Here is a 230,686-nt window from a genome sequence, read left to right as displayed (position 1 = left end):
AAATGATGCGATTAAAGCCGTGTGCCTTAGGGTGCACGGCTTTTTTGTAGTGGTCTTCATAGTAGATAATTTATCAAAAACAAATAAGTGGAGGTAATTAACATGAAAGAACAAGATTTATCAGGTCTTACTTTATTAGGGAATCAAGGAACGGCCTATGTATATGAATATAACCCAGAAGTGCTTGAGGCATTTGAAAATAATCATCAAGATCGGGATTATTTTGTAAAAATGAATTTTCCAGAGTTTACAACGTTATGCCCGATGACGGGACAACCCGATTTTGCAACGCTTTATATCAGCTACATACCTGATGTGAAAATGGTAGAGAGTAAATCTCTCAAACTATATTTATTCAGCTATCGCAACCATGGCGGCTTTCATGAGGATAGTGTAAATGTTATTATGAACGATTTAATTAAGCTGATGGATCCAAAATATATTGAAGTATGGGGGAAGTTCACGCCGCGTGGTGGTATTTCCATTGATCCATATTGCAACTACGGAAAGCCTGGTACGAAATATGAACAAATGGCAGAACACCGTATGCTGAATCATGATATGTATCCAGAAAAGGTTGATAATCGCTAAAATAAATTTGGCTGAATTGTGACGCAAAAAATATTTAAACATACCAATTGAATAGTTACTTGTAGAAATGTTAAAGCCTATTTTGAGTTAGTAATTAAAATAAAGGAATCGTCAAATGTAAAAAATGACGATTCCTTTATTCTTTTTAATTATGATTGTCGCATACTTGGCTTCATCTCAATCTTCAAGAGGTTCTCATTAAAGGTTTCTATTTTCTTGACGTTCTACCTTTTGCAGCTGCTGTCTTAAATTATGCAGCAATTCCTGAGTCTGCTGAAATTGTGGATTCTGCAGTACTTGCTCTCCATATTGGTTCTGCGCTTGCTGCAATACATCCTCAGCCTGCTGCAGCTGTTCAGTAGCTTGTAAGTATTGCTGGTGATCCACGCTCGCATGATCTTTTGCTGATTGGATTGATTCCATGGACTGCTGAACAAGCTGCGTAGCTTGTTGAATCTGATTGTGCGGGTTTTGTTGAACCATATAAAAGCCTCCATTCATTCGTGTAAAAGTACATAAATTTTGGTTAAACCACTATTGTTATAATCCCAAAGAAAGGTTGCATTATGTATAAAAAGTTAATAAAAAAAGGTATCCATATAAATGAACTCTTTAAGGGAAAGATTATCTAATTAATATTTCCATCTTCCCTAGACTTTTAAGCTTAAATAGTATATAGTTACTTAGGTAACTTTTTAATGGGGGTGTTTAAATTGTCGCAGCAATTTTTTCAATTAAACATGCAATTTACAAGGGCTTTCAGGAAGAAATTAAATGAGCAGTTAGTTGAAGTTGGCTTATATTATTCCCAATGGAGTATTGTCTATTATTTAAAACAGTCTGGTTCGGCTACGCTTGTAGAGATAACAAATTATCTTGATGTAGAGAAGCCAACAATATCTCGAACCGTGAAGCGATTGGAGGAACAACTATTAATTGAACGGTTGCCGAGTGAGGATAAACGAGAGCGGAAGATGCAATTGACCAAAAAAGGCTTGGAAATGTACGAAAAGGCTTATGATGTTGTCAATAAATTTGAACACTCCTTATTAGAAGAAATACCCGAAACAGAAATGGAATCTGCATTTCGAACAATTCAGCAACTTAGAGATAAACTTAAATAAGGAGAGTATGTATAAGAATGAGTAACAAACCTAAATTATGGACGAAGGACTTTATTATGGTGGCGACGTCCAATTTTTTGCTTTTTATATCGTTTTACATGTTAATCGTCACATTAGCCATCTATGCTGTAGATGAATTCGATGCTTCTCAAAGTCAGGCAGGGCTTGCATCGAGTATTTTTGTGCTTGGCGCGGTGCTTGTCCGGCCGGTAGCGGGAAGAATTATTGATAAGGTAGGCAAAAAAAATCTATTGCTCGTTGGCCTTGCATTATTTTTAGTATTTATGCTGTTTTATTTCCCGGTAAATAATTTAGCTGCTTTATTAGTTATTCGGTTTATTCATGGATTTGCTTTTGGAATTAGCACGACAGCTACGAGTACAATTGCAGCGGACATTATCCCAATTGTAAGACGTGGCGAAGGAATGGGATACTTTGCAACAAGTACAAATTTGGCTATGGCAATTGGCCCATTCCTGGGACTATATATTAGTCAGCATTTTAATAATCCTATGATATTTATTGCTACTACCGTTTTCGCAGCTGTTGCATTGATTGCAACGGTTTTCTTGCGTGTTCCAAAAGTAGATGCAGTAAAAGATTCTTTTATCGGAAAAGGGAAAGGATTTCATTTTAGTGACTACTTTGAGAAAACCACAATTCCAATCGCTATCCTTGTAGCTGTTGTTGGATTTGTTTACTCTAGTATTTTATCCTTTTTCTCTGCATATGCAGCGGAAATCAACTTGGTAGATGCAGCGAGCTTCTTCTTTATTATGTATGCTATCTTTCTGGTAGCCTCTAGACCCTTCACAGGCCGATTTTTTGATGCAAAGGGAGAGAATAGCGTAGTTTATCCATCTCTTTTACTATTTGCGGTGGGATTAGTTATTCTCAGTCAGGCTAGTGTTGGAATTAGTCTGCTTATAGCTGGTGCCGTAATTGGTGTTGGCTTTGGGACTTTCCAATCCAGCGCTCAGACGATTGCTGTTAATAAGGCATCAAGACATCGTATTGGTCTTGCAACATCTACTTTCTTTGTATTTTTCGATTTTGGTATCGGAGTTGGACCATTCCTGTTAGGATTTGTCTTACCTTTTATTGGATTTAGAGGATTATATATAGCAATGGCTGCCATTGTGATTTTAAGCATTTGGATTTACTATATTGTTCATGGAAAAAAAGCAGCAGAACAAAGACGGATTACAATGGACAGTACGGAAACTAAAATATCTTAATGGGGGGAGAGGGAACTTTCCGCCTTTTTCTTTATTTTTACAGTGGATTTGTAATATTCTATCAACCTATTTTAAAACGTGGAGCTGATAACATTTTTATCTAGAATACAGGGTCTTTTCTATAGACCCCTTAAACACAAAACATTATCTGAATTGTCTTGCTTTAGTACCATTTAAAATAAGCGAAAGGTTTTTTATTGATTAATTATTTAGAAATTTTACTTTAGTATGTTATTCTTCCATTAAGTCGCGACTTACTATAAAATTTGGAGGTTGTTAATATCTTAAAAAAAATACTTATTATGGGAGTAGTAGCATCGTTTTTAGTCTCTGCGTTCGCTTTTAATGTCTCAGCAGCAGTTAGTCGGGTAATTGGAGTGACACCTTACGAAGCTCAAGAAATTGGTCTAAGCTTTGAAACTAGTGAAAGCGTAACGAGAAGTGAGCTAGTTAATTTCCTTCATGAAGTAGAATATGCAGAATCCTCTGAAGATGCATTAGACAATGTACGCTTTGGCGTTGCTGCTGGAATAGTGACATATCCACTTTCCAATTTTGGAATTAGCATTGGAGCAAGTGGGGCTTCAGGGTTGCTATCTAGTTTTATAATTAGCAATGACCTTGGATCAAGAGGTATTCAAACTGTATTAAATAGTTCTACGGCAGATAACTTTTAAATAAGTATTGAATATGAAAGAGGTAATAGGGGACAAGATTATTGGTATGAGGCATCAGATATAAGTGTAGTTCCCAACTGAGGATAACCCTAGAACAAGTTAATTTAATAGAAAATATACTCAAAAGACCGTTGAGAAAATCTCAACGGTCTTCATTATTCATATAAAAGTTTACTAGCTCTTTTTATTATTAAATATAAATAACTCATATACAAAAATGTTAAAGACAACAAGTACACCTAGCGTTATAAAGCTACTAGTTTTGGGTAAATCAAAAATAAATACTACAAGGATCAAGAGAATTAGAACTGGAATTGCTTGCAAATAATTTTTTTTTCGTTTACTCATTTAGGTCGACCCCTTTGTCATTCATAGATACTATCGTAAATAGCAATCTATTTGATATTGATAAAGTCAAAGTTCCTATGAATAAATACTATATTACAGCAAGTCGATATAATCAAAAAATTGAACATCAATCGAAGGTGGAGTCTCCTTCTAAATCTTTAATTTAGTGGGGGTTAATCTTCAGGTAATACGGAAGTAATTTAATGACTAAACATTAAATGAACAGAATGGAAAAGACCTATGACTCTGAGTCGCAGATAAGATGTAATGATAACAACCAATTTACTGTGGTAAAACTATTTGAAGGTCCATCAAGGAATGGCGAGGAATATTATACTTTCCTCACTGATTCCAAAAGATGCAAAATGCCTGGAAGGTATTTTATTGATAATCATTATAACATAATGGTAAGCCAGATGCTTTAATAGGGAACGTGCAGTTTGATAAGGAGGAAGCCAAGAGAGCGGTTTTCTCTGCCCTATTCTTTGTTTACAAAGTAGAGTTGTAGTATTCTTTCTAAGAAGATATTTTACAAATAATTCATTTTTTCTGTAGGAGGCTAGGACTTAGATATGTTTCATACAATATCCTATTTAAAACAGGGGAATAGCAGGCAACATCAAGCGTATAAGGCAATAAAACAATTAAATATTATGAAAGATTTAATGGATTATACACCAATACTTTGTGGAACGATTCCAATTGGAATTGATGTGGAAGATTCGGACTTGGATATTATTTTGAAAGTGAATGATTTTAACCATTTTAAAACAAGTGTCATAAGATTGTATGGGGAACATGAAGCATTTACGATAAAGCAAATTCGGATACGAGATACTCCTGTAATCAAGACTAATTTTCATTATGGCGGATTTGAATTTGAATTATTTGGTCAGGCAAAGCCAGTTCATGAACAGTATGCTTACCTACATATGACTATCGAATATCATCTCTTGAAAGAAGTGCCAAAGCTCCGGGAAAAAGTGATTCATCTTAAACGTCAAGGAATGAAAACAGAACCAGCCTTTTGTGAGATTCTAGGTATTAAAGGAGACCCTTATGAACGTCTGATTGAAATAGGGATAGAAAAGGGGATAATCGAATGGAAAACGTTGTGATAAAAGAACTGCAAACAAAGGAAGAGATAGTAGAAGCATATCCAGTTATGCGGGAGCTTCGCACACATCTCAGTGAACAATCTTATCTTGATTTGGTCAAGGAAGCACGAGAAAAGGATAGCTATAGAATATTCGCATTGTATGATCAAGGCGAGATTGCAGCGGTTGTTGGATTCAAGCCAATGATAACACTCTATTATGGCAGATTTGTTTGGGTTTGTGATTTAGTTACAAGTCAGAGGAAGCGTTCTAAAGGGTATGGTGAAAAGCTGCTTTCTTATGTGCATGAATGGGCTAAATCAAATAAATATGAATGTGTTGCACTGTCTTCAGGACTCCAAAGAAGTGATGCACATCGTTTCTATGAGAGTACGATGAATTATAATAAGGTGAGTTATGTGTTTAAAATGGATTTAGAGTAAGCGTATTACTGTATGTACATTAAATAATCGGAACAGTTTGATAGTGTTACGTTACTTTTCCTGGCCTGATGTAAGAGGACGAGGGTGCTTTTTTACGCTCTCCAGGTTAATCGATTCCTCCTGCTTTAATCACATTGTAAAGAGTCATATAAAAAGCAAGTTAGGATTAAGCCTAACTTGCTTCTTTATTAAGATATGATTAATTCCTTCACCTGATTCTCTGTTACCATTTGGACAAATAGTTCTAGAAAGCGTGTATCTCCAGTCAGTTCCGGGTGGAAGGAGCTGACAAGTAAATGCTCTTGTCTTGCAGCAACAATATGCTCGTTATATGTAGCTAAAACTTCTACATGAGCCTCTGCGTTCTCCACATACGGTGCTCGAATAAAAACTGCTGTAAATGGATCAGCTATACCTTTGACATCGAGCTTCGCTTCAAAGCTGTCACGCTGCCTGCCGAAAGCATTTCGTTTCACGCAAATGTCCATTAATCCAAGATGTGATTCCTCTGAAGCTGAAAGCTCCTTTGCAAGCAATACCATCCCTGCACAAGTACCAAAGATTGGCTTTTTGCTCTTTGCAAATTCTTTTATCGGATCAGCGAATCCATAATGGTTAATAAGTTTGCTTATTGTTGTGCTTTCTCCTCCCGGTAAAATTAATCCATCAATTTCCTGGAGTTGTTCAGGCTGCTTAACTGTTATTCCTTCTAAACCTAATGTATTAATTTGCTTGATATGTTCATCAACCGCACCTTGTAATCCTAATACACCAATTTTCATATTTTACATCCTTTCCAAACAACCTTATCTTTCTTGCATTCTCTCTTCAGCTGCAAGTGTTGCAATATCGATCCCTTTCATTGCACTTCCCAGCTCTTGAGAAAGCTTGCCGATTAAGTCATAATCATTGTAATAGGTCGTTGCTTGTACAATGGCATTGGCGAATTTTTCTGGGTTTTCTGATTTGAAGACCCCAGATCCGACGAATACGCCATCTGCTCCAAGTTCCATCATAAGAGCAGCATCAGCTGGTGTAGCAACCCCGCCGGCAGCAAAGTTAACAACTGGCAATTTTCCTGCTTCCTTAATTTGTTTTAAAATTTCATATGGTGCACCAAGAATTTTTGCTTCCGTCATGATTTCATCATCATTCATTAAAGTTACTTTGCGGACCTGTGCATTTACTTGACGCATATGACGAACCGCTTCAACAATATTTCCGGTTCCTGGTTCTCCTTTTGTACGAAGCATTGCAGCACCTTCCCCAATTCTGCGTGCAGCTTCTCCTAAATCACGGCAGCCGCAAACAAATGGTACGGTATATGCGCTTTTCAGCAGGTGAAATTCCTCATCAGCAGGCGTTAATACTTCACTTTCATCAATATAATCTACTCCCATTGCTTCTAATACACGAGCTTCTACAATATGCCCGATACGCGCTTTAGCCATAACAGGAATCGATACAGCATTCATTACTTCTTCGACAATTCGTGGATCAGCCATTCGTGCAACCCCACCAGCAGCACGGATATCGGATGGTACTCGTTCTAATGCCATAACAGCAACAGCACCTGAAGCTTCTGCGATTTTCGCTTGCTCTGCGTTAACAACATCCATAATGACGCCGCCTTTTTGCATATGCGCCATCCCTCTTTTTACCGTTTCAGTGCCTAATAATTTTTCCATTTCTCCCACTCCATCTTTTAATTGTTTTTTTAAGAATTTAGTTTATTATAAAAAGTATGTGGCTGTATTAAAAGTGTCAGTTTTTATAAAATTGATAGGGTCAGAAAAAGGAGCGTAGAAATATGGACATGTTATCTTGTCATTTAAATCGATCAAGCGATATTCCTTTATATGAACAGTTATATATATTTATCAAAACTGAAATTGTTGATGGACGCTTAGAATATGGGAGTAAACTGCCTTCGAAACGGAAGCTTTCCGAATTTCTGAAGGTTAGCCAAAATACAGTTGAAACCGCCTATGACCAATTAGTGGCGGAAGGATATGTGGATGGAATACCCAGGAAAGGATATTTTGTATTAGCGTACGCTGATTTAGAATATGTTCAGCAGGCAGAATCCTCAACAGAGCAAGGTGAAAGAGCTGAAGAAACCGTACTTTACAATTTTCATCCAAGCTGGGTGGACACGGAAAATTTTCCGTTTGCGAAGTGGAGAAAATATGCAAAAAACTCGATGGATAAACAGTATCATTCCTTGTTATTACTAGGCGATTCGCAAGGGGAATATGAATTGCGCAGAGAAATTGCTCACTATTTATATCATGCACGAGGTGTAAAGTGCTCCCCAGAGGAAATCTTTATTGGTGCAGGAAGCGAATTTTTATTGCAACAGCTCATTCTATTATTTGATCAAAAAACAGTGTATGGAGTTGAAGACCCTGGGTATCATGTAATCTCACGAATATTAAGCAACTATCCAAATGAAGTGAATCCACTTGAGGTTGATGAAGATGGAGTGGATGTAGATGCAGTAGAAAATAAGCAAATGAATGTTGTGTATGTAACGCCTTCACATCATTTTCCTTATGGATCTGTATTGTCCGTAAATCGTAGGGTTAAGCTGTTAAATTGGGCGTCAGCAGAGGAAAATCGCTATATTATTGAAGATGATTATGACAGTGAGTTTCGTTACAGTGGGAAATCAATCCCTGCGTTACAGGGAATGGACCAGGCGGGAAAGGTAATCTATTTAGGAAGCTTTTCCAAATCATTGATTCCTTCGCTTCGGATTAGCTATATGGTACTCCCTAAGCCATTATTAAGAAAATATAAAAATAAGTTGTCGTTTTATCATTGTTCGGTTTCCAGAATTGATCAGCATATATTAACCCAATTTATGAAAAATGGGGATTTCGAAAAGCATTTAAATCGCATGCGAAAAATATACCGGCGAAAATTGGAAAAAACATTGGAGATGTTAAAGCCTTACCAAGAGGAATTACAAGTTATTGGGGAACATTCCGGGCTTCATATCGTACTCGCAGTGAAAAATGGCATGGATGAAGAAGAGCTTGTCCATCGAGCAAGGAAAGCAAATCTGAAAGTATATGGATTATCCTCTTATTCGATGGAGAAGCGATATAGTGGTGACCCGAAAATAATTCTCGGTTTTGCAGGAATACCTGAAGAAAAGTTATCAAAAGCGATCGAATTGCTTTTAGGCAGCTGGGGATTTTTATAACGTTCTAGCGATGAGGAATAACCTGGTGATTCACTAATCATATAATATAGGTATAAAAGGATAGTTAATTAGAACTTCATAAATATGTTGAAAGGTGACAATATACCCTCTTTTTGCTATACTATTTCTTGTCGTCTTTTGCAGATAGTAAAATTTTCCTCATCTGTCAAATGGCCGATTAAGTTAATAAAGGTAGGAGTTTTGGAATTGGAAGAGAAATATTATGTAAGATTAAATCCGGCAAAAAAAATAATAGATTGTATGGTTAGTGGTACATTTGTACCGGAAGATGCGCAAAGCTTTGTACAGGATTATCATAAAGCTGTAAATTCGATCAACCCAGCAGAATACACGCTAGAATTTGATTGTACATCCATGCAGGTTGTTTCGACAGACATGGTTCCTCATTTAGAAGCATGCTTTGGTTTATACAAAGAATCTGGATTTCATAAGGTAATTTTCAAAGTACAGGATAATGCTGTTCTAAAAATGCAATTCAGCCGACTTGCAAGAAACACAGGATTAACAAACGTAGAAGTTACATCATTATAAATTGAATGGAATGACGAGAAGAACAAGATTTAATTAGAATCTTGTTCTTTTAAGTTGAACAGTCAAGAATCGTATTTGGAATAGAAGGGGTTTATTACATCTTATGAATATCAAAATTAAAGAAGTAGGGATTTACCACCCGAAAACATCCGTGAACAATGACTTTTACATCGATCATTTTCAAAAGCAAGGAAAAGATATCAGCCGATTTGTCCAACATATGGGAAGAAAAGATCGCTATATCAATAAAAATAAGGATGAAAATGCACTTACAATGGCAGTTGAAGCAGCTAAAACGGTACTGGGAAAAGCGGAAATGATGGGGAAAGATATTGATATGCTTGTCTTTTCTACACAAACACCAGAGTACACATTTCCGACAAATGCAATGTTTCTGCACAATGCGATTGAAGGAGATAAGCACACAATTGTGATGGACTCGAATGCAAACTGTGCAGGGATGACCGTAGCAGTTGAACAGGCGTCACGCTATATGAAAGCAAATCCAAATGTAAAAACAGCCCTCATTGTTGGATCTGATTATAACTCGCTTCTCTGCGATCCAGAAGATGAAATTACATATTCGAACTATGGCGATGCTGCAGCAGCGGTCATTTTAGAGACGACACAAGAAGATGCAGGCTTTATTGATTCGGTTTATGCAGTAGATTCGAAAAGCAGAAATAATATCGTCTATCCAGAACAGGGATTGGCGAATACGCTGCGAGGAGAGGCATCAGGAAAATATATAAAATGGATTCCTTTTGATGGAAGTGAGAGTATGAACCATGTTATGGAATCGTTTGAAACAATCTTTGAAAGAAATAATCTAACGAAAGCGGATATCGACACCTATTGCTTCTCTCAATTTTCGCTTGCAACAATAAAAGAAATCCAGGAAAGATTCAATATTGATAATAAGCAAATTGTTTATGTAGGCGATCGATTTGGTTATACAGGCACAAGCAGTCCGTTTATCGTTTTGCATGAAGGAATTAAATCTGGAAAAATTAAACGTGGAGATTATTTATTATTCTGGACTATTGGTGCAGGATACCAGATTATAACGATGCTATTTAAATATTAACTCGCAAAAAAACCGCATCCTTAAAAAAGTGGATGCGGTTTTTTATTGTAATTTATTTTTTTTGATCAAAAACTGGCTTTTTCCATAAACCAAGCACAACTGCTGACACGACCATACCAATAGCTAGAGAGAGCAGGAAGAATACAGCATTCTCTGCTAAAGGAATAACGAAAATTCCACCATGTGGTGCTGGGATAGCACTATTCCAGAATTGTGTTAAACCACCAGCGATTGCTGCACCAAGCACGGAAGAGCCTATCACCCGTAATGGATCTGCAGCAGCGAATGGGATTGCACCTTCTGTAATAAAGGAAATTCCCATCACATAATTCGTTATACCCGACTTGCGTTCATTTTCATTGAACTTGTTTTTAAAGAATGTGGAAGCAAGTGCAATGGCAAGTGGTGGAACCATTCCTCCGGCCATAACTGCTGCCATCAGGCTACCATCACCAGTATCTGTGAAAATTCCAATTGAAAAGGCGTATGCAGCTTTATTAAATGGTCCACCCATATCAATGGCCATCATTCCACCTAGTAAAGCTCCAAGAATAACCGCATTTCCTGTTCCAAGGTTTTGGAGGAAATCGACCATTACATGGTTAACACCGGCAAAAATTGGACCGAACACAAAATACATAAGAAGACCAGTGAAAAATAGACCTAAAACGGGATAGAGCAGGATTGGCTTCAGGCCGTCCAGTGCTTGTGGCAAGCCACGTAAACCTCTTTTTAATAGTATGACGATATATCCAGCTAAGAAACCAGCAACTAAACCGCCGATAAATCCAGCTTCACTTTGAAAAGCAATTAGTCCACCAACCATACCGGGCATTAATCCAGGGCGATCTGCGATACTCATTGCAATAAATCCAGCAAAGATAGGGATCAAGAAGTTGAATGCATTGTCGCCAACTTCATACAGGAAAAGGAAAATTTCACTGTCACTGCCTGAAATACTTTCAATTAGGAAGGAAATCGCTAATAGGATACCTCCACCAATAACAAATGGCAGCATATGCGATATTCCATTCATTAAGTCTTTATATACAGTGTTTAGTATGGATGATTTTTGCTTTTCTTCGTTATCGGAACTAACATCAGAATCTTTTGCTTGATAAACGGCTGCATCATGATTTACTGCTTTGGTAATGAGCTCTTCCGTTTTTTTAATACCGTCTGCTACAGGCCTTTCCAATACACGCTTGCCGTTGAAACGAGCCATTTCGACTTTCTTGCTTGCTGCTACAATAACAGCTTCTGCTCGTTCGATCTCTTCATCTGTTAATCGATTCTTCGCTCCATCCGAGCCATTTGTTTCTACGCGAATGTCGACATTCATTTCAGCTGCTTTTTTCTTTAAAGCATCTTCTGCCATATACGTATGAGCGATTCCGGTCGGGCAGGCGGTAACAGCCACAATGAATGGTTTACCCGAATCTTTATCAACAGCTGAATCAGATGTTGATTCAGCATCATGATCATCTTCCTCTGATTGATTAAAAAGTTGATGAACCTCATCTGGTGAGTTTGCTTGCTTTAGTTGCTGCACAAAGTCCGGATCGATTAATAATTTCGAAAGTGATGCAAGTGTTTGCAGGTGTGTATCATTGGCACCTTCTGGAACAGCAATCATAAAAAATAAATATGCAGGCTGACCATCTAGCGACTCATATTCAACACCTTTTGTACTCTTAGCGAAAAGCACTGCAGGTTCATTTACTGCTTTTGTTTTGGCGTGTGGCATTGCAATGCCATCACCAAGTCCTGTCGAAGATTGTGCTTCTCGATTTAATATAGCTTCTTTAAATTGCTCTGCATCCTGGACTACGCCATTTTTATGGAGGCTACGAATCATTTCGTCAATTGCTGCCTCTTTGGTTGTTTCCCGCAAGTCCATAATCATTATATCTTTTCTTAATAATTCGGTTGTTTTCAAGGTTATCATCCTTTATTAAAATTTTTACACAAGGGAAACTTCTGCTTGATCAACTAAAGCGAGGATGTCATTACGTGTCGCTAGATCATCAGAAAAGGCTGTTGCGCTGCCAGAGGCTATTCCCATTTTAAATGCTCGTCTTGCATCCTTTGTCTTGATATACTCGCCAACAAATCCGGCAATCATGGAGTCCCCTGCACCTACAGAATTTTTAAGCACACCTTTGGGGCTTATTCCTCTGTATGTTCCTTCTTTTGTAAACATAAATGCACCTTCACCAGCCATGGAAACAATTGCGTGCTGTGCTCCAAGCTCAAGCAAATTCTCGCCATATTGCAGGATTTTTTCCTTCGTGTTCATTTTAGTTCCGAATAGCTCCTCTAATTCCTCGAGATTTGGTTTTACGAGTAAAGGATTATAAGGCAATGCAGCTTTTAAGTCTCCACCGGTCGTGTCGATAATAAACGATGCATTTGATTTTGTAATGACATCAATTAATATATGGTAGTAATTATCTGGGAGAGAAGGTGGTTTACTTCCCGATAGAATAACACTGTCTTCACTGGATATATTGGCAATTTGCTTTAGGAGAGCATCCGCCTCTACAGATGAAATGACAGGTCCTTGTCCATTAATTTCAGTTTCAAGCTCTGACTTTAGCTTAATATTAATTCTTGTATCATCATGAATTCGGATAAAATCTGAGAAAATATTGTCTTTTTGTAACCAATTGGAGATAAAATCTCCGGTAAAGCCCCCCAGGAAGCCAAGGGCAGTTGAATTCACATTAAGTTCCTGTAAAATCCGGGATACATTTATCCCTTTGCCCCCTGGAAGTTTTAGGTCGCTGCTCATTTTATTCAGTTTTCCCAATTCCATCTGCTTTACATGTACAACATAGTCAATAGATGGATTTAAGGTAATTGTGTAAATCATTGCTTTGCCTCCCAAATCGTTGTTTTCCTTTTATAGGGTGAAATATCCTCATGGCAGGAATCCGTAATCAACGTCACCTCTTCGATTCCGCAAACGTTTACGAAGTGGACTTTGTCCCACTTTGAATAATCTGCAAGAACATAAGCTGCCGCTGAATGCTGGTGTGCAATTGTTTTTAATACGGCTTCTTCGGGGTCAGGTGTTGTGCAGCCAAATGTTGCATCGATTCCATTCATTCCAAGAAAGGATTTATTGAATTGGTATTTTTGGAGTTCATTTTGGCTAGTCATCCCAACAATTGCCTTTGTAGATGGTTTTACTTTGCCACCAAGTAAAATGGTATGGATTTCTTTATCTGTAAGCAGGGATGCATGTACAATTCCGTTTGTTACTACAGTAATATTCCACTGATTGATGAATTCAATCATAGCTAATGTTGTGGTGCCAGCATCTAAATAAATGACATCATTATCTTTAATAAATGAAGCAGCCAATTTAGCAATTGCAGTCTTTTCTTGATTGTTTTTGACGGATTTTTCCTGAATGGATTGTTCACTATCCAATTGATAGATGCGTTTGGCACCTCCATGGATCCGGGTTAATTCGCCAGCTTGTTCTAAATGCTGGAGATCTCTTCTTATTGTAGATTCTGAACTGTGAAGTGCGTTCATTAAATCTTGCGTTTTAACGATATTTGTCTGTTTTAATTTATTTAATATGAATGCATGACGTTCTTCGGTTAACATATCGCCCCTCCTAATCAGTATAATAACATCAAAAACGTTCAAAAACAATCACGATGATAGCGTTGTCACAAAAATAACGAATTTAAATGTAGATTATATAACGTTGCGTATTTAATGATTTTCTATTCAGAATAAAATTACTTTTGACTCTAAGTAGAAAAAATAATATGATAGTAACAATTTATTATGAGAGAAAAGAGGTTATTAAGACAACAAAAGAGAGCAAATCATTTCTATTAATTTATAGGATTTAGCTTTCGTTAAATGAAGGTTTGGACAGCTGGATTAGACAATTCACAAAGACACTAAATAAATAATAAAGCACTCTTTAAAATGTCGGAATTGTCCACCGATTCATCAACTTTATAAATACAGGGGGATATACATCATGAAACAATCAACTAAGAAATATATTATCGATCGCATGTACAAGGCTTCTGTTGGTCTAGCAAATGCCGTATTGGTAACACTAGGAATTGGCCTATTAGTTGAAGCTTTTGGAACCATTACTGGTTGGGGAGGCTTTACAACAATTGGTACAGCTGCCCAGTTAATGCTTGCACCGGCTATCGGAGCTGGAATTGCATATCAGTTAGGCGGAAATACGTTAGTGATCTTTAGTGCAATGGCAAGCAGTACAGTTGGCGCAAACGCCCTGCAGCTTACCGCTGATGGTAGTTGGATACTGACAACTGGGCAGCCGGTAAGTGCTGTTTTGGCAGCAGTTATTGCAACTTGGGTTGGTAGAAGAGTAACTGGAAAGACGAAGCTTGATATGCTAGCTATTCCGTTTAGTGCAATTATGATTGGAGGCGTGTCAGGTGTATTCCTTGCATGGATTACGACACCTGTTCTTGTATGGCTAAGTGAAAAGATTGCTGCATCGGTAGGAGGCTCCCCGTTGATGGGTTCGATGGTCATTGCATTAATATGGAGTATTTTTCTTATGTCGCCGGCTTCTTCTGCTGCTATCGCAATTGCACTTCAACTTGACCCCGTTTCTAGTGCGGCTGCTTTAATTGGCTGTACTGCGCAATTTGCAGGTTTTACGGCAATGTCCTTTAAACAAAATGAACTTGGAGCAAACATTGCACAGTCATTCCTAACACCAAAGGTACAAGTTCCGAATATCGTGAAAAACCCGCGTTTAGTAATTGGACCATTTCTATCATCAATCATATGTGCACCAATCGCTATTATTTTATTTGATTTCCAGGTTCCATATCAGCTTGCTGGGCTTGGGCTAAATTCGTTTATCGCTCCATTAAATATTATAGCGAATCAAGGACTGGGCACTTTGATGATGTATCTTGTAGTTGGTGTATTGCTGCCAATCGTTATCTCTCTTTCCGCCTATCACGGTTTAAAAATGATTGGTTGGGCAAAAACTGGCGACTTACGAATGGAAGTACAATAATATAGGAGAAAGTCTGTTTTAGTTCTAAATAGCTATTAAGTATGATGAAAGAGTGATAGGTTTCGCAATGGGCGAAGCTATCACTCTTTTCATTACAGATAGGAGTATAAACTTTCGGATAACAAGGTATTTTTATCTCGCCAGGGTATTTCACTGATAAAAAGAAACTCCCGCGGGCATACTAAATTAAATGAAAGCGGGAGGGTTACTATGCCAACAAAGGATAATATCGTATCAATCTTTGCCCTTGGTGGCTTAAATGAGATTGGGAAAAATATGTATGCTATCGAATGTGGGAACGATATCGTGATTATCGACTGTGGAAACAAGTTTCCTGATGAGAGTTTATTAGGAATTGATTTAATAATCCCTGATATTTCTTATCTCGTTGAAAACATAGAAAGAGTGCGTGCTATAATTGTCACCCATGGCCATGAGGATCATATTGGGGGGATCCCTTTCTTCTTAAAAAAATTGAATGTACCGGTGTATGCGACACGGTTTACACTAGGTCTCATCGAACTCAAGTTAAAAGAAAATCGATCTTTGCGAGAAAGCGAACTTATTGAGATCAACTCAGAGTCAAACATCGAAATTGGTGAAATGAGTATTAGCTTTTTTAAAGTAAACCATAGTATTCCGGATTGTTTAGGAATTGTATTCAGCACTCCAGAAGGGACGATTGTACATACGGGTGATTTTAAGTTTGACTTGACCCCAGCTAATAATGAGCGACCAGATATTCACAAAATGGCTGAAATTGGCAACAAAGGGGTAATGCTGCTATTATCCGAAAGTACCAATGCAGAACGTCCAGGTTATACTCCATCAGAACAAATGGTAGGCGAAAATTTGGAAGCAATTTTTAGAAAAGCAGAACGAAAAATTATTGTATCTACTTTCGCTTCCAATGTTAGCCGTATCCAGCAGGTAGTAAATGCTGCCGAGAAATGTGAGCGAAAACTAGTCTTACTTGGTCGTTCTATGGTGAATGTGGTAAAGATAGCAATGGAACGAGGCTACTTATTCATCTCTAAAGACATGTTAATCGAAGCACGTGATATCAATGAATTACCTCCTGAAAGGCTGACAATTTTATGCACTGGCAGCCAAGGAGAGCCAATGGCTGCCCTTAGCCGGCTATCTACTGGAAATTTTAGAGATGCCGAGATATTATCGGAGGATACGGTTATCCTTGCAGCTGGTCCAATACCTGGGAATGAAAGAAATGTAACGCGTATTGTAGACAACTTATACAAACTTGGAGCTCATGTCATTTATGGGTCAGGAAGCAGTTCAGGCATGCATGTTTCAGGGCATGGTTATCAAGAAGACTTAAGGCTTATGCTTACCCTCATGAAGCCAAAATATTTTATACCGATCCATGGTGAATATCGAATGCTGCATCATCACCGAATGCTCGCAGAATCTGTAGGTGTAGATAAAGAAAATACATTTATCTTAAAAAATGGTGATGTTGTAGATATTGAAAATACTATTGCCCGTTGTACTAGAAGCTTAGCGAGTGGGAATACTTATGTTGACGGAGTCGATGTAGGGGATATGGAATTTGTATTACGTGACCGCAAGAAAATTTCAGAGGATGGAATGCTCATGATTGTTATTCCGATGAATAAACAAGAAGAAAAGGTCATAGCAGAACCCGAAATTATTTCTCGTGGTTTTGTCGATCATAATTTCCCTGAACTTCGAAAGAACATGAATCAAATAACGCTAGAAACAATCCATGATCTGCATGAAGCAAATAGATATTCATGGAATATCATGAAAAAACAGTTAAAAAGGGCCATAGCAAAATATATTAAAGAACATACGAGAAAGGAGCCGATGATTGTCCCGATATTGTTGGAGATTTGAATAGGAGCAGGTGGCAAATCAATGGGTGAAGAAGTAAAATCCACCCAGCATTAAATTTGTAAAAAAGTATAAGCACACCATTCTCTATGATTTTTAAAGTTAATTTTGCAAAAAACAGCCAAGAACCCATGTGAAAACTGGGTTCTTGGCATAGATGGATTGACTTAGAGTGTAGTGTAATAATGAACCTTCTCCATTTTTTGTTCATTAAGTAGGTTGGTCTATTTCAAATTGAGTTGTAACATGTGCTAGCGATTTAGACAATCCGGAAATTGTTAGTCCCACTTCGTGTGTGCGCTGCATTTGTTCGTATTGCTGTTCACTTTTAACGCGCATTTCTTCAGCACTTGCTAAGGTCTCTTGAGAAACAGAAGCAAATTCATCCGCCGCGTATTCTAAAGCAGGAATTTCATTTTTCAAGCTTTTTAGCTCTGCGTTCATATCCTGGAGTTTATTTCCAACTTCTGCTATTTCCTTCATAAGATTATCCAATGAAAACTTTGCATCGCTTGCTGCCGTAATATTTAAACCTATTTTCTTTAACATTTGCTCAAATTCATCTGTAGCATTGGACGTGATATTCTCCATATTGCTAATGGATTGAGTAATTTTTGCAGCTGTGGAGGAAGATTGTTCTGCAAGCTTCCCAACTTCATTGGCGACAACGGAAAAGCCTCTGCCAGATTCACCAGCACGAGCGGCTTCAATAGCAGCATTAAGTGCTAATAGCTTTGTTTGTTCTGCAATCCCTTGAATAAGTCCTACTAAATTTGAAATAGACATGGAGTAGTCATTTACTTGCTTAATTGTTTTTGTTAAATGCTCAAAGTCATTTTCAAAGGCTTGTGTACTATTAATCAATCGTGATATATGCTTTTCCCCAGTAATTGCTGTATTTCCCATACGTTCGGAATTACTGAATACCATATCCATATTTGCAATGATATCTTCTGTTTTATTTTTCATCGTAATAAAGCTTGCAACACTGCTCTCTGAACTATTTGCAGTTTGCTCTGCACCCAATTTAACAACATTAATCGACTCTGTTAAATCATGGCTGAATTGCAGTGCATCATCAGAAGAATGCTCCAAGGTCTTTCCTGTATGGGATAATTCAACGGCTGTTTTCTTTAACTCGTTAAACATGGTCGTCATTTGGTGAATCATGGAATCATAGCTTCTATGTAAAGATACAAATTCTGGTATTGTTGTTTTCAACGTTACCGAATGCTGAAGGTTTCCGTTACGGACTTCTTTCATTGTGTCCCGAAGTACAGAAAGTGGTTTGGTTAATGTACGAACGAACAGGATAATTAAAATGGTAGAAAGAATAATACTTGTAGCGGTAATGATAATGGATACAACCCCCATACTGTTAACAGGTCCCATAAATGATTTTGTTGGGACAAGCAATACATAGGTACCGTTAATTTCATCCATTTGCTGGTATGTTACCGTGTACTCCTCGCCATCAATGACACGCTTAAGCTGCCCTTCCTGTGATTCCGTAATAGTTTGAATTAAAGAATCGGGTATGTCAGGTAATGAATCTGTACTGACTGGAAAAGGGGTTACACTATTATCAGCAATATAAAAGAAATCCGATTTCATTCCATCAGCTTCTAATTGGCTCTGTTGTGTACGAATATTTGAGTTCAATTGCTGCATAAAATAATTCTCATCACTCACATAGAGAAAGTGGAGGTTTGCTGCTATGTAACCAATTAATTGAGCTTCGCGGACTAATCGATCCTCAATCGTATTTATTGTCATCTGCTTCGCTTGCATGTATGAGGTCACATTTACTGCAGTGACGGATATAAAGATTAGGGACAGAAACAATATACTTAGTCTAGCATGTAAATTTGTTTTAGTGAGTAATAGATCGTAAAGCCGTTTCACAAAATTGATGCCTCCTTAATTTTAACAAATATGAATAGGTCTTTTGTACTGCAGCTATTTTAGTATAGCAATACATTGTTAATTTATTGTAAAGTGAATGTAAAGGATTTTTTTCTTTTCTCCATCAAGGGATTTAATAGGATAATATTATTTCCATCACAATCGTTTGACAAATAAGGTATAATAGAAGTTGGTAGACGTAAATTTGAGGAGGATAAAAATGACTACTATTAATAAAGGCGAAAATAAATTTTATGTAGGGGATAATATAAAAGAACCACTTGCAGAAATTACGTTTATACAAATCGGAGACACAAAAATTGTAATTGATCATACATATGTATCAGATGAATTACGTGGTCAAGGTATTGCTGGAGAATTAGTAGAGCAGGTCGTTTTATTTGCCCGTGAAAAAAATAGAAAGATAACACCATTATGTCCCTATGCAAAAAATAAGATCGAAAAAACTCCAGAATTTCGTGATGTGCTAGGCGTGTGAATTTATGTACATCACAATTGAAGAAACTGCGGAGTATATATCGATGAATGCCGCGAGCGTCACAGCGCTGGTCATGCAAGGACGTATACGTGCAATTCATGATGGAGAGCAGTATTTGATTAATAAAGAACAGTTTACAACATATTTTGAGCAAGTAGAAAAATACAAAAAAATGATTCAAGATTATTTAAATGAACCAATACCAGAGGATATTGATGTGAAAGATGAAGATTAAAATTAAAAAAAGACAATTTTTAACTAGTGTTAAGTATATGCTAGACTTATTAAAATAAGGGTAGCATATACTTAACACTTTTTTATATAGAGGAGTTTTATCATATGGCTAATAAGTATCATTCAAAAAACAAACAGCAATCTAAGTCAATTCAATTTAACGTGGAAGAAGAAAGTGAGTTATTGATCTTTTTAATACAAGCTATGGCAAATCGCAGTCGCAATTCTGTTAAATCGATACTTGCTCGTGGTCAAGTAACAGTTGATGATCATATTGAAACAAAGTACAATTATAAGCTTCACCCTGGACAAAAGGTTACAGTACTGAAAAATAAGGCAGCTATTAAACAGAATGTATTAATAGGTATGTCTATTCTGTATGAAGATGAGGACGTTATTGTTATCAATAAGGAAGCAGGACTGCTTGCGATTGCAACAGAAAAAGAAAAAAAACAGACAGCTTATTATCAGTTGATGGAATATGTAAGACAGGAAGATCCAGATAATCGAATATTTGTTGTGCACCGTTTAGATAAAGATACATCCGGTGTGATGCTGTTTGCTAAGCATAAAGAAGTGAAGCAAACCTTACAAAATAATTGGAAAGAAGTGGTCAAGGAACGTACGTATGTTGCGTTAGTTGAAGGGAAAGTAACGAAGCAGGACGGGTATATTTCATCATGGCTTAAGGAAAGCAAGGCACATAGAGTCTATTCCAGTTCGATTAAAAATGATGGGCAGCTTGCGATAACACGTTATAAAGTAATGCAATCCAATGAGGATTTTTCTCTGCTTGAGATCAAATTAGAGACAGGGCGCAAAAATCAAATACGTGTCCATATGGAGGACCTAGGACACCCAATTGTTGGCGATAAAAAATATGGATCTAAACAGAATGTGATTGGAAGGTTAGGACTTCATGCGAAGGTATTATCTTTTCAGCATCCAGTAACTGGAAAATTACTCCTGTTCCAAGCAGATGTGCCAAAATCATTTTTGAAGAAGTCGAAGTAAAAGCACAAAAGTGGAAGCGACATATGGATAAGGAAAATCTCGCTACGGTTTTAGTGCTTTGTGGATATGACTGTTAAGGTAGCTAAGTTACTGATGTGTTCAAATTTTATAGTGTGTTAAGCAATGTAAAAGGAGGAGAGCAAACTGCACTCCTCCAATTCTACAATGGTGCTTTTTTGAGTTTCCTGCCTCTTCTCCCCACAGTGGTTTCCGCGTGTTTTAGAGATCTTATAATTGCTTCTTCTGTTGCCTCGATAACTCCTTGGAAAAGCTGTCCCATTACTGGATGGTCATCGCGAATAAAGGACATTGATTCAGTAGTATGATTTGAGTTGTGTTCATATGTTGCTGCCGTGGAAAAAGCAATGGCGATATCGCCGCTTCCATGGTCAATGGTGCTGCCAGTTCGGCCAAGTCCAATTGCTGAACGGCTGGCTAGACGCTTTAATTGTCGATCATAAAGTGGTGCATCTGTGGCAATTATAATCATAATGGAGCCGTCAGGAGTATCCAGATTGGCTTTATTCCAATTTGCAAACAGTGCTTGCTCCCGCTTGCCGAAATTACTTAATACTAGACAACCGATGGTGTAATGGACATCATCTGCTGAAATGATACGAGAAGCGGTACCGATTCCGCCTTTATATTCAAAGCATGCCATGCCTTTACCAGCGCCAACAGCACCTTCTTGTACAGGTTCTGTGCTCGCCTTTTTAATGGCTTCGATGGCATGTTCGGCTTTTACTGCTTGCAGCCGAATGGAATTCAAGTAACCATCATTACATTCGCCGACAACAAGGTTAATTGTCCCGGTGCTTACACCAATATCTTCGTTTTGCTCAAGCATATATTGCAAGGTTCCTTGCATGACGGCACCAACACTGAGGGTATTGGTTAGCATGATGGGTGATTCCAGTAAACCAAGCTCATCAAGTTGCGTGAGGCCAGTTGTTTTTCCGAAACCATTAATCACTGCATTTGCAGCATGTGTTTTTTTCTGAAATAAATTGCCTGAATGCGGGAGAATAGCTGTCACTCCAGTGCATATCGTATCCTGATCATTAATTTTTTCGTAAAGTGTTACATGTCCGACTTTAACACCTTCTACGTCTGTAATACAATTTGATTTTCCTTTTTGCAGCTCCATGTGTTCTCCCCTTCCCTAAAATAACACGTTTCGTATTCATTACTATAAATGTATTATATATCAAATCAATGAAAATTATCGATAAGTATGCATGTAAAATAGCTAACAGAGGAAAGCTAAGTTGACTATTTATAGGTGGTGGTAAAAAGATGAAAAGAATCATTTCGGCACTGCTGTCTATTGGGGTTTTTTTTTCAATTGCAGGGTTGGCTGCAGCCGATAATGTTGGGACAGAATCTGGTCAGAAGGCACCTGACTTTAAATTGATGACAAATGATGGTGAGATGGTTCAACTATCTGACTTTAAAGGAAAACGTGTACTGCTTAATTTCTGGGCGACCTGGTGTCCTCCATGCCGTGAGGAAATGCCTGATATCGACCGGTTTTATAAGGACAAAGATGTCATAGTACTTGCTGTTAATATAACAAATATGGAAATGAATCAAAAGACAGTCGATGAATTCATTGCGACATATGGACTAACATTTCCGATTCTAATGGATGAGGAAGGACAGGTATCGCAGTTATACAGAATAAGCCCAATCCCTACAACCTATCTGATTGATTCGGGCGGAATTATCAGGCAACGTATATATGGAGCTATGGATTATGAACAGATGGTTACTGAATATGAAAAAATGGAATGAGGAAATTGGTGTAAAACCCAATTTCCTTTCCTATTTTATTTAGATTAAATGGAAAATTAAGCGCCAGTACGCTAAACTATTATATAGGCTAGTAAAGAAATTCGGGGGAGATTATTATTAAACTATTACTTGGACAGCTCGTGATGATTGGCGCCATCTGGATAGGGATGGCCACCTTCTTTTCGGAAATGAATGAAGGGGCAAAGCTTATTTTTTATTTAGTCACATCATGGCTTTTATTTTTAATCGTTATTATTGTGAAAGCATGGATAAAGCAGTTGATACGGAAAAGAAAATAACATGTAACATAACGCGAGTTATAATTGAAAAAAGCGTGAGGAAGGTTAAATAATGCTTATTATAGAAAATTTACATAAATCTTATGGTGATAAAGTTCTTTTTGATGACATCAGCTGTACAATTGCTGATAATGAGCGAATTGGATTGATTGGTGTCAATGGAACAGGAAAATCAAGCTTTTTGAAAGTGATTGCTGGGATAGAATCTCCGGAAAAAGGGAATTTGAAACATGCAAAAGATTACAGGATTGAGTACTTAGCGCAGGATCCAATCCTTGATCCAAATTTGACCGTGATAGAGCAGATATATTATGGTGGGTCTTCTATTATGAAGCTGATGCGTGCATATGAAGCAGCATTAATGAAGCTGCAGAAAGATGCGGATAATAACAGCTATCAACAGGAATTGCTAAGGATGCAGCAGAAAATGGATGAAGCAGAAGCATGGGAAGCGAACACGGCAGCTAAAACAATATTAACGAAGCTTGGAATAACGGATTTTGGCAAAAAAGTAACCGAGCTTTCGGGTGGACAACAAAAGCGTGTTGCTATTGCAAAGGCACTTATTCAGCCGGCTGACTTATTAATACTTGATGAGCCAACTAACCATTTGGATAATGAAACGGTAGAATGGCTTGAAAAGTATTTGCAATCCTATAAAGGCTCCTTGCTCCTTGTAACGCATGATCGATATTTCCTAAATCGGGTAACAAATCGGATTTATGAGCTGGATAAAGGGAATTTGTATATATACGAAGGAAACTATGAAATGTTTCTGGGGAAAAAAGCGGAGCGAGAAGCACTTGAAATAAGCAATGAGCAGAAGCATCAGAATACATTGCGACGCGAATTAGAATGGCTAAAACGGGGAGCGAAGGCAAGGTCAACGAAACAAAAGGCACGAACCGAAAGGGTCGAAGAAATGAAAAAGGAAACGTTTGATACGAAAAAGGATCATTTAGCGTTTCAAGTAGGTTCTTCGAGATTAGGTAAAAAGGTAATCGAGCTGAAATCTATTGGGAAGGCCTATGATGGTAAAACACTTTTGCGTGATTTCAGCTATCTCGTAGTGCCAGGGGAGCGTCTCGGTATTATCGGTGCAAATGGTTCTGGAAAGTCTACATTGCTCAATATAATGGCAAATCGAGTCGAGCCGGATGAAGGTGAAATTGAAATAGGCGAGACCGTTAAAATTGGCTACTATACGCAGGGGGATGAGGAACTGGATGGAAACCAAAGAATGATTGATTACATTAAAGAGATTGCAGAAGTCATTCATACAAAGGACGGCCAAATAATAACAGCTGAGCAAATGCTGGAACGCTTCTTATTTTCCCGGGCAGAGCAGTACAATTACATTCGGAAATTATCTGGTGGGGAAAAACGCAGACTTTATTTATTGAAAGTGCTTATGACAGAGCCGAATGTACTCTTTTTAGACGAGCCGACAAATGATTTAGATACACAGACACTTAGTGTTTTGGAAGAATACTTAGATCATTTTCCTGGTGTCGTCATTACCGTATCCCATGATCGCTATTTTTTGGATCGTGTTACCGAACGACTGCTTGTCTTTACAGGGCAGGGAAGGACAGAACTTTTTCAAGGGAATTACAGTGCCTATTTAGAACAACGTCAATTGGAGACAAGCACACCGCATAAGGCTGAAAAAACAATTGAAAAACCGAAAAAGCAAAAGAAAAAGCTTTCCTATAATGATCAACGGGAATGGGAGCAAATTGAAGATCAGATCATGGAGCTGGAAGAAAAGGCAGAAGCATTGCAGCAAGCTATTATTGATGCCGGAAGTGATTCGGAACAGGTACAGAAGCTGTATGGAGAGCAGCAAGAAACAGAAGCAGCACTGGAAAAGAAACTGGAACGCTGGGAAGAGCTTTCCATGTTAATTGAAGAAATGGAGAATCAATAAGTTCAAGAAATATATGAAAAAAACAGGGTGTACCCGGAAAAAGCCGGGTCACCCTGTTTGTCTATTGCAGGCCATCGATTTCAATAGCTTCGACGATGGCAGTACCGTTATCCAATTTATTTGCTTTTAACTCTACAAGATCACCTTGCTGTAAAAAGACTGCCAAAGGAGCCTTGGTCGAGCTCATTGTGTAAATAGTTTTGTCATCCGTTAATAAAAATTGAATCAATTGTCCAGTTGATTGGGTAGTAATCACAACACGTTCAATTTCCCCGCTGACGCTTTCAAGCCCGGCAGATTCACCGGTGGATTCTACATTACTAGGGTCTTGTGCAAGCGCAATCCGATAAGCATCCAGAGTCTGTTTTGCAGTATCCCCAAAAACAACAAAATCGGAATCTGCAGCTTTAATATAGGCATATTGTTTAAACAAACCATTCGGGTCCAGTACATTGACTACCCAAGTTGGGTTTCCGTCGATATTATATAAAATCGGCATGGAACCTTTCCAGTTTTTCTCTGGGAATTCTTTATCAACAATTTCTCTAGCACCTTTACTATCCATAATTCCGTTATTTTTCGCGCCATTATAATACACTAATTCACCTGTGCGAGCATTGATCAATGTGTAGCCTAAAGCAGAATCAATATTCTCCTTAGGAGAGGACATATCTGTAAAATAATGCATGTTTCCTTGTTCATCAAAAATTGGTGTTACATTACTTTCCGTACCAGATTCATTTGGTATTTTTACATCTCGTTTTCCAAAAATAGAGTTCAGCCAGCCGTGAACATATTTCCCGAAGTAATCATTTTGGTCGGAAGCCATTTCGGAACTGATGGAACCATCAATAAAATCAGGTGCATCTGTTGTCGTGTATAGCGATACATCACTCGTTACCGGGTCAACCACTGCGACATGCAGCTCGGACATGTTTGGTTTATTTGTGAATTTGATTGGTTTATATAATGTTTGAACATACCATGGCTTTCCTGCTTCATCTACCTCGATTTGGGCATTGCCGCTTTGAATGTAATTTGGGTATGCTCCATAAATGGTTCGCTGGATATTATGCTGGAAGTAACTCGAATTCGTATATTTCATTTTACTTTCGATAAATTTCGGCTGGGCATTGATATCTGTCGCAGATATGGTAAAATAACCTTCTGTTTCTTTACCGCGGAAATAACGCCAGAAACCGCTAAATTCAACTGGGGCAATGAACACGATATCGTCGTTTACCATCTGTACTTGTAATTTGCCTAAATCATAAAACTGTGTGTTTGGAACAACGCTCATTGCTTTTTGTACCTTGTTGCGTGCAGATTCTGGTGATACAACAATTGGTGTTGCATCTTTATCGAGTGGTTTTGCTTCTTCCATTTCTTCTTTCTTAATGGACTCATAGCTATTATCCAAAACAGAAATGCCAAGGATAAAAAATGCCGGAACTGCAATAACTGCTAATACAATAATTCCAGATGATACCACATCAATTGGGCGACTTGCTTTTGAAAATGGTTTGCTCATTGTCAATCCATATAAACCGAGTGTTCCAATGAAAGCGACAATCAGGTTTGCAATTGTCATATTTGGAATGGTAATGGCAGGCATGAAAATATAGACAATGATTGCTGTAATAATGAAAAGGCTGATAAAAGTAATCCCAGCAGCTTTTGCTGTCCTTTTCTGCTGCTTTTGATTTTTAATCATAAAGTAAACAGCAATTATGATATAAAGAATGAAAGTAAGAACCGTAGTTGTTAATATTCCTGTCATAAATACATCTCCTATGTTAGTTTCTAATTGGTTATACGAATTAGGGAGAAGATTTGTTTCATAAAAAATAAGAATAAAATCAAACAGTCAAAATAGATGTTTAAAAATGGACTGCATAAGGGAAAATAATCACAAGCTATGTTATCTATGTTAGTGAAAATAAGCTGGGTAAAAATCATCATGTGAAATACATAGAATGAAGATTCACTTTATGATAGAAACTAGTTATAATGAAAATAATGTTTTAATTAGGAGGGAACGGAATGAAGCTTTATCAAGTAAGAAAAGGCCAGTTTGTGTTTTATCAAAACGAGCTCCATAAAGTGTATTCAGTAAAGCCGATGTTTAAACAATCTGTACACTTGTATCGATTAAAGGATATGAAACAGATTTTAACAAAGGCAAGTGAGATTGATTACTATAGACCGAAGCATAATGATACATTTATCTTTTATGGCAAACGTTACACAATCGATCAATATGCGAAGCCAGAGCCAGGCGATTATATTTTAATCGTTAAACCTGCACCAGACTTTTTAGATCATTATTCATTGAATGAAATAGAAAAAGTGGAAAGTGTTGAGAACGGAAATGTGAATACAACACGTGATAATGGTGTGAAGCATCATGAATATGTTGTCATGGTTCCTGGCCGCCAGGATGCAAGTCAAGAAATCGCATATTATGATAAAAACCTTGTGCCTGAAGAACAGCAGCTGAAAGATGAGTCGATAAGCTATCTTGCTGAAAATGATGAAACATTAAAGCCTGCTGTTGGAGATATTTATATTGATACCCGCAATAATACGAAAGCAATGATTGTTGCGATGACAGAGGATGAGGTCATCTTCGGTCACGGTTTGCGTGTCCATGTTGCAGAGTTATTGGATGAAGCGAGCTTCGAACTTATATACCAATTTGAAGACAATATTTAAAAGAGTAAATCCCGGCTGTCAGCCGGGATTTACTCTTTAAGCATATCGATTGCTTTATAGCCAATAATATTGATTGGATCCTTTGAGCTGGAATAAGGTGGTGCATATCCGAGCTCAAGCTCTGGAAGATCACGTACAGTTAAATTTCCTTTGATGGCAGTAGCCAAAACAGCCATCCGTTTATCAACACCATCATACCCTACAACATTGGCCCCATAGATAAGACCTGTTTCTGGATGGAAGAAAAGTTTTAACCAAATTTCCTTTGAACCTGGATAGTAGCTGGCATGAGAAATGGATGCAAGGACTGCACTCTCAAATTGTTTTCCTTCCTGGTGCAAGCTCTGTCGGTTATGCCCAGTTGCAGCGACTGTTAAATCAAATACCTTCATAATGGAAGAACCTGTATTGCCGCGATTTGGAATATGCTTTCCATCCAAATGCGCAGCAATAATAGCCGCCTGACGATGCGCGAGCCAAGCGAGTGCGATATGCCTTGGAGACCCGGTTAATAAGTCTTTTGTTTCAACGACATCTCCTAATGCATAAATATCAGGATCTGTTGTCTGCATATATTCATTTACAGAAATGGCACCAGTACTTCCTAATTCAAGTGCCGCGTTGATGGCTAAATCGGTATTCGGTTTTATCCCGATAGCGAGAATCGTCATATCAGCTTCCAGTTGTTTCCCACTATTTAAAAATAATGCCTTACCATCATTTTTAAAGCTCTTTAAGCCGTCATTTAAAATGAGCTCAATTCCTTTATCCTGTAAATGTTCTTCAACTATTGCTGCCATATCATCATCAACGATTTTGCTTACTTGTGAGGAACGATCGATGATGGTGCAATTTAATCCTAGAGCATGCAGGTTTTCAACCATTTCTAAGCCAATAAATCCTCCGCCAACTACAGCAGCTGTTTTTGGTGTGTGTTGTTGGATGAATGTATGGATAGCATCCATATCCTCAATCGTTTTCACAGTAAAGGTTCGATTATTCCGAATTCCCTCTAAGTCCGGAACAACTGCAGAGGCACCAGGAGAAAGAATTAGTTTATCATAGGTCTCCTCCTGCACTTTGCCATCTCTCCGATATTTTATATTTTTACCAGAGCGCGATATCGAAATGACTTCCGTATTCGTATGAACTGAAACATCGTATTTTTTCATAAATTTTACAGGAGGATACAGAAGATCCTCTCTGTGTTGAACCACATCGCCAAGATAATAAGGGATACCGCAGTTTGCGAAAGAAATGTATCCACCTTTATCAAAGATGATGATTTCGGAATCTTTATCGTTTCTGCGGATTTGGGCGGCGACGGTAGCTCCGCCGCCAACACCGCCGACAATCACAATTTTAGGTGGCATGTATGTCACTCCTCAGGGCGAAATTTTTCAGTTTCTCCTTGCGTGAAAAAAACCTACGTATTATAAAATTCCTAAAGAGCTTAGAAAAACAATAATAATTGTAGCAGGTACTAACCAGCGCATAATCTGAAACCATATATGGAACAACCCATTTGGCAATTGGTTTCCATAGGAAAATTCCTGCCTTAATAATGATTTATCCAATTTAAAGCCGATAAACAATGAAATAAATAGACAGCCACCAGGCAGCATAATATTACTTACAAGGAAATCACTTGCGTCAAATACGGTTAAACCGAATAAAGTGAAATCCGTAAGCAGATTGGTGGATAGTGCAGATGGAATGCCTGCTAGAAATACGAGTAAACCGGCAATGAATGCAACTTTCTTTCTTGAGCGCTGTTTATTTTCTGTAAAGGCTGCAGTAATAATTTCCAGCATACTGAAGGACGATGTCAGTACCGCGAATAAAAACAACAGTAAAAATAAGCTTAAAAACAATTCACCGAACGGCATTTGTGCAAATACTTCAGGAAGTACAATAAACAGTAGTCCAGGACCTTCTGCAGGCTCTAAACCAAAGGCAAATACAACCGGAAAGATTGCTAATCCCGCGAGTAGGGAAACAAAAATATTCATAATACTTACCGAACCAGCTGATGCCGGTAAACTGACATCTTTTTTCAAGTAAGAGCTATATGTCACCATTACCGAGATTCCAACTGCTAAGGAAAAGAATGCTTGCCCAAGTGCATATAGGACATTTTCTGCATTCAGCTTGGAAAAGTCGGGCTGGAGGAAGAAGCGAATCCCTTCCATTGCTCCTTCAAACGTAACGGAACGAATCACGAGAATTACAAAGAAAATAAAAAGTAAAGGCATTAGAACCTTATTTGATTTCTCGATTCCATTTGTAATTCCGAGAGATACAACAATAATATTAATGAGCACAAATAATCCAAGACCTAAAATCGTCACGAGCGGGCTGCCAGTAATAATTTCAAATAGCTCGGGATAAATCGCATTTTCTTTAATGATTTGGCCAGGTATAGACATGAGACTGTAAAGAAGGACCCAGCCTCCTACGACACTGTAAAATGCCATCAAAATGAATGCTCCCGCCACGCCCCACTGCCCAATAAATGACCAAGGAGTTTTTGGTGCCAGTGTCTTGTAAGCTGAGACCGCTTCTTTTTGCGACCCTCTTCCGATGATAAATTCTCCAATTAAAAGGGGAAGGCCAAGAATGATGGTAAAGCCAATAAACAGGAGAAAAAAGGCGCCCCCGCCATTCATTCCCGTCATATAAGGAAATTTCCAGATTGCTCCAAGACCGACTGCCGCTCCAGCAGAAGATAGGATAAAGCCGAGCTTTGTCGACCATTGTTCTTTGTTTTTGTTCATGCTGTAATTCCTTTCATGTTAGAAAAAGTTATCTTATTAGTATAGCATACTCATTTTTATTTTGAAGAACTTCTATATATAGTTAAAGCTTTGTTCGAATTTCCCAAAGCTCAGGAAAAAAATAATGCTCCAGAACTTTTTTTAAATAGCTGACACCAGTTGAGCCACCAGTACCTGCTTTATGACCGATAATACGTTCAACAGTTTTCATATGTCTGAAACGCCATTGCTGGAACCAATCCTCAATATCTACGAGTTTTTCAGCTAATTGGTAAAGGTCCCAATACTGGCTCACATTTTGATAAACGGTCAGCCATGCCTCTTCGACACTTTTATGTTTTTGATATGTTTTAGATACATCTCTTTTTAAAACTGCTTCATCAATTGCTAAGCCTTCCTTTGCCAATGCCTGAACAGCAACGTCATAAAGCCCAGGTGCATGATAGGCATCCTTTAAAATTTTATGGAGCTTCTTATCCTTTTGATATATTTTCAAAATAAATGGAGTTTTATAGCCTAGGACAAATTCGACTAGGCGGTATTGGTAAGACTGAAATCCAGAAGCATTTCCCAGTTTGTCTCTGAATTCCATATATTCTGCAGGTGTTAACGTTGAAAGAACATCCCAAGCTTGAATAATCTGTGATTGTATTTTGCTGACACGGGCAAGCATTTTATAGGACGCTTGCAGTTCGTTTGCTTGAATTTTTTCGATTGCAGACTGTATTTCATGTATGATAAGTTTTAGCCATAGCTCGCTAACTTGATGGATAATTATAAATAGCATTTCATCATGGTGGCTGGATAATCGTTTTTGACTCGATAATAAAGGCTCAAGCTGAAGATAATCTCCATATGTCATTTTCTCCATAAAATCTGTATGAATTCCTTTTTCCGATTGAAAAGTTTTGTTGGAGGAATCCTTCATTATTTATTCTCCTCCAGTGGACGTAATACTGCACGAACTGGACTGCCGTCTGCACCGTGAATTGCCAGCGGCAAAGCTATTAATTCATATATTCCCGGATGAATATGGTCGAGCATAATATTTTCCAAAATGTGAATTCCATGTTGGTGGAGGGCATGATGTGTGTTAAGTTCTTTGCTGTCCGGTGCATCGACAGAGGGGATATCAACGCCAAGTAATTGAATGCCTTTTTCGCCTAAAAACTGGGCAATTTCTGAATCAAGATAAGGGAATTTGCTTGGGAACCGCTTTGGGCTATTCCGTGATGTTCGCAATAGCAGTCTTGGAGCATGATCAAGGTGGTAATTTTTAAGTACTGCTGCTGTAATCTTATCTGTATGACTGACATCGATGACGACAGCTTTTCCGGTATAAAGATCGAGGTCGAGCTGATCAACGGTTTTACCATTGGAGTCAAAATGAAAGGGGGCATCAATATGTGTTCCGGTGTGCAGACTTGTTGTGATTTCTCCAATATTGGCAGAGCCGGTCTGCTCCTTTGTGGCAGAAAGCTTATAATGGAATGGTGTATCTCCAGGCCAATGTGCCATATCATTCGTTAGGGGTTGTGAAATATCAATCCATTTACTCATGCAATTACACCTCGTTTATTTTCATAGTTTTTATAGCTTTCCTTCTCCATAATGTTTTTTAAGAGTTGCACCATTTGCCATATTTCTTCAAACGTATTGTATAAGGCAACAGGGGCAATCCGTATTCCATTTGGATTGCGAAAGTCAGGAATAATGCCATTTGCTTTTAATGCTTTGCAAATTCGTGCTGCTTCTGGATGCAGCAATAAAACGTGTCCACCTCGCTCATGATCTTGCCTAGGATTTGCGATGGAAAAGGAATATGAGGCCAATTCGCTTTCAATCAAGTCCATTAAGTACGCAGTTAGCCGTAACGATTTTTTGCGGACATTTTCAATGCCGGCTTCCTCAAACATTTCTAGGGAGCCGAGTAATGGTGCCATACTCAATACATGTGGCGTTCCGATTTGATAGGCGCCCGCATGGTTTGCAGGGGTTAATTCATGCTCCATATCAAATTGCTTTTCCTTGGAAGAACTAAACCATCCCGCAAGTCCTGGTGTTTTGCCGAAATGATTTTGATTAACATACAATCCTCCAACACTTCCAGGGCCTCCATTTAAATGCTTATACGTACACCAAAAAGCAAAGTCAGCACCCCATTGCGATAGACTATGAGGAATTGCACCAATCGAATGGCATAGATCAAAGCCAATAAGAATTCCTCGTTTGCGAGCTTCTTTTGTTATCCTTTGCATATCTAAAATTTGGCCACTGCGATAGAGGACACTGGGCAGTACAATTAATGCGATTTCGTTTGTCATGCAATCGATAATATCTTCTGTTTTCAATGTATTGCCATCAGTACTCGGAACTTGGACGAGATGAGTTTGAGGATTAAATCCATTTCGTACTAATTGACTTTTTAATGCATAAATATCAGAAGGGAAATTCAATGCGTCCGCAAGAATTTTGGTTCTTGTACCTTTTGGGTGATAGAAGCTTGCTGTCAGCTGATGAAGATTAGTTGTCGTTGAACCAGTAATGATCACTTCCTTTTGCTTTGCGCCAACAAGGTTCGCTGACATTTTACCGAGCTTTTCGGCTAAATAAAACCAGGGATAATTACCATCTGTCCAACCATCAATAGCATGAATTTTCCAATCACTCATGACTTCAATTACAAAATGCTCAGCCCGTTTTGATAATAGTCCGAGGGAATTGCCATCAACATAAATTGCATCGTTCGGTATGTAGAATTCAGTTCGAAAATGTTTCAGGCAATCCTCTTGATCCAATTGCTGTGCATATTGACGTGAATACATCATAAAATTGGCCCCCTTTTGCATTTGTATGTTCAATCTAACATAAGAAGTAAGGAAATATCCAATAAATTTAGTATTTTAATAACAATTGTACAATTAAATTATACTCATTTATACTAGAGGTAGAAAATAAAATATATAGAGATAGGGTAAAAAACACGGTGTACTGCTTTAAATTATTTAGGAGGGATAATTATGACAGCGCTATTATTAGAGGTTGAAAAGCTTCGTAACTTTATTAATGGAAAATGGTCCGAAGTAAATAATGTCCAGGCAGTGATTAATCCGGCAACAGGGGAAGAAATTGTGCAAGTGCCTTTATCAACGAAAGAAATGGTGAACGAAGCGGCGGCTGCTGCCAAAGCTGCGCAGAAAGAATGGGCGCTTGTCCCTGCACCACAGCGTGCAGAAGTGCTATACCGTGTTGGCTACATTATGAAAGAGCGTAAAGAAAGACTGTCACAGCTTTTGACAATGGAAAACGGGAAAGTAATTGAAGAAGCACGAGGAGAGGTTCAAGAGGGAATTGATATGGCATTTTACATGGCCGGAGAGGGACGGCGCTTATTCGGTCAGACAACACCTGCTGAATTAAAAGATAAATTTGCGATGAGTCAGCGTGCCCCAGTAGGAGTTGTCGGGATTATTACACCGTGGAATTTTCCGATTGCAATTGCCACATGGAAGTCATTTCCTGCAATTGTGGCAGGAAATGCGGTCATTTGGAAACCAGCTACGGAAACACCAATCATGGCATATGAGCTCGCTAAAATTTTTGAGGAAGCTGGTCTGCCTGAAGGGATTATTAATGTTGTGTTTGGTTCGGGATCAATCGTTGGTGACGCAATGGTCCATCATGAGGATATTCGTGTAATTTCTTTTACAGGATCCAATGATACTGGGAGAAATATTGCAAGTGAATGCGGAAAGCTATTAAAGAAGGTTTCCTTAGAAATGGGCGGAAAGAATGCTGTAATCGTCATGGAAGATGCCGATTTGGATCTTGCAGTCGAAGGAATACTTTGGAGTGCTTTTGGCACGAGCGGCCAGCGCTGTACAGCATGCAGCCGGGTTATTATACATGAAAAGGTAAAGCGTGCTTTAGAAGAAAGGCTGCTTGCTGCAATGAATAAGCTGACCATCGGCAATGGACTTGATGAATCGATCAAAGTGGGACCGATTATTAATCAATCCGGCATTGATAAAATAAAGCAATATATCGGAATTGGCAGGGAAGAAGGGGCCAGGCTGCTTGCAGGTGGTTATGAGCTGACAGAGGATTCGCATAAAAATGGCTATTACTTTGCTCCGACACTGTTTACGAATGCTACGGCAGATATGCGGATTGCACAGGAAGAAATTTTCGGTCCAGTTGTTTCGATTATCCCCGTTGCGAGCTTTGAAGAAGCAATTGAAGTAAATAATGGTGTGACATATGGACTGTCCAGCTCGATTTTTACAAATGATGTGAACCGTGTTTTTAAAGCGCAGCGAGATTTGGATACTGGGATCGTCTATGTGAATGCAGGGACGACTGGAGCAGAAATTCACTTGCCGTTTGGAGGAACAAAAGGGACCGGGAACGGTCACCGGGATTCCGGAATCCAAGCATTGGATGTTTTTACAGAATGGAAGGCAATTTACGTGGATTACAGTGGAAAATTACAACGCGCACAAATCGATGTAGAATCATAAGCTATCCATGATAGAGGATTTTTGATTTGCCAAATAGATAAATGATGCTTTTACCAGTCTAAGCAGGGAGTGAATCGAATGAAAATAGGTGTATTAGGTTCAGGCTTGATGGGAAAAGAAGCAGTACGTGATTTGGTGTCAAGTCCTGGCGTGGCAAACGTCGGACTTGCAGATATTGATATCGAGCGGGCGCGACTCGTATGCAAGCAGCTGGATTCAAAGAAATTAAAGGCCTATCAAGTAAATGCGGGCAATAGAGAGGAGCTTGCAGCATTTATTCGTAAGTTTGATGTGGTTATAAATGCATTGTTCTATTCGTTTAATGAAATCGTTGCTAAAACTGCAATTGAGGTAGGGGTCAGTTCAGTAGATTTAGGCGGGCATATTGGGCATATGACAGATAAAGTGCTGGGGCTTGCAGATGACGCGAAAACTGCTCAGGTTACCCTCATTCCAGATCTTGGAGTAGCTCCTGGGATGATCAATATTTTATCAGGCTATGGTGCAAGCAAGCTTGATCAAGTAAAGTCGATTAAATTATATGTTGGTGGAATTCCTGTAAAGCCAGATCCTCCAATTGAATATAATCATGTATTCTCAATGGAAGGGGTTTTCGATCATTATACAGATCCTTCCCTCATTATTCGTAATGGTATCAAGCAGGAAATTCCTTCACTAACAGAGGTAGAGCCAATTTATTTTGAACGGTTTGGTCCGTTGGAAGCTTTTCATACATCGGGAGGTACATCAACGCTCTCTTTATCCTTTCCAGATATTGAAACACTTGAGTACAAGACAATTCGTTATCCAGGTCATGCGGAAAAATTTAAGCTGCTTGTTGATTTAAATTTAACCAAGTTAGATTATGAGGTAGAGGTTAATAGTCAGATGATTCGACCTCGTGATGTTTTTCTGAAGGTGCTTGACCCGATTGTTGAGTTAGGTGAAAAGGATGATGCTGTCCTATTAAGGGTAATGGTATCCGGTGAAAAAGATGGAACAGAAGCCGCCTACACATATGAGATGACAACATATAAGGACCGGAAAACGAATGTAACAGCGATGGCCCAAGCGACTGCCAATACCATTTCAGTTGTTGCCCAGATGATTGGTGATGGAACAATTGCAAAAAAAGGAGTATACCCGCCAGAACAGATTGTCCCTGGTCAAACGTATATCGAAGCGATGAAGAAACGCGGTGTAAACATCTTGGAAACGGCAACCATCAAAGAAAAGGGATCAGTAAAAATAAAATAAAGGTTTAGAGATGACAAAGGGGTTTGACAAAAGTGAATACCATATTTATTGCAGGACACGCAAGACTACCAGCAGGTATGGCGGCCAAAAGCATTTATGACACATTAACCATTACAGCAGAAATTGATAAAAAATATGGTGTTATCGTAGCTGCAAACTGTACATTAGCCACGGAGCATGGGAGAGAATTTGTTCAGCAATTACTAAGGGGCTACAGCTTGCAGGATGGGATTGATAAACCAATTGAAACGGTAAGACAGCATTACTTAGGGAAAGCAGGCAATGCTCTCGCCTCTGCCTTAAATGATTTGTATAAACAATATGTGAATTATATAGAGGTATAATAAGAATGAATAAGTGGAGATGGTGCTGATTGTGCCATCTTCTTTATTTTACGCAAATATTTCACTTCTGATGAGGCATATGTTTTTTCTGAACTATAATTGGGTGTCTAATTTTGAACGATTTTTTTGCTTGAATCATAAAATGAAGAAGATATAAATCCAGTTCATTAACAAAGGCAGGTGGCGGAAATAGAACATTATAAAAAGCATATCGTCAACACTCGTCGTGTATGTGACATGGTGAATACAAGTTCTGAGTTTCGTATTAAAATCCCTATCAAAGCTGCTAAGAAAATCAATAAAGTGGATACTTATCAATATAATGCATTGGCTGATGGGGAAAGTCTTCAATATACAAATAAGGACGAATTAAAACAATATGGTGAACGCGGTATATTAGATCCAAAGACGGTATCCTATGTAAATCTATTTATTAATGGCGTATTGCAGCCGCCAGTTACCTATGAGATTCAGGAAGGAATATTACGATTAAAAACAAGTGATGTACCTCCAAAAGGGACTCCTATCATACTGCAATTTATTACGATTTATCAATAAGGGTGGCATAAGACCACCCTGTTTCATGTGAAGTTATGTTGTAATATCAGTAGTAGAAGTCGTATCGAAGTTGACTATTTCCAGTACGATTGGTGTTCCTGTTAATATGGAATCAGGACCGGCAGGCACATCAATACTAAGTGATCCAACCCCCGTTGCTCCAGGAGTATAAGTTGAAATGTCCTGCATTTGCAGTACACCATTAATATATACGTGATAGTAACTGTTATTATCTACTAACACTGGGAGTTCAACGACTTCAGCACCAAGATCATCAAAGAAATCAGCAGCATCTATTGTTAATGTGCTTTCAGGTTCAGTGTCAGCTGCTGTTACATAAAAAAACTTTTCAACCGCTGGCGTGACCTCTGTGTCTGTTGATGCAGAAACAAATAATTTCATAAGCTGCAATGCCATTAATGTCTCTCCTTTCTATCTGTAAATTGTTTCATTTTAGTATATGAATCAGAAATCGCTATGCATAGATATGTTCATCATTTCTATGTTGAATGATGTTTTTGTACATATATTAGAGGCAAATAAAAACCCTAGCATATAAATGCTAGGGGAATATAAGTTATTATGTTCTTTAAACGAACTCTGTTTCGCCTTCCCAAGCGGGGAGCATTTTATTCAGCTGCTTATCTTCCCGATAGCCTAATACATACTCTGCCTGCATAATAGTATGAATCTCGCGGGTTCCTTCATAAATGACAGGAGCTTTCGAATTTCGTAAATAGCGTTCTACTGGATATTCATCGGAATAGCCATAAGCACCGTGAATTTGTACGGCATCATCTGCTGCTTGATTAGCGAAGTCACAAGCTTGCCATTTTGCGAGGGAAGTTTCTCTTGTGTTACGTTTTCCATGGTTTTTAAGCTCACCTGCACGATAAACAAGCAAACGACTCATTTGATAGCCAGCTTCCATCTTCGCAATCATTTGCTGAACGAGCTGATGTTTGCCAATCTCTTTGCCAAACGTTTCCCGTTCATGACAATATTTTACGGAAGCCTCCAGACAAGCCATTATTTGTCCGACAGCACCGGCTGCAACTGTAAAGCGCCCATTATCTAATGCTGCCATGGCAATTTTAAAGCCTTCTCCTTCTTCTCCAAGCAGGTTTTCTTTTGGTACTTTGATGTTTTCGAAGAATATTTCGCCTGTATTACCGGAGCGGATACCGTGTTTGCCTTTAATTGCCTTCGATGAAAAGCCTTCCCATGAACGTTCAACAATAAAAGCGGAAATAGCTTTATGCTTTTTAGAACGATCACCTGTATAAGCAAATACAATGAAATGATCAGCAATATCACATAGGGAGATCCATGTTTTCTGACCGTTTAGAATATAATAATCACCATCCCGTACAGCTGTCGATTGTAATGCTGCGACATCAGATCCTGCTCCGGGCTCTGTTAGGCCAAATGCGCCAATTTTTTTTCCTTTTGCCTGTGGAGTAAGATACTTTTGCTTTTGCTGCTCAGTTCCCCATTGCAGTAATGTCATACTATTTAAGCCAGTATGCACAGAAACAGCTGTACGAAAGGCGGTATCGCCCCGTTCCAGTTCCTCACAAACAATGGCTAATGCGTTATAATCCATTCCGCTGCCGCCATATGCTTCAGGAATGCAGACACCCATTAGTCCAAGTTCTGCGAGTCTCGTCAATATTGTTGGATCAAATTTTCCTTCTCGATCCCACCCGTCAATGTATGGCATAATTTCTTTATCTGTAAAGCTTCTTACCGTCTCACGCAGCATTTTTTGTTCTTCATTAAATTCGAAATTCATAAAGCTCATCTCCTTGTTTTATTTATTTTTTATTTCCTTATCGTCAATATGAAATTCCTGATTATGTTCTCCGGCATCAGGAGGATGCAGGTTATAAGCGACGGGTGTGCGAGAAAGTTTTAATGGACTGCCAATCATTTTGATAGAACCTGCTGTTGGGTGCTCGTAATCTACAAACATTTCACGATCATGCAGCTGCGGGTCATTGCTTACAGCTTGTAAATCTTGAATTGGACCACATGGAATATTATTGGCATGACACTGTTCTAACCAATATGTGGTTGGCTTTGCTGCAAAGGTTTTCTGTAGTTGTGTTACAAGTAAATCTCTATGTTTTACCCGGTCTGCATTCTTCTCAAATCGCTGATCGCTGCTAAGATGAGGAACATTTAATAGACTGCAGAGCTTTTTAAACTGATTATCATTACCAACAGCAATTACCATTTCTCCATCAGCTGTGCTAAAGGTTTGATATGGAACGATATTGGCATGATGGTTGCCGAGAGGAGAAGGTATTTTACCAGACATTAAATAATTACTTCCGATATTAACCAAAGCGCTTACTGCTGAATCATATAGTGAAAGATCCAGCTTTTGGCCTTTACCTGAATGGCTGCGTTCAAGCAATGAAGCTTGAATTCCGATACAGGCGTATAGTCCAGTTAAAATATCTGTAATGGCAATCCCCATTTTCTGTGGGCCGGATGCTTCTGTGCCCGTAATGCTCATTAATCCACTCATCGCTTGAATGATAAAGTCATAGCCTGGCAAATCCTTATATGGTCCTGTCTCGCCAAAGCCAGTAATGGAGCAGTAGACGATGGAAGGATTCAATTGTGTGACGGATTCATAATCAAGTCCGAAACGTTCCATCGTTCCGGTTTTAAAATTGTTCATAATAACATCTGATTCTGTTATTAATTTTTTTATCTGTTCAATTCCTTCCTTTGTTTTCAGATCAATGGTAATGCTTTTTTTATTTCGATTAGCACATAGGTAGTAAGCGCTGACATCATTTTGAAAAGGGGGTCCCCATCCGCGTGTTTCATCACTTCCTCCCGGTGCCTCGACTTTGATTACTTCTGCCCCAAGATCGCCAAGAATCATCGAGCAATAGGGTCCTGCCAGCACCCTGGACAAATCAAGGATTTTAATGTTGCTTAATGCACCAGTCATGTAATTCCTCCTTTCCCATGTTATAAAAAAAGCCAGCCCAAACAAATGCAGGATTGCTGCAATTTTGTTCGAACTGGCTTTTATTTGCTGAAACATACCTGATAAAAGGAATGTGAACAAATTAGGCAGTTATGAAAATATACTTTGATATACCGTGTTAATTGACGTGGCATACGTCTTTCACCGTATTATTAATAAGTATACTTTATTCCGAATACTTTGTAAATAACTTTTAGCAATTGACCAGGAATTAACTTAGTAAAAAAATTTGTCCAAAAATGTTTTAACGCACCGAACGCGCCCACTCTGGAAATACCTTCTCGCAACCAACCAAGCTGGAGTCCCCTTATATAATATCGAGCATCGGTATCTCATAAAAGAAGTCTTGTTACTTATGCTGAGTTTTCGCATTGTTAGTTTCTAACCTATGTGCCAGTTATCTGTTTCACGAATCCGCCATGTCCGTAATAAGTTTCTCTTACTTTATGACAATCTAAAGAAGACTTGCCAAATCGCTAATTAATGAGGCTAACGTATTTGGGAATAAAGACTCTAAAATTGACAATAGCTAATTAAGCCTTAACTAAAAACAGCTGAAGCCTGATACTGGAGACCTAGTAAAAACGGGACTTTCTTTGTCTCGTCTCCATAATAGATTGTATGACAAATCAAACCACCTAAAATATGGAGCACATTCTGTACTTTTTATAACGTACAGAACGTGCTAGTACAGGTGATTAAGATAAAAGCAATCTCTGACCGATTTATATGGGTACTTTTACCCTATGTTTTTATTTCGCTGCTTTTTGAAGCTTTGTAATCATTTTTAGAGCGCGTCCGGTACCGATTGCTACTGATTCCAATGGATTTGGTGCCATATGAACTGGTACACTGATTTCATTAGCAAGCCATTCCTGCATTCCGTTTAAAAGCGAACCTCCGCCAGTTAAGACAATTCCATGATCGACAATATCCCCACTTAATTCAGGAGGACAGTCCTCTAAAGTAGCGCGAATTGCTTCCAGTATTTGCTCTAGTGATTCTTTAATCGCATTATAAATTTCTGTCGATGTAATTTCAATCGTTTTAGGCAAACCAGTTACCATGTCACGACCACGAATGTCCATTGTAGCTTCCTTGTGATCAGGATGAGCATAACCGATTTCCATTTTGATATTTTCTGCAGTGCGTTCACCAATTAAAATATTATACGTTTTGCGGATATGCTGAATAATTTCATCATCCATCTTGTCTCCAGCAGTTCGGACTGAATTACAAGACACAACTCCGCCGAAAGAGATAATACCAACTTCAGATGTTCCCCCACCAATATCAACGACCACATTAGCAATTGGTTCATCGACCGGTAGATCTGCACCAATTGCAGCGGCAACAGGTTCTTCAATTAAATGCACATGTTTCGCACCATAGCTTGTTACAGCGTTATGGATTGCACGTCTTTCCACTGTCGTACTGCCTGAAGGGGTACAAACAACAACCGTTGGCTTGCGCATGGACATGCCAAGCTTTTTACTTACTTTTTTAAGCAGTTCTTTCAGCATTTGAGCAGTAACATCATAGTCAGCGATAACCCCATCCCTTAAAGGACGAATAGGTATGATGTTTTTTGGTGTTTTACCGACCATTTCTTTTGCTTCCGCACCTACTGCTACAACTCTCTTTGTTTCCATATCGATTGCCACAACAGATGGCTCATTTAAAACGATTCCTTTTGTTTTTGAATAGACAAGTATATTCGCTGTACCAAGATCAATTCCGATTTCCGCATTTGAAAACATAATAGGTTCCTCCAATGATGGCAATTTATTTTATCGTAGATTAAGGGGCAGTATTCCCGTTATTGTATAAGATCAAAATATATATGATAGGGGTCCTGCCCCTAAAAGCTGTTTGTTTCGTTCTCTCATAAGCATTCGCTTTTTAATAGAGAAGTTTAAACTTCCAATGCTAGTATGAAGTGCTTTTGAAGTATATATAAATAGGAAATAACATTTCGATATATATACCCGGATTCCATTTAAACATAGTTTCCCAATTTATATTCGTAAAATGCCTTTGTTGCATACATTTAATAGAGTTAAAAGGTTTTACTTTCCTATCTATTATAATAAAGAACGTTACTCTTAAAATTAAAACATTTAGTGGGGGAAATGCAAGTGACATTTTGTTTACAATTCATTGCAACTTGTAATATAAAACGCTGATTTAAAAGGTGTCAACCGTAATTTAGTACTAATTTTTTCCTTAATATTGAACTTTTACCTGTACAGCCGAATTTAGGATTTAGGACTTTTCTACGAAATACAAGGTTTTAAGTTTAATAGGTAAAATGATCGATAACTATTTTTCTAGATTGGAAAAGCCTTCCTCAAATATTACAAAAATCTCGTGCTATGATGATTTTGCAAGAAACAACAAAACCAAAAGGAGAGTGTAACAAAGATGTTTAAAAAAGTAGGAATAACTGCTGCTTTATCAACTGCGCTATTATTCGGCGGAGCATTTACATCTACTGCTGATGCGTCAGCAAACCAAGATCAACCAACAAATCCTTCATATAAAGTCTATTATTCAGTAAATGGACAAAAGCTTTCAGAAGGAGATGTCGATGGCCTTGTCAATAAGGTATTAAGTGGATTTGAGATTGATTGGAATAAGGTAGATTGGAAATCTATCCCTGCGAAAGAACAAAACCAAAAACAAGAGCAAGCTTCAGAAAAAGAACAAGCTAAGACACCAGCAAAACAAGAAAAAGAACAAGCTGAAGCACCGGTAAAAGAAAAAGCTCCAGCTAAAGAGGAAAAGCAAGAGAAAGAACAAGAAGCAGCAACACCTGCACAGCAACCAGCTCAAAAAGAAGAGCAATCAAACCAAAATCAGCAAGCTTCACAGGAATTAAGCCAGTTTGAACAAGAAGTTGTAGATTTAACAAACCAAGAAAGAGAAAAACATGGTTTAAGTGCATTGAAAGTGGACACAGAATTAAGCAAAGTAGCACGTGAAAAATCTCGTGATATGGCAACAAGCAACTACTTTGATCACAATAGCCCGAAATATGGTTCTCCATTTGATATGATGAAGAACTTCGGTATCTCTTACCGTACAGCTGGAGAGAACATTGCTAAAGGGCAACAAACTCCAGAAGAAGTTGTGAACGCGTGGATGAATAGTGAAGGTCACCGTGCAAACATCTTAAATGGTGAGTATACTCATATTGGAGTAGGTTATGTAGAGCAAGGCAACCACTGGACACAACAATTCATTGGCAAATAATATATTGATAGAGACTAGCTTTTAGCTGGTCTCTTTTTTTATGCTAAAAAGCTGATGGTCGTATAAGCTATAGAGTAGGATATTTTAGGGTATACATAGATACAAACTAATTTTGATGTACATACTGTTAAGGAGGTGGATAATAATGGTTCAAGGATCTGTTAACTTAAATACAGTATTGACAAAAGAATGGCTTCAGGATTATGTTGACGGCTGGATTAACTTTTATAAAAAACAAACGGTTGATGGTGAGGTGGCAACCTACATACCGATTTTGGCAAATGCTGACCAGCATGCACTAGGCATATCAATTATTGGGAAGAATGGTGTAACGATAAAATCAGGTGATACAGAAGAGAAGTTTACGATACAAAGTATCTCCAAAGTATTGACATTTATTGCTGCCTGTATGGACAGGGGACTGTCCTATGTACTTAATAGAGTGGATGTGGAGCCGACAGGAGAAGCATTTAATTCGATTATGCATTTAGAAATGAGGCAGCCGAAAAAACCGTTTAATCCATTAGTTAATTCAGGTGCAATCACTGTTTCTTCACTATTAAGTGGAAAAACATCCGATCAGAAGCTGGAAACACTTTTTATGTTACTGGAAAAAATGATTGGCTATCGACCAGTAGTAAATGTGGAGGCATATGAATCAGAACGTGATACCTCGATGCGGAATCGATCAATCGGTTATTATTTATTGGAAGGTGGCTATCTGGAATCTGATCTTGGAATTACGTTAGAGACATACTTTAAGCAATGCTCGATTGAGATAACAATAGATGATCTGGCGAAAATTGGATTAGTGCTTTCCAATGATGGACTTGACCCAAACAATGAAGAAGAAATTATACCGCGATCTGTTGCGCGCCTTGTAAAAGCCTTGATGCTCACTTGTGGAATGTATGATGCTTCGGGGAAATTCGCTGCCTATGTTGGTATACCTGCGAAAAGTGGTGTATCTGGAGGCATTGTCGCAGTCGTTCCGCCAAGAGTGAGGGATGAGGAGCTTCCGTTTTTAGATGGCTGCGGAATCGGGGTTTTTGGCCCTGCTTTAGACGGACAGGGAAATTCTATTGCTGGAATCAAGCTGTTGAGGCATATTGCAAATCAGTGGGATTTGAGCTTGTTTTAATAATATGACGGGGACATCTTCAGATGAAGAATGTCCCCGATTGTATATTAAGCGGATTTCGATTTCGCGGCTCTTTCTTGCTCTCTTTCTTCTTTAGCTACTTTCAAGAATCGCTTCGTTTCATAAGCTACGACTCCAGATAGTCCGAGGAGTCCGATTAAGTTAGGTATCGCCATTAGTGCATTAAAAATGTCGGAAAATAGCCACACGATATCAATAACTGTAGTTGCACCAAAGAAAACTGCAACAACCCACACGACGCGATAGGTTGTAATCGCTTTCGGACTCTTGAATAAATAGTTAAGACACTTTTCCCCGTAATAGGACCAAGCAATAACTGTAGAATATGCAAATAGAATTGTCGTAATACTTACAATTAAGACTCCCGGCGTTCCTAGGAATACACCAAATGACTCACCAGTTAAGGCACCACCTGCTACACCAGTTTGATGCAGATCTGCCATAACAATCGTAATTCCAGTGATACTGCAAACAATAATTGTGTCGATAAATACCTGTGTCATTGAAACGAGACCTTGTCTCCCTGGGTAGTCTGTTTTTGCTGCAGCAGCTGCAATTGGAGCAGAGCCAAGGCCTGCTTCGTTTGAGAAAATCCCACGTGCAACTCCGTATCGGATAACAGTACCTAGGATACCACCACCGACAGCACTTGCAGTAAATGCATCTGTTAGGATGAGATTAATAGCAGCTGGAACAATATCAAAGTTAAGTGTCATGATAATTAAGCCACTGATAATATAAAATACAGCCATGATTGGTACAAAGAAAGCAGTTACACGTCCAATACTTTTAATTCCACCGAGAATAACCAATGCAGTAACAATAGCAAGAATAATTCCGGTAACCCATGTCGGGATGTTAAATGAATTCTCGGCAGCAGCGGATACGGCGTTTGTTTGTACCATGTTACCAATTCCGAATGCTGCAATTGATCCAAAAATCGCAAATGCGACAGCTAGCCATTTTAATTTTAAGCCTCTTTCAAGATAGTACATCGGTCCCCCGGACATTTGTCCATCTTGACCTTTGACCCTGTACTTTACAGCGAGCACGGCTTCCGCGTATTTTGTTGCCATCCCAAAAATCGCCATTCCCCACATCCAAAATACAGCTCCTGGTCCCCCGGCAATAACAGCTGTAGCTACCCCAACAATGTTACCGGTCCCAATTGTTGCTGCCATCTGAGTGGTTAAGGCTTGGTATTGGGAAATGTCCCCATCTGACAACTTATCTTGCTTTTTGCGACTAAATGCGTTTAATAGTGCTGTTGGTAAAGCAAGAATTTGTACGAAGCCAAGTCTGAAAGTTAAGTAGATCCCTGTTCCAACAATAAGAATTAATAATGGCGGTCCCCAAACAAATGCACTTACTTGTTCTAAAAAACCTATCATTGAATCATCCCCCCTTTATTACTTACACTTACTAATATTCCGAAAATTTAATGAGTTGTCAAGAGGAAATAAAAGTTAATTTAGATTATAAAAACAAAACCTTCTGAACTGAAATGTTGAAAACTCATCAACAAAAGCCTTTGCTACTAACGATTTCTCAAAAGTTTTCGACATAATAAAACAAAAAATCATCCAATCATATTTATAATTTTTTGCTTATGGATGACTAAATTGCTTATAATAGAGTAGGGAGAAAGGGGTTATTAATATGATTCGTGTACTATTTGTTTGTTTGGGCAATATTTGCAGATCGCCAATGGCAGAAGCTGTTTTTCGGGATTTAGTGGAAAAAGAAGGACTTTCTGATAAAATTAAAGTGGATTCAGGAGGTACGGGTGATTGGCATGTTGGAAATATACCACATGAAGGAACAAGGGAGCTGCTTGACCGTGAAGCAATTTCGTATGAAGGGATAGTTGCCAGGCAGGTGAAGGAACAGGATTGGGATGACTTTAATTATATTATCGCAATGGATGACCAGAACATAGCCAATCTGAATAATATCCGAAAAGTGCTGGATGATTCGGTGACAGTCGCCAAATTAATGGACTTTGTCGAAAATCCAGAAGATGTCAATGTTCCTGACCCATATTATACGGGGAATTTTGAATACACCTACCAATTAGTTTTGAATGGGTGTGTTCATTTACTAAAATCTATAAAGAATACATATCATATTGCTTAAAGGAGAGAATGATAATGGGAAAACGTAGAATCATTTTAAGTATGTCAATTGGAGCAGTTGTAGGTGGAGCGGTTGCATTATTCGACAAAAATACAAGAAGCTATGCGAAAGAAAGATTTGATGCAGCAAGATCTTGCTCATCACATTTTATTAGTAATCCATCTGAAGCAATTCATAGTTTGCGTAATACTTTTGATGAATTAAACGAAACGATTGCAAGTGGTGCAGAGAATGCAATCAATGCTTTGGAACAAGTAGAATCAACATTAGAAAAGGTTACGAATAAAAAAGCGTTAAAGTAAATATAGTAATGTGTAATGTAGAGAATGTGCTGAAAGTTTTCGGACAATTACTATATTTAATTTATGGGAGCGAGTGAACGTGAAAAATATACTGATCCTTGGGAAGCAGTTTTATCAGCGCGTCGAAAAGGTGGATGTGTTTGGTCTAGCTGCACAATTAGCATATTTTTTTCTATTGTCACTGTTCCCATTTTTATTATTCCTATTAAATTTAATTGGATATTTACCCCTCGATGCACAAGTGATTTTAGATACGATTGCAACCTATGCGCCACCACAAGTAATGAATCTAATTAATAATAATATTGGGCAAATGTTGAATCAGCAAAATGGCGGGCTTCTTTCCATCGGAATTATTGGGACGCTTTGGGCTGCCTCGAATGGGGTCAATGCTATTACAAAAGCGTTTAATCGAGCGTATGAAATAGAAAATAACCGCTCGTTCTTTTTTGGACGACTTATTGCGATATTATTAACCATTGCCATCGTCATCGTTATTATCATCGCATTAATTTTGCCTGTATTCGGAAGAATGATTGGCTTATATTTGTTTTCCATATTTGGTTTATCGGAAGACTTTTTGCAAACCTGGGAAACATTTCGCTGGGGTATTTCTTCTGCGATCTTCTTTATTGTGCTTCTCTTTCTCTATAAATTAGCACCTCATAAACGGATATACTTTAAAACTGTTATTATAGGTACTGCATTCGCTACGATAAGCTGGCAGTTCGTATCATGGGTATTTTCCTTCTATGTCGTTACGATTGGTGATTACTCTGCTACATACGGAAGTCTAGGGGTAGTCATCATACTGATGTTCTGGTTTTATCTATTTGGCATCATTATTATTCTTGGTGGTGTATTAAACGCATTTATAGAAAAAGTATATAGACGCCCATGATCGGTGAAAGAAAATAGCTACCTCCTAAAAGGCAGCTATTTAAGTAAACGCAAACTATTTAAAATAACGAGGATAGTGCTCCCTTCATGACCAATAACACCGAGTGGCAAATCAATCATTTGAAAGTAATTTGTAAGGACCAGCAACAAAATGATGCTTAAAGAAAAAATGATATTCTGCTTAATAATGCGGTTCATTCGTTTGGATACATGAATTGCGTTTGTAATTTTTGTCAGGTCGTTTTTCATTAATACCATATCTGCTGTATCGAGGGCAATGTCTGTCCCTTCTCCCATTGCAATACTTACATTCGCATTCGCTAAAGCAGGAGCGTCATTAATGCCATCTCCGACCATTGCCATCGTTTTGTATTGCTTCCTAAACGATTTGACGTATGCTACTTTATCCTGTGGAAGGCAATTGGCCTTGTATTGGTTTATGCCAACTTCCTCGGCAACAGCTTTAGCCGTCAATTCATTGTCACCAGTAAGCATAATCGTTTCAATGCCATTTGACTTTAAGTTATGAATCGCTTCTTTTGCTGATTCTCTGATCGTGTCTTTTAGGATAAACATACCGATAATTCGCTCATTTATTTGAATGAAGGTAGATGTTTTTTCAGCAGTGGATTGTTTGTCTGCGTATTGTTGTTGGAAGGCCACTGTTAACTCTTTCCCTACAAAGTCTGCTTTACCAATTCTCCACTCATTATTTCCTACTGTAGCGATAATTCCTTTTCCACTAATATTTTTTAGATGCTTAATCTCAAAAGTAGGAGCTAGGACTCCAGCTTTATCCAAACAATAAGCAGTTATCGATTTGGCAATAGGGTGTGTCGATTCTTTTTCAATAGCCCCGATAATAGACAAGATTTCCTTTTCATTAACAGCTTCGTCCATATATACCTTTGTTACGGCTGGCTTCCCTTTGGTAAGTGTCCCTGTTTTATCCAATGCAATAGCTTGGATGTTGCTTAAATTTTCAAGGTGTACGCCACCTTTAAAAAGAATCCCTTTCCTTGCAGCATTCGATATAGCGGATAAGGTTGCAGGTGAGATGGAAGCTACGAGTGCACAAGGAGAAGCTACAACTAGTAACACCATTGCCCGGTAAATACTGTCAGAAAGTGTCCAGTTAAATAAAAGATATGGAAGAAACATCATAATAGCTACAATTGCTAGCACTCCATATACGTATGTGCTCTCGAACTTTTCAATAAACAGCTGTGAGGTTGATTTCTCCTCTTGTGCAGATTGGACAAGCTGGATAATTTTTTGGAATAATGTTTCATTTGGTTTTGTTGTAATCTTTATTGTTAATGTACCATCTAGGGCTACAGTGCCTGCGTACACATCATGCTGATTTTGTCTGTAGATAGGCAGTGATTCACCAGTAATCGTGCTTTCATCAATCGTAGAAGCACCCTTAACGATAACTCCATCAGCTGGAATGCGTTCACCAGCCCTTACGAGAATAGTATCGCCAATTTTCAGCTGGGAAACAGGTATTGTCGTTTCTCGTTTGTCTTGCAAGAGTAAAGCCTCTTCAGGTTGTAAATCCATTAATGATGAGATTGCTCGATTGCTTTTATTCATCGAATAGGTTTCAAGAGCACCAGACAATGCAAAAATAAAAATTAAAATAGCGGCTTCTGTCCAATAACCGATTGTGATTGCTCCAATTGCGGCAAGAATCATTAAGATTTCTACATTTAATTTCTTTGTTTGAATCGTTTCTGTGATGCCTTCCTTCGCTTTAGCATATCCACCAATTGCAAATGCAAATCCGTGAAGCGCAAACCAAAGAACAGAGGTTAATTGATCTTTAAAAATCCATGATAGGAGTAGTAGAAGCCCGCTAATTAGCGCAGCAATTAATTCGTGATGCTCATAAATAGCTACTGTTTTTAACTTGGAAATTGGAGTCTTCCAAGTTGTACGTTTCATTTCTAAAGTATCAGTAGACATGACAGTTACCTCCTTTTAATAATGTTTACCTTTTTATAATAATTCTAATTAGATATTTATTATTATATCAGCAAAGAGGCAAGAGTCAATATAAATTTTGCAAATAATAAACTTTCCTTTTTTGCATATGTACAACTAAGCCATTCACCAAAGTTTTAGGTGCATGGCTAGTTTTCTAAAAATAAATTTATAGAAACAGATTAATTGTTACAATTTTTTAGTAAAATCATTTAAAACAGAATTCATTACGTTGTTTTATCAACTTAATTCTGTTACAATTGCATTTGAAAATTATATATAACAAAGGGGTGCTTTTGGTGAAAAAGCTTAAGTTATCTTTAATGCTTTTAGCTTTAGTTATGATTGCTGTGCTAAGTGCATGTGGCAATTCTGGAGATACAGCAGGGGAAAATTCATCAGATGAAAGATGGGAAGCGATTCAAGATGCAGGTGAGCTTGTAGTCGGAACTTCCGGTACATTAATTGCTGCATCCTATTACGATGAGAACGATGAATTAACAGGTTATGATGTGGAAGTAATGCGTGAAATCGCAGAACGTTTAGATCTTGAAGTAAGCTTTGAGATAATGGGGATTGACAGTATGCTTCCAGCAATTCAAAGTGGAAGAATTGATGTGGCAGCGAATGATATCGAACCGACCGATTCAAGAAAAAAAGAGTTCGATTTCAGTGAGCCTTATAAGTATTCCTACTCAACAATGGCAGTTCGTGAATCCGATAATTCCGGAATCGAATCATTGGAAGATTTAAAAGGCAAAAAAGCAGGTGGTGGAGCAACGACAATTTACAGTCAAATTGCCGAGCATTTTGGTGCGGAAGTTGTGACATATGGAAACGCTCCAAATGAGGCTTATTTAAGCGATGTCAGCAATGCGCGTACTGATGTTGTTATTAATGACTATTATTTAACGAAATTTGGTGTCGCAGCATTTCCTGATTTCGATTTGCATTTGCATCCAACATTAAAATTCCATCCAACTGAACAGGCGGTTGTTATACCAAAAGGTGCGGATAAACTAACGGAAGAAATTAACCGTGTATTGAAAGAGATGCGTGAAGATGGAACGTTATCAGAGCTAGCAATCCAATTTTATGAGGAAGATGCTTCAGAGAAGCCAGAAGGCGATATTGAAGAAATAGAGGGTCTTGATCTGTAGGGCTTATAAGGGGAATTGATAAATGAACTTTAATGGGTTTGATTTTGGAGGATTATTTGATATTGAATTAGCCATTAAAAATCTGCCTTTCGTCCTGGAAGGATTACCAATGACATTGATTGTGTCAATAGCTGGTATGGGTATAGGCCTTGTGTTAGGCCTGTTCCTGGCTTTAGCCAGAGGTTCTAAACATGGACTGTTACGGCTTCCAGCACGGATTTATATTTCCTTTATGCGTGGTACACCAATGCTCGTATTTCTTTTTATACTTTATTTTGGTCTGCCGGTAGTTGGTATTCAATTCACAGCAACAGCAGCAGCTATTATTGGTTTTGGGCTGAATAGTGCGGCATATATTGCTGAAGTGGACAGGGCTTCGCTTAATAGTATTGATACTGGACAATGGGAATCAGCAAAGGCATTGAATATGCCATACTGGACAACACTGCGAAAAATCATCCTTCCTCAAGCAACAAGGATTGCAATCCCACCACTCACGAATGTGTTTATGGACATTGTAAAAGCTACATCATTAGCGGCCGTAATTACTGTTCCAGAGCTGTTTCAGAAGACACAGATTGTAGCAGGAAGAGAATTTGATGCGATGACAATGTATGTCCTTGTAGCACTCATCTATTGGCCAATATGTATATTAATTGGCGTTTTACAAGAACGGTTAGAAAAAAGATATAGTCGGTTTGTTTAGGTAGGGTTGCTCAATCTTGGGCAGCCTTTTTTAGTGCAGCTGGAACATGAATAGGATGAAAAGAAAAAAAGCAGAAAGTAATTTAGGCAATTTCGTTAAGTAATGTATAAATTCCTTCTCAACCGAAAAAAATAGGGAAAAAGAAAGGAATGGGAAACATGAAATTAAATAAAATGACCAAGTTTGTCATAATTGCTTTCTTATTAAGTATGCTTTTCCCATCGGTCGGATCGGCTGCCAAAAAGTCAGAGGACGCTGTTGAAATTCCAAACCATGTGTTGAATATAGCGAAAGAAAATACGTTTCCAAATTCAACAGAGGACCAGGAAGTCATTGAGCCAAGCGAACTAACCCAGGAATTGCTTGACGCATTATCCATACCTGTTGAAAACCCTGACCTGATTAAAATGCTAAATGAAACATCATTAAAGCCTTCACCGGTGGCTATCGGTTACCGGGGAATGGTCTATCTTGGACGCTGGCCGTTAAATTATCAATCAGATGAATCAAATATCAATTGGGAATACCAGCCAATCAACACAAATGAATTGAGTAATTATGGTGAGGAAGCGCCACAAAATATGAATTATATTCAACAGGAAGAAAAGGAAATTAAAGGTGCCTTAACCAATAAAATTACAAATCCGGAAGATGTTAAAAAAATGATGCTGCTTAAATCAAAGGAAAAAACAAAACTTCCACTTTCTTATCAGACGATAATCGGCAAAAATACGAAGAAAGATAATTCCTATGCAATACCAGCTAAGAAAAATGGAACTTTGCAAGCATTTGCTCCTGCAGTGAATGAAAAAGGGCAGGTTACTTTTGGAGAAGTTTATCTTCAGTTAAAAGGCTCGAAGAAATCCCTAGTAGTTAAAAATGTTACGAAGCAAGGGATTGGTGCTTGGATTCCCGTTCAGGATCATGTATCCTTTTCATTCCAATTAAAATAGTTACAAGCCCTGTGAATTTATTTACAGGGTATTTTATTTTCATAAAAGGGTTGAAAAATCCGTTTTAATGCTTTATCATATTAAAGTATTAAAGTTAAATTCAATGACACAACATAGATAAGAACATAGGGGGAAGCTTGAGATGGAATGGATTGTAATTGTTTCCGTGCTTGTAATGACAATTTTATGTTTACTGCGCGTGAACGTAATTATAGCCATTATTGCTGCGTCGATTGTAGCAGGATTAATGGCCGGATTAAGTCTGGTAGATTCAATTGAAATGATGGTAAGTGGAATGGGGGCAGCATCGAATACTGCATTGAGTTATATTCTTCTAGGTGCGTTTGCTGTTGCAATTAGTTATACCGGCATTACAACGATTTTAGTGAATTTTTTAATTCGCAAATTGACAGGTAAGAAAACAATGCTGGTACTTGCAATAGCCGGAGTTGCATGTTTATCACAAAACGCAGTGCCAGTGCATATTGCTTTTATTCCAATTTTAATACCGCCTTTATTAAAATTATTTGATGAAATGCGTTTAGACCGTCGTGCTGTGGCATCAGCCCTAACCTTTGGTTTAAAAGCTCCATACATTATGATACCAGCAGGATTTGGGCTTCTCTTTCAAGGAATTATAGAAGAAGGCATGATACAAAATGGCACTTTTATTACTGAGAACGAAGTATCACTAGCGATGCTTATCCCAGGAAGCGGGATGATTGTTGGCTTATTTATCGCTATTTTTATTACTTATCGAAAAGATAGAGATGCAATACCTGGAGCTGGTGGAACAGAATCTACAATGACAACCGCAACGACAGAGAGCGTCCCATTTAATAAGCAGCATTTGTTTACAATAATAGCTATTTTGGGCGCATTAGCTGTACAGCTGGTTACCCAAAACCTTATCGCAGGTGCCTTAACTGGACTTGTGCTTATGTTTTTATTCTTCGTTATCCCCTTTAAAAAAGGTGACAAGGTGATGACAGAAGGAATTGGCATGATGGGAACAATCGCATTTGTTATGCTTGTCGCATCAGGATATGGAGAGGTTCTAAATGAAACAGGAGCGGTAGAAGCGCTTGTTGAATTGAGTTCTGGCTATTTAAACAACAATAAAGTACTTATTGCCTTTATTTTATTATTAGTTGGCTTATTAATCACAATGGGGATTGGTTCTTCATTTGGAACGATTCCAATTATTGCAGCTTTGTATGTACCAATTTGTATTGCTGCTGGATTTTCGCCAATGGCAACTGCGGCATTAATTGGAACAGCGGGAGCACTTGGGGACGCAGGTTCTCCTGCATCGGACAGCACACTTGGACCTACATCTGGTCTGAATGCAGACGGAAAGCATCACCATATATGGGATACTTGTGTGCCGACCTTCCTCCATTATAATATTCCGTTATTTATATTTGGATGGATAGCAGCACTTATTTTGTAAGGTGAAACTGCATTCAATTGGAGTTTACAAATTGAATGTTAGTTGAACAGAATCAGCAATTTAAGGGGTGTTTTTTACCAAGAGTATATAACACAGAGCACCCTTGATTTTTAGTTTTGGTACCATCGTGTTTAAAGATGATTACAGTTCGTTAATGCGTGGCAAAGTGAATAATTAAATAGCACATAGGAAAAGGTAAGAAAAAACTAGGTGGGTTGTTATGCGGAAATTTACGTTAAAATCAATCATCGTTTTTCTTGCCTTTTTCATTTGCTTTATGGAGCCGGGAACTACCAGTGCATTTGGCTGGGGATATAAAAAAAATACCGATCACAAAATTCCCGAAATTGGCCGTTATAAGGAGTTGCTTGATCAATACGGCGCCTATTATGTAGATGATTCAGGTGAAAAAAATATTTACCTTACTTTTGATAATGGATATGAGCAAGGGTATACAGCGGATATTTTGGAAGTTCTGAAGAAGGAAGAGGTACCGGCAACATTTTTCATAACTGGGCATTATGTGGAAAGTGAACCAGAACTTGTGAAACGGATGGTTGATGAGGGACATATTATTGGAAATCATTCTTACCATCATCCTGACTTTACGATTATGAATAAAGAGTCAATTAAAAAGGAATTAGAAACCCTAGAGGAATCTGTAGCAGAATTAACAGATCAAAAGGAAATTAAGTTTCTTCGTCCGCCCCGAGGTGTTTTTAATGAAAATACATTGCGATGGTCAAATGAACTGGGATTAATTCATGTGTTTTGGTCGCTTGCCTTTGCTGATTGGAAAGTGGCAGATCAAAAAGGCTGGGAGTATGCTTATGAGCAAATAATGAAGCAGATGCATCCAGGTGCAATTATACTGCTTCACGCAGTGTCATCAGACAATGCCCAAGCACTCGAACAAGTCATCCAAGAATTGAAAAAACAAGGCTATACGTTCAAAAGCCTTGATGAATTACTATTAAATGATATGCTTCCAAATGGAATGTTTGGACTTTAGCGGAATTACAGTTGAAAGAAACTCCGAACCAGTGTCAATTATGGATTAAGCGTATACCGCTCCGGAAATACACTTCGCGCACCTTAGGGGGCTGGTGAGCCTCCTTGTGCTATCGCACTGCGTAGTCTCACCGATGCCCTTCCTTCCGCAGGAGTCTACGTATATTTCCTGCGCTAGTATTGGTTCACTATAAATAACATGGTTTAAAAAATAGAAACAGTACTGTATTCTAACCAGTCCTGGTGAGCGGAGGGTGGTGACTCCTCGAAAATAAAACCAATTTTCTTCGTGCGATGTAAATGCTGACGAAGCATTCCTTGTCCTGTGGGAACAGCACGTGTCTGAAGACTCACAGAAAGTGGTTTTCTTCCGGAGAAGCTGAAGCCGTGCCCACGGAAAGCATTCGCCCGAAGCGATCCCGGACGGCGGGGCTTACTCAAACCTTGGCAGTTAGTTCGAAGTTTATATATAATATCAACTTAAAGATCAAATCGTACAGTCGATTTGGTCTTTCTTTATATTTTGCAAAAAAAACATTATAAAGGATTGGGTACAAGTTTTTTCCAAAGAACAAGCATTCATTAATCTAAAGCTAAGGAAGGCAGAAATCAATGCTGCATCAAAAAAACGGAAAAGCAAAGTAATTACAGAGATAGAGCGTTATTCGCAGTTTGCAGTATTTAAAATGAGAATCTGGACAAAGTTTTTATGGGTTTCACAAAAAGAGAAAAATTTTAAACGATAAACCTCAATTTTTACTTATATAAATATTCACAATTATTTGTTACAATGAAAATAATTATTATGGGAGGGGATACATGGTGAATTGGAAAGATCTAATCGCTCCAATGGATTATAATATTGTAATGGAAATGGAAAAGTACGCAATAGATACAGAACGATCAGCATTGATATGGGAAGAGGAAGCCGGTCATACAAAAGAAGTGACCTACGAACAATTAATGAAAAACGTCAATAAAATAGGTAACACCCTTCTTGAAAAAGGATTAAGGCAAGGGGATAAGATACTTATTACGATCCCTCGGCTAATCGAAGCTTATGAAGCGTATTTGGCAGCGATTAAATTAGGGATTGTTGTAATTCCAAGCTCTGAGATGCTTAAAACAAAAGACTTGCAATACCGTGTAGATCATGGAGAAGTACGAGGAATTATTAGTTATTATCCTTTTGTAGACCAATATAAAGATATCGATGAATACGAAGATTTAATTAAATTTGTTGTTGGTGAGCCTAAAGAGGACTTCTATTTTTTAGATGAACTTCGAGAACAGCAATCTGATGTACTAGAGATTGCACCGACAACGAAGGATGATATTGCCTTTATTTCCTATACCTCTGGAACAACAGGAAGTCCAAAAGGTGTTGTCCATACACATGGTTGGGGCTATGCGCATTTAAGGACTGCTCCAGAGCACTGGCTTTCTATTAATGAGGGAGATAAAGTATGGGCAACAGCAGGACCAGGGTGGCAGAAATGGATATGGACTCCTTTTTTATCCGTGCTTGGTACAGGAGCAACCGGCTATGTTTATCACGGAAAATTTGATGCTCAGAAGTATTTAAGCATATTAGAGATGCAAGAAATTAATGTCCTATGCTGTACCCCAACAGAATATCGGATGATGGCAAAAGTAGATGCAATTGGAGAATATGATCTTTCGACTTTGAGAAGTGCTGTTTCTGCAGGTGAACCATTAAATGTAGAGGTTATTGATGTATTTCGCAAGTATTTTAATATCATGGTTCGTGACGGTTATGGACAAACGGAAAACACATTACTGCTAGGAGTAATGAAAGGAATGGAAGTGAAACCAGGATCGATGGGCAAGCCAACCCCGGGTAATGATGTAGAAATTATTGACGAAGAAGGGAAGTTGGTTTCAATAAATGAAGTTGGCGACATTGCTGTAAAATTAGATAGTCCTGCCCTGTTCAGGGAGTATTATAAAGATATAGAACGGACAAAACATTCCCGACGCGGTGACTACTATATAACTGGAGATAGAGCTCGTAAAGATGAGGATGGCTATTTCTGGTTCGAAGGAAGAAGCGATGATATTATTATTAGCTCTGGCTATACGATTGGCCCATTTGAAGTAGAGGATGCTTTGGTCAAACATCCGTATGTACAAGAATGTGCAGTTGTTGCAAGTCCGGATGAGATTCGAGGAAGTATTGTTAAAGCATTTGTCGTATTAAAAGATAATATTGAGCAAGACGAAACAGCATTGGTCAAAGAACTGCAAGAACATGTTAAAACATTGACAGCACCATATAAATATCCAAGGGAAATTGAATTTCTGGACGAGCTTCCGAAAACAACATCAGGAAAAATAAGACGTATAGAATTACGTCAAAGAGAAGCGATAAAATAAGGCATATCAACGATCTCGGCTAATTACTAGTCGGGATTTTCCCTTTATTATAAAAAAATTAATCAAAACACTTGAAAGTCAAAAAAGGTCAGAGTATAATGTAGTTAAGGTCAAAGATAGTCAAAGTCAAACCTGCGAACGATATGGAATATTTCCAAGGAGGAATGGAAAATGAAATGTCAACAATGTGGAACTAACGAAGCAAATATAAATGCGCAAATGCAGATAAATAATCAAAGAGTAGAAATGCACTTATGTGCTGCATGTTTCCAAGAGCTTCAAGGGAAGATGATGAATTCAAATGACTTTTTCTCAAACTCTCCGTTTGGGGATTTCAATGAAGCATTCTCAAATAACTTCTTCCAAGGTAATGGAGCAAGCAAAACGGGAACACAAACAAAACAAAAAGCAAAAAAAGGGAATGGCTTAATTGACCAATTAGCAAAAAACCTAAATGATGCAGCACGTGCTGGCAGCATTGATTCTGTAATCGGCCGTGATAAAGAAATTAAACGAGTTATTGAAACATTAAATAGAAGAACGAAAAATAATCCTGTCCTTATTGGTGAGCCGGGTGTTGGTAAAACAGCAATCGCAGAAGGACTAGCAGTTAAAATTGTAGAAGGTAACGTACCTGCAAAGCTGCTCAATAAGGAAATTTACTTGCTTGACGTTGCTTCACTTGTAGCGAACACAGGAATTCGCGGACAATTTGAAGAACGCATGAAAAAACTGATTGAAGAATTGCAAGCACGTGACAATGTTATCCTGTTTATCGATGAGATTCATTTAATCGTTGGTGCTGGAACTGCAGAAAGTTCCCAAATGGATGCAGGAAATATCCTGAAACCGGCACTAGCTCGCGGCGATCTTCAATTAATTGGTGCAACTACATTGAAGGAATACCGTCAGATTGAAAAGGATGCAGCTCTTGAACGTCGTCTGCAACCAATCATTGTTAATGAGCCATCACAAGAAGATGCTATTCAAATCATAAACGGAATTAAAGATCGTTATGAAGCATTCCATGAAGTTCGCTATTCAGATGAGGTTGTACGCGCCTTTGTAACCCTCTCAAGCCGTTATATTCAAGATCGCTTCTTGCCAGATAAAGCAATCGACTTGATGGATGAGGTTGGATCACGTCTAAACCTTGCAAATGCTCAAAAAGATTCTGAGTCTCTGCAGAAACGCTTAGATGAGGTAGTCAAAGAGAAACAAGAAGCGGCAGATAAAGAAGATTATGAACGTGCTGCGAATCTAAGATATCAGGAAATTCAATTACAAAAACAAGTTGAAAAAGCGGTCGACGGTGAAAAGATATTAGACGTCGATATTTCAGATATTCAATTAATTGTGGAAGAAAAAACAGGCATCCCAGTAACTAAAATGCAAGCAGACGAGCAAACAAAAATGAAAAATATTGCTGAAAACCTGCGCAAGAAAGTAATTGGTCAGGATGAAGCAGTTGATAAAGTTGCTAAAGCAATCCGCCGCAGCCGTGCAGGACTAAAATCGAAAGATCGTCCAATTGGTTCCTTCTTATTTGTCGGACCGACTGGTGTAGGGAAAACCGAACTCACAAAAGTATTAGCAGAAGAATTATTCGGTACGCGTGATTCGATGATTCGTATTGATATGAGTGAGTACATGGAAAAACACGCCGTGTCTAAAATCATTGGTTCACCTCCAGGCTATGTTGGTCACGAAGAAGCAGGACAACTAACTGAGCGTGTACGTCGCAATCCATATTCTATCCTGCTTTTGGATGAAATTGAAAAAGCACATCCAGACGTACAGAATATGTTCCTGCAAATCATGGAGGACGGTCATTTAACCGATTCACATGGCAGAAAGGTCAGCTTCAAAGAAACTGTGATTATTATGACAAGTAACGCAGGAACTGGTGTAAAAACAGTCAATGTTGGCTTTAATAGCGATCGTCATGAATCGGTATCAACATTGGAAAACCTAAGTAACTATTTTAAACCAGAATTCCTGAACCGTTTCGATGCGATTGTTAACTTTAATGAGCTAGCAGAAAAAGATCTATTACAGATTGTTGATCTAATGCTAAAAGAGCTTGAAGAAACGATTGCAGAAATTAATATTCACATTACAATTACGGACGAAGCGAAACAGGAGCTAGTTAAGCAGGGCTATGATCCAAGATTCGGTGCAAGACCACTACGCCGCGTCATCCAGGATAAAATTGAGGATCAATTAACAGATCTCATTTTAGAAGAAGAAACAATCGAACAGGTTCAAGTTAATGCTGTTAATCAAGAGATTGTTGTTCAGAAAAAATAATAACTGAAATGAAATCCGCTGCGAGTTTGCAGCGGGTTTTTTTGTGTAAATTGAGGAAATTAGTTTGTAACAGATATAAAATTCGATGGATTCTCTGTTTGCTAAGGCTGTACAGACCTCCGGCCAAGATAGCTTCGAAAGATACGTACTATGAGAAAATGTTTAAACCATCCATACATATTTCGCTTCATTTATTTCAACTGCGAATTGCTCAGTCAATAGGTCTCAACCAAAATATCCCTCCAACAAAAAGCTAATAACATATGAACAATCGTAAAAGCTAAGTAAAGCTATAGACAAATCGTGAAAAAAGGGATGTTTTTATGAAAAGATGTTTATCAGTTATTATCATTATTCATATCTGTCTAATTACTTATCCTAATTATAGTTACAGCGAAAATGATCCAGATATGCAGGTGCACTTTATTGATGTTGGTCAAGGGGATAGTATTTTAATTGAAACTCCTTTAAATAAAACAATTCTAATTGACGGTGGGCCACCAGGTTCGGGGAAGAAAATAATTTCCTATTTAAAAACGCAAGGCATTGATAAATTAGATTTATTGGTTGCAACACATCCAGATATGGATCATATTGGCGGTCTTCCAGAGGTGATGAAGGCTGTTACTGTCAATGAAATTCTGGATACTGGAAAGCTTCATCCGACAAGAACCTTTGCTAAATATATATCGGAAATAAGAAAGCAGAATATCCCGGTTCAAATTGCTGAAAAGAATGACACGATAGAAATTGATCCGTTGATTAATATTGAAATCTGGAATGCATATGAAAAATTTAAAAATAATAACAAATCATCAATTGTATTAAGGGTTTCCTACAAAGAGACGGACTTCTTATTAATGAGTGATGTCGAAAAGCAGCAGGAAAAAAAAATAATGGAGGATTATGATGTTGAATCTGAAATAATAAAAGTTGGCCATCATGGGTCAAAAACAAGTTCATCATTGGAATTTTTACAAGAGGTAAATCCGGAGGTAGCGATTCTTACATACAGTAAGGATAATAATTATGGACATCCAGTGGATCGGGTGATCAACAATTTATACAGTGTAAATTCTCTCATCTACTCAACTGCAGCTCTCGGTGATTTGGTCATCTATACAGATGGTACAGACTATTTTGTCCTGCCTAAAAAGGATCCGATTGCAAATATAATTAATCCTGCTAGTTAATTATTCTGACATTTTAATTTACAATTTAAGACAAAAGTGATATCATATTAATATAATAATAAAATCATTTGGGGAAGGTGTGTTAATATGATTCAAGAGAAAAAGGCTTGGATGATAAATGGCTTTGTCGGTATTCTTCTCGTTGCATTGCTTTTGGCTGGTACTGTATTCAGTTTTATTCAAGAGCAATTTGTGTTAGGTGGTATTTGTTTAATCATAGCTGTTACATTGGGAAGTGGAATAACGCTTGTACAGCCTAATCAATCGGTAGTAGTTATTTTTCTCGGTAAGTACATGGGAACAATCCGTCAAGAAGGAATTGTAGTTACCATTCCATTTTCAGTGAGGAGAACTATTTCACTGCGTGTGCGAAACTTTAACAGCAATCGTTTAAAAGTAAATGATGTTAATGGAAATCCGATTGAGATAGCTGCAGTTATTGTATTCAAAGTGGTCGATGCAGCAAAAGCTGTTTTTGATGTTGATAAATATGAGCAATTTGTTGAAATTCAAAGTGAAACAGCGATTAGGGCGGTTGCAACAAAGTACCCATATGATACATTTGAAAATGTCGAGCTTACACTTCGAGGAAATGCAGAAGAAGTATCGAACGAATTAACAGAAGAGCTTCAGGATCGCTTGAAAGTAGCTGGAGTGGAAGTGATTGAAGCACGATTAACACATCTTGCCTATTCAACAGAAATTGCTCAGGCAATGCTGCAGCGCCAGCAAGCAAGTGCAATTATCTCTGCACGTAAGCAAATCGTTGATGGTGCAGTTGGAATGGTGCAGGATGCGATTGAACGAATTGAAAAAGAGGGAATTGTTGACTTAGACGACGAACGCAGAGTCGCAATGATTAATAACTTACTCGTTGCGATTGTATCAGATCACGGAACACAGCCAGTGATCAATACTGGTTCATTGTATCAGTAAAAGAGGGGGTTTTTATGGCTAAAAAAAAGAACTTTCCATTGCGAATAGACCCCAAATTATATGATATCCTCCAGTCATGGGCGAAAGATGAATTTCGGAGCGTCAATAGTCATGTAGAATTCTTGCTCCGGGAATCCGTTAAAAAAGCAGGACGACTCCCAAAGAGTGAAGATAAGAAGATTGGTGAGGATTGAGATTAGTTAAATACAGAAAAACTTCATATCAATATAAAAAAATAGTTTAGCTAATTGCTAAGCTATTTTTTATTTTTTCTAAAAACTATTGACAAAATGTTTTATTAGTTATAGGGTTAGTTACATAAGTAATTAACCAAATAAGGAAGGAACCAAAAATGAAAAATTCATTAGACGATAGCAAGCCAATATTCCTTCAAATTAAAGAGCAACTAGAGGATTCCATCATAAATGAAACGATTCAAGCAGAAGAACGTGTTCCATCTACAAATGAATTTGCAGCTTATTACAAGATTAATCCAGCTACTGCAGCAAAAGGAATTAATGAGCTTGTTGCAGAAGGCATCTTGTTTAAACGGAGGGGTGTTGGAATGTTTGTTACCAAAGATGCACAGCAAATCTTAATCGAAAAGCGCAAAAAGTTATTTTACGAAAATTACATGCTGCCATTAAAAAGTGAAGCAGAGAAGCTGCGGATTAGTGCCAAGGAGCTTATTGAAATGGTGGAAAGGGAGGAAGCTTCAAATGAAGATTGAAGTGAAAAAATTAACGAAACAGTATAAAGATAAAACTGCTTTAATCAATGTTTCTTTCACATTAGATGAACCAAAGATTTACGGATTATTAGGCAGAAATGGTGCTGGTAAAACAACATTTATGGACATTCTATCTGGACAAATTTTACCAAGTGGCGGTGAGATTTTAATTGATGGAGAGAACCCGTTCGATAACCAAGAATTAACGGAATCGATTTGTTTAATTAAAGAAGGAAATAATTTTAAAAAGGATTTGAAAATCAAAAATGTCCTTAAAATATATTCCTATTTCTATCCAAATTGGGATCAAGTGCTTGCTGAAGACTTAATTAAGGAATATAACCTAGATCTAAATGCAAAAGTCAAGACGCTCTCCAAAGGAATGGAATCAGCTCTGGGGATTACGGTTGGGCTGGCAAGCAAAGCGCCAATTACAATTTTTGACGAACCATATATTGGCCTTGATGCCCCGTCAAGAAAAAGATTTTATGAAATCATGCTGGAGGAATATCAGACAGAAAAACGAACAATTATATTCTCAACCCATTTAATTGATGAAGTTAGTTTGCTGTTTGAAGAAGTCCTAATATTAAGAGAAGGAGCATTGGTTTTACAGGAAGAGGCGGAGATGCTTCGCGATAATGCCATTTCGGTTTCAGGAAGTGTCGAGAAAGTGGAAGCATTTCTGGCAGATAAAGAAGTGATCGAACGAAAACGACTTGCGGGTATAATGACAGCTTATGTATATGGAACCGCTGATGATGCAAAAGGGTATGGTTTAGAAGTAGAGGGAATACCAATTCAAGAATTAATGATTTATTTAACGGAAAGAAAGAAGGGTGCTTAAAATGACTAGGCAAATAAAAGGATTGCTTTATTTCTTTGCAACGGATATTCGCTACTCCTTAATGATTTTTTGGACAATTTTGCTTGGAATTCTCATTGTGTCATTGGTAATTTCATATTTCATGCTTGGGGTCGAGAATGGACAGCTTTATTTCATGTTTCAATTTATCTATGTATATTGCGGGATTTTAGGGTTTATTACGGTAAAAGAAAGCATTCCTTTTTCGCTTAAAATGGGTGCCACGAGAAAGAATTTATTTATTAGTCTTGGCCTGTTTTTTCTATCAATAGCTCTAATGAAAGCAGTAATTGCCAATACGTTACACACGGTTATTTTATATGCAACAGATATAACAAATTTACATTCCTTTGGGTTTATGCACTTGGCACAGCTCATGGAAGACACTTGGATAAATAGAGTAGTCATTGATACATCATTAATGTTTTTCTTCCTTACTGTAATGTTTTTAACCGGGTTGTTATTTTATAGGTATGGGCTGTTAGGCGGGGGAATTGTTGTTGGTGCTGGGGTGATACTCCTATTAGTTGGAGTTGCTCAAGGCTGGCTGATTGACCTTTTTGCCAATTTGTTTTCAGATTTAAAGCTTACCATATTCCTGCAAATCTTCGGATTAGGTATTGTATTTTATCTCCTTTCTTTCCTTTTGCTAAAAAGAATAACAACTGTAAGTACAAAATAAATAAAGAAAGGACTGGCGCGCCAGTCCTTTTTGCCTTTGAAATGTAATGCTGCACCTGATCCAATGTACCAGCCCGTTGAACATATTCTCTCAAGAATAAAGCTCCATATTCCAGGGAAACAGCACCATCCGGCCCAAAAATAGCACTATCGACCAGGGAAACAGCACCATCCCGAAAAAAACAGCACCACCCACTCCAGCAACTAACCAGCCAATCCCCTCATTTTCAAAATAAATACCGAAGCAATTACAAAAAATGAGGGATAGCGCAATTGTAACAGCAGAAATTGCCAATTAATAAATTCCATAAGTGCTTGTATTTATTTTACCACTTTAATAGTTCACTAAGCCCCAAGCAAATAAGGAATTATAAATGCCAATCCAATAATGCCTAAGAAAATAATCCAGGCAAGCGGTCGTGCAAAATTAATTGTCCATCCGACACCGAATCGTTTTTCAAGAAAAAGCGATGGATCCTCACGATTAAAATAGAATATTCCTAGCTTCCAATGCACATCATCATCTCGGTTCATTATCGTTCCATCAGCTGAAGCATTCGAATTACTTTTAATACGACTGCCGCCTTGCCCGGTTGTAATCGAAAGAATGATAGCCCCCACTATTAAAGCGATACTAAAAGCAAGTGGGATAATGACTAATAGTTGCTGATCTATTGGAAAGATGTAAGACAGCTGTATAAGTGACAGCAAAATTGTTAATCCAATTCCAGTGATAATAATATAAGCAGACCATCTTCGTCTGAAAATCAAGTTCTTCCGCATAGACTCCTCAGGTGTGTCCGCATTAATTTGCTGTTTCGATTTAGCGATCATGGTGTTGATAAATACAAAGAGCAATGTTAAATATAATTGCATGATGGGTAAGACAAGTACGGAACGATATGATTTTTCTGCCCAGTTTGTAACCTCACCTGCAAGGTTATATTGTAGTGGGATTCTTGCTGGAATTTGTTGATACGATTGCAATGTTAGAACAATTAATCCGATTGTAATAATAAAAGAGATAAGAAACCATAGATTGGAATGATTCAGCTTTTGGGAGCGGAATTGGATGCTGACAAAAACCTGCTGTGACTTTTCTGAACCCCAATTTTTCTGTTTCTTCAACGATTTCATTTCACGATGAAACTTCAAATAAATGAAAAAAGAACTAATAAGATATCCAAGAATAAGCACACTGAATAATAAGCTAAATATGTTTTCATCCAAAGTAATGAAAATGCCTGTTGATAGAAATATTGCTATGACGATTAAACCGGCAATACCGGTAATACGCATGTAACGTTTGCGCATCTGCTTTAGTTCAGTGCTTTGATAAATTTCCTCGGGAATTGTTACACCAAAACTTTCCGTTTTGCGCGTCCAGAAGGGGATAAACATAGTCGAAACAAATACTGGAATTAAAATAAGCAGAAATACAATAATTAGAAAACCATTCAATACTCTTCACCTTCCTCTTCATTGAATAATTGAAACAGCTCTTTACTGAAATGGCTAAAATCTGCTTCGTTCATTCCTCTGCAAATGGAATCAGCGACAAGTGGCCGAAGCTTAGCTTTAAGCTCTTGTTTATATACTTCATCAGCCTGTGGAACCCCATCAGGATGGACTACAACGCCTTTTTGCCGATGAATCAAAATAAATCCATCCTGTTTTAATTGCTGGTATGCCTTGTTAACTGTATGCAGGTTGATGCCAATGTCTGCTGCCAATGAGCGGACAGAAGGCAACGCATCTCCAGGGAGAAGCTGTTTTTTAGCTATTCCTTCAATAATTTGCTGCTGCAGCTGAATATAGATTGGTTCACTGGATTCTAAATCTAAGTTTATAAACACATTCATTTAGCACTCCTTTCTCTGGAAGTTATATCTGTTATATTAGTAGTATAACAGATATAACTTAAAAAGTACAATAAAAAAAGAGACTGAATTAAATTCAGGTCTCTTCTACAGTTTTTCATATTGCTCGATTATGTTACGAAATAACTGTTGTATCGATAATTGTTTTTTTACTGGTAACTTTTTCAGCTTGTAAATTTGCTCTTTAAAGTTAGGATTAACCATAATATACTCCATAAGCTCAACAATTTCATCATCAAAGGATTTATCTTTTGAGCTATAGATTCGTTTGAAATCTTTCAGTAAGTCATTGCGGAATGAATGATTTCCAGTTAGATGATCCAGTGACACATCAAACACCTTACTAAGCTTTATTAATGAAGTTATATCAGGAGTTGCGGTCAGATTTTCCCATTTTGTTACGACAGAGCGAGAAATCGTTAATTTATCTGCAAGCTCTTGTTGTGTCCAGTTATGCTGATCGCGGAGAAATTTAATATTATACGCAATTTGGTCAAGACTCATTTTTATCACACTCTGCATTGTAGGTTAAGGTTTCGAGAAAATTTCTAAAGTTATAGTTAATCCTATCACGGTTAAATACAATAAGAGACGAATCCCTTGTTCGCTTATGAAACATATAGTAAAATGTTCTAAATAGGAACTAAGGAGGATGAAGATGAAATTAGGATGCATGATTTTATATCATCCAACAATAACTAGTCAATCGAAAATAAGGCTGATTGAAAAGCTGTTTCCCCAAGAGTCTGTTGAAATACAAGTGAAGGAAAACAACACAGTCATTTTATATGTTTCGAATATCAAAAAAGAGCAAGTCTGGCAGGCTGTATCCGAATTAGTTACAGCAGAAATTGTGTGCGGGTATGGCTTCGGATGGAGGAGGAAAGATGCGAAAAGAGAAGCAGATAACCTCCTGCAAAAGTGGATTGAAATGGATGCAAATGCAATAAGATATTAACTCGTTTTCATGGGATCTGAAAAACCTAATCTGACGAGCTTTCTTAAAAAGAAAAAACCAAAGCAATCAGCTTCGGTTTCCTCTTTGTGACAACTGTTTGTAGATACGGTCTGCATGCTTGAATTCTTTTTGGTAAAGAACTTCCTGTGTTTTATTGAGAAACTTCTCACTTTGACCTGGTCTTAACCTTGGCATAAGCATCCCTCACTTTAATTTTAGGATGCCCAATATAAATCAAAATATGCTTTCTTAGGAAACTTCTTCATCCGTAGATTCAGCATCCATGGTTCTAAACTGCTGATAAGAAACATAATGGTCTTTTGTAATAACGAATAAATCATATATATCCTCTTCAGGATTAATTTGGCTGTAAACATCGGAATAAATTTCATTGGCTAAAGCAACGTATGGAAGTTTTAAAACTGCCTTCATTGATCGGATATTTGTTTTTCTTACTTTCATAAAAATACCTTCAATATTATATGTGAAAAATAGCAAATCAAAGAATTGCTCCTTTGCTTGTTTATTATATCCTTTGCCAAAGTAGGGGTGGCCGATCCAAGTTGCTAAAAAGCCGTGATTATCTTGAATATCAAATAAATTGATTGTTCCGATAGGCTGTAAATACTCATCAACAATGGTACGTGAAATCAGCTCTCCATTTTCCTCAGCTTCGATTGTCATCTTCGTAAGGAAATAAAATTCATCGGTTGTTTCAGCTCTATGTCTAACATAGGGAAATACATCTGGATGCGACATCAATTCAAATAGTACTGGCACTTCATGCAAATCACGTATTTTCAACATAAAAAATACCCTCCTCATTCCAGGTGGGTATACTCGCTGACCTTCCAAAAGGAAATCCAGTAAGTGACCCACCCTCGAATTTTTATTTTCGCGTTCAACAAAAATTCGGGGTGGGAATCGAACCCACTAGAACCAGTCAAAGCTGGTGGCGCACCATTTGCCTTCCCTATTTAATTCAGTGTTGTGTTACGATTTTATTCATCTCTTTCATATTTTAATAAAGGCTGCAGAACATAGTGGCATAAGCCAATCCAGGTCCCTTTGCCTTTTTTTAACTCAATTTGATAAGGTTATTTTACATCCTTTTTCTTAAAAAGCAAATACTTTTTTTGTTAAAAGTTTGTTCAGAAAAATTAACGATTATTCCATGAGGTTTTCCAATGCTTTTGCTAGCTCTGGATGCTTAAATTTGAACCCATGATTGAGAGCCTTTTGCGGCAAAACATACTGTCCTTTCGTGATTAATTGCCCCATTTCTCCGATTGCAGCATATATAAGTGGGGAAGGGGCTGTGATCAGATTTGGTCGCATTAAAACCTTTGCCAAAGTCTGCATGAAATCTTTGTTTCGTAATGGGGAAGGCGCTGTAGTATTGACTGCTCCTTCTATTTGCTTATTAAAAAGGCAATAATCGATTAATCGAACTACATCTTCAATATGAATCCATGATATCCATTGTTCGCCATTCCCAATTGTACCTCCAGCAAATAATTTTACTGGAAGACTCATTAATGGCAGCGATCCCTCTTCACCAAGAATCACGCCAAATCTGGTGAAGACTGTACGGATGCCAAGAGATTCCGCTTGTTTAGCAGCTTGCTCCCATTCCATAACTACTTCAGCTAAAAAATCTTTACCAGAAGCAGTAGTAGCTTCAGTGAAAATTATATCTTCAGACATGCCATAATAACCAACTGCAGAGCCGCTTATGAATACATTCGGTTTTACTTTCATCTGTTTCATAAATTGTATTAATGTATTTGTCGTTTCTAATCTGCTGCTTTTGATTTTATCCTTTTTCTTTTGGGACCAGTAACCAAACAGTGTCTCTCCTGCTAGATTGATGACACCTTCAATAAGCGGCAGTTTTTCTGCCGGATAATTATAATGTATGAAAGTAGCGGCTTGATTGTTCCTGTGCTGGAGAGGAGATCTTGTAAGTATGTACGTATGATGTCCTTTTCTTTGTAATGCTAGACAAAGATGCTTCCCGACAAAGCCTGTGCCACCAGTAATTAAAAAATTCATATGCATCCTCCTCACGACGAAATTGAATGTTATGTATAGTATATACGCTCCAGATAAAAATCTTAGTGTTTTTATTAAATAAATTAAGGTTTTTCCTTCCCCCATATTATTCTGATATGATAGAAGAAAGAGGTGGAATACGTGCGAAAAATAACGAAGATAACAACACAAAAGAAACATAAAAATCGGTTCAATATCTTTTTAGATACGAAGCAAGGTGAAGAATATGGATTTAGTGTAGAGGAAGCGATATTAATTGAATACCGGCTACGTAAGGGTATGGAACTGGATGATGATATGATCGCTGTGCTTATTGAAAACGATACGGTTCATAAATCATATACCCAAGTTATTCATTTTTTAAGCTATCGTATGCGTACAAAAAAAGAAATTAAGGATTACCTAGTGAAAAAAGAAGTGGATTCAGAGCATATCGAGCAAATTATGAAACGGTTAATGAAAGAAAAACTAATTGATGATCAGCAATTTGCCCACTATTTTGTTCAATCACGAATCAATACGACAACAAAAGGTCCTACTCTAATCAAAAAAGAATTGATTGATAAAGGAGTTTTGGCGCAACAGGCCGATCTTGCGTTGGAAAATTATTCGCTGGACATCCAGCATGAGAAAATAAAAAAGCATATCCAGAAAAAGCTAAATACCGGAAAGAAAGAAGCATTTCGCAAAAAAATACAGCAATTGCAGGCTAATCTAGTTCAAAAGGGTTTTACACAGGATGCGATTACAATGGCACTAGCAAGTATGGAAGAAGAGACAGATCATTCTAAGGAATGGGATGCACTTCTGTTTCAGGGTGAAAAGCTTATGCGCAAATATGAGGCGAAGTATGAGGGATTTGCACTGAGACAGAAAATGACAGAAGGATTGTATCGGAAAGGTTTTTCTTTCGAGTTAATTAACCAATTCCTGGAAGAATGCTTGCAGAACTATAAGTAATCTTGATAAAAAACAATCCCAGTTGTTTTGCCAGCTTTATGTGTTTCCATTTATCCGCACAATTGGTAAGATAGAATGGGTAGGGGGAGAGAGAGATGAATTATCGATACAGTGATTATTCGATCGAACAATTACATAATGAAATTGGCATTTTAAAAGAAAAAGCACAGAAAGCTGAGCAATTAGGTAATATTTCAGAGGTGCAGATTAATGAGCGGAAAATGCAAGTTGCACTCGCATATACAATGAATCCGGAAGATTTTCAAGCGAATGAAATCTATCAATTAAAAATGGAACCTGGATTTACATTTAAAATAAGTTATATAAATGGTGTATTTGCATGGGGACACCGAATCAATTTACTTGAAGAAATGTACGAGCAGATAGAAGCCCTGCCTATTTCCTTGTTAGGCAAAAAGGTAACGAAGCCCAAAAGCGGAAGCGCTCGGTAAGCGACGTACGGACTGCGCCCCGCATTGTGGGGGGAGCGACTTTTCGAACATTCTTACGTAGGAGATTAAGGAAGTCTCGCTAGTCGCTGGGCGCTTCGTAGACGTGACTGTTTAGTATACTAAGTTATCCAGTATTTTTTATAGTTTATTTAGTAAATAGAAAAACAGCAGGCATGTAACCTGCTGTTTTTACTGCGGTTCTATTTGCTTTACGTAGTCGGATCACCGACATACAGCTTACTTTGCAGTTTATGCTCTGAGAAAATCCAGCCTGTATAGGAGCTGATGATTTCCAAATTTTCATCAATTTTGACGACTGCTACAAATGGATAATACGTTTTGGAGCGGTAGCGCAAATCGATAAAGCGAACTTCTGTAAAAGAATCGAATTGGTTAATTTCCCAACGATAAACCGGGGAAAAGTTTAGAAAAGCTTCAATATTTTTATCTGTTTTTGCTACGTCAATAATTAGTGTGTCAGGCAAAGGTACCTTCCAGAACTCATCTACAATTTCGATATGTCTGTTTTCAACCGTACCTACATAAAATTTATCTTTGGTCGTAATTGCCACACGCCAATAATTTTGCTTCATCGTTGGAGATGTGGCAACTTCAACTGTATCTGGATAATATTCATAGATTTTCTTTACAATTTCTCTTTTGTCCATATAACGTTTAATGTAATATAATATAATCACTGAATAAATGGTAATCCATGTGTACCCGGGGTTAGCTCCAAGCGCCCAAGCACAAATGCCAGCAACATTTAAAAAGAAGATATATGGATCAAAGGTATTTATAAACCCTTTCGCAATCCATTTATTTGAAAAAGGTCTGAAAGCCTGTGTTCCATATGCATTAAACAAATCAACAAATACATGAATTATCACGGCCAAAAATGTCCATAACCATAGATGCAAATAGTTAACCTGTGGTACAAACATATAGATAACACTGGAAACTAATAATCCCCAGAGGATAATTGCAGGTAAAGAATGTGATGCACCGCGATGATGCCGTATATAGGTTGCATTATTCTTGAGTTTAAAAACAGTATCAAAATCAGGGGCGTGTGAACCAACTACAGTCCCGACTAATACTGCATGAAATAATGTAGGATCACTTTGCACAACAGGGTCTAACGTAGCCAAGCCGCCCAGTGCAATCCCCATCACGATATGTGTGCCAGTATCCATATAAAAAGGTCCTCCTTGGATAGCCTTGAAGACATAAATGAAATCTTACTATAAGTATTGTAACATAAAGGAAGTGTCCTGATGACTAATAACATATTACAACATTTTAACATTGAACAATTCCAAGCCGATTTGCTGCATTGGTACGGCGAAAGTAAACGTGATCTTCCATGGCGCCGAGAACGTGATCCATATAAAATTTGGGTCTCAGAGATTATGCTGCAGCAAACAAAGGTTGATACCGTTATTCCATATTTTAATCGGTTTATGGATAAATATCCAACTGTTTATGAACTTGCCAGCGCAGACCAGCAGGAAGTGTTAAAAGCATGGGAAGGCTTAGGATACTATTCCCGTGCTAGAAACCTTCAAAACGCAGTTCGTGAGGTTGTTTCCGATTATGGTGGGAAGGTTCCCTCGACCCCAATAGAACTTGGTGCATTAAAGGGTGTTGGCCCATATACGACAGGTGCCATTTTGTCCATTGCCTATAATCAGCCTGAACCGGCTGTTGATGGAAATGTCATGCGTGTATTTTCACGTCTTTTGAAAATTGAAGCAGATATCGCCATACCGCGTACCAAGAAATTATTTGAAGATTACGTTCGGCAAGTGATATCAAAAGAAGATCCTTCATCCTTTAATCAGGCAATTATGGACTTAGGTGCCACAATCTGTACGCCGAAATCACCAACTTGCTTGCTTTGTCCTGTACAGGAGCATTGTTATGCTTTTGCAGAAGGCATTCAAGAGGAATTACCAGTAAAAACGAAAGCAAAAAAACAAAAACGGATTGCTTATGTTGCGTTATTAATTAAAAATGATAATGATGATTATGTCATTGAAAAAAGAGGAGAAAATGGATTATTAGCAAATCTTTGGCAGTTCCCAATGGTACCAATTGAAGAAATCGGAATGGAGCATCTCGAAAATTGGGTTTATAGTGAATATGGTATACGCATAGAACTTGGCGAGCAAAAAGGTAAGTTAAAGCATGTATTCTCACATATTATTTGGCAGTTGGAAATTTTTGAAGCAAATACACTTCAAACAGGGCTAGACGATGAGCGAGTGATATTTGTTAATAAAGATACGATTAAAGAATATCCGTTTCCTGTTTCACATCAAAAAATGATGAAATATTTGTAAACTCAAGACTCCCTTATGTATATAGGGAGTCTTGTTTTTCTGCTCTGTTGTAAATTTCCTTGTTAATTTCATGCAGGATTGTTAAGCCCTCTGCATTAATGTAAGGCAAAATTTGAGAAAGTGCATGCTGAAAAAATTGTAATTCTTCATCCTGCCACCTTGTTTTGCTTATCATAGATAATTCAGTGAAGTCTCTAGGTGTGTGCATTGCTGTTACCTCCAATAATGAAGTGAAATAATGCATTCATAAATTGCGCTAAATCCAAATTATTATCCGCTGGTAGTTTTTTCATAAAAAATTTACAAATTTAATGGATAACAATTTGTTATGTGGATAAATTAATCAGTGTTGGAGGTGATACTGATGGCTAAAAAACCTAACAAAACTGCAGCTGGAACAAATATTCAGCATGTAAAACAGCAGAACCAACAAGCTGCTCAAGGACAAGGTCAAGGTCAATTCGGTACTGAATTTGCTTCTGAGACAGATGCTCAGCAAGTAAAGCAACAAAATCAACAGTCACAAGCAAAAAAGAAGTAAATACTTTTGCATGACAATGAAGAAGAGTTTCCTTTTATGAGGAAGCTCTTTTTCATTTAATTCATGTAGAACCAGTCATGTAACCCATAAAATTAGCCTAAGCTTTCTCTTTAGGATTCATAATACTTTATATTTGATTTGGTTAGCATTATAATGAATGATAACTGATTTGGCGGAAAAATGGGGAAAGGAAGATAGGATGGTTACTCCGAGAGCAGGTTCAAAAATGCAGATACAGAGCTATAAACATAATGGACAGCTTCATCGGATTTGGGAGAACAGTACGGTATTAAAAGCTACAGAAACAATTGTAATAGGAGCGAATGATCGGACACAAGTAACCGAGAGCGATGGTCGGATGTGGATTACGAGAGAACCAGCAATATGTTATTTTCATGCGAAGCATTGGTTTAATATCATCGGTATGCTAAGAGACGATGGTATTCATTACTATTGTAATATCAGTTCTCCATTTGTATACGATGAAGAGGCATTGAAATATATCGATTATGATTTGGATGTAAAAGTATTTCCAGATATGACGTACAATCTTTTGGATGAGGATGAATATGAGGAACACCGTAAAAAAATGAATTACCCAATAGTACTGGATCGCATACTTCATAATAATATGGAATATTTACTGCGGTGGGTACGCCAGCGAAAAGGTCCCTTTGCACCGGATTTTATTGATGGTTGGTATGAACGGTACTTAACCTATCGGTGAGTTAGGAAGAAACATACTCGAAAAGGGGCTTGTCCTTGTTACAAATAAGGTAACAAGGATTTTCTATTGGCAGATAGGAGAGTATCAACATTCTTATCTGCATAAGTGTAACTAAGTCATTCGCCTAAAGACTGCACTCCAAGTAGATGGGCTTCTAAGATAGCAAAGAACACCTTCTAAGAATCATTAACAGAGTTTTACTAAAAAGGTTAACAAAAAGATTAGGAATGATAAATATGAGCAGTGTAAAGCAGTACATGAAGTTTGTTGCCCCGTATAAGTGGAAAATCCTTTGGACAATACTCATAGGTATTATTAAATTTGGAATTCCGTTATTAATGCCATTAATTTTAAAGTATGTGATTGATGATATCATTGTTGCAGAAAACATGAGTGATGCTGATAAAATAAGTAAATTACTATGGGTAATGGGAATTTCCTTTGTCGTATTTCTATTATTGCGGCCGCCAATTGAATACATTCGTCAATACCTTGCACAATGGGTAGGGAATAAAGTTTTATATGATATTCGGGACAGACTTTTCGATCATATCCAAAAGCTGAGTTTGAAATTTTATTCACAGACAAAAACCGGGGAAATTATTTCCCGGGTAATAAATGATGTCGAACAAACAAAGAACTTTGTCATTACTGGACTAATGAATGTGTGGTTGGATTTAATAACAATACTAATTGCAATAGGTATTATGCTATCAATGGATATTGGATTAACGATTGTTTCGATTATATTGTTTCCATTCTTTGGTTTTGCGATTAAATACTTTTATGGAAGACTTCGTAAATTAACAAGGGAAAGATCTCAGGCGTTAGCCGAGGTGCAAGGGCATTTACATGAGCGTGTTCAAGGTGTGCCTGTTACGAGAAGTTTTGCTTTAGAAGAATATGAACAAACACAATTTGAAGAACGTAATGGGAATTTCCTCGAAAAGGCGCTTGTTCATACAAACTGGAATGCCAAAACATTCGCTGTAACGAATACGATTACCGACCTAGCTCCGCTTTTAGTTATTGCTTTTGCAGGTTATCAAGTCATCATAGGCAATGTTACGATGGGGACAATGGTTGCGTTTGTTGGATATCTAGAACGTGTATACAGTCCACTTCGCAGATTAATCAATTCATCAACGACATTGGTTCAAGCAGTCGCGTCTATTGATCGTGTTTTTGAATTTATGAATGAAAAGTATGATATTGTCGATAAAGAAAATGCAATCGATCCTGGCAGAGTTAATGGCGCTGTTGAATTTAAAAATGTTTCATTCCGATATGATGAAGAGGAGCAACAGGTGCTGGAAAACATCAATTTGCATGTGGAGGAAGGGGAAACCATTGCCTTTGTTGGGATGAGTGGCGGAGGAAAGTCTACCTTGATCAGTTTAATCCCTAGATTTTATGATGTTACAGCTGGCTCGATAAAAGTCGACGGAATGGATATTCGTGATATGAAAGCGAGAGCGCTTCGTGATAATATTGGTATGGTTTTACAAGACAATATTCTATTTAGCGAATCCATAGCTATGAATATTCGAATGGGAAATCCAAACGCAACGGATGAAGAAGTAATTGCCGCTGCGAAGGCTGCAAATGCGCATGATTTTATTGCCAACCTCCCAAGTGGATATGACACGTTAGTAGGAGAGCGCGGTGTGAAATTATCAGGTGGACAAAAACAGCGGGTTGCCATAGCTCGCGTATTTCTCAAAAATCCGCCTATCTTAATTTTTGATGAAGCAACATCAGCACTAGACTTGGAGAGTGAACATTTAATCCAGGAAACGATGGAAAAATTAGCCGCAGATCGTACAACCTTTATTGTTGCACATCGCCTTGCAACCATTACACATGCTGACCGAATTGTTGTAATTGAAAATGGAGAGATTACAGAAATAGGCTCGCATCAAGAATTGATGGAAAAACAAGGGGATTATTATCAGCTGTATCAAATTCAGAACTTGGATGAAGGCAGTAAGTCTGAATAAAGAGTTAAGGTTAAGGAAATTAAAACAGACAGGAAATTTTAATCTTTCCTGTCTGTTTTGTTATTTCTTTTCTTATTTCTTTTCTTATTTCCTTGCCATGACACTAAAGGCATGCCCAACAGCGTCAATTGTTTGAGCAATATCAGATTCTTTATGCTCTGTTGTTAGGAACCATGCTTCGTATTTCGATGGTGCCAGGTTAATTCCCTGGTTCAGCATTAGTTTAAAGAAGGTTGCAAATGCATCTCCATCTGTAGCTTCAGCTTGTTTATAATTCGTAATCTTTTCTTCACCAAAATATACTGTAAGTGCTCCACGCAAACGATTGACTGTAATTGGCACACCATATTTTTCAGCCTGTTCTAAAATACCATTTTCCAGCATTTCTCCAAGCCGATCTAATTTTTCGTAAACGCCATCTTGTTTCAAAACTTCTAAGCACGCAATACCAGATGCCATTGATGCAGGATTACCAGCCATCGTTCCAGCTTGATATGCAGGCCCAAGTGGTGCAACTTGTTCCATAATATCTTTACGACCGCCGTAGGCCCCAATAGGAAGTCCTCCGCCGATAATTTTACCCATTGCTGTCATGTCAGGCTCTACTCCATACAGCTGCTGTGCACTTCCATAAGTGAAACGGAAGGCAGTAATTACTTCATCGTAAATAACAAGTGCCCCTGCTTCATGTGTTAAATCATTAACTGCCTGCAAAAAGCCTTCGTGGGGTTCAACAATTCCAAAGTTTCCTACGATTGGCTCAACTAATACAGCGGCAATCTGATCTCCCCATTTATTCAGAGCTTCCTTATAAGCATCTAAATCATTAAATGGTACGGTAATGACGTCTGCTGCAGTGGATTCAGGGACACCTGCTGAATCCGGGGTGCCAAGTGTAGATGGTCCTGAGCCCGCTTGTACAAGCACCGCATCAAAATGCCCATGATAACAGCCAGCAAATTTAATAATTTTTGTTCTACCTGTATATGCACGAGCTACACGGATAGTTGTCATAACTGCTTCCGTCCCTGAATTGTTGAAACGAACTTTTTCCAAAGAAGGAATTGCTTCCTTTAGCATTTTAGCAAATTGATTTTCTAATTTTGTTGGTGTACCGTACAAAACACCAGTAGTTGCAGCATGTGCAATAGCTTTAGCAATATGCGGATGTGCATGTCCAGTTATAATTGGTCCATAGGCTGCTAGATAATCTATGTATTTATTTCCATCAACGTCCCAAAAATATGGACCTTGTCCACGTTCCATATAAACAGGGGAGCCGCCGCCTACCGCTTTAAATGCACGAGAAGGTGAATTAACTCCTCCAACAATATAATCCAAAGCTTCTTTATGAAGCTCTTCTGATTTTGTGAAATTCATCTCTGAAATCCTCCCTTGATTTCTCCATACTGACATTAACTAATATAACATAAAATGGAATACATATTGATTACGAAGTGGTTAACTTCAATTTTCACATTTTCATTTTTTCTAAGACAAGCTTTTTCAGTATGAAGCATACATATATCATATAACTATTATAAAAGAGGGGGCCTAAAATGGTAATACCTTGGCTGATTATGATTGTTATATCCCTTATCGTGATAAAAAGCTTCTTTGACTTTTTCCATGGGAAAAGCTTTGCTGCAGTTTTAGAAATGAAGGAAAGCCGATTTTCGATAGAGATTTTTATGGCCTTACTCATTATTTATATCATTCTTATGTTTGGATATGGCATGATTTATTTTATATTATCTATTGAAGGAATTGTTCTTGTAGAAAACGGAGAGCTGCGGCAGGTAAGTATTTTAGGCTCTATTATTCATTCTATTTATTTCAGTGGCGTTACCTTACTTTCAGTTGGATATGGAGATATTACGCCTGTTGGAATTGGAAGGTTCATTGCCTTAACACAAGCTTTGATTGGATATATTTTGCCTGCTGCATTTGTTGTAAGAATTCTCCAATCTCGGGATAGAAGCAGGGATACATGAATCTATCATCTTGATATGATATAGTTTTAGTAGAATGTTTTAAGTGGGAGGGAATTTTAAATGACAGTAGAGATTGGAAAACAAGTAGAAGATTTTACACTGCCAAGTCAATCTGGCGAACAGGTAAGTTTATCTGATTTAAAAGGCAAGCATGTTGTTTTATATTTTTATCCTAAGGATATGACACCGGGATGTACAACCGAAGCTTGTGATTTTCGTGATCAGCATGAGAGTTTTGCTGAATTAGACGCTGTTATTATTGGCATTAGTCCAGACCCGGCTGAAAGTCATCAGAAGTTCATTAATAAACACGAGCTGCCATTTTTATTGTTAGCTGATGAAGATCATAAAATTGCAGAGATGTTTGATGTGTGGAAATTGAAAAAGAATTTCGGCAAGGAATATTACGGAATCGAACGCTCTACGTTTATCATTGATAAAGAAGGAAAGCTTCAAAAGGAATTTCGAAAAGTAAGAGTCAAAGGGCATGTAGAAGAGGCGTTGGAATTTATAAAAGAAAATCTTTCATAAATCGATCCGAATGAAACAGTCCTAATTGGGACTGTTTTGCTTTTATGTTTTCCGTTTTTTTTAAAATCATTTACTATAGAAGAAAGTGTTAGGGGGAGGGCTATAGTAATGATCTTATTTTCAGCAAAAATTTCAGATAAACATCAAGAGAAGTTAAAGCAGAAGTATTCCAATCAGCGATTTTTATTCTCAGAAAGTGATGAGATGACAAAGGAATATTTAGCTGAGGCTGAGGTTCTTGTCACGTATGGAAGTGATGTCAATGAACAAACTATTCAATATGCACCCAATCTTAAATGGATAATGGTTCTGTCCGCTGGTGTGGATGAATTGCCTGCTAAGCTAATTAGAGAAAAAGAAATACTCGTAACAAATGCAAGAGGTATTCATAAAACACAAATGGCTGAATATGCTATATCAATGCTGCTGCAAGTTTACCGTCAGGAAAAAATATTGATTGAAAATGAACAAGCCCATCTTTGGGACAAATCTGTAAAAGTAAAAGAAATAACTGGAAGAACAATCGTTATTGCAGGAACTGGTGCAATCGGTCAAGAAGTTGCTCGCCTTGCGAAGGCTTTTCAAATGAAAACGATTGGTGTATCCAGAAGAGGGAAAAATACAGCGTATTTTGATGAAAATGTTACAAATGATAAACTTAAAGATGTATTAGCCGAAGCAGATTTTCTTGTATCAGTATTACCGAGAACGAAAGAGACAAGCGGATTTTTTACGGATGATCATTTTAATGCGATGCCAAATCATGGCGTGTTTTTAAATATGGGACGCGGCGATGCGGTAAGCAGTAAAGTAATCCTTAGAGCTGTGCATGAAAATGAAATTGCTCATGCAGTATTGGATGTATCGGAACAGGAACCATTACCGAAGGACCATCCATTTTGGTCAGAGGATAAAGTTACAATCACCCCTCATATATCAGGTCTTTCACCACATTATGTTACGCGTGCATTAGAGATTTTTACAAAAAACCTTGAACAATATCTAAATGGTGGGGACGATTACACGAATAAGATCGATTTGTCTAGGGGGTATTAACAATGCGAATTTATACACGTTCCGGAGATAAAGGACAAACATCATTAGTTTATGGCAAACGTGTGCCGAAAAATCATTTACGTGTCGAGGCTTACGGAACATGTGATGAAGCAAATTCTGTCATTGGTCTGGCTCTAAGTTTTCTCAATCAGGAAGGCTGGGATGAGAAAGAGCAGTTTTTGGAGCAGATGCATCGTGTACAAACGATTCTATTTCATGTGGGTGCTGAGCTTTCCACTCCAGCTGATAAGGAAGTAAACTGGAAATTAAAGCAGGAGCATATACAAGAAATGGAAGACCAAATTGACAGGTGGGACGATCAGTTAGATCCACTGAAAAACTTTATTCTTCCGTCTGGCCATAGTGCTTCAAGCGCCTTGCATACTGCGAGAACAGTTATTAGAAGAGCAGAACGTATCGTGGTTGGTCTGGGTGACGAATTGAAAAATGATCTTGTATTATCCTATTTAAATCGATTATCCGATTTTCTATTTGTCGCTGCTAGATACGTTAATAAAAAGCTAGGTGGTGATGAAATACCGTTAAAGGTGGATATTTAATTCGATTTGTATAATGTACTTAAGCTTTGTGTCATTTTTCCGGACTTTTTTGAACAACCTCTAATATTGACAGAACACTAGGTAAGCAGTTACACTAATTATAAAGATTACAATCTAATAATGTTGTTAATTGAATATATTATTAATTTGAAAGTGAGGTGTTTGGCGGTGTCTGAAAAAAGGCTACGGAAAGCGATTGATACATTAAAAGAATCAGGCGTCCGTATCACACCACAGCGGCACGCAGTTCTAGAGTACTTGCTTAACACGATGGTTCATCCAACAGCAGATGATATATATAAAGCGTTGGAAGGGAAATTCCCTAACATGAGTGTGGCAACTGTATATAATAACCTCCGTGTGCTTAGAGAAGTAGGATTAGTTCGTGAATTAACCTACGGAGATTCATCAAGTAGGTTTGACTGCAATACTTCTGATCATTATCATATTATTTGCGAAGCGTGTGGAAAGATTGTTGATTTTCATTATCCTTCATTAGATGAAGTAGAATCCCTAGCTGAACAGGTAACTGGATTTGAAGTTAGTCATCATCGACTTGAAGTATACGGGAAGTGCCCTGGTTGTCAAGGAATGTTAACACAAAAGCACTAATTGATAAAGCCAACTGTAATTATCAACTTACAGTTGGCTTTTTATTATGGCATATTATATTAAATGAACAGGTATCCATTTTCTAACACTATTAATGAGCCATATTTTAGATGCGTTATATATTTCCTCAGCAAAAAGCTTTCGTTCCAAAATAATCTCTTCATCAAGCAGTGCTTCCCTAAACGTGCCGGCAAGCAATCCTGAACTTAACGGCGGTGTATATAATTTATTATCTATTTCTACTACGATATTACCTGTCGTAAATTCTGTAATTTCATTTTTTTGATTCCATAATAGAACGTCAAAGGCTTCGGGGTGCTGCTGTTTGCTTTTTACGTATATGCTTCTGTGTGTTGTTTTATAATGCAGAAAAGGATTGTCCTTATTTACTGCAGTATTTGCAAGTTTTACTGGAACAGAATCAGTAAGTTCAGTTATTTCCGTTCCCTCTATTGTAAATTCACCATTTTGATTGGAGAGCAAGCGGACCTTCCATTTTCCATTTGTATGGGAGTGCGCAAAATCCTGAAGTTTTTCCTTTGCAGATGCTATATCAACCTGAAAGTTAAAATAGGAGGCACTCTTCCCCAAGCGTTTTAAGTGATTTTGTAAAATAAAATAGGTGCCATTTTCAAGCCCAATTGATTCTAATAATTGAAATTGCATTGGCTTGACATCTAATACTTTTGCTTTTGTCAGTGCTTCCTTGTATTCATCTTGATCATTTGAATCCCATGTAATTCCACCACCAATTCCGTATGTTGCAGCGCCACTTTGATTATCAATCATAACCGTGCGAATTGGCACATTAAAAATAGCCTCCTTTTCAGGGGTTATGTAACCAATTGCTCCGCAATAAACTTCTCTTGGAGCAGGTTCAAGTTCATTAATAATATTCATTGTACTTATTTTGGGTGCTCCGGTAATGGAACCACAAGGGAATAGTGCGGTAAATATCTCAAGAATTGTTTTTTCTTTTGAAACCTCCGCAGTTACTGTGGAGGTCATTTGATAGACTGTTGGATATTTCTCAATGGAGTATAGCTTTGGCACTTTCACACTGTTTGGCCTTGCTATCATTCCTAAATCATTTCGCAGCAGATCAACAATCATCACATTTTCAGCCCGGTTTTTCTTCGAATGATAAAGCCAATTTGCATTTGACTGGTCTTTTTCTGGAGTAGTTCCTCTTTCAATCGTACCTTTCATCGGCATTGTTGTAACCTTACCTTCTTTTAAGTGAAAGAACAATTCGGGTGAAGCGGAAACGATTGTAAAATCTCCAATATTCAAATAGGCACTATAGTTAGCTGCTTGGGCTTTGGTTAGTTGATTATAGTACGCAACAGAATCGCCGGAAAACCGGGATATCATACGAATGGTATAGTTAACTTGATATGTAATACCTTGCTTAATGTAATTTTTAATTTGTTCAATACAGTTGTTATAGTCGAATAAGGATGTTTGGGCTGTCCACTCTGAAGTTTGAAATTCCTGAAAAGATTGGAGACGTTTCTTCTCTGGCTTCTCGTAGATTCCAAACCAGAGAAGCGGCATAACCGGATTCGAGTGAACTTTTAAAGCTTTTTCAAATGCAGGAGCAGCTTCATAGGAAAGATAACCTGCTGCATAGTAGCCTTTAGTCGTTTCAGCTTCAATTTCATTTAGTAAAGGAATCACTTCATCTATATTAGAAGTAGAAATGATTTTGATTGGGTCTTTAAAAAGCAGGGGAGCATTTTTTCCTGTCTCATTTATAAAACCAAAATGCAATAAGGACGCCATTGAATATCTTTCCTTTCATTAAAACGTAAGTTATATAGTAGATGAATATAGGAAGAACTTATACGATACTTTGTCTGGGTGTAAAAAAATCCGTCGTTTTCGACGGATTTTGTGAAGTGCAGTCAATTAACGCCTTTTTTGTGACTTTGCATAGCTGCGTTTATTATACCTTTCATCGAATACTTTGCCTTCCAGGTTCTTATCCATTGTCAATGGCTGTTTGCAATGCATGCATGCATCGACGCGACCCAGCATTTTTGTCGGCTTATCACAGTTTGGACAAACAACAGGAACCGCCTTAAGGGATAGTGTTCCTATCCATACGTAAACGACACAGCTGAAAACAACCATCAGTAAACCTAATATAAAAAATATAACCATTAACCATTCAATATTTTTAGTGAGAATACCTGCGTACATTAATAGAATACCTGCGAAAACTAAAATTAAAGCAAATGTACGGATTTTATTTATTTTACTTGAATATACCAATTGTTGTGCCATGCTTATCCCCCTTAATTTACAACTGTAGTATAGCATAAATATAAAAAAAATAATTATGAAAAAGGTTTTTCAATCAAATGTAACGAATTATTCTAAATAGAATTCGAAAATGGAGGAAACAGTAGAATGGAAAATTTCCTGAGACCTATATATCAAGAACATGCAAGTAATCCCGATACATTAGGAATATTATTAATAGAAAAAATCCAACACGATAGTCCAGTTACGGATGAATTTGATGTTATTCTACTTATTATTGTAAATGAATATGAACAAACCTGGTATGTAAAACATTATGAAATTGAAGGTAAAACTGCAGCACTGCATATTGTACGCAATGATATTTTAATGAAATGGATTGATACAAGCGGGTATCGAAGTGCAGTTGAATGGATTATTCTTGGAAAGCCAGTATTTGATAGAAATGAATACATTGCACATTTAAAAGAGCAGCTGCGAGACTTTCCTAAAGATAAACGTGATTTAAGGAAAATGATTGATTTTGGCAAATTAGTTAAAAGCTATAGTGAAGCTAAATCATTATATGAAGCAGGAGAATTTAATGATGCCCACAGTAAAATTCTTGATTCACTTCATTACTTAGCGAGACTAGCTGTAATAGAAAAAGGCTACTACCCTGAAGTAACAGTTTGGAGTCAAGTAAAGAAAATTGATTTCGAGGTATATAAATTATATGAAGTTTTCATTGAAAGCAATGAAACGGTAGATAAACGAATTGAGCTCATGATTATAGGAATGGACTTTGTTATTCATAATCGTGCCATTATATCTGCTAAGCATTTGTTGGATATTATGAAAACGAAGGATAGCGCTTGGTCTTATGCTGACATAAAAAGTCATGAAAAGGTTCAGTCATATAGACTTGACCTAAGCGCGATCCTTTCTTACCTTGTTGAGAAAAATATAATAAGTGTCGTTCTCGAACAAACAAAAGGGCACGGTGTATATCAGAGAAAATATATGATAAGTGATGTAGTAACACATAAAGATTAACTTGCATATATAGTTAAAGTGGGCAGAAAATAGCGCAGAACCTAATAATCTGCCCCTTTTATAAATCATTTGTTAAGAAACTGATAAACTTTTGTAAATTAACCGTTGACTTTAATATATAACCGTGATAAAGTTAAATCCGTCGCAAAAAAGCACTAGAAATTAACGACAAAAAATATAAAATTAATTGTTGACACAACGTTAACTGTTATGGTATATTAGAAAAGTCGCTGCTAAACAACGCGACAAACAAATTTGCTCTTTGAAAACTGAACAAAACAACCAGTATGTCAAGAAAAAGGAAACTCGTTTTTCTTTTTAAAACAAGTAGAAGTCAGCTTCTACAACAGCTAAGTATTACAAACTTTTTTGGAGAGTTTGATCTTGGCTCAGGACGAACGCTGGCGGCGTGCCTAATACATGCAAGTCGAGCGCAGGAAGCAAACTGACCCTCATCTGAGGTGATGTTTGTGGAATGAGCGGCGGACGGGTGAGTAACACGTGGGCAACCTGCCTGTAAGATCGGGATAACTCGCGGAAACGTGAGCTAATACCGGATAATACTTTTCATCTCATGGTGAGAAGATAAAAGACGGTTTCGGCTGTCACTTACAGATGGGCCCGCGGCGCATTAGCTAGTTGGTGGGGTAACGGCTCACCAAGGCGACGATGCGTAGCCGACCTGAGAGGGTGATCGGCCACACTGGGACTGAGACACGGCCCAGACTCCTACGGGAGGCAGCAGTAGGGAATCTTCCGCAATGGACGAAAGTCTGACGGAGCAACGCCGCGTGAGTGATGAAGGTTTTCGGATCGTAAAACTCTGTTGTTAGGGAAGAATAAGTTGGGTAGTAACTGACCCAGCCTTGACGGTACCTAACCAGAAAGCCACGGCTAACTACGTGCCAGCAGCCGCGGTAATACGTAGGTGGCAAGCGTTGTCCGGAATTATTGGGCGTAAAGCGCTCGCAGGCGGTCTTTTAAGTCTGATGTGAAAGCCCACGGCTTAACCGTGGAGGGTCATTGGAAACTGGAGGACTTGAGTACAGAAGAGGAGAGTGGAATTCCACGTGTAGCGGTGAAATGCGTAGAGATGTGGAGGAACACCAGTGGCGAAGGCGACTCTCTGGTCTGTAACTGACGCTGAGGAGCGAAAGCGTGGGTAGCGAACAGGATTAGATACCCTGGTAGTCCACGCCGTAAACGATGAGTGCTAGGTGTTAGGGGGTTTCCGCCCCTTAGTGCTGAAGTTAACGCATTAAGCACTCCGCCTGGGGAGTACGGCCGCAAGGCTGAAACTCAAAAGAATTGACGGGGGCCCGCACAAGCGGTGGAGCATGTGGTTTAATTCGAAGCAACGCGAAGAACCTTACCAGGTCTTGACATCCTCTGACAACTCTAGAGATAGAGCTTTCCCTTCGGGGACAGAGTGACAGGTGGTGCATGGTTGTCGTCAGCTCGTGTCGTGAGATGTTGGGTTAAGTCCCGCAACGAGCGCAACCCTTGATCTTAGTTGCCAGCATTTAGTTGGGCACTCTAAGGTGACTGCCGGTGACAAACCGGAGGAAGGTGGGGATGACGTCAAATCATCATGCCCCTTATGACCTGGGCTACACACGTGCTACAATGGATGGAACAAAGGGAAGCGAACCCGCGAGGTCAAGCCAATCCCATAAAACCATTCTCAGTTCGGATTGTAGGCTGCAACTCGCCTACATGAAGCCGGAATCGCTAGTAATCGCGGATCAGCATGCCGCGGTGAATACGTTCCCGGGCCTTGTACACACCGCCCGTCACACCACGAGAGTTGGTAACACCCGAAGTCGGTGAGGTAACCTTTTGGAGCCAGCCGCCGAAGGTGGGACTAATGATTGGGGTGAAGTCGTAACAAGGTAGCCGTATCGGAAGGTGCGGCTGGATCACCTCCTTTCTAAGGATTATTACGGAACCCTACGGGTTAAGGAAGGCCGATTAAGATCGCCACGTCCTGTGGCAACATCGGCATGACCTACATCCTGTAGGCCCGACATACTGTGTTGTTTGGTTCAGTTTTGAGAGAGCAAATCTCTCTATTTGTACCTTGAAAACTAAATAAGAGTAACAACGACATCAATATTAATGTAAAAGGCTGAAGCGACTGTTCTCAGGAGCTGAAGCTGGATTAAATAAAGCAAGGCTAATAATTAGTACGCTTATTTACTGTAACTTAGTTAAGTGAATAAGGGCGCACGGTGGATGCCTTGGCACTAGGAGCCGATGAAGGACGGGACTAACACCGATATGCCTCGGGGAGTTGTAAGTAAACTTTGATCCGGGGATTTCCGAATGGGGGAACCCACTGTTCGTAATGGAACAGTACATGCATCTGAATACATAGGGTGCATGAGGTAGACCCGGGGAACTGAAACATCTCAGTACCCGGAGGAAGAGAAAGAAAAATCGATTTCCTGAGTAGCGGCGAGCGAAACGGAAAGAGCCCAAACCAGAAAGCTTGCTTTCTGGGGTTGTAGGACATTCCATTGGAGTTACCAAGGAATTCTTTAAACGAATCGACCTGGAACGGTCAGCCAAAGAAGGTAAGAGCCCTGTAATTGAAAAGGAATTCTCTCCGGAGTGTATCCTGAGTACGGCGGAACACGTGAAATTCCGTCGGAATCCGGGAGGACCATCTCCCAAGGCTAAATACTCCCTAGTGACCGATAGTGAACCAGTACCGTGAGGGAAAGGTGAAAAGCACCCCGGGAGGGGAGTGAAATAGAACCTGAAACCGTGTGCCTACAAGTAGTCGAAGCCCGTTAATGGGTAACGGCGTACCTTTTGTAGAATGGACCGGCGAGTTACGATCGTATGCAAGGTTAAGTGGAAGACACGGAGCCGCAGCGAAAGCGAGTCTGAATAGGGCGAATGAGTATGCGGTCGTAGACCCGAAACCGTGTGATCTACCCATGTCCAGGGTGAAGGTCAGGTAACACTGACTGGAGGCCCGAACCCACGTATGTTGAAAAATGCGGGGATGAGGTGTGGGTAGGGGTGAAATGCCAATCGAACACGGAGATAGCTGGTTCTCTCCGAAATAGCTTTAGGGCTAGCCTCAAGAAATAGAGTACTGGAGGTAGAGCACTGATTGGACTAGGGGCCCTCACCGGGTTACCGAATTCAGTCAAACTCCGAATGCCAGTTACTTTTACTTGGGAGTCAGACTATGGGTGATAAGGTTCATAGTCGAAAGGGAAACAGCCCAGACCGCCAGCTAAGGTCCCAAAGTATACGTTAAGTGGAAAAGGATGTGGAGTTGCCCAGACAACCAGGATGTTGGCTTAGAAGCAGCCATCATTTAAAGAGTGCGTAATAGCTCACTGGTCGAGTGACTCTGCGCCGAAAATGTACCGGGGCTAAACGTATCACCGAAGCTGCGGATTGTTCTTACGAACAATGGTAGGAGAGCGTTCTAAGTGCTGTGAAGTCAGACCGTGAGGACTGGTGGAGCGCTTAGAAGTGAGAATGCCGGTATGAGTAGCGAAAAAAGAGTGAGAATCTCTTTCACCGAATGCCTAAGGTTTCCTGAGGAAGGCTCGTCCTCTCAGGGTTAGTCGGGACCTAAGCCGAGGCCGAAAGGCGTAGGCGATGGACAACAGGTAGATATTCCTGTACCACCTCATGATTGTTTGAGCGATGGGGGGACGCAGAAGGATAAGGAATGCGCACTGATGGATAGGTGCGCCCAAGCAGTGAGAAAGTCAGATAGGCAAATCCGTCTGGCAATTTCAAGCTGTGATGGGGAGGGAAACTCTAGTACCGAAGTTCCTGATTTCACACTGCCAAGAAAAGCCTCTAGTTAGATCATAGGTGCCCGTACCGCAAACCGACACAGGTAGGCGAGGAGAGAATCCTAAGGTGAGCGGGAGAACTCTCGTTAAGGAACTCGGCAAAATGACCCCGTAACTTCGGGAGAAGGGGTGCTCCTTTATGGAGGAGCCGCAGTGAATAGGCCCAAGCGACTGTTTAGCAAAAACACAGGTCTCTGCGAAGCCGAAAGGCGAAGTATAGGGGCTGACACCTGCCCGGTGCTGGAAGGTTAAGGGGAAGGGTTAGGGCTTTTAGCCCGAAGCTTTGAACCGAAGCCCCAGTAAACGGCGGCCGTAACTATAACGGTCCTAAGGTAGCGAAATTCCTTGTCGGGTAAGTTCCGACCCGCACGAAAGGTGCAACGACTTGGGCACTGTCTCAACGAGAGACCCGGTGAAATTATACTATGCGTGAAGATGCGCATTACCCGCGACAGGACGGAAAGACCCCGTGGAGCTTTACTGTAGCCTGATATTGAATGTCTGTGCAGCTTGTACAGGATAGGTGGGAGCCTTGGACTCGTGAGCGCTAGCTTACGGTGAGGCATCCGTGGGATACCACCCTGGCTGTATGGACATTCTAACCCAGGACCGTGATCCGGTTCGGAGACAGTGTCAGGCGGGCAGTTTGACTGGGGCGGTCGCCTCCCAAAAGGTAACGGAGGCGCCCAAAGGTTCCCTCAGAATGGTTGGAAATCATTCGAAGAGTGTAAAGGCAGAAGGGAGCTTGACTGCGAGACCTACAAGTCGAGCAGGGACGAAAGTCGGGCTTAGTGATCCGGTGGTTCCGCATGGAAGGGCCATCGCTCAACGGATAAAAGCTACCCCGGGGATAACAGGCTTATCTCCCCCAAGAGTTCACATCGACGGGGAGGTTTGGCACCTCGATGTCGGCTCATCGCATCCTGGGGCTGTAGTCGGTCCCAAGGGTTGGGCTGTTCGCCCATTAAAGCGGTACGCGAGCTGGGTTCAGAACGTCGTGAGACAGTTCGGTCCCTATCCGTCGTGGGCGTTGGAAGTTTGAGAGGAGCTGTCCTTAGTACGAGAGGACCGGGATGGACACACCGCTGGTGTACCAGTTGTTCCGCCAGGAGCATTGCTGGGTAGCTACGTGTGGAAAGGATAAGTGCTGAAAGCATCTAAGCATGAAGCCCCCCTCAAGATGAGACTTCCCATCACTTCGAGTGAGTAAGATCCCTCAGAGACGATGAGGTTGATAGGTTCGGTGTGGAAGCGTGGTGACACGTGGAGCTTACGGATACTAATCGATCGAGGACTTAACTAACTTCTTTATTTGATGTCTGGTTTACTCTTATTTAGTTTTTAAGGTATAAACCTTATAAAGTAACAACTTTATACTTGATTTTTTTCTAAAAACGATTATAATATTGGTTGTCACTGATTTTCTTGAGGTACACTTGGGTGATAATTGAATTGTCTGGTAGCAATAGCGAAGAGGCCACACCTGTTCCCATACCGAACACAGAAGTTAAGCTCTTCAGCGCCGATGGTAGTTGGGACTTTGTCCCTGCAAGAGTAGGACGCCGCCAGGCAAGTAAATTCCTTACTATATATCAGATATATAATAGGAATGAAGCTACTCTAAAATATCTCATTTGGTAGGACGAGCAATTTATGTCTGAAGAACCAAGTAGATTTCAATTTGGATTATTCCACAGTAGCTCAGTGGTAGAGCAATCGGCTGTTAACCGATCGGTCGTAGGTTCGAATCCTACCTGTGGAGCCATATGGAGAGCTGTCCGAGTGGCCGAAGGAGCACGATTGGAAATCGTGTAGGCCGTTTACGCGGCCTCGAGGGTTCGAATCCCTCGCTCTCCGCCACAATTTACATAGAAAAGGCCCGTTGGTCAAGCGGTTAAGACACCGCCCTTTCACGGCGGTAACACGGGTTCGAATCCCGTACGGGTCACCAATACGGAGGATTAGCTCAGCTGGGAGAGCACCTGCCTTACAAGCAGGGGGTCGCAGGTTCGAGCCCTGCATCCTCCACCATCTTCAAACAAGATAAATCATTCCTATCGCGGGGTGGAGCAGTCTGGTAGCTCGTTGGGCTCATAACCCAAAGGTCGTAGGTTCAAATCCTGCCCCCGCAACCAAAAATGGTCCGGTAGTTCAGTTGGTTAGAATGCCTGCCTGTCACGCAGGAGGTCGCGGGTTCGAGTCCCGTCCGGACCGCCATTTAAAATAAAATGGCTCGGTAGCTCAGTCGGTAGAGCAACGGACTGAAAATCCGTGTGTCGGCGGTTCGATTCCGTCCCGAGCCACCATTTACTTCAATTTAGTTGGAGGGGTAGCGAAGTGGCTAAACGCGGCGGACTGTAAATCCGCTCCCTCAGGGTTCGGCAGTTCGAATCTGCCCCCCTCCACCATTTAAATTGTAGGGGTATAGTTTAATGGTAAAACGAAGGTCTCCAAAACCTTTGATGTGGGTTCGATTCCTACTACCCCTGCCATTTACAACTTTATATGGCGATCGTGGCGAAGTGGTTAACGCACCGGATTGTGGCTCCGGCATACGTGGGTTCGATCCCCATCGATCGCCCTTCATATAATAATTGATTGGGCCATAGCCAAGCGGTAAGGCATCGGGTTTTGATCCCGTGTATCCTAGGTTCGAATCCTAGTGGCCCAGCCATTCGCGGAAGTAGTTCAGTGGTAGAACACCACCTTGCCAAGGTGGGGGTCGCGGGTTCGAATCCCGTCTTCCGCTCCATTTATTTTTGGCGGTATAGCCAAGTGGTAAGGCAGAGGTCTGCAAAACCTTTATCACCGGTTCAAATCCGGTTACCGCCTCCAAATGCCGGTGTGGCGGAATTGGCAGACGCGCGGGACTCAAAATCCCGTGTCCCCTGGGACGTGTCGGTTCGACCCCGACCACCGGTATCTAAAGTAAATATTATAAAGACTTTCAACATAATTGTTGAAAGTCTTTTTTTGCTTTCAGCACGAAACTCAAAATCCCACGTATAGCATTCTATCAGGCTGACTACTTAATCTGTTAGCATTGAATTTACAGATTATCCTTGGAATAAAAATCACACTTGAAGATTTCATAGTAAAAAGGGAAATAAATTATTAGAGATGAGTCATAAAGAAAATGATTGTCCAGTTAGAAATTTAAAGCAACAATTGATGAAGGGGTTAGAACATTAATGACAATCATAACCAGCGGCAGAGCTATCCCCTCTTATTAGGTAATCAAAATTAATCTTTACCTATATTTCTTTTTGCTTTTATATATTTTTCAGCAAAATGACCAGTAATACCAAATAAAAATCCCCAGGATAATCCATTAAATATCGGACTAGAAAAAAAGGGAATACCACTTAATAAATGGTGATGGTAGTACACACCTAAATTCATACCGATAACAAATAAAATAAAAAAACCAGTTAAGTATGTCTCTTTAGGATAATCTCTTTTCTCTTGCTGACAATTAATGACGATTGCTTTGTTATATGCTTGCCAGATTGAAAAAGCGTATGAGGAAGGATAGAATAACCCCCATTGATGATCGAAAACATCGTGCGCTTGCTGTGTATTGCCGTGGAAGGAGTGTAAAATGGACATATTTAAACTAGATAGTCCGTTTGCAGCAATTTCAAATATGAAAAGTAATGCACCAAAAATATATTGTCCATTATAAAATTGCCCGAAACCTGTCATCATGACAGACCATAATAAAGCGGCGATAGGGGATTTATATTCATTTGTATTTTTCATCTTCATTAAACCCTTCTATTGAGATGGAACATATTTGGGATGCAATAAAAGTTAGTTCTTATTCTTCAATAATCTTAGCACTTTTAAGTTCAGATAAAGAATCAACAATATGATTGGATAAGCCAGAGCTGAATACCATGTTTCCCAATTCTTATAATGAAACGCACCAGCTTGAATTGTTGCCCATTCATATCCGATCAAAATTAATGAATGAAGCAGAATATAGAACAATTGATTCCACCTATTTTTAGGGAAAAAATTCAGGAAAATAGCGTTGTAAGTTGGATAAACACCAAAATGAACAATTAACGTTCTATAGTCAAAATAATCTTTAAAAAAATAACCGTAAAGGTCATGTTTTAAGGCAAGGTATGAATCGACAGTTAATACAAACGTTAATGCAAACCATGAAGTTGCATACATCTCCATTAACGTCATTCGCTTTGGCATAAAGTAAATAATTATACTAAAAATGAGGATAGAAATGAGTATAAAAACCATGAATAATCACTTCCTATTTTTCATGTGTTTTCCTATCATTAACAAATCTAAACAGATTTATGTATGAGTTATATGGAACACTGGCAAATGGCGTTAGGAACATAAGTTTGAAATCATTGCTAAATATTAATTCCCTCAGAGAGACGTGTAATTATATCATAAAAGCCGTTTTGGAGTTGCAGGGAATCGGAATAAAGTCTTTTGTTCTTTTTACTTTATTTAAGGAATTCTTGTAATGTATTGCTAATACGGATAAACGGATTTTAGATGAACTATCCAAAAAGCCGGATTACTAAAATAGAATTGAGGAGGGGATTTCTATGGATAAATTGGATCATAAATTCAGACAGGTGTCTGTCACTCCCAGACTATTGTTGAAAAAAAGCGATCTCTAATCAGCATTTAGAACTCGCTTTTTTTTGGTTGTATGTATAAAGTAAAAGTACTGGCACCTGCACCTGTTTTGATTATGTTAGAACATATTAATCTATTGATCTTGCGCGGGACTTCTTTACAAACTTTTAGCAATTATTTTTAATCCAATTTTGGTTAGACTTGTAGTGAACTAAAAGGAAGGATGACAAAATGTTTGAAGTAAAAGATGAAATTATTTTAAGAGGGCTTAAAGAGAATAATCTAAAAAACATAGATTTAAACATACCAAAAGGAAAAATTATTGTATTTACTGGTCTTTCAGGCTCAGGAAAAAGCTCCGTTGTATTTGATACATTAGCTACAGAAAGCAGAAGGCTAATGATTTTAAACTACCCTCACTATGTCAGATATCAAATGCCAAGATACGAGAGACCCCAAGCAGATCTTATGCAGAATTTAAGCCCGGTTGTCGTAGTGGAACAAAGACCTTTAGGAGGAAATTCCCGATCAACTGTCGGTACTTATATGGATATAGATCCATTGATTAGACTTTTGTTTTCAAGAATAGGAAAGCCGTCAATTGGTTCTGCAACCGAATTTTCGAGCCATAGTTCCTTTGGGAGATGTCCAGAATGCAGTGGATTTGGAGAAGTAGTTGCCCCAGACTTAAATAAGATTATCGATTTTGATAAGTCGCTTCGAGATTATGCAGTAAGGTTTAAGCCATTATCGCCGTCGGGTTGGCAGGGTAACTGGATGATGACCTGTGGATTATTTGATCCAGATATACCAATAAAAGACTACCCGGAGGAAAAACGCCATTTACTATTATATGGTCCTCGAGCAGGTGAAAAAGTCAATGCACCATTTCACACAAAACATGGACCTCAAAAACATGATTGGGATGGGTTATTGCCCAGATTTACGCGTCTTTATATCAACAGAGATATTACAAAGCTAAAAGGAGTAACCCAAGATGACGTCTTAGCAGTATCAACCCATTCATTATGTCCAACGTGTCAAGGTTCAGGTTTAAATCCGAAGGTATTAGAATGCAGAATAGACGGGCTGAACATCGCAGAATATGATCAATTAGAGCTTACAGAATTACTAAAGGAACTAGGGAACATAAAAGATTCTATGGGAGAAGCGATAGCACACCAAGCAATCCCGCATATTAAACAACTAGTTGAAATGGGATTAGGCTATTTGAGCCTATCAAGGAAAATGGGGACATTGTCTGGTGGTGAAGCTCAAAGAGTAAAGATTGCCCGCCATTTAGGAAGCAGTCTAAATAATATCACCTATATTTTCGATGAACCGAGTGCAGGGCTTCATCCAGAAGAAGTGGATATGTTAATACAGATGCTGAAAAGTCTGAAAGAGCAGCATAACACGGTAATTATAATTGAACACGATTTATCTGTAATAAAAGCAGCGGATGAAATAATAGAAATGGGTCCTGGAGCAGGTGTAGATGGAGGGGAAGTTGTCTACCAAGGAAAATTGGCAGAACTAAAAGAATCTCCAACTGCAGCGCTACTGAATCACAAGCTGAACATAAACAAAAATCCAAGGAATAGCAATGATTATTTTACAATAATTAGAGCAAGTAATCATAACTTAAAAAACATAAATGTAACAATTCCTAAAAATGTTTTAGTCTCTATATGTGGCGTATCTGGTTCAGGTAAAAGCTCTTTAATGATGGAAGCATTCTCTGAAAGCTATCCGGAAACAATCATGGTAGGACAAAGAAGTATAGGTATCTCCAGCCGTTCGACACTCGCTACTTATATGGGGATAATGGATGATATTCGTTCCATATTTTCAAAGGAAACAGGACAGCCAGCCGGTTTATTCAGCTTTAACTCTTTAGGAGCATGTCCTGTCTGCAAAGGAAAAGGGGTCATTACCCCCGATGTAGCATTTGCAGATCCTGTAACAATTGAATGTGAAGCATGTGATGGAACGCGATATTCCGACGAAGCGCTGTCTTACCGATATCAGGGTAAAAATATAATAGAGATTTTACAATTAACGATAGATCAGGCTATGAATTATTTCAAAATACCAAAAATCATAAAAAGGGTAAACACACTAAAAGAGGTTGGGTTAGAGTATTTAACGCTAGGGCAAACGACAAGTTCCCTAAGCGGAGGAGAAACCCAGCGATTGAAACTTGCAAGCCACTTACAAAAGGAAGGACAAATCTATCTGTTGGACGAGCCATCCTTAGGATTACACACAAAAGATAATGGAAAACTCTTAGATGTATTTCAAAATCTTGTAAATAAAGGTAACTCTGTTATCATAATCGAACACAATTTAGACTTTATAGCAGCAAGCGACTGGGTAATAGAATTGGGTTCAGGAGGAGGAAAGCAAGGCGGTAAAATTATATTTGAAGGCACACCAGAAGAGATGTTATATGCAGAAACATTGACAGCGAAATGGTTAAAGGATGGATTTAAAAATCCTGACTAGTGTACGCATTTTAAATATATCCTATTTTTCCATGCTATAAAATCGTGAGAGTAAAAATAGTGACATCCTGGAGCCATTAATCTATAGCAGATTAATGGCTTTTTGCAACTGAATCCTTAGACAAAATTCGTGGAGTGATAGTCACGTTTCAAGGGAATTAGTTCCTCAGGAGGGATATTTAATGACAGCAATTACACATATAGGGTTATCAGTTCCTGATATTGAGGCTGCTATCAAATGGTATTGGGAGGTCTTGGATTTTAAATTAATTGCTGGGCCATATACCTTTGTCTCAGAGCTAGAAAAGAAACCTAATATGACCAATGACTTATTGGGTAAAAACATTAAAAAAATGAGGAATGCTCATTTGATTTCGCAAAATCAGGTTGGTCTCGAGTTGTTTGAATTTCAGGAACCAAAAATTGAAAACAAAGAAAAACAAGGTTATCAGGGTTATTTTCATATATGTTTAATAGCGGATGATATAGAAGGGCTTGCCGATAAAATTGAAATGTCAGGTGGGAAAAAGCGGAGCGATATTTGGAATACATGGGAAGGCAAGCCTTACTATTTAGTCTATTGTGAAGATCCATTTGGAAATATTATTGAACTCTATAGTCATAGCACGGAGACAATGTATGCGAATAAGGAATAAACGTTAAAGCATATTTACTTGTATTGACAGGATTAAGAATTACTAAATTAGATATTTATGTAAAGCTGCAGATATTTTTCTAAAGGGTTCCAGCTTAAGCAGTCTTAAAAAGATTCATTAAATTTGGCTGACAAAATAACAAAAGTCGTCATAATAATGCCAAAGAATATTTTTCGAAATCACCAATATATGGTAAGGTAACTTTATGAAGAACTGGCGGGTTAGTTGAAAAAGGCAGCATAAAAATCGGTTATTTATGAATGATTTTTAAAATACCATTCTAATATTTCCTTTTTTTCTTTTGACGGAGTATGTTTGTAATGAACTAATTTTAGCTTATCAGGTGCTTCTTGTACAAATGTAAGTGTATCGGTTCCAATCGTGTTGTGTGCACCTATAAATGCAGCGAGTTGGATTGTGATTTCAAAATCAAGTGTATTTTTCATTTTTAAGTCTAATATTTTTTCATCGAAATATTGGACATCTTTAATGTCATAGTATTCAACAACAGCTCTATCAATATCTTCCCATAATAGGGAAAGCAATGCCTTTTCGTAGGCAGATTGATCAGAAGCAAACGTTGGAGTTGAGAACATAAGAATAAGAAATAGAGCTGAAAAGATAACGACTGCTTTTTTCAAAAAAATAACACCTCTTTTAATAAACCTTATAATGATATATTTACCTAATTAATGATAAGTATTATTGCTAATTAATGTTATTGTTAACTGGAGTTTTACTTGGAAAAGTGCAGAACAACAAAAGTTTAAAAATAGGAGGGAGATTTTGAAAATCAACAAGAAGACAATTTTTCTTCACACTATTTTTAGTGGTATTATTACATTTATATTTACTCTATTTATGGCTTCTGGTGCCATCTCGGAAAATTATACAAACGATACTTTTGCAGCCCCAATATTCTTCGTTATTTTAGCGTTCTGGTTAGTCGGTGTACTATATCTTATTTTTAAGAAACTCCATATTGCAATAAAGATGATGTGGTTATCCGTGCCAGCAGGAATGATAATTACCTTTCCAATAGCAATGTTTATTTAAACTTTTTCAACGATTTGGTTGGCCCAAAGAAGAGAAAGTTGTATTAAAAAATAATGGTTATCGCCAAATAAGAGTTTTATAGGAGGTCAAGATGCTTAAACGTAATATTGGATATCCAATATTATACTTTGTATGTTTTTCAGTATATCAATTGATTTTTAATGACACTGTAGAATGGATTAATAACCTTTTATTATCTGTTTTTGTGTATTTATTCTATGTTTTTTTTGAGTGGGCAAATATACCTTATGATTGGAGTAAAAAAAGGAAAAAAAATAGTGTTGATTCTTAAACTTCTATCTGTGATGAGACCATACTATCGATAATTTTCTGCTGCCCATTGCATCAGAAATTGGAGGCGTTGAGCATGCAGAAGTTTAATTTTTATCGACTTTGAAAGGAAGAACAGTGGTTAAAGCAAATGGCAAATAACGGTTGCCATGAGTATTTTATTTGGCAGATATCATTGGATTCAAGACGTTTATTAACTCAAAAGAGCTCTATTAACATCGGGTAAATGGGAAAATGACGCCAAATAAAAATGGATGCTTTTACGAAAGAAGAAATTGAAAGGACAGTCCTTATGCTTCCCTTCTCTTTGGACGAAAAGCAATGTATAAAATAAAAGCCAATCCTGTACCTACAAACCATGATAAATTATAGAGGGGCTCTAATACATCTACGAACGCACCAATTAATGTAACAATAACTGAAATAATTGTAATTATGATTGCCCGGATATTAAAGCCTTTTCGAAAAAAATAGTCGCTTTTAGGCTCATAAAGGGCATTTAAATTAATTTTTCTCCGACGAATAATATAATAATCCGCCAGCATGATACCTGTGACTGGACCTAATATTGCGCCAACAAAATTTAAAAAGGCATAAATACTAGTTGGATTCTCCATCAGCTTCCATGGGAATAAAAATAAACCGATAATAGCAGCTATAATTGCTCCTGTTTTGAAATGCAATTCCTTTTGGAATAATTGGGACAATGATACTAACTGATAACCTGCAGGTACAACATTACCAACAAGATTTGCAGAAATTGTTGATAAACAAATTACTAAAACGGCACCAGCAATTGCAAATTTACTATCGAATCGGTTAATGACATCGACGATATTCCAAATTGGCGTACCGAAGGCAATTTCCGATCCGACAATAATCACTATGCTTGCTATTGCAAACAGCAAAAATGTAATAATAAGCCCTATGGATTGACCGATGGCTTGATCCTTAGGCTTTTTAGCCTTTTTAGTAAGGTCGTTAATGCTTAAAATCGGGGCTGCCCATGTTCCAACTATAGCAGCTATAGAGCCGGCTAATACGAGAAGCGTATTCCCATTTATACCTTTTGGTGTATAATCAAGGATTGGTCCAATACCACCGGCTAAGTATACAGCCCAAATAGCCATCCCAATAAATACTATGTAAATAAGAACGGATAGCACTTTTTGGAATTTGCCTATAAGATCCATCCCCCCGAATATAAAGGCTACGTTGAAACACCAAAATAAAAGAAAGGAAATAATGCCAGGTAAGCTTAAGCCGAAGAAACTCCAATCACCTCCGAGATTAAGGTAACCAGGCCAGAATTCACCAATCAGAACTGTTACAGCGGAACTACCTGCATAAGTTTGTAAACTAAACCACATAATGGCGGAAATAACACCACGTAAAAATCCAGGGATAATGGCTCCCCGTACGCCATAAGACGTTCTTAATGACACTGAAAAGGGTATGCCGTATTTAGCCCCTGAAACACCATTCAAAACTAACATAAGAGCGACGATCACCCCGGCTATCATAATCACCCAAAAAACTTGATTAACCGAGAGACCTAGGACAAAAAAACCTCCAATTGTCACATATGATGGTATATTATGAACGTTACCCATCCACGTCGTTGCATAATTTGTTTTATTCCATGTCCTTTCTTTCTCCGTCGATGGAAGTAAATCTTTATTTATATTATACTTCTCCTTGATTTGTTCACGATTAAAAGTCATCATATCATCCTTTATTACGCAAACAGTCTAAAGACTTCATGCGATAAATTTTTTAGGAATAAGATAAGTACATTAGAATAAAAAAACAAAGATCCATGGTTTAATTTTTAGCTGCTTACACCGTTTTTATTCATTTTTGAGAAAGTGATCAAAAACCTTCATTGATAGCGCGAAAATTTATTAGAAAGTTATGAGGAATATTAGGAACTTTTCATTATTTCGTTTCGTTATATGCGTTGCATAATTCTTCCTATAAGGGATTTCTTTTTTATATATAGATAAAGAAATAGTTCCTAATTTTAAATGGTGTTTTTATTAAGCAAAAATGCTGTATTTGATTAAATAGAGCATTTCTTATGCTAAAGTGTTCAGTTGATTAAAGATGAATTAAATAGAGGGATTCTTGCAGGTTTTTTAGGTGAAGAATAGTTTTTCTTTTTCATTATACGGTGCTTTAATTTAATAAGAAAATACAACAAGGATCTCGTAAGAGAGGTCCTTGTTGTATAAGATAAATATGGGTGCTTTAAGCATTTAGATACCATCAAAACGGTATCCTTTGACATTTCTGGCATTCCTTGTTTACGGGAATTTAGCTTGCTGCTACACGTCTTGCTTTCACTAGATAAACTTGATTTAGAGCGAGAGCTCCAATAAGCTGAATAACTGTTTTGGCAATTACTTGGCCTAAAATTGCTGCTGGAACAGCTTCCCAAGGGATAAATCCTGCACCCAGCGGACTTAATCCAACAATAACGAAAACGACTGAATCTAGCAGACCTCCGACAATCCCACTATAAAAAACGCGCCATGCGATTGGCAGTTTTAATCTCGTATAAATCTCTGTATCTGCTGTTTCAGAAATAATAAAGGATAGGGCTGAAGCAGCAACAATCATTAATGTATCTCCCAGTAAAGAGGAAACCACACCCGACAATATCAATGCCGTAAGAATAAATAAATAGGTCTTTGCCCTTCCGTACTTGTTTTGCACCAAGTCACGAAAGATAAATGTTGCACCGATTAGAAACGTTCCCATAGGAATAATAAAAATACCAATCTCTAAAGGCATCAATGCTGCAGTGATGACATTAGCCGAGACAATTGAAATTAAATAAAAGAATACACGTAACATACTTATTTCTCTCCCTTTTTCAGCAAGTATTGCTCTAAACCATTATTTCGAAGCTTGCAAGCTGGACACACTCCACAGCCATCAGCCTTTATACCGTTATAGCAAGTCAAGGTCTTTTCCCGAATGACATCCAATACGCCTAACTCATCTGAAAGTTCCCAGACTTCCTTTTTATCCAACCACATTAGCGGTGTATGGATTACAAACGGTTCATCAATCGCCAGATTTAGCGTAACATTTAATGATTTGATAAAACTATCTCGACAATCTGGATAGCCACTAAAATCCGTTTCACTAACCCCTGTCACTAAATGCTTTGCACCAACTTGTTTTGCCAACACACCAGCGAAAGATAGAAAAAGTAAGTTTCTGCCCGGTACAAAAGTGTTTGGAAGTTCCGTTTTATCACTTTCAGCTACATCAATATCATTCCGTGTTAAGGCATTTGGTGCCAGTTGATGAAGCAGCGACATATCTAAAATATGATGTTTTACACCAACCTCTTCTGCAATTTCTTTCGCACATTCAATTTCTAATTTATGGCGTTGACCATAATCGAAAGTAACTGTTTCGACTTCTTTAAACTGCTCTTTTGCCCAGAATAAACAGGTCGTGCTGTCTTGGCCTCCGCTAAAGACAACAATGGCTTTATCTTCTTTCATGTAAAAAAACTCCTCTCCAATAGAAAAAAACAGCACTAAGAAAGGCTGTTTTCTTAGTTTTTTATAGAGGGTCGCTAAAACCTCTTTCTATTTTTTGATAATATTTTTATTACGATATGTATAACCATGTCCTTATACATTTAAGCAGCAAAAAGCAAACAAAATATGTACACTTTATTACCATATTGTTTATTCATTTAAAGCTTAAGCTACGCTAATCTCAGCCATGAAAAAACCTCCCTGTATTTTTTCCAAGAACACTGCGAAAGGCTATAGCAAACTACGATTCTAACAAAAAAGCCACATCCAATATGGACATGGCTAATCGTCAATGTATCCATAGTTTTTTATAGAGGGTTTCAGCTATGAACCTCTTCCGATTCGGTGTTTCATTCATTTTTATCTTAACTGAGAAGGTGGGTGGTGTCAATATGGTTAGTTTATTTGGAAAATACTAAAGATCCATTCTAATAATTAAACATTGCCAGTAAACTTAACGGAAGCAATATGTGTTCGTGATAACTGAATAACCTCTTTAATAAATTCTTCCTGGGAAGTCTCAAAATCTGTATTAATCCATCGAGCTACAAGACCATAAAGGCCATATGACGTGTATCGCTTGAAGTAATCCATATCAACAGGTAAGTTATTAAGCGTCTCAAATTGAAACTTTTCCTGGTAGATTTTTAAGATTGTTTGCGGAAATCTTGTATGCAGATCCGGTAAAGTGTCCTGATAAGTAATCAGTTCGAAAAAGTTTCGGTTTTTATAAATATAGGAAATGATGTTAAAGTATCTTTCAGTTAGCTCATCTGTATGGATCTGCTGTTTCAATTGATACGGTTCTCCGACTGATTCCATCATCCCTTTGAGCATGTTGGAAATTAAATCTTCTGCTAGTTCAAATTTATCCTGGTAATGGGTATAGAAGGTGCTTCGATTATATTTGGCTTCATGGACAATATCTTTAACTGTGACTGAATGAAACCCTTTTTCTTTGATTAGGTTAATGAGTGCTAATTGAAAATGTTCTTTTGTTCGGTTTTTACGTGGAGTGGAAAGTTGCTCCGTCATTGGATAGCCCCCGATAACAATTTGATAGTAAATGTATAATTAATAGACAATCGAAAAACATATGTCTATACAATAGACTTCCATGAAGATATTAATGGTTTTATTACTAAAAGTAACCAACTATAATAAAAACATCAACCTATTAAATTTTAGGTTGTCTATATCTATTATACAGGGGGAATCAGCAATGGGTAAACTACAAGATAAAGTAGCTGTCATCACTGGAGGAGTATCTGGTATCGGTGCGGCAACAGCACAGCTATTTGCTGCTGAAGGGGCAAAATTAGTGTTAGTGGATATGAATGAAGAAAAAGGTGCTGCTTTTGAAGCGGAATTAAAATCCGGTGGTTATGAAGCAGTTTTCATTAAAGCCGATGTAACGAGTGAGGAAAATGTAAAGAACATTTTTGATATAACTTTATCTGCATTTGGTAAAGTTGATATTCTATTTAATAATGCTGGAATTGGTGCGACAAAAGCAACAGAAGAGGTAACGTTTTCCGAATGGAGAAAAACAGTGGCAGTTGATCTGGATGGTGTATTTTTAGTTGCACAAGCTGCGATTAAAGAATTTCTGAGGGCAGGCACTGGGGTCATTGTTAACACAGCATCCATGTATGGGTGGGTTGGTGCACCTGGTAATGCGGCATACAACGCAGCAAAAGCAGGTGTTATTAACTTAACACGTTCACTTGGCTTGGAATATGCAGAACGCAATATTCGTGTAAATGCCTTGTGTCCGGGATTTATTGAAACTCCTATTCTAGGTGAGACGGATAGAGATTTCTTAACAAACGCAACACCAATGAAACGCCTAGGTAAACCAGAAGAAATGGCCAAAGCGGTTTTATTTATGGCCAGTGATGATTCTAGTTTCATGACTGGAAACAGTCTAATTGTTGATGGCGGATTTACAGCACAGTAATAGCTTTTTATAGAATGAGCAACCCATTTTGAATTTAAGTTCAGAATGGGTTCTTTTCTTTTTGTAGTAGAAAGTAGTAGAAAATGGTACCTAATTTTTTGCTCTATTTGCTCCACTAAAGTTAAAGTCACTCTTTTTCAAATACCTTAACTAGACAACGTATTACGTGATTCCATCCCCGCAATCTAAAAAAATTTTAAAAAAATAACTAAATCACACCCCCTAAACCAAACTTTTTTCGATTATAAAGATGAAGGAGAAATTATAAGCGGTTCAATGCCAGTAAAAGAGGCAGCTGATGTTCCAGGTAATCATTCGGATACATTTATGATTTACGCACTCAGGAGATTTCACATTTGCGTATTAGAGCACAGGATTTTATTTTTGCCGGAAGTGTCCAGGAAGGCAAGTAAAATTGGATAGGTGAGAGATAAAATGGCCTAATCATAAGAGAGGAAGAGAAAACATGAATGTATGGAAAGAGATGAATGCTTTTCGAGATTGGCTATTATTAAACGAAATGTCCAGCAGCGGAATTGTATTATGGTATAGCTTATTTACCATATGGAAAAAATTTGGCTGCGAGAGTAAATTTAATGTACCCAACTCGACGCTGATGAAATTAACGGGTTTATCCAAACAGGGGCTAATCAAAGCGAGGAATACTCTTATTCGGCACCAATTTATACATTACGAGAACAAGAAGGGAAGTGCACCTGATTACCAGCTGAGTTCATTGGCCCGTTCCGTTGAATCATCACAATCCCATTCACAGTCTCAAACAACGTCGGAATCCCTTCCCTTACTAGATGATTTGAGGAATAGAAGAAGGGAAGGAAGAAAAATCGCATCTGAAAAATTGCTTGTCGCTTACGAACAAAGTTTTGGCGGGCTTCCCCCAATTGCCATGCAGTCCTTGCATGATTGGAGTGAGGAACTGGAAGAAGAGATTATTTTGGAAGCAATTGAATTAGCCATGAAACAAGGGGGCCGTATGTTTAGCAATGTCGAGGAAATTTTAGAACAATGGAAAGGTGCTGGATTGAAAAACACAGGAGAGGTCCGAAATTACATAAAACAACCGAAATCGCAAAACACCGTTCCATTCAAAAAGCGAACAAAGAAAGAAAAAAATACAATGTTATTTGATGAACCGAGAAGAGAGGGAGAATCAGGATGAATCAAGAAGAAGTGATGGATGTGCTGAAGACGGACAGTTTACAATGAGCTGGAAAAATGCAGGTACAGTTCCTAAATTGATCGATATTGAAGAAGAGCTTAATGCAGAATGCCAGTTAAGCTAAATTTTATATATTGTAATACTATTAAAGATGCGCCAGACAAACAAATATAACCATCTATGGCTATTTTGTTTGTCTTTTATTTTAGACAATCAGATGCAATTGTTGAAAATAATTGCTTTATTGCTGATTTTACTATAATGATTATTTCGCGCTTTAGAAATTAGGAGGGGTAATGATCCATAAAAGTTCCAGAGGCTCATTTCCTGTATTTTTCCAACTATGGGGTAAGCGGCTGGAAAACTTAACTGTATCCCCTTCTAATAGAGTATGTGTTTGAGTATCTACTGTTAATTCCATTTCTCCAGATATGATAATGACACATTCTTCATCACTATTATGACTATATGGCTCCCCACTTGTACCTCCAGGTTTTGTAGTAGAGTATATAACTTGTATTTTTCCATCTAGATTAGTTAGTAAATAGTCTTTTGTTAATGCTGGTTCAGGATAATAAAGATGTTTTCGGTCCTTTTTTCTTACTATACTTACTTTGTTAGTTTGGTAATCCTGTATATCACCATTCTCAAAGATAGAAGCTAAAGGAATCTCTAACACCTGAGCAATTTTTTGCAAAGATGCAATTGAAGAAGTTGTTAAACCCCTTTCTAATTGACTAATAAAACTGGCAGTAAGTTCAGTCTGTTTAGCTATATTATTTAATGTTAACCCTTTGATAAACGAATCGAACGTAACCTCTCACCTACTGTTTTGGCATTTCTAATGTCTTTTGATTCGCCCAAAGTTTTTCTTCCTCTCGTATAAACTATAACTTCCATTAATTGTGACTGAAGATGCCGATCTTGACTACGCAGCAAAACAAACCGTTAGCAATAAATTTAGAAATGCTGGACAAACTTGTGTCTGTGCTAACCGAATTCTTGTCCAAGAGAATGTTGTCGGTGTATTCATCGAAAAATTCATTGCTGGAGTAGAGAAACTTAATGTAGTAAATGGTCTGAAAAAGGGAACAGATGTGGGGCCAATTATTAATGAAAAAGGGTATAACAAAATTGTTGAACAAATAAATAATGCAAAAGAAAATGGAGCAGAAGTTATTATTGGCGATAAATATGAAGTAGATAAAGAAAAAGGCTACTTTTACATTCACCCAACGGTATTAAAAAACGTAAATACTGACATGAAAATTATGCTTGAAGAAACCTTCGGACCAGTAGCTCCAATTACAAGCTTCAAAACGATTGAGGAAGCTGTCGAACTTGCAAACAACACACCGTATGGATTAGCAGCATATTTCTTTACAAATGATTACCGAACAGGAAATTACTTACATGAAAACCTGCAATTCGGAATTATCGGCTGGAATGATGGCGGTCCTTCAGCTGCACATGCCCCTTTTGGCGGCATGAAAGAAAGTGGGCTTGGACGAGAAGGTGGTCAAGAAGGAATAGAACCATACCTTGAAACTAAATATATGTCAATTGGTGGTTTTTAGCTTATGCAAAAAAGTTTAAAATTATCAAAGTGAAATATCAGTTTCTTGCACTTCAAAGGTAGCTTTATTATAACTTTATAATACATTGGTAATTACTGTGAAGTAATAAAATGAGCTGAGAGAAACAATGGATGAAACTTTTGGAAAAGTATGAGAGGCTTATGGGTTTCGGTGACTTACCGAAGAGCATGAATAAATGCAGCCTTGCTAAGCCAAGAATAATTTTAACTGCATCCGCTCATTAGTTTTATCGTTCCATATTGTATTATACCCGTAAAATAGATAACTTAAAGCAAATGCAGTAAGCTAAAAAATCCTCATGGTCAAAGTTCTTTAAAAAAGACTAAATTCGGGTATCTATATATTGAGATAGTCATACAATATAAAAAAAGGCTTGGTGCTGTAACACCAAGCGGGTTTGTGCAGCAGCTTAAAAGGGCAGCTCACGGATCAACGAAAAATAACCACACTAATTGCTGGCTAAGGCGATATGGGTGGTTATTTTTTTTGGTGAAAAGACAGTACAGCTACGATCAAAGAAGCAAACGAAAAACATATGACCAAGCTTTCGAAAACCGTCATTCTCTCAACCCCTTTCTTCTTGAATCAGAGGGATGAGCCACCACGAAAAGCATTTCGCACATAATTTCAGTGAAGTTTTCAAATGCTGTTGCTGCAATAAACCGCAGGGATTCATTTATTTAATAACCCCCTGAAGTTTAACCATTCGAAACTTTTGCTTTGTTTTATTTAGTTTAGTTAAACGTATGGTGATGATGACTTGTACTATTCCAAAAAAATAAAAAAAACGAGTTTTTTTCCTCGTTTTATTCCTATTTCAGTCGGATTTTTTAATATATAAACAATCATGAATAGGAGGACAGCCCAATGTCAGCCAAATAGCAAAAAAAGTATCAGCTCTCAATGTCTTTTCATTATTAAAAATTAAACTAAGGTTTGCCTTTTTAAGCCCAGTTCTTTTACAAATATCAATTTGTTTAATTTTCTTTTCTTTAGCAATGGCCTTAAACCGATTTTTAATTTCTAAACCATCCTCTACTTTAGAATTTAGTAAAGGAGACATGGATTCCACATCCAATAATTTAGAAATTGCTGCACCTTTTATAAAATCCTCAATTTTAGCTTCTGGAGTATCACTTTTTCCACGGAATGAATTATCTAAATTAATCCAATCAATCACATTCTTTATCTTTTCATAAGTTTCATCTTTCATCTCAATTTCTATTCTCATGTATAAAGACCTCTTTTCAAGTGCATGATATTCAATAACTAAAGGCTTTAAAGGAGTTGTATCGTATGTACCGCAATAATGATGATTTAAAGGAATATGTTGAAGATATACTGGATAAAGGAAGAAAAGGATGAAATTCATTTAAATATATGAAGGATTATGTTTAACTATGCTAAACTTTTTGGCCTGAAAAGTTATCCGGAAAACACAGAAAAAACAAATACAAGTTGCTGATCACCTCCTATTATTATGAAACTAAACTAGTTTTACCCAATTAATTTATTTACACCAAACCCTGTTCTAAAACAAGAACAGGGTTTTCGTGGAGTTTGCTTATTTTCTTTAATTGCTTGTAAATTATACTGCAATGCTTCAAAAGTCTAATCGAAATGAAGAGACATCGAGCCATTTCCCGTTTCATTGAAATAATGATCTATCCTCAACTTTAAACATGACAATAGTTAGAATCATTCCAAACACCAACATTCCTGCGGCGACAAGAGTGATCAATGTATATGACAATCCCGCATCAAGCAAAAAGGAACCTAGTGTGGCGCCGATGCAATTGGCCAAGTTGAAAACAGAGGCTGCAACGGTACCCGATAAAGAAGGAGCCTCCGGTGATGCGATAATAATCTTGGCATTTAAGATAGGTGCTAAGCCAAATGCTCCCGCTCCAAACAAAAAGCTCATAATCAATGCCAAGAAAGCATGTTGAATCAAAAGTGTATAAAGTGCAAGTACTACGGCAAAGGCTCCCAGAGAGGCAATAAGCCACGATGTTAAACGACTTGGGCGGATTTTTCCGGAAGCAATGTTTCCAATCACACCGCCAAGTCCGAAGAAAAATAATCCGGCGGTGACACCAGTGATATCAAAATCTGCTATTTTTCGAAGCATCGGCTCATTAAATGTATAAGCAGTAAAGATCCCCGAAAGGCCAAACACGATAATCGCAATCACCATGATGACATTTTTATTTTTTAAGTTTCTAAGTTCCTTTTTCAAATTTGATGCTTCAGCTGGTTTAACGTTTGGTGTAACAATAGCCAGACCAATAAAAGTCAAAATTCCGATTAGAGCAATGAACCAGAATACGAGTCTCCAGTTAAGCAGTCCACCGAGAAAGGAACCGAAAGGAACGCCCAGCATGACGGCAATTGTAAGACCACCTTGAACAGCGGAAATGGCACTGGTGCGCTTTGCTGGTTCGGAAATACGAACGGCCAAGTTCATACAGACTCCGAAAAATGGAGCATGCATGATAGCTGAAAATAATCTGGATAATAATAACATTTCAAAACTAGATGCGTTTGCGGCAATCAAATTACTGATAATAAATATAGCCATAAATCCCAGGAGTAATGGTTTTGGTGAATATTTGATTGTTATGATTCGAAGGAGTGGCCCAAATATGGCTACGCTTATGGCATAGACACTCAGCAGCAATCCTGTTGTTGATATATCTACGTTAAGGTCTTCTGCAAATTGTGTCAGCAGCCCGGTGACGACATATTCGGTCATTCCAATAGCAAATGTCCCGAGCATAAAAATGGAAAGAATCGTTTTTCTAGAGAAGTTTTTTTGCATCATGGTGCAACACCCCTTTACATAAAGTGAAACTTCATTCAGTGCGAAACCATTTTCCCGTACTGAATGTTTGTACCGCATGGAAGACCCATGGACCCGCGAACAGTATCAAAAATTTACGGACTGTTTTATACCCACACAAAGTTACCTCCTGCATGTTCACGCGTATTGGTCCTCTCACGTGTAGAGGATAGGATATTATAGCCCATTAATACGTGATAAATTCAGACCATTCATGATAAAACATTGACGGTAATATGTCCAGACCATTTAAAAAAGAAATTGTTTTAGAAAAATTATTGAAATCTCTCTGTTTGATGTGGGAATTTTGAAGAGAATTTTTAAGAAACGATAAAAAATATCATGTGTGATTATGGATTGGGTATAACAAAATGAGAAGTTTTGACGATAAACAAGCGATTTCCGAAGACATTTGATGTTTTGTTTGTTATCTACATGGGTAAAAGATAGTAATAAACACAGATAGACGGAGGTTTTAGGTGAAATGGGGAATTAAAAGAGGCAGTTATTAAGGGAAAAGGCTACACAAAAAAGCACAGTAATTGGGAAGAAAAAGCATCGGAAAATAAAAAAGGCAAAGTGAAAAAACAGAGGAAACGGAGGAAAAAGTAAACTATAAACGGATAGAGTAAGATCATTTTGCTATTACGCTTGTAATAGTATTTTTATTTTCTTTAAAATTACGGAGGTTTTCAATACTTAAATTTTTACTGTCTTTTGAAAAAACCTAATTAAATGATAGAAAACATCTAGAGAGGAACATCGATAAATGAGAAAAAAAGATAGCAACGTAATACCCAAAAACGAGAAAAAGAAAAGGCATATCGGTTCTAATAAATATTTAACTATCATCATGATTTTTTCGACATTTGGTGGATTACTTTTTGGATATGATACAGGCGTAATCAACGGGGCATTACCGTTTATGGCTAAGCCGGGGCAGTTAGATCTTAACGCCTTTACAGAAGGTTTAGTAGCAAGTTCACTCGTACTTGGTGCAGCTTTTGGTGCAGTTCTGGGAGGGCAGCTGTCTGATCAGTTTGGACGTCGCCGGGTAATTCGTTACATTGCCGCTCTATTCTTTATTGCGACAATCGGTTGTACGCTGGCCCCAACCGCAATGTTTATGATTTTTTCCCGTTTTTTCCTTGGTCTAGCTGTCGGGGGTGCATCTGTAACGGTACAAACTTATTTATCTGAAGTCGCCCCGGTAGAGCGACGAAGCAGAATGGTTACCCAGAATGAGCTTATGCTCGTTACTGGTCAATTCTTGGCTTATAGTCTCAATGCGCTGCTTGCTACAGTTCTTATTACTGGCAATGATGGTGTTTGGCGCTATATGCTTGTGATTGCTGCGGTTCCAGCTGTTGTTCTATGGATCGGGATGTATATTGTACCTGAAAGCCCACGCTGGCTTATCCATAAAAGGAAAATGTCAGAAGGACTTCATGTTTTACAACAAGTTCGAGAACCGAAGCGAGCGGAATTAGAGTTCGACAGCATTAAAGCATCTGTCGAAAAAACTTCTAACAGGAATAAAGCAACGTTTAAAGATTTAAACATCCCATGGATGCGCCGAATTGTTCTGATAGGTATTGGTGTTGCAGTTCTGCAGCAAATAACAGGTGTAAATGCAATCATGTATTATGGGACAACAATCCTGGGAGATGCCGGATTTAGTACAAACGCTGCCCTCGTTAGTAATATTGCTAATGGAATCATAGCTGTGATTGCTACCGGGGTAGGAGTATATATCCTTGGTAAAGTTTCCCACAGAAAAATGCTAATGGTAGGTCAGGTTGGTGTAATCACCTCACTTTCACTTATTGGTATCGCTTCTATGCTGCTTCAAGGAACGCCTGCACAACCATTTGTTGTATTAACATTGACAGTATGTTTCCTAGCCTTTATGCAGGGGGCAATCTCACCAACGACATGGCTGATGCTTTCCGAAATCTTTCCGCTTCGCGTACGCGGAATGGGGATGGGTGTAAGTGTCTTTTTTAATTGGATGACAAACTTTCTGATTACCTTGATATTCCCTGTGGCGCTTAATATTCTTGGATTAGCCATTACGTTCTTTATTTTTGCAGCTCTTAATGTAATTGCACTCCTATTTGCGAAAAAATACTTACCGGAAACAAGAGGCCGTTCACTTGAAGATTTGGAACATAGTTTTCGCACATACAGCAGCCGTGATATAAGTGCTACATCAAGAACGGAATATATTCGATAAGTTTTCGTCTTTTCTTGTTTTAATAGAAATACACAAAATAAATGCAATATAAAAAGCTGATCCCACTTGGCGATAGCGTTTGTTATCGTCATAAGATACATCAGCTTTTTTAGGGGAAAAGAATTTCGTTTTGAGTGTCCTAAAAAAACCAAATTAAATGGAACGATCAAATGGCAAGTAAGAGCTGTCTGAAATTAGACGGATTTTATAATTATAATGACAGGCAAGTTAAATTTTTTTATAATTAAAGAACATGGAGTTGTATTTAGCCTAGCAACGAAGGCTATCTTAAGAGTGTTGTTTAACTTGTGTTCAACTATCGGCCAGCCTCATTGTTAAAGAAAAGGCAGTTCCATTTCTGCTAGAATTTAAATGGAATCATAATGATAAAATACTTAAAAAAGTGAGGATCCACGATGATTGCAAAGACGGAAGAGGATTTTAATGGATTAAAAGAAATTGGTAAAATTTGTGGAGCAATTAGAGATAAATTAGTCCAATGTACGACACCTGGAATAACGACAAAAGAACTCGATGAAATTGCTGAGGAGTTGTTTAAAAAGGCAGGAGCTCAATCTGCACCAAAAGGAGAGTACAATTTTCCAGGAATTACGTGCATTAGCATAAATGAAGAAGTAGCGCATGGGATTCCGAGGGAACGAACCATACAAGAAGGAGACCTTGTAAATATTGATGTTTCAGGCTCTAAAGGCGGATATTTCGCAGATACCGGTATTTCCTTTGTTGTTGGGAAGGGAGATAAAATTTTGCAAAAAATATGTGACGTTGCTAAAGAAGCATTCGACACTGGGCTTGAGAAGGCAAAACCAGGTTCCAAAAAAAGTGCACTAGGAAAAGCTGTACACAATGTAGCGAAAAAGCATGGCTTAACTGTCATAAAAAATCTTACTGGGCATGGTGTTGGACGCTCAATTCATGAAGCACCAGAACATATTTTTAATTACTTCTCTCGTTGGGATGACGAAATTTTAAAAGATGGTATGGTAATTGCTTTTGAACCTTTTATCTCTACATTTGAAGAGGAAGTTTTCCAATCGGAAGATGGATGGACCTTCCTAACTGATGAAAGCTTTGTAGCTCAATACGAACATACGATTATTCTTACAAAGGAAGGACCAATTATTACTACATTGTAAGAACTTAATACCACAATTGGCCCTCTGCTACTTCTTCAGAAACTAATATGCACGATACCTTAGTGATATAATCAGGAAAACCCTGGATTAAGATAAAAGGCAGTGAATGACATTGGGAATTTAAATGCAGATTACGGTTTAGATTCTCTTATTGTTATTAGCAGAGACAAAATTGATAATGTCTATGTGTCATGCATTTGAGAATCTCTTGAATGCTTTAATATGTATTTCATTAATTTCAAATGTGTAAGGTTGATTCAAAAAAATTCTCATCACCACTTGTGAAATATTGAACATAGTGGTATAGTATATTTACAACGTAACTATGTGAAATGCTGAACAATAAAAACCAAAGGATGATGAATGATGAAAGTAGCAGTTATTGGATGCACTCATGCTGGAACAGCAGCGATTAATAATATAGTAAATCTTTACCCTGAAGCACAAATTGATGTTTTCGAAAAAAATGATAATGTTTCCTTCCTATCTTGCGGTATTGCCCTTTATGTTGGTGGTGTCGTGGAGGATCCGAATGGACTATTTTACGCTTCTGTGGAGCATTTTGAGCGACTAGGTGTAAACATGCATATGAATCATGAAGTAACAGCCTGCAATTTAAATGAGAAACAAATCCAAGCGAGAGATATGAAAACAGGTGAAACAAAAGACTATAGCTATGATAAGCTGATTATTACTTCAGGTTCTTGGCCTGTCACACCGCCAATTCCAGGCTCAGATTTAGAAAATGTGTTGTTATGTAAGAACTTCGAGCATGCAAAAGAGATCATTAAACGTTCTGAATCTGCCCGAAATGTTGTCGTTGTTGGTGCAGGATACATTGGTGTGGAGCTTGTTGAAGCTTTTGAAGAAAACGGAAAAAACGTTACATTAATCGATAGTGAGGAAAGAATTCTAAATCGTTATTTAGATGACACCTTTACTTCTCCTGTTGAAACAACCTTCAAACAACGCGGTATTGAACTTGCTCTTGATCAGACCGTTTCCAAATTTGAAGGAACCGGGACTGTGGAAAAAGTAATCACGGATAAAGGGGCATATAACGCAGACTTAGTTGTCATGTGTGTTGGATTTAGACCGAATACAGGACTATTCAAAGGTCAAATAGAGATGTTGGGCAATGGAGCAATTATCGTTGACGAGTATATGCGCACAAGTGTGAAAGATGTATATGCTGCGGGTGATTGCTGTGCTGTATCTAATAATGCAACTAGGCAGCCCAGCTATATTCCATTGGCAACGAATGCAGTAAGAATGGGTACATTAGTGGCTCACAATCTGGAGAAACCTGTTATGGAACATCCTGGAACACAAGGAACTTCCGGATTGAAAATATACAATCATAACATTGCTTCAACAGGTTTAACTGAAAGTGCTGCAAAATTAGCAGGATTATCTGTAGCAAGTGCCACTATTGAAGATAATTATCGTCCGGAATTCATGCCGGAAAATGCGGTAATCCAATTAAAGCTTGTGTTTGAAACAGAAACACATCGCATTGTTGGTGCACAAGTCATTTCTGATGCCGACTTTACGCAGGCAATCAATACGATTAGCGTCGGTATTGCCAACAATATGACGATCGAACAATTGGCATTAACTGATTTCTTTTTCCAGCCACATTACAATAAACCAGTAAACTTCCTGAATCAGGTAGCACTGAAAGCAATGGCTATGGAAACGGAAAAGATAAGAAAACAAGAGCAATTACTAGTATAAATAATAAATTTAAAAGCCGAGATGTGAAGCCAATTTGCATGCTCGGTTTTTCTATGAAAATCTCTATTTCCCAGCCTCTAAATGGTTAGTCATTTATTCCATTGTATTTATAACGAGTGAAGATTCACCTGAGTTATCTGAAATAATCAATCCGTTTAATTGAGAATTGTTATCACTTGTTGTATAGTAGATAGTAACGAAACCTATATTTTGAGTAAGGAGAATATATAATGCAAATATATTGGACTAAAATAAATGAGATTATTGATGAAACGCCTGAGGTTAAAACGTACCTGCTCGACTGCCCGGAAGACTTTACATGGGAAGAAGGTTCCCATACCCACTTCGCACTGGGAGGATTTAATGCTGGGGATAAACCAAATCGTAGCTTGATTCGCCATATGTCAATCTCCACTTTACCACAAGCAAAATCTATTGGTATCACGACACGTATCAAAGAGCAGTGCTCTGAGTTTAAAATGATATTAAGAAACCTTAAGGTCGGTAATGAAGTTGCAATATTTAAAACGCATTCAAATGTACCGCTTAAAAGAGAGGACAAAAATATTTACCTGCTGTCATCAGGTGTTGGCCTGGCAACATTCAGACCGCTTGTACTTGATTATTTTGAACGTGCTGACAACGTTAATCAAATTCATTCGCTGAACATCGATTCATCAAAAGACTTTTTATTCACTGATATTTTTAAATCCGCACCAGACAAGAAGTTCAAATCACAGTTTGTCGATAACCGTAATGACTATTATGAAGAAGTGGAAAATCTTGCTGCAGACAAAGATGGCCTTTTCTATATTGTTGGAAGCGATGAGTTCCTTAAGCAGAACATTGAGGTGCTGCGTGAGCAGGGCATCAAGCCAGAACAGATTATGCTCGACAAGCATAAACAACAACTGCCTGAGTTTTTATCATTTGAATTCTCCAATTAAGCGAGAGTAAAAACTAAATAGATATTCCATTAACGGGCGCTTTTCTTTAATTGGAAAGCGTCTTTTTGCAAGGTTTTTAAAGCTGGTTTCATATTTGAAATAGGAAAAAGAGATGTCCACTAAAAATGAACGGTAGTCACCTCTTTGTTGTATAAAAATCCCTTTTTACTTCGATAATCCTAAAATTAGCTCTTTATAAATATCGAAAAATGCTAAGTAGTAATCTTTGTAGACATATTCATCTGTTTTGTGAGCCATTTTTGTTTCGCCTGGTCCAAACATCATAAATGGGAAGTTATCATCTTTATCGCGTAATAAGTTGGATGCATCCGTGACACCTGGCGAACCTTTAACGGAAATGTCCAGGTCTAAGTATTTTTCACCGAGTTCTTTAGCAAGATCAACCATTTCAGACTGTCCTGCAGTGAAAACACTTGGCAATGACATTGTCACTTCAACACTAATATCAGAACCTTCTTTATTGTATTTGTCAGCTGTTGTTTTAAATAAGTCAATCACTTCATCGTTATCAAATTCTCGAATCGTACGTACGTTTATTTCAGCTGAAGCTTTTTCTGGAACTGAGTTTACTTGGTTTCCTGCATTAAAAATAGTGGTACTCATAACCAATTTACCCAGAACTTCATTTTTACGATTATCGTCATTCAAGTTTTCATCTAATTCCAGGAGATATTCCATTAATGGATTAATCGCATTATAACCTTGATCAGGCATAGAACTGTGTGCAGCTTCACCAATAGACGTTATCCGGAGGTTAAGCGATCCTTTGTGGGCGTAAATAATCGTGTCATGAGAAGGTTCAGCCACCCACAGATAATCCACATCATCCATATAGCCTTCTTCATATAATTTTTTAGACCCTGCACCGCCGACTTCTTCACCAGTCGTTGCCAAAAAACGAACCGTACCATTTTTTAGTTCATTATTTTCTTTGAGCTCAATTATCACTAATGCAAGGTTTACTAAACCTGCTTTCATGTCATTTGTTCCCCGTCCATATAATTTTCCGTCTCTTTCTGTCAATGTGAACGGATCTTGCGTCCACTCTCTTTCATCACCAGGAGAAACGACATCCATATGACCAGAAACGCCAATTACTGGACTCCCGCTTCCGATTTCAGCCACTAAGTTAACACGAGTGTCTGTAACTGGAACAATTTTAGATTTAATGCCGTATTCATCAAATAAATCTTTCAGGTAATTTGCCACTTCAATTTCGTTTTCATTGATAGATTTAATCGCTATAATATCAGATAAAATCTTTATCTTTTCTTCTTCTGTGAAATGTTTCATATTAAATCCCTCCAAAATTTTATCTGCCCATCTACAGGTAAGAATACAACTGTATTTTACCCAAAATGCTGGTAGATATAAACTAGGCAAAATTAGAACAAACTTTTACTCCTTATTAAGCAACTTGATAGCAATAGCGTTTGTTTAATAATAATGTTAAAATTTCCTCATTTAAATAATAAGGAGAGTTATTAAAATGAAGGTCCTAATTTATCAGATTCATGCGTTTAAGAATTAACAATTTATTGGGAATCACACAGCAATATGTTCGTTAAAAGCTCATTTAATGCAAAAGGTTGCGGCGGAAGATAATTTATCTGTTAATTAGGATAATGATTCCCTACAAATGGAGCAATCGATTTATGTGGCCACGTAACATATGCAACTGCTTGTAATATGTACTTACTTTATGAGGGGGGATATTTAAATGAAAAATTTTATTATTTGTGGAGCGATTTTATTAGGTCTTTTTATAATTCTGCCGTTTTTTAACATGGAAAGTTTCTTCTTATTTGTTTTAATTGAATGGATTACAAAATTTGTTTTACCCTGGATAGTCTTATATTGGTTAATCAGAGGGGTAAAGGCCTTAGAGAAAAAAATTAATAACTCTGATTGAACTATATGATGCTTTTATTGAATTAAGGTGAAGCCGTGAAATTTCACTGTCCTTGTTGTGGTTATAAAACATTAGATGAAGAGCCGCCAGACACCTTCGAAATTTATGGAATCTGTTTTTGGGAAGATGATGGTTATCAATATAAATACCCAGATGAAACATGTGCGGTGCTAATTATGTTTCATTTAGAGAAGCACAACAAAATTTTATTAAATTTGGGGCTTGTGACAGAAAAAGCATAAAGTTTGTTAGAAAGCCAACTGAGTCCGATAGAAGAGATCTTTATTGGAAATTGTTATAAGAGGGTGCAAGATGTTCGTTCTCTTCTGTAAGACGTTCAAATATGTAAGGTGCTTTTTTTTGGGGGGGATTTATGAATGGAATAAATCCTTTTGAAAATATACCGAATAGCGATAGTCTAGCTTGAAAGCTATTCTATCGCTATTTTTATGTATTTTCTATGATACGTTTTCGGTGCAGCTTTGGCTTTAATTCTGTTATGAAAATAGCGGCCATAATGAAAATGGCACCTGTAATCATACGGCCTGTAAGCATCTCATGTAAAAATAGGACAGACAATATCATACCAAAAAATGATTCTAATGAAAGGATAATCGCTCCTTTTGTTGCGGTGGTATACTTGAAGGCAATATTTTGACAAACGTAAGCAATGGTTGTTGAAAATACTGCCAAGTAGATAATGGAATACAGCGCTTCTTTTTCAAAGATTGTTGGTATATCGCCTTGAACAAAAACGGCAATGACACCAATGATAGAAGCTGTAATAAACTGGACGATGGTCAGTGATATTGCATCTTCCTTTTTTACAAAATGATTTGTGTAAAAAATATCAAAAGCAAAGGCAACTGCACAGGCAAGCGATAATGCATCCCCGATATTAATTGTCATAGACCCTTGGAGAGAAATGAAGCCAATTCCAATGATTGCGATGATGGACCCGATGGTTTCATAACGATCTACTTTGCGTTTATAAACCATATAAGCAATTAATGGCACAATAACAACATTCACCGCGGTTAAGAAGGCATTTTTGGATGGTGTAGTGTATTCTAAACCAACCGTTTGCAAAGCGAACCCTACATATAAAATCGTTCCTAATATCGCTCCCTTCCAAACAATCGATTTGGTGAATGTTTGGAACCTTTTTCTAAATAAAAGTGAAAGGATAATGGCAGCTATAATGAATCTTCCAGCCATGACCTGATAAGCTGATAAATATTCTAAAGCGATTGCAGTAACAACAAATCCACTGCCCCATACGATTGCTGTGATAAACAGCATTCCGTCTCCAATGTATTGTTTCATTTTGTCTCTCCTATTCCTTAATTCTCTCCGTATTTATCTTATTTTGAATAAAATGTTATAAGGAGACGTAAATAGCAACTAGTCTGATTATAAAACAAAGTAAATCGAAAATGTTGAAAATTATACGGTTATTACGGCAAATTTTTTAAGAAAAAAAGACAAACATGAAGAAGAGCTTCAGAGAAGCATTTAGTGGCCTATCTTATTTTGCTTGTAGGTTGCAAGCATCGGCAAGTACCTGACAACCTAATCCAATTCAGGATATATAGAAAACTTCCTAAGCTCTCTGACAACACGGGAAATAGGCAGGCCCATGACATTGTAGTAATCGCCATTAATCTGCTTCACTAGTAATGCACCAAGGCTTTGAATACCATATGCACCTGCTTTGCCGTATGGGTCCATTGATGATACATACGACTCAATTTCATTAGCTTTTAATGGCCAAAATTCAACCTGTGTATGTTCGGCAAAAACTGTTTTCTCCTTATAGGAACGAATCATGACACCAGTAAATACATCATGTAAGTCACCACTGAGCTCCGAAATCATTTCATGGGCTTGTTCTCTATTATCAGGTTTTTCGAATATAGTTTGCTTGTAAGCAACCACAGTATCCGCAGCTAAAATCACTTCATTATCATGATCAATAGGAACATTCTCGGCTTTTAGCATGGCTAACTGTTTCACTTTTTCAATTGGGTCATTGGTGGTAATCTGTGATTCATCTACATTGGGATTCTTGGAAGTAAAAGGGATTCTAACTTGATTTAGCAGTTCTTGCCTTCTTGGAGATGTTGAAGCTAAGATCAATTTGTTCATCATGTATTTTCCTCCTAAGTGTGGGTAGGGATATAGATCTATTATAAGGAGCTTACGGAAATTGTGAAAGTTATTATAAATTAAAATAAGACTATCAGGTGGGCAATTCAACTCAACCGTATCGATTTCCTGATACAAAGAAAAAGGCTTCTTTTTAGCTTTTTTTTAGAGACCAAAAAATCAAGAATGCTGTCCTAATGTATGGTTTAATAGACTTATAACTAACTTTTTTCGAAAAAACCAATTTACGAAAAGTGATATTTATACTACACTATTGTTAACCTTAAAATAGAGGTGGTTGACAATGGGTGTAAGAAAGCTTGTATTTGTATCATTTTTTGCGACAGTCATGGGGGTTCTAGGGTTAATTCCACCAATTCCATTGGGGTTTTCACCTGTTCCGATAACACTCCAAACATTAGGTGTCATGCTTGCTGGAAGTGTACTGGGTGCTCGTTTTGGTCCGAAGTATGCTGGATATAGTTTGATTTTATTTTTACTTTTAGTTGCTGCAGGTTTGCCATTACTGTCAGGAGGCAGAGGCGGGCTTGGCGTATTTGTAACCCCATCAGGCGGGTTTCTCATTGGCTGGGTTGCAGGTGCATTTATTATTGGTTACATATCCTATAAAATGAAGGAAACATCACTATTTAAATTAATGGCAGCTAACTTTATTGGGGGTATGCTGGTTATCTATCTGTTTGGAATACCGTTTCAGGCGTTTGTAATGGAAATATCGATTGGGCAAGCTGCCATCTTGAACTTAATTTATCTACCAGGGGATTTCACAAAAGTTATGATTGCTTCGTTACTAGCTATAAAATTACAGAAAAGTGTTCCACTTTTAAAGGAGGTCAAAGCTTAAATTGAAAGTAACATGTACGTATGAGAAGCATAAGGAATTAAACCCGGATAAACGAGCAATTATCACAGAGCAAAAACATCTGACATACGGGGAATGGTATGAATCCGTACAACAGACCGCAGCCGCTTTTTCAATGGAAGAAGCTATTACAAGAAGGGTTGCTCTTTTTTTGCCAAATGATGAAGTGTTTTTACAAGTATTTGCAGGCGCATGTGAGGCTGGCTGGGCTAGTATTATTGGTGATATGAGATGGAAAAGGACTGAAATAGAGGCACGATTGAAGCAAACTTCACCTGATTTCATTGTAGCTGATAAAAGAATGCGGACAATCATGGCCGATATTCCTGTCAAGGTTGTTTTCTCGGATGATTTGCCACAATGGTTAAATGGTAAAAGCTATCAAGAAGCAGATATAGAAGAAAATTTCCCATTTTATATTGGATTTACTTCCGGATCAACTGGGATGCCAAAGGCTTTTGTACGTTCACATGAATCATGGGTAGAGACATTTAGATGCAATCGAGAAGATTTAGGGATGAGTAGAAGTGAACACGTACTGGTTCCTGGATCATTTGTTAATTCAACGTTTCTGTATGGAGCAATAAGTACGCTCTTTGAAGGAGGAACGGTTTATTTGCTGAAGAAATTCAATGCGGCACATTTGATGAGGACCTTGGATAATTATCCTATATCGACAGTTTATGTTGTTCCGACAATGATACAGGCAATGATAAATGAAGGATATCACAGTAATAAGCAGGTGACCTTTATTTCAACAGGGGCCAAGCTGTTGCCAAGTGTAAAGAAAACGTTTCGAAATCAGTTTGCCAATGTGCCTATTCATGAGTTTTATGGTGCTTCAGAGCTTAGCTTTGTTTCTCTTATAAAAGATGAGGCAGATGAAAAATATGATACATCAGTTGGGAAAGTTTTCCATAACGTAGAGATTTGCATTATGAAGGAAGATGGGGAAAAAGCGGTAGTTGGAGAGGAAGGGATATTATATGTAAAAAGCAATATGTTTTTTGATGGCTATATCAATAATTCGGCCGAAACGAAAAAGGTGCTTCAAGGTGATTGGGCGACCGTTTATGATATTGCCAAAATGGATGAAGCTGGATACATATACATTCTTGGTCGAAAGAATGACATGATTTTATATGGAGCGTACAACATTTACCCGCAGGAAATAGAAAAGGTGCTTAAAAGCCATCATGGTGTAAAAGAGGCGGCAGTCATTGGAATCCGTGATGCATATTGGGGAGAGAAGGTAGCCGCTTTTATTGCAGGCGATGTTTCGATCCAATCCTTAAAAAATTATTGTCTTAAAAACTTAACGGCATACAAGATTCCTAGAATCTGGAGGAAAATCGACTCCTTTCCGGAAACAGCTGGTGGCAAGATTTCCCGACAAAAATTGAAAGAGCGATTTGAACAAGGGGTTTATGTATGAAAAATGCTGTGATTGTAAATGCGAAACGAACAATAATAGGAAAGAAAAATGGTGTGTTGAAGAACTATTCCCCTGAACAGTTAGCAGCATTTGTTATTGAGGATCTTACAAAAGACCTTAATGAACCGGTTGATGATATTATTTTAGGAAATACGGTTGGACCTGGTGGAAACCTTGCAAGGCTGTCAGCTCTTGAAAGCGGGCAGCCATGTACTGTTCCAGGATTAACAGTTGATCGGCAGTGTGGTTCCGGGTTGGAAGCAATCCGACTTGCCTGTCATCTTATTCAGGGAGGTGCAGGAGATATCTATATTGCGGGTGGGGTGGAGAGTGTGAGCGCGTCGCTATTTAAAAGTCGAGCGCGTTTCTCGCCAGATGATATTGGTGATCCGGATATGGGGATTGCAGCTGAAAATGTTGCTGAAAAGTATGGGATTACAAGAGAAATGCAGGACGAATTTGCAGCTTTAAGCTACCAGCGATCGCTTGATTCCTTTGATAAAGGATATTTCTCTGAGGAGATGGTCCGTGTTGCAAATATTCCTTTAAAAGATGAAGGGCTAAAGCCGGAGTTAGATTATAGGCGGATGTTAAAGCGCGTATCTCCTTGTTTTAAAAAAAATGGAACGGTGACAGTTGGTAATTCTTGTGGTGTTAATGATGGGGCAGCAGCTGTTCTAATTATGTCAGAAGATAAAGCGAAGGAGTTGAACCTTCAACCAGTCCTCCGCTTTGTAGATAGCAGTGTAACTGGAGTCGATCCAAACTATCCAGCCGCAGCCCCGATTCCAGCCGTTTCGAAACTCCTATCTAAAACGAATTTCTCCATAGAAGACATCGATCTTATTGAACTAAATGAAGCATTTGCAGTAAAGGTTGTCTTATTTGCTCAAGCATTTTCCATTTCGTATGACAATCTAAATCCAGAGGGCGGTGCGATTGCGTTAGGGCATCCGTATGGTGCATCTGGAGCGATTCTTGTGACAAGATTGTTTAATGAGGTACAAAGAATGGAGTCCAATTATTGCGTTTCAGCTATTGGAATTGGCGGTGGTCTTGGTATAGCGGTGCTTTGGGAGAGGGTAACATGAAGTCAAAAAGAATTAGCGTGACGATTACAGAAGAAATGGTAGAAAGCTATGAAATGATTTTTGGCAAACAAAACCAATTGCCACCGACATTTCCGATGCTATTTTATAAATATATCGAGATACCATGGGAATACGAAGCAGAGGCTATTCATCGAAAGCAAAAATGTGTTTGTTATTCTCAGCTTATGGTCGGCGAGAGCTACGAGTGTGAAGTTTTGCTTGAAAGTAAAGTGAAAAGAGGGATGAATACATTTTATACACAAACCCTTGTCGGCTTTGATTTAGCAGGAAAGGAGAGCTTTCGATGTGTATCAAAACTAGTTGTAAGGTCGTCTTAACGGAAGAAAAGGTAAAACAATATATGCTATTATCAGGTGATCAAAATCAAATTCATCATAATGAAAAGATTGCAAAACAACACAAATATAGAGGGCCGATTGCTCATGGAATGCTAATTATGTGTATTGGAGCAGAGCTTTGTTCTGCACTTTGTAAAAACAATGTGATGATTTCCGATTATGAGATGCATTTTCTGCTGCCAGTATATGTGAATGATAAATTGCAACTGGTTGTAGAGGAGCAAAACGAGATACATGGGCTTGAAATCAGGGGAAATGTCGAAGGGGTACAGGTGGCCAGAGGGAGAGTGAAATTTCAGAGGGCAGATAAGAATACATAATTGTTTCAGGGAGCTCTAAAATAGTTATAGTTTGCTATAATAATAGCAGAACATATAAATGCAAAAAGGGGGCTTTTGATGCTGCAAAAGCTATCCGCAGACAAACATAAACAGCCATACAAAGGCTATTTCACCGTAACTCGCGTGCAGCCTGGGGATATTGTTGACCAACAGTTTCATGATACTGCATTTGGACCTTTAAGAGTTATTGATCATGCTGTAATAAAAAAAGGACTGACTATAAAAATACATGAGCATGTGAACGATGAAATACTAAGCTATGTTTATAAGAGCACATCGAATCATAAGGATTCAGCAGGATTAGAAGTGCCAATATTTATCGTTAAAGAAACAGGTTTATTAAAAACAAAGAAAGGATCGGAACAATGCTGCAAAAAGTGAAATCATATAGCCAGCTTTTTATCGCAAAGAAGTCGCTAAAGACGTTATTGAAAACGAATCGTTTCGAGTCCGAAGCGTTAATGAAAAATTATCATCGTATATTGGTGGAGAATAATCAGCTCCATGAGGATTTAACAAAAGGCTCCGTCGAAGGCAAGAATAAACTTTCCAAACAATTGATTGATTCTTTTGTTGAGCTTCGTGAACAGCGTCATGATGAAGATTTTTACACCCAGGTGGCAAATCAATGGGTGAAAAAGTAAATAGGGGTTTGTTTTTTTTGCGAACTGATACTCTAGTTGAAAAATAAGCAGAGAAGTAAATCATTTTTTCGAGAAGTGCAGGGGGAGGTTAACATTAATTATCCATTACGTTTAACATTTTATTTAGTTGGCGTTATTGTATTCAGTGCAGGTATTACATTAACCATCAACATGCAGCATCTTGGGATACATCCATGGGATGTGCTCAGTGTTGCTTTTTATGAAAAAGCAGGGCTGTCGATTGGCTCATGGAATATCATCATATCTGCCATTTTGATCACGATAACGTTTGTAATTGGCAGGGAATATATTAAGCTTGGTACGTTTATGAATGCCATTCTAGTTGGAGTGTTTGTCGACCTGTATCGTTGGCTTGATATTTTGCCAAATGCAACACATACATGGACCGATATCCTATTCATCATTTTAGGGATCGTTATCATGGGATTTGGCGGCGGAATGTACAATGCGGCAGGTTTGGGAGCAGGACCAAGGGATGGATTTATGCTGTCGATTGCCGATAAGCTGGGAGCCTCAATTGGAAGGGTGCGGATTATTACCGAATGCAGTGTGCTTGTTATCGGGCTTATAATTGGTGGTCCAGTCTTTGTTTTTACATTTATTTTTACGTTTATCCAAAGTCCAATATTCCAATTTACATATTTGAGACTGGGGAATGTTGTACTTCAACGGGATTATAAGCAGCCAAGTAAAGCAACGGATGCAAAATAAATAAACGCTTTATTCTCCTAATATAACAGGGCAACAATGGGTATAGCTATTTATATAGGAGGTATGTGATGGGTATTATTGAGAGATTGAAAAAGGGAAATACATCATCAGGAATTGCTGCACTTGGTAATACATTTTTAGCTGCCATTAAGGGTGCAGCTGCTGCATTCAGTGGCAGTGGCACGATGTTTGCCTCAGCTATGCATTCTTTAGCAGATGCAGTCAATCAAGGCTTTGTCTATTTTGGAAGTGTTCTAGCTGAATTGCCGCCTTCGAAGCGTTTTCCAACAGGTTTTGGTCGTGTTATTAACATTTTTTGTATGATTGCTGTAGTCGTCGTTACGATAATGGCATATGAAACAATTAAAGAAGGCTGGCATTTGCTTCAGCATCCAGCAGAATCAACGCACTTCTGGCTTAATCTAATCATTTTATTAGTTGCGTTTTTGATTGACGGGTTTATTTTATATAAAGCCATGAAAGAAATCAGGATGGAAACTGGAGCTGATAAAGCTGCCGCCATCATTCCTTATGCCTTTAAAAATGTCAATAAGGCTTCTCCGGCAACAAGACTTGTATTTTATGAAGATTTGGTTGCTACGTCTGGTGCTGTACTTGCGATTATTGGAATTGTATTAGCGCAATCTTTCGGTGTACTTGCGGCAGATGGAATAGCCTCTATGATTATCGGGGGTTTAATGCTCTATGTAGCTTTTCGGGTTGGCTATGATAACATGGTTGGATTAATCGGTGTAGCTGCACCGGCAGAAATTCAAGATAAGATATATAACTTATTATTAGAGGATGAAGACGTCGTTGATATAAAACAGATACGTATGATCCAAGAGGGGAGATTATACCATGTGGAAGGCACAATTGAGCTAAGAAAAGGGCTGACATTAGATGAAGCAGATGATATTAAATATCGTTTAAGGGACGTTTTATTAAGGGAATCTGAAGTTGCCGACGTTTTGTTAGCAATTGTGGAAACAGATGATATACAAAACTGGAATCCAGAAGAGAAAAAATAAACATGTGCTGCATGTTTATTTTTTTGCGCGAAATAAAAAAACCAAAGAAAGTAATACTTCTCTGGCATGCTCAAATGAAAAGCTCGTTGCTTTCTCCTAACGATTTTCTATCAACATCATAATCCTCAATAATGGTCTCCATATACCACCAGGTTAGAAGTATAGCAATTACAGTAACAAGAACAATGATAAGAATAACTACTTTCCCCTTCATGGAAGACACCTCTTTCGCCTAAAGATAGGTTATCAAATTCGTCATTGTCTGTAAATATTATTTTCCAAACAAGTGTGAATAACATTTGTAAACGTTTTATCATGCTTTGAAAATAAGCTTGCACTGTGATATGATAATCTTTTGGAAAATGATAAAGTATGTAGTTTATAAGCATAATATATATAATAGAAAGAGGTAAGAAATTGAAAATTGAGCAATTAAAGCAGGAATGGTTTGGAAATGTGAAGGGGGATATTTTGTCTGGAATTGTTGTTGCGCTAGCCCTTATTCCAGAAGCAATCGCATTCTCGATTATAGCCGGTGTAGATCCAATGGTTGGGCTATATGCTTCGTTTTGTATTGCGATTGTCATTGCTTTTGTCGGGGGAAGACCAGGCATGATATCTGCTGCAACAGGCGCGATGGCATTATTAATGGTAAACCTAGTGGCAGAACACGGGCTGCAATATCTATTAGCAGCAACTATTTTAACGGGAATTATTCAAGTTATTTTTGGAGTATGTAAACTAGCAAGAGCAATGAAGTTTGTCCCGCATTCAGTCATGATTGGTTTTGTCAATGCGTTGGCTATATTGATATTTGCTGCACAGCTTGAGCACTTTGCCGGCGAAATATGGATTATGTATGCACTCGTGGGATTAACACTAGCAATTATTTATCTTTTTCCACGTTTTACAAAAGCAGTACCTTCTACCTTGGTGGCAATTATTGTAGTGACTGCAATTGTAATCTTCGGCAATGTCGATATTAGAACGGTTGGTGATATGGGAGCATTGACACAGCAATTACCAATCTTTCTTATACCATCTATTCCATTGACATGGGAAACATTGATGATTATTTTCCCGTATTCTCTTGCCTTGGCAATTGTCGGGTTATTAGAGTCACTTCTTACTGCGAATATTGTGGATGATATGACAGATACGGAAAGTGATAAGAACAGGGAAAGCCGCGGGCAAGGAATCGCGAACATCGTAACCGGGTTTTTTGGCGGTATGGCTGGTTGTGCAATGATCGGACAATCTGGTATTAATGTAAAGTCAGGTGGAAGAGGTCGGTTATCAACATTTGTTGCAGGTGCATTTTTAATGTTTCTTATAGTCGTTTTAGGTGATCTTGTTGTCCAAATACCGATGGCAGCTTTAGCAGGTGTGATGATCATGGTTTCAATCAGTACCTTTGACTGGTCTTCGGTACGCAATATTTTCAAGACTCCACGAACCGATGCATTTGTAATGGTCGCAACAGTTGTAATTGTTGTTGTAACGAATAATCTGGCCTTGGGGGTTTTTGCGGGAGTGATTTTAAGTGCAGTCTTTTTCGCGGCAAAAATTTCTAAAGTAACGGTAACAGATAGTCTTGATGAGGCTGGTAACAAACGCATTTATTATTTGGATGGTCAATTGTTCTTCGCATCTGTCAGTGAGCTTCCGAAGCGCTTTAACTATGATGATAAAGTTGAAATGGCGGAAATTGATTTGACGAATGCTCACCTATGGGATGATTCTGCAATAGCTGCGTTGGATAAAATTGAATCAAAATTTAAGGATGTTAATATTCGTGTTACGTATACGGGATTAAATACGGAAAGTATGGAGTTGAAAAACAAAATACATGGTATCTCTTCCGGACATTAAGCAGGTTATGCTATGATGGAAAAAACTATAAAGTGAAACTTCATTCAGTGGCGGTTCACTTGCCATGAACTGAATGTCAGTATCGCAAGGCAGTCAGTCTCCCGCAGGACATTGAACAGAATCAGGAATTTAAAAGCTGTTAATCCCCCGACTTTACGTGTTTGGTTCACAAGCATTTGAAGGTGGAGGTGGGGATTTTACCAGACCATCATTGTTATGATAAACGGGGGTGTTGTGCTTGTTTAAACGAATTTTATTAGCTGTTGATGGATCAGAGCATTCCATTCGTGCAGTAAAATATGCAATAGAGCTTGCTGAAAAATTTGAAGGAGTCATTGAAGCTGTTTATGTAGTAGACGAAAATACGGCTAAAAGAGATGTATTGCACGCTGCAAATAAATTTGAAATTGAAGCGAGACGAAAGGAAAAAATAAAACCAATTCGGAAATTATTAGAGCAATCGGAAATTGTTTTTGGTACGCATGTCCTTCATGGAGAGCCTGGACCACGTATTGTTCAGTTTGCAGAGGAAAGAGAAGTTGATTGTGTGGTAATCGGAAGCCGCGGATTGAATCAGGTGCAATCTTTTCTTCTCGGAAGTGTCAGCCATAAAGTTGCTAAACGAACAGCATGTCCGGTGTTGATTGTTAAATAATATGTGAAAGAACTGTCCTATAAATTGGGGCAGTTTTTTATAAACTTAAAAAATAGGATGGACAATTGTCCATCCTATTTAACAGCACCAGCTACTGGATAGTCCGCTAAATCAATTTCAAGCTGCTCCCCTAATGCCAAATTTGCCAATTCCTTACCAATATATGGGCCCATTGTTAAACCAGTAGAGCCTAAACCATTGGCAAGCACTAATCCTTTGAAATCAGGCAGCTCCCCGATAACAGGAAGAAATCCAGGTGTAACAGGTCTAAAACCAACTCTTGTTTCTAATACGGTGCTATGACGCAATCCAGGTGCTATATCAATCGCTTTATTTAAAATTTCCTGCATGCCACCCGCTGTATTTCGGTAATCGAAACCTGCATCATCTTCATATGTAGTCCCTACCACAATTCGCCGATCATCAAATGCTAACATGTACTGATTATTCGGCGGCATGACGACTGGCCATTTAGAAGTATCCATATCTGGGATTTCTAAGTGCATGATTTGTGCACGTTGTGGAGTGACATGGAACTTTACGCCCAGTGGTTCAATTAGCTCATTCATCCATGCGCCAGTAGCAGCAATGACACAATCTGCTTCAATGGTTTTTCCATCTACAGAAACGCCAGTAATTTGAATACCTTCTGCTTTAAGGCTTGCATTTCCGGTAATAAATTCGGCCCCATGCTTTTTCGCGGCCCAAAGCAGTGCATCACGTAATTTGCGCCCATCCACTCTAGCTGCACCACTAACATGCACGGAACTATATTCCTCGGTGAGAAGTGGAAACATTGATTTAGTCTCTTTTGAATTAAGTAAGGTAATGTCGCCAATTTCCAGAGCATTTTCCCGGCGTTTGATTGCACGATCACGCATTGCATAAAGCTTTTTTTCATCGGTATGGAGACTTACAACCCCAACTTGGGCATATCCAATGTCTGTTTCTCCAGCATACCTTAATTCATTGATTAAATCATGGTACATCCTTGCTCCGTTTTTTGCTAGGCTGTACCATGCTTTATTTCGACGCTGTGAAAGCCATGGGCAAACAATTCCCGCCGCGGCATCTGTTGCTTGTCCTTGATCATGCCGATCAATAACAACAACACTGGCACCTTTTTTTGCGAGATGGTAGGCAGTGCTTGCACCTAGTATTCCAGAACCGATTATAATGTATTTCTTAACCATATTACCCGGCCGTCACCACTTGATGCATTGCTTTGATTTTTCCAATATGCTCTGCTTCATGATAAGCAAGCATGATTAACAAATCTCCATGTGTTTCAATGCTGCCAAAAGGTACTTTAAATTTAACGTTCGATTTCCAAAATAAATCATCAAATTCATTTACACGATTTTGCTGATCTTCCAGTGCTTCTATTAATACATCAAGTGCTGGGGCTTCCGAAGTCCAATCACTCGGTTTTGTACCTGAACTGAAAAGCTCTGCAAATTCTTTTGGAATATTTGTTGACTTAGCAGGATATCTGAATAAAAATTTCTCGGTTACTACAAGTACATGTCCAATGTGCCAGCGAATGGTATTATTGAAGTATTCAGACTGACGGTCAATGGCAGCTTCGTCTAACTCTTTAATAAATGTGAGTAAAGAAGTTCTTGTTAAATTGAATTGTTTTCGTGACATATTTATCCCTCCGATAGTATTGATTATAATAGAAATGGAACTACTTTAACAACATATAGAACTTTAAACAGGAAATTGTAGATTTTTCAAGAATAATAAAAAGAGGGGGGATTAATTTATGGACGCACTGAGTCTGGAGGGATCCATATTTCATTGACAAGGTGACATTTTTACATGCATTAAATAGAAATAGAAAATTTGATCTTAATATGGACAAACTGTTAGTTACTAATTGGAATAAGGGGTGACTTTGTGAAAAAGAGAAAGATGAAAATGGGATGGTTTGGCTGGACGATGGCAGGAGTCGTCTTGATTACATTAATTGGGTCAAGTTTATTCTTTTTTAATGTATTCCAACTGGATATGAAGACATTATTCCAGGATGATAATTTTATCGGATCAACTGATCAGAAGGATATTTCGGAAGAGGCAATGGGAGAAATTGATCGAGTGCGTGCTACCTTAGGAAATGAAAACGAGGAGTTGGGCGGTTTTATTGCAACGATGCACGAATTTTATAATAAAACAACTGGATATGGTGGAATTAACAATCTGGATTGGGACGAACAAAGGGAACAAGCAGAGACAATTATCGATACAATTGAGGGAGATAAAGCAGACATAATAGACGAAGCTCTACTTACGGATTTAACCCAAATTGCTGACTTAGCAAAGCGTATCTTGGATGAGCAAGATAGTGATCTTATCCGCAATTTGCATCGTTATTTTCATGATTTAGATATTGCGTTGAATGACTACAAAACCTTTGATAGAATTTGGAATGTCACTGATACATTAAAAGACATAGAAAAGGTCAAAAAATAACACATACTGACAGAAAATATGATACTCTAGTATTAAATAACTTGATTGTCACCAAGCCTTTAGGTGATAACCATAGTTGCACTTAGGCAGCAAGAAAGTTTACTTTCTTAACTGCCAAGAGAAATTTTACATTAAAGGAGTTATAAATATGAGTAAACCATTCATTTTTGGACATAAAAATCCGGATACAGATACAATCTGTTCTGCACTTTCTTTTGCAGATTTAAAAAATAAAATTGGGGAAGAAGCAACAGCTGTAAGACTTGGAGCTGTTAATAAGGAAACTCAATTTGCTTTGGATTATTTTGGAGTAGTGGCACCTGAACAGATTGATAAAGTAGAGAATGGTGCCAAGGTTATCTTGGTAGACCATAATGAATTCCAACAAAGTGTGGATAACATTGAAAATGCGCATATTCTTGAAGTTGTCGATCATCACCGTATTTCGAATTTTGAAACGAGAGAAGCTTTATATTTTCGTGCAGAGCCAGTAGGTTGTACGGCAACAATTTTAAATAAAATGTATAAAGAGAAAGGCATTCCTGTTACAAAGGAAATTGCTGGACTGCTTTTATCAGCGATCATCTCCGACTCTTTATTGTTAAAATCTCCAACATGTACTGCGGAAGACGTGGAAGCAGCACATGAACTTGCAGAAATCGCAGAAGTAAATATTGAAACTTATGGACTGAAGATGCTTCAAGCTGGAGCTGATCTAAGTGATAAATCTGCACGTGACTTAATCACAATGGATGCTAAGGAATTTTCTATGGGTCAGGCAAAAGTTGAGATTGCTCAAGTAAATGCGGTTGATACAAGTGATATTTATAAAAATCAAGCTGAAATTGAAGCTGAAATAGAGAAGGTTGTAAAAGAGAAGGAATTAGATTTATTTCTTTTCGTTGCAACGGATATTTTAAATAATGATTCTGAGGTACTTGCTGTCGGGAACGGGAAAGATAAAGTAGCATCTGGATTTAGCGTAACTTTTGATGGAAACAACAGAGCACTGTTAAAAGGAGTAGTATCTCGTAAGAAACAAATTGTTACAACATTAACAGATGAGTTTTTAAAATAAAAAACAAAATGGATCTCTTTACGATGTCGTATAGAGATCCATTTTTGGTATAAAAAGAAATAAAAAAGCCTTCCCTTAATTGGGAAAGCTTTTATTATAAACTAACTTACGCTTTGTTAACGTTAGTAGCTTGTGGTCCACGGTTACCTTCTTCGATATCGAAAGTTACTGTTTGACCTTCTTCTAAAGTTTTGAAACCTTCGCCTTGAATTGCTGAGAAATGTACGAATACATCGTCTCCACCTTCAACTTCGATGAAACCGAAACCTTTATCTGCGTTAAACCATTTTACTGAACCTGTGTTCATTAAAAAAACCTCCATGTGCATTTTGCACGTTTATTACTATTTTTGTTCAAGATTACAACTCAAGACGAAATAACTAAAGAGATACTACTGTCTATCCTGTATTTCTCACGAACAACAATAATTATTTATATTATAGCATAGATATCTAAAAAATATCCACCTTTTTTAAAAAAAGTTTTAAACAGTATTTTATTTACATTTAAAGACAGAAAAAAGCGGAAGTTAAGAACGGATTATCGTGAAGGTCATACCCAGCAAAGGAGATAATCAGGCACATTATTGATTCTAAATTAATGTATCCATGCTTTTATCATATTATTTTTAAAGCATGTTGGGAAAAGCTTTATTTTTAAATGTTTGACGAGTTAATGCAATAAAGTCTTCCAATGGAGGAGACATCCACTTATCCTTATGCCAAGCAATGTGGGTGAAAATAGGAGGAATTTTATTATTCCATTTTAATTCCTGCATTTTTCCCATTTTAATATCATGTTCAACAACCATTGTAGGTAATGCCGCAATTCCTAATCCAGCTATTACACATTGCTTGATAGCTTCAATACTGCTGAACTCAAACTTATTTATTGGGTATACTTTTGCTGAATGACAGCAATTTTCTAAAAGTGTACGGTAAGAACAGCCAATTTCGGTTAAGAGTAATGTTTCAAGTTCAATATCTTTAAGTTGTATTTCTGGCTTTGCAGCTAATGAATGATTAGGGGAAGCTACTAATTTAATGTCTTCCTGAATCAAAGGTTTTATTGTCAATGCTTCTTCAGGTTTTGATATATCCATAATAAAGGCAACATCAAGTGTACCTTTCATTAGCTGTTCTCTAGCTAGCTCATCAGAATGAGCTGGTTTAAAGATTAGCTTTACGTTAGGATATTGATCTTTAAATTCTTTTAAAATTATGGGCAGCCTGTACGTACACTGGCTTTCCTGTGCTCCAATAATAAGTGTTCCGGAAGGTTCTTTATTACTACTGATCGCCACTTTTGCTTCTTCATTTAGTTGAATGATTTTTTCTGCATATACTGTAAATTCTTTGCCTGCCTCGGTCAGTGTCAGGCGCTTACCTAAGCGTTCAAATAAAGGTTTTTCCAGTTCTTCTTCCAATGCTTTAATTTGGGCTGTAACACTGGATTGAGCAAAGTTTAAGATGCTGGCAGTTTTCGTGAAGTTTAGCGTTTCAGCCGCAATCTTGAAAGTGATGAGCTGTTTATTATCCACATTAGCCACTCTCCTTAATTCCCTAATCGTAAATATCGATTATATAAATCGAAATGATTCGTTTTACTGATTTATGTATGTAGTTTAAGCTATAAAGCATAATCAGTCAAAGAAGGAGTGGAAGTGGATGAAGAGTATTGCAGTTATTTATGGAGGCACCAGACCAAACGGAAATACAGAGACATTAACGAAACTAGCTATTAAGGGTCTGGAAGCAGATTCAATTTATCTGAACGAATTCAATATCCTGCCGATAGAGGATAAACGTCACGCTGAAGAGGGTTTTTCAAACGTTGGCGACGATTACAACGATATACTGACCAGAATGATGCAACATGATGTCTTCCTATTTGCTACACCAATTTATTGGTATAGCATGTCAGGAAAAATGAAGAATTTTATTGATAGATGGTCTCAAACGATGAAAGAGCCCCAATTTAAAGGATTTAAAGAAAATATGTCTAAGAAAAGAGCCTATGTAATTGCCGTAGGAGGAGATTCACCTTATATAAAAGGATTACCTCTAATTCAGCAGTTTAAATATATTTTTGACTTTTTTGGTCTGTCCTTTGAGGGATATATCATTGGGGAAGCAAACAGACCTGGGGATATATACAAAGATGAAAAGGCATTTTATGCGGCTGAACAATTACGTGAAACCTTAAATTTATCAAGTATGAACGAACTGTAATACCCAACCCTGCGATTATACCTGAGGAAAATAAAATGCGTGAAGGGATTATGAATAATATCATGCCTAGAATAGAAACTAAAAAGAAGTTGAAAGGGGTGACATGAAATGTCAGGGAAACCGAAAGGACCGAAGCAGCAAGAAAAAGTAAATTTACCGAAAAGTCCAGTCCAGCCATATGGTGAGCCATTGAGTGGTTCCAAAAAAGTTAAAAATGCAAATCATTCTAGACAAAACCAAAACCCTCACCATGGTTTATAATCGATTTTTTATATTGAAGGAGCATAATCAGTTACGATTATTGCTCTTTTGCTTTTTACCCTCTAATATTATAATTGTGCTGCGTATTATTATGGAGTGCAATGTATACTTTTTAAAAGGAGAAATTATTGATGTGGAAAGAGTTTAAGCAATTTGCTTTTCAAGGGAATATCTTTGACCTAGCTGTTGCAGTGGTAATTGGTTCAGCTTTTGGTGCAATCGTAACATCCTTTGTTGAAAATATTATTACGCCTCTTGTAGGAATTTTAGCAGGTGGTATTGATTTCACCGGATTAAGTATAATGGTTGGAGATGCTGAAGTATTATATGGCAATTTTATTCAATCCTTTGTTGATTTTTTGATTATTGCATTTGCAATCTTTATGACAATCCGTTTTCTGTCTAAATTTAAAAAGAAAGAAGAGAAAGCGGCTGAAGAGGAAGTTGATAAACAAGAACAGCTGCTTACTGAAATCAGAGATTTATTAAAAGAACAAAATGCAAAATAAAGAACCTGCAGATTATGCTTCTGCAGGTTTTTCATTGTTTTTATAGGTATTGTACATTTTCTTAGCAATCAATTGCTGAACAATCATAAAGATTCCACCTACTGCCCAGTATAGTGGCAGTACTGCCGGAGCATTTAATGAAATTACACCAATCATGATTGGTGAGAGGAGCCCCATAAATGTCATCTGGCTTTTCATTTTTGAATCCATACCGATTAAGGACACTTTGAACTGGATAAAGTAGATGACTACAGCCAGCAAAGTTAGGATAATATCCGATTGTCCAAGATTAAACCAAAGAAATGAATGGGATGAAATTTCAGGTGTTCGGAGAATTGCATAGTAAAATCCAATTAATATCGGGAATTGTATGAGCATTGGTAAACATCCGCCCAGTGAAGCCAATGGGTTTATCTCATGTTTCCCATAAAGCTGCATTAATTCCGACTGCATTTTCTTCTGTGTTTCTGCATCCTGCTTGTTGTTGTACTTCTCTTGTATTGCATCCATTTCTGGTTTTAATACGTTCATTTTTTCCTTCATTGCAACATTATTTTTAATTTGCTTAAGCATGATAGGCATCAAGGCCAATCGAATAAAAAGTGTCAACAGGATAATGGATAGTCCATAATTATCACTGAAAAAACCGGCTAATCCCTTGATTAATACAGAAAATGTATAGACGAAATAATGATCAAACCAGCCGGATGAATCGGCATTTATTGGCTCGGCTGTTCCTTGGCAGCCTGCAAGTAATGCAATTACTAAAAGTCCAAATATGATAAAGCTATATTTCTTAAGTGTGGTGAATACAGATTTTGTTTCCATATTAGCCCTCCTTGATTTTTATAACAAAAATCGAAAGAAGAGCTGTCTTCTTCGTTATCATCCGGTATCTCGATCCGTTTAGTTTTATGGGTTAACCAATTGCGTATTTCCAGAATTGTTGCGGTTAACTCAGGAACAGAAAGCAACTGATATTGCAATGCATGTGATTTTCGAATATACACATCTGTTTGATAGGTGTTTGGTTGATTGTAAATTCGAATTGGAATAATTGCCAGCAATAAACCGATATAAAAATAAATTGGCGAGAACTCATTAAACAATTCGGATAATAACTCAATAAGCATCTGTATTCACCTCCGTTCTAAAAGTACTATTATTAAGTACGATTCAAAAGCAGTTTAGGTTTCACTTTTTATAAAGTTAATTCAGTATTTATATAAACTGCGAGCTAACTGCTGAAATATGAGTAAGTCCGATCGTCCGGGATCGCTCCGGGCGGATGCTTTCCACGGGCCGGCATCAGCCTCTCCGAAAGAAAACCGCTTACGGTGAGTCTTCAGACACGTGCTTTTCCCGCAGGAGTCCCCGCCCTTCACTTACCCTGACTGGTTAGAGCAACGTTTTATTAAATTCTTGATAAACGATGTTAACAATAGGTAACGTGTCAGTTCTAGCTACGGAAACACCCGCAGAAAGCGCAGTGTGTTTTCGTAGCGGGTATACGCACAATCCATCCATGTATGTTAGTCCGCAGTTTCGTTCCAATGGGTTACTTATAAAGGTAATGAGAGCGTGAACAGAGAGTAAGTTTCATGCAAGGGTTACTCATAATGATGAGAGATCCAGAATAAAAAGTAAATCAGATAAAACAAGTCGCTGATAGAGAAGCAAGTAAGAAATTGTATTACCTGTACCATTAAATGGAGCAATTACAATAGTGCGAATCACTTCACTGCACATTGCATATGAATATCAGTCTTTAGACGTAGAGGAATTACTACTTCGGGTTGTGGATAGAGGTCACGTTCCTAATTAGAATGAAACTAGGTGGAAGAAAGGATGAGATAAATGGAAACCATTATTGAAGTTCAAAATATTGGGAAATCGTATAAGAAAAGAAGATCAAAGGAATTTGTACACGCGGTTAGTGGTGTCTCTTTTAATGTAAATCGAGGTGAAATTCTCGGCTTGCTTGGTCCAAATGGGGCTGGAAAAACGACTACAATTAAAATGATCTGTGGATTGCTGATAGCAGATTCAGGTGCGATCCGAATAAATGGAATCGATATTAAGGAGAATCGACTGAAAGCATTACGGCATATCAGTGCAGTGCTTGAAGGAAATCGTAATCTTTATTGGCGCCTGACTGTCAGGGAGAATCTGGAGTATTTTGCAGGAAATAGAGGAATGTCACGTCACGATACCAAAGATCAGGTTGAGGAAAATTTGATCTAAAGGATAAGGAAACTGAGCTCGTTAACCGACTTTCCAGAGGAATACAGCAAAAGTTGGCAATAGCAGTAGCAATGCTGGCTGAAAGTGATGTTATTTTATTAGATGAGCCAACCCTTGGATTGGATGTTGAAACTGGGTATGAGGTACGGGAGATCTTAAAGGCGATTGTACGAGATTACAATCGAACCATTATTATTAGCTCGCATGATATGGATGTTATTCAGGATATTTGCAAGCGCACAGTTATTATTAATCAAGGAAAAATTATTACAGATGATAGAGTAGAAAATTTATTTAAATTATTTGAGATTCGCGCCTATACCATCACACTGGGTGAGGTTTTAAACAGTCAGCAGCAGCAATTACTTCTACAGAAATTTCCACATCACGACTATAAACAAGATGCCTTTCAATCCATTCTAAATATCGAACTAGCGAAAAGTGAAGAAATCTATGGTCTATTTGATGTGCTTCAATTAAACAATACGCCAGTTGAGGCAATTGATCGAAAGACAATTAATTTCGAGCAAATCTTTATGAAAATCGTAAAGGGGGAAAAGCAAAATGCGTTGGCTCAATCTTCTTAAAGCAAATATGAAAAAGGAGTATATTGAATTAAAGCGCTATTTGCCAAATACAATTGCGATGCTGCTTACCTTTTACATTATTTTTTTAGGGATGTTTGCCGGGATACAATTAATTGGCGATCCAAGTGCACAGGATAGCAATATTCAGTACGCGATTGTAAATTATATTTTCTGGTTTTTATCCTTTATGGTAATCAATAGTATTGGTTATGAAATGATAAATGAGGCGATGAAAGGAACGCTGGAGCAGCTTTCGATGTCGCCAATGGGAATGTGGCGCATTATGGCGGCACGGCTAATTTCCACAACATTCATAAATTTAGTTATTGTGGTTGTGCTATTATACTTGTCAATGGCAACTGCCGGTCAATGGCTGAATATCGATGTGATCACGATAGCTCCAATTCTATTGCTTACCGTGATTAGTATGTTTGGTGTTGGATTTATTATTGCCGGGATATCTATTATTTTAAAGCAGGTGCAGGCATTTTTACAAATTCTGCAGTTTATTTTAATGGCGTTAACATTCATACCGCTATCCGTATCACCAGTACTTGCTTTTTTGCCTTTTGTAAAAGGGATTGATATGATTCGTGAGATCATGATTAATGGAGCTGCATTAAACTAGCTTCAGGTCGGAGAATTTATGATATTAGGATTCAATGCACTTTTTTATTTAGCGGTAGGCCTTGGGGTATTCTTATACTGTGAACGTGTTGCAATGATGAAAGGATTAATGGCACATTATTGAAGCGATTTCTTTCTTTTAATAAAAATAGCGGCAGATAATCAGGGTGGAACAGTGGATCACAAAAATAAGCATCGGGAAAAGAAGGGACACATTATCTAAGAAATATTTTAGGAAATAGGTACATGTCTCATACAATCCAGAAGTAACTGACATAGGTTAGAAGTGAACCAACAATAGAAAGGGGATTATTTAATGAGACATCGTCATGGACGTCATTGTGGTTGTAATTCTTGTAAGACAATTGTACATCCGACAAAGTATAATTGTGTTGATACTTTCTCAGAAAGTACAGTAAACCATGTGCATCCTTCCCATACCACTGTAACAAACCATCATTTAGTTAAAAATAACCATTTCTTTCCGCACTCAACATCATTTCAAAATACGTCAAATAGTGTGAATGCGTATGGTGGATCTTTCGAAGTTCCGGGCGGTCCGGGACAAGTAGGAGGAGCAATGTCACCTGGATTTGGCCCAGGAGGCCAAGTAGGAGGAGCAATGTCTCCAGGGTTTGGCCCAGGAGGTCAAGTAGGAGGGGCAATGTCACCAGGATATGGCCCAGGAGGTCAAGTAGCGGGGGCAATGTCACCAGGATATGGCCAAGGAAATCATGGTCATGGATGCGGAAACTGGAAAAAACCTTCAAAATGGTGTTAACTAGAGTAAAGGGCTGGCACAAATAAAGTTGCCAGCTTTTTCCTTTCCGCTGCAAAAAGCATAGATTAATTTCCTTTGCTAAATATGCATTTACTTAAGATTTTTAATGAGGTGTTCATACATATGAAAATATTAACAGTAACTGGATACAAACCAATGGAATTAAATATTTTTAAAGAAAATGATCCGCGTATTACATTTATAAAAGCTGCAATTGAAAAGCGGCTAATCGGTTTTATTGAAGAAGGCTTGGAATGGGTTTTAATTTCTGGACAAATGGGTGTTGAATTATGGACAGCTGATGTAGTATTGGATTTGAAAGAAATGTATGATATTAATATCGGCGTCTTTCCCCCATTTGAAAATCAGGATAACCGCTGGCCAGATCCAATTAAGGAAAAATACCAGGAATTAATAATGATCGCCGATTTTTATAAACCAATCTATCTAGGTGATTATAAAGGACCTTATCAATTTAAAGCGAAGAATATGTGGTTTGTGGACAAAAGTGATGGCTGTCTCCTCTTAATGGATGAAGAGTATCCAGGGAGCAATCGATTCTTTTATGAAGCCGCTAAAAATGCTAATAAAGATTATCAGGTATTTACGATCACTCCTGCAGATTTAGATGATGCTGTAGAAGAGATGCGCATGTCAGATCCTAACTATTGGGAGTAAGCATCGATATTGGTCTAATAAAATTTAATCATTTTCCTTATCTGTGCATATTATCTATTGAAGAAAGATACAGAAAGGTGGAATGAGGATGTACTATTCATATGTACCTCCATACAGACAATCATTTTCCAGACAGCAAGACCGTTTGCTTACAGTATCAGGGCATGGCAGGGTATCAATTGAACCGGATATAGCAACAATCCAGCTTGCTGTTATTACGGAAGACGAATCGTTAAGCAAGGCACAACAAGAAAATGCACAATTAATGAATCAAGTTATCCAGTCATTGATAGATTTAGGGGTACCAAGAGAAAATATAAGTACAACATCTTACCAAATTTCCCCGCGATATGATTTTGTCGATGGCCAGCAGTTATTGCGTGGATACGAGGTTACAAATCAGATTTCGGTTCGCATTACCCCGATTTCTGAGGTGGGAACCGTTATTGATACTGCTGTGCAAAATGGGGTAAACCGGGTAACAGCAATTCAATTTTCAGTTGATAATCGAGAAACCTATTATCAGCAAGCGCTTGTCCGAGCACTTGAAAATGCACAAGCAAAAGCCCAAACGATTGCTGAAAGCTTGCAAGTAAACCTCGATTCAACACCAATTAAAATTACAGAAGAGTTTTCAGAGACACCAGCTGCCTTCAAAACAATGGCGGTTTCAGCAGAAAGCTTCTCCACACCTATTGAACCGGGTGAAATTAGTATTCAAGCAATAGTAAAAGCTCAATTCCATTACTAAGTAAAGCAAGGGACCGAATACGAATGTCCCTTGTTTTGTTCTACCATAAATATTTTAAAATATCTTCACGAAAATAGATTTGTATCATTTTACAGGACTTAGCATCGATAATAGCGTACTGCCAGCCATAAAGCTGGGCACTTTCTGGACTTTGTGCACTGAATTCAGGGGCATTATCTTTCGAGGTGATTTCACCTTGAGGATATGCAGTCCAAACAATCATATTCTTTTGTAAATCTTCTCCCATCTCATTGTACGCTTTGGAGAGTTCGCTTTCTTAATTGAAAACGCTGGGGTATAGCTGGATGTGGATAGTATCTCATACCACCCCTCCAAAAACGCAGAATCAACTGGATAATCGGATTCAATATCAACAAATAAAGCAACATTGTCAGGGATATTTAATGCTTCTGCTAATATAATGCCTTGTTCAGCATGATCTACCCCATTATCGAATCCACGGGCATCATTTACATGGTTGTAAATGACAAGAATCTGAATGTCGTTGCCGTGGAGATAGTCTGCTTCGGCTACATTTATTCCGGCAGAAACACCTTCTTTTGTACCTAAATACCGTTCCCATATTTTCTGTTGATCAAAATGATCAATGACACAGCTGTACAAACTTTCACCTGTATAGTTGGCTGAATCACCCCCCCCCCCATAAAATGTTATTGCTGGATTCACTGTTACCCTTTTCTGGTTGTTCATCCCCATCTTTATTTCCGTTTCCGATAATAGAGAAGACAACATATAGTAATGTATATGACGCAATCAATATTGTTATTAGAATAAGGGTTCCGATAAATGAGGTATTCTTATACTTAAAGATAATGATGAGCCTTCCTTCTCTACAGTGTATTGAGGGAGTAGAAGAATGGTATGGGTATTAACAAGGCAATAATATTAAGGGGAAATAATGTTAATTGTTTGCTGCCATTCCTATATCATCGATGCTGCTGAAGCTTTGAAGCCTTAAAAAAAATAAAATAATAGCTAAAAGCACTGCACAGGCTGCAATGCTTTTTTTATATCCATAAAATTGCTATTGCCTACTCCTTTTTAAATTAATTGATGATATAATGTTAGAAACTATTCGAATTCAGAGATAATTATAAAAGAGGTTATCCAAAAGGATGAGTTTTATGGATTATGTGATACGCAAAATGAAAAAACGCGATATGAAACAAGTGCAAGATGTTGCAACAACAAGCTGGAATGCCACATATGAAGGAATTATTCCATTGGATGTTCAAGAACGCTTCCTAAGGGCTGTTTACAGTAAGCGGAATTTAAAACGGCGTTTAAGAAACACTGTCTTTTTTGTTGCTGAAGTAAATCAGCGGATAGTTGGCTTTGCTAATTATATTCATGTTCCTGAAAGTGGGCGAATAGAGCTGGCAGCAATTTATATATATCCGACTTATCAAGGAGGAGGAATTGGTACAGCTTTTTTAAAAGCCGGAATTAATGAATTTGGTGTGCAGGAACTTTATTTAAATGTCGAGAAAAATAATCAAATTGGAATGAACTTTTACCGTGCTAAAGGATTTAAAAATATAGATGAATATGATGATTATTTGGATGGTCATGCCTTGAAGACAGTTCGGATGGTTTTGCGAGTAGGGGAGAAGTGATTATAAGTATTGTGAAAACGGATTTGTATTCGATTTCATTTCAAAGATGACAGGAATTACTTAAAATTCGAGCTTTGTATCTTTAATAAAAAAACTATATTAGAGGAAAGTTCAATCAAACGACATACATTCGTTGAAATTTAGACAAGGAGACAGTGCCGGGAGCCACTGTTAAAAAAAGAGAAGGATTTCGAATCTATCAGATAATGGAACTTATGATGATTTGTAGTATGCGGATGCGTTCGATATAACGATTGTGAAAACAGGGAATTATACGATTCTCGAAGGAATGGAAAAACCGAAATGAAATAGCACATCAAATTGAAAGGGAGAGAGAAAAAATGATTATACGGAAAGCGACGATTGCTGATGCAGAAGATATTGCTAAAGTGCATGTGGATAGCTGGAAAATAGCTTATAAGGGAATTTTGCCAGATGAATTTTTAAATCGTTTATCCTATGAACAACGAACAATGCTCTGGGAACGCAACACAATGGAGCAAAATGTATATATTGCTGAAAACGCAGAGGGGAAAATTGTTGGCTTTTCTATTGGCGATAAGGAAAGAACAAAAATGTATGATGGGTATGAAGGTGAACTTAACGCAATATATATTTTAAAAGCGTATCAGCGGAGGGGGATCGGAAAGCTGCTTATTCAACCTGTCGTTGAAGAGCTGCTCCAAAAAGGGATAAATACGATGATTGTAAAGGTTATTGAAGAGAACCCATCGAGTGTTTTTTATGAAGCATTAGGTGCTCATGTTGTCGATCGTTTAGAAATTAAAATAGCTGGTGCATTGATGCACGAAATTGTTTATGGATGGGATGATTTAAAACACCTGCAGAGGATTGCTGAGCGGGAGTATGAAAAGTGAACGGCTACTAATGCAGCGGTTAGTAATAGAGGCTGATAATTATTCATTACTGTATTATTGGACCAGATGCCGGTTTTTAGCTCGTTAACAAGAAAAAGAAAACAAAACGACTGCTCCTCTTTTAGTAAGGATGGGAGGAGCTCGCTTCAAACGCAAGATGTAATCAGATTTTAGAGGATTTTTTAAAGCGTGTTAAAACATTAGATTCGCGAAAATGTATAAGTGGAGAGTGGAGAAAAAAGAATGATAGAAATTGAAGTCCTAAAATGTGATGAAAGAATACTGACCAGTGTTTCCGAATTATATAATGACGTATGGGAAAAATGACAATGACTTCTTAATGCGCTTTAAAAAGCATGCCACTTATAAAGATTTTCAAGGATTTATTGCATATGAGGAAGAAAATATAGTAGGTTTTGTTTATGGGTATGTGTCATTGGAGGGGCAATATTATAACGGATTGCTGCGTGAACAATTAATGAAAGAGGAAGCAGTATACTGGCCTAAGGATTGTTTTGAAATTGTGGAATTAGCCGTGCATCCGTCTGACATGGGAAAGAAGCTTGCTCAAAAATTAATGAGCCATTTATTTGATAAGGTTTCTACTAAAACGGCAGTATTCACAACTCGAAGCGATAAAAAAAGCAGCCCAGATATTGTATAGCAAGCTTGTTACAGTGATAGATGCTTCGTTTATCCTTGCAGATCGCAGTCAAACATGATTTGTTTTGGGAAAAACAATCGCAGATGATGTGTACTCAAGAAAGATATTTAATGTGATTTTCAAGGTGAAGGGGAATGAACAATGTTTAAATATACCATTTGCTTCATAAGACGAGGCGATGAACTATTAATGCTAAATCGGGAAAAGTCGATCTGGATGGGCAGGTGGAACGGTGTGGGTGGAAAGGTTGAATCTGGCGAAACGCCGACTGAATGCATATTGCGTGAAGTGAAAGAGGAAACTGGAATTTCCTTACCATTTGTACATTATAAAGGAACGGTTACATGGGGAGATAAAAGTCAATATTCAGGCGGGATGTACGCGTATGTTGCAGAATTGCCTAGTGATTATACTTTTCAAACTCCAGTCAAAACAGAGGAAGGAATATTGGACTGGAAAAAAGTCGATTGGGTTTTGCATCCAGAAAATAGTGGGATAGCTAACCTGAACTATTATTTATTGCGGTTGTTAGAAGAAGAAAATACATATGAATATCGGTTTATTTACGAAGGGGATGACGTCATAGCATGTAACGTTTTTCCGCTTGAAGAATATGTTCCGATAAGTTAAGCAAGCGGAGGTTTCTATGTTAACGAAAGAATATTTACATGATATTAAGAGGCTTCAGCTTCTTTGTGAAGCGAATGATCAAATAACGTTAAAATTGAATTGGGATATGCTGCAAAATAGGGAGACAGACGAGAAAAATGACTTTTTCCTCTATGATAATAATGAGTTTATCGCATTTCTAGGTTTGTATGGATTTGGGAATAAGGCAGAAATATGTGGAATGGTTAAACCGGAATATCGCAGAAAGGGAATATTTTCAAAATTACTGGATGAGGCACTTGAGGTTTGTAAAACACGGAAGTATAAAGAGGTTTTACTAAATGCACCTGCTGCATCTGCAACAGCAAAATCGTTTTTAAAAGCAATCCCTTGTGAACATTCATCAACAGAGTACCAAATGAAATGGTCATTTATGGAACTTCACGAAGAAAAAGATGTGTTAATCAGGACTTCTCTAACTGATCAAGATTTAAAGGCAGAAATACAATTAGATATAAGCTGTTTTGATTTCATGGAGGACGAGGCAGTGGATTATAATCGGCGTATAAGAAAAGATGGGAATCAGCAGTTTTTTATCATTGAATCTGATGAAAAAATCGTTGGGAAAATACGTGTTGCGCACGAAGGAAAAGAAGCGCGGATCTATGGGTTTCTGTTTTTCCTGAATTTCAGGGAAAAGGAATTGGAAGAATAGCTTTAAGACAGGTTATATGGAATGAATATAAAAGTGGCTATGCTGTATTACTTGATGTAGAATCGAAAAATTCCAATGCGCTGAAATTATATGAATCCTGTGGCTTTCAAACATTCCAGGCGCAGGATTATTATACGTATACAAATTCTAAAGGTTAGAATAGTAGTTCGTTATCTCGATCACATCAATGAAACTTTTAACTTTTATATTTATTAAATGCTCCTTCCAGCTAAATACCGGTAGGAGCATTGTTTATGGATCCAAGCTTAAATCCCTGCTTGATATTCTTTTCCATCTCGCAGTCTGTCGAATGTTTCTTTTGCTTTGTTGAGGACATTGTCTTTATTGTTAAGCAAATCATAGGCGGAAAGCGCCATGGAACTTGCAGCTAAGTGCATTCCTTTATAGCCGATTTGCGTTCCAAAAGAAGCAGTTGCCTGCCAAGAATGCAGGGCTGTTCCAACTGGTGCGCAAGTCGTAGTGACCATTCCAGTTGGTACAATCCAGCTTACATCACCGACATCAGTTGATCCCGGCAGCGACTCTCCTGCTTGATAAGCATTAAAATGAATCGAAACTGGAAGCAATTCCTCGACAGGTTTGCCAGCTGTTGGTAAAGATGCTGCGAGATTCACTGCAAATGCAGACTCCTCTTGAGAGTATGTAAGTGGAGTGCTATCGAGCATGTTATGATACATTAATTCGTTCAGTGGGTCATTTGGCAATGTATCATAAGCAAAAGCAAGGATTTCGGAATCAACTTCTGTTTCATTTATCAGGGCAGCCCCCTTTGCAATGTTTTTTACTCTGTATAAGATTTTTTCAACTTCCTCTTTGGAGCTTGCTCGAAGAAAATACCAAACCGTTGCCGTCTCAGGTACAATGTTGGGAGCCTGCCCGCCATCGGTAATGGTGTAATGCATCCGTGTACCATCTGGAACATGTTCGCGTAGATAGTTAACACCAATGTTCATTATCTCCACACTGTCCAATGCGCTTCTTCCAGCCTCAGGTGAAGCGGCAGCGTGTGCAGGTTTTCCCTTGAAGTGAAATTTGATAGAAACCATCGACTGCATGCTCTTATGCATTACCGCATTGTTTGTCATTGGATGCCAGGTTAATGCACAATCCAGATCATCAAAAACACCGGCTTTAGCCATATGTGTTTTACCAGATAGAACCTCTTCTGCTGGACAGCCGTAATAACGTATGGTACCGGTAAGATTACCCTTTTCCATTATTTCTTTCAGTGCAACCACCGCTTCGACTCCTGCGGTTCCTAGTAAATTGTGACCGCATCCATGTCCGGGCCCGTTTGCAATAGCTTCCGCTTTCTTTGGAGTTGCTTTTTGAGAAAGACCAGGTAGAGCATCAAATTCTCCAAGAATGCCGATGATTGGCTTTCCTTGTCCGTATTCTGCTACAAATGCTGTATCGATTCCATTAATCGATTGTGTAATGGAAAATCCTTCAGCTTGCAGTGCATTTTGCTGCAGGTCACTTGCATATTTCTCCTCGTAGGCTGTTTGTGGATGATCCCATATATCCTGAGCCATGTCTGTATAGGTTTGTTTATGCTGCTCAATCCATTTGATAATAGCTGCTTTACTCATTCTCATATCCTCCTTGTTTTTTTCCTTTATATTTCTCTAATTGCAGACAAATGAAGACTGTAAGTACGATGCATGATAGGCTCTTTAAGTAAATAGGCAGAGCGGTTAGATTAATTGCAAGCCCAATGATTAATGCAATAACACCATAGATCGGTTTTTTTATAGCGAATTGTGCCAGCACTGCACCGAATATTGCTGGTAAAATTAGCGGGAATATTCCTTCCAGATGTTCAGGTATGTTAGAGATGACGAAGGATCCGGCTAAAATAATTGGAACAAGAATCACCTTATTCACAAGTGACGCGGCGCCGATTCCAAGCGTGGCTGTCAGCTCTCCTTTTTTTGTCCCTGGTTCAGCACCGACAGCATGCTGTGCAGCAGCTGCAGATGGAAGGCACATATTTCCAATATTACCTGTTAAGAAACTAATATAGGTTCCAGATACACCTAGAATAGGAAAATACATAACTGGTTCCAGGACCCAGACGACAGCGATAACACCTGCGTAAGCCGCAAGTGCGTTTAAAATAACTGTCCAACCTGGATGGTAACCAAGGCCGAATGACAGATATAGCGGAAGAAATAACGATAGTGCAATAACACTCCAAATTGTCAGACGTCCCCAAAAATGTGCCTTGGCGTGATATGCATCCATTGCCAAATCGCTATTATTTGTGGATTGTTTGCTGCTTTTCATATCAATATCACTCACTTTTTCAGCGTTCATGTAAAAAGCCTCCTTCTAGATTTAGATGAAAAAGTAGCCGAAGCATAAACTAATTAGAATGGAAAGTCCTAGTGACCATTCACGCAACCAGCTAACTTGGAATCTCTCTGAGAGTTTTGTTGAAATAATCATTGTAGCACCGGCGATAACGGCAACCACAATTGGAGCCAGTCCTTTTATTAATTCTGCACTGACAAGATTACCGAAGGCAGCAACAATTGCAGCGGTTGCGACTACACCCATTATTTGCTTGCCTTTTTTCCCTTTGTTGATTTTCTTTTCCATATTGTCGAGTGATTTGGTGAACAGTGCGGTGAATAAGAGCCAGCCCATCCCTCCGAGACATAAGGTCCAGACAATAGCTGTAATTACCATTTCATTGTAGCCCTCACCTCCGAGACTAGCTCCGGATGCTTCGGAAGCAAAACTGGCACCAACTGACTCAATTGGTGCAGAACCGATAACACCAATTCGGAGCAATGTAAGTGGATTACCTAGAAAAGCAATTAGTGAGATTGCGACAATAACGATGGCGATTGATGGACCAATTGCTGCAATTGCTCCGGTCTTTAAGGCGCTCCGAACCTCTTTTTTGCTCATCCCTACATCAATACTTGTCTTTGAAGCAAGCTGTATGAATTTAATACTTTGAAAAATGACGATTCCAATGACTAGGGAAGCGACAATCCACATCATACTACTATTTGCAAGATCCATTGCTTGTTGCATTTGCTCCTCCCCTTTCTTTTATAAGATGAAAGTTTTTAGTTTATATTATATAGACTTTTCAAATAATTATTTCTAGTATACACTTAGGTGGAAGAGCGAACAATGTGTATTTATACGTAATTATTTACATTTTTATAGAGGTATTTACATTGCAGGAGAGATGAGGATGATGAATCTAGAAAAGTATATTGCTCAATATATGAAAAAGGAATTTAGTGAAAGCAGCTTTCAAATCTGGAATTATGATGCGGCAGTGGGAAATGCACAGTTATTAAAAGATCGAGGGAGGGAAAAAAGCGATTCTGTTCCAGAATGTAATCCTAATATCGGTTGCTATTACATAAAGAAAGGTGACGTTCATACGGACCTTCATTTTTATTATTTAAAAAAACATGGAATTGTGTTACGCATTTTTAAACGGATAGAAACAGTGAGTAACTCCGTAATGGAACATCTTTTTTACTGTTTACGTTCCGGTGTGCTTGAAGAAAGGCTAGACACGAAGACTCAAGAACAAAAAGTACTCATGGAGAGTATGCATTCCATATCTTCCAGTCTTAATTTGGATCATGTATTAAAAACCATTATTCGTCATGCACTGAATGTAATTCCAGCAGCAGATGCGGGTTATTTGATGATTTATAATCTCAAAAAGCAAAAACTAATACCGAAAGCGCCAGTTGGTTTTAATGATTCGATTTATCAATTCCAGACGAGGATTGGTGAATCGATTACAGGGAAAGTTTTTGAGGATGGTAAAAGCAGAATCTACAACTCTTATGAAGAAATAATTGCAGCAATGCATGCACATCTTGTATTGCCGGAAAACTTCCAACAAATTCATCTTTCATCGAACGGTGTAGAAGGAGCAATCTGTGTTCCGGTTGCAATTGATGCTAACCGTATTGGAGTGATGATTATCCACCAATGTAAATTGAGAAAGCGACTTGATCAAGAAGATATGATGTTACTGGAAGGGTTTGCGACACAAGCTGCGATTGCAATTCAAAATGCCCAATACTATACCGAAACAAAGGAACAGCTGCAGCAAATTACCAATTTAAGTGCACAATTGAAAGAGCGAAATGCACAATTGCAAAAAAGGCAAGAAGTCCATGATACGCTCACAATGCTCTCTCTCAAAAATAAGGGAATTCACTTATTAGTTGAAGGTATGCAAAACATGATGGACCGGAAAGTTATTTTTTTTAATGGGCTGGAAAATGACTTTTATTCAGTAAACGAAAATGAAACAGCAGTTTTTAGTGTTTTTGAAATCAGGACATTATTTTCTGAGCGGCGTATGGATTTTTATGCAACTACTGACAAAGAAGCGTGCTTTTATTTTTATCCGATATATAATGGAGAGATTTTCATAGGCTGTCTAATTATTCCGCTTGATACGCCAATTTCTGACTTTGATCGGATTACGCTTGAGCAGGGTAGTACAGTTTTAGCATTAGAATTGGTTAACCGTCAGACTGCAACGAAAATTTATCATCGAAGCGTTTATGAACAGTTCCGTAAATTACTCGCCTGTGAGGATAGAAATCGTTTGATTCAGTATGGAAAGGAAATGAATCTGGATATAAATGGTTACTGGATGGTTGCAGTATTGGAAATACCAAAGGAGAGAGTAGATCTTCAATATTTGGATATTCATGTGCACCAGTTAGCTTCTCGAATTAACAGCGAGATAGGGGACAGAGAAAAACTGGTATATGGTTTTTATAATAAAATTAGCTTGCTAGTGCCGTTGTCTAACAGAGAGGAAGTCAATGAAATAAAAGCAAAGCTAAAAACCGTTCGTATTCAACAGAATGATAAGGGGTCTGCAATATTTCGCGGAGGACTAAGCAGTGTGTATAAGGGGCTGGAGTTTATTCGTAAATGTTTTGATGAAGCAAATAAAACGATTTCTTATTTATCGAGTCGCAGTAGTCTGGAAGTGATTCGATACGAGGAAATTGGATTGGATCGCTTATTCCTTAATCAGCCATCTGGTGATATTGAGCAATTTATTCAGGAAACATTATCACCGCTTACAAAAGAGAATAGTCGATATAAGGAATTGGAAAAGACATTACTTGCATACGTGGAGGCGAATCGCTCCCCTGGAAAAACAGCAAAATTGCTTCATATTCATATTAATACATTGTATCAGCGGCTCCAAACCATTGAAGAACTTCTCGGTGTTGATTTAAATAATAGTGAGGATATCCTGAAAATCCAACTAGCATGTCACTTAAAGCAGTCACAAATGGCTTTGCGAGATGGATGATAAGAAACCTATTCTCCGATTAAAAATAATAAAAATCCCTTGAAATTGTCAAACATATTTCAAGGGATTTTTGCTTCTTCTGTCTATTATTTAACAATCGCTGGATTCGCTGTTTTTTTCTTTGCATTTCTATTTTCAATTGTGCCGTCTGATTTAACCCGGCGAATAAAGAATGCCAAAACCAGAGCTACAGCTCCAATTATAGTGGATACGAAGAAAGAGAAGTTAATTCCATGAAGCATTGCTTCGTTGATAATTTGTGTCTGTGCTTCTGCAATTGCCTGTTCAGATTGTGCTATACTAGGATCTATTACTCCCATCGCATTTTCAGTTAATTCAAGTGCCTTTGTTTCCGTTCGATTGTTCATAACGGTAACTAACAATGCAGCACCAATAGCACCGGAAACTTGTTGAAGTGTGTTATTCATTGCAGTACCATGTGGGTTTGCTTCCATAGGTAACTGATTTAATCCATTTGTCATGACTGGCATCATTACCATTGACATTCCAAAGCTGCGGAGTGTAAATAATAGCATCAGACTGACGTATGACATTTCCATATCTAGTTGACTGAAGAAAAAGGTCGTTGTTACGATAATAATCAATCCTATAATAGCAAGCGTACGTGCTCCGTATTTATCAAAAAGACGGCCGGTGATTGGGGACATGAATCCCATTACTATTGCTCCAGGAAGCATAAGTAATCCAGCGTCCATTGGAGAGAAGCCGCGGATAGTTTGAATATAAATCGGTACTAATATCATCGCAGAAAACATTGCCATTGATAAAACAATGGAAATTGCTGACGATAATGCGAACATTGGGTATTTGAAAATCCGGAATTCGAGCATTGGATCATCCATCTGAAGCTGACGAAGGATCAAAGCAATTAAGGCTATAAAACCAATGATAATGGTGCCATATACAAGTGGGTGATCCCATCCTTTGTCGCCAGCTGAACTAAAACCGTATAATAGACCGCCAAAGCCTAAACTAGATAAAACAATGGAAAATACATCAAGTTTTAAATTACGCTGCGGTGTAATATTTTTCAGTTTGAAAATAGAATAAACTAAGGTAAAGACAGCAAAGGGTAATACAATGTCGAACAGCATTCTCCAGCTATAATGTTCAACAATCCACCCAGAGAGGGTCGGTCCTATCGCTGGTGCCACGAACATAACCATCCCAAAAATTCCCATGGCAGTTCCTCTTTTTTCTTTTGGAAAAGCCGTAAGCATAATGTTCATTAACAATGGCATCATCACCGCTGAGCCTGAGGCTTGAATCATTCTTGCTGTAAGCAGTATGCCGAACGTTGGAGACAGGCTTGCAAGCAATGTTCCTAAAGTAAATAGCGTCATTGCAGTCAGAAATAAACTCCGGTTCGTAAAACGCTGAATAAAAAATGCACTTGCAGGTATTAAAATACCATTAATAAGCATGTATCCAGTAGACAGCCACTGTACAGCTGTAGGATTAACCTGAAATTCCTCCATAATGGACGGCAGTGCCACATTTAATAGTGTTTCATTTAAAATAGAAACAAAGGCACCAATAAACAAAATCGCAATCATACCATATGGGGGTTTATGTTCAATAGGATTTATTTCACTCATTTTTCCTAATCCTTCTTTCTATAAATAAATAGTCCTGCATTTAGGACAAAGTATATTCTATACTCACAGTCTAATAATATCAAGTACATAATATATTTTTTGTGTAAAATTTGATATAACAAGTTTAGAAGTCTATATTATAACTAGACAACTATTATAAAAAGGTGATTAAATGAATCGTAAGAAAAAGCAAATCATAGATGCTGCACATCGGTTGTTTGTCGAAAAAGGATTTGTGGCGACATCAATTCAAGATATTTTGGATGAAGCAGAAATTGCAAAGGGAACATTTTATAATTACTTCACTTCGAAAAATGAATGTTTAATGGCAATATTGGAATTTGTTTATGAAGAGACAACCCAAAAAAGAAATGAGATTGCGCATGGAAAAAGCATACAAGATGAGAAAGTTTTAGCTGAGCAAATAGCTATTCGGATGGATACGAATCGCAAACATAGCATGATGGCACTTTTTTCTTCGATATCGCTTTTAGATGACGAAGATTTACAGGAATTTATTGGAAAGCAACACAGAATGGAATTACAATGGATTGCCAAAAGGTTGACAGAAGTTAACGGAGCAGATACAAAACGTTTTGCGCTAGACCATGCTGTCATTCTTTTGGGCACCATACATCACTCTGTTCATCTCCTGAAAATCAGTGATAATAAAGAGATAAGCCCAAGAAAAGTAATTCAATTTGCTCTTGATTCTATAAAACCGGTGATTAAAGGGAAGAATCAGGAAGTGCTTTTTCAAGCGGACATGATTTCAAACGCTATAGATAATGCTGAGGAAACTATCCTAACTTTAAAAAGCCGGACAATTTACCGGTTGCAAACAATGCTTAGTGAAATAAAAAAGCGCGAAAATAAGCATACAAAAAAAGTTGATTATCTGCTATTTTTGATTGAAGAGCTGGAATTGGACGAACCGCGTATTTATTTAGTGGAGAGTGTACTAATGTCGTTGTCAAAAATGATTGATGAACAAAAAGATAAAGGCAATGAACGGCAAGTCTTTCAATTGGTATGGTCTTTAATTGAAAAAATAAAGAAAACCGATGTTGAATAATAATAAATCAGCTTTTGTTTAGTAATGTTGTTTCTAAGGAATGATATAGGTAAAGTACCTGAAATCCATCATTGAAAAGGAGACACAAAATGGGTAGATTACTGAGAAGACTTATTCGATACGGTCCGATTATTTATCCAATCATAAGAAAGCTATGGAAAAATCGGAAGACAAAAAAATATAATAACTGATTTTATAGAGACGGTTTGTAACGGACCGTCTCTTGCAATTTGTTATCGCACATTCTATTAATTTTTGAAGCAACCAGAATATATTATCAAACTATTTCTATTGTTTCTTTCTCCTTGTTATAATTAATAATACATAGTGTGGAAAAAAGCGGGGAAATGACATGCAATTTACGATAAAAAATATGACGGAAAAATATGCGATTGAAGTTCTTTGCTGGAAATACGAGCGGCCATATAATTTTTATAACCAAGTATTAACAAGTCACGCAATTATGGAGCTGACCGGAAAGAAATATTATACAGTTTTTGACCGGTATGATGTGCTTGTAGGTTTTTTCTGTGTCGGGGCTCCAGCACAAGTGCCTGCCGGATATCCATATGGTGCATATAAAGAAGACTGTGTTGATATAGGCCTGGGCATGAAGCCAGCATTTACGGGAAGAGGACTTGGCTTGTTATTTTTTTCTGCAATCCTTGATTTTGTATCGGAAAGCCATGTAGGGTTGGATATCCGATTAACTGTTGCCACCTTTAATAAACGAGCTATTCGTCTTTATGAAAAAGCGGGCTTTGTTCAACAAGCTAAATTTCAAAGTGAGCAGACTGAGTTTATTACGATGCTCAAACGGTCTCATTGCTAGCAGGGGACAGGGTTGTACAATCACTCTGTAATGACATAGGCATATATCTTGAATCTCCATTTTTATTTTGCTAATAATATTTATATTGCATCACGAAGGTGTAAATATATAAATGGAGGAAAATCGAATGAAAATTGTTGCAATGGTAGGGAGTAATAGAAAAGAATCATATAACATGAAGCTTGTTCAGTTCATGCAGAATAGATATGCAGGAAAAATTGATATTGAAATTTTACCGATCAATCAGCTTCCAATGTATAATGAGGATGATGAATTAAATCCACCAGAAGTTGTGAAAGAAATCCGTGCAAAAATAAGTGCAAGTGATGGCATATTGTTTGCAACTCCAGAATATAATGGCTCTATTTCCGGAATGTTAAAAAACGCAATTGATTGGTTTTCACGTGTAGAGAAAGTAATGGTGAAGAAGCCTGCAATGATTGTTGGAGCTTCTATGGGAGCGTTAGGTACAGTGAAAGCACAGCTGCACTTACGTCAAATTTTAAATTCGCCAGGAGTAGCTACATTAACACTGCCTGGAAATGAAGTGTTTGTTGGCTCTGTTCATGAAAAAATCGATGCAGAAGGAAACTTGACAGATGAACCTACCGTTCTATTTATTGATTCCGTTGTAACGAATTTTGTTAACTGGACTGAAAATTTCAAGGTTACTGCTGATGTAAAATAAAGGACCGTAAACTTAAAACTCCGCTGTTTGTGAAGTATACAAAACAGCGGAGTTTTTTATATGAATGGTTTATTGTTGATATTCAACTTCGGTCCCACCTGAATACTCAATGTCTAATTCAACATTTTGCGCATCGTTTGGGATATTGAAAGCTTCAAGTACGGTGCTTAGAACTTCTTCTTTTGGCGTGTTTTCATCAAAGTCAAAAGTGGAGAAGATGCTATCAAGCTCTTGCATCGCTTCATCCCCCCGTAACTGAATTCCTTGTGTTTCATTTCGATAGGATGCTTCTGTTTCATTCGTATCCTGTTCGTATTCTACTTCGACGATATCTTCCGTACCCTCGAAATCTGCTTCTAAATCAAAGCTCGTAAACGGGTAATCGGCATCCATCTCTGTTGTTACATTATCACGGTCATTTGTGGCATCATTGTTATCTGTTGTTGAACCATTTTCCGTATTGGCATTATTTTGGTCATTTGCAGCATTATCTTGCTCGTTCGCGGCATTGTTTTCCGTTTCACCAGCATTATTATCCGCTGGAGAATTTGTGTTTGTATCATCTTCTGTCGTTCCGCAAGCTGCAATAAACAAGGCTAATGTTGTTATTGTTACAAATACCATAAACTTTTTCATGGTGCTCACTCCTATCAATATTGTATACCATTAATATTGCCCAAACTACGAAAAACTAAACTGTGTCAATGCATTTTACAACTAATCATCTATAGGATTCCAATTTAGTATGATGTGGCCAAATATTTACACAAGAATAACAAGAGCAGACTGGCTGCAAATAGAGCCTTGAAAAGAATAAGTCGTTTTCAAGGCTCTATTTACTATTTATTTGTTATTTTATTATATGCACCATGCATGACTGGGCCAACATACTTGTTCAGTTTCCAGCCGTTAGCGATTGCTGCAGTGACAAAATCTTTAGCAGCAAATACTGAATCCTTTACACTTTTGCCATTTGCTAGATTTGCTGTGATCGCTGCAGCAAAAGTACATCCAGCACCATGGTTATAGGTAGTATCAATTTTTCCTTTTTCAAGGATTTCAAAGTCTGTACCATCGTAGAATAAATCGATCGCTTTTTCATGATCCAGTGCCTTGCCGCCTTTAATGACCACATTTTTGGCTCCAAGCTGATGGATTTTTATTGCAGCTTGCTTCATGTCTTCAATTGTTTTTAAGGGTTTAACCTGTGCTAATTGACTGGCTTCAAATAAGTTAGGTGTTGTAACGAGTGCACGCGGAATAAGATATTCACGCATTGCGTCTGTATTTTCAGGCTGCAATACTTCATCTTCGCCTTTACAAACCATAACTGGATCTAGTACGAAATTATTAATATTATATGCATCTATTTTTTCTGCACCAAGCTTAATGATATCGACAGAGCCTAACATGCCAGATTTCATCGCATCCACTCCGACAGATAAAATAGTGTCTAATTGTTTGTTTACAAGATCCAGATCAATTGGTGTTACATGATGATTCCAGCCTTCTGGATTCATTGTAACGATACAGGTTAAAGCAGTCATGCCATATACATCATGTTCCTGAAATGTTTTTAAGTCAGCAGCGATGCCCGCTCCCCCACTTGTGTCCGATCCTGCAAGTGTTAACGTTTTTTTCATTGTCATTGATAGAACCTCCTCTAAAAAGCTAATTTTTATTATAGCACTTTTGAAGAGTCTGTCACTTCATGAATTTATTTCAGGAAATTTGTCAGAAGGGTTGATTGTTGAAAATCATCTGATATTTAGTGGTCGAAAGCATATTAGTTTGATATGATTAATCTAGAATATAAGGGCAAAGGAGAGGTGTCCGATGGATGTTTTTCAAGCCATACAAGAAAGACGTGAAATTACAACGTATGCTGATCGTTCCATTCCAGATAAGGTTCTAGAAAAGGTTGTGGATGCTGGTTATTATGCACCAACAGGTAATAATCTTCCATCAAAGTCATTAATTATAGTAAGGAATCGACCAAACTTGGACAGTCTTGCTGCAACAACTCCTTATATGAATTGGTTAAAAGAGGCGAAAGCAGCTATTGTCGTTACAGGGAAGCCAAAAATAAGTAAGTACTGGCTGCAGGATGCATCAATTGCTTGTGCGTTTATTTGGCTTGAAGCGGTTGAAGCTGGGCTTGGTGCGGCATTTGGAGCAGTTTATCATTCTGAGGATAAGAAAGAGTCGTTTGTTAGAGAAAATCATGTACGGAAACTATTAAGCATTCCGGAAGAGCATCATATTGTCGCTATTTTAGGAATGGGATACCCGGAAGGAACATTAAAACCAAAAAAACATCTGGCAAGAGAAGATATAGTACATTATGAAACATTTAGCTAAAAATTACGAAACTGTTCTCTAAACATAAGTTTGGACGAACAGTTTCTTTGTTTTACATATGATTATGGCTTTCCGTTATTTTGATTTTGACTTAACAGATCTATCTTTTTTTGTAATGCTGTTATTTGCTGCTGCATTTCTTCAAGCTGCTGATTTAGCTGAATTTTTTCCTGATTATCTTGTAATTCTGCATCTTTTTCCTGTTCATATGTGATAAAGGAACCGATAACTGCCAAATTACTTCCAATGGTACTAATCAAACCACCGACCAGAATGAGCTTATCGCCGAAATTTGCAGGGAGGTCACGATATGAATTGCGCTCCATCTTGATTACCTCCTGTGAATAAAGTTATGTAATAGCATATGTAGCATTCGCATATCCTGCACATCTTTTTGAAAGTTATGATCCTCTGTATCAATTTGAATTTTTCATATGGTTCAAATGCTTGTTTTCTATACTTATCCCTGTTATAATACACATAATAAATAAATATTTTCTTATTTTAGATTTGTAAAGTAAGGGTAGAGGTGCAAATACCATTAATACTTGCGTGGAGGAGAATGAGCTCTGAAGAAATGTGAGGAAAGGGGGATTTGCCGAAGTGGAAGAAGACTCATCTTCTGAAGCTGGGCCTGTTATCAAAGAGATGCAGGACTGTCATATAGGGAACTATATGGAGGGCTATCAAGCTTAGAACGATTAATATTATGTTCTATAAGCGGCAGCGAGCTCTCTCGTTGCTGCTTTTTAATTTTGATCCTAAAGCATAAATAAAATAATTGGATGAAAAGGATGTGTCGATATGCATTTCGGGAATGTATTAACAGCAATGGTTACCCCGTTTAATGAGGCGGGAGAAATTGATTTTGAACGTACAAAAGGGCTGGTTAATTATTTAATAGCAAATGGTACGGACGGTTTAGTAGTTGCAGGGACAACAGGTGAATCACCAACATTAACACATAATGAAAAAATGAAGCTGTTCCAAACGGTTGTAAAAGAGGTAAATGGCAGGGTTCCTGTTATTGCAGGAACTGGATCGAATAATACGAGAGCTTCTATTGAATTGACAAAAGAGGCCACTGCTATAGGTGTTGATGGTATTATGCTTGTGGCACCGTACTATAATAAGCCGTCACAAGAAGGAATGTATCAGCACTTCAGTACAATTGCAGAAAGTACTGCACTGCCTGTTATGCTTTATAATATTCCTGGCAGAAGCGTTGTTAATATGGAATTAGAAACAATTGTGCGACTTTCCGAAATTCCAAACATTGTGTCGGTGAAAGAGGCTAGTGGCGATTTAGATAAGGTTTCAGAAATTATCAGTCATACTTCTGGTAATTTTACGGTTTACAGTGGTGATGATAGCCTTACATTACCAACGCTTGCTGTTGGAGGGACAGGGATTGTTTCAGTAGCTTCTCATATTATAGGTAATGAGATGCAAGAGATGGTAAAGCTTTTCAAGAATGGTGATGTAGATGAAGCTAGTGCTATGCACCGACATATTTTGCCGGTAATGAAAGGTTTATTTTCAGCCCCAAGTCCAACACCAGTTAAAGAAGCGCTGAACCATATTGGGATACCAGTTGGTGGTGTCCGTCTGCCGCTTGTACCATTAACAGAGTTGGAAAGAGAAGCTGTTTGTAAGCTAGCAGCAAAGTACGAAGTGAAAAACGCTGTTGGATATTAGGATCAAGAGTTAAGTTGATAAAAAGACTGTACTAAATTCTTATGGACCAATTGGCGAACATTTTACGGAGAAGTTAAAGAACGATGTCCCTGTATGGTGTATCCCACCCTGAGGCATTGTATGCTTTGTACAAGTATGGCAAAATAGATTAAATGTTTTCGATATTTAATTCAAGAAATAAGCCGCCACCGTCTACGAAACGGTTACTTGTATACATTTGGCTGTTATTAGAACTATAAGACATAAACCATATAGGGGAGGGTCTATCATGACCAAACATAAAATTTATACAATGAGTTTTGCAAAAGTCTATCCCCATTATGTTACGAAGGCGGAGAAAAAAGAACGTACGAAAACCGAAGTAGACGAAATTATTCGTTGGTTGACAGGGTACAGCCAGGAAGAGTTAGAAGGACACCTGGAAAAACAGACAGACTTTGATACCTTCTTTGCTGAAGCTCCCCAGCTGAACCCTTCGCGGGATCAGATAAAAGGGATGATCTGTGGTGTCCGGGTAGAAGACATCGAAGAACCATTAATGCAGGAAATTCGTTATTTGGATAAGCTGATCGATGAGTTGGCAAAAGGAAAAGCGATGGAGAAGATTTTGCGAAATAATAACTAAAAACGGAAAAACGAGGCTGAGACACAACTAAAGTGTTTAATGTTAAAGACGAACGATGCACAAACTTAGCGTAGGAAATATACGTAGACTCCTACGGGAGGAAAGGCATAGGTGAGATACCGAAGTGCGATAGCACAAGGGAGCTCACCAGCCGCCTTAGCGCGAAGTATATTTCCGGAGCGGGTATTTGCACCAACCATGTTCGGACTTTGTTTGACAGAAGCACTTATGTCCCAGTCTCGTTTTTTTACTGAAAGCGGGAGTTAATAATCTTAAATGGAGTATTACTTCAATCCAGTCTTCCTGATAAAATGCATGTTTCCTTTTTGAATACTAGCATAACATGCCGGCTTATCAAACTGCTATAAGTGCAGCCAATGTTACTTTTAAAAGATACAAAAACATTAATTCATACGGAAATCAGCAAAAAACTAACTTTTCTTAACTTAACCATGTATAATAAAAAGCAGCTAACCTTTTAAAAAGTGAGGAGTGCAAATGAATCGAAAAATTCTCGTATCGTATGATGGTTCTAACCTTAGTAAATTAGCGATGGAAGAGGCAAAAGTTCAGGCATCTCTTACAAATAAAGCAGAGGTTCATGTTATTTCCGTTGTGACGCCGGGAATTAAAAGTAACGATACTGCTATTGCAGGGAACATATCCATGTCAGATGCAGAATTTCTTTTACCAGAACTACAGCAAATAAAGAAGGAAATGGTAGCACTAGGGATCATCACAATAACTGACATTCGGACGGACTTTTCACAGCGCAACCCTGGAAGAGCGGTATGTGAATATGCACTAGCTAACGAAATAGATTTAATCATTGTGGGCAATCGTGGGCTTAGCAATATAAAAAGTCTTCTGTTAGGCAGTGTAAGCAATACAATTGTACAAAACGCCAAGTGCCCTGTCTTGATTGTTAAATAGTTGATTAAAATGAATCATAAAGGAGTATAATTATGGCTGAATTAAACTATGAAATTATGGAAACAATTGCTGTTATTTCAGAATCTCCAAAAGGATGGACAAAGGAATTAAATGTAATCAGCTGGAATGGCCGTCCGCCAAAATATGATTTACGGGACTGGGCACCTGGTAAGGAAAAAATGGGCAAAGGTGTTACCCTGACAAAAGAAGAACTTGTTCAATTGAAGGAAGCATTAGGAAATTTAAGTGAGCTTAAGCAGTAGTTGTATTTTGCTAAAACACTGTCTTAGAGATAGCTAAGAATTCATATACTTATAATAGAGACAGATGAAAAGTTGGAGATGCGAATGAGAGACATCATTATTACCCTTGCAGAAATTGTAAATAATATACATGATATCCTTACAGATATGTTTGGTTTACATATGACAGATAAAGAACTTCATTTTTGGATAATAGGCTTTATGGGAATGGCAATATTCTTTTTTGTTTATATTTTTTTCAAGCTGCTGGAAAAATTGAAGTGGAGTACGACAGTATTTTCGTTTGTCTATACGTTTACCGTTATGATTGTAATTGTCTTTGCAATTGAATTGCAGCAAGCGATTACGAATCGGGGAAATATGGAATTTGCTGATGCTGTAATGGGGCTATGGGGCTTTCTTGTAATGTTTTTTATCTATGCTGTCATTGCACTCGTTATCTACTTTGCTGTAAAAGTTATTAAAAAATAAGACTGCCTAAGAAAATGAGTCTATGTAGCCGCTCGTTTAATTAGGCAGTTTTTTTGCTGTAGCTTCATTGTGGTGCAAATCCTTTACCATGATTTAAAACAATGGCATCTTCCTTTACCTTATCTTCATCTGGATCACTCATAATAAAATCGTTGACAACGGATTGATTCATTAATGTAAATACATAGCTGCTGCTCACTTTCATCTGCGAAATGTTGCAAGAAGTATTCCTTTTTCACGTTTAAAACTTTAGAATTAAATAAAAGCAGGCAATACATCAGCATGAATAAACTCCAAAATCGACAACTATGTTAACACCCTAGCTATTCGTTTACTTCGAGAAAATAAATCATGTATACTTATGTGAAGATGTTCACTAAAATAGCTTAGTTAGGAGGAGAGTCAATGGATAGATTGAAGAAAATAGTAGCAGAGCAGAAAGGGAAGCTCGTACTTTTTGTTATGCTTGCGATTCTTTCTGCGCTTGCTATTATCGGTCAAGGTTACTTGTTTGTAATGATTATTGACCGTATTTTCCTAAAAGGCTATTCATTTTCAGAAATTAGCCCGTTAATAATTAGCCTAATCGCAGCGCTTCTTTTACGTACAGGACTAAATTATTTGAATGGAAGAACAGGAGTAAGGATGGCTTCTATTGCTAAAAGAGAGCTTCGCAGGCTATTTGTACATACATTTTCAAGAAACTCCATGCAAGCTTCATTAGAGGGTCAGTCTGGCAGGAAGGTTGGAATTCTGTTGGATACTGTAGATGAAATTGATTCTTATTTTAGCAGTTATATTCCACAAGTTATTCAATCGACGATTGTACCGCTTTTCATACTTGTTGTTATTTTTATGGAACATATGGCGACGGGAATTATTATCTTAGTTACCGCACCATTTATTCCTGTTTTTATGATTATTATTGGCTTTAATACGAAGGACAAATCTGAGCAGCAGCTGGAAAAGATGAATGCTTTTTCAGGTACATTCTTAGATACGCTGCAAGGATTAACTACATTGAAATTATTCGGTCGGTCTAAAGAGCAGGAGAAAACCATTCGAAAAAGCAGCCTGGATTTCCGTGATGCTACAATGGAAGTTCTTAAAATTGCATTTACAAATTCTTTGGCGTTAGAGTTTATTTCCATGCTGAGCATTGGTCTTATTGCACTGGAAGTCGCTGTTCGAATGATCATATTCCAAGATATCATGTTTTTTACAGGCTTTTTAATGCTTATTCTTGCTCCAGAGTTTTACACGAAATTAAAGGAATTAGGAAATTCATTTCACACGGGAAGGACAAGCATGGCAGCGGCAAATACATTAGCTGAAGAGCTTTCAACACTTGAAAATGATGATTCCGACTGGGGAGAAATACCCTTGGCAAAAAATAACCCGCCACATATTAAACTAAGCAATGCAGGATTTTCTTATGAAGAAGATGGATTTGCTTTAAAGCATATTGATCTAGAAATTACAGCATTTGAGCAGGTCGCGATAATCGGGAAGACAGGGGCAGGCAAAACAACATTATTGCATATGCTTGCAGGTCTGGTACCGGTCACTGAAGGAAAGATTCTAGTAAATGGAGCATCCTTAAAGCAATACAGAGAAAAGGACTGGTTTGATCAGTTAAGCTATATTTCACAGAAACCATATATATTCTCAGGGACGATTGGAGAGAATATTGCAATTGGTTCTACAAAAAGCTCAAATCAGGAAGAAATCATCAAAGCAGCTGAAAAGGCAGGAATCCATGATTTAGTTGATTCACTTGAAAGTGGGTATGACACATTAATCGGTGAAGGAGGAAGAGGTCTTTCGGGAGGAGAAAAACAGCGAATAGCGCTTGCCAGAGCCTTTCTCAAACGCCCATCTGTAATTCTTTTTGATGAACCAACAACGGGTCTTGATTTGCATACGGAACAAATTCTTCAGAAATCAATGCAGGAGTTAGGAAAACATTCAACAGTTTTTACTGTTGCCCACCGGCTCCATACGATTCAAAAGGCAGATAAAATAGTTCTTTTGGAAAATGGAGAGATTAAGGCATCAGGTACACATGATGAATTATTATCGAGTATAGTTGCCTATCGGAATATGGTTACAGTACAGCAAGGAGGGATGACGAAATGAAAGGATTGCGTTCTGTCATCAGGGTATTGTTACAGGAAAAAAAAGATGTTATTTTTTCAATTACCTGTGGTTTTCTTGCGGGAGTAACGGCAGTCGGGCTGTTTTCATCTAGTGGCTATTTAATTTCCAAGGCAGCTCTAGTCCCACCCATTTATTCCTTGATGGTACTCGTTGCAATTGTAAAGCTGCTCGGAATTATATCAGCTTTAAGCAGGTATGGAGAAAGGTATTTTTCACATCGGGCAACCTTTACAATGCTAAGCAATTTACGTATTTCATTTTATAAAAAAATAGAACCGCTGGCACCAACAATTTTCCAAAATCACCGCAGTGGTGACTTGCTGGCAAGAATCGTTGGGGATGTGGAAACACTTCAAAATTACTTCTTACGCGTCTTTTACCCGCCGATTGTGCTAGTTCTCGTATTTCTTGTCACGATTCTTTTCACCGCCTATTTTTCTATCGAAGCAGCCCTGCTGCTGTTGCTTGGACTGTTATTGACGACGTTTGTTGTCCCACTCTTCATTGGTATAAAGCAACGGAAAATTGATTATCGGGTGAGGGAGAAGCGTGGTGACTTATCAACAGAGATTACAGAATTTCTTTACGGTTTTCGCGATTTGAAAATATATCAGCAAGTAGATAGCAAGGAGGAGACCTTATTAAAATCAGCGGATACATATTTACTGGAGCAAGAGCGTGAGAATGTGCACCGCTTATTCAGTGAATCAGCAAATACGTTTCTATCCCTGCTCGTTACTGTTTCCGTACTCACTGTGAGTGCATATTTTGTCTCGGTACAGGAGCTGGATGGATTGTTTCTTGCCATGCTTGTGATGATCTCTTTAACACTATTTGAAAATACCTCAACGATGGCAGCTTTCCCAAGCTATCTGCAGGAAAGTCGCCAGGCCGTAACAAGATTGGATGAGGCAATCATAAGTGGGGAAGATGAAGATTATCCTATAGAGAAGCTGCACTTAGAACACGCTCCATCTATTACGTTTGATCAGGTATTCTTTGCGTTTCCAACTGAAACAAATGATACATTAAAAAACATAACATTGCACTTACCTGCGGGTTCAAAAACGGCAATTGTTGGACCAAGTGGATCTGGAAAGTCAACGATTATGCAGCTATTGCTTAAATTGTATGAAGCTCGTTCTGGAGCTGTTTTGCTCCATGACCAGCCGATAGCCGAACTAGAAGAAGAGAGCATCTGGGAGCATGTCAATGTTATTCTCCAATCGAATCATTTTTTCTATGGTACAATTCGGGATAATATAGCATTTGCTAAAGATGGGTTAGCTGATAGCGAGTTGGAGAGAGCTCTTCATGATGTTCAGTTAAGCCATTTTGGATTGGATGATCAAGTTTTGGAAAAGGGGCAGAATCTTTCAGGTGGCGAAAGGCAGCGATTAGCACTGGCACGAGTGTTACTGAAACAAGCTCCTTTTTGGCTGCTGGATGAACCAACCTCGTCCATCGACGCATTAACAGAGGAACAACTATATCATCGGCTATTTGAAGTGGCTAAGGAGGATACAGTCATTCTAATCAGTCACCGTTTAACAGGACTGGAGAAAATGGATCAAATTATAGTTATGAATCAAGGTTCTGTTGCAGAAGCAGGTACCTATGAGGAATTAATGGAGCGAAAAGGATACTTTTATAAAATGAAGGAAATCGAACAGAGTGTCTTTTTAGCGGATCTGTAAAAGAAAATAAAAAATGAAGAAGCTGGCAGAGGATTATTCCTTGCCAGCTTCTTTTGTTACAGGTTTATCTTTACCAGCTCCCCAAAACGCAACTGCAATTGCAATCAGAATGACGAGAATGGGAGCGACAAATATTAGAAAATCATGAAACATTCAGCTCACTCCTTCTTATTCTTAATTCCTTGTACATAATTCTTATCGAAAAGAAATAGCCGTAATAATAAATACAAGGAAGGAAGTAACAAGGCCAGTCCAAGAATAAATACAAATACTAATGAAACTGCCATCGCTGTATTTGTGAACCCTTCATAAATGGTTAGGTATGGATAAAGAATATACGGGTAATGCGAAACTCCATACGCGAAAAATGCCAGTGCAAATTGACCAACAAGCAGCCAGAACGCCGTACCGTAGTTTCTTCTTTTCCATATGAGCCACACTGTTGCAACCCATAAGATAAAGGAAAGTACAAACATCCACCACAAATCCATAATGCGCTCGAAATGTGCTTCATTATGAAAGCTTAATTCATACACAATACCACTGGCAGTAATAATTAATGGGACAGCCCAGCCAAGTGCGTATTTACGCATCAGATCGGTTGCTTTTGTATCACCGGTTTTATTTGCATACCATGTAAGGAACACAGCGGAAATATATAAAACCGCAACAATGCTCAGTGCAACAATAGACCAGGTTAAGGGGCTAATAAATAATGCTGCATAATCAAGCACCGGGTTATCATTCACAATCGATACAAATCCACCTTCTGAGATGGTTAATACAATTGATAATGAAGCTGGAATTAATAATCCAGAAGCTCCATACATAAAAGCATATCCTTTATGACCTCTTGTTCCGTAGGATTCGAATGCATAGTACGATCCTCGGATTGCCAGCAATATAAGCGCAATACTTCCTGGAATCAGTAAAATCGTTCCAAAGTAATATGCTGACTGTGGAAAGAATCCAACAATCCCAACGAAAAAGAATACAAAGAATACATTTGTTACTTCCCAAACAGGAGAAAGATAACGCTGAATGATTTTAGATAAAATATGCTGCTTTCCAGTTATGATGCTTTGTGCGTTGAAAAATCCCGCACCATAGTCAATTGAGCCGACAATGACATAACCGAATAAAAATAACCAAAGCACGGAAATTCCAAGAACCTCTAAGCTCATTCTAAATCACCACCTTGCTGTTTGGCAAGAGCTTCTTCAATCGGATCATTCTTAAACATTCGTCTCAGCACGACAACCGTACCAACACCTAAAATGAAATATAGTCCTACGAAAAGGATAAACATAAGTCCGACATAATCACTAGTGGTTGCTGCCTGATCAATCGTCATTATTCCTCTGAGTATCCATGGTTGGCGACCAACTTCCGCCATCCACCAGCCAGCTTCAATCCCTAAGAATGATAATGGGCCACCAAGGACAATGAGCGATCGGTACCACGCTGTCTTAACAAAAAACCAGCCTCGCTTGATTCCAACCCAATAGACAAGCGAAAGCGCCAGCATGAACATACCGATTGTAACCATTAAGTCAAAATAATAATGGATAATTAACGGAGGCTGTTCTTCTGCTGGAAATTGATCCAGCCCAATCACTTCCGAGTTTGGATAACCATGTGCTAGAATACTTAATCCAAATGGAATTTGCAGCGCATAATTCACTTCCTGATTATCGTCAAGCATTCCATAAAGAATGAGCGGTGCAGCCTCCTCTGTTTCAAAATGCCACTCAGCAGCGGCTAGCTTCTCAGGCTGGTATTCTGCTAAGTATTTTCCTGATAGGTCTCCAATCAGCACAGCTGCAATGGAGAATATAAGTCCGATTTTCATCGTCATAAACAGTGCTTTCTTGTGGTACTCATGTTTCGAACCTTTAAGCAGTTTAAATGCAGCAATTGCTGCGAGCATAAAGGCAATAGTCATATAGGCAGTAGCAAGTACATGGGAAACCTTTGTAGGCATTGCTGCAGTAAACATTGCTGCAATTGGATTTGCATTTACCAGTTCTCCGTTGACGATATCGAACCCAGCTGGAGCATTCATGAATGAGTTAACAATTGTAATGAAGACAGCGGACATACCGCCTCCTAGTGCAACTGGAATCAATAATAGTAAATGTTTACGAGGATTATCAAAACGATCCCATGTATACAAGTAGATCCCTAAGAAAATTGCTTCGAAAAAGAAAGCAAAAACTTCCATAAATAATGGCAATGCAATGATATTACCTGCAAGCTCCATAAAATTGGGCCATAATAGCGATAATTGTAAACCGATTGCAGTCCCTGTTACGACACCCACTGCTACCGTGACGACAAATCCCTTTGCCCATCGTCTGGCCATCAGCATATAATGCATATCGTTTTTCTTGATCCCAACCCATTGTGCAATCATGATCATGAGTGGAACCCCAACACCGATGGTTGCATAGATAATATGGAATGAAAGGGTTAAAATGGTTAATAACCTGCTCGCAAATACCGGATCATCAAATAACAACGCAGATCCTCCTCCTTAATTTTACAAATAAATCCCAAGATTACGTTCTGTATAGATATGTGTAGAGGCACATCTAATTTTATTCTAACGTGTTGTCATACCTAATTGGATATTAGATATGACAATATTTCAAACGGGAAATGAATTAATTGTGAACTCTTTAACAATCATATAACAAATAGAGAAAATGACAATCAATTAGTATTTTCCCCAAAAAATTCGTTGTTAATCTTTATTTCATTTGAAAGATGAGATGAATTTCTTTATCGTAGATACATTTCTTATATGTTTGTTCTGCAAAAGTGACTTGATAATTTTAATATGCACCTTAACCGGTGTCTGAATAAAGAGGGATGATCATATTCCCTCAAGTTCAGTACAACTCCCTGTGTCAGATAAGTCGTCATCTTCCAATTCAACTTCATTGTGACTGGGACATGATGCATATGTTTGCAATATTTGTCTTATTTTTATTAATTTTGGTCATGGGCAACATCTAATCTCAGTTAGATATTAAGAAGATCGCAGATAAAAGAACTGAATATTTTACCTATTGACAACGGGTTTATTTCTCGCCATAATAGAAGGCAATATATTGAACGTTAATAGAGGACCAGTATGCAGTGCTTGCTATGAAAGAGAGCGGAATTTAAGAGCTGAAAGATTCCGTCATAGACAACCTGCAGAACCTACCTTTAGAGTCCCATGCCAATACATGGGCGCATTTCCAGCGTTATGGATGAAGTGGAATGTGAATACATTCAAGTAATGGTGGTACCGCGGAAGAAGCTCTTTCGTCCTTATAATATAGGATGATTGGGCTTTTTTTGCGTTAAGGCATTCGCCTGAAAGCTGGATGAATGCCAGGTCTTCAAATGTAGATAAAGAAATACGTTTAATGGAGGTAATAGAAATGCGCAAGCAACGAATCGTAGTCAAAATTGGCAGCAGCTCACTAACAAATGAAAAAGGTGAAATCGATCAGCAAAAACTAAATGATCATATTCACGCGCTGGCTGCGCTTCGAGAAGCAAATCATGAGGTTATCCTTGTATCTTCAGGAGCTGTTGCAGCTGGCTTTAGGGGACTTGGTTATTCATCAAGACCAGTTACCTTAAAAGGAAAACAGGCTGCTGCAGCCATCGGGCAAAGCTTGCTAATTCAAACGTATATGGAAAAATTCAGTGCCTACGGTATAACAGCAGCCCAGTTATTATTAACACGGGATGATTTTTCAAATCGAGAACGTTATCGAAATGCTTATGCAACTATGACAGAGCTGCTGGAAAGAGGCATACTGCCAATCATAAATGAAAATGATACGGTATCAATTGAGGAATTGACCTTTGGTGATAATGATATGCTATCAGCATTAGTCAGCGGCCTTATTCATGCTGATCAGCTCATTATTTTAACGGATATCAATGGAATTTATAATGGAAACCCAAGAACGAATCCTTCAGCAATCAAATATGACTACCTTGATGAGATAACAAATGAAATGATTGGAGCAGCAGGGGCAAGCGGTTCAAAGGTTGGAACAGGAGGCATGAAATCGAAGCTGATGGCAGCTAAAACGGCAACCATGATTGGAGTTCCAGTTTTTATCGGTTACGGGATCGGTCACGACAAATTACTGCACGTATTACAAGGTAATGGCGATGGAACGTATATTGCTGGGCATGTGAAAGGGCCAATCAATACGAGGAGACAATGGATTGCAATCCACTCCGAATCGATGGGAAAGCTTTATGTGGATAAAGGAGCAGAGGATGCGATATCTCATCAAGGAAGCAGTCTGCTTTCAGCTGGTATTTTAAGAATGAGTGGATCCTTTAAAAAAGGTGATGTTGTTCATGTTTATGGGTTAAATGAATTGCTCGGCAAGGGAGAAGTAAGCTGCTCATCTGCTGAATTGCAACAGGCAATCAACGAACATATTGAAAACGAGAAAGGTTTCGCCTCTTCCATAGAGGTAATTCATCGTGATGGCTGGGTAGGTGTACAAAAAATCGGGGAGGAATTGTCATGAGTGAAGTTATTCAAAAAGGAAAATCTGCAAAAGAAGCGAGTTATTCAATGACCGGAGTTACGACGGAAGAGAAGAATGAAGCATTAGCTTTAATTGCAGAGCAATTAATAATGGATCAGGAAATGTTGCTTATCGAAAATGAAAAGGATCTTGCGGCAGGTAAAGAAAAAGGGCTTTCTGATGCTGTCTTAGATCGCATTATGCTGAATCAAGAGCGTATTGAAGGAATTGCTGCTGCCATTCGTCAAGTAATTGAGCTTCATGATCCAATTGGTGAAACCTTAGAATCGATTAATAAGGAAAATGGCCTAAACATCGAAAAGAAGCGGGTGCCAATTGGTGTTGTAGGTATCATTTATGAGGCTAGACCGAATGTGACAGTAGATGCAGCAACACTTACACTAAAAACAGGAAATGCGGTTATTTTGCGAGGGAGCTCTTCAGCTAAAAATTCAAATATCGCTTTAATCAGCTCCATTCATCGTGCTTTGGAGCGCAGTGCTCTCCCTGTTAATGCTGTGCAGTTAATTGAGGACACAAGCAGAGAAACAGCTCGTGAATTATTCCGCTTAAACGATTATTTGGATGTATTAATACCTAGAGGCGGTAAAAACCTGATTGATACTGTTGTTCGGGAAGCTACAGTACCTGTAATAGAAACAGGTGCTGGAAATTGTCATATTTTTATTGATAAAACGGCTGAAAAAGAAATGGCAGAGCAAATTGTATTGAATGCAAAGCTGCAGCGGCCATCTGTCTGTAATGCGATCGAATCTCTTTTAATCGATTCTGAATGGTTTAGTCAACATGGCAGCGAATTGTTAGAAAAACTGGAAGAGAACGGTGTTCAAATTTATGCTGATGAGAAAATTTGTGAAGCTTATCCAGCAGCTAACCAAGCAACAGAAGAAGACTGGTCAAGTGAATACCTTGGACTTTCCATCAGTGTTAAATTAGCGGATACGGTTGAAGAAGCAATCGGGCATATTAATCAATATGGAACGAGGCATTCCGAGTCAATCATTACAGAGAATACTAAACATGCCGAAATGTTCCTGCATCATGTAGATGCAGCCGCTGTCTATCATAATGCATCTACCCGATTTACGGATGGGTTTGAATTTGGATATGGAGCAGAAATTGGAATCAGTACACAAAAATTACATGCTAGAGGTCCAATGGGGCTTGCAGCATTAACATCAAGCAAGTTTCAAATTAAAGGCAGCGGTCAAATCAGAAATTAATTATTTATAAAGGGGCTGTTCCATGCTGGAACAGCCCCTCTGTGTATTTGAGTTATTGATTGGTTGTCGTATTTATAACGAGATCACATTGTTTTTCAAGTTGAAGCGAGTCAAAATAATGCTCTTCCAAAGGAATCCATCTTTGAATAAAGGTTTCTAGCTTTTCCTTCCCATTACGTTGCTGGATTCGCTTACGCTGCACATTTTTATCAACCGTAAGAAAAACTTTATAATCATAGAAGTCCTGCAATGCAGGATGCAGGGAGTAAACTCCTTCGACAATGGTCAGGTGCTTAAAAGCGGTCTGGATTGGGTCATCCAAGGCTTTCTGCTGACAATTATATGGACGATGAACGGTTGTGCTGCCACTTTGTAATGGTAGAAGGACTTCTTCCTTAAAGCGCTCATAATGAACATTGCCACCAGGTTCAGACATCCGTTCATTTGTTTTCATCTCAAAAGGAAGGAAAAAGTCATCCAGATGGAAAAGTGTACTATCAAACTTGGTGGCCAGCTGCTTAGCCAAGGTTGTTTTTCCGCTACCACACCGCCCATCGATCGCAATAATTTTTGGTTCGTCTGTACGATAAAAATTTTCCAGTGTGTTACAAAGTGATGAATAGCTTGCCTTGTATTCGCTAGTTTGCAATACATTTTCACTCCTTATTTCTTGTTATTCTTTCGCGGTTACAGCCATTAAATCTTCTACGATGACATCAATTTCACTAGAGCTTATCCCATCATAGCCTTTAATAACCTCTCCGTCAGGATTTACGAGAAAGAATCTAGTCCCATGCATAACTTGGTCGTCTCCTTCTAGTGGTTCCTTGACTAGATTTTTAAAAGATTTAATTGATAATTCTTTGATCGTTTGAAAATCATAACCAGTTAGAAACGACCAGTTTTCAAAGTCTGCTTGATAGCTATTCCCATATTCCTTCAGAACCTCTGGTGTATCATAATCGGGATCTACTGAGAAAGATACAAGCTGAACATCAAGGTTTTGTGCATTAATTCTTGATTGCAATTCAGCCATATTTGCTGTCATCGGAAGGCAAACGGTCGTACAATTTGTAAAAATAAAATCCGCTATCCACCACTTACCTTCCAAGTCTTTGAGACTTAAGCTTTCATTATCTTGTGTTGTAAAATGAAAATCATCTACTTTTTCCGACATATTCGTTTCAATAGCTTCGGAGCTGCAGCCGATTAAAATAAAAGCCAATAGTAGTATATTTAATCGGAGTATTTTTTTCATTTAAATGTCCCCTTATATGTATTTAGCGCTAGTATAACATTATATCACTAATGATATGTTCCAGTTCAGTGAAACCATTGTGAACGATTTCATGCTGCCTGTTCAGGTATTTTATCAGGATGAAAAATTAAAATCTGACACAGCCAGGTTTGATTTTATGGAGGCACGTTAGTATTCTTAAAATAATGTGTTTTATGAAGAAAGATAATGTTTCCAAGGAGCGGTGAAAATGAGAGGGTTTTATCAAGTGAAACAAAATATCCGCCCAAGCGTAAAGTTTAAGCTGAAAGCAAAAATGATAGTATTAATCAGTATCCTGATTGTTGGGATTTTCATCATCTTTGCGTTATTTCTTCAAAATTTCATCGAAGATACTATGGAAGATCAAATAGGCAAGCGAGCACTTAGCGTTGCTGCAAGTGTCGCCAACATGCCAGCATTAAAGGAAGCTTTTCAGGCAGAAAATCCAGCATCCATAATTCAGGACATTGTTGATCCGATTCAACAGGAAACCGATGCGGAATTTATTGTGGTTGGAAATACAGAAAGCATTCGTTATTCACACCCTAATCAAGAGAGCATTGGAAGAAAAATGGTGGGAGACGATAATGAACGGGCTTTGCAAAATGGTGAGTCCTATGTTTCTGTTGAAGAAGGGTCACTCGGATTATCAATCCGGGGAAAAGCCCCTGTATACTCTGATGATGGAGAGATAATCGGAGTTGTATCAGTCGGATTTTTGAATGATGATATACAGAAGGTGATTGCAGATCGGAATCATTCGCTTTGGATTACACTTTCACTTATTATATTGCTCGGTGTTCTTGGTGCTATTTATATTTCGCATTATATAAAAAAATTGCTGTCCGATATGGAGCCAGAGGAAATAGCGCATTTAATGATCGAAAAGGAAGCTATCTTGCAATCTGCACATGAAGGGATTATTGCGGTTAATAATAATAGTCAAATTACCATGATGAATGCAGCCGCGCAAAAGCTTTTATTTAAACAGCGAGTAGGGGAAGAGGATTACAGTGGAAGACCAATCCAAGATATTATCCCCTCGTTAAATATCCAGGATTTTTTGGATAATAGCAGGAGTTTCTATGACAGAGAAGCAATTCTCGGTGAAACGGTGGTACTGATAAACCAAACGCCGATGTATAATGATGAGATGATTATCGGAACCGTTTTAACATTTCGTGAAAAGACAGAACTTGAAGGTGTTATCCATGAATTATCAAGGATAAAGCAGTATGCAAACACACAGCGCGCACAAACCCATGAGTTTTCCAATAAGCTTTATACCATTCTTGGTCTCCTGCAGTTAAATCAGAATCAGGAGGCAATTGAATTTATTAAAAAGGAAAGCAAATTAAGACAAAAGTGGCAGCGTTTCTTAACAGATAATATTGCAGATCCGCTTATTCACGCCATTCTCCAAGGGAAATTCAATCAAGCAAATGAGCTTGGTGTACATATGTCAATCCACCCAGACAGCCAGCTATCCTATCGTTTTTCAGAAGAAGAAAAAGATGTATTGTTAACAGCGCTTGGAAATTTAATAGAAAATGCTATCGAAGCAGTGAAAGACCAGGATCCTAACGAGCGCAATGTATCCATTTTGTTTACAGATATGGGAGAAGATGTGCTGGTGGAAGTGGAAGACTCTGGTTCGGGTGTTGCCGCATCCAATATACCTAGAATTTTTGAACAAGGTTTTTCGACAAAGAGTGGAACCCATCGAGGAATTGGGCTGGCTTTAACGTACCAAGCAGTCCAACGGATAGGGGGACAATTAATATTAGAAGAGGGTGACTTGGGAGGCGCCTGTTTTATTATGATTCTACCAAAGAAAGGGGAAGATGCAGATGCATGAAGCCTATCGTGTCTTAATTGTGGAAGATGATTTTCGAGTTGCAAATATAAATCGCCAATTTGTTGAAAAAGTAGATGGATTTATCGTAAGTGATACGGTAAGGACCGGAGAAGGAGCATTGGCATCACTAAGCGAAAGCAAGGAACTTCCAGACATTATTCTTTTGGATATCTATATACCGGATGTAGAGGGACTAAATTTGTTCTGGAACATCAGAAGCACTTACAGAGAAATAGATATTATTATTATTACAGCTGCAAAAGAAGTGGAAACTGTTCAAGAAGTAGTTCGTGGCGGTGTTTTTGACTATATCATCAAACCGGTCGATGTAGCTCGATTTGAGCAAATGTTAACAAAGTATAAGGAAAGAAGGCATTTGTTATCTTCTGTAACGGAGATGGAGCAGGGTGATATTGATGCTATGATTTGGTCAAAGCCGGCTGTAATACCAAAAGAACAGAATGCTGGTCTTCCTAAAGGGATTGATGCGATTACATTAAAGGAAATTACAAGTTTGTTGAAAGCTGAACATTTCGGGGGAATTACGGCTGTCGAGCTTAGTAAACAAATTGGGACAAGTCGTTCAACTGCACGGCGTTATTTAGAGTACTTAGTAAGCATAGACAAGGTAGAAACAAGACTGAAATACGGCACTGTAGGCAGACCAGAACGAAGATACTTCCCTCGTGAAACTTATGAACAAAATGATTAATATGAAAGTTAGACCGTTTATGATAAGAAACTTCCTTCCTAAATTTATTTATGTTATTTTTTTCAATAAGTAAAAAATACAAACTATTTTTTACTTATACGTTTTGCTAGCGCTTACACAAGAGGTCATGGGAGATAAAAAGATGTGTTGCGTTTAGTTGGGAAGGGGAAATAAGAGTGAGTTTAAGTATAATAGGTTTTTTGACGATTTTAATTATTGTGTTACTTCTGATCAGCAATAAAGTAACACCGATTGTAGCTATGGTGTTAGTACCGTTAATCGGTGCACTTATAGCAGGCTTTGGATTTTCGGAGATTGGCGACTTCTTCACAGAAGGTGCATTAACCGTAATTGAAGTGGCGATCATGTTTATTTTCGCTATTCTGTTTTTTGGTGTTATGCAGGATGCGGGTCTTTTTGATCCTTTAATTCGGAACATGATAAGACTAACGAGAGGAAATGTTATTACAGTTAGTATTGGTACGGTTGTTGTGGCGGCGATTGCACATTTAGACGGTTCTGGGGCTTCTACATTTTTAATTACAATTCCAGCACTTTTGCCATTGTATAAACATTTAAAAATGAACCCGTATTTACTTTTATTATTAATAGGCGGAAGTGCCAGTATTATGAATATGGTTCCTTGGGCAGGACCTATAGGACGTACAGCTTCTGTGCTGAATATGGATGTTACCGAGCTTTGGAGACCTTTAGTACCAATACAGATCACTGGTATGGTATTAATGATTGTTTTAGCCGCTTTCCTGGGAGTTATGGAAAAGCGAAGAATAAGCAAGCACTACGGTCTTGTCAGTGCTGAAGAATCTGCAGCCGCAATTGAACAAATGAATGGTGATTCGTCAGCTGCAAAGGATGGGGAGTCTTTGGCTAGACCTAAACTGCTTTGGGTAAATGCGATTCTTTTTGTCGCTGTAATCAGCGTACTTGTATGGGGGATTATTCCGGCAGGCTTTGCTTTTATGATTGGTCTTAGTATTGCCTTGCCGATTAATTATCCAAATATGAAACAGCAGTCAGAAAGAATACGCAGCCATGCGCCCGGTGCTTTAATGATGGCCACGATTATTCTCGCTGCAGGATCTTTTTTAGGTATACTTACAGGAACAGGAATGCTGAATTCAATTGCAGAAGACTTCGTTACAGTCATTCCAGCATTTATTGCACCATATCTGCACTTAATTATCGGATTTTTCGGAGTACCATTTGATTTACTGCTGAGCACGGATGCATACTATTTTGCTTTATTGCCGGTTGTTGATCAAATTGCAACAGGATTTGGAATTGAATCCCTCTCAACAGCATACTCCATGGTTATCGGTAATATTGTCGGTACCTTTGTTAGTCCATTTTCACCTGCACTTTGGCTAGCGCTTGGCTTGGCAGGTCTTGAAATGGGAAAACATATACGCTATTCCCTTATGTGGATGTGGGGATTAAGTATTGTACTTTTAATTGTTGCTGTATTAATTGGTGTTATTGCAGTTTAAGCAGATTGTAAACGATTTAATAAAGCGAAGCTCATTTTATGTGGGCTTCGTTTTTATTTGCAAGTTAAGTTACAAAAATTCAACAAAATGATAGAGTCCAACTTATGTTAAAAGAAATGCGATATAATAGGCTTCAGGCAATTATTTTTATATTAAAATTTTTGAAATAATCAAGTTGTGCAAGAACTGAGGAGGGCATAGGTTGGTAAGTACAGGAATGATTGTTCTTGTTGGAGCGGTATGTCTGATTGCTGTTGTTTTGACTTTATATGGTATGAAACAGGAAGAGGACAAACAAAGAAAATATGAAGAGGCTGGAGAAGGAGCTGCAAGTGAGTTTGCACGTTCGCTTGAGTATGAAACGAAATCCTTAAAATCCAATTTGCCTTCATTGATCTTGATATATGTCATCACCATTAGTCTTTCCATATTGGCATTGGCATTTTATATCTTTTAATTCTAAGCAGAGGCTGCCTAATATAAGGTGGTCTTTTTTTTCAATAAGGGAGTATAATCATCCTATCGACATAAGCAGAATGATAGCATTTACCTGTTAGGTATAGTTCATACCAGTTTTTTTAAAAAAATACAAGGTGACAGACGCTTGGAAATATGATAGTATGAATTAACTGAAAAAAGGAATTACTTCTTTTTCTTAAATAAATAAAGGAAACCCTTTATTTTGTAATTTAATGAGGTATTGATATGGATGATATTTACCAAAAGATCTATCAACAAAAAAATACGTTTACAAATAGTTTACAGAAGATTGCTTCATATATTTTGGAAAACCCGAGGGTATTTGCAGTTTCTTCTGCAACAGAAGCTGGAAAACAAATTGGAGTTAGTGAAACAACTATCATAAGATTTTGTAAACAGCTTGGATATAACGGATATAAGGAACTTCAAGGGGAGGTTCAAAATATTCTATTACAAAAGAGTTCACTATCTGATTATGTGGAGGATAAAAAGGTTGGTGGCGGCACAAAGAATTCCATTAAACGATTAATGGCAAGTGATGCAGAAGACATTCAAAAAGTGATGCAGCGGCTATCAGAGGAAAATCTTTCAACAGCTGTAACGAAATTAACAAATGCAGATCGTGTTTTTGTTGCTGGAGTTCGTTCCTCTCATGCATTAGCAAGCTGGTTTTCGTATTCACTTGATTTAATTCTCGGTCATACAAGGATGTATAATCCGGGCACAGATGATATTCTATTGCGGCTAAGCGAGCTTACGGAGAGAAGTGTGTTTGTAGGGTTTTCTTTTCACCGATACGCTATAGATACGATTAATATTGCCAAGCATGCTAAAAATGGGGGAGCATTTGTAATTGGAATAACAGATTCAAGCTTTTCTCCAATTACAACATATTGCGATTTAGTATTAAGTGTGCAGCTTTCCGGGAAATCAACCTTAGATGTTGCACCAGCAGTAATGTCATTGTCAAACAGTATTATTGCGTCAATCTCACTTGAAAATGATGAAAAAGTTAAAGAAAGAGTAAAAATGTTTGATTCCATAAGTGGAAAGGACTTTTTTGATTGATAGGAATTTTCTTTATATCTGTATACGTGAATTAATGGCAATTTTTTAAGCTTAGATGGGAGTTAATTAAAATGGATGCAACCTTAAAAAAGCTAAATCCTTTATTAAAGGATATATTTAATTATTTACACGAAAATCCAGAGATCAGCTGGGAAGAAAGTCAGACAACCGCTTATATTGAAAAGCTGTTTCAAGGCAAGGACTGTACGATAAAACGTTTTGATGATTCAACAGGTTTAGTAATCGATGTAGGTAGCGGCAGTCCTGTTATTGCCCTCAGAGCAGATATCGATGCATTATGGCAGGAAGTGAACGGAACATTCCAGGCAAATCACTCCTGCGGACATGATGCCCATATGACGATTGTCATTGGGGCGCTGCTTACAATCTTAGAAGAAAAGAAACAGTTTGAAGGAACATTTCGATTTATTTTTCAACCAGCAGAGGAGAAAGGCAATGGTGCGTTAGCCTTTGTGGACAAAGGCATTGTTGACGATGTGGATTATTTGTATGGCATGCATTTGAGACCGATAGAGGAGTTAGGATATGGACAATTTGCTCCGGCTATTAAGCACGGTGCAGCTAAGTTTATCCAAGGCCATATAAAAGGGCATGATGCACATGGAGCCAGACCGCATTTAAATGCAAATGCCATTCAGGTTGGAACGGATTTTTTTCAAGCGATTAATAGCATTCGAGTGAACCCGATGATTCCTCACTCTGCTAAAATGACTGCGTTCCATGCAGGGGGAAAAAGCTCAAATATAATTCCCGGAAATGCTAGTTTTTCAATTGACGTGAGGGCTCAGAATAATGAAGTGATGGAAGAAATTACAGAAAAAATTTATCGCATTGCTTCATCGCTTGCGGAGCTTTATGACGTAGAAATTGATTTGTCAGTTGGAGCGAATATAGCCGCTGCAGAGCTTGATCAAGATGCAATATCTTTTATGAGACAGGCAATTGCTGAATGTGCGGGAGAAGATAATTTATCCCCGGTTATTACAACAACAGGCGGGGATGATTTTCATTTTTATACAATTAAACGACCAGCTTTAAAAGCAACAATGCTGGCAGTTGGGTGTGATTTGGTGCCGGGTCTTCATCATCCAGAGATGATCTTTAATCATAACGCTATTCCAAAAGCAGTTGAAATTATAACACGCGCCTTATATAAAACAATGGAGTCATTTTAGTAAAAGGAGTCTTTCGAGTGACAAAAGATAAACTAGACATTACAGAAATAACGACACTGAACGAACTAAGAGAAGTTCAGAAGCTGGAAGAATCAGTATGGCATATGTCGGCGATCCCGTTGCATCAAACATTTACAGCATTAACGAATGGCGGCATTATTTTAGGAGCCTATGATTCCGAAAAGCTAATTGGATTTCTATACAGCTTCGCAGGATTTGATGGAAAAAATGCTTACTTATGCTCTCATATGATGGGAATACTTCCAGCGTATAGGAAAGATGGAATTGGAAGAAGGTTAAAACTAAAGCAAGCGGCATTGGCAAAAGAAATGGGCTATGAAATGATAACATGGACGTTTGATCCATTAGAAAGTGTAAACGCCTATTTAAACTTGCACAAGCTTGGTGCCAAAGGGGTTTATTTTAAAGAAAATCATTATGGTGAGCTAGGTGATGAATTCAGTCAAGGACTGCCATCTGATCGTTTTCAGATTATGTGGGATATTACTCAAACCTGCAAAGAGAAGGAAGCCGTACCAGTTGATGCGGCAAATATATTATTACAAATGGACTCTGATGATTATAAGCCAATTTTAACAGACAACTATCATGCAAGTGATAGTATGGAAAGGGATGTTTGGCTGGTTGCAATTCCAGCAAATTACCAAAGTCTGAAAGAGGAAAACTTTGACCTTGCAAAAACATGGAGACTTATAACGCAAGGTCTCTTTAGAAGACTCTTCCAACATGGCTATCAAGCTTTCGATTTTATTCATTATGCTGATGACTTTAATTACTATGTTTTTCGCAAGCAGTAAGTATTGAAACAGGCGGGAAAAATAAAACTTTCCAGCCTGTAAAATACTTAAGATATCTTCTGACGGTCTGGCAGATATTAAGGTCGTCAGCATTAATTTAACCAGGAGGATACACAATGACAATACCTATTAAACAACTGAAACTACATAAATTGAACATGCGCATGAAGAATCCTTTTACAACGAGCTTTGGGACCTTCCAGGATAAAGAATTTTTTATTACAGAGCTCATTGATGAAGATGGAAATCGCGGGTATGGGGAGTCTGTTGCATTTTCAAGTCCCTGGTATAGTGAAGAAACGGTAAAGATAAATTTGCATGTTATGGAAGACTTTCTTATTCCTATTTTAAAAGATAATCAAGTCAGTCATCCGGATCAAGTATCCGATTTATTCCATCCAATTAAGCGTAATAATATGGCAAAGTCTGCATTAGAGGGAGCAGTTTGGGATTTATATGCAAAACGAGAAAATCTAACATTAGCGGCAGCTCTAGGTGGAGAAAGAAAACAAATTGATGTTGGAATCAGTATAGGAATCCAGCCTACATTAGATGATTTAATTCAAACGATTCAACACTTTGTTGATGCCGGCTACAAACGAATAAAAATAAAAATTAAGCCAGGTTGGGATGTAGAGATTCTTCGTGAGGTACGCAAGCATTTTCCGGATACACCAATTATGGCGGATGCAAATTCAGCATATACAATTGATGATATTGAGCATTTACAAAAGTTAGATGATCTCAATTTAATGATGATTGAACAGCCTTTACAGCATGATGATATTATAGACCATGCGAAGCTTCAAGCTGTTATGAAAACACCAATTTGCTTAGATGAGAGTATCCATTCACTCGACGACACGAAAAAAGCCTACGAGCTTGGCAGCTGCAAAATTATTAATATAAAAATTGGGCGTGTCGGTGGATTAACCGAAGCGAAACGTATTCATGATTTTTGTATGGATAAAGGTATCGATGTTTGGTGTGGTGGCATGCTCGAAGCTGGTGTAGGCAGAGCACATAATATTGCATTAACAACACTTGCACAATTTGTGTTACCAGGAGATACAGCTGGTTCTTCAAGATATTGGGAAAAAGATATCATTAAGCCAGAAGTTATTGCTGAGGATGGACTCATACACGTTCCGGAACAGCCTGGAATTGGCTATGACATCGATGAGGAAGCAATGGATGAATTTACGGAATGGACAAGAGTTTATCATTTCTAATAAAATACGCTGTTTTATGTGAGGAGAGCACTATACGCACTCCTCTTACATAAAACGAAAAGTCGAAATATTTAGATATAAATAGAAGGGGATTTACATATGAAAAAGAGTCTTCAGGTTGCTGGAGCCTATGTTGGGTTAATTGTTGGTGCAGGTTTTGCTTCAGGTCAGGAAGTGATGCAGTTTTTTACGAGCTTTGGCATCTATAGTGTACTTGGAACAATTATTGCAGGATTACTGTTTGCATTTCTAGGAATGCATGTGTTACAACTTGGATCTTATCATCAAACAATATCACATCGTGAAGTAATTTATAAAATTTGTGGAAGATATTTTGGATTAGCAATCGATCTATTGATTACATTCTTCCTGTTTGGAGTTGCTGTTGTAATGATTGCTGGAAGTGGATCAATTTTTGAACAGCAATTCGATGTTCCTCCACTTGTTGGAAACTTAATTATGACCGCAGCTGTTATCGCAACACTTTGTTTAAATGTAAATAAAGTTATTACAGTAATAAGCAGTATAACCCCATATTTATTGGTTTTAATATTTATTATAACGGGCTACTCTTTGTTTACCAGTGAGACAAGCTTTAGTCAGTTAAATGCATTGGCAGAGACGCAGGCTGCTTCAGCTCCTAACTTTATTACAGGAGCATTGCTCTATGTTTCGTATAATCTTGCAGCAGGATTTGCTATGCTAGCTGTCATTGGCGGCACAATGAAGGATAGAAAAACTGCTGGATGGGGTGGGATTCTTGGTGGTATTGGACTTGGATTATTACTATTTTTAATTAATTTAAGTTTATTTATGAATATAGAATCTGTTCAAAAGACAGATATGCCTACATTAATGCTGGCAACAGAAGTCTCGCCAATTGTTGGTATATTAATGGCAATTGCTTTATTAGGGATGATTTTCAACACGGCAGTAGGTATGCTCTATGCTTTTACCGCACGACTAGTTCCGCAGAATACGAAAACATTTAAAGGAGCCGTTGTTATCATAGGTTTAGTGGCCTTTGGTGCAAGCTTTATCGGCTTTACAACACTTGTTGGGACTGTTTATCCAATTACCGGGTATTTAGGTTTTGTTTTAATTATTGCAGTTATTATATCTTGGGTTAGATTGAGAAAAAAATCATAAAGTGAAATTTCATTCACTGAGGGTTTCCATTCCTTCCTCACACCTTCACATGTTTTGGTTCCTTCGCGTTTAGAGGTGAGGGTATTACAACCCGTTAATGCGTGATAAATGAGAAAAACGAACAGCAATTTGAATTGCACACTGTAAGTTTTTTTAGAAAACCCGGCATTCACCAAGACTTTGGGGGATGCCTTAGTTGCAGAAAGGAAAGTTTTGTACTTTCCTTTCTGCCAAGTCTACATGATTATTTCCAAATCTCTTTCGATAAATCAACTATATATTTCAATTTCGCCCATTGTTCTTCTTCTGATAGCTTATTGCCGTGATGCGTAGAAGCAAATCCGCACTGTGGACTTAAAGCAATTTGCTCTAATGGGACGAATTCTGATGCAGCTTCAATTCGCTTTTTGATCACTTCTTTATCTTCTAGCTCACCGAACTTGGATGTGATCGCTCCAATAACGACTTGTGCTCCACCTTTTGGAACATGTTTCAGCGGTTCGAAGGTTCCGGAACGCTCATCGTCGTACTCAAGGAAAAAGCCGTCCACTTTCTCTTTCGCAAAAAGAATCGGAGCAACTTCAGCATAGCTTCCTTGGAATGCCCAGCTTGAACGATAGTTTCCGCGACATAGATGTGTTGTTACAATTAAATCCTCTGGTTTGTCTTCGAGTACACCATTTACAATACGAACTGCTAAATCGATTAATTGCTCTCTTGAATAGCCGCCAGTATCGATTAATTTAAAGTCAGAAGATGAAAGTCCAGCAATGTACACATCGTCTAATTGTAAGTAACGCACACCAGCATCATAGAATGCTTTTACAGCGTCTCGGTATGCTTGTGTAATATCGTTGGCATATTCTTCAATATCTGGATAAATTTCTGGGTTTCGTATCCCAACTTCAAATAGCTGGTTTGGACTTGGAATCGTTTGTTTCGGAACTGCACGGTCACCAACAATTTCCTTAAATTCAATAAAGTCCTTAATAAACGGATGATCGGCATTAAAGGAAATTTTCCCGATGTTACGAACATGATATCGGTCTGTTTCTACGCCATCGAATTGATAGCCTTTTTCGGTGTTGTAGCCTTCAATCCCATTTAAATGCTCAAGAAAATCAAGATGCCACCAGCTGCGACGGAATTCACCATCGGTTACTGCTTCTAATCCGACTTCAATCTGTTTATCAACAATACGTTTGATTTCTTTCGTTTCTACTTCGCGTAATTCTGCCGCAGTGATTTTTCCTGCTTTAAAATCTTCTCTCGCCTGATGTAGGCTTTCTGGGCGTAATAAACTTCCTACGTGGTCTGCTTTGAAAGGTGCTTTTACTAAAGTTTTTGTCATGATCTATTCCTTCTTTCTTTAATTTTTTAGATGTGAAAGAAAAATTATCCCCAAATTTCTTTTGAAATGTCTACGATAAATTTCAGTTTTTTCCATTGTTCTTCTTCTGTTAGCTTGTTACCATGGTGGGTTGATGCGAATCCACACTGCGGACTTAAAGCTAATTGCTCCAACGGTACATAGTTACCAGCTTCTTGAATGCGTGCTTTCAATGCCTCTTTATCTTCAAGTTCACCAAATTTAGATGTTACAGCGCCAATGACTACTTGTGCACCGCCCTCTGGGATATACTTCAATGGCTCAAAGGTTCCAGAACGGTCATCATCATATTCCAAGAAAAATCCATCTACTTTTTCTTTTGCGAATAATGTTGGTGCAATTTTTGCGTAGCTTCCTTCAAACGCCCAGGTAGATTGATAGTTTCCGCGACATAAATGAGTCGTTACAACTAAATCTTCTGGTTTATCTTCTAGTACACCATTCGCAACTCGGAGCGCTAAATCGATTAAATATTCTCTTGTTAATTTACTATCATTAAATGGAATCGTATCAGAGCTCAATCCTGCAATATAAACATCATCTAATTGCAGGTAGCGGCAGCCTGCATCGTAAAATGCTTTTATCGCATCACGGTAAGCGACGATAATATCATTTGCATATACCTCGATGTCTGGATAGACATCTGTATTCCGAATTCCAGCATTGAACAACTGATTTGGACTTGGAATTGTTTGTTTTGCGACAGCTCTGTCACCAACAATTTCTTTAAATTCAATAAAGTCTTTAATGAATGGATGTTCTGGGTCAAATGCTATTTTTCCAACATTGCGCACGTCGTATTTTTCCGTTTCTACGTCTACAAATTTAAATCCATGGTCTGGTACATAGCCTTCAATTCCAATAAAGTGCTCTAAGAAATCTGTATGCCAAAATCTTCTGCGAAACTCCCCATCGGTTACAGCCTGAAGGCCAACTTCAATTTGTTTATCAACTATTCGCTTAATTTCCTCTGTCTCAATCGCACGAAGCTCACTTGTGGAAATAGCTTCTTCTTTAAAATCCTTTCTCGCTTTATGTATCCTTTCAGGTCGTAATAGGCTTCCTACGTGGTCTGCTTTAAATGGTGCTTTAATTAATGTTTTCGTCATGAAAATCCCTCCATATTTTTATTAAGGTAATATTGCAAAAGATCTTACTGGAAATCCAGTTGCTTTTTCTGGTTTGGCAACGATATTAAAGATATAAGCTCCTTTTGTTGGTACTTTATCTAAATTGGTTAGTAGCTCTATCTGATATGTATCTTGTTCCAGCACATAATACTCGCCAATGAGTGAGCCATTTTTTCGGACATCGATGGAGGAATCTGTATCAAATGTTTCATGACCGACAGCATTTATGTTTCTTTCTTCAAATAAAAATCGCAGTGCGTCGATTCCCCATCCAGGCAAGTGACTATTGCCTGCTTCGTCCTTATTTTCAAAAGCAGTCTTATCTGACCAACGTTTACTCCAGTCGGTTCGTAATGCTACGAATGTATCTGCTTCAATCTCTCCATTGGTTGCTTCAAATGCTAGAATATCTTCTTTAGATAAGGTGAAGTCATTATTTTCTAAAGCTTCCTTTGACTTATCGATTACTACAAGTGGTAAAACAAGCTCCTTTAATTCAAGCTCTTCAAGGTAACGTTGATCCTGTACAAAATGAATCGGTGCATCAATGTGTGTGCCGTATTGTCCAGGAAAGTTAAATCGTTGTGCGAAAAAGCCATCATCATGTGTGAAAAGCGTCTTGAATTCCGCATCATCAAATGCTGAAAAATGTGGTGAATCTGGACCAAACGCATGCGTGAGATCTACCCATTTCTTTTCTTTCAGTAATGCAATTGCCTGTTGCAATTCTGTTCCTGCTTGAACCGTTGACAATTGAATCCCCCCAATAGTTTTTTTAACATCTTAAGAGAAATGAAAAAACCTCTTCTTAAAAATAAGAAGAGGTTTAGGTACCGTATCGTCTAATATCTCTTCTTATCTTCAAGCAATCATTGCTTCTGGAATTGGCACAGTACTTAAAAAGTCTGTTGCCGAGGTATCATAGGGCCAGTCCCTCCACCTCTCTGGATAAGAAAGTTTTTGTATGAAATTAATAATTAGAATACTCCATACGATTCTGAATGTCAACCATTAAAGTTAAGAAAATTACATGTAGCGTGAAAATCCACTGCAAAAGTTAGAGATTCTTGCAATCTAACTGATGAACGCTAAAATTAATAGTATAGAAAGAGCTTTGTATAATGGGGATGATAATTTGTTAGTAGATGTTTGTGAGGGTATAGAAAAGCTAGTCGTTCGTTTTCCTGGAGGAATGCAAGAGGTAAATAGCTATCTTGTAAAAGGGGAGAATGGCTATACCGTTATTGATACAGGGATTTATGCAGAAGAAGCAATTGCGACTTGGGAATCGCTATTCGATACTGGTGTCGAAGTGGAAAAGGTTGTTTTAACACATACACATCAGGATCATATTGGTCTTGCGAGATGGTTTCAGGATCAAAAGGGTGTTCCCGTTTTTATATCGAAACTTGGATATAAGGAAATGTTGAAACATCGTGATAAAGCTAGAATTAAAGAAAATCTGGCTGATTTGCTTCATATGCATGGGGGCCCGGATTTGCCTGGCAAAATTGGGAATGATTCCTTTATCTATGAATTTGAACCAGATGGATTCTTTGAAGAAACAGATACCATGCTGTTAGGGAATCAGTTGTTTGAGGCTGTTTGGACACCAGGTCATGCTCCAGATCATTATTGCTTTTATCAAAAAGACAGGAAGCTAATGCTAATTGGTGACCATATTTTAAATAACATTTCTCCTGTAATCGGTTTGTGGACAGGCGAGGAATTCGATCCATTAAACGATTATTTTGCATCAGTTGAGCGGATGCAGCATTATCCGACAGAGTTAGTCTTACCGGGGCATGGTGAGAATATCTATCGCTTGGGTGAACGTGTAAAAACTTTAATGCAAAGGCACGAGCGTCGGTTAAACGAGGTAGAAAGCATTGTTAAAGCTGAGTTTTTGACAGCAGCTGGAGTGTGTGAAAAAATTTATGGTGAATTAAATTTTGCCCGCTTTGTTAGTCCTTTTATGGCAACTTTAACAAGATTAATATACTTAGAGGCAATGGATAAGGTTCATCGGTTTTATCATAATGGGAAGGCTTATTTTCGGTATATACAATAGATTCAGGATAAGGAGGCCAGCATGTGAATCGTGTTAACAATCCAACTATAAAGCAGGAGAAAGCAACTGCACTATATCGAAACTCAGATCGTTTTTTGACAGCATTCAATCGAATTGAAAAAGGTTTAAAAGCGTTGCTGATAAAAAAAGAAATGGGGTTTTCAAGGGCTGTTAAAGTCTTAGGCAAATCTAATGCGTTGATAAAACAGTTCCAGGATGACCTTCTTGAATTTGCCGAGCTGCGAAATGCTATTGTACATAACAAGACAGATCTTATGTATACCATTGCAGAGCCGCATGATTCTGTTGTAGAACGGATAGAAACGATTGAATTGGAACTTTTGAAACCCCGAAAAGTAGACCCGTTGTTTATCCGAAAGGTCGTATGCTTTCAAGAAACGGATCCATTGTCAAATGTGCTGGAAATTGTTAATAAGCATGGGATTACAAAATTTCCAGTATATAGAGGAAATGTATTCCAAGGGCTAATTACGCATAAAGGGATCACTAAATGGTTATCAAAAGGAATCGAAAAACGAATAAATTCTCTATTAGATGCAACATTGGCAGAAGTCTTGGAATGTGAAAAAAGGGATAACTTCAGATTCATATCAAAAGAAACATCCGTTTATGAAGCGAAGGAGATTTTTAAGGAGCAAATTGGAAAAGGTAATCGTCTGGAAGCATTACTGATCACAAAAGAAGGAAGCTCCAAAGGAGGGCTTATCGGCATTGTTACCAATTGGGATATTATGGAGATTTGAACATAGTATGAAACACGAAAGGGGACAGTTATGGAGTTTGTAGCAATAGACTTTGAAACTGCTAATGAAAAACGCTTTAGTCCTTGTGCAGTAGGTTTAGTAGTAGCCAATGAGCATGGGATAATGGATGAATTTTACAGTCTTATCAATCCGTTAATGGAATTTAAATCATTCAATACGTATATTCATGGGATTACTGAATATGAAGTTGCCGATGCTCCTACATTTGCTGAGCTTTGGCCGACATTGCGGAATTATTTAAACAACCATCTAACAATCGCACATAATGCAAGCTTTGATATGAGTGTGATTCGCAATACACTTGATTATTATAAGCTTTCCTATCCTGAGATGGACTACCTTTGCACGGTGAATATCGCTAAAAAGCTTTGGCCGGAACTGGAAAATCATAAATTAAATACACTTGCGACGTATCATAACCTGCAATTTGAACATCACCACGCCCTGGAGGATGCTAGAGTCGCTGCACAAGTAATGATTCAAGCATTGCGTGATACAAAGACAAACTCTCTTGACCGTTTCTTAGAAGAATGCAGTATGACAAAGGGCAGCATCTACGAACATGGTTATTATCCGCCAAAGACGAAACGAGTGAAAAGAAGTACCACGATGTTTTTTAAATAAATGGAAATGCTAGTGCCTATTACAAGTGCTCTAGCATTTTTAATGGAATTATTTTGTTGATGAAAAAACAAGATGAAGGAAAGGCTATCCAATTGTACTCGAAAGGTGATATATAATCGAAAGAATGAACGCTGTATCAAGCTAATAACAGAAAGACGTGATGTATCCATTCCAATAAGTATTTAAGTCAATTTGGCACGGAAGAAACGCTAAGGTCCTTCACCCTTTCAGACTACCCAAATAAACTTCTCTGAAGCAATAAAGCTACTTGCTATCTATAATTAACTGAATTAAAATAATAGATAGAATATTCAACAGGTCTGCCATCATTATTCCACTGAAGGAGTGGTACGATGAATGTCGATACAAATGTTCAAAATGAAATGGAAAAAATGCTGCAAAGGGCACGAAGAAACACATTAGGAGATATATTGGATCGGACGCGAGAAAGAACTCCAACTAAATTTGCATTAGCTTATAAAAACAAAAGGATCTCCTATGAAGAGCTTGATAATGTTGTTAATCAGACAGCCCATGCATTTGCGGCTGATGGCATGAAAAAGGGAGACATGATTACGGTCATGTCTAAAAACAGCCTTGACTTTGTTGTAGTTAATTTTGCACTCGCGCGAATTGGAGCGGTTATGATTCCGATCAACTATATGCTTAATCGAGAAGATATACAGTATATTGTTGAGCATGCGGAGGTTATTGGTTTCATTGCTTCAGAGGAATATGCAGGCCTGCTTGACCAGTCTGTTGGCAAACAGGATATTAAATATCGTTATCTGATGGACATAAGCCTTCCATATAATGGTGAAATTAAAGGTTGGAAGCCATTAGCCCAAGCTCAAGAAGGAATGTCCGACCAATTAATGGATGCAGATATTTTTGATGATGATCTCGTACAGGTTTTATATACAAGTGGCACGGAGTCCAGACCTAAAGGAGTCATGCTTACACATAAAAGCCTTATAAGTGAATATCTCAGCAGTATTGTAGATGGGAAAATGGGAACAGAGGATATTGCTATCCATGCATTGCCGTTATATCACAGTGCACAGCTTCATGTTTTTTTAGGACCGAGTGTTTACCTTGGGTCGAGTGGGATTATTCTAAGCTCAGCAAACCCAGAGCTAATTTTAAAAACAATTGAGGAAGAAAAAGCAACACAATTATTTTGCCCGCCGACTGTTTGGATAGGATTACTACGTCACCCAGATTTTGATAAACGTGATTTAACCTCACTTGAAAAATGCTACTATGGGGCTGCTATTATGCCAAAGGAAATTTTGAAAGAGCTTTCAGAGCGTTTGCCAAATGCTCAATTCTGGAATTTTTATGGCCAAACCGAGGTCGCCCCCCTTGCAACCGCACTTCAGCCGGAAGATCAGCTACGGAAGCTTGGGTCTGCCGGAAAAGCGACATTAAATGTGCAAACGAAAATTGTTGATGAGGAAGGTAATGAAGTACAACGGGGTGAGGTTGGAGAAATTGTCCATCGTACCCCGCATGCCATGAAAGGTTATTTACACGAACCTGAAAAAACGGCCGAGGCATTTCGAAACGGGTGGTTTCATAGTGGGGATTTAGGTGTAATGGATGTGGACGGCTATATTACAATTGTAGATCGCAAAAAAGACATGATAAATACTGGTGGTGTGAATGTTTCTTCCAGGGAAATTGAGGAAATCATTTATCAGTTAGAAGGAGTTTCAGAGGTCGCTGTAATTAGTATACCTGATGCATATTGGATTGAAGCCGTGACAGCGATTGTTGTTCCAAAAACAGGGTCGGAAATAACCAAAGAATCGGTGATTCAATTTTGTACAGATAAACTAACGAAATACAAAGTTCCTAAACATGTGGAGATTACAAATGAACTACCGAAAAATCCAAGTGGGAAGGTGCTGAAGCGTTCATTGAGAGATAAATATGAAGGTTTGGCTGAACAATAAAAGATTAGCAAAGGAAAGTTTCGCTGTGTTCCACCCGTACGTCGCTGCGACGCACAGACGCAGGAAGTGCTAATATAGGCATTGTGACAAACCTTTTCGGTTCGCAGGCTTCAGGACGTCTCTTTTTAGTCCGTTAGTGGGCTTTCGCTTTTCTTCGTATACAATGAAAATAATTTGAAACACTAAGCCTTGGAGGTGTTTTGAGGTGGCTAATAAAAATGATAATTGGAGTAAGAAACGAGTTAATTCGAGTGTGAATCCACAAGGATATTCAGAAGACGCAGCTGAACAGGAGCCAAAGTCACAGCTTGAACAGCGTGCAAAAAAGAAAAATACCAAAATATAATGAATGCAGCTTGGCAGATAAAAAATGGTAAGTTATTACCATTGAATTTTTCCGTGAGAAGTTGTAGTATATAAATACAAGCTACAATGTTCGTATTTAATTAAGTTTTAACCTCTAATGAATGTATAGGGAGTTTTACATCGAAATTGGAATGTCGCGCCGCCAAAGCAGCGGAAGACAGGAAGGTTTCTGCGAACACCCACTTTGCGAAGTGGTGGTTTAAAACTTTTTATTACAAAATACGGCAATTGTGGCCTGTATACATAGTATATTTTAGACCGACTACCATTTAGGAGTCGGTCTTTTTAGTGGTGCATGATAACGGAAAATTTAATAAATTGATTAGAAATCGGTATTATTCGAAGCTGCTAAAAGAGGATAGAATAGAACTATCAAATAACTGGAGGTGGAAATTGATGACTTTTCATTATGAAATGATTGATCATGTTCAATTAGCTGCCCCACCTGGTAGCGAAGAAGAAGCACGTAGCTTTTATGGGGGAATTTTAGGTTTTAAAGAGGTAGAAAAGCCGGAATTTCTGAAAGCAAATGGGGGAGTTTGGTTTCAGGATGGGGCAATAAATATCCATATTGGAATAGAAACACCGTTCGTACCTGCGAAAAAAGCACACCCAGCAATCTTAGTAAATAATATTGATAAATTAAAAGAACATCTAACCAAAATGCGTGTGGATTTTACAGTTGACCATAAACTGCCGGGCGCAACTCGTTTTTATATAACCGATCCTTTTGGAAATCGGATTGAGTTTTTAGAGTGGGAGGAATAGAAGTTTGAAACGATTCTATCGTTGTTTAGAATATCTCTAAATTGTGCGAATGGTTTTACTTTTTGTATGGACTTGTAATAAGCGATTCACATGCTATACTAGTAACATTCTAGTATTTTGTCGAATCTAGTAATGTTTAAATAATTAAATATGGTTTTCATATAATAACAGGGATATGGCCTGTAAGTTTCTACCAGTTTACCGTAAATAAACTGACTATGAAAAAAGTGACGCAACAAATTGGGGAGCTCTGATTGGAGCAGCTTCATTTTGTTCTATTTCGAATTTGAAAGCTCGAGGTTTGCTTTTATCATAGTTATGGTAGAAAGCAGGTTTCCGAGCTTTTTTAATTTGTTAGGAGGACGAAAGAATGGAGTTATTAAAACAAAAAATCATGGATGAAGGAAATGTATTATCGGAAACGGTTTTGAAAGTAGATTCATTTCTAAACCACCAAATTGATCCTAAGCTGATGCAAGCAATTGGCGAAGAATATGCAGATCGTTTTTATGATAGTGGGATTACTAAAATCTTAACACTTGAGTCCTCTGGGATTGCACCCGCAACCATGGCAGGTCTCGCACTTGGGGTACCAGTTATCTTTGCTAGAAAGCGCAAGTCATTAACATTAATTAATGAGCTATATTCAGCTCAAGTCTATTCGTTCACGAAAAAAGAAACAAATAAAATTTCAGTGTCCAAAGATTATCTTTCAGAGGACGATGTAGTACTTGTAATTGACGACTTTCTTGCAAATGGACAGGCGATTGCAGGTCTGGTTGATATTGTGGAACAGGCATGTGCAAAGCTTGCAGGAGTGGGTATTGTTATTGAGAAAGGTTTTCAGGAAGGCGGCAAGCAAATTCGCGAGCGTGGTATTCGTGTCGAGTCGTTAGCAATAATTTCATCTCTGGAAAATGGACAGGTCACCTTTGAAAAGGAGGCAGTGCCTAAATGAAAACTGTAGCATTAGGATTTCAACATGTTTTAGCGATGTATGCGGGGGCAATATTAGTTCCGCTAATTGTTGGAGATGCACTTGGACTGACTTCTGAACAACTGACATATCTTGTTGCAATCGATATTTTAATGTGTGGGATTGCTACAATCTTACAGGTTATGAATAACCGCTTTTTTGGAATTGGGCTCCCAGTGGTACTTGGATGTACATTCACAGCGGTCGGACCAATGATAGCAATTGGCGGACAATATGGGATCTCTGCTATCTATGGAGCAATTATTGTAACAGGTATTGTCGTCGTGCTCATTAGTGGATTCTTTGGAAGTCTGGTACGCTTTTTTCCACCAGTTGTGACAGGTACAGTAGTAACAATAATCGGTATTACATTAATCCCTGTGGCTATTAATAATTTGGGCGGGGGACAAGGAGCAAGCGACTTTGGCTCAATTACTAATATATCTTTAGGTTTTGGAACGCTATTATTTATCATATTATTGTATCGTTTTGCTACCGGGTTTTTAAGATCAATCTCTATTCTTATCGGCTTAATTGTCGGTACCGCTGTTGCTATGTTTATGGGGAAAGTAAATTTTTCAGCAGTAACAGAAGCTTCCTATTTTCACATGGTAGAACCGTTTTATTTTGGAACGCCGACATTTGAATGGTCTGCCATTTTAACGATGATTCTTGTTGCTATTGTATCTTTGGTTGAATCAACTGGTGTTTATTTTGCATTAGGAGATATTACAGAAAGAAAGCTAACGGAAAAAGATCTTTCAAAAGGATATCGTGCAGAAGGAATTGCTATCTTTCTCGGTGGAATTTTTAATGCATTTCAATATACAGCTTTTTCCCAAAATGTTGGATTGATTCAAATGACTGGTGTGAAAACAAGAAAGGTCATTTTTGTTGCTGGGGGTATGTTAATTGCGTTAGGATTTGTACCTAAAATTGCAGCATTGACAACAATAATTCCAACTGCTGTTTTGGGTGGTGCGATGGTTGCGATGTTCGGGATGGTTATTTCCCAGGGCATAAAAATGCTAAGCAGTGTTATTTCAGATTCACCGGAAAACTCAATGATCATTGCTTGTTCAGTTGGGATGGGGCTTGGTGTTACCGTGGTTCCGGAATTGTTCGCTCAATTGCCATCCAGCATCCAAATTTTAACGAGTAATGGAATTGTAGCTGGAAGTGTAACAGCCATTGCACTGAATATTGTATTCCATATGCTGCCAAAAAGAAAAACACAAACCGTTTTAAAAGAACAAAAAGCTTCGTGAAATGCATGTGCTTAAGTCGTGTTGCATTACTATACAAACAACGCATAGATGCCAAAGTCTATGCGTTTTGTTATGGAATCGTTTTTTATATAAACTTCTAATTAATGTGCATTGAGAGATTGTGCGTATCCCCGCTTCGGAAACACACTTCGCTTTTCGCGAGTGACCCGACACTCTATCCCGCAGAAGTCTTCGTGTGTTTCCTCCGCTAGAACTGGCTCACTGACTACTATTAGTAGAATACACCTAACAAGATCGGTGCTCTAAACAGTCCGGGTGAGTGAAGAGCGGTGATTCCTCGAAAATAAAAACCAATTTTCTTTGTGCGATGTAAATGCTGACGAAGCATTCCTTGTCCTGTGGGAACAGCACGTGTCTGAAGACTCGCAGGAAGTGATTTTCTTCCGGAGAGGCTGAAGCCGTGCCCACGGAAAGCATCCCCCCGGAGCGATCCCGGACGGCAACTATTGCTCCGATTAAGCAAAGAATCATTAGTTTGGAGTTTCTACCAAATACAAAGAGATTTTTGGGGAATTGAACGGGTTTTCTCCTCTTAAGTTTCAATAATAGACATTGCCACCATACTCCCATATAATTCATTATAAACGCTAGAAATGATTCGAGATACGAAGTAAGGAGAGTGAAGCGTCTGAAGAATAATGATATTGAAAATCTAGAAAAGCTAAATAAATTGCCAATTGTTGCTGTGTTGATCACTGGAGCGTTTTTAGCAATTTTAAATCAAACACTGCTGGCAACAGCAATTCCTCCTATTATGCACGATCTGAAATTATCAGAGAATACCGCACAGTGGCTGACAACAATATTTATGCTGGTGAATGGGATTATGATTCCAATTACAGCTTTTTTAATTGAAACATTTACAACACGAAAATTATTTTTAACAGCAATGAGTACATTTGCTATAGGCACACTAATATGTGCCTTTGCTCCAACCTTCATGCTATTGATGGCAGGGCGAATTGTACAGGCTGCTGGAGCTGGTATTATGATGCCTTTGATGATGACAATATTCCTGCTGATCTTTCCAATTGAAAAACGTGGTACAGCGATGGGGACTGTGGGATTGGTGATTGGATTTGCCCCTGCACTTGGTCCGGTCATTTCAGGCTGGTTGGTTGAGCATTATCCATGGCGTGCTCTATTCTATTTAGTGCTGCCTCTTTCAGTTATAAACATCATAATCGCTTACTTTGTTATGAAAAATGTAACAAGACGAACATTTCCGAAAGTAGACTACTTATCTATTATTCTATCGACCTTAGGTTTTGGTGGATTACTTTATGGTTTTAGTAGTGCAGGAAATTATGGTTGGACGAGTCTGGCGGTTATTAGCAGCCTCATTATTGGGACTATTACACTTACTAGCTTTATCCTGCGACAATTCAAGCTAGAGCAACCTATTCTTGAGTTCAGGATTTTTAAAAATAAAATCTTTACATTGACAACCATTATCGGAATGATTGCGTTTATTGGACTAATTGCCTCGGAGACGATTTTGCCGATTTACATGCAGAACATGGCTGGATTTTCTGCATTGGAATCAGGTCTCATGATATTGCCAGGGGCTTTGCTAATGGGATTTATGTCGCCGATTAATGGGAGGATTTTTGATAAAATTGGTGCGAGGTATCTGCTGATTATTGGTTTAACCTTGCTAACCGTTACGTCCTTTTTATATACAAGATTAACTGCAGAAACGTCGTTAGCTTACCTTACAATTGTTTTTGCAATACGAATGCTGGGGATATCGATGATAATGATGCCTGCGACAACTGCAGGACTCAACCAGTTACCAGCTCGCCTGATTCCACATGGCTCAGCAATGACAAATACGATGAGACAGGTAGCCGCATCAGTAGGGACTGCGATTTTAGTGACGATTATGACTGCTTCAGCCCTTCGGACAGGAGAAGAGGCACTCCCAATGGAAATGATTCACGGTGTGAATGTTTCCTTTTACATTGCGACGGTATTATCATTAGTGGCTCTTATATTATCATTTTTTATTAAAGGAACAAATTCTGCAAAAGATAAAGAAAGAATATCCGCATAAGTTTAAGGCATTCGTCTAAAGTTTTCGATGGATGCCACTTTTTTTGTTAATTTCAAGTGTTTTGCGGTTTGCCAGTGCGGATACAATACTGTGCAAAATCATTCCAATGATTACAAGCCCCATTCCTATAAAAGAAACAAAGCTTGGTAATGGAGCGCTTAAAATAATAATTTCTCCAATTAATGCAAAGACAACTTCCCCTGATTGGGTAGCTTCAACTCCGGCCATCTTCTCATTATCCTGCTGAACCATCTCCGTAGCATAGAAAAATAAAACGGTCGCAATTATTCCAGAAGAAATTGCCACGATAAATGTTTGGATGATCTGACTGGAATTTGGTATTCCATGTGCAATAAAACCATAAATTGAAAGAGCAATCCAAAAAGGCAGAGAAGCAATCGTCATACCAAGTATTCTTTGAAAGGTGTTCAACTCACCGTTTACAACTTGCATCATTTTCCGGTTGCCTAATGGGTATGCAAATGCCGAAATAACTAAAGGAATCACACATAGCAAAACACTTAATAAAGGTACAGAAGAAGCGTGTTCGAATTGCATAACGAATACGCCGGCTAAAATAATAAGCGATATAAAAATACTTTGGATTGGAATTTTTTGCTTTATTTTATTGTTTAAAAATGGTACGAGTAAGGAGCCCGCAATTATCGTCAGCTGAAATGTTGCTGCCACAAGCCATCCAGGACCATAAATTGTTGCGAATGTAAGGGGGGCATAAAATAACCCGAATCCAACAGTACTCCAGATAAGCCAAGAAACAGGTCTTGCTTTTATATGTTTGATCAAAGGCTTTATATTGCGCTGATACCCTACAATCAGAATAAGAATAGGCAGCATAAAGAAAAATCGCAGTGTTGCACTCCAAACCCAGCTGCCGCCTTCTAACTCCATGGCCCTATTCAATATAAATGTAACGGAAAAAAACAATGCAGCCAATATACCAATTAAAATTGCTTTCAATGAAATTCCTCCAAATAACCAAATCATATTAAAATAATCATATCAAAGATTAATATAATTTAAATAACTTTTTAATACTTTTGAACATGATTAATGTATTCTAGGTAAAATGAATTATAATTGCAGGTTTCATGAAGTTAATGTCGAATTGTATACATATAGATAGAAATAGGAGTGTGTCTGTAAAATGGAAACTTTACCAGCTTGGTTTTGGGTATGCTATTATATCTTTTTAATTCTAACATTAATTAGCGGCATTATAAACTGGGTAAGGCAAGTCTATAGTCCGTTGGCAGCCATGACAATCATATTCTCGCTCCTTACTCCACTTGTTGGATTTGTATACAGTATCGGGAGGACAGAGGGAATTAATGAACTTCAATATGTCTTGGAACAATTTAAAACAAGAGATATGTTATCAGTATTTATTATTTTAGTACATGTTTATTTCGGTGTTTGGTGGTTTTTGTTTTTGGATATTTGGAAATGGATAAAGAAGGTACCATTTAATGAAATATGGGAAAATAAAGCGTTAATTATTGATAAGATAAAGAAAAAAAGTAAACACACGGAAACAACAACGAGCCAGGAAAAGAAATAAACTGTAAGAAATTTAAAGATATGGGATAGGGATATGTTAGAATAAATTCAGCTATATTTGAGATAACGATACTGGAGTGAGTGTAATGACAAAAAAACTGACATCTTTTCCTCCGGTACTCCCAAAGAACCCCAAGGTTCTTATTCTTGGTTCCATGCCGGGGAAAGTCTCATTGGAAAAAGCCGAATACTATGGAAATCCCCGGAATCACTTTTGGCCGATCCTATTTGAATTGTTTCAGGCAGCCCCTGTAAAGGAATATGATAAAAAGATAGCTTTTATAAAAGAGCATGGAATCGCTTTATGGGATTCCATTGGTTCTTGTTATCGGGAAGGGAGCTTGGATTCAAATATTATCGATGAGATTCCAAATGATATTATTGGATTGCTGCGCGAATATCCAACCATACGCTTAATAGCATGCAATGGCACTAAGTCATATACAACATTTAAGAAAAATTTCAAACCAGCAGATCTTGGGGAGGTTCAAGTAATAAAATTACCATCCACGAGCCCAATTCCAGGCAGGTATACGAAATCATTTCAAGGAAAAGTTGCCTCTTGGAGTGAAATTTTAAATCATATCTAAGTACATTTTGTAATAAGATTGATAATGGGTCTTAGAGAGAAGGTCAGAAACCTTTTTAACGCGGTAATAATCGAGCCGTAAGGGGGGACTTACGGCTCGGACGGTTTCTTACAAAGTATTGGCGGCCCTGACAAGGGTACGAAAAAAAGCAATTATCCTGAGCGATTGAATCGTCAGGATGATTACTTTTTTTCATGGCTGTTCACAATTAACAAGACGAGCGTAGCAAATGCGAACATTAACTCAAGCACTTTGTCAATTGGTATCACAGGCTTCAACCCCTTTCGTTAGGGTTTAAAGCCACCATGTAAAAAAGTTGACCTTTTTTACTGCTTCTGCCCAAGCATACTCTGCAAGACCTTTCAATTAGATTATACTATACAAAAATTATAAAAAGTTTAAATTATTAAAAAATGATAACAATTCCCTAGAAATAATTGGCAGAAAATGAGTATATAGTAGAACCGCACGCTTGTTATCTAGGACTTGTTATGGGCGTCAAAATGACAATCTTAATAGGCTTTCAATTGTCATTTTTGTATAATCGCTTGATTTATTAAAAAATTATCCGTATAATGAATTTAATTTCGTAATATATTTAAAACGTTGATAAGGGAAAGTAGGATTTCCATATTTTTCTAAAGAGAGCTCCGGTAGCTGAGAAGGAGCAAAAAAGGAAATCTGAACAATGGCCTTGGAGTTTCGTAGCTGAAACGATTGTTATGAAGTAGGTTACGGCGAGATTTGGTACTCGTTATCCATACCACAGTATAAAGAACACTGATTCGTTTTTCGTACTTGATGAGGCCATATGTGTGAGCATATGGTGAAGTAAGGTGGTACCACGTACATTCAACCACGTCCTTACCGTTTATTCGGTAATGGCGTGGTTTTTTATTGGAAAATAAAAGGATTAACTTATTTGCATAAGTTTGGTGTTTTTTCGGGAAAAGGTTAATAACTAAGTGTATATACAACAAAATGGAGGGGCATCGCATGAGCAAAAATTTAGTGTTGCAAACAGATTTTGGAATTAGTGACGGAGCGGTAAGTGCAATGAATGGGGTAGCTGTTTCCGTTGATCCAGATATTCGAATTTTTGATCTGACACATGATATTCCGGAATACAATATATGGGAAGCGTCCTATCGTTTATATCAGACAATTAGCTACTGGCCAAAGGGAACAGTGTTTATTTCTGTCGTAGATCCAGGAGTTGGGACAGAACGGATGAGCGTTGTAGTAAAAACAAAGGAAGGACAATACATTGTAACGCCGAATAACGGAACGTTAACTCATATTAAGCATAGTGTTGGGATTTCTGAAGCACGAATAATTGATGAAAAAATAAATCGACTGCCGAATTCTGGAGAATCCTATACGTTCCATGGACGTGACGTGTATGCATTTACAGGGGCAAGACTGGCTGCAGGAGTTATTTCCTTTGAAGAGGTTGGTCCGAGCGTTGCAGTTGAAGAAATGATTGAATTGCCGAGAACAAAAGCAAAAATTGAGGAAGATGCGATTAAAGGAAATATTGATATTCTTGATGTTCGATTTGGCAACTTGTGGACGAATATAGGTCGTGAGCTGTTTATTGAAGCAGGGATTCAATATGGTGACACATTAGAAGTCTCCATTCAAAATAATTCACGCCATATATATAAAAACATGATGAGATTCGGCCGGTCTTTTGCAGATAGCCGATTAGGCGAACCAATTGTGTTTGTGAATTCATTGGATAAATTGGGGGTAGCTATTAATCAAGGATCCTTCGCAAAAGCCTACCATATTGCAACTGGTGCGAACTGGAAAATTAGCTTCCGTAAAGTATAACCTGCAGGGAGTTTTGAATTTTCAAATGAATGAATTTTTGATATGTTGTAAAAGAAAAGGAGATGTTGAGCTTTGACTGAAAAATTTATATTAGAAAAACGGTTGCTGGAGCAATATGATAAGAGCTATGAAGGGAATGGGATTTCTGGTGAGAGAATTGCACAGCGCCTTGGTGAATTATCGAAGATTGGCTTAACTGCAGACAATGGTTCAAACCGCCCGGGTTTTTCTATAGCGGAAAACGAGGCGAAGGAGTTAATCAAAACTTGGATGCGGGATGCTGGTCTTGATGTTTCTGAAGATGGTGCTGGAAATGTATTTGGGAGATTGGCGGGTCAGATGGATGACTCACCGGTGATTATGAGCGGCTCACATGTTGACAGTGTTCCAAATGGTGGCCACTTTGATGGACCGCTTGGTGTTTTAGCTGCACTTGAGGTTGCCGAAGCGTGGAAGGCAACTGACTATCAGCCAAGAAAGCCATTTGAGGTTGCTATTTTCACAGATGAAGAAGGATCACGATTTAACAATGGATTAAATGGCAGTGAAGCCATGATTGGAAAAGCGAATGTAGAAGAGAAAATAGAACTTCAGGACGAAGAAGGCAGAAGCTTTAAAGAGGTTTTACAAGATGTTGGATTATCTGTTCAAAGTTATGCGGATTCGGCTCGTCAATTAGATGAAATCGAATTTTTTGTGGAAGTACATATAGAACAAGGAAAACGATTAGAAAAGGAACAACTCCCTTGTGGAATTGTTACAGGGATTGCAGGTCCATGCTGGCTTGAGTTAACATTTGATGGAGAAGCTGGACATGCAGGCAATACACCAATGGATGATCGAAAGGACGCTTTAGTTGCAGCAAGTGAATTTGTGACGAAAGTTAGTCAATTGCCAAGACAAATAAATGATTCAGCAGTGGCTACAATTGGCAAACTTCATGTGGAACCAAACGGGGTCAATGTTATACCTGGTAAGGTAACCCTCTATGTTGATATTCGGGATATTTACAAGGAAACGCGTGATGAACTTGTAAATCGTGTGCTGTCGTTAAGTGCAGAAATCGCAGATACTTATCAAATTAAAGTAATTCATGAGGAAAAGGTTCGTGTTCACCCCGTTCCAATCGGTGAAGACATTCAGCAATTGTTAGAGAAAGCATTATTGGAACATGGGATTTCACCTTATAAATTACCAAGTGGGGCAGGTCATGATGCAATGATTCTAGGTGGAAAATTACCTGTTGCCATGATTTTTACACAAAGTAAAAACGGAATTAGTCATAACCCTGCCGAGTGGTCTTCTTTAAGTGACTGTGTACAAACGGTTCAAGTGCTTAAAACCTTTGTAGAAAGCTTGCAGCATGACAGAAAGTAGGATTATCTTATGGATGTTTTCTGGCTGCGTTTTGGGCTATTCAGTCTAATATGGGTGATGATGATTTTTATCGACAGTATCAATATTGCATATAGTGTGGGGCTTTTCGCCTCAGCACTTGCGATATACTTTTTTATATCCCTTCAAAAAGGGCTATTCGCTTTATTTTTTTGTCTTACATTAATAATTGGAGTACATAGCTTCTATTACGTGGATGCTTTTATGCTCACCCTTATATTATATGGTTATTGTTTAACAGATGCTGCTGTTCGATTAAAACAAAAAGAACTGATTTGGTATTTGCTCGTTACGGTTGTTGTTTCGGGCATTGGTATTTTTAAGCTTGATCTGTTTGATGTGCGTCATCTGCTTCTTTATCCATTGTTCTCATGGATGCTGTTTCTGTTAAATTATATGATAATGGAGCGGGAAGAGCAGCGGGGAATCTATGATCAGCTATTAGGCGAATATCGTAAACTAAAACGAATGAACCTGACTGCTGAGCATCATGCTCGATCAGAAGAACGCACAAAAATTGCCAGAGATATTCATGACTCTGTTGGACATCGATTAACGGCTTTAATTATGAAACTAGAAATGCTGTCCATTCAAAAAAAGGATAATAGCTTTAACGAGCTTAAACAGATGGCAAGGGAAAGTCTTGAGGAAACAAGGCATGCTGTAAAAACATTGCAATCCGAAGAAAATGAAGGAATTGCTACGGTTGTTCATCTAATTCGGAAATTAGAGGCGGAAAGCCATATTCTGGTTCAATTTACAATGAAACAAGGCGTATTATCGATTGCGCTTTCTAATGAAAAAAGCGTCGTTTTATATCGTGTAATCCAAGAAGCTTTAACAAATGCGATGCGGCATGCCCAGTCAAGAGAAGTAAAAATTACACTGGGAAAAACAGCCACAGAAGATATTTCATTTGAAATTTTGAATGCAGTTTTTGATCCCAAGCCATTTCAGTTTGGGTTTGGACTTTCCAATATGAGGAATCGAGTGGAAGAAGTTGAGGGAAAGCTGTCAGTCTATCAAACAGAAAAGCATTTTATCGTATCTGGTATGATTCCGGGTTAGGAGGAATATGATGTGGAATATTTTATTGGTTGAAGATCAGACAATTGTCCGCCAAGGGTTAAAGGTTATTCTGGAACAGGAGGCAAGTTTTAACGTTTCACATCAAGCAGAAAATGGACAGCAAGCAATAGAAATAATGGAAAAGCATTTCATCGATTTCATTTTGATGGATGTACGGATGCCAGTTATGAATGGAATAGAAGCGACACGTATTATAAAAAAACGTTGGCCAGACGTGAAGGTTTTAATTTTGACAACCTTTAATGATGATGAATATGCTGTACAAGCTCTGAGAGAAGGAGCGAATGGTTTTTTATTGAAAACAGCTGAACCTGCAAAATTGATTGATGCTGTGCACAGCTGTATGAATGGTGGACTAACGATTCATGATGAGGTAGCAGCAAAGGTAATGCCACGGCTATTGCAGACAACTAAAAAACCGAAGCTTAAAATTGCTCTTACAGATAGAGAGCTTACGATAACGAAGCTCGTCGGGGAAGGCAGAACAAATAAGGAAATTGCGGATAAACTGTATCTTTCGATTGGTACAGTTAAAAATCATTTGACCTTGATTTTACAGAAAACGGGTTTGCGTGACCGGACACAGCTTGCTATTTATGCGGTAACACATGGGATTACGGATTGAAATAGTGTCATTAAGTTGTTACAACTCTCCTGTCTCGCTAGCTTTTATCTGCTTTATAATTTAGGTAGAGCGAACGAAGAAGGTGAATTTACAAATGCTTGACATTATTTTGGATGAATTTCATTTTTCTACTCTATGGAATGGCGGAATTTTCTTATTTACAATGTTTGCTGCAATCATTTATTTCTTTCTTTTGCCAGCTTCAAAGAAACTTAGCTGGTGGAAGTCATTTGCTTTTGTACTCGGGTTAATCGTTATTTTTGCTGCCATTGCTAGTCCATTAAATGTTACTGGAAGAATTAAGTTTAGTACACATTGCCTGCAGTTGGTTTTATTATTGCTTGTTGCCCCACCACTTCTTATTGCAGGATTTAAAACAGAGATATTAGAGCGGGTAAAATCGATTAGGAACATGGGTAAAATAATTTCGGTTCTTACTAAGCCTGTTGTTGCAGGGGCTATATTTCAAGTCGTTTTTTATGGCTATCATATTCCATCCATTTTTAATTTTGCAAGAATCGATCTTTATTTAAATTATTTCTTCTTACTTGCACTTTTTCTTTCATCTGTACTGCTTTGGATACCGATTCTTTCGACAGATCAGCTGTCATGCAGCGAAAAGCGGAATTATTCATTCGTTAATGTTCTTTTACTAGCGCCTTTTGGTTTGATTTTATTATTTGCAAACACAGAGTTGTATGCGATTTATTCGGATATTAATTTATTCATGTCGGCACTAGCACTTTGCCTGCCGGATTTAACTGATGTTCCCCCTGAATTCTTTGCCTCACTCCTGCCATTTGACCCGATCCACGAGCAGTTGCTTGGCGCAATTATTTTCTTTGCCGGTATATTGATCAGTTTTACGGCTGCTACATTTCTATCAGCTAAAAAGATTTAATACAATGGGGTCCGTTTAAGAATACTTGAGCGGATCCTTTTTGGTATGTGCAAACATCAAACCAACCTCGGACTTCGAATTCTCTCTAAATCAATCTCATTAACTTTTTATATAAACTTCGAACTAACTGCCAATGTTTGAGTAAGCCCCGCCGTCCGGGATCGCTTCGGGCGGATGCTTTCCGTGGGCACGGCTTCAGCCTCTTCGGAAGAAAACCACTTCCTGTGAGTCTTCAGACACGTGCTGTTCCCACAGGACAAGGAATGCTTCGTCAGCATTTACATCCTAATTTTCAAGGAGGCACCGACCTCCGCTCACCCGGACTGGTTAGAATACAGTACTGTTTCTATTTTTTAAACCATGTTATTTATAGTGAACCAATACTAGCGCAGGAAATATACGTAGACTCCTGCGGGAGGAAGGGCATCGGTGAGACTACGCAGTGCGATAGCACAAGGAGGCTCACCAGCCCCCTAAGGTGCGCGAAGTGTATTTCCAGAACGGGTATATGCTTAATCCATAATTGACACTAGTTCGGAGTCTCTTTCAACTATGAATAAACCCATTTCTTTAAAAGTGACTTAGGTCATCATAACATTTTCCTATTTCATGACCTGAGACAGTATATTCCAACCGTTAAATTTCGTAAACTAAATTCATGGGAGGGATTTGTATGCTGGAATTAGTGGATTTGTCGAAGAAATTTAAACAAGTTGATGCTGTGAAAAATTTAAATATGTTTATTGAAAAGGGAGAAATTATTGGGTTGCTCGGTCCGAATGGTGCTGGGAAATCAACTGCTATTTCAATGCTATCTTCATTAATCGAGCCAACAAATGGTGACGTTCGCTTTCATAATAAAAGCATGATAAAGCACCCAGTGTCACTTCGAAAAGTACTTGGTGTAGTGCCCCAAGAAATCGCTTTATATGAAGATCTGACTGCGGAAGAAAATATGCGTTTTTTCGGAAGAATATACCGACTTCGAGGTGCACACCTGAAAAAGAAAATAGATGAAGTGCTCGATCAGGTCGGGCTTACTGACCGTCGGAAAGATATTGTAAAGACATATTCAGGTGGGATGAAACGCAGACTGAATATTGGTGTAGCGATGCTGCATGACCCTGAAATTATTATCATGGATGAGCCGACAGTTGGGATTGATCCGCAATCTAGAAATTATATTTTAGAAACAGTAAAGCGATTAAATAAAGAAAAACAGATGACTGTTTTATACACTAGTCACTATATGGAGGAAGTAGAATTTCTCTGTGACCGAATTTACATCATGGATAAAGGTAACCTTATTGCTTCTGGAACAAAGGATGAAATCAAACGGATATTATCGGCGGAAAAGACCATCTCAATTCGAGCGGATCGCTGGAATGATAGGTTTATTGAACAACTTAAACAAAATCCAACAATCAACCAAGTAACAGTAGGAGAAAAAGAGATTACTATTATCATTCCGAAAGAGGTAAACATGTTCTCTGCATTAATTAAGCTGGCAGAGGATACAGCGGTAGAGCTGCATTCTGTCGATGTACAGACACCGACACTTGAAGACGTATTCTTGCATCTTACTGGAAGAGCTTTACGAGATTAGGAGCTGGGACAAATGATAGGTCAAATTGTTAAGAAACAAGTATTGCTATTATTGAGAAATCCGATTCAGATTCTTCTGTTAGTCGGATTGCCAATCATCTTAATTGCTATTCTTAGTACAGCACTTGGAGGCATGATGATGAGTGGGGAGACTGCAAATATTAATGTGAAAGTTGCGTTTGTTGAACATGGAGATGAGGAAGCAGAGATCCAGCGATTTCTGGAAGATCTTTATGCTGAGGGAATGCCAGACGAAGCTATTGACGAAATCAAGATAGGGATTGAGCAGATGGCACCTGTAAGCATATTAAAAGAATCTGTTTTGGGAAGTGAAGAGGTACGCAAGTTTATAGAGGTTATCGAAGTGGAGGCTTCGGAACTTCGTGTAATACAGGATGATAATTCATATACAGCAGTAATAGAGGTTCCTGAAAATTTTACCTATGAATCATTAGAATACCTGATTCTTAATAATAAAAAATCCCAGCCTGTACTAAAGTTATCGCAAAATGATGAACAGCAAATTGGACCGATAATTGTAAATGAAATATTGACCCAATTTCAAGAACAGCTCACATTAGGGGCATTTTTACAAAAGTATGGAATTGAACAAGGTGCTATACAGTTGGATGAAGGAATGTTAACTGGTGAAGTATTAACATTGGAACAGGAAAATCCAATTGGAACACAGGAATATTATGCAGTCGGTATGACAGTAATGAATGTGCTCTTTATCGCATCAACGATAGGGACAATTGCATTTATGGAGAAAAAGATTCATGTATTTGATCGGATTATAATAGGGAATATTTCACGTTGGGAATATTTTATTGGTGTACTTCTTTCTGGAACTTTGTTTAGTTTTATCCATTTGCTGATTGTATATGGATTTTCCTGGATTGTCTATGGTGTAAAATGGCCAGATCTCTTGTCCTTCTTGACAGTAACTGCATCACTTGCAATCGCAGTAGGAGGTATTGCGGTATTGCTGACAGCAATAAGCTACCGGTTTAACTCAGAAATAATCACTAATTTTTTCACTGGTATTATTGTGACTTTGATGGCGGTCCTGGGCGGAAGCTTCTTTCCGATTGGCGATTCCTCTGCTTTTATTCGAATGCTTGGAAATCTGACTCCAAATGGCGCGGGGATGTCTTCCTACTTGATGATTTTAAGAGGGGATAGCATTTCAGATATTAGTCATCACATTCTATTTCTTGTACTGTTTGCAGCCGCCTCTATTTTCATTGCAGCAATTAGCTTTCCAAAAAGGGGGTCATCTGTATGATTGGTATTTTGCTGGCAAAATTTAAAATGTTCTCAAGAAACCCTTGGACATTTTTACTTTTTACAGGAATGTCAATCGGTTTCGCACTTATAATAGGGGGCAGTGGGTTAACGACAATCAGTGTTCCCGTCTATTCTGAGGATGAAGCAATGCAGCAATCGTTTATCAGTGAAAGGCTTGAAGAATCAGATGGATTTACATTCAATTGGATGACAGAAGATGAATTAAAAGAAGAAATCTCAGCTGGCAGGGCAGAGATGGGTGTTATTCTTCTGGAGGATGATTATCGATTCGTTATAGGCGTAGATTCTCCTAATCGTTCTATGCTCGAACAGACAGTGAATAGGGCGTATGCAAAAAAACTTCAACAAGATAAAATTTTAGATGCAGCAGACGCAACAACAGAAGCAGAGAAGAAAATTGTTCTGGAACACTTAAATGAAACAATGGATTCACCTGTATTCGATATTCAACGAAGTAGTTTTAGAAGTTCGGATGCAGTTATCTACGATGATACGTTTCAGAGATTATTTGGTTTTACTCTATTTTTTGTTATCTATACGATTGCCTACAATGTACTGCCTATATTAGTGGAGAAGAAAGATGGGTTATGGGATCGAGTTATCCTTTCGCCAGTAAAGAAATGGGAAATGTATGTTGCGAATTTAGTCTATAGCTTTTTTGAAGGATATTTACAGGTGCTTGTTATCTTTCTTATTTTCCGTTATTGGGTCGGAGTTGACTTCCATGGCAGGTTTTTGGAAACGTTGCTAGTCCTTATTCCTTATGTGTTTTCAATTGTTGCATTATCAATTTTTACAACGGCATTGGTTAAAAATGCTCAGGCATTTAATGCGATTATTCCAATCATCTCTGTAAGCATGGCAATGATTGGTGGTGCATATTGGCCAATTGAAATTGTCGAATCGGAATTCCTGCTGGCATTATCCAAGGTTAACCCACTCACATATGGAATGGAAGTTCTTAATGGTATTGCTGTTTATGGCTATTCTTTAGAGGAGCTAGTCTTTCCGATCAGTATTTTGCTTTTAATGGGAGTTGTCTTGATGGGAGTAGGGATTCACCTGATGGAAAGAAGGCATGTTTAAAATAGATAGAAAGCAGGAAATATGTCTCGCAAATTTGGGCTGTTTTTCAGTCTATAGTCACTAATACCCCTCCAATTTTGGAGTCAATTACGAATAATATAGTGCGAACTGTAATAAGAATAAATAGTTAGATTCCGGGTTTTTCTGTTCAGAATCTAATTCATATACTTCTAAGAGGTTGTTCAATAGAAAATAGTACGGGGGATTAAGATGACATTAGAGAAGCAACTAATTAATAAGTGCTATTATAAAACATTTACAGAAGGTAGTGAAAATGAACACCCAATAAAGGTGTTGGGTGAATTGTCTATCCTTGAGCAACAGAAGGAAGTGACCGATTTGTCCTATATTCGCTTTGCTCAGGGGGAGGTATATTTTCAAAATAAGGATTATGAAACAGCAATTTTTAAATGGGAAAATATTCATAATGAGCTAATGCCATGGGCACAGAAGAATATTGCGGATGCAAATTTCGAACTGGGTTTTTATGAAATTGCGGAGGAATACTATAAACTTGTTGAAACCGATTCGGATGATTTAAAAGTAGAGGTGCTTTTGCAGCTATTTTCATTATATATACAACGTGACAAACTTGAAATGGCAGCAAAATCAATCAAGAATGCTGTTGAATTAAGCCCTGATTATCCGCATGTGACTGATATGGCTCGTTCATTCTTTGAGGAACAACAGGACTATGCGAGCGGAGTTGAGCTAGCTGTAGCTGAGGCAATTCGAACTGAGTCGCTATTTTGGTTTGAGGTTTTGGAGGCGTATGTAAAGGATGGGCATACAGCAGCAACAGCACCAGCGTATTTTCGTGAACTATTGATGACCTTGTATATGGTCAATCAAACGCGTTTCGAAAGTATCGTTGCAGCGCTTTGGGACAGTTACAAACAGAATGATTTGTATTTCCAATGGCTCAAGGAAATCAATTATCTTCTGTCAGATATAAATCCAAGACGATCGAATTGGCAAGAGCTTTCAAATCACTATAAAGAAACGTATCTGCAATTAATGAACGGTACTTATTTAATAAAGGATTTATCTGATTATATACCTTTCCATTTGACCAATTGGATAAAAATAGCTACTGGTTCTGATACACTGGCAGCTTCATCGGCTGTGTTAGCATGGAATGAGCTGTTTCCTTTATTGATGAATGATTCGGTAGTAAGTGAGGCAGAGGGCTTGATGAGCCAGTCTAATCATAATAATAATAAGCGTATGGGTGACATATTCCTGATTTTCGAATCGATTCGGAAATGGGCAAATGGTATGGGTTTATCCATGGGAGAACATACAGAAGCGATAATCGATGAGCTGCTTGATTCAAACAATTTTCACCTGCTGATTACAGGTAACGAACCAACCAGAAAAGCATCTATTGTAAATGGATTGCTTGGCAAAGAGATGGCTGCTGCTTCGAACACCGCTACTGTCTTATTTAAACATGACGACCAAGAAGATATTAATGTCATTACAGACCAAGAAGAAAAAAGAAAACTTGAGCTGGATGAGTTCATGCAAGTTGCAGAGAATGAACAGGCACACGTTCGCTGTGAAATGCCAATACCGTTTTTGGATAAAAATAAACTTGCTTTAATTGATGCACCGGTACTTGCCGATCAAAGGAAGACTAAAAAAGATGTAATTCCCTATCTTTATTTAGCGGATAGTCTATTGTTTGTTCTAAATAGCGATTCCATTTTGACTTACAAAGAAATAGAGATGGCAATCAAAATCAGAGAGCGTGTACCAGAGCTGCCGATTCATTTTCTCTTGCATACCGTGGATCAAAGCACGGACAAACTGGAGACAGTGGAATGGATGGAGAAAACAACATCCTGGATTCATACGTATTTTCCTAATGCAAAGATTCTCGCCTTCTCACAATTTGATAAACATAATAGCCAATTAGAAGCATTTATTCAATCCATTATGAATGGCTGCAGCTTGGATGAGGGAAGCGAACGCAAAATCCTCTATTACAGTAAGCAATTGATTAAACTGCTGCCTAAAAAACGACTAGAATTGGAAAATAACATTATTAATACAATAAAATGGAATGAAGAGATGATCACAAAGCTAGATGGTGCAGTAAATCAATTACGTGATACGGAAGAGGAAAAAACGCAGATTATTAAAAGAGATTACAGTAAAATTGTAAATAAAGTAAGACAGGATTTGTTGGCAAGCATCCCTGATTTGCTGAAAGATTGTGCTGAATTAATTAAAGAAGATACCGATTTTGAAAATATACATGTGACGTTAAATGACGAAATGAATAAGCGGATCAATAAACATATTGATGAAACAGTCTTGCCAAAGCTGCATGAAGAAATTCAGATATGGATTGCGAGTAGTGAAGCGGAGTTCAGTGATTGCTGGGCACTATTAAATGAAATGAGCGTGAGTTTTAATCAACTATATGATGAAGAAAAGCTAAGTTTGGCCTGTGATTTTAAAGTGTTAGATGACTGGCGCCGGGATATGAACCGTATGACTATGAGTAACTTACAATTGGAAAAGTTCAATATTATAAAGGGTTCCGTCTCTTCACAGTTATTCATGAAAAGTGCAGGGAAATTGCTTGGTGCCATTTCACAAAATAAAGGAACGCTGCAAAATAAGTTTAAACAAAGTATTAAAAATAAGGATTACACGAAAGATGCACAATCAATTACAAATACGTTTATGCAGCAATTTGAGTTTTTTGGAAAAACACTGGAACGGGATATTACGATATTTTTCACAAATCCTTTTGACGAACTGAAAAGAGCGATAGAAGAAAAACAGCAGGAGATTACAGCAAATGAGCAATCGCTAAATAATATGCGAAATAATCTGGAAGTTTATACCGATCCGCTTACACTGTTTGAATTAAATATTCGTCAATATGAGTGGATGAATCACTCAGAGGAAAAGATCGTCGAATATCGTTAAGATTTTGATGTAATAAATATAGCGCATGAGATCTCCAATTTTGGGAATCTCGTGCGTTATTTTATGTGGTATAGCGTTGTATCCCCTGAAAAGTTGGCTGTTTTTTCTCAAGGTTTACAAAAATAAAAAATACTCAACCGAAAGGCACCATTATCTGGATATCCCATTACGGCGATTTTCTAGTATAATAGTCTTATAAAACATTCAAAAGTTCGGTGGAAAAGACACATTGTGCAGGGGGAACTTCGGCTTACAAGAGTTGTGTTGAAAGTCGAAATCACTCTTTCTGAGAAAGTCCTGTAAGGGGAGCTTGCCGTCTTGCTTCGAACCAGCGGACATACTAACACTAGTGTTGGCGCTTGCTACAGAATGTCCGACCACGGTCCTTTTCACCCCCCTTTTGAACTTGCATATATACAGCTACTGAAAGGAGCGTTCATGTGAAGTGGAAGAAACATTGGAAGAAAATTGTAACAGGAATCATTGTGATACTGTTAATTATAGATGGTTTGGCAGGTTTATTCTTTTATAATCTGGCCATTGAACGTAATGTAAAAGACTTTTTAAATGGCAATGCTGATTTGGAAGTTTCTGCGGATACGATGGATGTTTTGCTAGCAGGAGACTGGCGTGATTGGTCGCGTGAGCAGGATTTTGAAATATGGGAAATGAAGTCTCGTGATGATCTGTCCTTGAAAGGCTATTATTTAGAGGCAAAGAAACCAACCAATAAAACAGTAGTATTTGCTCATGGCTACCTTGGTCGCGCAACGGACATGTCTTTATTTGGTGAATATTATTATGAAGAGCTTGGCTATAATATGTTTACAGCTGACCTACGAGGTCATGGGGAAAGTGAAGGCGATTATATTGGTTTTGGCTGGCATGACCGGTTGGATATAGCTGACTGGATTGATAGAATTATAGCAGAGCTTGGAACAGATACTGAAATCGTGCTTCATGGCATTTCTATGGGAGCTGCTGCCGCATTGATGGCTAGCGGCGAAGAACTCCCGGATAATGTGAAGGCAATTGTTGCTGATAGTCCATATACATCGGTGGATGATCTGTTTGCTTACCAGCTTGACCGAATGTTTCATCTCCCTGCATTTCCGATATTGCCAGCGACCAGTCTTGTTACGAATATAAGAGCTGGTTATACTTTGAAAGAAGCTTCTGCGCTGGAACAGGTGCGAAAAGCAGAAATACCTATCCTTTATATCCATGGAAAAAGTGATACATTTGTACCGACAAAAATGACAAAAAAACTGTACGAAAATACAAAAAGCAATGCCGAAATTTACCTTTATGATGATGCGAATCATGGGGAATCTTTTGTTAAACATCGAGATTCATATATTGCAGTGTTAAATTCATTTTTAGATAAATATATTCCGTAAAAAGAGGTTCTCCATAATGGAGGGCCTTTTTTTATGCATTATATATACGTTGTAAACAAAGGATTTCAGGGAGTTAACAAAAACTTTATGTATATTTATTAATATTTTTTTATAAATATACTTGCATAAAGGTCGCGGTATTACTATAATAATGAATAATTCAAAATATATGAAGGAGCGGAATCTATTGAAGAAAGTAGCAATTATTGGTGGAACAGGTTATGGAGCAATTGAGCTAATCAGACTATTACAGCTTCATAAAGAAATGCAAGTTGAGAAGATTATTTCACATTCACAGTATGGAGAAACGATTGCTTCAATCTACCCTCATTTAACGGATTTTATTGAAGAACCAATGCATGAGCTGCAAATAGAAAAACTGCAAGAAGAGGTTGATATTATATTTTTTGCAACACCTGCTGGAGTGACGAAGGAGATATTGCCGCAATTATCCAAGCCTGATTTGCAATGTATTGATCTTTCTGGTGACTTACGACTTAGTTCACCAACGGAATATGAAATTTGGTATGGAAAAGATGCTGCTGCGCCACAGTTGCTAGACAAGGCTGTTTATGGTTTATCGGAGCTTTATGCCGAGGAAATTAAGCAGGCAAGTGTTATCTCAAACCCTGGGTGTTTTCCGACATCTGTCTTACTCGGATTAGCACCGGCATTGGAACATCAGATTTTGTCGCCGCAAGGAATTAGTATTGATGGAAAGACTGGCATATCGGGTGCTGGAAGAACACCGACAGCTAAAACACATTTTTCAGAGACAAATGAAAATGTTACGCCATATAAAATTGGACAGCATCAGCATATACCAGAAATAGAGCAATATTTATCGGATAAAGCAAAGGCCCCAGTTACCGTAGCTTTTGCAACACATCTTATTCCGATGACAAGAGGTTTAATTTGTACCATGTATGGGCAATTAGTGAAGAAGACGACAACAGAAGAACTGCTTGAAATCTATCAATCTTATTATGAAAACAGTCCGTTTATAAGAATACGAGAATCAGGGGTTTTTCCTTCGACAAAGGATGTTTATGCAAGTAACTTTTGCGATATTGGTATTCATGTGGATGAACGCAGTAACCAAATCATTATTGCTGCAGCAATTGATAATTTGGTTAAAGGAGCCGCAGGGCAAGCAATCCAAAATGCGAATTTAATGAATGGCTGGGAAGAGACAATGGGGTTACACACAATACCGGTTTATCCATAGGGGGCGGAAAATATGACAATTACAATCGAAAGCAAGCTGCAAGTATTAAAAAACGGGCACGTCACAAGTCCAAAAGGGTATTCAGCAGGTGGTGTCCATTGTGGGCTTCGTAAGACAAAACTAGACTTCGGGTGGATTCATTCGGAAAATCCAGCTACAGCTGCTGGTGTGTACACCTTAAATACTTTTCAAGCAGCTCCGTTAAAGGTGACGAAAGAAAGTATTGAAAAAGAACAGTTAATCCAAACGTTAGTCGTTAATTCAGCAAATGCCAATGCTTGTACTGGAGAGCAGGGATATTTGGACGCTCTGGAAACACAGCATAAAACGGCGGAAAAAATGGGAGTAGCAATTGACCATGTCGCTGTTGCCTCAACTGGAGTTATTGGCGTACCGCTTCCAATGGAGAAAATCAATGTTGGTATCGAATTAATGGATAGTCAGAACAGCCCAGAGAACTTTGAAAAATCGATTTTAACGACAGATACCGTAACAAAGCATATTGCCGTTCAATTGGAAATCGATGGTCAAACGATAACAATTGGAGGAGCTGCAAAGGGGTCGGGAATGATTCATCCGAACATGGCGACGATGCTTTCATTTATGACGACAGACGCTGCGGTGGAAGCAGCTAGTTTGCAACAGGCACTGCGGGAAGTGACAGATCAGTCGTTTAACATGATTACAGTCGATGGAGACTGCAGTACAAATGATATGGTTTTAGTGCTCGCAAATGGAAAGCAAAAAAACAATATATTGAGTGATCAGCACCCAGAGTGGCAAGTATTCAAGCAGGCCTTGCAATTTGTCAGTAAAGAGCTGGCGAAGATGATTGCTCGAGACGGAGAAGGTGCAACGAAGCTCATTGAAGTCCAAGTCAGTGGTGCTTCATCGGTAACAGCAGCCGGTCAAGTAGCAAAAGCAATTATTTCTTCTAATCTAGTAAAAACAGCTGTTTATGGTGCAGACCCGAATTGGGGACGAATTGTTTGTGCAATCGGCTATAGTGAACAGCCGCTTGATCCACAAAAGGTATGTGTCTCTTTAGGTGATATCGAGGTAGTAAAGAATGGGCTCCCAGTAGAATTTGATGAAGCAGAAGGAGAACTCTATCTTGGCAATGAAACGGTCGTCTTAAAAATTGACTTGCAAAATGGACCGCATGAAGCAACAGCATGGGGCTGTGATTTAACATACGATTACGTAAAAATAAATGCTTCTTATCGAACTTGAGGTGTGAAAATGAATATTCTTGTGTTGAAAATGGGTGGCAGTATACTGGCGAAACTTCCGACTTCCTTTTATCAAACGATTGTTGCTTTAAAGCAGCAGAAAATATGTGAGCCAATTATCGTCCATGGTGGTGGTCCTGAAATTAATGAAACATTAAAAGAGCTTCATGTGGAAAGTAAATTTGTAGATGGCCTGCGGGTAACAACAAATGAAGTATTGGATGTTGCTGAAATGGTTATGAGCGGATCAATCAATAAGAAAATCGTAGCTAACATCCAAAAGCAAGGTGGTACGGCAATTGGAATGAGTGGTGTCGATGGCAAAACGCTTCAGGCAATACCTATTGATAATGCAAGTACGTTAGGCTATGTCGGGCAAGTGAAAAAAGTGAATGTGTCATGGATCGAACAAATTATGGAGCACGGTGCAATTCCGGTTATCTCACCAATTGGCATCGATGGGTCAGGTGAGCGTTTGAATATTAATGGTGATATGGCAGCGGCAGCAGTTGCCAAAGCCTTAAAAGCAAAGCTAGCGCTGATTAGTGATATTCCAGGGGTAATGGAAAATGTATCTGGAAAAGAATTTGTACATGAACAATTAACGAAAGAGGAAATTGAGGAAAAAATTGCTTCCGGAGTTATTTATGGTGGAATGATACCCAAGGTTCGCTCTGCTTTAAATGGTTTATCTGGTGGTATAAAGGAATCAGTCATTTTAAATGGTCTAGCACCAGAGGATATAAAAGATTATATCCAAGGAAAGCAAGCAGGTACAAAGGTTGTTATGAAAAAGGAGGAAAAGCAGCATGTCTAATAATGTAATGGTGCACCAAACAAACAGTTCGGTGATGCATACATACCAACGTCTTCCCTTGACGATTGTGAAGGGAAAGGGAAGCTATGTATGGGATCAAGACGGAAATGAATTTTTAGATTATAGTTCAGGAATCGCAACGTGCAATTTAGGGCATGTTCCGGATTCGGTTCATCAAAAGTTACGTGAACAGCTTGATAATTTATGGCATTGTTCAAACCTGTATGAAATTCCAACGCAAAATAAGCTTGCTGCCTTATTAACTGAAAATAGCTGCTTTGAACAAGTGTTTTTTTGCAATAGTGGCGCAGAAGCAAACGAAGCAGCAATTAAATTTGCCAAAAAGTATGCGAAGGACAGAGGATATTCCGAGCGTACGGAGATTGTAACATTCCATCAATCGTTTCATGGACGTACCGGGTCAACGATGGCGGCAACTGCCCAGGAAAAAATCCATCAAGGCTTTACCCCATTAACACCGGGTTTTAGATACTTAACATTAAATGATGACGGCGCATTAGAAGCAGTAAATAATGGTACTACTGCAGCGGTTTTGCTCGAGCTTGTCCAAGGTGAAGGGGGCGTCAATACAGTTGAGCAAAAATGGATTAAAGAGCTATCTGATCGATGTAAAGCCGCTGATATTTTATTAATGGTAGATGAGGTGCAGACTGGTTCGGGGCGTACGGGAACACTATTTGCTTATGAGCAGTTTGGAATTGAACCGGATATTATGACGTTAGCGAAAGGACTCGGGTCCGGTTTTCCAATTGGAGCAATGCTAGCAAAAAAAAGCTGTGCAAGTACATTTAGTCCAGGGACACATGGCAGCACATTTGGAGGAAATCCATTGGCAACAACAGCTGGAATTGCAACGTTAGAAATCTTGCTGAAAGAAAATTTTCTAGAGAACGTGAAGGTAAACAGCAACTGGCTGAGAAACCAATTAAAAACACTGCAAGCGAACGGGGAAGCAATTGTTAATGTAAAAGGAATGGGCTTTTTAATTGGTGTGGAATTGAAGGCGGAAGCAGGTTCATTTATCAACGCTTTTCGTGAAAAAGGAATTCTTGTTCTATCTGCAGGTCCACACGTCTTGCGAATCCTGCCACCTTTAACAACAACAAAAGAAGAATTAACCCAATTTATCGAGGTTTTTCAAGCTGTTTTAGCAGAAATGAAAGAAACGACTGTATAGAAGCGATTTTCTAAAACTGAATCAATGATCAATAAACATTCCATAAAAGTAGTTTTAAATCCCGAAAGGAGCACGAGAGTTTGCCCAAGTTTAAAACGATAAACAAAGTGATGGTGATTGGATCCGGCCCGATTGTAATTGGCCAGGCGGCAGAATTTGACTACGCAGGTACACAAGCCTGTTTGGCTTTAAAGGAAGAAGGAATTGAGGTAGTTTTAGTCAACAATAATCCTGCAACAATTATGACAGATGACCGTGTTGCAGATCGTGTTTATATGGAACCGCTTGAAGTTGATACATTAGAGAAAATTATTGCAAAGGAACAGCCAGATGGTTTAATTGGCAGCCTGGGCGGACAAACGGGTTTGAATTTAACGGTTGAGCTTTTTGATAAAGGAATACTTGATAAATATAATGTTGTCCTCTTAGGAACTTCAGTTGCCTCTATTAAGCGGGGAGAGGACCGGGAATTATTTCGCCAATTAATGATTGATATTGAAGAACCAATTGCTGATTCAAAGATCGTACAGTCAGTTGAAGAGGGTCTGCAGTTTACCGAAGAAATAGGGTTTCCAGTTATTTTACGTCCAGCCTATACATTAGGTGGTGAGGGTGGCGGCTTTGCATATAATAAGGAGGAATTCGTAAATCAGCTGAATAATGGACTTACACTTAGTCCAATCCATCAGGTTCTTGTGGAGAGAAGTATTAAGGGCTGGAAAGAGATTGAATTTGAGGTAATGCGTGATTTGCATGATACCTGTGTTATTGTTTGCGATATGGAAAACGTGGATCCAGTAGGCGTGCATACAGGTGATTCGATTGTTGTAGCTCCTTCACAAACATTAACAGATACACAGTACCAAATGTTACGTTATGCATCACAAAAAATTATACGTGCGCTTGATGTTGTGGGTGGATGCAATATCCAATTTGCACTGCATCCGGAAACAGATGAATATATTATTATTGAAGTAAATCCAAGAGTCAGCAGATCTTCTGCACTTGCATCGAAGGCTACAGGCTATCCAATTGCGCGGATTGCCGCTAAATGTGCAATAGGCTATAAATTGGACGAAATTTTAAATCCAATAACAGGCAGCACGTATGCATCGACTGAACCTGTATTGGATTATATCGTTGTAAAAATTCCTCGTTTTCCATTTGATAAATTTACAGAGGCAGATCGTTCACTAGGAACACAAATGAAGGCTACAGGTGAAGTAATGGCGATTGAACGTACATTTGCAGGTGCACTTCATAAAGCAATTCGATCATTGGAGTTAAATGTGTTTAGCCTCGATTTTCCTGGGATGGGCAAGAAAAGTAAGCTGGAGTTACTGGAATTGCTAGAAAAACCAAACGACCTTCGAGTTTTTGCGATTGCAGAAGCCTTAAGAAGGAGCTATCAGATAGAAACCGTTATCGAGTTAACAAAAATCGATTACTGGTTTATCCAGCAAATGAAGGAAATCATTGATTGTGAACAGGAAATAGCAGCATACCATTTGCATACTGTTCCAATTAAATTGATAAAACGGGGGAAACAGTTAAATATTAGTGATATCCGAATTGCGGAATTACTTGGAACTACAGCGAAAGAGCTAAGGGTGATGTATAAAGAAAATGAAATGCTTCCTTCCTTTATGCTTGTGGATACGGGAACAGCGGATACTGAGGCGATTACTCCATACTTTTATTCCACATGGAATGGAAGTGATGAAGTAGTAACACAGGCTAACAAAAAGAAAATACTTGTACTTGGTTCCGGTCCAATCCGAATTGGGCAAGGCGTTGAATTTGATTATTGTTCCGTTCATGCTGCGTTAGCATTGAAGAAAATTGGCTATGAGGCAGTTGTCATGAACAACAATCCAGAAACAGTTAGTACGGATTATTCCGTGGCAGACCGTCTATATTTTGAACCATTAGCATTAGAAGATGTGCTTGCTGTCATTGAAAAAGAGCAAGTCGCTGGTGTGCTTATTCAATTTGGCGGTCAAACGGCTATTAATCTGGCAAATGAGTTAAAAGAAGAGGGTGTCCACATATTCGGGACATTGCCGGAGCATATTGACCAAATGGAAGACAGGGAGCAATTTTATAACTTTTTGAGTGGATTAAATATACCTCATATTGAAGGTCGAATTGTTCATGGATTGGATGAATTTCCATCTTTAGTCTATGAACTTGGATTTCCAGTGCTCATTCGACCTTCCTATGTTATCGGTGGACAATCGATGTTTATTTGCTATAACGAAGAAGAATTGTATCAATACATTGCAAGAATTCAGCGGGATACCAATGATCGTTGCTGGCCATTATTAATTGACCAGTATTTGCCTGGCTTAGAATGTGAGGTTGATGTTGTAAGTGATGGAAATGAGATTGCTGTACCGGGAATAGTTGAACATATTGAAAAGGCGGGTATTCATTCTGGTGATAGCATGGGTATCTTTCCACCTGCAACATTAAGCGATGATACAAAAGCAGCTATCGTTAAAATTGCACAAAAAATCAGCAGGAACTTACCGGTCGTTGGAATGATGAATATTCAATTTGTAATTCATGAGAACACGATATATGTATTAGAAGTAAATCCACGATCGTCCAGAACGGTTCCCATTATGAGCAAAGTAACTGGTATCCCAATGGTTGAGTGGGCAGTACGGGCACAATTAGGCATATTTCTGTCTGAGATTACAAATGAAATTAATTTGATGAAAGAACCGGCATACTATACCATCAAAGCGCCAGTGTTTTCTGCAAGTAAGTTAAAGGGTGTAGATCATGTGCTTGGACCAGAAATGAAATCAACAGGAGAAATTATCGGCTTAGGATATAATAAAAAAGAAGCATTAAAGAAGACAACGACACGCACACATCACTTAAATGCTGCAGCAAAACCAATTCATCTATTTGTATCGATCTCAGATCGCTTAAAACAGGAAAGTCTTCCAATTATTCGTGAGCTTTCTGATCGTGGTGCAATCATCACAGCAACAGAAGGGACGGCAAAGTTTATTGAAAAGAATGGAATGGCAGCAGAAAAAGTTGTTAAAAGTAAGAAAGATATTCTAAATCAATGGCAAGAATATCCACCACATATTGTGCTGAATATTCCAAATCAAGGTAGGGAAAAAGAGAAAACCGGATTTTTTATTCGGGAATTATCGGTACGCTTTCAGACACCGTACTTTACAAGTCTTGAAACATTGCAGGTATTAGTAGATGGATTTAATCAGACTTTACATGTAGAAGAGATATTATCTTTACAGGAATATTTAAATAGAAGTTTGAAAGCTGATAAGATTATAGTGAAGTAAAAGCAAGCAGTTGGCCTTAACAAAGCTGCTGAAGGAAATGCAGCTGTTTAACATGAATGCAGTGTGTCTTTAAGAGACCACTGCATTCATTATTGTACTATAAATATTCCTCAAACCAACGACAAATTTGATTTAATCTTGCTATACGCATAAGTGGATCACCGCTTCTGCTTAATTCATGAGTGGCATCCGGGAAACGGACAAACTCGACTTCCTTACGCAGATGCTTTAAAGTAATAAAAAGCTGTTCAGCCTGTTCAATTGGACAGCGATAATCATGTTCACCGTGCAATATTAATAAAGGTGTTTCGATATTATTCGCGTATTTTAAAGGAGAAATGTCCCACAGCTTGGTTGGATTATCGAGCAGGTTTAAGCCATGTTCCCCCTTTGTAAAGAAGTATCCAATATCACTCACCCCATAAAAACTGAGCCAATTGGAAATCGAACGTTGGGTGACAGCAGCTTTAAAACGATTTGTATGACCAACAATCCAGTTTGTCATAAATCCGCCATAGCTTCCTCCGGTAACTCCAAGTCTTGTTTCATCAATAAAGCTATAGTTTTCCAATACATAATCCACGGCATCCATTAAATCCGTATAATCGCCTTCCCCATAGTTGTGTCTTACGGCATCAACAAATTCCTGACCGTATCCATGGCTCCCTCGAGGATTCGTATAAAGAACGACATAGCCTTTTGCTGCTAAAAGCTGCATTTCATGAAAGAAGGTTTGCCCATACATCATATGTGGTCCCCCATGAATTTCCAAGATGAATGGATATTTTTTCGTTTCATCGAAATCATGTGGACGAAGCAACCATCCTTGTATTTCTAATCCGTCTTTTGTTGTAAAGGTTAGTGTTTCAGGTTCGGAAATCGCTGCTTCCTGAAGAAAATCCTCATTCGCATTTGTTAATCTTTCCAGCTGTAACTTCTTGTTTAGCTGGTAGAAATTACACGGATTTGCAGGTGTGCTGATTCCAAGAATAAAAGAATCGGCTTCTGGCTGATACGTAAAACTAAATACATGATTATTATTTTTATATAAAACCTTTAAGTTCCCGTCCATTGTTGCTTGGTAAAGCCCTGTAGCACCATAATCTGTTGCAATGAAAAACAATCGCTTCCCGTCTGCAGACCAAATGGGACCTGTCGTTGCCGCGCCCAGTCTTGTATCACCTACCATGACATCACCAAGCTGAATATCCCAGTCTTTGCTAAGTGCTGTGCGATTGCCAGTTGCTACATCAATTAGAAATAGTTTGCTTAGCGTTGCGGTGCTGTATTCAAAGTCATGACCAAAGCAGGCGATCTTATTACCGCAGGGAGAGAATGCAGCATTGTAATAACTGCTTTTTCCATTCGTTAGTTTTGTTACTTCTCTTGTTTTTAAGTTTAGCGTGAACAAATCACTGTATCGTTCATAATCGGCATCAGCATTGAAATTAGCAGTAAACAAAATTAGGCTCGAATCTGGAGAACTATCTTGAAAACTGTGATCTTCATTTTCTGTCGTTAGTTGTGTAAATACTTTTGTTTCAAGGCTGTATTGAATGATTTGTGTCTTTTTATGATCATGAAATCCATTGGTGTCTGATTTGTATTTTAATCGATTGACGATAAGCGGCTGATTTGCGTCGTTATCTTTTTCCTTTTGTCGCTCTTCGGCTGATAATTCCTTTTGGCTTTCAATATTCTCTCCTTTATCCAAAGAAGCGTGAAAGAAGATAGACTTCCCATCTTTTGACCATGCTGGACGGTAGGCGCCGTGCTTTAATGTCGTTAATTGCTTTGCCTCTCCACCAGCTTTGTTTATTAGATAAAGCTGTGAAATACCGCTGCGTGTTGATTGAAAAACCGCAATTTTCCCATCCGGAGAAAAATGAAGGTTGTCGTTTTTAGCACTCCCAAAAGTCCATTGCACAGCTTCATTATTATCAAGACGCTGAAAATAAAGCTGGGATTGATACTTATTCTCTTCATTAATTGTTGTGGAAACATATGTAAATGCCTTGCCATCAGGTGTATATTGTGGATTACTATATACTGCGATATTTTTTAGATCTTCTGAATAAATCGGTCGCTTGGAATCAACCATTAAATTTCCCCCTAATTTTAAATTATCGAAACTGTCTATTAGTCTAAACTATTTCGAGTTACGAATCAATTGGGAAATTCGGACAACTAAGGTAATTCTCACTTATATTTATGATTATAAAAAAGTGACCCGAGTTGGGTCACTTACGATTAAACGGTATGTTTTAAATTGCTTTCTTGAATATTTGCATCTGATTCATATGCTGCTTGCAATTGCCGCGTGATTTTCCCAGGTTTTCCATCAGCGATTTCCTGATTGTCTACTTTTACAATCGGAATAACTTCAGAAGTGCTGCTGGAAAGGAAGAGCTCATCAGCCAGCCCGATCTCTTCAACCTTAAAGCTGTCCTCTATAAAAGGAATATTTAATTTGTGGGCAAATCGTTCAACAGCCATGCGCACACAGCCATGCAAAATATTTTTTGCAGCAGGATGGGTGTAAATCTTTCCGTCTTTTACAAGATATACATTTGATGAGCTGCATTCAGTTACAATCCCATCCTTATGAAGAATGGCTTCATAGCAGTTATTTTCATTAGCTGCTTGCTTTGCTAATACGTTTGGCAATAAATTTAGACTTTTGATGTAACAGTATTCCCATCGAATATCTCTTTCTGTAATGGTTTGAACACCATTTTGTAATAATTCCACATTTCGAGGCAGGTCCTCGACGTAAGCATAAATGTTAGGCAGGACGTCAGCAGGAAAAATATGATTACGTTGTGCAGATCCCCGTGTTACTTGTAAATATACTTTTCCATCTGTATTCATTTTATTTCGTTCAAGCAATTCTAGTAACAAATGTGTTATATCTTCTTTGTTGAATGGTAATTTTATTTTAATTGCTTCAGCAGATCGAAACAGGCGATCCACATGTTCCTCAAGTAAATAATATTTCCCATGATAAATTCGAATCACTTCATATATACCATCGCCAAATTGAAGGCCACGCTCTTCAAATGGATAATGTAAATTATCACGGTGTGTAAACTGGGATTGTGTCATAATTATTGGATATACAGACATATATAAGCCCCTTTCTTTTAAGTACGGGTTCAAAGGAAGAAGTAGCTGAAAACTTCATTGACACTTTTAACGTTTTTGAACATCCGTCTTTAAAACCATATTCCTAGTTTATAGTCTCTACTCTATAATGTAAATATAGAATAATTAGAAATTATGAAACTGATTGCTTATTAATATCGTATCAAGGAAAAGTCTATTCATTTGTATTTTTCAATATTCATATTACAAAGTAAATCTTTTGACAAGAAAGTATAAAAAACTTTCTTTCCTGCATAGTGCAACTAATCCCTTCTCCTAAAAACTTGTCGAATGCCAAGTTTTCTAATAAAAAAATGATGAAATTACTATTGACTTGTTTTTATTGGATTGCTATAATATTATTTGTCATTAAAAAAACAAATATTAATTTGCGGGTGTAGTTTAGTGGTAAAACCTCAGCCTTCCAAGCTGATGATGAGGGTTCGATTCCCTTCACCCGCTCCATACATATGTGATAACGCAGTGTTTCGTAAAAGTAGGATTACGAAGCGTTGCGTTTTTAATTTCTATAAAATCTTCATACTTGAATTCATCATTTTTAAAATAGTATTCTATAGGAAATAATTATCTGATGAGGGATTACGATGAAAAATCTGCTTCGGCAATTAAGACAACTAGATAATAAAAGTTATAAAGGATATAAAAGCATTCAGGGTCACTACAAGTTTGAAGAGTATGACTTATATATAGATTATGTGCAAGGAGATCCTTTTGCGACTCCATCCAAGATTCGGGTAGTTATCCCTGATTCGAAACGACCAATTCGGGCGAAATGGTTAACAACTTCAATGCGAAAAACAGCTGTAGAGGATGCGTTTGCACGAGCTGTAGGAAAAGAAACGGGTAAACAAGCTTTTTCAGTGAAAGGCTCTGGTAAAAGCGGAATGATTTTCTTCGATCGTCCTGGACAGGAAGTATTGGAACGAACTGCATTGCAAATTAGTCCAAAAATGATAACGGTTTGTATTTCAGTTGGTTTGCCTGCAAATGGCCGGCGTATAAATGCAAGAGAAGCAGAGAAACTCTTTGCAACTGAAATTCCGGCACTCATAAAAAATTCTGTATTTAACATAACAGATAAAGAAATAGAGGCCGCGATGAAGCTAGCTGATCAGCAGGAAGCGATTCGTCATGAAATGAATCAGCAAAATTGGATTGCTTTTATTGCAAATGGATCTCTCCTGCCGCGTGAAAGTGGCATTCGGAATACGCCGCTTAAACATGCCGTACCATTTCAAAGTCCGAAAGCATCTGAGGTTTGCATAATAATACCACATCAAGAGCAGCCGTTAAAAGGAATGGCTGTTAAAAAAGGAATTACTTTAATTGTTGGTGGGGGCTACCATGGAAAAAGTACTCTGCTGAAGGCTATTGAACGCGGTGTATACGATCATACAAAAGGTGATGGTCGTGAATACGTCTTAACAGATCCAGATGCAGTGAAGATTCGTGCTGAGGATGGAAGGCAGGTTACTGCAGTAAATATATCTCCTTTTATAAATAACCTACCGAATGCGCAAGATACAACATCTTTTTCTACGGAAAATGCAAGCGGAAGTACTTCGCAGGCAGCTAATGTGATGGAAGCATTAGAGGCTGGAGCAACAACACTGCTCATTGATGAGGATACGAGCGCAACAAATTTTATGATTCGTGATTATCGCATGCATCAGCTTGTAAGTCGTGAGAAGGAACCAATTACACCATTTATTGATCGAATTAAACAGCTTTCTGATCATCTTGGTGTATCTGCGATTCTTGTTATGGGAGGGTCTGGTGATTATTTCTCTGCTGCAGATTCGGTTATAATGATGGATGAATATGTACCTTATGATGTAACGGAACGAGCAAGGGCGATTTTAGAAGAGCATCCAATCCAACGCCAGGTCGTTGCCCAATCAGATTTTAATGCAGTAACCAATCGCATTTTTCAGCCTCAATCGTTAAAGCTTGAAAAAGCAAGTCGAATGAAGATACAAGCTAAAGGACTCCATCAAATTATAATGGGCAAGACACCGATTAACTTTGATTTTACAGAACAACTGATTGACTTATCGCAAACCCGTATGATTGCTGAAATGATTCATTACATGGCACGTACGAATGCACTCAAGCATAAAACATTGAAGGAAGTGTTGGATGGCATCGAAAATCAGTTGAATGACTCTGGTTTGGCTTCATTCACTGTATTTAAAAGTGAGCATCCAGGAGATCTTGCACGGCCCCGACGGCATGAGATTGCAGCTGTATTAAATCGCATGCGTACAGCAATAGTAAAACAAAAATAGAAGGGAGGTTGTTCAGATGAGAACAGAGCAATTGAAACAGGAGATAATTGATTATGCAAAAGAAATTGGCATCGATAAAATTGGCTTTGCCTCAGCAGATGTATTTGGGGAATTGAGGGAGCGGTTAAGAAGACAGCAGGAATCGAATTTTCAATCTGGTTTTGAAAAGGGAACCCTTGAGGAACGCACGGAGCCACAACGTCTTTTACCTGAAGCGCAGTCGATTATTTCCATTGCAATTGCCTACCCTTCACGTATGAAAGATGCTCCAAGAAGTACGAAAGAGGAACGGCGTGGGTTATTCGCTCGTGCATCTTGGGGAATTGATTATCATGTTGTTTTACGTGATCGTTTAGAAAAGCTTGCTGCTTTTATTCGGGATAAGGTTCCAGATGCAAGCAATAAAGTGATGGTTGATACTGGAGAACTTTCAGATCGTGCAGTTGCAGAAAGAGCGGGAATTGGATTTAGCGGGAAAAATACATCCATTATTACGCCGGAATTTGGATCATTTGTCTATTTAGGCGAGATGATTACGAATATCCCGTTTGTTCCTGATGCCCCGCTTGAGGACAGCTGTGGTGATTGCACGAAATGCATGGACGCATGCCCAACAGGGGCTTTAGTCGAAGCAGGAAGATTAAATGCACAGCGCTGTATTGCCTTTTTAACGCAAACTAAGGATTTCCTGCCAGAGGAATTTCGCACAAAGCTGGGAAACCGCCTTTATGGATGTGATACATGCCAGCAGGTTTGTCCAAGAAATAAAGGAATTGATTCACATATTCACCCTGAATTTGAACCGGAGCATGATTTGGCAAAACCGAAGCTTGTGCCAATGCTGCGAATTTCTAATCGGTCATTTAAGGATAACTTTGGCCATATGTCAGGTTCATGGCGTGGCAAGAAACCTTTGCAGCGAAATGCATTAATCGCACTTGGTCATTATAAGGATAAGAATGCTGTTCCGGAAATGATTCAAGTGATGAAGGAAGATCCCCGTCCGGTAATACGGGGTACTGCAGCCTGGGCTCTCGGAAAAATTGGAACCGAGGAATCATTCCAAGCGATTGAAGCTGCCATGGAAAAGGAAAAAGACGATCAAGTATTATTTGAAATGGAAAAAGGGCTTGAATTTAAGCAAAAATCAGGAGTTAAATAATTGAGATATTAAGTCAAGCTTTCCCTCCATATACTTTTTGTGGAGGGGATTTTTTATGGAAAAAATAAAGCAGCTATGGCTTAAGTTTTTTCAAGACGAATCGGATGAAGTCCCAAATTGGTGGACACGAAAACGGGCTTCACTAAAAGAGCGGGAGGCTGAAATAGTTCGGTTAGGCGCTAATGGAAAAACTTTTCACAAGCTTCGATATGATAACAGCATATATTTTGATTATTCACTGCACCTTCGATATGTCATTAAGCAAAAGGACCAGATTTACGTAGAAGAGCATCTTGTACCATATCGTTTTCGATGTGATAACGGTGCTGTAAAAGATCATCAGGAAGTTGAAAGAAAAGCTGTTGCAAATATAAAGGGAATCGAACAGGAATTGAAAACACGGGGGCAGGAGGAAAGGTTCTCCTATGACCGTTTAGCTGCTGTCCAATATGCTGAGCGTTGGTGGAATAGTTATAATCCGGAATATCGTGTCTTTGATGTTGACTGTACAAACTATGTTTCACAATGTCTGCGTGCTGGTGGAGCACCAATGCGGGGGGCGCCTGTTAGAGAACGGGGCTGGTGGTATCAATCAGATGATTGGAGCTTCAGCTGGGCAGTAGCTCATTCATTAAGATGGTATTTGAGTGGCTCCACTCAAGGATTGAAAGGAAAAGAAATGGAGCGAGCAGATCAGCTTATTCCAGGGGATGTAATTTGTTATGATTTCCAGGGAGATGGCAGGTGGGATCATAATACGATTGTTGTTGCTAAAGATGCCTACGGGATGCCGCTTGTTAACGCACACACGGATAATAGCAGAAATCGTTATTGGTCTTATGAGGATTCAACCGCATGGACGCCAGATATTGACTATAAATTTTTCCGTATTGGGGATGAATAATGCTATAATAGTATGGTTAATGGGTTAATAAATTGGTAAGGAGAATGAATGGTGAGTTTACATGTCGTATTATACCAACCAGAGATACCTGCGAATACGGGAAATATCGGCAGAACGTGTTTAGCAACAGATACTGCACTTCATCTGATTCATCCACTTGGTTTTTCAACAGACGATAAGATGCTGCGGAGAGCTGGATTGGATTATTGGAAGCATGTTGATGTTCAGGAGCATGATTCGATGGAGCAATTATATGAACAATATCCTAATGGTGTCTATTATTATATTGAAAACTTCGGAACAAAGCACTATTCCGATTTTGATTACAGCGACACAGAGGAAGATATATTTTTCGTTTTTGGAAGGGAGTCAACTGGATTTCCGAAAGAGCTTTTAATCGGTAAGGAAGATCAATGTCTGAGGATTCATATGAATGATAAGGTAAGGTCTTTGAACCTGTCGAATACCGCTGCGATTATTATCTATGAAGCATTAAGGCAGCAGGGCTTTCCGAAATTAACATAGGAAGAAAACCCGTTCGGCGAAAATGCCGGACGGGTTTTCTAGAATTTGATACTTCATTTAAGAAATTAATGCTGTTATTGATTTTTCTTAGGCACCCCTGGTTTTGATTCGTAGCCGGAAGTGAAAAATGAAACAACAAACGTTAAGATAACACCCATAAGCAATGCTAATTTCATGAAAATATCCTCCTTAATATGGAAATAAAGCGTTTTAATCGAATATGTACTTATTATAACGAAGTTTTTGCGATAAGGAAACTATCATAAATTTATTTGCTTTTATCCCTCTGATAAAGGGAACTGTAAAGCGTAATTTTTAACCTTTAATGTTGAGGTATTTTTTACTATAATTTAAGTAAAATTAGGAATAAATAAACAATATATAAAAGTATGTACATATGTTGTAAGTAGGCGGAAAATAAGGTATATTAGTTGATGAAACAGGGCTAGATATCTATAATAAAATTGAACCGTTTACATAGCGGGGGAAGTTAACTTCTGATGGGGGTATTAGACGTGGCAGAAAATGGAGAATCTGTACAGAGATTCTGGCAGCAATTTCATGGGCCAAACTCGGGGTATTTAGAACAACAGTATGAACTGTACAAAGAAGACCCTGAAGCTATTGAACCATCTATTAAAGAGATGTTCGATAATTATGGGGCTCCTGCTTGGATGAACCAACAAGAAACTGCAGAACAAGCAGTATCACAAACTACATTAGCAAGCAGTGTAAAAAAGTTAACCTCAGCGATGCAACTTGTTGAGGCTATTCGCCGTTACGGTCACACCGAGGCTGATATTTACTCGATTGGTGGCTATAAAGGCAGCAAAACAAATTTATTGGAATTGAAAACCTATGGTTTAACAGAAGAAGATTTAAAAAGTATCCCTGCCTCATGGCTATGGGATAAAGCTCCAAGTGATGTGGAGAATGGGCTTGACGTCGTAAACCGTTTGAGGAAATATTATACGGGTACCATCACATTCGAATATGATCATGTGAATAATAATGAAGAACGAAAATGGCTTTTTGATTTAATTGAGACTGGAAATGCTAGACTCGAATTAACGGATGAGCAGCGAAAAGTAGTTCTTGAGCGACTTGTAGATGTCCAAGGCTTTGAACATTTCTTGCAAAAAACCTTTGTCGGTCAAAAGCGATTTTCAATTGAAGGCTTAGAGGTAATGGTACCGATGATTGATCGAATCGTACATTACGCAGCTGAAGATAAAATTGAAAATGTAATGATGGGTATGGCTCATCGCGGCCGGCTAGCGGTACTTGCAAATGTTTTAGGAAAGCCATACGATAAAATATTCTCTGAGTTTAATTACTCAAAAGAGAAAGAGTTAATGCCATCAGAAGGTTCAGCAGCAATTAATTATGGCTGGACTGGTGATGTGAAATATCATTATGGGGCAAAAAAAGAAGTTAGTAATGGAGATGCATTAAAAACCCGTATTACATTAGCGCATAATCCTTCACATTTGGAATTTGTGAATCCGGTTGTCGAAGGTTTTGCACGTGCTGCACAAGACGACCGTTCCGAAAAAGGTTATCCGAAGCGTGACTTTAATAAAGCGCTTGCTGTTCTTATTCACGGTGATGCAGCATTTATTGGTGAAGGTGTTGTTGCAGAAACGTTAAACTTAAGTGGATTGCCTGGTTATAATACAGGTGGTGCGCTTCATATTATTGCAAACAACCTGTTAGGTTATACAACAGACCGTGAAGATGGGCGTTCCACTCGTTATGCAAGTGATTTAGCAAAAGGTTTTGAAATACCGGTCATTCGTGTAAATGCTGATGATCCAATTTCTTGCCTGTCAGCTATCAAAATAGCCTACGCGTACCGGAAGAAGTTTCATAAAGATTTCTTGATTGATTTAGTCGGTTACCGTAGATATGGTCACAATGAAATGGATGAACCAAGAACAACTCAGCCAAAACTGTACCAAGAAATTGATAAACATCCATCTGTAGCCGAATTATTTGCTAAAACATTGGAAGAAAGAAGCATTATCGAAGCAGGAGAATTCGATAAACTCAAAGAGAATGTTGACACCAAGTTAAGCGATATTTATAAAAATATGACAGAGCATGATATTGGTCATCCGGAAGCGAAATTAATGCCTGATGTACTGTTAAATGGCTTGGACCAGTTTGAAACAGCAATTGATCTGGAAACATTGCGAGCTTTAAATAAAGATTTGCTGAAACGTCCAGAAGGTTTTAGCGGATTCAAGAAAACAGAAAAAATCCTAAAACGCCGTGAAAAGGCTCTGGAAGAAGGAAATGTAGCAGACTGGGGTACTGGTGAAGCATGGGCATATGCATCAATCTTACGAGATGGAATTCCAATACGCCTCACTGGTCAAGATTCGGAAAGAGGTACATTTGCGCACCGTCATATCGTGCTGCACGATACGGCAACAAATGAAAAATACAGTCCGCTGCACGGATTAAGCGATGCAAAGGCATCCTTTGATATTCGAAACAGTCCGTTATCAGAGGCAGCAGTTTTAGGCTACGAATATGGTTATAGTGTTCATTCACCAAATACTCTAGTTATTTGGGAAGCGCAATTTGGTGATTTTGCAAATGCTGGTCAAGTCATATTCGACCAATTTATTTCTTCCTCACGAGCTAAATGGGGAGAAAAATCGAATATGGTTATACTTCTGCCGCACGGTTATGAAGGGCAGGGGCCGGAACATTCCAGTGCACGATTGGAAAGGTTTTTACAAATGGCAGCGGAAAACAACTGGATTGTAGCGAATGTTACATCTTCAGCACAGCTTTTCCATCTGTTGCGCAGACAAGCAGCATTGCGTGGACGTGAACAAGCAAGACCTTTAATTCTAATGACGCCAAAAAGCAGTCTCATTCGTCATCCGAAAATGGGATCACCTGCAGAAGAATTTACAACAGGGAAGTTCAAAACACTCCGTAACCAGCCAGGCTTAGAGATAACGAGAGAAAGTGCAACACGTCTCTTAATCGGCAGCGGAAAAATCATGGTTGATATTGAAGAGGCAATGGAAAATTCAGAGCAAAACTATGAATGGTTACGAGCTATTCGATTGGAACAGATTTATCCATTCCCGAAAAAAGCATTGGAAGAAGAGTTGAAGCAATTACCGAATCTAAAAGAAATTGTCTGGGTACAAGAGGAGCCGAAAAATATGGGGGCTTGGAATTTTGTGGATGACTACTTACGGGATTTATTACAGGATGGGCAGAAGTTACGTGTAATAAGCAGACCAAGTCGTTCAGCACCTGCCGGAGGCATACCGAGTGTTCATAAAACGGCTCAAAACAAAATTATCTATCAAGCGCTAAACACATCTGAAGGGGGAAAATCCAGTGCAAGAAATTAAGATTCCAGAACTAGCCGAATCCATTACAGAAGGTACGATTGCAGAATGGCTCGTAAAAAAAGGGGATAAAGTAGAAAAAGGAGATCCGATTGTTGAGCTGGAAACGGACAAAGTCAACGTGGAAGTTAACTCTGAATTTTCTGGGGTAATCACCGAAATTCTCAGTGAAGTAGGTGATGATGTTTCTGTAGGTGATACGATTGCAAGCTTGGATGAGAATGGGGAAGCTGGTGGAGGAACTGCACCAGCTGAAACACCAAAAGAAGAGAAGCAGGAAGCTCCTGCAAAACAAGAAGAATCAGTAGGGGCTCCGAAAGCAACAGCAGCAAAATCTGAAAGTGATGCTAACAATTCCGATGTGATTGCTTCTCCGGCTGCCAGAAAACGAGCACGTGAGCTAAATATTGACTTGAGTAAAGTGAATGCTCGTGATCTCCTGGGACGCATTCGCCCAGAAGATGTAGAGACAGCAGCACAAGCACCAAGTGAGGCTAAAACATCAAAGCCCGCCAAACAGGAGGCGCCTGCAGCTGCGATTAAAACGGAA

218 protein-coding genes, 15 tRNA genes, 3 rRNA genes, 1 other RNA gene, 2 pseudogenes, 4 riboswitches and 1 other annotated feature (2 of these 244 running past the window's edge) are annotated in these 230,686 nt (G+C 38.2%); of the genes and pseudogenes, 167 read left to right on the top strand and 72 right to left on the bottom strand.

Translation table 11 applies throughout. From position 1 onward, the window contains the following. A riboswitch (PreQ1 riboswitch) is annotated at nucleotides 1–3 on the top strand (it extends 44 nt beyond the left edge of the window). Nucleotides 4–102: 99 nt separating this feature from the next. Beyond that, entirely contained in the window at nucleotides 103–591 is a 489-nt protein-coding gene (gene queF, locus NSQ77_RS05005) for a preQ(1) synthase (RefSeq protein WP_339229235.1), read from the top strand. Nucleotides 592–789: 198 nt separating this feature from the next. On the opposite strand, the gene NSQ77_RS05000 is transcribed toward queF, so the two are convergent. Then, nucleotides 790–1,074: a hypothetical protein gene (locus tag NSQ77_RS05000; protein WP_339229233.1), complete on the bottom strand. Its 285-nt coding sequence runs from the start codon at nucleotides 1,072–1,074 to the stop codon at nucleotides 790–792. A 230-nt stretch (nucleotides 1,075–1,304) separates the two neighbouring features. On the opposite strand from NSQ77_RS05000, the gene NSQ77_RS04995 reads away from it, so the two are divergent. The 5 genes from NSQ77_RS04995 to NSQ77_RS04975 all read left to right on the top strand — a co-directional run bounded on the left by NSQ77_RS04995 (nucleotide 1,305) and on the right by NSQ77_RS04975 (nucleotide 5,518). Next, a complete protein-coding gene (locus NSQ77_RS04995; protein WP_339229232.1) occupies nucleotides 1,305–1,715 on the top strand; it encodes a MarR family transcriptional regulator in 411 nt (136 codons plus the stop codon). Nucleotides 1,716–1,732: 17 nt separating this feature from the next. Then, a complete protein-coding gene (locus tag NSQ77_RS04990; RefSeq protein WP_339229231.1) occupies nucleotides 1,733–2,953 on the top strand; it encodes an MFS transporter in 1,221 nt (406 codons plus the stop codon). Between the two features lie 302 nt (nucleotides 2,954–3,255). Next, complete coding sequence (locus NSQ77_RS04985; RefSeq protein WP_339229229.1) at nucleotides 3,256–3,630, top strand: hypothetical protein; 375 nt, start codon at nucleotides 3,256–3,258, stop codon at nucleotides 3,628–3,630. A 920-nt stretch (nucleotides 3,631–4,550) separates the two neighbouring features. Beyond that, nucleotides 4,551–5,096: a DUF4269 domain-containing protein gene (locus NSQ77_RS04980; protein ID WP_339229228.1), complete on the top strand. Its 546-nt coding sequence runs from the start codon at nucleotides 4,551–4,553 to the stop codon at nucleotides 5,094–5,096. Beyond that, on the top strand, nucleotides 5,081–5,518 hold the full coding sequence (locus NSQ77_RS04975) for a GNAT family N-acetyltransferase (protein ID WP_339229226.1): 438 nt from the start codon (nucleotides 5,081–5,083) through the stop codon (nucleotides 5,516–5,518). Before NSQ77_RS04980 ends, NSQ77_RS04975 begins: the two co-directional genes overlap by 16 nt. A gap of 188 nt (nucleotides 5,519–5,706) precedes the next feature. On the opposite strand, the gene pdxT is transcribed toward NSQ77_RS04975, so the two are convergent. Then, nucleotides 5,707–6,300: a pyridoxal 5'-phosphate synthase glutaminase subunit PdxT gene (gene pdxT, locus NSQ77_RS04970; RefSeq protein ID WP_339229225.1), complete on the bottom strand. Its 594-nt coding sequence runs from the start codon at nucleotides 6,298–6,300 to the stop codon at nucleotides 5,707–5,709. A gap of 24 nt (nucleotides 6,301–6,324) precedes the next feature. Further along, the gene (pdxS, locus tag NSQ77_RS04965) at nucleotides 6,325–7,206 is read right to left on the bottom strand and encodes a pyridoxal 5'-phosphate synthase lyase subunit PdxS (RefSeq protein WP_339229224.1); all 882 of its coding nucleotides are present in this window, start codon (nucleotides 7,204–7,206) and stop codon (nucleotides 6,325–6,327) included. 122 nt (nucleotides 7,207–7,328) lie between these two features. On the opposite strand from pdxS, the gene NSQ77_RS04960 reads away from it, so the two are divergent. The 3 genes from NSQ77_RS04960 to NSQ77_RS04950 all read left to right on the top strand — a co-directional run bounded on the left by NSQ77_RS04960 (nucleotide 7,329) and on the right by NSQ77_RS04950 (nucleotide 10,368). Continuing rightward, complete coding sequence (locus NSQ77_RS04960; RefSeq protein ID WP_339229222.1) at nucleotides 7,329–8,729, top strand: PLP-dependent aminotransferase family protein; 1,401 nt, start codon at nucleotides 7,329–7,331, stop codon at nucleotides 8,727–8,729. Between the two features lie 207 nt (nucleotides 8,730–8,936). Further along, nucleotides 8,937–9,281 (top strand): hypothetical protein, encoded by a 345-nt coding sequence (locus NSQ77_RS04955; RefSeq protein ID WP_339229221.1) that lies wholly within the window; start codon nucleotides 8,937–8,939, stop codon nucleotides 9,279–9,281. Between the two features lie 103 nt (nucleotides 9,282–9,384). Next, complete coding sequence (locus tag NSQ77_RS04950) at nucleotides 9,385–10,368, top strand: ketoacyl-ACP synthase III (RefSeq protein ID WP_339229220.1); 984 nt, start codon at nucleotides 9,385–9,387, stop codon at nucleotides 10,366–10,368. A 52-nt stretch (nucleotides 10,369–10,420) separates the two neighbouring features. Here NSQ77_RS04950 and NSQ77_RS04945 read toward each other — a convergent pair whose 3' ends face one another. The 3 genes from NSQ77_RS04945 to NSQ77_RS04935 are packed head-to-tail and all read right to left on the bottom strand — an operon-like array spanning nucleotide 10,421 to nucleotide 13,989. Beyond that, on the bottom strand, nucleotides 10,421–12,307 hold the full coding sequence (locus tag NSQ77_RS04945) for a fructose-specific PTS transporter subunit EIIC (RefSeq protein ID WP_339229219.1): 1,887 nt from the start codon (nucleotides 12,305–12,307) through the stop codon (nucleotides 10,421–10,423). 24 nt (nucleotides 12,308–12,331) lie between these two features. Continuing rightward, entirely contained in the window at nucleotides 12,332–13,243 is a 912-nt protein-coding gene (gene pfkB, locus NSQ77_RS04940; RefSeq protein ID WP_339229217.1) for a 1-phosphofructokinase, read from the bottom strand. After that, complete coding sequence (locus NSQ77_RS04935) at nucleotides 13,240–13,989, bottom strand: DeoR/GlpR family DNA-binding transcription regulator (protein ID WP_339229215.1); 750 nt, start codon at nucleotides 13,987–13,989, stop codon at nucleotides 13,240–13,242. Before NSQ77_RS04935 ends, pfkB begins: the two co-directional genes overlap by 4 nt. A gap of 388 nt (nucleotides 13,990–14,377) precedes the next feature. Between NSQ77_RS04935 and NSQ77_RS04930 the strand changes: the two genes are divergently transcribed. Further along, on the top strand, nucleotides 14,378–15,406 hold the full coding sequence (locus NSQ77_RS04930; protein WP_339229213.1) for a PTS sugar transporter subunit IIC: 1,029 nt from the start codon (nucleotides 14,378–14,380) through the stop codon (nucleotides 15,404–15,406). Between the two features lie 210 nt (nucleotides 15,407–15,616). After that, entirely contained in the window at nucleotides 15,617–17,284 is a 1,668-nt protein-coding gene (locus NSQ77_RS04925; RefSeq protein WP_339229212.1) for a ribonuclease J, read from the top strand. A gap of 207 nt (nucleotides 17,285–17,491) precedes the next feature. On the opposite strand, the gene NSQ77_RS04920 is transcribed toward NSQ77_RS04925, so the two are convergent. Beyond that, entirely contained in the window at nucleotides 17,492–19,186 is a 1,695-nt protein-coding gene (locus tag NSQ77_RS04920) for a methyl-accepting chemotaxis protein (protein WP_339229210.1), read from the bottom strand. Nucleotides 19,187–19,406: 220 nt separating this feature from the next. On the opposite strand from NSQ77_RS04920, the gene NSQ77_RS04915 reads away from it, so the two are divergent. The 3 genes from NSQ77_RS04915 to NSQ77_RS04905 all read left to right on the top strand — a co-directional run bounded on the left by NSQ77_RS04915 (nucleotide 19,407) and on the right by NSQ77_RS04905 (nucleotide 20,933). Then, the gene (locus NSQ77_RS04915) at nucleotides 19,407–19,685 is read left to right on the top strand and encodes a GNAT family N-acetyltransferase (protein WP_339229208.1); all 279 of its coding nucleotides are present in this window, start codon (nucleotides 19,407–19,409) and stop codon (nucleotides 19,683–19,685) included. Nucleotides 19,686–19,689: 4 nt separating this feature from the next. Continuing rightward, nucleotides 19,690–19,920, top strand: coding sequence for an excisionase family DNA-binding protein (locus NSQ77_RS04910; RefSeq protein WP_339229206.1), 231 nt, complete (start codon nucleotides 19,690–19,692; stop codon nucleotides 19,918–19,920). Between the two features lie 104 nt (nucleotides 19,921–20,024). Beyond that, nucleotides 20,025–20,933: an RluA family pseudouridine synthase gene (locus NSQ77_RS04905; RefSeq protein WP_339229204.1), complete on the top strand. Its 909-nt coding sequence runs from the start codon at nucleotides 20,025–20,027 to the stop codon at nucleotides 20,931–20,933. 160 nt (nucleotides 20,934–21,093) lie between these two features. Here NSQ77_RS04905 and NSQ77_RS04900 read toward each other — a convergent pair whose 3' ends face one another. Next, on the bottom strand, nucleotides 21,094–22,080 hold the full coding sequence (locus NSQ77_RS04900; RefSeq protein WP_339229203.1) for a P1 family peptidase: 987 nt from the start codon (nucleotides 22,078–22,080) through the stop codon (nucleotides 21,094–21,096). 149 nt (nucleotides 22,081–22,229) lie between these two features. Between NSQ77_RS04900 and NSQ77_RS04895 the strand changes: the two genes are divergently transcribed. Both NSQ77_RS04895 and NSQ77_RS04890 read left to right on the top strand, forming a co-directional pair. Next, nucleotides 22,230–22,727: a redoxin domain-containing protein gene (locus tag NSQ77_RS04895; RefSeq protein ID WP_339229201.1), complete on the top strand. Its 498-nt coding sequence runs from the start codon at nucleotides 22,230–22,232 to the stop codon at nucleotides 22,725–22,727. A 351-nt stretch (nucleotides 22,728–23,078) separates the two neighbouring features. Further along, nucleotides 23,079–24,956 (top strand): ABC-F family ATP-binding cassette domain-containing protein, encoded by a 1,878-nt coding sequence (locus tag NSQ77_RS04890; protein ID WP_339229199.1) that lies wholly within the window; start codon nucleotides 23,079–23,081, stop codon nucleotides 24,954–24,956. A gap of 61 nt (nucleotides 24,957–25,017) precedes the next feature. On the opposite strand, the gene NSQ77_RS04885 is transcribed toward NSQ77_RS04890, so the two are convergent. Next, entirely contained in the window at nucleotides 25,018–26,736 is a 1,719-nt protein-coding gene (locus NSQ77_RS04885) for a DNA-binding protein (RefSeq protein ID WP_339229197.1), read from the bottom strand. A 263-nt stretch (nucleotides 26,737–26,999) separates the two neighbouring features. On the opposite strand from NSQ77_RS04885, the gene NSQ77_RS04880 reads away from it, so the two are divergent. Further along, nucleotides 27,000–27,671: a hypothetical protein gene (locus NSQ77_RS04880; RefSeq protein ID WP_339229195.1), complete on the top strand. Its 672-nt coding sequence runs from the start codon at nucleotides 27,000–27,002 to the stop codon at nucleotides 27,669–27,671. A gap of 29 nt (nucleotides 27,672–27,700) precedes the next feature. Here NSQ77_RS04880 and NSQ77_RS04875 read toward each other — a convergent pair whose 3' ends face one another. From NSQ77_RS04875 to kynU, 5 genes are all read right to left on the bottom strand, one after another. Further along, the gene (locus NSQ77_RS04875; protein WP_339229193.1) at nucleotides 27,701–29,044 is read right to left on the bottom strand and encodes a CoA-disulfide reductase; all 1,344 of its coding nucleotides are present in this window, start codon (nucleotides 29,042–29,044) and stop codon (nucleotides 27,701–27,703) included. Nucleotides 29,045–29,104: 60 nt separating this feature from the next. Further along, nucleotides 29,105–30,448, bottom strand: a complete 1,344-nt coding sequence (locus NSQ77_RS04870; RefSeq protein WP_339229191.1) for a sodium-dependent transporter — start codon at nucleotides 30,446–30,448, stop codon at nucleotides 29,105–29,107. Nucleotides 30,449–30,530: 82 nt separating this feature from the next. Next, complete coding sequence (gene kynA / locus NSQ77_RS04865; protein ID WP_339229190.1) at nucleotides 30,531–31,376, bottom strand: tryptophan 2,3-dioxygenase; 846 nt, start codon at nucleotides 31,374–31,376, stop codon at nucleotides 30,531–30,533. Continuing rightward, complete coding sequence (kynB, locus tag NSQ77_RS04860; protein ID WP_339229188.1) at nucleotides 31,376–32,008, bottom strand: arylformamidase; 633 nt, start codon at nucleotides 32,006–32,008, stop codon at nucleotides 31,376–31,378. The genes kynA and kynB overlap by 1 nt, the downstream gene beginning before the upstream one ends. Next, the gene (kynU, locus tag NSQ77_RS04855; RefSeq protein ID WP_339229186.1) at nucleotides 32,005–33,276 is read right to left on the bottom strand and encodes a kynureninase; all 1,272 of its coding nucleotides are present in this window, start codon (nucleotides 33,274–33,276) and stop codon (nucleotides 32,005–32,007) included. The genes kynB and kynU overlap by 4 nt, the downstream gene beginning before the upstream one ends. Nucleotides 33,277–33,468: 192 nt before the next feature. On the opposite strand from kynU, the gene NSQ77_RS04850 reads away from it, so the two are divergent. The 4 genes from NSQ77_RS04850 (at nucleotide 33,469) to NSQ77_RS04835 (ending at nucleotide 37,127) form a co-directional block, all read left to right on the top strand. Further along, nucleotides 33,469–34,968, top strand: a complete 1,500-nt coding sequence (locus NSQ77_RS04850) for an aldehyde dehydrogenase family protein (RefSeq protein ID WP_339229185.1) — start codon at nucleotides 33,469–33,471, stop codon at nucleotides 34,966–34,968. A 78-nt stretch (nucleotides 34,969–35,046) separates the two neighbouring features. Beyond that, the gene (locus tag NSQ77_RS04845; RefSeq protein WP_339229183.1) at nucleotides 35,047–36,225 is read left to right on the top strand and encodes a saccharopine dehydrogenase C-terminal domain-containing protein; all 1,179 of its coding nucleotides are present in this window, start codon (nucleotides 35,047–35,049) and stop codon (nucleotides 36,223–36,225) included. A 32-nt stretch (nucleotides 36,226–36,257) separates the two neighbouring features. Continuing rightward, entirely contained in the window at nucleotides 36,258–36,569 is a 312-nt protein-coding gene (locus NSQ77_RS04840) for a DUF3870 domain-containing protein (protein ID WP_339229181.1), read from the top strand. 237 nt (nucleotides 36,570–36,806) lie between these two features. Beyond that, nucleotides 36,807–37,127 carry a DUF4183 domain-containing protein gene (locus NSQ77_RS04835; RefSeq protein WP_339229179.1) on the top strand — a complete coding sequence of 107 codons (321 nt, stop codon included), beginning with the start codon at nucleotides 36,807–36,809 and terminating at the stop codon, nucleotides 37,125–37,127. Between the two features lie 33 nt (nucleotides 37,128–37,160). Here the strand turns inward: NSQ77_RS04835 and NSQ77_RS04830 are convergent, their stop codons facing one another. From NSQ77_RS04830 to mreBH, 4 genes are all read right to left on the bottom strand, one after another. After that, nucleotides 37,161–37,544 (bottom strand): DUF4183 domain-containing protein, encoded by a 384-nt coding sequence (locus NSQ77_RS04830; protein WP_339229177.1) that lies wholly within the window; start codon nucleotides 37,542–37,544, stop codon nucleotides 37,161–37,163. A gap of 172 nt (nucleotides 37,545–37,716) precedes the next feature. Then, nucleotides 37,717–38,922 carry an acyl-CoA dehydrogenase family protein gene (locus tag NSQ77_RS04825; protein ID WP_339229175.1) on the bottom strand — a complete coding sequence of 402 codons (1,206 nt, stop codon included), beginning with the start codon at nucleotides 38,920–38,922 and terminating at the stop codon, nucleotides 37,717–37,719. An 18-nt stretch (nucleotides 38,923–38,940) separates the two neighbouring features. Further along, nucleotides 38,941–40,098, bottom strand: a complete 1,158-nt coding sequence (locus NSQ77_RS04820) for a CoA transferase (RefSeq protein ID WP_339229173.1) — start codon at nucleotides 40,096–40,098, stop codon at nucleotides 38,941–38,943. 791 nt (nucleotides 40,099–40,889) lie between these two features. After that, nucleotides 40,890–41,897 (bottom strand): rod-share determining protein MreBH, encoded by a 1,008-nt coding sequence (mreBH, locus tag NSQ77_RS04815; RefSeq protein WP_339229172.1) that lies wholly within the window; start codon nucleotides 41,895–41,897, stop codon nucleotides 40,890–40,892. 664 nt (nucleotides 41,898–42,561) lie between these two features. Between mreBH and NSQ77_RS04810 the strand changes: the two genes are divergently transcribed. Next, complete coding sequence (locus NSQ77_RS04810; RefSeq protein ID WP_339229171.1) at nucleotides 42,562–43,392, top strand: CAP domain-containing protein; 831 nt, start codon at nucleotides 42,562–42,564, stop codon at nucleotides 43,390–43,392. 145 nt (nucleotides 43,393–43,537) lie between these two features. Next, the gene (locus NSQ77_RS04805; RefSeq protein ID WP_339229169.1) at nucleotides 43,538–44,533 is read left to right on the top strand and encodes a glutaminase; all 996 of its coding nucleotides are present in this window, start codon (nucleotides 43,538–43,540) and stop codon (nucleotides 44,531–44,533) included. A 47-nt stretch (nucleotides 44,534–44,580) separates the two neighbouring features. Here the strand turns inward: NSQ77_RS04805 and NSQ77_RS04800 are convergent, their stop codons facing one another. Further along, complete coding sequence (locus tag NSQ77_RS04800) at nucleotides 44,581–45,945, bottom strand: sodium:alanine symporter family protein (protein ID WP_339229167.1); 1,365 nt, start codon at nucleotides 45,943–45,945, stop codon at nucleotides 44,581–44,583. 268 nt (nucleotides 45,946–46,213) lie between these two features. Between NSQ77_RS04800 and NSQ77_RS04795 the strand changes: the two genes are divergently transcribed. From NSQ77_RS04795 to NSQ77_RS04785, 3 genes are all read left to right on the top strand, one after another. Continuing rightward, nucleotides 46,214–46,690 carry a low molecular weight protein-tyrosine-phosphatase gene (locus NSQ77_RS04795; RefSeq protein ID WP_339229165.1) on the top strand — a complete coding sequence of 159 codons (477 nt, stop codon included), beginning with the start codon at nucleotides 46,214–46,216 and terminating at the stop codon, nucleotides 46,688–46,690. Between the two features lie 14 nt (nucleotides 46,691–46,704). Next, a complete protein-coding gene (locus NSQ77_RS04790) occupies nucleotides 46,705–46,992 on the top strand; it encodes a YtxH domain-containing protein (protein WP_339229163.1) in 288 nt (95 codons plus the stop codon). Between the two features lie 79 nt (nucleotides 46,993–47,071). Further along, nucleotides 47,072–47,893: a YihY/virulence factor BrkB family protein gene (locus NSQ77_RS04785; RefSeq protein WP_339229161.1), complete on the top strand. Its 822-nt coding sequence runs from the start codon at nucleotides 47,072–47,074 to the stop codon at nucleotides 47,891–47,893. A gap of 35 nt (nucleotides 47,894–47,928) precedes the next feature. Here the strand turns inward: NSQ77_RS04785 and NSQ77_RS04780 are convergent, their stop codons facing one another. After that, entirely contained in the window at nucleotides 47,929–49,860 is a 1,932-nt protein-coding gene (locus NSQ77_RS04780; protein WP_339229159.1) for a heavy metal translocating P-type ATPase, read from the bottom strand. Between the two features lie 317 nt (nucleotides 49,861–50,177). Here NSQ77_RS04780 and NSQ77_RS04775 point away from each other — a divergent pair, with 317 nt between their 5' ends. The 13 genes from NSQ77_RS04775 (at nucleotide 50,178) to NSQ77_RS04715 (ending at nucleotide 64,274) form a co-directional block, all read left to right on the top strand. Further along, nucleotides 50,178–51,038: a transporter substrate-binding domain-containing protein gene (locus tag NSQ77_RS04775; protein WP_339229157.1), complete on the top strand. Its 861-nt coding sequence runs from the start codon at nucleotides 50,178–50,180 to the stop codon at nucleotides 51,036–51,038. A 22-nt stretch (nucleotides 51,039–51,060) separates the two neighbouring features. Then, complete coding sequence (locus NSQ77_RS04770) at nucleotides 51,061–51,744, top strand: amino acid ABC transporter permease (RefSeq protein WP_339229155.1); 684 nt, start codon at nucleotides 51,061–51,063, stop codon at nucleotides 51,742–51,744. A gap of 158 nt (nucleotides 51,745–51,902) precedes the next feature. Beyond that, nucleotides 51,903–52,697, top strand: coding sequence for a YfkD famly protein (locus tag NSQ77_RS04765; protein ID WP_240033870.1), 795 nt, complete (start codon nucleotides 51,903–51,905; stop codon nucleotides 52,695–52,697). 142 nt (nucleotides 52,698–52,839) lie between these two features. Next, entirely contained in the window at nucleotides 52,840–54,150 is a 1,311-nt protein-coding gene (locus NSQ77_RS04760) for a Na+/H+ antiporter NhaC family protein (RefSeq protein WP_339229152.1), read from the top strand. A 220-nt stretch (nucleotides 54,151–54,370) separates the two neighbouring features. Continuing rightward, complete coding sequence (pdaA, locus tag NSQ77_RS04755; RefSeq protein WP_339229150.1) at nucleotides 54,371–55,162, top strand: delta-lactam-biosynthetic de-N-acetylase; 792 nt, start codon at nucleotides 54,371–54,373, stop codon at nucleotides 55,160–55,162. Between the two features lie 821 nt (nucleotides 55,163–55,983). Continuing rightward, a complete protein-coding gene (locus tag NSQ77_RS04750; RefSeq protein WP_339230938.1) occupies nucleotides 55,984–57,558 on the top strand; it encodes an acyl--CoA ligase in 1,575 nt (524 codons plus the stop codon). A 171-nt stretch (nucleotides 57,559–57,729) separates the two neighbouring features. Further along, nucleotides 57,730–59,868 carry an AAA family ATPase gene (locus NSQ77_RS04745; RefSeq protein WP_339229148.1) on the top strand — a complete coding sequence of 713 codons (2,139 nt, stop codon included), beginning with the start codon at nucleotides 57,730–57,732 and terminating at the stop codon, nucleotides 59,866–59,868. Between the two features lie 323 nt (nucleotides 59,869–60,191). Continuing rightward, complete coding sequence (locus NSQ77_RS04740) at nucleotides 60,192–61,061, top strand: MBL fold metallo-hydrolase (RefSeq protein ID WP_339229146.1); 870 nt, start codon at nucleotides 60,192–60,194, stop codon at nucleotides 61,059–61,061. Between the two features lie 90 nt (nucleotides 61,062–61,151). Next, nucleotides 61,152–61,997 (top strand): SPFH domain-containing protein, encoded by an 846-nt coding sequence (locus NSQ77_RS04735; RefSeq protein WP_339230937.1) that lies wholly within the window; start codon nucleotides 61,152–61,154, stop codon nucleotides 61,995–61,997. A 14-nt stretch (nucleotides 61,998–62,011) separates the two neighbouring features. Continuing rightward, nucleotides 62,012–62,191, top strand: coding sequence for an Arc family DNA-binding protein (locus tag NSQ77_RS04730; RefSeq protein ID WP_095313660.1), 180 nt, complete (start codon nucleotides 62,012–62,014; stop codon nucleotides 62,189–62,191). A gap of 158 nt (nucleotides 62,192–62,349) precedes the next feature. After that, on the top strand, nucleotides 62,350–62,727 hold the full coding sequence (locus NSQ77_RS04725) for a GntR family transcriptional regulator (RefSeq protein ID WP_339229144.1): 378 nt from the start codon (nucleotides 62,350–62,352) through the stop codon (nucleotides 62,725–62,727). After that, nucleotides 62,717–63,574 carry an ABC transporter ATP-binding protein gene (locus tag NSQ77_RS04720; protein ID WP_339229142.1) on the top strand — a complete coding sequence of 286 codons (858 nt, stop codon included), beginning with the start codon at nucleotides 62,717–62,719 and terminating at the stop codon, nucleotides 63,572–63,574. Before NSQ77_RS04725 ends, NSQ77_RS04720 begins: the two co-directional genes overlap by 11 nt. Nucleotide 63,575: 1 nt before the next feature. Next, the gene (locus NSQ77_RS04715) at nucleotides 63,576–64,274 is read left to right on the top strand and encodes a hypothetical protein (protein WP_339229140.1); all 699 of its coding nucleotides are present in this window, start codon (nucleotides 63,576–63,578) and stop codon (nucleotides 64,272–64,274) included. 90 nt (nucleotides 64,275–64,364) lie between these two features. Here the strand turns inward: NSQ77_RS04715 and NSQ77_RS04710 are convergent, their stop codons facing one another. The 4 genes from NSQ77_RS04710 to NSQ77_RS04695 all read right to left on the bottom strand — a co-directional run bounded on the left by NSQ77_RS04710 (nucleotide 64,365) and on the right by NSQ77_RS04695 (nucleotide 66,657). Beyond that, nucleotides 64,365–64,568, bottom strand: a complete 204-nt coding sequence (locus NSQ77_RS04710) for a hypothetical protein (protein WP_339229138.1) — start codon at nucleotides 64,566–64,568, stop codon at nucleotides 64,365–64,367. A 50-nt stretch (nucleotides 64,569–64,618) separates the two neighbouring features. After that, the gene (locus NSQ77_RS04705) at nucleotides 64,619–65,734 is read right to left on the bottom strand and encodes a DUF5808 domain-containing protein (protein WP_339229136.1); all 1,116 of its coding nucleotides are present in this window, start codon (nucleotides 65,732–65,734) and stop codon (nucleotides 64,619–64,621) included. Then, the gene (locus NSQ77_RS04700) at nucleotides 65,731–66,129 is read right to left on the bottom strand and encodes a GntR family transcriptional regulator (RefSeq protein ID WP_339230936.1); all 399 of its coding nucleotides are present in this window, start codon (nucleotides 66,127–66,129) and stop codon (nucleotides 65,731–65,733) included. Before NSQ77_RS04700 ends, NSQ77_RS04705 begins: the two co-directional genes overlap by 4 nt. Before the next feature lie 111 nt (nucleotides 66,130–66,240). Next, on the bottom strand, nucleotides 66,241–66,657 hold the full coding sequence (locus tag NSQ77_RS04695; protein WP_339229134.1) for a helix-turn-helix transcriptional regulator: 417 nt from the start codon (nucleotides 66,655–66,657) through the stop codon (nucleotides 66,241–66,243). A 154-nt stretch (nucleotides 66,658–66,811) separates the two neighbouring features. Here NSQ77_RS04695 and NSQ77_RS04690 point away from each other — a divergent pair, with 154 nt between their 5' ends. Next, the gene (locus NSQ77_RS04690; protein WP_339229132.1) at nucleotides 66,812–67,111 is read left to right on the top strand and encodes a hypothetical protein; all 300 of its coding nucleotides are present in this window, start codon (nucleotides 66,812–66,814) and stop codon (nucleotides 67,109–67,111) included. 66 nt (nucleotides 67,112–67,177) lie between these two features. Here the strand turns inward: NSQ77_RS04690 and NSQ77_RS04685 are convergent, their stop codons facing one another. The 3 genes from NSQ77_RS04685 to NSQ77_RS04675 form a co-directional block, all read right to left on the bottom strand. Beyond that, nucleotides 67,178–67,306 (bottom strand): YfhE family protein, encoded by a 129-nt coding sequence (locus NSQ77_RS04685; RefSeq protein ID WP_095313642.1) that lies wholly within the window; start codon nucleotides 67,304–67,306, stop codon nucleotides 67,178–67,180. 54 nt (nucleotides 67,307–67,360) lie between these two features. Then, on the bottom strand, nucleotides 67,361–67,918 hold the full coding sequence (locus NSQ77_RS04680; RefSeq protein ID WP_339229129.1) for a GNAT family N-acetyltransferase: 558 nt from the start codon (nucleotides 67,916–67,918) through the stop codon (nucleotides 67,361–67,363). 360 nt (nucleotides 67,919–68,278) lie between these two features. Then, nucleotides 68,279–69,166 (bottom strand): TIGR01777 family oxidoreductase, encoded by an 888-nt coding sequence (locus NSQ77_RS04675; protein WP_339229127.1) that lies wholly within the window; start codon nucleotides 69,164–69,166, stop codon nucleotides 68,279–68,281. Between the two features lie 141 nt (nucleotides 69,167–69,307). On the opposite strand from NSQ77_RS04675, the gene recX reads away from it, so the two are divergent. Together recX and NSQ77_RS04665 are read left to right on the top strand one after the other, a co-directional pair. Further along, nucleotides 69,308–70,126 (top strand): recombination regulator RecX, encoded by an 819-nt coding sequence (gene recX / locus NSQ77_RS04670; RefSeq protein ID WP_339229125.1) that lies wholly within the window; start codon nucleotides 69,308–69,310, stop codon nucleotides 70,124–70,126. Nucleotides 70,127–70,221: 95 nt separating this feature from the next. Further along, entirely contained in the window at nucleotides 70,222–70,578 is a 357-nt protein-coding gene (locus NSQ77_RS04665; RefSeq protein WP_339229123.1) for a YfhH family protein, read from the top strand. A 209-nt stretch (nucleotides 70,579–70,787) separates the two neighbouring features. Here the strand turns inward: NSQ77_RS04665 and NSQ77_RS04660 are convergent, their stop codons facing one another. Beyond that, nucleotides 70,788–71,774, bottom strand: a complete 987-nt coding sequence (locus NSQ77_RS04660; RefSeq protein ID WP_339229121.1) for a metal-dependent hydrolase — start codon at nucleotides 71,772–71,774, stop codon at nucleotides 70,788–70,790. Between the two features lie 81 nt (nucleotides 71,775–71,855). Between NSQ77_RS04660 and mutY the strand changes: the two genes are divergently transcribed. Then, nucleotides 71,856–72,923, top strand: a complete 1,068-nt coding sequence (gene mutY, locus NSQ77_RS04655; RefSeq protein ID WP_339229119.1) for an A/G-specific adenine glycosylase — start codon at nucleotides 71,856–71,858, stop codon at nucleotides 72,921–72,923. 13 nt (nucleotides 72,924–72,936) lie between these two features. On the opposite strand, the gene NSQ77_RS04650 is transcribed toward mutY, so the two are convergent. Next, nucleotides 72,937–73,131: a hypothetical protein gene (locus NSQ77_RS04650; protein ID WP_339229117.1), complete on the bottom strand. Its 195-nt coding sequence runs from the start codon at nucleotides 73,129–73,131 to the stop codon at nucleotides 72,937–72,939. Between the two features lie 156 nt (nucleotides 73,132–73,287). On the opposite strand from NSQ77_RS04650, the gene NSQ77_RS04645 reads away from it, so the two are divergent. The 3 genes from NSQ77_RS04645 (at nucleotide 73,288) to NSQ77_RS04635 (ending at nucleotide 76,191) form a co-directional block, all read left to right on the top strand. Further along, nucleotides 73,288–73,464, top strand: a complete 177-nt coding sequence (locus NSQ77_RS04645; protein ID WP_339229115.1) for a gamma-type small acid-soluble spore protein — start codon at nucleotides 73,288–73,290, stop codon at nucleotides 73,462–73,464. A gap of 199 nt (nucleotides 73,465–73,663) precedes the next feature. After that, nucleotides 73,664–74,191, top strand: coding sequence for a DUF402 domain-containing protein (locus tag NSQ77_RS04640; RefSeq protein WP_339229113.1), 528 nt, complete (start codon nucleotides 73,664–73,666; stop codon nucleotides 74,189–74,191). A gap of 236 nt (nucleotides 74,192–74,427) precedes the next feature. Further along, nucleotides 74,428–76,191, top strand: coding sequence for an ABC transporter ATP-binding protein (locus NSQ77_RS04635; protein WP_339229111.1), 1,764 nt, complete (start codon nucleotides 74,428–74,430; stop codon nucleotides 76,189–76,191). A gap of 84 nt (nucleotides 76,192–76,275) precedes the next feature. Here the strand turns inward: NSQ77_RS04635 and NSQ77_RS04630 are convergent, their stop codons facing one another. Further along, nucleotides 76,276–77,571 (bottom strand): glutamate-1-semialdehyde 2,1-aminomutase, encoded by a 1,296-nt coding sequence (locus NSQ77_RS04630; protein ID WP_339229109.1) that lies wholly within the window; start codon nucleotides 77,569–77,571, stop codon nucleotides 76,276–76,278. 179 nt (nucleotides 77,572–77,750) lie between these two features. On the opposite strand from NSQ77_RS04630, the gene NSQ77_RS04625 reads away from it, so the two are divergent. From NSQ77_RS04625 to perR, 5 genes are all read left to right on the top strand, one after another. Continuing rightward, nucleotides 77,751–78,185, top strand: a complete 435-nt coding sequence (locus NSQ77_RS04625) for an ion channel (RefSeq protein ID WP_339229108.1) — start codon at nucleotides 77,751–77,753, stop codon at nucleotides 78,183–78,185. Nucleotides 78,186–78,245: 60 nt separating this feature from the next. Continuing rightward, a complete protein-coding gene (bcp, locus tag NSQ77_RS04620) occupies nucleotides 78,246–78,716 on the top strand; it encodes a thioredoxin-dependent thiol peroxidase (RefSeq protein ID WP_339229106.1) in 471 nt (156 codons plus the stop codon). A gap of 108 nt (nucleotides 78,717–78,824) precedes the next feature. After that, nucleotides 78,825–79,772, top strand: a complete 948-nt coding sequence (locus NSQ77_RS04615; protein ID WP_339229103.1) for a D-2-hydroxyacid dehydrogenase — start codon at nucleotides 78,825–78,827, stop codon at nucleotides 79,770–79,772. A 2-nt stretch (nucleotides 79,773–79,774) separates the two neighbouring features. Then, the gene (locus NSQ77_RS04610) at nucleotides 79,775–80,332 is read left to right on the top strand and encodes a cob(I)yrinic acid a,c-diamide adenosyltransferase (RefSeq protein ID WP_339229101.1); all 558 of its coding nucleotides are present in this window, start codon (nucleotides 79,775–79,777) and stop codon (nucleotides 80,330–80,332) included. Between the two features lie 168 nt (nucleotides 80,333–80,500). Next, the gene (gene perR, locus NSQ77_RS04605; RefSeq protein WP_095313614.1) at nucleotides 80,501–80,944 is read left to right on the top strand and encodes a peroxide-responsive transcriptional repressor PerR; all 444 of its coding nucleotides are present in this window, start codon (nucleotides 80,501–80,503) and stop codon (nucleotides 80,942–80,944) included. 54 nt (nucleotides 80,945–80,998) lie between these two features. Here the strand turns inward: perR and pabB are convergent, their stop codons facing one another. Further along, entirely contained in the window at nucleotides 80,999–82,729 is a 1,731-nt protein-coding gene (gene pabB, locus NSQ77_RS04600) for an aminodeoxychorismate synthase component I (protein ID WP_339229097.1), read from the bottom strand. A gap of 126 nt (nucleotides 82,730–82,855) precedes the next feature. Further along, entirely contained in the window at nucleotides 82,856–83,233 is a 378-nt protein-coding gene (locus NSQ77_RS04595) for a YgzB family protein (protein WP_339229096.1), read from the bottom strand. 126 nt (nucleotides 83,234–83,359) lie between these two features. On the opposite strand from NSQ77_RS04595, the gene NSQ77_RS04590 reads away from it, so the two are divergent. The 18 genes from NSQ77_RS04590 (at nucleotide 83,360) to NSQ77_RS04505 (ending at nucleotide 90,996) form a co-directional block, all read left to right on the top strand. Beyond that, entirely contained in the window at nucleotides 83,360–84,247 is an 888-nt protein-coding gene (locus NSQ77_RS04590) for a nucleotidyltransferase-like protein (protein WP_339229094.1), read from the top strand. 366 nt (nucleotides 84,248–84,613) lie between these two features. Further along, a 16S ribosomal RNA gene (locus tag NSQ77_RS04585) occupies nucleotides 84,614–86,177 on the top strand. Between the two features lie 278 nt (nucleotides 86,178–86,455). Next, nucleotides 86,456–89,377, top strand: a 23S ribosomal RNA gene (locus tag NSQ77_RS04580). A 152-nt stretch (nucleotides 89,378–89,529) separates the two neighbouring features. Continuing rightward, nucleotides 89,530–89,645 (top strand): 5S ribosomal RNA (rrf, locus tag NSQ77_RS04575). The 16S, 23S and 5S rRNA genes sit together here with 14 tRNA genes alongside, the layout of an rRNA operon. Before the next feature lie 119 nt (nucleotides 89,646–89,764). Then, nucleotides 89,765–89,839, top strand: a tRNA-Asn gene (locus NSQ77_RS04570). A 3-nt stretch (nucleotides 89,840–89,842) separates the two neighbouring features. Continuing rightward, a tRNA-Ser gene (locus tag NSQ77_RS04565) sits at nucleotides 89,843–89,934 on the top strand. Between the two features lie 16 nt (nucleotides 89,935–89,950). Next, a tRNA-Glu gene (locus NSQ77_RS04560) sits at nucleotides 89,951–90,025 on the top strand. A 4-nt stretch (nucleotides 90,026–90,029) separates the two neighbouring features. Further along, nucleotides 90,030–90,105, top strand: a tRNA-Val gene (locus tag NSQ77_RS04555). 27 nt (nucleotides 90,106–90,132) lie between these two features. Then, nucleotides 90,133–90,209: transfer RNA gene (locus NSQ77_RS04550), tRNA-Met, on the top strand. Between the two features lie 5 nt (nucleotides 90,210–90,214). After that, a tRNA-Asp gene (locus tag NSQ77_RS04545) sits at nucleotides 90,215–90,291 on the top strand. A gap of 13 nt (nucleotides 90,292–90,304) precedes the next feature. Further along, nucleotides 90,305–90,380, top strand: a tRNA-Phe gene (locus NSQ77_RS04540). Nucleotides 90,381–90,397: 17 nt separating this feature from the next. Next, nucleotides 90,398–90,482 (top strand) — tRNA-Tyr (locus tag NSQ77_RS04535). A gap of 10 nt (nucleotides 90,483–90,492) precedes the next feature. Further along, nucleotides 90,493–90,566: transfer RNA gene (locus NSQ77_RS04530), tRNA-Trp, on the top strand. Between the two features lie 16 nt (nucleotides 90,567–90,582). After that, nucleotides 90,583–90,655 (top strand) — tRNA-His (locus NSQ77_RS04525). A gap of 18 nt (nucleotides 90,656–90,673) precedes the next feature. Beyond that, nucleotides 90,674–90,748 (top strand) — tRNA-Gln (locus NSQ77_RS04520). 3 nt (nucleotides 90,749–90,751) lie between these two features. After that, nucleotides 90,752–90,826 (top strand) — tRNA-Gly (locus NSQ77_RS04515). A 9-nt stretch (nucleotides 90,827–90,835) separates the two neighbouring features. After that, nucleotides 90,836–90,909 (top strand) — tRNA-Cys (locus tag NSQ77_RS04510). Nucleotides 90,910–90,912: 3 nt separating this feature from the next. After that, nucleotides 90,913–90,996: transfer RNA gene (locus tag NSQ77_RS04505), tRNA-Leu, on the top strand. Nucleotides 90,997–91,317: 321 nt separating this feature from the next. Here the strand turns inward: NSQ77_RS04505 and NSQ77_RS04500 are convergent. Further along, a complete protein-coding gene (locus NSQ77_RS04500; RefSeq protein WP_339229092.1) occupies nucleotides 91,318–91,836 on the bottom strand; it encodes a hypothetical protein in 519 nt (172 codons plus the stop codon). A gap of 51 nt (nucleotides 91,837–91,887) precedes the next feature. Beyond that, nucleotides 91,888–92,337 carry a hypothetical protein gene (locus tag NSQ77_RS04495; protein ID WP_339229090.1) on the bottom strand — a complete coding sequence of 150 codons (450 nt, stop codon included), beginning with the start codon at nucleotides 92,335–92,337 and terminating at the stop codon, nucleotides 91,888–91,890. A gap of 585 nt (nucleotides 92,338–92,922) precedes the next feature. On the opposite strand from NSQ77_RS04495, the gene NSQ77_RS04490 reads away from it, so the two are divergent. Next, on the top strand, nucleotides 92,923–95,199 hold the full coding sequence (locus NSQ77_RS04490) for an ATP-binding cassette domain-containing protein (protein ID WP_339229088.1): 2,277 nt from the start codon (nucleotides 92,923–92,925) through the stop codon (nucleotides 95,197–95,199). Between the two features lie 181 nt (nucleotides 95,200–95,380). Beyond that, the gene (locus NSQ77_RS04485; RefSeq protein ID WP_339229087.1) at nucleotides 95,381–95,854 is read left to right on the top strand and encodes a VOC family protein; all 474 of its coding nucleotides are present in this window, start codon (nucleotides 95,381–95,383) and stop codon (nucleotides 95,852–95,854) included. Nucleotides 95,855–96,108: 254 nt separating this feature from the next. Here NSQ77_RS04485 and NSQ77_RS04480 read toward each other — a convergent pair whose 3' ends face one another. Beyond that, nucleotides 96,109–96,495 carry a DUF3888 domain-containing protein gene (locus NSQ77_RS04480; protein ID WP_339229085.1) on the bottom strand — a complete coding sequence of 129 codons (387 nt, stop codon included), beginning with the start codon at nucleotides 96,493–96,495 and terminating at the stop codon, nucleotides 96,109–96,111. Between the two features lie 145 nt (nucleotides 96,496–96,640). On the opposite strand from NSQ77_RS04480, the gene NSQ77_RS04475 reads away from it, so the two are divergent. Then, nucleotides 96,641–96,910, top strand: a complete 270-nt coding sequence (locus tag NSQ77_RS04475; protein WP_339229083.1) for a hypothetical protein — start codon at nucleotides 96,641–96,643, stop codon at nucleotides 96,908–96,910. Nucleotides 96,911–97,491: 581 nt separating this feature from the next. On the opposite strand, the gene NSQ77_RS04470 is transcribed toward NSQ77_RS04475, so the two are convergent. The 4 genes from NSQ77_RS04470 to NSQ77_RS04455 form a co-directional block, all read right to left on the bottom strand. Continuing rightward, nucleotides 97,492–98,925 (bottom strand): cytosine permease, encoded by a 1,434-nt coding sequence (locus tag NSQ77_RS04470; RefSeq protein ID WP_339229081.1) that lies wholly within the window; start codon nucleotides 98,923–98,925, stop codon nucleotides 97,492–97,494. A 592-nt stretch (nucleotides 98,926–99,517) separates the two neighbouring features. Next, nucleotides 99,518–100,060 carry a VUT family protein gene (locus NSQ77_RS04465; RefSeq protein ID WP_339229080.1) on the bottom strand — a complete coding sequence of 181 codons (543 nt, stop codon included), beginning with the start codon at nucleotides 100,058–100,060 and terminating at the stop codon, nucleotides 99,518–99,520. Between the two features lie 2 nt (nucleotides 100,061–100,062). Next, nucleotides 100,063–100,722 carry a 7-cyano-7-deazaguanine synthase QueC gene (queC, locus tag NSQ77_RS04460; protein ID WP_339229078.1) on the bottom strand — a complete coding sequence of 220 codons (660 nt, stop codon included), beginning with the start codon at nucleotides 100,720–100,722 and terminating at the stop codon, nucleotides 100,063–100,065. A gap of 474 nt (nucleotides 100,723–101,196) precedes the next feature. Next, nucleotides 101,197–101,796 carry a TetR/AcrR family transcriptional regulator gene (locus tag NSQ77_RS04455; RefSeq protein ID WP_339229076.1) on the bottom strand — a complete coding sequence of 200 codons (600 nt, stop codon included), beginning with the start codon at nucleotides 101,794–101,796 and terminating at the stop codon, nucleotides 101,197–101,199. A 187-nt stretch (nucleotides 101,797–101,983) separates the two neighbouring features. On the opposite strand from NSQ77_RS04455, the gene NSQ77_RS04450 reads away from it, so the two are divergent. Together NSQ77_RS04450 and NSQ77_RS04445 are read left to right on the top strand one after the other, a co-directional pair. Next, nucleotides 101,984–102,721 (top strand): SDR family NAD(P)-dependent oxidoreductase, encoded by a 738-nt coding sequence (locus NSQ77_RS04450; RefSeq protein ID WP_339229075.1) that lies wholly within the window; start codon nucleotides 101,984–101,986, stop codon nucleotides 102,719–102,721. Nucleotides 102,722–103,187: 466 nt separating this feature from the next. Continuing rightward, nucleotides 103,188–103,901 (top strand): DnaD domain protein, encoded by a 714-nt coding sequence (locus tag NSQ77_RS04445; protein WP_339229073.1) that lies wholly within the window; start codon nucleotides 103,188–103,190, stop codon nucleotides 103,899–103,901. A gap of 277 nt (nucleotides 103,902–104,178) precedes the next feature. Here NSQ77_RS04445 and NSQ77_RS04440 read toward each other — a convergent pair whose 3' ends face one another. Continuing rightward, on the bottom strand, nucleotides 104,179–104,700 hold the full coding sequence (locus NSQ77_RS04440) for a cupin domain-containing protein (RefSeq protein WP_339230935.1): 522 nt from the start codon (nucleotides 104,698–104,700) through the stop codon (nucleotides 104,179–104,181). A gap of 97 nt (nucleotides 104,701–104,797) precedes the next feature. On the opposite strand from NSQ77_RS04440, the pseudogene NSQ77_RS04435 reads away from it, so the two are divergent. After that, nucleotides 104,798–105,478: pseudogene (locus NSQ77_RS04435) on the top strand (aldehyde dehydrogenase family protein); the annotation flags it as partial. Nucleotides 105,479–106,316: 838 nt separating this feature from the next. Here NSQ77_RS04435 and NSQ77_RS04430 read toward each other — a convergent pair. After that, nucleotides 106,317–106,730, bottom strand: a complete 414-nt coding sequence (locus NSQ77_RS04430; protein ID WP_339229071.1) for a helix-turn-helix domain-containing protein — start codon at nucleotides 106,728–106,730, stop codon at nucleotides 106,317–106,319. Between the two features lie 417 nt (nucleotides 106,731–107,147). Then, the gene (locus tag NSQ77_RS04425; RefSeq protein WP_339230934.1) at nucleotides 107,148–108,320 is read right to left on the bottom strand and encodes an MFS transporter; all 1,173 of its coding nucleotides are present in this window, start codon (nucleotides 108,318–108,320) and stop codon (nucleotides 107,148–107,150) included. A gap of 790 nt (nucleotides 108,321–109,110) precedes the next feature. On the opposite strand from NSQ77_RS04425, the gene NSQ77_RS04420 reads away from it, so the two are divergent. The 4 genes from NSQ77_RS04420 to NSQ77_RS04405 all read left to right on the top strand — a co-directional run bounded on the left by NSQ77_RS04420 (nucleotide 109,111) and on the right by NSQ77_RS04405 (nucleotide 114,418). After that, nucleotides 109,111–110,577: a sugar porter family MFS transporter gene (locus tag NSQ77_RS04420; protein WP_339229069.1), complete on the top strand. Its 1,467-nt coding sequence runs from the start codon at nucleotides 109,111–109,113 to the stop codon at nucleotides 110,575–110,577. Nucleotides 110,578–110,993: 416 nt separating this feature from the next. Then, nucleotides 110,994–111,734, top strand: a complete 741-nt coding sequence (gene map / locus NSQ77_RS04415) for a type I methionyl aminopeptidase (protein WP_339229068.1) — start codon at nucleotides 110,994–110,996, stop codon at nucleotides 111,732–111,734. Nucleotides 111,735–112,100: 366 nt separating this feature from the next. Beyond that, complete coding sequence (locus NSQ77_RS04410) at nucleotides 112,101–113,471, top strand: FAD-dependent oxidoreductase (protein WP_339229066.1); 1,371 nt, start codon at nucleotides 112,101–112,103, stop codon at nucleotides 113,469–113,471. 230 nt (nucleotides 113,472–113,701) lie between these two features. Next, nucleotides 113,702–114,418 carry a dihydropteridine reductase gene (locus NSQ77_RS04405; RefSeq protein ID WP_339229064.1) on the top strand — a complete coding sequence of 239 codons (717 nt, stop codon included), beginning with the start codon at nucleotides 113,702–113,704 and terminating at the stop codon, nucleotides 114,416–114,418. Between the two features lie 165 nt (nucleotides 114,419–114,583). Here NSQ77_RS04405 and NSQ77_RS04400 read toward each other — a convergent pair whose 3' ends face one another. Then, nucleotides 114,584–115,732 (bottom strand): ArgE/DapE family deacylase, encoded by a 1,149-nt coding sequence (locus NSQ77_RS04400; protein ID WP_339229063.1) that lies wholly within the window; start codon nucleotides 115,730–115,732, stop codon nucleotides 114,584–114,586. 427 nt (nucleotides 115,733–116,159) lie between these two features. Here NSQ77_RS04400 and NSQ77_RS04395 point away from each other — a divergent pair, with 427 nt between their 5' ends. Continuing rightward, nucleotides 116,160–116,351 carry a hypothetical protein gene (locus tag NSQ77_RS04395; protein WP_339229061.1) on the top strand — a complete coding sequence of 64 codons (192 nt, stop codon included), beginning with the start codon at nucleotides 116,160–116,162 and terminating at the stop codon, nucleotides 116,349–116,351. 35 nt (nucleotides 116,352–116,386) lie between these two features. After that, nucleotides 116,387–116,652, top strand: a pseudogene (locus NSQ77_RS04390) (CPCC family cysteine-rich protein). A 146-nt stretch (nucleotides 116,653–116,798) separates the two neighbouring features. On the opposite strand, the gene NSQ77_RS04385 reads toward NSQ77_RS04390, so the two are convergent. Both NSQ77_RS04385 and NSQ77_RS04380 read right to left on the bottom strand, forming a co-directional pair. Beyond that, nucleotides 116,799–117,677, bottom strand: a complete 879-nt coding sequence (locus tag NSQ77_RS04385; protein ID WP_339229059.1) for a DMT family transporter — start codon at nucleotides 117,675–117,677, stop codon at nucleotides 116,799–116,801. 246 nt (nucleotides 117,678–117,923) lie between these two features. Then, on the bottom strand, nucleotides 117,924–118,499 hold the full coding sequence (locus NSQ77_RS04380; RefSeq protein ID WP_339230933.1) for a Maf family protein: 576 nt from the start codon (nucleotides 118,497–118,499) through the stop codon (nucleotides 117,924–117,926). 304 nt (nucleotides 118,500–118,803) lie between these two features. Here NSQ77_RS04380 and NSQ77_RS04375 point away from each other — a divergent pair, with 304 nt between their 5' ends. The 9 genes from NSQ77_RS04375 (at nucleotide 118,804) to NSQ77_RS04335 (ending at nucleotide 125,015) form a co-directional block, all read left to right on the top strand. Beyond that, nucleotides 118,804–119,364 carry a biotin transporter BioY gene (locus NSQ77_RS04375; RefSeq protein ID WP_339229057.1) on the top strand — a complete coding sequence of 187 codons (561 nt, stop codon included), beginning with the start codon at nucleotides 118,804–118,806 and terminating at the stop codon, nucleotides 119,362–119,364. Between the two features lies 1 nt (nucleotide 119,365). Continuing rightward, nucleotides 119,366–120,817: an AMP-binding protein gene (locus tag NSQ77_RS04370; protein ID WP_339229056.1), complete on the top strand. Its 1,452-nt coding sequence runs from the start codon at nucleotides 119,366–119,368 to the stop codon at nucleotides 120,815–120,817. Further along, complete coding sequence (locus NSQ77_RS04365) at nucleotides 120,814–121,908, top strand: acetyl-CoA C-acyltransferase (protein ID WP_339229054.1); 1,095 nt, start codon at nucleotides 120,814–120,816, stop codon at nucleotides 121,906–121,908. Before NSQ77_RS04370 ends, NSQ77_RS04365 begins: the two co-directional genes overlap by 4 nt. Next, a complete protein-coding gene (locus NSQ77_RS04360; protein ID WP_339229053.1) occupies nucleotides 121,905–122,246 on the top strand; it encodes a hypothetical protein in 342 nt (113 codons plus the stop codon). Before NSQ77_RS04365 ends, NSQ77_RS04360 begins: the two co-directional genes overlap by 4 nt. After that, nucleotides 122,213–122,587 carry a MaoC family dehydratase gene (locus NSQ77_RS04355; RefSeq protein WP_339229051.1) on the top strand — a complete coding sequence of 125 codons (375 nt, stop codon included), beginning with the start codon at nucleotides 122,213–122,215 and terminating at the stop codon, nucleotides 122,585–122,587. The genes NSQ77_RS04360 and NSQ77_RS04355 overlap by 34 nt, the downstream gene beginning before the upstream one ends. Nucleotides 122,588–122,665: 78 nt before the next feature. Further along, nucleotides 122,666–122,989, top strand: a complete 324-nt coding sequence (locus NSQ77_RS04350) for a hypothetical protein (RefSeq protein WP_339229049.1) — start codon at nucleotides 122,666–122,668, stop codon at nucleotides 122,987–122,989. Further along, nucleotides 122,974–123,252 (top strand): hypothetical protein, encoded by a 279-nt coding sequence (locus NSQ77_RS04345; RefSeq protein WP_339229048.1) that lies wholly within the window; start codon nucleotides 122,974–122,976, stop codon nucleotides 123,250–123,252. Before NSQ77_RS04350 ends, NSQ77_RS04345 begins: the two co-directional genes overlap by 16 nt. A gap of 36 nt (nucleotides 123,253–123,288) precedes the next feature. Then, entirely contained in the window at nucleotides 123,289–123,984 is a 696-nt protein-coding gene (locus tag NSQ77_RS04340) for a YitT family protein (protein WP_339229046.1), read from the top strand. 68 nt (nucleotides 123,985–124,052) lie between these two features. Continuing rightward, nucleotides 124,053–125,015 (top strand): cation diffusion facilitator family transporter, encoded by a 963-nt coding sequence (locus NSQ77_RS04335; RefSeq protein ID WP_339229045.1) that lies wholly within the window; start codon nucleotides 124,053–124,055, stop codon nucleotides 125,013–125,015. A 70-nt stretch (nucleotides 125,016–125,085) separates the two neighbouring features. Here the strand turns inward: NSQ77_RS04335 and NSQ77_RS04330 are convergent, their stop codons facing one another. Further along, a complete protein-coding gene (locus NSQ77_RS04330) occupies nucleotides 125,086–125,229 on the bottom strand; it encodes a hypothetical protein (RefSeq protein ID WP_339229043.1) in 144 nt (47 codons plus the stop codon). Between the two features lie 203 nt (nucleotides 125,230–125,432). Here NSQ77_RS04330 and NSQ77_RS04325 point away from each other — a divergent pair, with 203 nt between their 5' ends. Together NSQ77_RS04325 and NSQ77_RS04320 are read left to right on the top strand one after the other, a co-directional pair. Then, the gene (locus NSQ77_RS04325; protein ID WP_339229041.1) at nucleotides 125,433–126,887 is read left to right on the top strand and encodes a SulP family inorganic anion transporter; all 1,455 of its coding nucleotides are present in this window, start codon (nucleotides 125,433–125,435) and stop codon (nucleotides 126,885–126,887) included. Nucleotides 126,888–127,125: 238 nt separating this feature from the next. Then, on the top strand, nucleotides 127,126–127,542 hold the full coding sequence (locus NSQ77_RS04320; RefSeq protein WP_339229039.1) for a universal stress protein: 417 nt from the start codon (nucleotides 127,126–127,128) through the stop codon (nucleotides 127,540–127,542). A 74-nt stretch (nucleotides 127,543–127,616) separates the two neighbouring features. Here the strand turns inward: NSQ77_RS04320 and NSQ77_RS04315 are convergent, their stop codons facing one another. Both NSQ77_RS04315 and NSQ77_RS04310 read right to left on the bottom strand, forming a co-directional pair. After that, nucleotides 127,617–128,735, bottom strand: a complete 1,119-nt coding sequence (locus NSQ77_RS04315; RefSeq protein ID WP_339229037.1) for an FAD-dependent oxidoreductase — start codon at nucleotides 128,733–128,735, stop codon at nucleotides 127,617–127,619. Between the two features lies 1 nt (nucleotide 128,736). Then, the gene (locus NSQ77_RS04310) at nucleotides 128,737–129,192 is read right to left on the bottom strand and encodes a DinB family protein (protein WP_339229036.1); all 456 of its coding nucleotides are present in this window, start codon (nucleotides 129,190–129,192) and stop codon (nucleotides 128,737–128,739) included. 252 nt (nucleotides 129,193–129,444) lie between these two features. On the opposite strand from NSQ77_RS04310, the gene NSQ77_RS04305 reads away from it, so the two are divergent. After that, a complete protein-coding gene (locus NSQ77_RS04305) occupies nucleotides 129,445–130,017 on the top strand; it encodes a hypothetical protein (RefSeq protein ID WP_339229034.1) in 573 nt (190 codons plus the stop codon). 148 nt (nucleotides 130,018–130,165) lie between these two features. Next, on the top strand, nucleotides 130,166–131,095 hold the full coding sequence (locus NSQ77_RS04300) for a manganese-dependent inorganic pyrophosphatase (RefSeq protein WP_339229032.1): 930 nt from the start codon (nucleotides 130,166–130,168) through the stop codon (nucleotides 131,093–131,095). A gap of 106 nt (nucleotides 131,096–131,201) precedes the next feature. Here the strand turns inward: NSQ77_RS04300 and NSQ77_RS04295 are convergent, their stop codons facing one another. Next, entirely contained in the window at nucleotides 131,202–131,402 is a 201-nt protein-coding gene (locus tag NSQ77_RS04295; protein ID WP_067724698.1) for a cold-shock protein, read from the bottom strand. A 321-nt stretch (nucleotides 131,403–131,723) separates the two neighbouring features. Next, nucleotides 131,724–132,635 (bottom strand): LysR family transcriptional regulator, encoded by a 912-nt coding sequence (locus NSQ77_RS04290; protein WP_339229029.1) that lies wholly within the window; start codon nucleotides 132,633–132,635, stop codon nucleotides 131,724–131,726. A 127-nt stretch (nucleotides 132,636–132,762) separates the two neighbouring features. Between NSQ77_RS04290 and NSQ77_RS04285 the strand changes: the two genes are divergently transcribed. The 3 genes from NSQ77_RS04285 (at nucleotide 132,763) to mscL (ending at nucleotide 134,096) form a co-directional block, all read left to right on the top strand. After that, nucleotides 132,763–133,326, top strand: a complete 564-nt coding sequence (locus tag NSQ77_RS04285; RefSeq protein ID WP_339229028.1) for a flavodoxin family protein — start codon at nucleotides 132,763–132,765, stop codon at nucleotides 133,324–133,326. 108 nt (nucleotides 133,327–133,434) lie between these two features. Beyond that, nucleotides 133,435–133,587, top strand: coding sequence for a small acid-soluble spore protein P (locus NSQ77_RS04280; RefSeq protein ID WP_339229027.1), 153 nt, complete (start codon nucleotides 133,435–133,437; stop codon nucleotides 133,585–133,587). A 131-nt stretch (nucleotides 133,588–133,718) separates the two neighbouring features. Beyond that, nucleotides 133,719–134,096 (top strand): large conductance mechanosensitive channel protein MscL, encoded by a 378-nt coding sequence (mscL, locus tag NSQ77_RS04275; RefSeq protein ID WP_339229026.1) that lies wholly within the window; start codon nucleotides 133,719–133,721, stop codon nucleotides 134,094–134,096. Nucleotides 134,097–134,108: 12 nt separating this feature from the next. Here mscL and yidC read toward each other — a convergent pair whose 3' ends face one another. Continuing rightward, on the bottom strand, nucleotides 134,109–134,924 hold the full coding sequence (yidC, locus tag NSQ77_RS04270; protein WP_339229024.1) for a membrane protein insertase YidC: 816 nt from the start codon (nucleotides 134,922–134,924) through the stop codon (nucleotides 134,109–134,111). Beyond that, complete coding sequence (locus NSQ77_RS04265; protein ID WP_339229023.1) at nucleotides 134,861–135,229, bottom strand: hypothetical protein; 369 nt, start codon at nucleotides 135,227–135,229, stop codon at nucleotides 134,861–134,863. The genes yidC and NSQ77_RS04265 overlap by 64 nt, the downstream gene beginning before the upstream one ends. 724 nt (nucleotides 135,230–135,953) lie before the next feature. Here NSQ77_RS04265 and NSQ77_RS04260 point away from each other — a divergent pair. The 6 genes from NSQ77_RS04260 (at nucleotide 135,954) to NSQ77_RS04235 (ending at nucleotide 139,764) form a co-directional block, all read left to right on the top strand. Next, nucleotides 135,954–136,340 (top strand): ATP-binding cassette domain-containing protein, encoded by a 387-nt coding sequence (locus tag NSQ77_RS04260; protein ID WP_339229022.1) that lies wholly within the window; start codon nucleotides 135,954–135,956, stop codon nucleotides 136,338–136,340. Between the two features lie 59 nt (nucleotides 136,341–136,399). Further along, on the top strand, nucleotides 136,400–136,927 hold the full coding sequence (locus NSQ77_RS04255; protein ID WP_339230932.1) for a hypothetical protein: 528 nt from the start codon (nucleotides 136,400–136,402) through the stop codon (nucleotides 136,925–136,927). After that, nucleotides 136,905–137,555, top strand: a complete 651-nt coding sequence (locus NSQ77_RS04250) for an ABC transporter permease (protein ID WP_339229021.1) — start codon at nucleotides 136,905–136,907, stop codon at nucleotides 137,553–137,555. Before NSQ77_RS04255 ends, NSQ77_RS04250 begins: the two co-directional genes overlap by 23 nt. A 315-nt stretch (nucleotides 137,556–137,870) precedes the next feature. Further along, entirely contained in the window at nucleotides 137,871–138,335 is a 465-nt protein-coding gene (locus tag NSQ77_RS04245) for a spore coat protein (RefSeq protein ID WP_339229019.1), read from the top strand. A 123-nt stretch (nucleotides 138,336–138,458) separates the two neighbouring features. After that, complete coding sequence (locus NSQ77_RS04240) at nucleotides 138,459–139,013, top strand: DUF1273 domain-containing protein (RefSeq protein WP_339229017.1); 555 nt, start codon at nucleotides 138,459–138,461, stop codon at nucleotides 139,011–139,013. 88 nt (nucleotides 139,014–139,101) lie between these two features. Beyond that, the gene (locus NSQ77_RS04235; protein WP_339229015.1) at nucleotides 139,102–139,764 is read left to right on the top strand and encodes an SIMPL domain-containing protein; all 663 of its coding nucleotides are present in this window, start codon (nucleotides 139,102–139,104) and stop codon (nucleotides 139,762–139,764) included. A 40-nt stretch (nucleotides 139,765–139,804) separates the two neighbouring features. Here NSQ77_RS04235 and NSQ77_RS04230 read toward each other — a convergent pair whose 3' ends face one another. Both NSQ77_RS04230 and NSQ77_RS04225 read right to left on the bottom strand, forming a co-directional pair. Further along, on the bottom strand, nucleotides 139,805–140,011 hold the full coding sequence (locus NSQ77_RS04230) for a hypothetical protein (protein ID WP_339229014.1): 207 nt from the start codon (nucleotides 140,009–140,011) through the stop codon (nucleotides 139,805–139,807). Continuing rightward, nucleotides 139,984–140,451, bottom strand: a complete 468-nt coding sequence (locus NSQ77_RS04225) for a glycoside hydrolase domain-containing protein (RefSeq protein ID WP_339229012.1) — start codon at nucleotides 140,449–140,451, stop codon at nucleotides 139,984–139,986. The genes NSQ77_RS04230 and NSQ77_RS04225 overlap by 28 nt, the downstream gene beginning before the upstream one ends. Nucleotides 140,452–140,909: 458 nt before the next feature. Between NSQ77_RS04225 and NSQ77_RS04220 the strand changes: the two genes are divergently transcribed. From NSQ77_RS04220 to NSQ77_RS04195, 6 genes are all read left to right on the top strand, one after another. Continuing rightward, the gene (locus tag NSQ77_RS04220; protein ID WP_339229010.1) at nucleotides 140,910–141,401 is read left to right on the top strand and encodes a GNAT family N-acetyltransferase; all 492 of its coding nucleotides are present in this window, start codon (nucleotides 140,910–140,912) and stop codon (nucleotides 141,399–141,401) included. 341 nt (nucleotides 141,402–141,742) lie between these two features. Then, on the top strand, nucleotides 141,743–142,279 hold the full coding sequence (locus NSQ77_RS04215) for a GNAT family N-acetyltransferase (protein WP_339229008.1): 537 nt from the start codon (nucleotides 141,743–141,745) through the stop codon (nucleotides 142,277–142,279). Between the two features lie 289 nt (nucleotides 142,280–142,568). Next, entirely contained in the window at nucleotides 142,569–142,943 is a 375-nt protein-coding gene (locus tag NSQ77_RS04210) for a GNAT family N-acetyltransferase (RefSeq protein ID WP_339229007.1), read from the top strand. Nucleotides 142,944–143,084: 141 nt separating this feature from the next. Further along, the gene (locus NSQ77_RS04205) at nucleotides 143,085–143,573 is read left to right on the top strand and encodes an 8-oxo-dGTP diphosphatase (protein WP_339229006.1); all 489 of its coding nucleotides are present in this window, start codon (nucleotides 143,085–143,087) and stop codon (nucleotides 143,571–143,573) included. Nucleotides 143,574–143,589: 16 nt separating this feature from the next. Then, on the top strand, nucleotides 143,590–144,267 hold the full coding sequence (locus tag NSQ77_RS04200; protein ID WP_339229005.1) for a GNAT family N-acetyltransferase: 678 nt from the start codon (nucleotides 143,590–143,592) through the stop codon (nucleotides 144,265–144,267). Beyond that, a complete protein-coding gene (locus tag NSQ77_RS04195; RefSeq protein ID WP_339230931.1) occupies nucleotides 144,255–144,425 on the top strand; it encodes a hypothetical protein in 171 nt (56 codons plus the stop codon). Before NSQ77_RS04200 ends, NSQ77_RS04195 begins: the two co-directional genes overlap by 13 nt. Nucleotides 144,426–144,533: 108 nt before the next feature. Here the strand turns inward: NSQ77_RS04195 and NSQ77_RS04190 are convergent, their stop codons facing one another. Genes NSQ77_RS04190 through NSQ77_RS04180 form a run of 3 tightly spaced genes read right to left on the bottom strand, consistent with a single transcriptional unit; the run spans nucleotide 144,534 to nucleotide 147,336 of the window. Beyond that, nucleotides 144,534–145,880, bottom strand: coding sequence for an amidohydrolase (locus tag NSQ77_RS04190; RefSeq protein ID WP_339229003.1), 1,347 nt, complete (start codon nucleotides 145,878–145,880; stop codon nucleotides 144,534–144,536). Then, nucleotides 145,873–146,607: a small-conductance mechanosensitive channel gene (locus NSQ77_RS04185; protein WP_339229001.1), complete on the bottom strand. Its 735-nt coding sequence runs from the start codon at nucleotides 146,605–146,607 to the stop codon at nucleotides 145,873–145,875. The genes NSQ77_RS04190 and NSQ77_RS04185 overlap by 8 nt, the downstream gene beginning before the upstream one ends. Nucleotides 146,608–146,628: 21 nt before the next feature. Further along, nucleotides 146,629–147,336, bottom strand: a complete 708-nt coding sequence (locus NSQ77_RS04180) for a DUF5058 family protein (RefSeq protein ID WP_339228999.1) — start codon at nucleotides 147,334–147,336, stop codon at nucleotides 146,629–146,631. Between the two features lie 166 nt (nucleotides 147,337–147,502). On the opposite strand from NSQ77_RS04180, the gene NSQ77_RS04175 reads away from it, so the two are divergent. Then, nucleotides 147,503–149,617: a helix-turn-helix domain-containing protein gene (locus NSQ77_RS04175; RefSeq protein WP_339228998.1), complete on the top strand. Its 2,115-nt coding sequence runs from the start codon at nucleotides 147,503–147,505 to the stop codon at nucleotides 149,615–149,617. Between the two features lie 86 nt (nucleotides 149,618–149,703). On the opposite strand, the gene NSQ77_RS04170 is transcribed toward NSQ77_RS04175, so the two are convergent. Then, nucleotides 149,704–151,236 (bottom strand): DHA2 family efflux MFS transporter permease subunit, encoded by a 1,533-nt coding sequence (locus tag NSQ77_RS04170; protein ID WP_339228996.1) that lies wholly within the window; start codon nucleotides 151,234–151,236, stop codon nucleotides 149,704–149,706. 172 nt (nucleotides 151,237–151,408) lie between these two features. On the opposite strand from NSQ77_RS04170, the gene NSQ77_RS04165 reads away from it, so the two are divergent. The 3 genes from NSQ77_RS04165 to NSQ77_RS04155 all read left to right on the top strand — a co-directional run bounded on the left by NSQ77_RS04165 (nucleotide 151,409) and on the right by NSQ77_RS04155 (nucleotide 153,831). Further along, on the top strand, nucleotides 151,409–152,311 hold the full coding sequence (locus NSQ77_RS04165; protein WP_339228994.1) for a TetR/AcrR family transcriptional regulator: 903 nt from the start codon (nucleotides 151,409–151,411) through the stop codon (nucleotides 152,309–152,311). Nucleotides 152,312–152,663: 352 nt separating this feature from the next. Then, nucleotides 152,664–153,143, top strand: a complete 480-nt coding sequence (locus NSQ77_RS04160) for a GNAT family protein (RefSeq protein WP_339228993.1) — start codon at nucleotides 152,664–152,666, stop codon at nucleotides 153,141–153,143. A gap of 127 nt (nucleotides 153,144–153,270) precedes the next feature. Next, on the top strand, nucleotides 153,271–153,831 hold the full coding sequence (locus tag NSQ77_RS04155) for an NADPH-dependent FMN reductase (protein ID WP_339228991.1): 561 nt from the start codon (nucleotides 153,271–153,273) through the stop codon (nucleotides 153,829–153,831). 69 nt (nucleotides 153,832–153,900) lie between these two features. Here the strand turns inward: NSQ77_RS04155 and NSQ77_RS04150 are convergent, their stop codons facing one another. Both NSQ77_RS04150 and pdxK read right to left on the bottom strand, forming a co-directional pair. Next, complete coding sequence (locus tag NSQ77_RS04150) at nucleotides 153,901–154,467, bottom strand: YusW family protein (RefSeq protein WP_339228989.1); 567 nt, start codon at nucleotides 154,465–154,467, stop codon at nucleotides 153,901–153,903. 203 nt (nucleotides 154,468–154,670) lie between these two features. Beyond that, complete coding sequence (pdxK, locus tag NSQ77_RS04145; RefSeq protein ID WP_339228987.1) at nucleotides 154,671–155,480, bottom strand: pyridoxine/pyridoxal/pyridoxamine kinase; 810 nt, start codon at nucleotides 155,478–155,480, stop codon at nucleotides 154,671–154,673. A gap of 187 nt (nucleotides 155,481–155,667) precedes the next feature. On the opposite strand from pdxK, the gene NSQ77_RS04140 reads away from it, so the two are divergent. After that, nucleotides 155,668–156,192, top strand: a complete 525-nt coding sequence (locus NSQ77_RS04140; protein WP_339228985.1) for a nitroreductase family protein — start codon at nucleotides 155,668–155,670, stop codon at nucleotides 156,190–156,192. Nucleotides 156,193–156,254: 62 nt separating this feature from the next. Here NSQ77_RS04140 and NSQ77_RS04135 read toward each other — a convergent pair whose 3' ends face one another. Next, nucleotides 156,255–156,518: a hypothetical protein gene (locus tag NSQ77_RS04135; protein WP_339228983.1), complete on the bottom strand. Its 264-nt coding sequence runs from the start codon at nucleotides 156,516–156,518 to the stop codon at nucleotides 156,255–156,257. Between the two features lie 190 nt (nucleotides 156,519–156,708). Beyond that, nucleotides 156,709–156,886: riboswitch (Lysine riboswitch) on the top strand. A gap of 110 nt (nucleotides 156,887–156,996) precedes the next feature. Between NSQ77_RS04135 and dapA the strand changes: the two genes are divergently transcribed. From dapA to NSQ77_RS04105, 6 genes are all read left to right on the top strand, one after another. Next, the gene (gene dapA / locus NSQ77_RS04130; RefSeq protein ID WP_339228981.1) at nucleotides 156,997–157,890 is read left to right on the top strand and encodes a 4-hydroxy-tetrahydrodipicolinate synthase; all 894 of its coding nucleotides are present in this window, start codon (nucleotides 156,997–156,999) and stop codon (nucleotides 157,888–157,890) included. Between the two features lie 268 nt (nucleotides 157,891–158,158). After that, nucleotides 158,159–158,515 (top strand): DUF2200 domain-containing protein, encoded by a 357-nt coding sequence (locus tag NSQ77_RS04125; protein WP_339228979.1) that lies wholly within the window; start codon nucleotides 158,159–158,161, stop codon nucleotides 158,513–158,515. A gap of 111 nt (nucleotides 158,516–158,626) precedes the next feature. After that, nucleotides 158,627–158,782: a hypothetical protein gene (locus NSQ77_RS04120; RefSeq protein WP_339228978.1), complete on the top strand. Its 156-nt coding sequence runs from the start codon at nucleotides 158,627–158,629 to the stop codon at nucleotides 158,780–158,782. Nucleotides 158,783–159,013: 231 nt separating this feature from the next. Then, entirely contained in the window at nucleotides 159,014–159,448 is a 435-nt protein-coding gene (locus NSQ77_RS04115; protein WP_339228976.1) for a universal stress protein, read from the top strand. A 32-nt stretch (nucleotides 159,449–159,480) separates the two neighbouring features. Beyond that, nucleotides 159,481–159,711 carry a PC4/YdbC family ssDNA-binding protein gene (locus NSQ77_RS04110; RefSeq protein WP_339228974.1) on the top strand — a complete coding sequence of 77 codons (231 nt, stop codon included), beginning with the start codon at nucleotides 159,481–159,483 and terminating at the stop codon, nucleotides 159,709–159,711. Nucleotides 159,712–159,795: 84 nt separating this feature from the next. Continuing rightward, nucleotides 159,796–160,182: a hypothetical protein gene (locus tag NSQ77_RS04105; protein ID WP_339228972.1), complete on the top strand. Its 387-nt coding sequence runs from the start codon at nucleotides 159,796–159,798 to the stop codon at nucleotides 160,180–160,182. A 64-nt stretch (nucleotides 160,183–160,246) separates the two neighbouring features. Here the strand turns inward: NSQ77_RS04105 and NSQ77_RS04100 are convergent, their stop codons facing one another. Then, a complete protein-coding gene (locus tag NSQ77_RS04100; protein WP_339228971.1) occupies nucleotides 160,247–160,381 on the bottom strand; it encodes a hypothetical protein in 135 nt (44 codons plus the stop codon). Nucleotides 160,382–160,587: 206 nt separating this feature from the next. Here NSQ77_RS04100 and cydD point away from each other — a divergent pair, with 206 nt between their 5' ends. Both cydD and cydC read left to right on the top strand, forming a co-directional pair. Beyond that, the gene (cydD, locus tag NSQ77_RS04095) at nucleotides 160,588–162,321 is read left to right on the top strand and encodes a thiol reductant ABC exporter subunit CydD (protein WP_339228969.1); all 1,734 of its coding nucleotides are present in this window, start codon (nucleotides 160,588–160,590) and stop codon (nucleotides 162,319–162,321) included. Next, nucleotides 162,318–164,039 carry a thiol reductant ABC exporter subunit CydC gene (gene cydC, locus NSQ77_RS04090; protein ID WP_339228967.1) on the top strand — a complete coding sequence of 574 codons (1,722 nt, stop codon included), beginning with the start codon at nucleotides 162,318–162,320 and terminating at the stop codon, nucleotides 164,037–164,039. The genes cydD and cydC overlap by 4 nt, the downstream gene beginning before the upstream one ends. Before the next feature lie 158 nt (nucleotides 164,040–164,197). On the opposite strand, the gene NSQ77_RS04085 is transcribed toward cydC, so the two are convergent. Together NSQ77_RS04085 and NSQ77_RS04080 are read right to left on the bottom strand one after the other, a co-directional pair. Further along, nucleotides 164,198–165,223, bottom strand: a complete 1,026-nt coding sequence (locus tag NSQ77_RS04085) for a cytochrome d ubiquinol oxidase subunit II (RefSeq protein ID WP_339228965.1) — start codon at nucleotides 165,221–165,223, stop codon at nucleotides 164,198–164,200. Then, nucleotides 165,220–166,560, bottom strand: a complete 1,341-nt coding sequence (locus tag NSQ77_RS04080; RefSeq protein WP_339228964.1) for a cytochrome ubiquinol oxidase subunit I — start codon at nucleotides 166,558–166,560, stop codon at nucleotides 165,220–165,222. The genes NSQ77_RS04085 and NSQ77_RS04080 overlap by 4 nt, the downstream gene beginning before the upstream one ends. Nucleotides 166,561–167,473: 913 nt before the next feature. Between NSQ77_RS04080 and proB the strand changes: the two genes are divergently transcribed. Both proB and NSQ77_RS04070 read left to right on the top strand, forming a co-directional pair. Then, a complete protein-coding gene (gene proB, locus NSQ77_RS04075; RefSeq protein ID WP_339228962.1) occupies nucleotides 167,474–168,592 on the top strand; it encodes a glutamate 5-kinase in 1,119 nt (372 codons plus the stop codon). Then, entirely contained in the window at nucleotides 168,589–169,836 is a 1,248-nt protein-coding gene (locus NSQ77_RS04070; RefSeq protein ID WP_339228961.1) for a glutamate-5-semialdehyde dehydrogenase, read from the top strand. The genes proB and NSQ77_RS04070 overlap by 4 nt, the downstream gene beginning before the upstream one ends. Nucleotides 169,837–169,888: 52 nt before the next feature. Here NSQ77_RS04070 and NSQ77_RS04065 read toward each other — a convergent pair whose 3' ends face one another. Beyond that, nucleotides 169,889–170,485: an NB-ARC domain-containing protein gene (locus tag NSQ77_RS04065; protein ID WP_339228959.1), complete on the bottom strand. Its 597-nt coding sequence runs from the start codon at nucleotides 170,483–170,485 to the stop codon at nucleotides 169,889–169,891. Nucleotides 170,486–170,509: 24 nt separating this feature from the next. Beyond that, nucleotides 170,510–171,094: an SCO family protein gene (locus NSQ77_RS04060; protein ID WP_339228957.1), complete on the bottom strand. Its 585-nt coding sequence runs from the start codon at nucleotides 171,092–171,094 to the stop codon at nucleotides 170,510–170,512. Nucleotides 171,095–171,323: 229 nt separating this feature from the next. On the opposite strand from NSQ77_RS04060, the gene NSQ77_RS04055 reads away from it, so the two are divergent. From NSQ77_RS04055 to NSQ77_RS04015, 9 genes are all read left to right on the top strand, one after another. Beyond that, entirely contained in the window at nucleotides 171,324–172,973 is a 1,650-nt protein-coding gene (locus NSQ77_RS04055) for a sensor histidine kinase (RefSeq protein WP_339228956.1), read from the top strand. Further along, nucleotides 172,966–173,685 (top strand): response regulator, encoded by a 720-nt coding sequence (locus tag NSQ77_RS04050; protein WP_339228954.1) that lies wholly within the window; start codon nucleotides 172,966–172,968, stop codon nucleotides 173,683–173,685. The genes NSQ77_RS04055 and NSQ77_RS04050 overlap by 8 nt, the downstream gene beginning before the upstream one ends. 176 nt (nucleotides 173,686–173,861) lie before the next feature. Further along, nucleotides 173,862–175,193, top strand: a complete 1,332-nt coding sequence (locus tag NSQ77_RS04045) for a citrate:proton symporter (protein WP_339228952.1) — start codon at nucleotides 173,862–173,864, stop codon at nucleotides 175,191–175,193. 202 nt (nucleotides 175,194–175,395) lie between these two features. Further along, nucleotides 175,396–175,650: a hypothetical protein gene (locus NSQ77_RS04040; RefSeq protein WP_339228950.1), complete on the top strand. Its 255-nt coding sequence runs from the start codon at nucleotides 175,396–175,398 to the stop codon at nucleotides 175,648–175,650. A gap of 248 nt (nucleotides 175,651–175,898) precedes the next feature. Further along, the gene (locus tag NSQ77_RS04035; protein WP_339228949.1) at nucleotides 175,899–176,741 is read left to right on the top strand and encodes a MurR/RpiR family transcriptional regulator; all 843 of its coding nucleotides are present in this window, start codon (nucleotides 175,899–175,901) and stop codon (nucleotides 176,739–176,741) included. A gap of 71 nt (nucleotides 176,742–176,812) precedes the next feature. Continuing rightward, entirely contained in the window at nucleotides 176,813–177,937 is a 1,125-nt protein-coding gene (locus tag NSQ77_RS04030) for a M20 peptidase aminoacylase family protein (protein WP_339228947.1), read from the top strand. Between the two features lie 17 nt (nucleotides 177,938–177,954). Continuing rightward, complete coding sequence (locus NSQ77_RS04025) at nucleotides 177,955–178,755, top strand: GNAT family N-acetyltransferase (protein WP_339228945.1); 801 nt, start codon at nucleotides 177,955–177,957, stop codon at nucleotides 178,753–178,755. A gap of 116 nt (nucleotides 178,756–178,871) precedes the next feature. Then, nucleotides 178,872–179,987 carry an o-succinylbenzoate synthase gene (gene menC, locus NSQ77_RS04020; protein ID WP_339228943.1) on the top strand — a complete coding sequence of 372 codons (1,116 nt, stop codon included), beginning with the start codon at nucleotides 178,872–178,874 and terminating at the stop codon, nucleotides 179,985–179,987. Nucleotides 179,988–180,086: 99 nt separating this feature from the next. Beyond that, the gene (locus NSQ77_RS04015) at nucleotides 180,087–181,136 is read left to right on the top strand and encodes a hypothetical protein (RefSeq protein WP_339228942.1); all 1,050 of its coding nucleotides are present in this window, start codon (nucleotides 180,087–180,089) and stop codon (nucleotides 181,134–181,136) included. Between the two features lie 244 nt (nucleotides 181,137–181,380). On the opposite strand, the gene NSQ77_RS04010 is transcribed toward NSQ77_RS04015, so the two are convergent. From NSQ77_RS04010 to NSQ77_RS04000, 3 genes are read right to left on the bottom strand one after another with little or no spacing between them, the layout of a single operon-like run. Beyond that, on the bottom strand, nucleotides 181,381–182,487 hold the full coding sequence (locus NSQ77_RS04010) for a 5-methyltetrahydropteroyltriglutamate--homocysteine S-methyltransferase (protein WP_339228940.1): 1,107 nt from the start codon (nucleotides 182,485–182,487) through the stop codon (nucleotides 181,381–181,383). 44 nt (nucleotides 182,488–182,531) lie between these two features. Next, nucleotides 182,532–183,635: a 5-methyltetrahydropteroyltriglutamate--homocysteine S-methyltransferase gene (locus NSQ77_RS04005; protein ID WP_339228939.1), complete on the bottom strand. Its 1,104-nt coding sequence runs from the start codon at nucleotides 183,633–183,635 to the stop codon at nucleotides 182,532–182,534. 21 nt (nucleotides 183,636–183,656) lie between these two features. Next, on the bottom strand, nucleotides 183,657–184,409 hold the full coding sequence (locus NSQ77_RS04000; protein WP_339228938.1) for a cyclase family protein: 753 nt from the start codon (nucleotides 184,407–184,409) through the stop codon (nucleotides 183,657–183,659). Nucleotides 184,410–184,508: 99 nt separating this feature from the next. Beyond that, nucleotides 184,509–184,611, bottom strand: a riboswitch (SAM riboswitch). Between the two features lie 180 nt (nucleotides 184,612–184,791). Between NSQ77_RS04000 and NSQ77_RS03995 the strand changes: the two genes are divergently transcribed. The 10 genes from NSQ77_RS03995 (at nucleotide 184,792) to NSQ77_RS03950 (ending at nucleotide 194,549) form a co-directional block, all read left to right on the top strand. Further along, complete coding sequence (locus NSQ77_RS03995) at nucleotides 184,792–185,727, top strand: MBL fold metallo-hydrolase (protein WP_339228937.1); 936 nt, start codon at nucleotides 184,792–184,794, stop codon at nucleotides 185,725–185,727. Nucleotides 185,728–185,750: 23 nt separating this feature from the next. Further along, nucleotides 185,751–186,491, top strand: coding sequence for a CBS domain-containing protein (locus NSQ77_RS03990; protein WP_339228936.1), 741 nt, complete (start codon nucleotides 185,751–185,753; stop codon nucleotides 186,489–186,491). Between the two features lie 30 nt (nucleotides 186,492–186,521). Further along, a complete protein-coding gene (locus NSQ77_RS03985; protein WP_339228935.1) occupies nucleotides 186,522–187,136 on the top strand; it encodes a 3'-5' exonuclease in 615 nt (204 codons plus the stop codon). 353 nt (nucleotides 187,137–187,489) lie between these two features. Next, entirely contained in the window at nucleotides 187,490–189,094 is a 1,605-nt protein-coding gene (locus tag NSQ77_RS03980; RefSeq protein ID WP_339228934.1) for an acyl-CoA synthetase, read from the top strand. A gap of 205 nt (nucleotides 189,095–189,299) precedes the next feature. After that, nucleotides 189,300–189,440: a small, acid-soluble spore protein L gene (gene sspL / locus NSQ77_RS03975; RefSeq protein WP_339228933.1), complete on the top strand. Its 141-nt coding sequence runs from the start codon at nucleotides 189,300–189,302 to the stop codon at nucleotides 189,438–189,440. A gap of 75 nt (nucleotides 189,441–189,515) precedes the next feature. Further along, nucleotides 189,516–189,701: non-coding RNA, 6S RNA (gene ssrS / locus NSQ77_RS03970), on the top strand. Between the two features lie 155 nt (nucleotides 189,702–189,856). Beyond that, nucleotides 189,857–190,228: a VOC family protein gene (locus NSQ77_RS03965; RefSeq protein ID WP_339228932.1), complete on the top strand. Its 372-nt coding sequence runs from the start codon at nucleotides 189,857–189,859 to the stop codon at nucleotides 190,226–190,228. A 137-nt stretch (nucleotides 190,229–190,365) separates the two neighbouring features. After that, nucleotides 190,366–190,467: riboswitch (purine riboswitch) on the top strand. Nucleotides 190,468–190,598: 131 nt separating this feature from the next. Next, nucleotides 190,599–191,186, top strand: a complete 588-nt coding sequence (locus NSQ77_RS03960; protein WP_339228931.1) for a xanthine phosphoribosyltransferase — start codon at nucleotides 190,599–190,601, stop codon at nucleotides 191,184–191,186. Next, the gene (locus NSQ77_RS03955; protein WP_339228930.1) at nucleotides 191,183–192,472 is read left to right on the top strand and encodes a nucleobase:cation symporter-2 family protein; all 1,290 of its coding nucleotides are present in this window, start codon (nucleotides 191,183–191,185) and stop codon (nucleotides 192,470–192,472) included. Before NSQ77_RS03960 ends, NSQ77_RS03955 begins: the two co-directional genes overlap by 4 nt. Nucleotides 192,473–193,121: 649 nt before the next feature. Next, the gene (locus tag NSQ77_RS03950; RefSeq protein WP_339230930.1) at nucleotides 193,122–194,549 is read left to right on the top strand and encodes a DHA2 family efflux MFS transporter permease subunit; all 1,428 of its coding nucleotides are present in this window, start codon (nucleotides 193,122–193,124) and stop codon (nucleotides 194,547–194,549) included. A 15-nt stretch (nucleotides 194,550–194,564) separates the two neighbouring features. On the opposite strand, the gene NSQ77_RS03945 is transcribed toward NSQ77_RS03950, so the two are convergent. Beyond that, a complete protein-coding gene (locus NSQ77_RS03945) occupies nucleotides 194,565–195,527 on the bottom strand; it encodes a multidrug resistance efflux transporter family protein (protein WP_339228929.1) in 963 nt (320 codons plus the stop codon). Between the two features lie 187 nt (nucleotides 195,528–195,714). Here NSQ77_RS03945 and NSQ77_RS03940 point away from each other — a divergent pair, with 187 nt between their 5' ends. The 17 genes from NSQ77_RS03940 to carB all read left to right on the top strand — a co-directional run bounded on the left by NSQ77_RS03940 (nucleotide 195,715) and on the right by carB (nucleotide 218,712). Next, nucleotides 195,715–196,128 (top strand): hypothetical protein, encoded by a 414-nt coding sequence (locus NSQ77_RS03940; protein WP_339228928.1) that lies wholly within the window; start codon nucleotides 195,715–195,717, stop codon nucleotides 196,126–196,128. Nucleotides 196,129–196,213: 85 nt separating this feature from the next. After that, nucleotides 196,214–196,717 carry a DNA-deoxyinosine glycosylase gene (locus NSQ77_RS03935; RefSeq protein WP_339228927.1) on the top strand — a complete coding sequence of 168 codons (504 nt, stop codon included), beginning with the start codon at nucleotides 196,214–196,216 and terminating at the stop codon, nucleotides 196,715–196,717. 597 nt (nucleotides 196,718–197,314) lie between these two features. After that, nucleotides 197,315–197,586, top strand: a binding site (T-box leader). 127 nt (nucleotides 197,587–197,713) lie between these two features. Beyond that, nucleotides 197,714–198,553: an S-adenosyl-l-methionine hydroxide adenosyltransferase family protein gene (locus tag NSQ77_RS03930; RefSeq protein WP_339228926.1), complete on the top strand. Its 840-nt coding sequence runs from the start codon at nucleotides 197,714–197,716 to the stop codon at nucleotides 198,551–198,553. Between the two features lie 72 nt (nucleotides 198,554–198,625). After that, a complete protein-coding gene (locus NSQ77_RS03925; RefSeq protein WP_339228925.1) occupies nucleotides 198,626–199,930 on the top strand; it encodes a M20 family metallo-hydrolase in 1,305 nt (434 codons plus the stop codon). Nucleotides 199,931–199,939: 9 nt separating this feature from the next. Then, nucleotides 199,940–201,016, top strand: a complete 1,077-nt coding sequence (locus NSQ77_RS03920) for a sensor histidine kinase (RefSeq protein ID WP_339228924.1) — start codon at nucleotides 199,940–199,942, stop codon at nucleotides 201,014–201,016. A gap of 10 nt (nucleotides 201,017–201,026) precedes the next feature. Further along, nucleotides 201,027–201,662 carry a response regulator transcription factor gene (locus tag NSQ77_RS03915; protein WP_339228923.1) on the top strand — a complete coding sequence of 212 codons (636 nt, stop codon included), beginning with the start codon at nucleotides 201,027–201,029 and terminating at the stop codon, nucleotides 201,660–201,662. Between the two features lie 94 nt (nucleotides 201,663–201,756). Then, the gene (locus tag NSQ77_RS03910; RefSeq protein ID WP_339228922.1) at nucleotides 201,757–202,563 is read left to right on the top strand and encodes a cytochrome c oxidase assembly protein; all 807 of its coding nucleotides are present in this window, start codon (nucleotides 201,757–201,759) and stop codon (nucleotides 202,561–202,563) included. Between the two features lie 673 nt (nucleotides 202,564–203,236). Further along, nucleotides 203,237–204,169 carry an ABC transporter ATP-binding protein gene (locus tag NSQ77_RS03905; RefSeq protein WP_339228921.1) on the top strand — a complete coding sequence of 311 codons (933 nt, stop codon included), beginning with the start codon at nucleotides 203,237–203,239 and terminating at the stop codon, nucleotides 204,167–204,169. Nucleotides 204,170–204,181: 12 nt separating this feature from the next. Next, nucleotides 204,182–205,456 carry an ABC transporter permease gene (locus tag NSQ77_RS03900; RefSeq protein WP_339228920.1) on the top strand — a complete coding sequence of 425 codons (1,275 nt, stop codon included), beginning with the start codon at nucleotides 204,182–204,184 and terminating at the stop codon, nucleotides 205,454–205,456. Further along, nucleotides 205,453–206,565: an ABC transporter permease gene (locus NSQ77_RS03895; protein ID WP_339228919.1), complete on the top strand. Its 1,113-nt coding sequence runs from the start codon at nucleotides 205,453–205,455 to the stop codon at nucleotides 206,563–206,565. Before NSQ77_RS03900 ends, NSQ77_RS03895 begins: the two co-directional genes overlap by 4 nt. A gap of 210 nt (nucleotides 206,566–206,775) precedes the next feature. Further along, entirely contained in the window at nucleotides 206,776–209,511 is a 2,736-nt protein-coding gene (locus tag NSQ77_RS03890) for a GTP-binding protein (protein WP_339228918.1), read from the top strand. 440 nt (nucleotides 209,512–209,951) lie between these two features. Beyond that, complete coding sequence (locus NSQ77_RS03885; RefSeq protein WP_339228917.1) at nucleotides 209,952–210,911, top strand: alpha/beta hydrolase; 960 nt, start codon at nucleotides 209,952–209,954, stop codon at nucleotides 210,909–210,911. Nucleotides 210,912–211,098: 187 nt separating this feature from the next. Beyond that, entirely contained in the window at nucleotides 211,099–212,139 is a 1,041-nt protein-coding gene (gene argC / locus NSQ77_RS03880; RefSeq protein WP_339228916.1) for an N-acetyl-gamma-glutamyl-phosphate reductase, read from the top strand. A gap of 12 nt (nucleotides 212,140–212,151) precedes the next feature. After that, complete coding sequence (gene argJ, locus NSQ77_RS03875; RefSeq protein WP_339228915.1) at nucleotides 212,152–213,372, top strand: bifunctional ornithine acetyltransferase/N-acetylglutamate synthase; 1,221 nt, start codon at nucleotides 212,152–212,154, stop codon at nucleotides 213,370–213,372. Between the two features lie 9 nt (nucleotides 213,373–213,381). Next, complete coding sequence (argB, locus tag NSQ77_RS03870) at nucleotides 213,382–214,188, top strand: acetylglutamate kinase (RefSeq protein WP_339228914.1); 807 nt, start codon at nucleotides 213,382–213,384, stop codon at nucleotides 214,186–214,188. Further along, on the top strand, nucleotides 214,181–215,386 hold the full coding sequence (locus NSQ77_RS03865) for an acetylornithine transaminase (protein ID WP_339228913.1): 1,206 nt from the start codon (nucleotides 214,181–214,183) through the stop codon (nucleotides 215,384–215,386). Before argB ends, NSQ77_RS03865 begins: the two co-directional genes overlap by 8 nt. A gap of 80 nt (nucleotides 215,387–215,466) precedes the next feature. Next, nucleotides 215,467–218,712 carry a carbamoyl-phosphate synthase (glutamine-hydrolyzing) large subunit gene (carB, locus tag NSQ77_RS03860; RefSeq protein ID WP_339228912.1) on the top strand — a complete coding sequence of 1,082 codons (3,246 nt, stop codon included), beginning with the start codon at nucleotides 215,467–215,469 and terminating at the stop codon, nucleotides 218,710–218,712. Nucleotides 218,713–218,809: 97 nt separating this feature from the next. Here the strand turns inward: carB and NSQ77_RS03855 are convergent, their stop codons facing one another. Both NSQ77_RS03855 and dat read right to left on the bottom strand, forming a co-directional pair. After that, entirely contained in the window at nucleotides 218,810–220,813 is a 2,004-nt protein-coding gene (locus tag NSQ77_RS03855; RefSeq protein ID WP_339228911.1) for a S9 family peptidase, read from the bottom strand. A gap of 149 nt (nucleotides 220,814–220,962) precedes the next feature. Then, nucleotides 220,963–221,838, bottom strand: a complete 876-nt coding sequence (dat, locus tag NSQ77_RS03850; RefSeq protein ID WP_339228910.1) for a D-amino-acid transaminase — start codon at nucleotides 221,836–221,838, stop codon at nucleotides 220,963–220,965. A 409-nt stretch (nucleotides 221,839–222,247) separates the two neighbouring features. On the opposite strand from dat, the gene NSQ77_RS03845 reads away from it, so the two are divergent. From NSQ77_RS03845 to odhB, 7 genes are all read left to right on the top strand, one after another. Beyond that, nucleotides 222,248–222,321, top strand: a tRNA-Gly gene (locus NSQ77_RS03845). Nucleotides 222,322–222,461: 140 nt separating this feature from the next. Continuing rightward, nucleotides 222,462–224,165 carry an ABC-ATPase domain-containing protein gene (locus NSQ77_RS03840; protein WP_339228909.1) on the top strand — a complete coding sequence of 568 codons (1,704 nt, stop codon included), beginning with the start codon at nucleotides 222,462–222,464 and terminating at the stop codon, nucleotides 224,163–224,165. Between the two features lie 16 nt (nucleotides 224,166–224,181). Beyond that, complete coding sequence (gene queG / locus NSQ77_RS03835) at nucleotides 224,182–225,327, top strand: tRNA epoxyqueuosine(34) reductase QueG (protein ID WP_339228908.1); 1,146 nt, start codon at nucleotides 224,182–224,184, stop codon at nucleotides 225,325–225,327. A 55-nt stretch (nucleotides 225,328–225,382) separates the two neighbouring features. Beyond that, entirely contained in the window at nucleotides 225,383–226,231 is an 849-nt protein-coding gene (locus NSQ77_RS03830) for an amidase domain-containing protein (RefSeq protein ID WP_339228907.1), read from the top strand. A 51-nt stretch (nucleotides 226,232–226,282) separates the two neighbouring features. Then, nucleotides 226,283–226,756 (top strand): tRNA (uridine(34)/cytosine(34)/5-carboxymethylaminomethyluridine(34)-2'-O)-methyltransferase TrmL, encoded by a 474-nt coding sequence (gene trmL, locus NSQ77_RS03825; RefSeq protein WP_339228906.1) that lies wholly within the window; start codon nucleotides 226,283–226,285, stop codon nucleotides 226,754–226,756. Between the two features lie 515 nt (nucleotides 226,757–227,271). Further along, a complete protein-coding gene (locus tag NSQ77_RS03820) occupies nucleotides 227,272–230,139 on the top strand; it encodes a 2-oxoglutarate dehydrogenase E1 component (protein ID WP_339228905.1) in 2,868 nt (955 codons plus the stop codon). Further along, nucleotides 230,126–230,686 carry the start of a 2-oxoglutarate dehydrogenase complex dihydrolipoyllysine-residue succinyltransferase gene (odhB, locus tag NSQ77_RS03815; protein WP_339228904.1) on the top strand. It continues 708 nt past the right edge of the window, so the window shows 561 of its 1,269 coding nt (coding positions 1–561); its start codon is at nucleotides 230,126–230,128; its stop codon lies off the right edge, out of view. Before NSQ77_RS03820 ends, odhB begins: the two co-directional genes overlap by 14 nt.

This window comes from Oceanobacillus sp. FSL K6-2867 (assembly GCF_037963145.1).
Classification (GTDB): domain Bacteria; phylum Bacillota; class Bacilli; order Bacillales; family Amphibacillaceae; genus Oceanobacillus.
The sequence above is the reverse complement of the archived record's forward strand: the minus strand, read 5'-3'. Positions and strand labels throughout refer to the sequence as shown.

Coding starts and splice junctions, on each gene's coding strand:
- NSQ77_RS03940 (WP_339228928.1), top strand. CDS start 195,715: ATGGAAACTTTACCAGCTTGGTTTTGGGTATGCTATTATATCTTTTTA.
- NSQ77_RS04645 (WP_339229115.1), top strand. CDS start 73,288: ATGGCTAAAAAACCTAACAAAACTGCAGCTGGAACAAATATTCAGCAT.
- NSQ77_RS03840 (WP_339228909.1), top strand. CDS start 222,462: ATGAAAAATCTGCTTCGGCAATTAAGACAACTAGATAATAAAAGTTAT.
- NSQ77_RS04350 (WP_339229049.1), top strand. CDS start 122,666: ATGCTGCAAAAGCTATCCGCAGACAAACATAAACAGCCATACAAAGGC.
- NSQ77_RS04500 (WP_339229092.1), bottom strand. CDS start 91,836: ATGAAAAATACAAATGAATATAAATCCCCTATCGCCGCTTTATTATGG.
- NSQ77_RS03900 (WP_339228920.1), top strand. CDS start 204,182: ATGATAGGTCAAATTGTTAAGAAACAAGTATTGCTATTATTGAGAAAT.
- NSQ77_RS03910 (WP_339228922.1), top strand. CDS start 201,757: ATGCTTGACATTATTTTGGATGAATTTCATTTTTCTACTCTATGGAAT.
- NSQ77_RS04695 (WP_339229134.1), bottom strand. CDS start 66,657: ATGAGTCTTGACCAAATTGCGTATAATATTAAATTTCTCCGCGATCAG.
- NSQ77_RS03960 (WP_339228931.1), top strand. CDS start 190,599: ATGGAGTTATTAAAACAAAAAATCATGGATGAAGGAAATGTATTATCG.
- NSQ77_RS04250 (WP_339229021.1), top strand. CDS start 136,905: ATGCGTTGGCTCAATCTTCTTAAAGCAAATATGAAAAAGGAGTATATT.
- dat (WP_339228910.1), bottom strand. CDS start 221,838: ATGTCTGTATATCCAATAATTATGACACAATCCCAGTTTACACACCGT.
- NSQ77_RS04160 (WP_339228993.1), top strand. CDS start 152,664: ATGCAATTTACGATAAAAAATATGACGGAAAAATATGCGATTGAAGTT.
- NSQ77_RS03920 (WP_339228924.1), top strand. CDS start 199,940: ATGGATGTTTTCTGGCTGCGTTTTGGGCTATTCAGTCTAATATGGGTG.
- NSQ77_RS04380 (WP_339230933.1), bottom strand. CDS start 118,499: ATGAACAAATTGATCTTAGCTTCAACATCTCCAAGAAGGCAAGAACTG.
- NSQ77_RS04085 (WP_339228965.1), bottom strand. CDS start 165,223: ATGAGCTTAGAGGTTCTTGGAATTTCCGTGCTTTGGTTATTTTTATTC.
- NSQ77_RS04125 (WP_339228979.1), top strand. CDS start 158,159: ATGACCAAACATAAAATTTATACAATGAGTTTTGCAAAAGTCTATCCC.
- kynB (WP_339229188.1), bottom strand. CDS start 32,008: ATGAGTAAATGGATTGATATTTCACAACCCCTAACGAATGATATGGCA.
- NSQ77_RS04830 (WP_339229177.1), bottom strand. CDS start 37,544: ATGGCATTGCAGCTTATGAAATTATTTGTTTCTGCATCAACAGACACA.
- NSQ77_RS03915 (WP_339228923.1), top strand. CDS start 201,027: ATGTGGAATATTTTATTGGTTGAAGATCAGACAATTGTCCGCCAAGGG.
- NSQ77_RS03890 (WP_339228918.1), top strand. CDS start 206,776: ATGACATTAGAGAAGCAACTAATTAATAAGTGCTATTATAAAACATTT.
- NSQ77_RS04310 (WP_339229036.1), bottom strand. CDS start 129,192: ATGTCACGAAAACAATTCAATTTAACAAGAACTTCTTTACTCACATTT.
- NSQ77_RS04715 (WP_339229140.1), top strand. CDS start 63,576: ATGACTAGGCAAATAAAAGGATTGCTTTATTTCTTTGCAACGGATATT.
- NSQ77_RS04925 (WP_339229212.1), top strand. CDS start 15,617: ATGCCAACAAAGGATAATATCGTATCAATCTTTGCCCTTGGTGGCTTA.
- NSQ77_RS04005 (WP_339228939.1), bottom strand. CDS start 183,635: ATGACGAAAACATTAATTAAAGCACCATTTAAAGCAGACCACGTAGGA.
- NSQ77_RS04230 (WP_339229014.1), bottom strand. CDS start 140,011: ATGGGAGAAGATTTACAAAAGAATATGATTGTTTGGACTGCATATCCT.
- NSQ77_RS04345 (WP_339229048.1), top strand. CDS start 122,974: ATGCTGCAAAAAGTGAAATCATATAGCCAGCTTTTTATCGCAAAGAAG.
- NSQ77_RS04685 (WP_095313642.1), bottom strand. CDS start 67,306: ATGCCAAGGTTAAGACCAGGTCAAAGTGAGAAGTTTCTCAATAAAACA.
- NSQ77_RS04935 (WP_339229215.1), bottom strand. CDS start 13,989: ATGTTAACCGAAGAACGTCATGCATTCATATTAAATAAATTAAAACAG.
- NSQ77_RS04795 (WP_339229165.1), top strand. CDS start 46,214: ATGATTCGTGTACTATTTGTTTGTTTGGGCAATATTTGCAGATCGCCA.
- NSQ77_RS04180 (WP_339228999.1), bottom strand. CDS start 147,336: ATGCAACAAGCAATGGATCTTGCAAATAGTAGTATGATGTGGATTGTC.
- NSQ77_RS04975 (WP_339229226.1), top strand. CDS start 5,081: ATGGAAAACGTTGTGATAAAAGAACTGCAAACAAAGGAAGAGATAGTA.
- NSQ77_RS04245 (WP_339229019.1), top strand. CDS start 137,871: ATGAGACATCGTCATGGACGTCATTGTGGTTGTAATTCTTGTAAGACA.
- pdxS (WP_339229224.1), bottom strand. CDS start 7,206: ATGGAAAAATTATTAGGCACTGAAACGGTAAAAAGAGGGATGGCGCAT.
- dapA (WP_339228981.1), top strand. CDS start 156,997: ATGCATTTCGGGAATGTATTAACAGCAATGGTTACCCCGTTTAATGAG.
- queF (WP_339229235.1), top strand. CDS start 103: ATGAAAGAACAAGATTTATCAGGTCTTACTTTATTAGGGAATCAAGGA.
- NSQ77_RS04880 (WP_339229195.1), top strand. CDS start 27,000: ATGAAGCTTTATCAAGTAAGAAAAGGCCAGTTTGTGTTTTATCAAAAC.
- NSQ77_RS04980 (WP_339229228.1), top strand. CDS start 4,551: ATGTTTCATACAATATCCTATTTAAAACAGGGGAATAGCAGGCAACAT.
- NSQ77_RS04490 (WP_339229088.1), top strand. CDS start 92,923: ATGTTTGAAGTAAAAGATGAAATTATTTTAAGAGGGCTTAAAGAGAAT.
- NSQ77_RS04375 (WP_339229057.1), top strand. CDS start 118,804: ATGGGTGTAAGAAAGCTTGTATTTGTATCATTTTTTGCGACAGTCATG.
- pfkB (WP_339229217.1), bottom strand. CDS start 13,243: ATGATTTACACAATTACCTTAAATCCATCTATTGACTATGTTGTACAT.
- NSQ77_RS04385 (WP_339229059.1), bottom strand. CDS start 117,677: ATGAAACAATACATTGGAGACGGAATGCTGTTTATCACAGCAATCGTA.
- NSQ77_RS04335 (WP_339229045.1), top strand. CDS start 124,053: ATGGGTATTATTGAGAGATTGAAAAAGGGAAATACATCATCAGGAATT.
- NSQ77_RS04455 (WP_339229076.1), bottom strand. CDS start 101,796: ATGACGGAGCAACTTTCCACTCCACGTAAAAACCGAACAAAAGAACAT.
- NSQ77_RS04780 (WP_339229159.1), bottom strand. CDS start 49,860: ATGTCTACTGATACTTTAGAAATGAAACGTACAACTTGGAAGACTCCA.
- NSQ77_RS04890 (WP_339229199.1), top strand. CDS start 23,079: ATGCTTATTATAGAAAATTTACATAAATCTTATGGTGATAAAGTTCTT.
- NSQ77_RS03855 (WP_339228911.1), bottom strand. CDS start 220,813: ATGGTTGATTCCAAGCGACCGATTTATTCAGAAGATCTAAAAAATATC.
- NSQ77_RS04720 (WP_339229142.1), top strand. CDS start 62,717: ATGAAGATTGAAGTGAAAAAATTAACGAAACAGTATAAAGATAAAACT.
- NSQ77_RS04990 (WP_339229231.1), top strand. CDS start 1,733: ATGAGTAACAAACCTAAATTATGGACGAAGGACTTTATTATGGTGGCG.
- NSQ77_RS04240 (WP_339229017.1), top strand. CDS start 138,459: ATGAAAATATTAACAGTAACTGGATACAAACCAATGGAATTAAATATT.
- NSQ77_RS04070 (WP_339228961.1), top strand. CDS start 168,589: ATGAGTGAAGTTATTCAAAAAGGAAAATCTGCAAAAGAAGCGAGTTAT.
- pdxT (WP_339229225.1), bottom strand. CDS start 6,300: ATGAAAATTGGTGTATTAGGATTACAAGGTGCGGTTGATGAACATATC.
- NSQ77_RS04765 (WP_240033870.1), top strand. CDS start 51,903: ATGAAATTAAATAAAATGACCAAGTTTGTCATAATTGCTTTCTTATTA.
- NSQ77_RS04115 (WP_339228976.1), top strand. CDS start 159,014: ATGAATCGAAAAATTCTCGTATCGTATGATGGTTCTAACCTTAGTAAA.
- NSQ77_RS04030 (WP_339228947.1), top strand. CDS start 176,813: ATGGATGCAACCTTAAAAAAGCTAAATCCTTTATTAAAGGATATATTT.
- NSQ77_RS04800 (WP_339229167.1), bottom strand. CDS start 45,945: ATGATAGGTTTTTTAGAACAAGTAAGTGCATTTGTTTGGGGACCGCCA.
- NSQ77_RS03830 (WP_339228907.1), top strand. CDS start 225,383: ATGGAAAAAATAAAGCAGCTATGGCTTAAGTTTTTTCAAGACGAATCG.
- NSQ77_RS04495 (WP_339229090.1), bottom strand. CDS start 92,337: ATGGTTTTTATACTCATTTCTATCCTCATTTTTAGTATAATTATTTAC.
- NSQ77_RS04870 (WP_339229191.1), bottom strand. CDS start 30,448: ATGAACAAAAACAAAGAACAATGGTCGACAAAGCTCGGCTTTATCCTA.
- NSQ77_RS04740 (WP_339229146.1), top strand. CDS start 60,192: ATGAAAAGATGTTTATCAGTTATTATCATTATTCATATCTGTCTAATT.
- mutY (WP_339229119.1), top strand. CDS start 71,856: ATGACTAATAACATATTACAACATTTTAACATTGAACAATTCCAAGCC.
- NSQ77_RS04015 (WP_339228942.1), top strand. CDS start 180,087: ATGAAAAAGAGTCTTCAGGTTGCTGGAGCCTATGTTGGGTTAATTGTT.
- NSQ77_RS04985 (WP_339229229.1), top strand. CDS start 3,256: ATGGGAGTAGTAGCATCGTTTTTAGTCTCTGCGTTCGCTTTTAATGTC.
- NSQ77_RS04825 (WP_339229175.1), bottom strand. CDS start 38,922: ATGAATTTCGAATTTAATGAAGAACAAAAAATGCTGCGTGAGACGGTA.
- NSQ77_RS04055 (WP_339228956.1), top strand. CDS start 171,324: ATGAGAGGGTTTTATCAAGTGAAACAAAATATCCGCCCAAGCGTAAAG.
- NSQ77_RS04485 (WP_339229087.1), top strand. CDS start 95,381: ATGACAGCAATTACACATATAGGGTTATCAGTTCCTGATATTGAGGCT.
- NSQ77_RS03935 (WP_339228927.1), top strand. CDS start 196,214: ATGACAAAAAAACTGACATCTTTTCCTCCGGTACTCCCAAAGAACCCC.
- NSQ77_RS04215 (WP_339229008.1), top strand. CDS start 141,743: ATGATTATACGGAAAGCGACGATTGCTGATGCAGAAGATATTGCTAAA.
- NSQ77_RS04175 (WP_339228998.1), top strand. CDS start 147,503: ATGATGAATCTAGAAAAGTATATTGCTCAATATATGAAAAAGGAATTT.
- NSQ77_RS04895 (WP_339229201.1), top strand. CDS start 22,230: ATGAAAAGAATCATTTCGGCACTGCTGTCTATTGGGGTTTTTTTTTCA.
- NSQ77_RS04905 (WP_339229204.1), top strand. CDS start 20,025: ATGGCTAATAAGTATCATTCAAAAAACAAACAGCAATCTAAGTCAATT.
- NSQ77_RS04590 (WP_339229094.1), top strand. CDS start 83,360: ATGGAAAATTTCCTGAGACCTATATATCAAGAACATGCAAGTAATCCC.
- NSQ77_RS04595 (WP_339229096.1), bottom strand. CDS start 83,233: ATGGCACAACAATTGGTATATTCAAGTAAAATAAATAAAATCCGTACA.
- queC (WP_339229078.1), bottom strand. CDS start 100,722: ATGAAAGAAGATAAAGCCATTGTTGTCTTTAGCGGAGGCCAAGACAGC.
- NSQ77_RS04665 (WP_339229123.1), top strand. CDS start 70,222: ATGAATTATCGATACAGTGATTATTCGATCGAACAATTACATAATGAA.
- NSQ77_RS04885 (WP_339229197.1), bottom strand. CDS start 26,736: ATGACAGGAATATTAACAACTACGGTTCTTACTTTCATTCTTTATATC.
- NSQ77_RS03985 (WP_339228935.1), top strand. CDS start 186,522: ATGGAGTTTGTAGCAATAGACTTTGAAACTGCTAATGAAAAACGCTTT.
- NSQ77_RS04650 (WP_339229117.1), bottom strand. CDS start 73,131: ATGCACACACCTAGAGACTTCACTGAATTATCTATGATAAGCAAAACA.
- NSQ77_RS04810 (WP_339229171.1), top strand. CDS start 42,562: ATGTTTAAAAAAGTAGGAATAACTGCTGCTTTATCAACTGCGCTATTA.
- mreBH (WP_339229172.1), bottom strand. CDS start 41,897: ATGTTTTCAAATGCGGAAATCGGAATTGATCTTGGTACAGCGAATATA.
- NSQ77_RS04770 (WP_339229155.1), top strand. CDS start 51,061: ATGAACTTTAATGGGTTTGATTTTGGAGGATTATTTGATATTGAATTA.
- NSQ77_RS04835 (WP_339229179.1), top strand. CDS start 36,807: ATGGTGAATACAAGTTCTGAGTTTCGTATTAAAATCCCTATCAAAGCT.
- NSQ77_RS03965 (WP_339228932.1), top strand. CDS start 189,857: ATGACTTTTCATTATGAAATGATTGATCATGTTCAATTAGCTGCCCCA.
- NSQ77_RS04285 (WP_339229028.1), top strand. CDS start 132,763: ATGAAGAGTATTGCAGTTATTTATGGAGGCACCAGACCAAACGGAAAT.
- NSQ77_RS04105 (WP_339228972.1), top strand. CDS start 159,796: ATGAGAGACATCATTATTACCCTTGCAGAAATTGTAAATAATATACAT.
- NSQ77_RS04330 (WP_339229043.1), bottom strand. CDS start 125,229: ATGAAGGGGAAAGTAGTTATTCTTATCATTGTTCTTGTTACTGTAATT.
- NSQ77_RS04470 (WP_339229081.1), bottom strand. CDS start 98,925: ATGACTTTTAATCGTGAACAAATCAAGGAGAAGTATAATATAAATAAA.
- NSQ77_RS04425 (WP_339230934.1), bottom strand. CDS start 108,320: ATGCAAAAAAACTTCTCTAGAAAAACGATTCTTTCCATTTTTATGCTC.
- pdxK (WP_339228987.1), bottom strand. CDS start 155,480: ATGACAATGAAAAAAACGTTAACACTTGCAGGATCGGACACAAGTGGG.
- NSQ77_RS04410 (WP_339229066.1), top strand. CDS start 112,101: ATGAAAGTAGCAGTTATTGGATGCACTCATGCTGGAACAGCAGCGATT.
- NSQ77_RS04790 (WP_339229163.1), top strand. CDS start 46,705: ATGGGAAAACGTAGAATCATTTTAAGTATGTCAATTGGAGCAGTTGTA.
- argB (WP_339228914.1), top strand. CDS start 213,382: ATGAATATTCTTGTGTTGAAAATGGGTGGCAGTATACTGGCGAAACTT.
- bcp (WP_339229106.1), top strand. CDS start 78,246: ATGACAGTAGAGATTGGAAAACAAGTAGAAGATTTTACACTGCCAAGT.
- NSQ77_RS04630 (WP_339229109.1), bottom strand. CDS start 77,571: ATGAATTTCACAAAATCAGAAGAGCTTCATAAAGAAGCTTTGGATTAT.
- pdaA (WP_339229150.1), top strand. CDS start 54,371: ATGCGGAAATTTACGTTAAAATCAATCATCGTTTTTCTTGCCTTTTTC.
- NSQ77_RS04420 (WP_339229069.1), top strand. CDS start 109,111: ATGAGAAAAAAAGATAGCAACGTAATACCCAAAAACGAGAAAAAGAAA.
- proB (WP_339228962.1), top strand. CDS start 167,474: ATGCGCAAGCAACGAATCGTAGTCAAAATTGGCAGCAGCTCACTAACA.
- NSQ77_RS04185 (WP_339229001.1), bottom strand. CDS start 146,607: ATGAACGCTGAAAAAGTGAGTGATATTGATATGAAAAGCAGCAAACAA.
- NSQ77_RS04110 (WP_339228974.1), top strand. CDS start 159,481: ATGGCTGAATTAAACTATGAAATTATGGAAACAATTGCTGTTATTTCA.
- map (WP_339229068.1), top strand. CDS start 110,994: ATGATTGCAAAGACGGAAGAGGATTTTAATGGATTAAAAGAAATTGGT.
- NSQ77_RS04300 (WP_339229032.1), top strand. CDS start 130,166: ATGAGTAAACCATTCATTTTTGGACATAAAAATCCGGATACAGATACA.
- NSQ77_RS03895 (WP_339228919.1), top strand. CDS start 205,453: ATGATTGGTATTTTGCTGGCAAAATTTAAAATGTTCTCAAGAAACCCT.
- cydD (WP_339228969.1), top strand. CDS start 160,588: ATGGATAGATTGAAGAAAATAGTAGCAGAGCAGAAAGGGAAGCTCGTA.
- NSQ77_RS04165 (WP_339228994.1), top strand. CDS start 151,409: ATGAATCGTAAGAAAAAGCAAATCATAGATGCTGCACATCGGTTGTTT.
- NSQ77_RS05000 (WP_339229233.1), bottom strand. CDS start 1,074: ATGGTTCAACAAAACCCGCACAATCAGATTCAACAAGCTACGCAGCTT.
- NSQ77_RS04910 (WP_339229206.1), top strand. CDS start 19,690: ATGTACATCACAATTGAAGAAACTGCGGAGTATATATCGATGAATGCC.
- NSQ77_RS04060 (WP_339228957.1), bottom strand. CDS start 171,094: ATGAAAAAAATACTCCGATTAAATATACTACTATTGGCTTTTATTTTA.
- NSQ77_RS04155 (WP_339228991.1), top strand. CDS start 153,271: ATGAAAATTGTTGCAATGGTAGGGAGTAATAGAAAAGAATCATATAAC.
- NSQ77_RS04150 (WP_339228989.1), bottom strand. CDS start 154,467: ATGAAAAAGTTTATGGTATTTGTAACAATAACAACATTAGCCTTGTTT.
- NSQ77_RS04725 (WP_339229144.1), top strand. CDS start 62,350: ATGAAAAATTCATTAGACGATAGCAAGCCAATATTCCTTCAAATTAAA.
- NSQ77_RS04900 (WP_339229203.1), bottom strand. CDS start 22,080: ATGGAGCTGCAAAAAGGAAAATCAAATTGTATTACAGACGTAGAAGGT.
- NSQ77_RS04200 (WP_339229005.1), top strand. CDS start 143,590: ATGTTAACGAAAGAATATTTACATGATATTAAGAGGCTTCAGCTTCTT.
- NSQ77_RS04680 (WP_339229129.1), bottom strand. CDS start 67,918: ATGTTGAAAATACGTGATTTGCATGAAGTGCCAGTACTATTTGAATTG.
- NSQ77_RS04445 (WP_339229073.1), top strand. CDS start 103,188: ATGAATGTATGGAAAGAGATGAATGCTTTTCGAGATTGGCTATTATTA.
- NSQ77_RS04450 (WP_339229075.1), top strand. CDS start 101,984: ATGGGTAAACTACAAGATAAAGTAGCTGTCATCACTGGAGGAGTATCT.
- NSQ77_RS03980 (WP_339228934.1), top strand. CDS start 187,490: ATGAATGTCGATACAAATGTTCAAAATGAAATGGAAAAAATGCTGCAA.
- NSQ77_RS04365 (WP_339229054.1), top strand. CDS start 120,814: ATGAAAAATGCTGTGATTGTAAATGCGAAACGAACAATAATAGGAAAG.
- NSQ77_RS04850 (WP_339229185.1), top strand. CDS start 33,469: ATGACAGCGCTATTATTAGAGGTTGAAAAGCTTCGTAACTTTATTAAT.
- NSQ77_RS04355 (WP_339229051.1), top strand. CDS start 122,213: ATGTGTATCAAAACTAGTTGTAAGGTCGTCTTAACGGAAGAAAAGGTA.
- NSQ77_RS04660 (WP_339229121.1), bottom strand. CDS start 71,774: ATGGATACTGGCACACATATCGTGATGGGGATTGCACTGGGCGGCTTG.
- menC (WP_339228943.1), top strand. CDS start 178,872: ATGACAATACCTATTAAACAACTGAAACTACATAAATTGAACATGCGC.
- NSQ77_RS04170 (WP_339228996.1), bottom strand. CDS start 151,236: ATGAGTGAAATAAATCCTATTGAACATAAACCCCCATATGGTATGATT.
- NSQ77_RS04400 (WP_339229063.1), bottom strand. CDS start 115,732: ATGAAACATTTCACAGAAGAAGAAAAGATAAAGATTTTATCTGATATT.
- NSQ77_RS04315 (WP_339229037.1), bottom strand. CDS start 128,735: ATGGTTAAGAAATACATTATAATCGGTTCTGGAATACTAGGTGCAAGC.
- NSQ77_RS03930 (WP_339228926.1), top strand. CDS start 197,714: ATGAGCAAAAATTTAGTGTTGCAAACAGATTTTGGAATTAGTGACGGA.
- argJ (WP_339228915.1), top strand. CDS start 212,152: ATGACAATTACAATCGAAAGCAAGCTGCAAGTATTAAAAAACGGGCAC.
- NSQ77_RS04805 (WP_339229169.1), top strand. CDS start 43,538: ATGGTTCAAGGATCTGTTAACTTAAATACAGTATTGACAAAAGAATGG.
- NSQ77_RS04875 (WP_339229193.1), bottom strand. CDS start 29,044: ATGCCACCTAAAATTGTGATTGTCGGCGGTGTTGGCGGCGGAGCTACC.
- NSQ77_RS04235 (WP_339229015.1), top strand. CDS start 139,102: ATGTACTATTCATATGTACCTCCATACAGACAATCATTTTCCAGACAG.
- NSQ77_RS04430 (WP_339229071.1), bottom strand. CDS start 106,730: ATGAGAATAGAAATTGAGATGAAAGATGAAACTTATGAAAAGATAAAG.
- NSQ77_RS04615 (WP_339229103.1), top strand. CDS start 78,825: ATGATCTTATTTTCAGCAAAAATTTCAGATAAACATCAAGAGAAGTTA.
- NSQ77_RS04190 (WP_339229003.1), bottom strand. CDS start 145,880: ATGAGTAAAGCAGCTATTATCAAATGGATTGAGCAGCATAAACAAACC.
- cydC (WP_339228967.1), top strand. CDS start 162,318: ATGAAAGGATTGCGTTCTGTCATCAGGGTATTGTTACAGGAAAAAAAA.
- queG (WP_339228908.1), top strand. CDS start 224,182: ATGAGAACAGAGCAATTGAAACAGGAGATAATTGATTATGCAAAAGAA.
- NSQ77_RS04010 (WP_339228940.1), bottom strand. CDS start 182,487: ATGACAAAAACTTTAGTAAAAGCACCTTTCAAAGCAGACCACGTAGGA.
- yidC (WP_339229024.1), bottom strand. CDS start 134,924: ATGGAAACAAAATCTGTATTCACCACACTTAAGAAATATAGCTTTATC.
- NSQ77_RS03865 (WP_339228913.1), top strand. CDS start 214,181: ATGTCTAATAATGTAATGGTGCACCAAACAAACAGTTCGGTGATGCAT.
- NSQ77_RS04405 (WP_339229064.1), top strand. CDS start 113,702: ATGCAAATATATTGGACTAAAATAAATGAGATTATTGATGAAACGCCT.
- NSQ77_RS04640 (WP_339229113.1), top strand. CDS start 73,664: ATGGTTACTCCGAGAGCAGGTTCAAAAATGCAGATACAGAGCTATAAA.
- NSQ77_RS04395 (WP_339229061.1), top strand. CDS start 116,160: ATGAAAAATTTTATTATTTGTGGAGCGATTTTATTAGGTCTTTTTATA.
- NSQ77_RS04260 (WP_339229022.1), top strand. CDS start 135,954: ATGGAAACCATTATTGAAGTTCAAAATATTGGGAAATCGTATAAGAAA.
- NSQ77_RS04760 (WP_339229152.1), top strand. CDS start 52,840: ATGGAATGGATTGTAATTGTTTCCGTGCTTGTAATGACAATTTTATGT.
- NSQ77_RS04820 (WP_339229173.1), bottom strand. CDS start 40,098: ATGACTGGTGCATTAAGCAACATTAAAATCCTTGATTTGTCCAGGGTG.
- pabB (WP_339229097.1), bottom strand. CDS start 82,729: ATGGCGTCCTTATTGCATTTTGGTTTTATAAATGAGACAGGAAAAAAT.
- kynU (WP_339229186.1), bottom strand. CDS start 33,276: ATGATGTATTCACGTCAATATGCACAGCAATTGGATCAAGAGGATTGC.
- NSQ77_RS04960 (WP_339229222.1), top strand. CDS start 7,329: ATGGACATGTTATCTTGTCATTTAAATCGATCAAGCGATATTCCTTTA.
- NSQ77_RS04745 (WP_339229148.1), top strand. CDS start 57,730: ATGAAATGTCAACAATGTGGAACTAACGAAGCAAATATAAATGCGCAA.
- NSQ77_RS04295 (WP_067724698.1), bottom strand. CDS start 131,402: ATGAACACAGGTTCAGTAAAATGGTTTAACGCAGATAAAGGTTTCGGT.
- NSQ77_RS04610 (WP_339229101.1), top strand. CDS start 79,775: ATGCGAATTTATACACGTTCCGGAGATAAAGGACAAACATCATTAGTT.
- NSQ77_RS04675 (WP_339229127.1), bottom strand. CDS start 69,166: ATGAATTTTTTAATTACTGGTGGCACAGGCTTTGTCGGGAAGCATCTT.
- NSQ77_RS04625 (WP_339229108.1), top strand. CDS start 77,751: ATGGTAATACCTTGGCTGATTATGATTGTTATATCCCTTATCGTGATA.
- mscL (WP_339229026.1), top strand. CDS start 133,719: ATGTGGAAAGAGTTTAAGCAATTTGCTTTTCAAGGGAATATCTTTGAC.
- NSQ77_RS04035 (WP_339228949.1), top strand. CDS start 175,899: ATGGATGATATTTACCAAAAGATCTATCAACAAAAAAATACGTTTACA.
- NSQ77_RS04845 (WP_339229183.1), top strand. CDS start 35,047: ATGAAAATAGGTGTATTAGGTTCAGGCTTGATGGGAAAAGAAGCAGTA.
- NSQ77_RS04280 (WP_339229027.1), top strand. CDS start 133,435: ATGTCAGGGAAACCGAAAGGACCGAAGCAGCAAGAAAAAGTAAATTTA.
- NSQ77_RS04265 (WP_339229023.1), bottom strand. CDS start 135,229: ATGCTTATTGAGTTATTATCCGAATTGTTTAATGAGTTCTCGCCAATT.
- NSQ77_RS04220 (WP_339229010.1), top strand. CDS start 140,910: ATGGATTATGTGATACGCAAAATGAAAAAACGCGATATGAAACAAGTG.
- NSQ77_RS04135 (WP_339228983.1), bottom strand. CDS start 156,518: ATGGAGCGCAATTCATATCGTGACCTCCCTGCAAATTTCGGCGATAAG.
- NSQ77_RS04950 (WP_339229220.1), top strand. CDS start 9,385: ATGAATATCAAAATTAAAGAAGTAGGGATTTACCACCCGAAAACATCC.
- NSQ77_RS03905 (WP_339228921.1), top strand. CDS start 203,237: ATGCTGGAATTAGTGGATTTGTCGAAGAAATTTAAACAAGTTGATGCT.
- NSQ77_RS04205 (WP_339229006.1), top strand. CDS start 143,085: ATGTTTAAATATACCATTTGCTTCATAAGACGAGGCGATGAACTATTA.
- NSQ77_RS04635 (WP_339229111.1), top strand. CDS start 74,428: ATGAGCAGTGTAAAGCAGTACATGAAGTTTGTTGCCCCGTATAAGTGG.
- NSQ77_RS03955 (WP_339228930.1), top strand. CDS start 191,183: ATGAAAACTGTAGCATTAGGATTTCAACATGTTTTAGCGATGTATGCG.
- NSQ77_RS04140 (WP_339228985.1), top strand. CDS start 155,668: ATGGATGTTTTTCAAGCCATACAAGAAAGACGTGAAATTACAACGTAT.
- NSQ77_RS04360 (WP_339229053.1), top strand. CDS start 121,905: ATGAAGTCAAAAAGAATTAGCGTGACGATTACAGAAGAAATGGTAGAA.
- NSQ77_RS04930 (WP_339229213.1), top strand. CDS start 14,378: ATGAAACAATCAACTAAGAAATATATTATCGATCGCATGTACAAGGCT.
- kynA (WP_339229190.1), bottom strand. CDS start 31,376: ATGAAGGATTCCTCCAACAAAACTTTTCAATCGGAAAAAGGAATTCAT.
- NSQ77_RS04465 (WP_339229080.1), bottom strand. CDS start 100,060: ATGTTACGTGTATTCTTTTATTTAATTTCAATTGTCTCGGCTAATGTC.
- NSQ77_RS04690 (WP_339229132.1), top strand. CDS start 66,812: ATGAAATTAGGATGCATGATTTTATATCATCCAACAATAACTAGTCAA.
- NSQ77_RS04730 (WP_095313660.1), top strand. CDS start 62,012: ATGGCTAAAAAAAAGAACTTTCCATTGCGAATAGACCCCAAATTATAT.
- NSQ77_RS04915 (WP_339229208.1), top strand. CDS start 19,407: ATGACTACTATTAATAAAGGCGAAAATAAATTTTATGTAGGGGATAAT.
- NSQ77_RS04050 (WP_339228954.1), top strand. CDS start 172,966: ATGCATGAAGCCTATCGTGTCTTAATTGTGGAAGATGATTTTCGAGTT.